Raw genomic sequence first — 225172 nt, 5'->3', positions numbered from 1 at the left:
CCGTACGACACGAGCGGCGAGTAGCCGAGGTCGGCCTGCAAGTACGACGGCATGAACGTCTGCAGGATCCAGTGCCCGACGGCCTTGAGGACGACGAACCCGACGCAGAACAGCAGTGCCTTCCACCCGGTGCGGAGCGATCGCCGGAGCGGGTTCTTCGCGAGGTCGCCCTTGGCCTTGAGCGCGCGGAACTCCGGGGTGTCCTCGAGCTTCGAGCGGAGGTAGAGCCCGACGAGCCCGAGCGGCAGCGCGATGAGGAACAGCACGCGCCAGCCCCACGACTCGAGGGCGCCGTCGCCCGCGATCGCCGTGAACAGGAAGACCAGGCCGCCACCCACGATGAACGCCGCGAAGCCGAAGACGTCGATGAAGCTCGTCACGAAGCCGCGTCGGTTCGAGGGCGCGGACTCGGCGAGGAGCGTGGTCGCCCCCGCCCCCTCACCACCGGCGGCGAAGCCCTGCACGAGCCGCACCACGACGAGGAGGATCGGCGCCAGGAGCCCGACGCTCTGGTAGGTCGGCAGGATGCCCATCACCGCGGTCGCGCCGCTCGTGATGAGGATGACCGTCGCGAGGGTCGTCTTCCGCCCCACCCGGTCGCCGAGCGAACCCCAGAAGAGTCCACCGAGCGGACGCATCACGAACCCGGCACCGAACACGGCGAAGGCCGAGAGCAGCGCGACCTGCGGGTCCCCCTGCTTGAAGAAGTACAGCGAGATGACCGTCGCCAGGGTTCCGTAGAGGCCGAAGTCGAACCACTCCACGAAGTGGCCGACGCCGGCCGCCACGATCACCTTCCGCATGCTCCGGCGGCGGGCGTCGTCGCCGAACACGTCCGGGACGGGGGCGTTGGCGGCGTCGGCGCTGGTGCGCGTCTGGGTTCCGTCGCTCATGGGGAGACCTCACACTTCGTTGTCGAGAGTTGATTGACGATAGCACTCGCCGGGCACACTTTGCCACACAGTGGGAAAGTATCGCCAGCAAGTGATACCGTCGCCGCCATGCAGTCCCGTGAACAGCACCACGACGTCGTGGTCGTCGGAGGTGGCCTCGCCGGTGTGAGCGCCGCCGTCGCCGCCGCCCGCCTCGGCTCCAGCGTCGCCCTCGTCACCAACCGCCCGGTCCTCGGCGGGAACTCCTCGAGCGAGATCCGCGTGTGGGTCGTCGGCGCCACCGCCCACGGCACGCAGCGGTTCGCCCGCGAGACCGGGATCATGGGCGAGCTGTTCCTCGAGAACCAGTACCGGAACCCGCAGGGCAACGCGATCTACTGGGACCAGGTCGTGCTCGACCTCGTGCGCGCCGAGCCGAACGTCCACCTGCACCTCAACACCGACGTGCGGACCGTGACGACGGTGGACGACGAGACCGGCGCACCGCGCATCGCATCCGTCACCGGCTGGACGATGGGCTCCGAGATCGAGACGACGTTCACCGCCCCGGTGTTCCTCGACTGCACGGGAGACGGGCTCGTCGGTGCCCTGGCCGGGGCGTCGTACCGGATCGGGCGCGAGGGCCGCGACGAACACGGCGAGGAGTGGGCGCCCGAACAACCGGACGACGAACTCCTCGGCAGCTCGATCTTCTTCTCCACGCACGACACCGGCCGCCCGGAGAAGTTCGTGCCGCCGTCGATCGCGAAGGACCTCAGCACGACGCCGATCCTGGCGAACCGCGCGATCAAGACCGGGGACAACGGCTGCAACTACTGGTGGATCGAGTGGGGCGGCGAGCTCGACACCGTCACCGAGAACGAACGGATCCGCGACGAGCTGTGGGGCGTCGTCTACGGCATCTGGGACCACATCAAGAACTCCGGCGCGTTCGACGCCGACTCGCTCACCCTCGACTGGGTCGGCGCGATCCCGGGCAAGCGGGAGTACCGACGGTTCGTGGGCGACCACACCCTCACCCAGCAGGACCTCCTCTCGCAGCGGACCTTCCCGGACACGGTCGCGTTCGGCGGGTGGTCGATCGACCTGCACCCGGTCGAGGGCGTCTACGCCGAGACCGCTGGGGCGCAGCAGCGGTACACCGACGGCACGTACGACATCCCGTTCCGCTCCCTCTACTCGGCGGACGTCGCCAACCTGCTCTTCGCCGGCCGGAACATCTCCGCGTCGCACGTCGCGTTCGGGTCGACCCGCGTGATGGCCACCTGCGCCACCCAGGGCCAGGCCGCCGGGACCGCCGCGCACCTCGCCGCCCGTCACGGCGTCACGCCGCGCGAGCTCGGCACCGACCACGTCGCGATGCTGCAGCAGACGCTCCTCCGCGAGGACGCGCCGCTCATCGGCGTCCGGGCCCACGACGGGGCGGACCTCGCCCAGCGCGCCCGGATCAGCGCGAGCAGCGAACTCGTCCGGCTCGACACCACCCCGTGGGCGACCGCGGACACCTTCGCGCTCGACCGCGACGCGGCGCTGGTCGTGCCGGTCGACCCCGTGCTCGGTTCCGTCGCGTTCCGGACCGTTGCCGACCACGACACCGACGTCACGATCGAGCTCTGGACCACGGGCCGGCCACAGAACTACGCCCCGATCGCGCACGTGTCGACGCACACCGCGCGCGTCCGCGCCGGGGCGGGCGAGGCGGCCGTCGACCTCGGGTTCCGGCCGGACGAGCCGTGCAACGCCGTGATCGTGGTCCGCCGGACCCCCGGCGTGCGCCTGGTCCTCACCGACGGGCACCCGTACGGCGTCCTCGCGCTCCGCGCCCGCACGGCCGACGACGAGCAGTTCGACGACCACATCCCCGAGGAGGCCGACCAGCCGGTCACCGACTGGGAGGCGCGGGCCCTGCGCGGACGCTCCTTCGCGTTCACCGCAGCCGACGCGTCGGACGCGTGGCGCGCCTCCCGGGTCACCGACGGCTACCAGCGCCCGTTCGGCGGACCGCACCTGTGGTCGTCGGACCCGGACGACGGCGCGGCGACCCTCACCCTCGACTGGGCGGAGCCCGTCGACGTCCGCGAGGTCCGCATCGTCTGGAACGACGACGTCGACGCCGACCTCATCAACCTGCACCACCACCGCACGCCGTGGGACGCGGTCCCGACCCTGGCCCGCGACTACCGGATCGAGGCGTGCGTCGACGGATCGTGGCAGGGACTCGCGACCGTCACCGACAACCGGCACCGGCACCGCGTGCACGACGTCGCGCCGACGCGGACCGCCTCACTCCGCGTCGTCGTGACCGCCACGAACGGTTCACCGTTCGCGTCGGCGAGCGCCGTGAAGGTCTACTGACCCACCGCACCACCCGCAGCACCACCACGATCAAGGGAGATCGCCATGCGCCTGCGCGCACTGACCATCGCGACGGCCGTCGCACTGTCGCTCACCACCGTCGGGGTCGTCGGGCCGCCGGCCGTCGCGTCCGGCACCGCGGTCGCCGCCGGCACCGCGAGCATCCAGGCGAACCCGGGGAACCCGACGTCGCCCACCGCCACCGCGCACACGGTGTCGGTCAACGGGACCGCCGTGCCGGTCAAGGCCGAGTCCGTGAGCGGCACCTCGCACGACGTCGCGATGTTCGCGAAGGGGACGGGCACCGCGACGATCAGCGTCACGATGCCCGGCCTCGCCGCGTCGGCCACCCCGGTCGTCACGCCCCGGACGCTCGGGATCGCCACGACCCGGGCCGGCGACACCGTGACCTTCACGATCCGCGACGCGCACCCGCTCGTCATCGAGACCCCGGGCGTCCGCGCACTGTTCCTCTTCGTCACGCCGTCGGAGACCGCGGTGCCGTCCGCGTCGGACCCCGACGTGCTGTACTTCGGGCCCGGCGAGCACGATGCCGGCGTGATCCACCCGGTGTCGGGCCAGACGGTCTACCTCGCGCCGGGTGCCCTCGTGCACGGGCGCATCGACGGCGACGGCGTCACCGGCGTGCACGTGCTCGGGCGCGGGATCCTCGACGCCGGCTCGGACACGTCGCGGACCGACAAGACGATGGCGATCCGCTTCCACGACAGCTCGGACATCACGGTGTCCGGCATCGGCGTCCGCAACGCCCAGTGGTGGCAGACGCTGTACATCCGCTCCTCGGGCATCCGCGTGTCCTGGCTGAACCTGATGGGCACGCTCATCAACAACGACGGCATCGACACCGACGGCGTGCAGGACATGACCGTCGAGCACAACTTCGTGATGAGCGGTGACGACGGGTTCGGCTGGCACGCCCTCGACGCGGCCACGAACGGCGAACCGGAGACCCGTGGGCTGCACGCGACCGACACCACGTTCTGGAACGTCACCGGCGGCAACCCCGTCCGGTTCGGCTCGTCCATGGAGACCGAGGTCTTCACCGACGTCTCCATCACGCAGTCGTACGTGCTCCGCGCGAAGGAGGTCGCCCTGAAGTTCGACGTCCAGGACTGGGCGACGGTCTCCGACGTCACCGTGGACGGTTTCCACGTGGAGTCGCAGCCCGTCGGCAAACAAGCCATCGTGCTGCAGGTGCTCAAGGGCCAGTACTCGAACGACACCGGGTACCGCGACGAGCGAGGCAGGATCACGGGCATCACGATCCGCGACTTCACCGACGTCACGGCCGACACGGTGACGCTGTCCGGGTGGGACGCGACGCACGGGGTGTCGGACGTCGCCCTCGAGGACGTCGTGCTCGGCGGCGCACCCCTCACCACGGCACAGGTGCGGACGAACCAGTTCGTCAGCGGTGTCACGGTGTCCTGATCGACTCCACGGGACAGAATGGGCGGATGGCCACCACCCCTCCGAACCAGAGCATCGAGCGCGCCGCGGCGGTCCTCGGCGCGCTCGGTGCCGCCGACGGGGCGATGCGCGCCTCCGACATCGCACGGGCGATCGGCCTCGGCACGTCGACGACCGGGCGGCTCCTCGCCACGCTCGAGTCGCTCGAGTACGTGCGACGCGACCCCGAGTCGCAGGGGTACTCCGTCGGGCGGGCCGTCCTCGAGCTCGCCAGCCAGGGGCTCAACCACAACCCCGTCCACCGCGAGAGCCGGGCCGCCGCGCAGGAGCTCGCGCACCGCATCGGCCTCACCGCGAACGTCGGGGTGCAGGACGACGCGGCCTGCATCTACCTCTGCCACTTCGAGGGTTCACTCGCTCCGAAGTCGCACACCATGATCGGCATGCGGCAGCCGCTGCACGCCTCGGCGCTCGGCAAGGCGCTCATGCTCGACCTGTCACAGGCCGAGCGGGAGGCGCTGCTCGGCGCGGGACTCGCGCGGTACACCGACCACACGATCACGTCGCACGACGCGCTCACGGCGGACCTCGAGGCCTCGGCGAAGCGCGGCTGGTGCGTCGAGAACCAAGAGGTCGCGCTCGGCCGGTTCTGCATCGCGGCACCGATCCGGAACGCGTCGGGGCGCATCGTCGCGGCGCTGTCGATCTCCGGGCGGGTGACGCAGCTGCGGGACCGCGACACCGCGTCGCTCGCCGAGGACCTCATCGAGGTGGCCGACCGCATCAGCGTCGGCCTCGGCATGATCAGCGCGGTCGCGCACTGACGGACGGGAGGGACGGTGCGGGCCCGCACCGCGCCTCCTGGCCGTCAGGTGGTCGCGCCGGACGCGCTCGTCGCGCCGGTCGCGCTCGTCGCGTCAGTCGCGCGACGGCAGCAGGTGGATCGCCTCCATGGCGAGCTCGGCGGCGATCGGGTCCTTCGCGACGACGGCGGCCTTGAGCTTCTCGAGCTCCGGCAGCACGACCTCGGCCGGCACCAGCTCGGCCAGCTCCGGCACCCGCAGCTTGAACGCGAGCCCGTCCGTCGTCGCCTTGCAGAGCTGCTCGAGCGACGGGTTGCCGCAGTGGTCGGCCCACATCGCGTAGATGTCCGCGCCGTGCTGGGCGACCTCGCCCTGGTGCCGGGCCTCGACCTGCGCCGTGACGTCGTCGAGGGTCTTCACGACCTTCTTGCGCTGCGCGTCCGTGAAGCGCGGCGTCGCGAGGCGGGCGACACCGCCGTAGATCACGCCGAGCGTGCGGTAGGCGTCGACGAGCTCGTCCTTCGTCGGGGCGGCGACGCGGGTGTACCGGTTCGGCGCCATCTCGATGAGTCCGGCACGGGCGAGCTCGGCGAGGGCTTCACGGATGGGGGTGCGGGAGACACCGAGCCAGGCGATGAGGTCGTCGTCGTTGAGCCGTTCGCCCGGCTCGAGGGTGCCGTCCATGATCGCGTCCCGGATCTTGTCCTGCACGGTGTCACGGAGGAGCTTCCGCTCGGCGGCGGGCTGCGTCGAAGGAACTGGCATGCGCCCAGCGTGTCACATGTGATGGGCCGGACGCGACAGGCGCGACGGCCACCAGGCCCGGCGCCCGAGGTCGTACGCCAGCGCCGGGACGAGCAGCGAGCGGACCACGATCGTGTCGAGCAGCACACCGAAGGCGACCACGAACGCGATCTGCACGAGGAACAGGATCGGGATCACGCCGAGCGCCGCGAACGTCGCCGCGAGGACGACCCCGGCCGAGGTGATCACGCCGCCCGTCACCCCGAGCCCGCGCAGGACGCCCTCGTGCGGACCGTGCTGCAGGGCCTCCTCGCGCACCCGGGTCATGAGGAAGATGTTGTAGTCCACGCCGAGCGCCACGAGGAACACGAACGAGTACAGCGGGACGCTCGGGTCGGCCCCGGGGAAGTGGAACACGTGGTCGAACACGAGGGCACCGACGCCGAGCGCCGCGGCGAAGGACACGATGACGCTGCCGATGAGCACGAGCGGCGCCACGATGCTCCGGAGCAGCAGCATCAGGATGAGCAGGATGACCGCGAGCACCACGGGGATGATCAGCGTGCGGTCCCGGATGCCGGTGTCGTTCGTGTCGACGGCGGTCGCGGTCGCGCCACCGACGATCGCGCCGGGGTCCACCCGCTCGACCGCCGTGCGGAGGGCACGAACGGTCTGCTCGGCGGCGTCGGAGTCGGCCGGGTCGGACAGGGTGGCCTCGAGGAGGACGTCGCCACGGGAGACGGTCGGGGTCGCACCGGCGGCGCCGCCCTGGTTGCCGCTCGTCGTCACGGGGACGGTGCCGGACGGCGCGTCCTTCGCGGCCGCCACGACGCTGTCCACGCCGTCCACGCCCGTGATCGCAGCGGCGAGCTCGTCGGTCTCCGCCGCGGCGCCGATGACCTGTGCCGGGCTGCCGGACCCGCCCGGGAAGTGGTCCGCGAGCACGTCCTGACCGTCGCGCGCCTGCGAGCTCCCGATGACCAGGTCGCTCTGCGGGACGCCGTCGGCCTTGAGTCCGACGAGGCCGGTACCCATCGCGAGGAGCCCGACGGTGCACACGATCCAGACGATCCGGGAGCGGCGCGCCACGAGGCGGCCCACCCGTGCCCAGAGCCCGCGGGCGTCGGGCCCGGTGAGGACGGGGTGCGCGCTGCCGTACTTCGGGCGGAGCGGCCAGAACGCCGCGCGCCGGAACGCCAGCAGGAGCGCGGGCAGCAGGGTGAGCGCGGCGAGGAGGCTGAACGCGATGCCGATGGCCGCGACGGGACCGAGTGCCTTGTTCGAGTTGAGGTCGGAGAGCAGCAGGCAGAGCACGCCGACGATCACGGTCCCGCCCGACGCGAGGATCGGCTCGAGGCTCCCCCGCAGGGCGGCCTTCGTCGCGTCCCACCCGGTGCGGTGGTCGCGCAGTGCCTCGCGGAAGCGTGCGGTGTAGAGGAGCGCGTAGTCGGTCGCGGCGCCGATGACGAGGATGGACAGGATCCCCTGCACCTGGCCGTTCACGGTCACGATGTCGGCCTTGGCGAGCCACCACACGACGAGGATCGACGCGCACAGGGCGAACGTCGCGGTACCGAGCACGAGGATCGGCAGGAGCGGTGAGCGGTAGACGATGATGAGGATCACGAAGACCGCGGCGAGCGCCACACCGAGCAGCAGCCCGTCGATGCCCGCGAAGGCCTCGGTGAGGTCGGCGGTGAAGCCCGCCGGACCCGTGACGTAGCCCTGCACCCCCGACGGCAGCGCGTCCTCGACGTCGGCGCGGACGGCCTCGACGGCGTCACCGGTGTCCGCGCTCTGGGTCAGCGTGGCGACGATCTCGACCGCGTCGCCGTCCTCGCTCGGGATCACCGGGCTGACGCCCTGCACGTCGTCGCGGTCCCCGAGCCGCTGGGCCAGGGTGGTCGCGGCGCGCTGGTCCGCAGCCGTCAGGCCGCCGTCGCGCTCGAGCACGATGATCGCCGGGGCGCCCGACGCCTGCCGGAACTCGGACGCGCGTTCCTGCACCTTGGTGGCGTCCGCCGATGCCGGCAGGAACGACGTCTGGTCGTTCGTGGACACCTCGGAGATCTTGCCGAAGAAGGGACCGCCGACGGAGGCGATCGCGAGCCAGACCACGATGACGAGCGCGGGGAGGACGATGCGGAGGAAGCGGGACACGTCCGTGAGCGTACTCCAATCGTCAGCATGCTGATTACTAGAGAGATCGAAGGAACGGGATCCGTAGACTCGGGGCATGGACGACACCCCCGACGCATGGCCGCTGGGGCGTCTCCTCTCCGCCGCTGCCCGGGCGATCGAACGGGACTGGGACGAGCGTCTGCGTGCGATCGGCCTCCCGCACGCGGCGCTCATCGCGATCGACATCCTCGTGCGGACCGGCCCGACGGGCGCGGACACCCTGGCCCGGACGGCACGCGTGCAGCCGCAGACGATGTCCCGCACGCTCGAGCGCATGGAGCGCGACGGGCTCGTCGAACGCTCACCGCACCCGGACGACCGGCGACGTCGGATCGTCACCGTGACGGAGCACGGGCGAGAGGCGTGGGAGACCGCCCGGCACATCGAGCGTGACGTCCTGCCGGACGATGCCGCACTACGGGGCGCCCTGACCCTGCTGCTCGAGAAGCACCGACCGAACCGAACACCTAGCGGTTGATATACCACATACGGTAGACTCGCGGAGTCGGTAGCACGACCGACCCGACCCGCAGGAGACCCGATGTCCGAGCGCCGAGCAGCCCGTCAGGCCGCCGAACGAGCCGAAGCAGCCGATGCGGCCGAACTGGCAGAGGCGGCAGCGCAGGCAGCATCGATCGCCGCCGCCGACGCTGGCGCCGACGCGGGCACCGACGCCCCCGCACCGCGGGCACCCCGGAGCGGATCGAGCGCCCGCAGGCCCCACAGCAGCGGCTCGAGCCGGAGCGGGAGCCGGGGCAGCAACGGCCGGAAGCGGCGCCGACGCCGCCGGAAGCGCCCGTTCCTCGTCGCCGTCCTCGGCACCGCCGGCTCGCTCGTCGCCGTCGCCACGGTGCTCGCCGTCGTCGCCGGCCTATTCATCGCGGGCCTCGTCCGCAGCTTCGACGCCGACGTCCTCGCCGACCCGTTCCCGACCGGCGCGCGCCCCGCTCCGACCGAGGGCGCGCAGAACATCCTGCTCATCGGATCGGACTCCCGCCAGGGTGCGGACCCCGACGGCGACCGCGCTGCCGGCGGTCGGTCGGACAGCCTGATGCTCGCCCACGTCCCGGCCGACAAGCGGGCGGTGTACCTCATGTCGATCATGCGCGACTCGTGGGTCGAGGTCCCCGGCCACGGCACCGCGAAGATCAACGCGGCGTACTCCTGGGGCGGGGTCCCGCTGACGGTCCAGACGGTCGAACGCCTGCTCGACGTGCGCATCGACCACGTCGCCGAGATCGACTTCGCCGGCTTCTCGGGCATGACCGACGCGCTCGGCGGGGTGACGGTGCAGTCGCGGACGGCGTTCTCGGCCCGCGGGCACGAGTTCACCGCCGGCGCGAACCACCTCGACGGCGACGCCGCCCTGGCGTTCGTCCGCGAGCGGTACGCCTTCGCCGACGCCGACCACACCCGCGTCCGGAACCAGCAGGCGTTCATGCGCGGGATCGTCGACGGACTCCTCTCGCGCGACACCCTCACGAACCCCGGGCGCGTGCAGGACTTCGTCCGGGCGACGAGCGAGTACCTGTCGGTGGACGCCGGTCTGACCGTCCGCACGATGGTCGACCTCGGCTGGTCCCTGCGCGACGTCCGGCCGTCGGACCTGCGGACGTTCACGATGCCGACCGCGGGCGGCGGGAGCTCGGCGGACGGACAGTCCTACGTCGCGGTGAACACCATCGCCGTGCAGTCACTGTCCCAGGCGCTCCGGTCGAACGACGTCGCCGGGTGGCTGGCCGACAACCCGCAGTAGCCCGACACAGCAGGACGCCCGGTGACCACACGGTCACCGGGCGTCCTGTCGATCGGAGGAACGATCAGGCGGGGAGCTGGAGCTCCTGGCCGGCGTAGATCAGGTTCGCGTCGTCGATGGTCGACGTGTTCGCGGCCCAGAGCTTGTTCCAGCCGCCGTCGATGCGCAGCTTCGTCGCGATGCTGTCGAGGGTCTCGCCCGACACGACCGTGTAGGTCTTGCCGCTCGTCTTGACGGCCGCGGGCTTGCTCGGGGCAGCCGGAGCCGCCTCGGTCGCGGGAGCCGGGGTCGACGGCGCGGCCTGCTGCGGGGCGGCCTGCTGCACCGGCGCCTGCTGCTGCGGGGCAGCCTGCTGGGTCGGGGCGGCGGGAGCCGGAGCGGCGGCCTGCGGGGCGGCGCCGGTCGTGCCGCTCAGCCCGAGCTGGGCGGAGCAGGCCGGCCATGCGCCCCAGCCCTGCGAGGCGAGGACGCGCTCGGCGACGGCGATCTGGGTCGCACGGCTCGCGGAGGCCGGGTTGCCCGTGCCGCCGTTCGCCTGCCAGGTGCCGAGGTTGAACTGGAGGCCGCCGTAGTAGCCGTTGCCGGTGTTGATCGCCCAGTTGCCGCCGGACTCGCACTGCGCGAGGGCGTCCCAGGTCGAGCCGGATGCTGCGTTCGCGGGCGCCGCCGCGAGGCCGACACCCGTCGCGGCGATGCCTGCGAAGGCGAGGCCACCGACGATGGTGCGGGTACGAGAAAGCTTCTTCATGGTTGATTGCTCCACCGGGACCACGGATCGAGAGCCGATCGCCACTGCCCGTCCCGACCGATCGCGGTCGTGTCGTGGGGTGCGCCACCGGGGGCAGTGGTCTCGTGCCGGTGGCGCCTCGGTCGGCCACCATAGGAAACTCTTCACCGTTATCAAACCGAGACAAACGGTTCTACCCGTTGGTGCTATGTCTCGCGATACAGAACCTGTACGCGTGGATCCCCATGGGCATGGTCATCGCGGCGGACCCGGGTACGCCACCTTGGCAATTCCCTGGCAATGACGGCCAGGAGGCACGTGGCGGCGCCGACCCGCGCCTCCCGTCCGCCGGTCGGTCACCCTCGGGACAGCAGCGTCACCGCTTCCAGGTGGCCCGTCTGCGGGAACATGTCGAGCACCCGCGCGCGCCGCAGGCGCAGCGACGGCATCCGCGCGAGGTCCTTCGCCAGGGTCACCGGGTTGCAGCTCGAGTAGACGACGTGCCGGACGTCCGACTCCTCGAGCCAGGTCGACAGCGTCTCGCCGATCCCGCGCCGCGGCGGGTTGACGACGACGAGCTCGGGGACGGCGTCGGGACGGGCACGGAGCGCGTGCTCGGTCGCGTCGTCCGCGGCGAAGCGGACGCCCTCGAGGCCGGCCTCGCGCGCCGACTGCGCCGCCGACCGGACGGCCTCGCGGCTGGTCTCGATGCCCGTCACCGCGCGACCGGGGCGGGCGGCGTGCAGGGCGAAGCCGCCGACGCCGCAGTAGAGGTCCCACATCGACGCCGGCGCCACCTCGTCGATCCACGCCGAGGCCTGGGCGTACAGCTCGGTGGCCACGTGCGTGTTCGTCTGGAAGAAGCTCTGCGGGCGGAGGTGCATCGTGACGTCACCGAGTCGCATCGAGAGCGTCTCCCGCTCGGTGAGCACGATCTCCCGCTCCCCCTCGGTGACGGCCTTGTGCTCCGGGAGCAGGTTCACGGTGACGACGACGGCGTTCGGCAGCACCCGGAGGAGCGCGTCGAGGTGCTGCCGGAGGCGCGCCAGCTGTCCCTCGGAGCGCAGGACGAACCGCACCATGAGTTCCCCGTCCGGCGACTCCGTCACGAGCACGAACTTCAGCTCGCCCCGACGGCTGGCGACGTCGTACGGGATGAGCCCGGCGTCCGCGATGAACCCGGCGAGGATCGGGAGCGCGTGCTGGATCCCGGGCGTGCAGATGCCGCAGTGCCGCAGGTCCACCCCGCGCTGCCGGTGGTCGAGGATGCCGACCGTCGGGTGCTGGACGGTCCCGCCGACCACCATCTTCGCCTTGTTGCGGTACGCGGACTCGGGGCTGGTGATCGCGGGCAGCCACTCGACCGAACCCAGACCCCCGGCGGCCTCGACCGCGTCGTGCAGGAGTTCGCGCGTGCGGAGTTCCTTGTCGAGGACCTGCTCGGCGTACGGCTGCCCCATGAGCGTGCACGAGCGGCACACCCCGCGGTCGAAGTAGTCGCACTGCATGGCCGAGTCAGGATACGGCAGCGGCCGCCTGTCGCGATCAGCGCATCAGCCACTCCGCCCAGGCCGCACGGCAGACGCGGTCGGCTCGCGAGGCCACGGCACGCGTTTCGTCGCGCTCCGCGGCGGAGGCCGACGAGATCGCGTCGCACCAGGACGACACCGAATCGTCGCCGAGGTAGCGGTCGTCCGGGTAGAGGTCGGCGATGCTCGAACCAGCGGGACCGACCGCGGGCGTCCCGACCTCGAGCGAGCGGATCGCGATGCCGGACTGGAAGAACCGCTTGTAGGGCACGACGACGGCGTCCGCAGTGGCCAGGAGCTCGTCGAGCCGGTCCTCGTCGACGAAGGCGTCCGTCACGGACCACCCGTCGACCTCGGGCCACCGTCGCCCGACGATCTCGAGGCGGTGCGAGTGTCCGATCTCCTGACCGATCCCGGCGAGCAGCGCGAGGTCGCGGTCGGGCTTGAACTGCCCGAGGACCCGGACCACCGGACGGTCGCTCGACATCGACACCGTGTCGGGGACCGCGCGTGGGACGACGGGGTGCGGCAGCAGCTCGGGCTCGGTGCCCGGACAGTCGTCTCGCAGGGCGGTCGCGGCGGTCCCGCTGTGCACGATCAGGCGGACACCACGCGCGAGCGCACCGAACCGACGCGCGACGACGCCGTACCCGCGGGCTCGCACGAGCGGGTGGGGATCGTGCACGACGAGGGCCGCCTCGGCCCGTCGGCCGAGGACGACGCGCATGATCACGCGATCCAGGTGGCCGAGGACCGGCCACGTCACGATGACCCGGGTCCCACCACGACGGCCATCCCGGCGAGCGGCCCACAATGCGAGGAGGTACCGCCGCACCCAGCCGGCACCCGAGCCTCCTGCGACGCTCGGCTCGTGCACGTCGGTGACCGACACCCGTGCTCCGGAGGCGCTGAGTGTCGCAGCCAGTCCGTGGGCGTAGTGGTGCAGCGCACCACCGAGGGTGTTCACCACGATGACGTCGCGTGCACTCATGCGACGACTCCGATCGGGCGGGTCGGCACGTCGGCGACGAGTCGTGCCTGCTGACCGTGCAACCAGGCGTCGGCAGCGAGTCGGCCGTCCCGCTCGGGCAGCGCAGCTCGCACCTGCTCTCGGTCCAGCGGGGCTCGCAGGGCGCTCGTGATCGCTCGCGCGAGTCGCCGAGTGAACGCCGGGGCCGTCGGCGGGACGACGCCGTGACCGTGGTCGCGCAGCCAGCCGGCGAGCCCGGTCTGGTCGGTGGTCACGATCGTCAGGCCAGCGGCGAGGGCTTCCTTGATCGGCAGACCGATCTGCTCCCGCCAGCGTCCGTCGGCGACCGAGGGAGCGACGAGGACCGCAGACGAGCGGACCACGGCGGCAGCGGCGGCGTGTGGGAGTCGTCCCGTCACTCGCCGCGTCGACGGGGACGAGGCGGCCCACTCGGCTGCCAGTGGCTCGAGCGGCCCTGGCCCGATCAGCACGATCGTCGCGCCGGGAACGGTGCGTTCGACGGCGGGCCAGGCATCCATCAGCTCCTGCACGCCCTTGCGCTGCTCCATCGCCCCGACGAACACGCATGTCAGCGGGGTCGGATCGACCGGGGCATCGTCGGGGCGGGGCAGTTCGAGTGTCGACGACTGTTCGATCGCCGCGGTGAACGGGAGGGACGCGTAGGTGGCACGTGCGTCGTCGCTCGCGAACGCGATGCGGTCGATGGTCAATCGAGCAACGGCGCCGACGAGCAGACCCACGAGCCGGACGACGACGCCCGGCACCCGGCGACGCCCGCCCACGAGGGTCGCGAGGTCGTTGTTCTCCATCGCGTAGGTGACCACCCGGTGCCGACGACGCCGGATCACCCCCGCAGCGCGGAACCCGGCCGCGAGCAGCACGTGCTTCGGCCAGAACCGCATCCACAGCGGTTCCGGGACCTCGAGCGTGGTGGCCGTGGTGGTCAGGAACCGACGGAGCGCTCCCGTCGAGGTCACTCGCTGGATGCCCGGAGCGAGGTCCGTCCCGGCGAGGTCGTAGTTCACGTCGAGGTAGAGGAGCTCTGCGGGTGTGCCGCGCAGGTGGCGCTCGATGTGGGCGGCCCGCAACTCGGGGACGATCCGCATGCTCCCCACCGATGCGCTCACGCCGCCACCGCCTGGCGGGTCGCGACGCCGGCCTGCTCGGCGAGGGCGTGCTCGTACGCGCCGCAGACGCCCGACCACGTGTACGCCGAGCGGGCCCGGTCACGCACGCTGCCCCGGAGCAGCTCCTGCTCGACGGGGTCGGCGAGCAGGTCGAGGACGGCATCGGCGATCGCGCCGGGGTCGGGCTGGACGAACCGGACGCCGGTGCCGGCGAGGACCTCGCGGTTGTAGACGGTGTCGCGGGCCACGGTGGGCGCCCCGCAGTGCATCGCCTGCACGAGGGCCGGGTTCGTGCCGCCGACGCTGTGCCCGTGGAAGTAGGCGCCGGCGTGCTGCCACAGTGCGAAGAGCCGGTCGTCGTCGGACACGTGGCCGAGCCAGGACACGCCCGTGTTCCGGTCGGCGAGGTCCTGCGCGGCGGTGTCGAGCTCCCCGCCGTAGCCCGTCGACCCGACGATGACGACCGGGTGGCGCTCGGCGATGCGCTCCGCGGCGACGAGGAACTCGGCCACCGTGTTCTCCGGCACGAACCGCGCCACCACGAGGGCGAACGGTCGCCCGGCGAGGTGCGCGTCGTCGGGGTGCAGCGGCAGCACATCTGACTCCGTGCCGCCGTAGGGGATCATCACGCCGGAGCGGCCGAACTCGCGACGCCAGTAGTCGCCGATCGCGTCGGCGTCGAAGACGAGCCGGTCGGCGAACCGTGCGGTGGCCCGGGCGCCGGTCTTGAACACCGCCTTGGCGAGCCGCCCCCACTTCGCGCGCTCCCACTCGATCCCGTCGACGTTGACCACGGTGGGGATGCCGGCGAGCCGCAGGAGCGGGAGCCAGTACCCGTTCGCGCAGTTCATCACGAGCGCGACGTCCGGCCGTCGTCGGATCGTGTCGAGGACGGCGGTCAGGCCGTACGTGAGGGTCGAGAGCGACCGCGACTCGAGGCCACGGGTCGTGCGCCGGGTCACCCGGTGGTCGAGCGACGGGTCGTCCACCCGTTCCTGTCCGGGACGGCCGTAGACCGTGACGTCCCAGCCGGCGTCGGCCAGGTGCGGTGCGATGTGCCGCACGGCCGTCTCGAACCCGCCGTAGTAGGACGGGTACCCGCGCGTCCCGATGATCGCCACACGCTTGGACATACCCGCTCCCTCGTTCACCTGATGACTGCAATGATATTCTACATTGCAGTTCCAGGTGACGGAAGAGCGGGTTACTCGGCGGCGGCGTCCCGGGTCGTGGTCGCGATCCGGTACACGGACGTCGTCGCGGCGAGGAACAGCGTCGTGCCGTCGTCACCGCCGAAGCACAGGTTCGCGGTGACCTCGGGGACGGCGATGTCGCCGAGCCGGGTGCCGTCCGGGTCGAACACGACCACGCCCCGGTGCGACGAGGACCACACGTTGCCGTGGACGTCGACGCGGATGCCGTCCGGGGCGCCCTCGCCGGGCTCCAACCGCGCGAACACCCGACCGTTCTTGAGCAGGTCACCCCGGTCGCCCCGCCGGTCGTACGCCCGGATGACCGGGTCGTCGCCGGACGAGCTCGCGACGTAGAGCACCTGCTCGGTCGGGTCGAACGCCAACCCGTTCGGTTCGTCGAGGTCGGTGGCGACCGGCCGCAGGTCCGCACCGTCCGGGCCGCAGCGGAACACCCAGTGGTCGCCGTACTCCCGCTCGCCCGGGTGCCCCTCGCGCGGCTGGGTGATGCCGTACGCCGGGTCGGTGAACCACACGCTGCCGTCGCGCGCGACGACGACGTCGTTCGGGGAGTTCAACCGGACGCCGTCCCACGCGTCCACGATCGGTGTGACGACCCCGTCCCGGTCGCGCTCGACCCGTCGGTACCCGTGCGAGCACTGCACGACGCTGCCGTCACGGTCGAGGGTGCGGCCGTTCGTGAACTCGACCCCCTCCGCGTACACCGACGTCTCGCCGGAGTCGGCGTGCCACTGCAGGATGCGGTCGCCCGGGATGTCCGACCACCGCAGGGTCCGGCTCGCGGGGATCCAGCACGGCCCCTCGGCCCAGGTGCTGCCCGTCGCGATGCGCTCGACGGCGCCGGGGTCGGGGACGAGATCGGTGAACGACATGTGCTCTCCTTCGAACACCTCGACCCTATTCGCCCGTGCGGTCGATGATCTCGGTCATCGCGCCGGCGGCTCCTTCCGCGTCTCCGTCGGCCACCGCGCGGGCGAGTCGGACGTGCAGTCCGACGTCGTGGAGACCCGGCCGGATCCCGGCTCGGTCGTCGAGTGCGCGCGCGACCACGCGGTGCAGCCGCCCGTACATCGCGTTCCCGGACAGCTCCAGCACCAGTCGGTGGACCTCGCGGTCTGCCTGGAGGAACGTGGCCGCGTCGTCCGGACCCGTGGCGGCGGCGAGGCGGTCGGCGGCGGCGAGCAGCGCCTCCAGGTCGGCACGGCGCGACGCGTCTGACGCGCGCCCGGCGGCTGCCGCAGCGGCCACCGGCTCGACCGCGCGGCGCAGCGCGCGCAACTCCCCGAGGACGACCCCACGCTCCGGACCGGCGAGCCGCCACCCGATCACGCGCGGATCGAGGACGTCCCACTCCGACGCGGGCAGGACCCGCAGCCCGACGCGACGACCGGCGCTGAGGAGGCCGAGGCCGACGAGGACGCGGACGGCCTCGCGGACGATGCTGCGGCTCGAGCCCGTGCGGGTGACGAACCCGTCGACGCTGTCGCGGTGCCCCGTCGGCAGCGATCCGTCGACGATCGCGGCGCCGAGCCCGTCGAGCACCCGGTCGAAGATCACCGCTGGGAGACCGGGCTGACCACGAGCTCGTCGACGCGCATGTGCGACGGGGCCTCGAGCACGAACGAGACCGAGCGGGCGATGTCCTCCGGCTGGAGCATGACCGCGCGTGCGGCCGCGTCCGGCACCGAGGGGCGCTGGTCGAGGAAGTCGGTGGCGACGTCACCCGGACACAGGTGGGTCGCTCGGACGCCGTGCCCGGCCTCCTGCTGGTTGAGCGTCCGGACGACGGAGCCGAGCGCGGTCTTCGACGCCGAGTAGGCAACCCCGGCCCCGGGTTGGAACGACCAGCCCGCGTACGAGGACACGACCACGACGATCCCGCCGGACTCGCGCAGCGCGGGCAGCGCCGCGTCGACGACCGTGACGACGGCGGTGAGGTTGGTGTCGACGATGGCGCGGAAGTCCGGCAGCGACTGGTCGTCCCACCGACGCGCCGGCCTGTTGAGCCCGGCGGCGAGGACGAGTCCGTCGAGCCGCCCGTACTGCGCGAGCAGGCTGTCGCGGGTCGCGGTGACGGCCTCCGGGTCGTTCGCGTCGAGGGGCAGCACGTCCGCCGTCCCGCCGTCGTCGCGGATCGCGGTCGCGACCTCGGCGAGTCGGTCCGCCCGGCGTCCGCTGAGCACCACCGTCCAGCCGTCGCGGGCGGCCGCACGGGCGCTCGCCGCTCCCATGCCACTGCCGCCGCCGGTGATCCAGAGCACGCGTGCGTCGTTCATGGGGGAATAGTATGCCTATTGCTGCGACCGGACCACGGCCGCACCGACGACGGGAGCGACGATGCACCTCGACCTGACCGACCGCGTGGTCGTCGTGACCGGAGCCGCGCGCGGCATCGGTGCCACGATCGCCGCACGGTTCCACGCGGAGGGGTGCCGGGTCGTCGCGTTCGACCTGGCGTTCGACGAACCCGCTGCCGCGGACGCGCCCGCCGCCGGGGACAGGGCCGCCGCCGGGGACGAGGCCGCCGCCGGCGCCGCGCTGCCGGTCGACCGGGTGCGCTGCAACGTCGCCGACCCCGAGTCCGTCCGCGCCGCCGTGGACGAGGTCGTCGCCCGGCACGGCACGATCGACGTGCTCGTGAACAACGCCGGCATCAACGTCGAGGGAGTGGTCGCCGACCTGCAGTGGGACGACTGGCGCCGATGCATGGACGTGAACCTCGGCGGGACCTTCCTGATGAGCCAGGCCGTGGCACCCGTGATGCAGGCCGCCGGGCGCGGACGGATCATCAACGCGGCGTCGTTCGCGGCGATCGTGCCGAGTGTCGGGAGCGCTGCCTACGCGGCGTCGAAGTCGGCCGTCGTGGCGTTCACCCGCGTGCTCGCGTCGGAGCTCGGCCCGTGGGACATCACCGTCAACGCGTACGCCCCGGGGATGGTGCCGACGGCGATGAACGGCTTCGCGACGATGCCGGCCGAGGCACAGGACCGTCTGCTCGACACCCTGTCGCTCCGTCGGTGGGAGACGGCCGACGACGTGGCCGACCTGCTCGTGTTCGTGGCGAGCGATGCTGCCGGGTACGTCACGGGGACGCTGCTGGACGTGTCCGGCGGCAAGTTGGCGACCCAGATCCCGGCGCGGGCGCACGGGCGCTGAGTCGATCGTCACCCGGGGTGGTCAGCGCAGCATCCGCTCCAGCAACACCCGTAACTCCCCCCGCTCCCCCACGGACAACCGGGTGGTCAGGGGCAGCAGCGACTCCCGGATCGCCGCCTCGAGCGATCGGGCGACGTCGAGCCCGGCATCGGTGATGACGACGTCCACCGCCCGGGCGTCCTCGGCGTTCGGCACCCGCCCGAGCAGCCCCTTGGCCGACGCGCGCGCCACGAGCCCGGTCATCGTCGACTTCTCGAGGCCGAGGTACTGCGCCAGGTCGCCGATCCGCATCCGCCGGTCACGCAGGATCGCGAGGACACGCAGCTGCGTCAGCGACAGCCCGGCATCCGCCGCGATGCCGGTCAGGGCGCCCATCGTCCGGAACGCACTCTCGCCGAGGGCGTCGACGAGCCGCTCGTCTTCCGTCATCTCCTGCATACCCTCAGCCTACTTGACTCACTTCGTGTTACGAACTACTTTGTTCGCAACACGAACCTTTCAGGAGGCAGTCATGCACGCAGCCGTCGTCACCGAGTTCGGCCGGTCCCCGGTCTGGCAGGAGTTCACCGACCCCGTCCCCACCGCCGACGAGGTGGCCGTCGACGTCGTCGCCGCCGGACTGCACCCACGGGTGCGGTCCCAGGCCGACGGGTCGCACTACACGAGCGAGGGGGCGCTCCCCCTCGTGCCGGGCGTCGACGCGGTCGGGCGGTTCCCCGACGGGACGCTCCGCTACTTCGCCGTCGCGAGCGACACCCGCGGCACGATGGCCGAGCGGGTCGCCGTGGATCCGCGGGCGAGCGTCGTCCTGCCCGTGGGCGCCGTCCCGGTCGCCGTCGCCGCCGGCGCGAACCCCGTGATGTCCTCGTGGGTCGCGCTCCGACGCCGCATCGACTTCGCGCCCGGCAGCCGTGTCCTCGTGCTCGGCGCGACGGGCGCCTCCGGCTCAGCGGCGGTGCAGGTCGCGAAGCACCTCGGCGCCGAGCACGTCGTCGCGAGCGGACGGGACGCGACCCGACTCGGAGCGCTGCCGGCACTCGGCGCGGACGTCGTGGTCCCGCTCGACGACGTCGACGCGGTCGGTGCGGCAGCCGCGGACGTCGACGTCGTGATCGACTACGTGTGGGGCCAGCCCGCCGCGGACGTCATGCGCGCACTCGTCACGGCCCGGCAGGAGCGCGGACGCCGGCTCGACTGGGTGGCGATCGGCTCGACGGCGGGCCAGGAGGCGCGGATCCCCTCAGCAGCGCTCCGTGCGTCCGGCCTGACCATCGTCGGGAGCGGCCAGGGTTCCGTCGGGCGGGCGGCGTTCGTCGCGGAGCTCCCGGGGATCGTGGCGGCGATCGCCGACGGCACGATCCGGGTGGACGCGACGGCGGTGCGCATGGCGGAGGTCGAGGCGGCCTGGGCCGGACAGGTCGGTGCTTCGACGGGCAGAGTGGTGCTGGAAGCCTGATCCTCGATCGGCCTCCCTGTCCGCCCACTCAGGAACTCCACATCCCCCTCTCCGTAGGCTGTGAGGGCCCAGTGAGCCGGACTGCAGCCCGACCCCGAGGAGGTGCCCGATGGTCATCGTCCTCGTCGCGTTCGCGATCGTCGCCCTGATCGTCCCCGCCCTGACCCCCGTCCTCGGCCGCCGCGTGTTCTACGTGGCGGCCCTCGCACCGGCAGCAGCCGCGGTCCTGACCGTCGCGCAGACCGGTCCGGCGTTGCACGGCGCGGTCACGGAGCGGTTCCAGTGGGTGCCGCAGCTCGACCTCGCGATCGCCCTGCGGATGGACGCCCTCTCGTGGGTCCTCGCCCTCGTGGTGAGCGTGGTCGGTGCCCTCGTGCTCGTGTACTGCGCCACGTACTTCGGGCCGGACGAACCCGGACTCGGTCGGTTCGCCGGGGTCCTCACCGCCTTCGCCGGGTCGATGTACGGGCTCGTGGTCGCCGACGACGTCATCGTGCTGTTCGTCCTCTGGGAAGCGACGACGGTCTTCTCCTACCTGCTGATCGGCCACGACTCGGTGAAGCGTGCCAGTCGCGCGGCGGCGATGCAGGCGCTCGTGGTCACCACCGCCGGTGGTCTGGCGATGCTCGCCGGTCTCGTGGTGCTGTCGGTGACCGCCGGGACGACGTCGCTCTCCGGGATCGTCGCCGATCCGCCCTCGGGGACCGTCGTTTCCGTGTCGGTCGTGCTCGTCCTGCTCGGCGCGCTGACGAAGTCCGCCATCGTGCCGTTCCACTTCTGGCTCCCCGCCGCGATGGCCGCCCCGACCCCGGTCAGCGCGTACCTGCACGCCGCGGCGATGGTCAAGGCCGGCATCTACCTCGTCGCCCGGCTCGCGCCCGCGTTCGCGCTCCTCGGCGGGTGGCGCGAGACCATCACCGTGCTCGGGGTGCTCGGCATGCTCATCGGTGGGTACCGTGCGCTCCGGCAGACCGACATCAAGCTCCTGCTCGCCTACGGCACGGTCGCCCAGCTCGGGTTCCTCGTGCTCGCGGCCGGGTGGGGTGCGCCCGAGGTCGCCCTCGGCGGGGTGGCGCTGCTGGTGGCCCACGCGGCGTTCAAGTCGACCCTGTTCCTCGTCGTCGGGGCGATCGACCACGTCACGGGCACCCGCGACCTCGCGCGCCTGAGCGGTCTCGGACGCCGGATGCCCTGGCTGACGGTCGTGGCCGTCCTCGCACTGCTGTCGATGGCGGGCATCCCGCCGACGATCGGCTTCGTCGCGAAGGAGGCCGTGCTCACCGGCTTCATCGACTCGCTGCACGGCCCGGACGCCGGGTGGGCGTGGTTCGCGCTCGTCGGCGTGACGATCGGCTCGGTGCTCACCGTGGCCTACTCGCTGCGGTTCCTGTGGGGCGCCTTCGCCCGGAAGCCCGGCGTGCCCGACACCGAACCGCACGGCCTGCACGGCCTCGGCGTCGTCCCGTCGGTCCTCGCGCTCACGGGTCTCGCACTCGGGCTCGCGACGCCCCTCGTGGCGCACGGCATCGAGCCGGCCGCGCACGCCGCCGCCCTCCCCGGCGAGGTCCCGCACCTCGCGCTCTGGCACGGTCTCGAGCCGGCGCTCGGCCTCTCCGCGGTGACGCTCGTCGGCGGTCTCGCGCTGTTCGCCCTGCGCCGCCCGGTCGAGGCACTCCAGCACCGCCTCGCGGGTTCCCCCAGCGCGTCGAGCATCTACCGACACCTCATGCGCGGGCTCGACCGGGTGGCCACGGGCCTCACCGCCGGGGTCCAGCGCGGTTCGCTCCCCTACTACCTGACCGTCATCCTGTCGGTGTTCGTCGCCGGGGCGCTCGTCAACCTGGTCATCGGCGGACCGTGGGCGTTCCACGTCCGGTTCGCCGACTCGTGGGGACAGATCCCCGTCGTCCTCGTCATGTCGATCGCCGCGATCGCCGTCCTCACCGCCAAGACCCGGTTCGCCGCGGCGGTGCTGGTCGGCGTGACCGGGTACGGCATGTCCGTCCTGTTCGTGCTGCACGGAGCGGTCGACCTCGCCCTGACCCAGCTCGTGGTCGAGACGGTGACGCTCATCGCGTTCGTGCTCGTGCTGCGCCGGCTCCCCCCGCGGATCGCCACCGCGAACCCGTCCCGCTTCCGGGTCGTGCGGGCGCTCTTCGCGGGCCTCGCCGGGCTGACCCTCGCGATCGTGGTCGTCGTCGCCGCATCGGCACGGACGGCCGAGCCGCTCTGGCCTGACCTGCCGGCGTTGACGAGCTCGTTCGGGCACGGCCTGAACGTCGTGAACGTGGCCCTCGTCGACCTCCGAGGCTGGGACACCCTCGGCGAGCTGACCGTCGTGGTCGCCGCCGCGACGGGCGTCGCGAGCCTGATCTTCGTGAACTCCCGCGAGGACACGCTCCCCCGCCTCCGCGACCTGCCGGCTCGGCTGACCGCCGACCGCGACGAGCGCACGGACGGCGAGCCCCGCGCCTGGCTGCCGACGAGCGCCGCGATCCCGACCGGCCGTTCGGCGCTGCTCGACGTCGTCGTCCGCCTGCTGTTCCACGGCCTGATCGTCCTGTCGGTCTACCTGCTCTTCGCCGGGCACAACGCGGCGGGCGGCGGGTTCGCCGGTGGTCTCGTCGCGGGCATCGCCCTCGCGGCCCGGTACCTCGCGGGTGGCCCGGCCGAGCTCGGCGCCGCAGCCCCGGTCCGGGCCGGACGCCTGCTCGGGCTCGGCGTCGCCACGGCCGCGATCACCGCCCTCGTGCCGATGTTCTTCGGCAGGGAAGCCCTGTACTCCGAGTTCTTCGAGGCCACCGTCCCGGTGCTCGGCCACGTCGAGTTCGTCACCGCCACGTTCTTCGACATCGGCGTGTACCTCGTGGTCGTCGGCCTCGTGCTCGACGTCCTCCGCAGCCTCGGCGCCGAGGTCGACCGGCAGCGGCTCGAGGACGCCTCGACGCCCGTGCAGGACATGACCGAAGCCCCCACCCCGGAAGGGAGCGCCACGTGACCGTCACCCTCGTGCTCGTCATCGCGATGGCGGTGCTGTTCTCCTGCGGGGTCTACCTGCTCCTCGAACGCTCGCTGACCCGGATGCTGCTCGGCTTCCTCCTGCTCGGCAACGCCCTCAACCTGCTGCTCCTCGTGATGTCCGGTGCTGCCGGCAACCCGCCGATCGGCAAGAGCTCCGAAGGCATCACGGACCCGCTCCCCCAGGCGTTCGCCCTGACCGCGATCGTCATCACCTTCGCCGTGAGCGCGTTCCTGTTGGCCCTCATCCACCGCTCGTGGAAGCTCTCCCGCGCCGACGAGGTCGAGGTCGACGAGGCCGACGTCGCGATCGGTCGGGAACGCGACGAACCCGCCGACGAAGACCCCGAGACCACCACCGACGCAGAACAGGAGGCGACCCGATGACCTGGCTCGTCCCGCTCCTCGTCCTCGTCCCGCTGCTCGGCGCCGCGGTCGCGCTCGGACTCCTCAACCACCAGAAGCTGCAGCGCGCGATCACCGTCGTGGTGCTCGTCGTCGCCCTGGCCGTCGCCGCGACCCTCATGGTGCTCGTCGACCAGCACGGCACGATCGTGGTGCAGGTCGGCGGGTGGGACGCGCCGTACGGCATCTCGCTCGTGGTCGACCGGCTGAGCGCGCTGCTCCTCACCGTGAGCGCGAGCGTGCTCCTCGTCGTCCTGCTCTTCTCGATCGGACAGGGTCTCGCGGCCGACGACGGCGAGGCGCCGGTCACGATCTTCTACCCGACGTACCTCGTGCTCGCCGCCGGCGTGCTCGACTCCTTCATCGCCGGGGACCTCTTCAACCTGTACGTCGCGTTCGAGATGCTGCTGGTGGCGAGCTACGTGCTCATCACCCTCGGCGGCAGCGAGCAGCGCGTGCGGGCGGGCACCACGTACATCGTGACGAGCCTCATCGCGTCGGCGATCTTCCTCGCGGCGATCGGCCTCGTGTACGGCGCCACCGGCACGGTCAACATCGCCCAGATCAGCGAGCGGATGGCTGCCCTGCCCGAGCACGTGCAGCTGCTCCTCCACACGATGCTGCTCATCGGGTTCGGCATCAAGGCCGCCGTGTTCCCGCTGGCGTTCTGGCTGCCGGACTCCTACCCGACCGCGCCGGCCCCGGTGACGGCGGTGTTCGCGGGCCTGCTGACGAAGGTCGGCATCTACGCGATCATCCGGCTCGAGACGATCATCTTCCCGAGACCGCAGCTCAACACCGTGCTCCTCATCGTGGCGATCCTGACGATGGTGGTGGGCGTGCTCGGTGCGGTGTCGCAGACCGACGTGAAACGACTGCTGTCCTTCACGCTCATCAGCCACATCGGGTTCATGGTCATGGGTGTCGGCCTCGGTTCGGTCGCCGGGACGGCCGCCGCGGTGTTCTACACGGTCCACCACATCGTCGTGCAGACGACGCTCTTCCTGGTCTCCGGGCTGATGGAACGCGTCGGCGGGACGACCTCGACCCGATCGCTCGGTGGGCTGCTCAAGGCCGCCCCGCTGCTCGCCGCGCTCTACCTCGTGCCGGCGTTCAACCTCGGTGGCATCCCGCCGTTCTCCGGCTTCATCGGCAAGCTCGGCCTCTTCCGTGCCGCGGCGATCGACGGCTCGCCCCTCGCCTACGCGACGATCGCCGCCGGTGTCGTGACGAGCCTCCTGACCCTGTACGCGCTCATGCGCGTCTGGGACGCCGCGTTCTGGCGTCCGAAGCCCGCGGCCGAGGCAGCCGCCCCGCACGCGAGCACCGCAGAGCCGCACGCCCACCTGCGGTCGCCGGAACCGGCGCCGCTGACCGTGTCCGAGGACACGGGCAAGGCGTTCCACCCAGGAGGCTCGGTGACGGTCACCGACGCACCGCACGCGAGTCGCGCCTCCAGTCCGGAGACCGCACCGACGGCCACGCAGGACGGCGTCGGTGAGGCACCAACGCGCGTGAAGCTGCCGCGCATGCTCGTCGGCGTGACGACCGTGGCCGTCCTCGGGTCGGTCGCCCTGACCGTCGTGGCCGGCCCGCTGTACGGCTACGCGACCCGCGCGGCGGAGTCGCTCGAGTCCCCGGACCGCTACGTGCAGGCCGTGCTCGGGGGGACGCGATGACCGCGGACAGCACCCGGCGGATCACGAACGCGCGGCGCATCGCCGTCGCGTGGCGCTACGACGTCCCGCTCGTCGCCGGGCTGACCGTGCTCTGGGCGCTGCTCTGGGGTTCGTGGACGCCGCTGACCCTGCTCTGCGGGATCGTCGTCGCGCTGCTCGTGACGCAGTTGCTCCCGCTGCCGCCGGTGCCGCTGTCCGCCCGGTTCTCGATCCCGCACGCCGCGTGGTTCCTGGTGGTGTGGTCCGGGCTGGTCGTGCTCGCCTCGTTCCGGGTCGCCTGGGTCGCCCTCCGCCCACGCGGGGTCCGGCGGAGTTCGATCACGCTCGTCCAGCTCCACACCACCTCCGAGATGACGTTCACCCTGGCGACGCTCGCGATCTCCCTCGTGCCGGGGTCCTACGTCGCCGACGTCGACCTGCGACGCCGCCGGCTGCTCCTGCACGTCCTCGACACCGAGCGGGTCGAACAGGTCGACGCGGCCCGCCGTGAGGCCCTCGGCATCGAGACGCTCGTCATCCGGGCGCTCGGGTCGAAGCAGGACCTCTCCGAACTGTCCGAACCCCTGCCGGAGGTCACGCGATGAGCGCCGCAGTCGTCGTCATGGGGATCGCGATCGCCCTGGTGCTCGCGCTGCTCGGGGCCACCCTCGTGCTCGCCGTCCTCCGCATCGTGCGGGGCCCGACCATCCTCGACCGGATGATCGGCTCGGACATGGTGCTGACGACCGCGCTCGTGGTGATCGGTGCCGCGATGGTGATCCGGCGGGACCTGACGGCCGTGCCCGTCCTCGTGGTGATCGCCGCGACGAGCGTCTTCGCCACGATCGCCGTCGCCCGTGCGGTCACCCCGTCCTCCGATCCGTCCGACGAGGGGCTGACCGTGACCACGCCCGAGCACGCCGACGACCAGGAGCGTCCCCAGTGATCGACATCATCCAGGGGTTCATCGACGGCGCCGGGGTCCGCGCGTGGATCGCCGTCGGGCTGCTGCTCGTCGGGGCGGTGCTGTCGCTCGGCGCCGGCGTCGGGATCGTCCGGTTCCCCGACCCGCTCGTCCGGCTGCACGCGATGGCGAAGCCGCAGGTGCTCGGGCTGGCGTTCGCCCTCGCCGCGATCGTGGTCGCCGTGTGGACGTGGACGGCGCTGTGGGTCGTCCTGCCGATCATGGTGTTCCAGCTGTTCCTCGTGCCGGTGTCGACGCACATGATCGCCCGCGCGGGGCTGCGGGCGGACGACTACCGCCACGAGGACCTGCTGGTCGACGACACGGAGTCGTGACCACCGCGCTCGCCCGTCGTCGGTACGCCTGACGAGTGTGAGCCGTTCAGATCGCGCATGTGACATTTGAGTCTCCACCTCACAGAGATCGGAGACCACCATGCGGATCCCGTCCGTCATCCTGGCGACCTGCGTCGCCTCCGCCATCAGCGTCGGAGCCGGCGCGCTCGTCGCACCCGCCGCGTTCGCCGCGTCGACCGCAGCACCCGCCGCGGCGGTCCAGCCCGCCGCAGCGCAGCTCGTCGTGACCAGCCCCGGCGAGTACCTTCCCGGCGGCGACGTGCTGATCGCGGGCACCGCAGCGGCCGGCAGCGACATCACCTTCTCGTCGACCGGCGACTTCCTGCTCGGCGAGACCACCGCCGACGACCGCGGCGACTGGCAGTGGACGTTCGACGCGAGCGACATCGGCGGCGACTACACCCTCCGGATCAGCGACGGCCGCACCTCGGTCGACCACACCCTGCGTGACGTCAGCCCGCCCACGGCCGGCCTCGTCGTCACCAGTGGTGACACGTACGACCCGGGACCCGACACGGTCGTCGCCGGCACCGCGGAACCGGGCAGGCGGATCGTCATCGAGTCGGCGTACGGCTGGCGGCTCGGCGAGACCGAGGCCGACGACCAGGGCGACTGGCGCTGGGAGTTCGACACGTCCGAGTACAGCGGCGACATCGCCCTGCGGATCCGCGACGGGTGGAACACCGTCGAGCACACCCTCCGCGACGTCAGCGTGCCCGTCCCCGTCTCGCAGATCACCGTCACGAGCGCGGACACCTACCGCCCCGGTGACGAGCACGTGCTCGTCTCCGGGCACGCCGAACCCGGCCGGACCCTCGAGATCTCGACCGTCGGGGACTTCCTCCTCGACCGCGTCGTGGCCGACGACGAGGGAGCGTGGAGCTGGGTGTTCGACGCCAGCGACGTCGGCGGCGACTACACGCTCCGGATCGCCGACGGCTTCTCGAGCGTGGACCACACCCTGCGCGACGTGAGCTGAGTCCGTCATGACCGGGGCCGCGGCACCACCCATGCCGCGGCCCCGGTCACGCCCGCTCCCTGCCCCCACTCCCCGAAGGGAAACCCTTGCACCATCGCGTCCTCGCCCTCGCCGTCGGTTCAGCCACCGCCGTCGGCCTCGCCCTCGGCTCGGCACCAGCAGTACCGGCCACCGCCGTCCCGTCAGAACCCTCGGTGACCACCACGACAGCGGCAGCCGACACGAAGGCGACCGACGAGGTCACCCCCGTCCCGCTCGAGGTCACGTCCGACCGGACCTACACGCTCGGCGAGCCCATCGCCATCACCGGTCGCGCCACCCCCGGCGCCGTCCTCGTGATCACGGACCCGGTGCGGCCGGGCACCACGATCGGCTTCCGCGTGGACGACACCGGGGTCTGGAACTGGACGTCACCCGCCGTGCACCAGCGATCGGTCACCATCCACTTCGAGCAGGTGCACGCCGACCTCGGGATCGAGGAGAGCCTCGACGTCGAGTTCGTCAACGACGAGGCCGACCGCGAGTTCGCACCGCTCGCGATCACGTCCGACACGACGTACACCTACGGCCAGCTCCTGACCGTCTCCGGCCGGGCGACGCCGAACGCCACGGTCCAGTTCACCGACCGGAACGATCCCGACAGCACCTGGTCGCTGGGACGCGCGGACAATGCGGGGAACTGGACGATCACCAGCGTGCGGCCGATCCGCAAGCCGACGCTCACCCTGACGATCACGCAGTACCACGTCGGCACGGACCGCTCCGAGACCGTCGCGGTCGACTTCGCGAACGACGACCCCGGTGCGGTGCACGACCCGATCGTCCTCGAGACGCCGCGGACCTACCGGGTGGGGACCGAGGTGACGCTGCGCGGCACCGCGATCCCCGGCTACCTGATCGGCGTCTCCGGCGAGGGTGTGCCGACCGAACTCGTGCAGGCCGACGACCGTGGCAACTGGTCGGTCCCGGCCTTCCGCGCCACGGCCGACGACTACACGGTGCTCGTGACCCAGACGAGTCCCGACGGCTCGTTCCGCGATCGCGAGCGGTTCACGCTGCTCGGCCACCACGCGGACCTGACCTACCAGCGGACGGTGTTCAAGCACGGCGAGCCGCTCACCGTCGCCGGCACCGGGACACCCGGCGCCACGCTCGACCTCCTCGCCGACGGCGCCGTCATCGGCACGACGACGGTGGCGGACTCCGGGCGCTGGTCGCTGACGACGTCGACGGCACTCCAGGGGCCACGGCTGCGTGCACAGGTCCGCCAGACCGCCGAGGGCATCGGTTCCGAGAGCATCGATGCCACCTTCATCGCGACCGGGATCCGCGTCCCGATCGAGGTGACGTCCGAGGTCGACTACGAGCCGGGTTCACCGCTCACGATCTCGGGGACCGCCGCGCCCAATGCCACCCTGACCTTCAACCCGGGGCCGACCCCCGGCAACGGGCTCGGGAACATGCGCGCGGACAGCACCGGGCACTGGACGCGGACGATCGACTACCACTCCATCCTCTGGGAGCTCACGATCCACCAGCAGCACTGGACCGGGAACGACGAGCTGACGGTCCAGGTGTTCGACTGGGGTCGGTGACCGGGTACGGGCCTGGAGGCGCGGTGCGGGCCCGCACCGTCCCTCCAGGCCGTCAGGCGGTCACGCGTGTGCGCGACGCGACAGCACGAGGTTCGCCACCGCGGCGAGCACGACGACCGCCGCGGACGCGGCCGGCAGCAGCATCGCGGCGTCGGCCCCGTGCTGCTGGGCGACGTCGCCCGTGATCGCCGACGCGATGGACTGCCCCACGATCACGGCGGAACCGAGGATCGTCATGGTGGTCGCCGAGCGCCCGACGGGCGAGCGGTCGGAACCGAGGCTGTACTGCGCGACCAGGGTCGGACCGATCCCGATCCCCATCACCGCGAGCACGACCCCCACGGCGACGACCGAGCCGGCCTGCGAGAACCAGACGGCACCGCCGAGCAGCACGACGCCGAACACGAGCCACCGCCACCCGAGGGCGAACCCGCGCGGGAACGCCGCCGAGCCGAGGGCGAGCCCCGCGGAGCCGATGCCCATCAGGCCGTAGAGCAGCCCCGCCTGCGAGGGCTCGCCGTGGGTCTCCATGAAGGCGGTCAGCGCGGTGAGCGTCGAGCCGAAGAACAGGCCGACGCCGAGGATCCCGAGGACCACCACGACGAGCCGGGGCCGCAGGAGCTGACGGGCCGGTGCCTGCGCGAGCTCCTCGTGGCGGCCGACGACGAGCTTGCCGGTCGGGTGCAGCGCGAACGCCGTGACGAAGACGAACGTCAGCGCGGAGGCACCGGCGACGGCGACCCACGGGGCGATCGCACTCGCGAGGATCCCGACGAGGAACGGGCCGATGATGAACACGGTCTCGTCGGCCGCGGACTCGTACGCCATCGTGCCGCTGAGGACCTTGCCGCGACGAGCCGGGGCCATCCGCTGCCCGATGATCGCGACGAGCCGGGTCCGGGACATCGGGGCGACCTGGGGCGCCGAGGCCCCGATGCAGAACGCGAGTGCGAGCACGGCGACGTCCGGCGCGGTGCCGTCCACCACGAACGGGAACACCCCGAGCAGCACGGCGTTCACCAGGCCGACGGGCACGAGCACGTTCCGCTGGCCGAAGCGGTCCGCGGCGGCACCGACCAGCGGGCCGAAGACCGCGGCGCCGATGCCGACCGACGCGGAGTTGACGCCGCCGAGCGCCACGGAGTCGCGCGCGGAGACGACGAGCGTCAGCACGCCGACCACCATCATCGCGAAGGGGAGCCGGGCGACGAACGCGACGGGGAAGTACCAGCGTCCGGCGTGGGCGACGAGCGAGCGGTCGTCGGTGGTCGCGGGCGCGGGCGCGGTGGAACTGGTGTGGAGCATGGAGGTGTGCCTTCTCGGCCCGGCCGGGGATCTCCTGGGGCGGACCCATCGGGTGCCGCCGTTGTCCGTCGGGGTGCCGACGGCCGGTAGATACACACTGCGTGTTGGTGGAGCGGCCCCAGGGTACCAGCGGTAACGGTTCGTCACCCGGGGCCCGGTGTCACGGGCGTCCTCCTATCGTGGCCGCCATGGAACAGCGACGCATGGGGCGGACGGGGGCTCCCGTCAGCGCGCTGACCCTGGGGAGCCGTGCCGTGTCGACGGTCGCCGAGCGGGACGTGGACGACGCCGTCCGACTCGTCCACGAGGCGCTCGGGCGCGGGGTCACCGCGGTGGACGTGTCCGACGCGGAGGGGGCGGGCCTCGCCGAGACCGTCCTCGGTGCTGCACTGGGCGACCGCCGCGAGGACGTGTTCCTGGCGGTCCGGTTCGGGGACCCGGTCGACCGGGACCCGTCGCACCACGGCAACGGACGGCGGTGGATGTTCCGCGCGGTCGAACGGAGTCTCGAACGGCTCGGCACCGACGTCATCGACCTCTACCAGCCGGCGCACCCGGACCCGGCGACCTCGCTCGACGAGACCCTCGACGCGCTCGCCGACCTCGTCACCCAGGGCAAGATCCGCGCCTTCGGGATCCCGGGCTTCCCGGCCGAGGAACTCGTCGAGGCGCAGTGGCTCCGGTCGGGCGGGAAGAGTGCCAGCGCGACGCACGCCCCGTACTCGATCCTCACCCGGACGGCGGAGCGGACCACCTTCCCGGTCGCCCGACGGTTCGGGCTCGGTGTGCTCGCGGCCGCGCCCCTCGCGGGTGGCTGGCTCGCGGGTGCGTACCGGAACGGCACCGTGCAGCCCCGGTCGCCGCGGGTGGTCGAGCAGCCGCAGGCGTACGACATCGGCGCCCCGGCGAACCGACGGAAGCTCGACGTCGCCGACCGCCTGGGGCACCTCGCGGACGAGTCCGGGCTCACCCTGCTCGAGCTCGCGGTGGGCTTCGCGCTGACCCACCCGGACGTGTCGAGCGTGGTGATCGGTCCGCGGACGGTCTCGCACGTGGACGCGTACGCGCAGGCGGCCGAGGTGGTGCTCGACGACGAGGTGCTCGACGCGATCGACCGGGTCGTGCCGCCGGGGACGCACGTGCTGGAACGCGACACGGGGGTGGAGCTGCCGGGGCTCAGCCGGGAGCGGCTCCGCGGGCGCGTCCTCGCCCACTGACGAAAGGACCCCGTCAGCGGGAGGCGATCAGCGGTACGCGACCGTGCTGACCGCGGCGTGCGCGACCATGACCGGCAGCGCCAGTGCGTGCGGGAGCCGGGCGGCCGTGCGCTCGAGCCGGCCGAGCACGCCGTCGAGGGCGAGCGCCTGGCGGGCGGCACCGGTGATGCCGGTGACGCCGGTCGCGTCGGCGGTGCCGGTGGTCCGTGCGGGAGCGACCGGACGGGCGGTCGTGGTGCGGGCGGTGCGGGGCTGCAGGATCGTGGTCATGGTCGGACCTCCGGGTCGGGAGCCGCCCCTCGCGGCTCGTGGTACACAACATATTGGACATCAGTTCCCATGTTAACTGTTATGTCACGCGGTCTCGACGACTCCCGCGTCGTAGGATCTCGACCATGGTGGAGATCCCGCGTCCGAGCCCGACCGACCTCCTCACGATCGGCGAGGTCGTCGCCCGGACCGGGGTCGCGGCGTCGGCCCTGCACTTCTACGAGCGCAAGGGCCTCATCCACCCCGAGCGCACCGCCGGCGGCACCCGCCTCTACCCACGACACGTCGAGCGGCGCATCGCGATCATCCAGGTCGCCAAACGGCTCGGGATCCCGCTCAGCGAGGTCGCGGAGCAGTTCGAGACGCTGCCGTCCGACCGCATGCCGTCGCTGCGGGACTGGAACCGCCTGAACGAGCGGTGGCGGGCACGACTCCGCGCCCGACAGCTCGAACTCGAGCGCCTGCAGGAGGAGATGACGCAGTGCATCGGCTGCGGCTGCGTGTCGCTGAACGCCTGCCTCGTGATGAACCCGGGCGACGAGCTCGGTGCCGAGGGGCACGGAGCCCGGCGGTTGCTGCCGATCGCGGACGAGGTGCCGGACCGGACCGTCTGACGGCCTGGAGGGACGGTGCGGGCCCGACCCGCGCCTCCAGGCCGTCGACCGGTCGCGTCGCGGTCAGCGCGTCGCGTCGCGCAGGTGGTCGTCGATGCGCGTGAGCGTCGCGAACGTCGCCGCCACACCCTCGTCGTCGCCCCCGAGCGCCTGCCGGAGCATGCCGGCCCAGTGCGCGTGCAGCCGTTCGATGCTGCCCGCGGCGAGCTCGGTCGAGTACAGCTGCACGGTCCGGGCGTCGTCCGGGTCGGGCCGACGCTCGACCATCCCCTTCGCCACGAGCGACCCGACCGCGACGCTGAGGTTGCTGCGCTTGAGGGCCGTCGCCTCGGCCACCGCGCTCGGCGTCGACCCGGGGTTCCGGTCGACCCAGCGCATCACGAGGGCCTCGGTGCCGGTGAGCGGCACGATGTCGAGCGACCTCGCACCGTGCGGGTCGATCTCGCGCGAGATCCGGAGCACGACGTCGGCGAGCTCGGCGAGGAGGTCGTCGGACGGCGCGGATCCCATGCCGTCACCCTACCGACGTCGCGCATCAGTTATGCTTTCATAATCATGACCACGGACACCGGCTCCATCCGCGCGCACGCCGCGACACCCACGACCCGGCAGCAGGGCATCACCACCGGCCTGCTGCTCGTGCTCGGCCTGCTGAGCGCCGTCGCGCCCTTCGCGACCGACCTCTACCTGCCGGCCTTCCCGCAGATGACCACCGAACTGCAGGCGTCGGCGACGACCGTGCAGCTCACCCTCACCGCGTTCCTCGTCGGCGTGACCGCGGGACAGCTCGTCTTCGGACCGCTGTCCGACCGGTTCGGCCGGGTGCCGCCGCTCCTCGCCGGCGCCGCACTGTGCGTGCTCGCGAGCGCCGCGGCCGTGCTCGCACCGAACGTCGGTGTGCTCGTCGTCGCCCGCCTGCTGCAGGGCCTCGGCGGTGCGGCCGGCATGGTGATCGGTCGCGCGGTGATCTCCGACCTCGCGACGGGCAAGCCGGCGGCGCGGGCGTTCTCGCTCATGATGATCGTCGGCGGGGTCGCCCCGGTGGTCGCGCCGCTGCTCGGAGGGTTCCTGACGGGGCCGATCGGCTGGCGCGGGCTCCTCACCATCGTGCTCGGCCTGTCGGTCCTCATGCTCGTGGCGGTGCTCGCCGTGGTCCGCGAGACGCACCTGCGTTCGCGCCGCGATGCCCTGCGCGCAGAGCGACGGGCGTCCGGCGCGACGGGCTCGCCGCTGCGGGCACTCCGCTCCCGGACGTTCGTCGGGTACACCGCGGTGTTCGGCTTCGCGTTCGCCGTGATGATGGCGTACATCTCGGCGTCACCGTTCCTGTACCAGGACATGCTCGGGCTCGGCACGGTGGGCTACGGTCTCGCGTTCGGCTGCAACGCCCTCGCACTGATGGGCGTGAGCATCCTCTCGGCGAAGCTCACGGCGACCCGATCGGTCACCGGGGTGCTCGCGCTCGGCATCGTCCTCGTGCTGGCCTCGACCGTCGCGTTCGCGCTGCTCGTCGTCACGTCCGCACCGGTGTTCTGGCTCGCCGTCCCGCTGTTCACCGCCGTGGGGTCGCTCGGCCTCGTGCTCGGCAACGCGACCGCGCTCGCGCTCGGGGCGGTGCCGCAGGCTGCCGGGAGCGCCTCGGCGGTGCTGGGTGCCCTGCAGTTCGGGCTCGCGGCGCTCGTGTCGCCGCTCGTGAGCATCGGCGGCGAGGGGACGGCGGCGCCGCTCGCGGTCGTGATGCTCGCGGCCGCGGTGGTCGCTGTGGTGGCGCTCCTGGCCGCGCGCGGTCGGCGCGGCGTCAGCGCGTGACCTCGCGCTGCGCCGCAGGGCCCCGGGGCCGCAGGAACGGGATCTTCGGCATGAGCCAGTCGACCCAGACCACCCGCACGCCCGGCGCGACGGCGAGCGCCCACAGGATCGACGCGGCGGCGTCCGTCGGGTAGTGCACGGCGTCGATCGACACCGCGAAGAACACGACGACGATCGCCACGACCCCGAGCCCCAGCGCGAGGCGGTGCCACCGGGTGTCGCGGAGCAGCCAGATGAGCGCGATCACGAACGCGGTGATGTAGACCGTGTGCCCGCTCGGGTAGCCGGGGTCCGGCTGCACCGGGAACGGGTGCGGCAGCACGGCGACGTCCGGACGGGCCCGGTGCACGATCTCCTTGACGACGGCGGACGGCACCCACGTGATCGCGATCGTGCCCCCGAACGCCAGCGCCGGGCGGAGGTCGCGGGTCCGCCACCAGATCACCGCGACGACGACGACCGTGATCCCGATCGCCGGGGCGGGACTGATGACGTGGTAGACCGCCGTCGTGAACGCCCCGAGGGCGCCGGTGTGCAGCCCGTTGAGCGCCTTCGAGAGCCCGAGGTCGACCGTGTCGAGGGTGAACCCGACGATCGTGATGAGGACGACGGCGACGACGGCGATCGCCACCGACGCCAGCGGGTAGCGGCTCCGGTCGAGGATCCCGTACTCGTCGGACGCTCGTCGGCGGGGGCGGAGATCGTGGTCGGACATCCGCCCATCGTCGCAGGTGCGGCGTCCGGGCGGCCCCGAGTTCGGTGTCGGACGATCAGAGGTCGCTCAGCGAACGGCGGGGATCAGCCGCCAGGACTAGACACGAAGGCATGACAACCGTTGCCGAGAACATCGTCGCCACCCTCCGTCAGAACGACGTCGAACGGGTCTACGGTCTCCCCGGGGACTCCCTCAACGGCTTCACCGACGCGCTGCGCAAGGACGGCACGATCCGGTGGGAGCACGTCCGCCACGAGGAGGCGGCCGCGTTCGCCGCCTCGGCCGAGGCCGAGCTGACCGGGAACCTCGCCGTGTGTGCGGGCAGCTGCGGTCCCGGCAACCTGCACCTGATCAACGGCCTCTACGACGCGAACCGCTCCCGCGTGCCGGTCCTCGCGATCGCTGCGCACATCCCCACGGCGGAGATCGGTTCCGGCTACTTCCAGGAGACCCACCCGCAGGAACTCTTCCGCGAGTGCTCGGTCTACGTCGAGTACGTCGCCGACCCGTCCCAGATGCCGCGCCTGCTCGAGATCGCGATGCGCGCTGCGGTCGAGAAGCGCGGTGTCGCCGTGCTCGTCATCCCGGGCGACGTGCTCCTCGCCGAGGCCGTCGCGCCCCGCGTCACGACGATCGAGCGCGCCGAGCCGCGGATCATCCCCGCACAGGCCGAGCTGGAGCGCACCGCGCAGCTGCTCAACGGCGCCGACAAGGTCACCATCCTCGCCGGCGCCGGCGTCGCGGGCGCCCACGACGAGGTCATCGCCCTCGCCGAACGCCTGCAGGCCCCGATCGTGCACGCCCTGCGCGGCAAGGAGCACATCGAGTGGGACAACCCCTACGACGTCGGCATGACCGGGCTCCTCGGCTTCGCCTCCGGGTACCGCGCGATGGAGGACGCCGACGTGGTCCTCATGCTCGGCACGGACTTCCCGTACCAGCAGTTCTTCCCCGCAAAGGCGAAGCACGTGCAGGTCGACATCCGCGGCGAACAGCTCGGCAAGCGGCACCCGGTGGACATCGGCCTGGTCGGCACCGTCAAGGACACGGCGCTCGCCCTCATCCCGCTGCTCACCGGGTCGCACCCCACGAAGCACCTCGAGGACGCGCGCAAGCACTACGCGAAGACCCGCGCGAAGCTCGACGACCTGGCCGTGCCGGCCGGCAAGCACAAGCCGCTCCACCCGCAGTACGTCGCGCGCGCGCTCGACCGGCTCGCCGACCAGGACGCCGTGTTCATCCCCGACGTCGGCTCGCCCGTCGTGTGGGCGTCGCGGTACCTCACCATGAACGGCGACCGACGACTGATCGGGTCGTTCGTGCACGGCACGATGGCGAACGCGGTCCCGCAGGCGATCGGTGCGCAGGCGGCGTTCCCCGACCGGCAGGTCATCGCCATGGCGGGCGACGGCGGCCTCGCGATGCTGCTCGGCGAGCTCATCACGATCGTGCAGAACAAGCTGCCCGTGAAGATCGTCGTGTTCGACAACTCGTCCCTGAACTTCGTCGAGCTCGAGATGAAGGCGGCCGGGTTCGTCACCTACGGCACCGAGCTGCAGAACCCCGACTTCGCGAAGGTCGCCGAGGCGATCGGCATCGCGGGCTTCCGCGTCGACGAGTCCGACCAGCTCGAGGACGCGCTCGCCGCCGCCCTCGCGCACGACGGCCCCGCGCTCGTGTCGGTCAAGGCCGACCGTCAGGAGCTCTCGATGCCGCCGGCGGTGACCCTCGAGCAGGCGAAGGGCTTCACGCTCTACGCGATCCGCACCGTACTGTCCGGTCGCGGCGACGAGCTGCTCGACCTCGCGTCGACGAACTTCCGCCAGTTCATCTGACCGACGACGAGGGCGGCGCGGGTCAGGACTCCGCGCCGCCCTCGGCGACGATGTCCGGCGCCGGGTCGAGCGAGGCGCGGACCACGGCGTCGAGCGCGGTGACGATCCGGTCGAGGTCGAGCGAGGGGTCGTCCCCGGCGATGTCCGGGGTGGCCGGGACGTGCACGAAGCCGGCTCGGAAGCCCTCGCGGTCGGCGAAGGACATGAGCTCGTAGAACACCTGGTTGCAGGTGAACGTCCCCGCCGTGTTGGACACCGCAGCGGGGACACCGGCCGCTCGGACGTCCCGGACGATCCGCTTGATCGGCAGTCCGCTGAACGCTGCCGGGGCACCGAACGGGTCGATCGGCTCGTCCACCGGCTGCGCGCCCGCGTTGTCCGGGATCCGGGCGTCCATGACGTTGATCGCGACGCGCTCCGGTGTCACCGCGGCCCGTCCGGCAGCGAGCCCGGTCGCGATGACGACGGCGGGACGGTGCTTCGCGATCGCCGCCGCGAGCCGCGACCGCTCCTCGGCGAAGACCACCGGCAGCTGCTCGACGACGAGCGTCGCCGGGCCGTCCCATGTGGCCGCGAGCCGCTGCGCGGCTTCCCACGAGGGGTTCACGGCGTCGCCGCCGAACGGTTCGAAGGCGGTCAGCAGGACGGTCGGTTCGGTCGCGTCAGCCACGTCCTCATCGTAGGGACCTGCGGGCCGGGAGGCGCGGTGCGGGCCCGACCCGTCCCTCCCGTTCGTCGGATGGTCACCATCCGAGCGGCGCGCCGTCCTCCAGGAAGACACCCGTCGGACCGTCGGGGCCCGCGGCGGCCGCCGCGGCGACCGTCGCCGCACTGACCTCGACCGGACGGCCGTGCGGGTTCGGCACACCCCCGAACTCGGTCGCGGTGTACCCGGGCTCGACCGCGACGAAGTGGACCTCCGGCACGGCACGGGCGTACTGCACGGTGAGCATCGACACCGCCGCCTTGCTCGCGCCGTAGACGATCGCCTGGTACTGCGACGCCGGCTTCTCCGGGTCGTGGTTGGCCGCGAACGAACCGAGCGCGCTCGAGATGTTCACGACGATCGGGGCGGCCGAGGACCGCAGCAGCGGCAGCGCGGCCTCGGTCGCGCGGACGACGCTCACGGCGTTCGTGTCGAACACCTCGAGCGCCTCCGGTCCGTCCAGCCCGAGCTTGCCGATGCCGGCGTTGTTCACCAGCACGTCGAGCCCACCGGCGGCACCGATGGTCGCGAACGCCGCGGCGACCGAAGCGTCGTCCGTGACGTCGAGCTGCACGGCTCGGACCGCGTTCGGTCCCGTGCTGATCTCGTGGGCCACCGCGTGGCCGGTGTCGAGGTCGCGGGCGCCGATCCACACGGTGTGGCCGGCGGCGGCGAGCTGGCGGGCGGTCTCCTTGCCGAGGCCGCGTGTGGCCCCGGTGACGAATGTCGTTGTCATGGCCCCAGCGTCGCTCCGGCGAACGCCCTCGGGGAGCCGTCCCGCTGTCGTAGGACTGCTGGACCCAGGACAGCGGGCGCGACGGGTCGCAGACTGGAGCCGTGGAACACACCGAGTTCGGCCGCACCCTCCGTCGGCTGCGCGACCACGTCGCGCCGGACACCGTCGGCGTCGTCGCGGGGAGCCGTCGGCGCGCGGCCGGCCTCCGTCGCGAGGAGCTCGCCGCCCTCGCCGGGATCTCGGCCGACTACCTCACCCGGCTCGAACAGGGGCGGGCGACCTCGCCGTCCGCCCAGGTGGTCGAGGCGCTGGCCCGCTCGCTCCGGGTCGCGGACGCGGAGCGCGAGCTGCTGTTCCGGCTCGCCGGGCATGCCGCCCCCGGCGCCGACGTCGTGCCCTCGCGGATCCCGCCGAGCGTGCAGCGGCTGCTCGACCGACTTTCGGACACCCCGGTCGCGGTGCTCGACGCCGCCGGCACGATCCTCACCGCGAACGGGCCGTACGACGCGCTGATGGGGCCGGTCGGTGCGCTCCGTGGGCACGAGCGGAACACCGCGTGGCGCCACCTCGTCGGTCCGGGCAGCCGGGCGGTGCACTCGGACGCCGAGCAGCGGGCGTTCGAGGCCTCGGTCGTCGCCGAGCTCCGGCTCACGGTCGCCCGGTACCCGCTCGACCGCGGGCTGCGGCAGCTCGTGCGGGACCTCCGTGCCGCGAGCGAGCGGTTCGTCGAGCTGTGGGAGACCGGCGACACCGCACCGCCGCGGAGCTCTGGCCGGCGCAAGGTGGTGGAGCACCCGGCGGTGGGCCGGATCGCCCTCGACTGCGACACCCTGCGGATCGCGACCGATGACCTGACGGTGCTCGCGTACACCGCGGAGCCGGGGAGCGCCGATGCCGAGCGGCTGGCGCTGGCGGTCGTGCTCGGGACACAGTCGCTCGTCGGGTGACCGATCCGTCCGGGAGTCCCGGCGATCGGTAGGGTGGCGCCATGAAGACGACCGTCCTGGCTGCCGTCCGCCTCGCGCTCGCGGCCGCGTCCGTCGCCGGGGTCGTCACCCAGGTCGTGCTGAGCGTGCGGGTGGACTTCAGCCTCGTGAGCGTCTTCAGCTACTTCACGATCCTCGGCAACCTCTACGCCAGCACCGTGTTCGTGATCGGCGCCGTCCGGCTCCTGCGGGGTGTCCCGTCGTCGCGCGGGTGGGAGGTCGCGCGCGGCGCCGCGGTCGTCTACCTGGCGTTCGTCGGCATCGTGTTCAACACGCTGCTGGCCGGTGCCGACCTCGGCGAGCTCCTGCCGTGGGTGAACGTCGTGCACCACATGGTGGTCCCGGCGGCCGTCGTGGTCGACTGGTTCGTGGACCGCCCGCGGCACCGGCAGCCGTTCACCATGGTCTGGGCGGCCGCGATCGTGCCCGCCGTCTACACCGCGTACACGCTGGTGCGCGGCGCGGTCGTCGGGTTCTACCCCTACCCGTTCTTCAACCCGGCCCGTGTCGGCGGGTACGGCGGCGTCGCGCTGTACTGCGCGGCGCTGCTCGTCGGCTTCCTCGTGATCGCCGTGCTCGTGCGCGCATCGGGCAACGCCATGGCCCGGCGGACGGCGGTCGTCGGGTCGCGCTGATCGGCACGCCCGACGACCACCCCGACTCAGTCCTCGACGTCGAAGACCACGACGCGTTCGCTCGCGCCCTGGATGTACGCGGCGACGGGCTGGTGCTCCTCGTGCGGCAGGTACCCGGCGAGCGCCGCGCGGTCCCGGAACCGGACGACGAGCATCCAGTCGAAGCCGTCCTCGAGGCCCTCAGTGCTGATGCTCTCGCCTGACCGCACGGACTCGACGCCGTCGATCCGCGGCAGGTGCTCGCGCACGATGGCATCGGCTTGCGCCGACCGGTCGGCTGCCCCGCCGTCCCAGGCGACGAGGACCACGTGTGTCGTCCCGCTCATCGTGTCCTCCTAGAAGGCCGGGGTGCCGCCGGCGACGGTGATCGTCGACCCGGACTGGTAGCTGGACTCGGGGCTGACGAGGTGCACGTACGCGGCAGCGAGTTCGGCGGGCTGACCGGGGCGGCCGAACGGCGACTGCTCGCCGAAGTGCGCCACGGTCTCGGCGTCGTCGGACCCCGGCTGGAGGGGCGTCCACACCGGTCCCGGAGCGACCGAGTTCACGCGGATGCCCTTCGGCGCGAGCTGCTGGGCGACGGCCTCGGTGAAGAGCTTGATCGCGCCCTTGGACACCGCGTAGTCGATCTTGTCCGGGGACGGCGTGCTCGCCTGGATCGACCCGGTGGTGACGATCGTGGATCCCGGCTCGAGGTGCGGCACGGCGGCCTTCGTCAGCCAGAAGAGCGAGTAGATGTTCGTCTTGAAGGTCGAGTCGAAGTGCTCGGTCGTGAGGGTGAGGATGTCGTCGTTGCTGTCCATCCGCCCGGCGACCATGACGAGGGTGTCGAGGCCACCGAACTCGTCGACGGCCTTCTGGACGAGGTCGGTGCAGTACTGCTCGTCGGAGATGTCGCCGGGGAAGAGCACCGTACGGCGCCCTTCGCCCTCGAGCAGGTCGCGCACCTGTTCGGCGTCCTCCTGCTCGTCGGGCAGGTAGGAGAGGACGAGGTCGGCGCCCTCGCGGGAGAGTGCGATGGCGGCGGCGCGGCCGATGCCCGAGTCGGCGCCGGTGACGATGCCCCGGAAGCCCTTCAGGCGACCGAGCCCGACGTAGCTCTCCTCGCCGTGGTCGGGCTTCGGGTCCATCTTCCACGCGGCCCCGGGGAGCGACTGCTCCTGCTCCGGGTACGGCGGGGCGGGGTAGAGGGTCTTCGGATCGCGCTTGTCGTACTGGCTCATGCGCTCCACGATGCCCGGCGCCCCCTCCGCGACGGCTCAGGCCGCCGCTCATCACCGGCGCACTCAATCGAGGCGCGATCCTTGACAGCCTTATCAGGCTTAACGAGAACCGATAAGGTCGGAAAGATCGATAAGGAGGACTCGTGGATCGAGTACGCAACCCCTACACGCCGAATGCCGGTTCCGCTCCACCGGTCCTGGCCGGACGCGATGCCGAGCTGGAGGACTTCGAGAGCGTGCTCGAGCGCCTCGCCAGCGGCAAGACCGACAAGGCGGTCGCTGCGATCGGCCTCCGGGGTGTCGGCAAGACCGTTCTCCTCGGCGAGTTCGAGCGGATCGCACGCGAACACAACTGGGTGGCGGTGCCCGCCGAGATCTCGAAGACGAAGGAGTTCGGCCCGCAGCTCGCGAACCTCGTCCGCAAGGCGCTGTTCCAGCTGTCACCGAAGGCGCGGTGGAACGACGTCGCGAAGCGGGCTGCCGGCGTGATCCGGTCGTTCTCGATGACCGTGCAGCCCGACGGGGCGCTGACAGCGGGCCTCGACGTCGAGAAAGTCGACGGCACGGCGGACTCCGGTCAGTTCGACGAAGACCTCGCTGACGTGCTCGAGTCGCTCGGCGAGACCGCTCGCGACGTCGGGCGCGGAGTGGTGTTCCTGCTCGACGAGATCCAGTTCCTCTCGAAGGACGAGCTCGAGGCCTTGATCGGCGCCATCCACCGCTGCATCCAGCGACGGCTCCCGATCTCCGTTGCCTGCGCGGGCCTCCCGCAGCTCCCCGGCGTCGCGGGAGACGCGAAGTCCTACGCGGAGCGGCTGTTCCACTACATCCAGGTGATCGAGCTCGAACCCGCCGACGCGAGACAGGCCATCGTCGCACCGGCAGCCGAGGAGGGTGTCCAGTTCGAGGACGCAGCGGTCGAGGCGATCATCGCGTACACGGACGGCTACCCCTACTTCCTGCAGGAGTTCGGACGGTGGGTGTGGGATCTCGCGGAGGGTCCGGTCATCACCGCGGCGGAGGTCGCCGATGCGCGGTACCTCGTCGAAGCAGAACTCGACGAGAGCTTCTTCAAGACGAGGGTGCAGCGGAGCACGAAGGAAGAACTCCGCTACCTGCGCGCGATGGCTGCCCTGGGGCCGGAGCCCCAGAAGGCCTCGGACGTCGCTGAACAGCTCGGGAAGACGTCTGAACAGGTCGCGCCGCTCCGGGCACGGCTCATCGCGAAGGGGCTCCTCTACACACCCAAGTTCGGCTTCGCCGAGTTCACGGTGCCGCAGTTCGACAAGTTCATGCTGCGGTACATCCCGGACTTCTGACCCTCCGGTCGCAGCCGAGAGCGCATGATCCCGTCGGCTGCAAACCGACCGGGCACATGCTCCGAATGCACTGTGGGCGTCATGAGCGCCCGGACCGGCGCACCGGCGCTCCGGCCCTCGTTGAGAGAGAGGTCGCATCATGACCAGCAACGCAGCAACGAACCGCATCGGGCGCGGATCCACCTGGACGCAGAAGGGCGCCCTGGTCTTCGGGGTCGTCTTCCTCATCGTCGGCATCGCCGGCTTCATCCCCGGTCTCACGATGGACATGGGCACGATGTCGGTGGCCGGCCACGGCTCGATGGCACTCCTGCTCGGCACGTTCCAGGTGTCCGTGCTCCACAACATCGTCCACCTGCTGTTCGGCGTCGTCGGGCTCCTCGCGGCCCGCAGCGCTCGCGGCGCCCGGCTCTACCTGCTCGTCGGCGGGATCGTCTACGCGGTCCTGTTCGTCTACGGCCTGTTCACCGCCGGCATGGCCGACCCGGCGAACTTCGTGCCGCTCAACAGCGCCGACAACGTCCTGCACCTGGTGCTCGCCGTCGCGATGATCGTGCTCGGGCTGCTGCTCCCCCGCGTCGGGGCCCGTCGGGTCTGACCCGACCGTCGGCGGTCCTCCCGCCGACAGTACCCACGACCGGAGCCGGTCTGGGCCACGCGATCAGGTGGTCCAGGCCGGCTCCTCGTCGTCCCGGGAAGCGGTCGCCTCAGCGCGCGGGCGCACTCCCGAGCACCAGGTCCCGCACCTGCGCAGCGGCACCGAGCGCCACGGCGTCGGACCCCAGCGACGACAGGGCCAGCCGGATCGGCGCCCCGCTCACCGGGGGCTCCAGGGCGATGGCAGCGCTGATGGCCGGCTCGAGCAGGTCCCAGGACCGCGCGATCCCGCCGCCGATGACGATGGTCGTCACGTCGAGGATCCCCGCCGTCAGCAGGGCAGCACGCGCCAGCCCCCAGCCGGCGGTCTCGAACACCGCGGCGGCGTCGGGGTCCCCGGCGCGTGCGGCGTCGGCGACCTCGCGGACGGTGACCCGGCGCCCGGTACGTTCGGCGTAGCGGTCGGCGATGCCGCGCGCCCCGGCGATGGTCTCGAGGTGGCCGACCTGCCCGCAGGTGCACACCGCGTCGCCGAAGCCCGGGACGTGGCCGATCTCGCCCGCTGCGCCGCGGGGCCCGGCGAACAGCGAGCCGCCGAGCACGAGCGCGCCGCCGACCCCGGTCCCGAGCGTCATGCCGAGCACGTCCGGCTCCCCCGCCACGGCACCGGCGGCGACCTCGCCGAGGAGGAACGCGTTCACGTCGTTGTCGAGCGTCGCGGGGACGCCGAGGGCCGACGTGACCGCGTCCGTCACGCCGTAACCAGCCCAGCCGGTGAACGAGTTGCCCGTCACGAGCACCGTCCCCGTGCTCGCGTCGACGACGCCGGCAGCGCCCACCCCGACACCGGTCACGGAGGCGCGGTGCCGGTCGAGCAGGTCCGTCACGGCACCGAGGGCGGCCGTCACGATCGCGGCGCCACCCGCGTGGGCGGGCGTCGGCAGGTCGATGCGGTCGATCACCTCGAGCGCCGGGGTCGCGAGGACCACCTTCGTGTTCGTCCCGCCGACGTCGACGCCGGCGACGACCTCGCTCACGCGGTCACCGCCCCGAGGGTGGCGAGTCGCTCGACCCGGCGTTGCCGCTGCACCACCGGGTCGGGGACGGGCACGGCGGCGAGCAGCCGTCGGGTGTAGTCGGTGGTCGGGTGCATGAGGGTGGCACCGGTCGTGCCCTGCTCCTCGACGACGCCCTGGCGCATCACGACGACCCGCTCGGCGAACTGCTGCACGACGGCGAGGTCGTGCGAGACGAACAGGCACGCGAACCCGAGGTCGTCCTGCAGCTCGCGGAGCACCTCGAGCACCGTCTCCTGCACGCTGACGTCGAGCGCACTGGTCGGTTCGTCGGCGACGAGCAACCGCGGCGAGAGCACGAGCGCCCGGGCGAGGGACACGCGCTGCCGCTGCCCGCCCGAGAGCTCCCGGGGTGCACGCGACGCCAGGGTCCGGGGCAGCCGGACGGCGTCGAGGACCTCGTCGATGCGCTTCCGACGGTCGGCGGAGGACATGCCGCGACGGTGCACGGCGAGCGGTTCGGCGATGCACTCGGCGACCGACATCCGGGCGTCGAGCGAGGCCACCGGGTCCTGCAGCACGACGCCGATGCCCGACCGGAGCGCTCGGCGGCCGCGACCACGCGCCGTGCGCAGGTCGGAGCCGAACAGGTGCACGCTGCCGGACGTCGGCTTGACGAGGCCGAGCGCGACCCGGGCCGCGGTGGACTTGCCGGAACCGGACTCCCCGACCAGGCCGACGGTCTCGCCGGCGTGCACGGCGATGTCGATGCCCTGGAGCGCGTGGACGGCGCGCGCCCCGCGCCCGAACGTCACCGTGACGTCCCGCAGGTCGACCACCGGGGCCGCGCCGCGCCTCCCGTCCGAACCGTCCGCGACGGACGCACCGGACGTGACGGCCACGCCGGACGCACCGGACGCACCCGACGCGACGGCCGCACCGGACGTGACGGCCACGCCGGACACACCGGACGCGACGGCCGCACCGGCCTCGGCCACGGCCAGCCGCGGCACCGCCGCGAGCAACCGCTTCGTGTACTCGTGCTGCGGCCGGAGCAGGACGTCCTCGACGGAGCCCGTCTCGACGATCGACCCCTGCAGCATGACCGCGACCCGGTCCGCGAAGTCCGCGACGACGCCCATGTTGTGGGTGACGAGCAGGACTCCCGTGCCGGTGTCCGCCGCCAGGCGACGCAGCAGCTCGAGGATCTCCGCCTGCACGGTGACGTCGAGGGCCGTCGTCGGCTCGTCGGCGATGAGGAGCTTCGGCGAGTTCGCGATCGCCATCGCGATGACCACGCGTTGCCGCTGGCCGCCGGACAGCTGGAACGGGAACGCCCTGGCACGCTGCGCGGGCGAGGGGATGCCGACCCGGTCGAGCAGGTCGACGGCTCGTGCCGCGGCGTCCGCTGCCGAGACGTCGCCGTGGTTCCGGATGACCTCGGCGATCTGCGCCCCGACGCGGGTGAGCGGGTCGAGGGCGGTCGCGGGCTCCTGGAAGACCATCGAGACGGTGCTGCCGCGGAGCGAACGCAGGGCGGGCTCGGCGGCGCCGACGATCTCGTGGCCGTCGACGACCGCGCTGCCGGTGGCGGCGGCGTTGCCGGACAGCAGCCCCATCGCGGCGAGGGCGACGGTGGACTTGCCGGAACCGGACTCCCCGACGAGCGCGAGCGTCTCACCGGGTTCGACGTGCAGGGAGACCCCGCGGACGGCGTCGACCGTGCCGGACTCCGTGCTGAAGGAGACCCCGAGGTCGGTGGTGGTCAGGATGGACATCAACGGCCCCTCACGTCGAAGGCGTCCCGGAGCCCGTCGCCCACGGCGTTGAACGCGCAGACGACCAGGATCACGGCGAGACCCGGTGGCACGATGAGCCACCACCGCCCCGAGTAGGCGGCGGTGAGTCCTGCCGAGAGCATGCCACCCCAGTCCGTCGCGGGTGCCTGCACGCCCAGCCCGAGGTACGAGACGTAGGCGACGAGGAGGATCGCGTCGGCGACCTGGAACGTGGCGGCGACGACGATCGTGGACACCGAGTTCGGCAGCAGGTGGCGGCCGATCGCGCGGGCGTGCGACCCACCGATCGCCCGGAGGGTCAGCACGTAGTCGCGGTTCTTCAGCGTCAGCGTCTCGGCGCGGATGAGCCGGGAGGGCACGAGCCACGACACGAAGCCGAGGATCACGATGAGTCCCCACACGCCGGGCGTCGTGATCGCCGAGATGACGAGCAGGATGAACAGCGCCGGGATCGCGATGCCGGCGTCGACCACGCGCATCATCACCGCGTCGACCCAGCCGCCCACGTACCCGGCGATCGAGCCCCAGAGGGTGCCGACGACGGTGGCGAGGACGCCGGCGGCGATGCCCACCATGAGCGACACCTTGCCGCCGAACATCAGTCGGCCGAGCACGTCGTGCCCGACGGCGTCGGTGCCGAGCAGGTGCGCGGCGCCCGGGGCGAGGTTCGCCTGGGAGAGCTGGGTGTGCGTCTGGTCGGTCGGGTACAGGAACGGGCCGACGAAGCAGAACAGCACGATGACGGCGATGACGACGAGGCCGATCACCGCGAGGGTGTTGTGGCGGAAGCGGCGGACGGCGAGGCGCCAGCCGGTGGCGGCGACGGGCTGCACGAGCGACGCCGCTCCGGGGGCTTCGGGTGCCAGCTGTGCGGTCATGCGCGGCCTGCCTTCACTCGGGGGTCGATCAAGGACTGCGCGACGTCGGCGAGCAGCGTGCCCACCACGGTCGCGATCGAGATGACGAGGACGCACCCGAGCAGTGTCGGGTAGTCCGAGGTCTGCGCGGCGTTCCAGAAGAGGAGCCCCATGCCGGGGTAGTTGAACAGCTGCTCCGTGACGAGCGCCCCGCCGAACAGCACCGGCAGGTAGTACCCGAGCATCGCCACCACCGGAGTGAGCGAGTTCCGGAACACGTGCCGGCGCAGGATCGCCGCGGTCGAGGCACCGCCGGCGCGGGCGGTGCGGACGTAGTCCTCCTGCAGGTTCTCGAGCGTCGAGGCCCGCATGTACCGGCTGAAGACGGCGATCATGGCGAGGGCACCGGTGACGACGGGGAGCACGAGCCCGGCCGGGTCCTGGAAGACCTCGGCGAGGGTGTTCCCGCTCGGCGCCTGGGACGGCAGCCAGGGCAGCTGCTGGCTGAAGACGATGATGAGGACGAGCCCGAGGAAGAACGCGGGCGTCGAGTAGAAGACGAACGCCAGGGCGGTGGCCGCGTAGTCGACCGCGCCGTTGCGCCGGACCGCTTGCCACATGCCGACCGGGATCGCGAGCACGATGCCGAGCACCGCGGACATCCCGGTGAGGACGAGGGTCTTCGGCAGCCGCTCCGTGATGAGCTGCGAGACCGGCTCGTTGAGCGTGTACGACGTGCCGAGGTCGCCGGTGAGGAGGCGGCCGAGGAACCGGAGGTACTGCACGGGCAGCGGCTGGTCGAGCCCCTGCGCCGTGTTGAACGCGGCGATCTGCGCGGGCGTCGCGGAGACGCCGAGCACGCCGCGGGCGGGCCCACCCGGCAGGGCGTGCAGCAGGCAGAACACGACGATCGTGACGATGAGGATCACCGCGAGCGCCTGCAGGACGCGCCTGGTGAGGTAGAGAGCTGTGGTCATGCGGCTTCCGTCGTCTGGGTTGGTGCGGTGGGCCCCTGGAGGCGCGGTGCGGGTCGGACCCGCGCCGCGCCTCCAGGGGGTGTCAGGTGGTTACTTCGACCACTTCCACTGGGCCGGGTGGAAGTTGGCGAGCGAGTCCTGGTCGAACCCGGTCAGCCCCTGCTTGACGACCGAGATCTGGTAGTCCGGGCTCGGCAGCCAGATCACCGGCAGGTCCTTCGCGACCGCGGCGCTGTAGTCCTGCACGGCGGTGGCGTCGGGCGACGTGGTCGTCGCGTCGATGAGCTTGTCCACGTCGGCGTTGGAGTACGACCCGAAGTTCGCCGAACCGCCGGTCTGGAAGAGCGACTCACCGGTCGGGTAGGCCGGGAAGTACCAGCTGCCCGCGGTGCCGAAGAAGGAGAGGTCCCAGTCGCAGCTGGCCTCGTCGCTCGTGCAGGTCGGGGTCTGCGACAGGACGCTCGACACCGGCGCGGTCTTGATGGTGAAGCCGATGCCGGTCTTCGCGAGCGAGGACTGGATCGCGCTCATCATGTTGTCGGTGACCGTCGAGCCGGACTGCGAGAGGACGTTCATGGTGAACTTCGTGCCCTGCTTCACGCCCTCGCCGCACTGGCTGTCGGACGTACCGGGGTCGGTGCAGACCATCGTGCCGCCCTGCTCCGCCCACCCGTGGGACTCGAGCAGCGCCTTGGCCTTCTTCGTGCTGAACGGGTAGGGGTTGTCCTTCTGCGTGCTCGACACGTAGTCGGACTCCTGCGCCTGCGGGATCGGTCCGTAGGTCGAGGTGGCGGTGCCGTTGAAGACGACCTTGGACAGCGAGGTCTGGTCGATCGACATCTGCACGGCCTGGCGGGCGTACAGCTGCTTGAAGACGGCGCCCATGTCCGGGTTGTTGAAGTTGTACGGCATGTACGTGATCGCCCAGCCGGTCCAGGGCTGCACGTCGTAGCCCTTCGACGTGAAGGACGACTTCTGGTCCATGTCGGTGGCGTTGATGTAGCCGTAGTCGACCTCGCCCGAGCGGACCGCGTTCACCTCGGCGTCCGTCGTGGTGAACGGCAGCAGGTTGACCGTCGTGATCGAGGGCTTCTCGCCGCCGTCGTACTTCGTGTTCGCCGTCAGGGTGACCTTGCCCGCCGTGGTGAACGTCTTCACGCCGTAGGGCCCGGAGATCGTCTTCCACAGGTCGTCGCTGGCGTAGTCGGAGATCTTGCCGGCGGCGGTGTTGAGGTACTTCCACACCTGCTTCGCACCGGACGCGGTCTCGTCAGCGTCGGAGACCTTCGCGCTCGCACTCGTCTTGTCCCAGGCGTGCTGCGGCAGCGGGATGATGTGGCTCAGCTGGTTGGCGAGCATCCAGTCCGGGTTGTACGCCTTGTCGAACGTGATCGTGAAGTGCGTGTCGTCGTCAGCCGTGAAGGAGGTCCAGTTGTCCGGCGCCTTGCCCTTCGAGTAGGAGCCCCACTCGTCCTTGTTGGCCTTGATCAGGTTGAACCAGAACTCGACGTCACGGCTCGTGATCGGCTTGCCGTCGGACCAGTGCCGGTCGCCGAGGGTGACCGTGACGCTCTTCGAGTCGCTCGCGAACGTCGCGTCCGTCGCGACCGAACCGGCCTTGTTCCACGCGATCTTGCCGGTGGAGCCGTCGTAGGCGACGAGCGGCTCGTACAGCGACTGCGCGATCGAGCCGTTGTTCGTGTTGAGGTGCGCGGCGGTGCCGATCGGGAGGATCCAGTTCGGCGTGAAGTTGGCCGGCAGTGCGTAGTCGATCGTGTCGGAGCTGCTGCCGGACGAGGCGTTGCCGCCCCCGGAGCAGCCGGCGAGCAACGCGCTCACGGCGATCGCGGCTCCGGTGAGGAGCGCCCAGCGACGGGGCTTGGTCATGTGTGTCTCCTGGTGCGTGGGAGGTTCGGGGTGTGGAGCACGCGTGCCGAGCGGCACGGGGACAGTCAATGTCCAAAGCCGTTGGAAAAACAAACATCTCCGTGTAAATAGTTCGTTTCTGCCGTTCGGGCGAAAGGGTGGACCGGTCGATCTGCCGGTTAGGCTCGCGGCAGTCGGTGGCCACCCGCCGTGTTCCGCCCGGATTGGAGAAAGTCGTGCCGGACCTCAGCGCCCGCGTCCTGGAGCTCGTCGCGTCCGGGCAGGCCTCCAGTCGGACGGAGATCGCCGCGTTGCTCGGCGCCGCCCCCTCGACCGTGTCCCACGTGGTCGCGCAGCTCCTGTCGCACGGGCTGCTCGCCGAGGAGGGCACCGACGTCTCGACCGGCGGCCGCCCCCGCAAGGTGCTCCGCATCGGCGGCGTCGACGAGTACGCGGTCGCCGCGGACGTCGGCGGCGGGCACGCGCGCATCGGCATCGTCCTGCCTGGAGGCGCGCTCGAGTCCGTCGCGAACGTCCCGTTCGCGCTCTCCGACGGCCCGACCGCGGGACTCCAGCGGCTGGCGGCCCTGCTCGAGCGGCTCGCCGACGAGCGCGGTCGCGACGGGCTGCGGGGCGTCGGCCTCAGCCTGCCAGGGCCGGTCGACGTCGAGGCCGGCGTGGTCGACCTGCCGAGCCGGATGCCGGGGTGGAACGGGTTCCCCGTGGCGTCGTGGCTGACCGAGCGGTTCGGGTTGCCGGCGGTCGTCGACAACGACGCGAACTGCATGGCGGCGGGCGAGCAGACCGTGCAGGACCCGGGCCGGCGGCAGACCATCACGATCAAGGCCGGTTCGGCGATCGGGGCCGGGATCGTCATCGACGGACGGCTGTACCGCGGGGCGACGGGCTCGGCCGGGGACATCACGCACGTCCGGATCGACGCCGCCGGGGACACCCCGTGCTCGTGCGGGAACACCGGGTGCCTCGAGACCGTCGCGTCCGGAGCCGCCCTGGTGCGGATCCTGTCGGACGCCGGGGTCGACGTCTCCTCGACCGCCGACGTCGTCCGCCTGGCCTCGGACGCCCACCCCGAGGCGACTCGGGCCGTGCGGCTCGCTGGCCGGTACCTCGGCGAGGTGCTCGCCGCGAACGTCAACTTCTTCAACCCGGACGCCGTGTACCTCGGCGGCATCCTCTCCACCCTCGACCCGTTCATCGCCGCCGTGCGGAGCCAGCTGTACGAGAGCTGCCACCCGCTCATGACGCAGCACCTCGTCATCGAGCCGGTCTCGCTCGGCGCGGACGCAGGGCTCGTCGGGGCGGGTCAGTTCGCCCTGCAGCGGGGCCTCGCCGCGTCGCTCGAGGAACTGTCCGCGCCCATCCCCCAGTCCACCACCAGGAACAGGAACGTCCGTGTCTGAGCCCGTGTCCACCGCACCCGCCACCCACCGCCCGGTCATCGCGATCGCCGGTCTCGCCATCGAGACCTCGACGTTCACGCCGACGCGCACCCACGCACCGGCGTTCCACCCGGACCGCGGGGACGAGGTCCTGGCCCGCTACGACTTCCTCGGGCCACTGTCGGCGCACGCCGACTTCCGCGGGGCGCTCATCGGGCACGCGCTGCCGGGCGGGATCGTGGACCGTGACTCGTACGAGTCGCTCGCGGCGGAGATCGTCTCGCGGCTGGAAGCGATCGTCGAGGCCGAGCACGTCGACGGGCTCTGGTACGACATCCACGGCGCGATGGTGGTCGAGGGCCTGGACGACGCCGAGGCCGACCTGCTCGGCCGCATCCGCGCGGTGATCGGTCCCGATGTCATCGTGTCGGCGTCGATGGACCTGCACGGCAACGTCACGGCGGAGCTCGCGCACCAGGTGGACCTCGTCACCTGCTACCGGATGGCCCCGCACGAGGACGCCCTCGAGACGAAGGAGCGCGCCGTCCGGAACCTGGTCGACGTGCTGACCACCCGACCGGTCGGGCAGCAGCGCCCGGTGAAGGCCTGGGTGCCGATCCCCGTGCTCCTGCCCGGCGAGCAGACCTCGACGCGCCTCGAGCCCGCGGCGTCGCTGTACGCGCAGGTGCCGCTCGTCGAACAGACCGAGGGCGTGCTCGACGCGGCGATCTGGGTCGGTTACGCCTGGGCGGACCAGCCCCGCGACCGCGCGGTCACCGTGGTCACGGGCTGGGACGCCGACGCCGTCGCCGCGGGTGCCGAACGACTCGCGCGGGCCTTCTGGGACGTGCGTGAGGACTTCGTGTTCGTCGCACCGACCGGCACGTTCGACGAGTGTCTCGCCGCTGCGCTCGCGCCGGGCGCCGCGAGGCCGTTCTTCGTGTCCGACTCCGGCGACAACCCGACCGCCGGCGGCTCGGGCGACATGACGTGGGGGCTCACGCAGGTGCTGGCGAACCCGGCCTTCGCGGAGCCCGACGGCCCGACGGTGATCTACGCGAGCGTCCCCGGCCCCGCGGCCGTCGCGGCGGCGGTGGAGGCCGGCGTCGGTGCGACGGTCACCGTGACGGCGGGGGCGTCGGTCGACGCCGTCCACGCCGGGCCGATCACGATGACCGGCCGCGTGCACGCGATCAAGCACGGTGACCGCGACGCCGAGACCGAGGTGGTGCTGCAGGTCGGCAGTGTGTTCGCGATCCTGACGACGCTCCGCAAGCCGTACCACCACGAGCACGACTTCACCGACCTCGACCTCGCCCCGCGGGACGCCGACGTGGTGATCGTGAAGATCGGGTACCTCGAGCCGGAGCTCTTCGACATGGCTGCCGACTGGATGCTCGCGCTGACGCCGGGCGGGGTCGACCAGGACCTCGAGCGGCTCGGACACCACAGGATCGTCCGGCCGATGTTCCCCTACGATCGAGTGTTCCCGTCGGCGCCGGACCTCGGCGCCCGGATCATCCCGCCGTCGAACGAACCGCTCGGAGCCATCGCGTGACCACCGCCGCCCCCGTCGCCCTCGAGATCGCCGTCACCTCCCCCGCCGGCGCGATCGTCGCACGGGACGGCGGCGCCGACCGTGTCGAGCTCTGCGTCGGGCTCGAGCTCGGTGGCCTCACGCCGTCCCAGGCACTCGTCGAGACGGCCCATGAGACCGGCATCCCCGCGCACGCCCTCGTCCGCTGCCGTCCCGGCGGCTTCGTGCACACCCCCGACGAGGTCGAGCTCATGGTGCGCGAGGTCCGCACGGTCCTGCGCTCCGGGGCAGCGGGCGTCGTGGTCGGTGCCCTGCGTCCGGACGGCACGCTCGACGAGGACGCCCTCCGGCGCTTCGTCGACGCCGCACGCTCGGTCAGCGCGACCGCCGAGGTCACCCTGCACCGGGCGATCGACCACGCGGCCGACCCCGTCGCCGCCGCGGCCACCCTCGCCGACCTCGGGTTCACCCGGGTGCTGACCTCGGGTGCAGCGCCCACCGCGGTGGCCGGTGCGGCGACCATCACGCGCATGGTCGACGCCGCCGGGCCCGTGCAGGTCATGGCGGGCGCCGGTGTCACCCCGGCCGACGTCCCCGCCCTGGTCGCGACGGGGGCCGCCGCCGTGCACCTCTCGGCGAAGCGACCCGCCGCCGACAGCGCCCACGCGGGCGTGCCGATGGGCGGCGCGGACGACGGTTCGGCGCACTTCGTCACCGACGCCGAGGTCGTCGCCGCCGCCCGCCGGGCCCTCGACGCCTGACCCGACCCGTCACGCGGGAATGGACCGCGCGGGCGCGTGCTTGACGCCCGCATGACCTCGTCAGCAACGCGCCGTGGGTGGCTCAGCGTCGCATCCGTCGCACTCGGATCGTTCGTCCTCGTCCTGTCCGAGTTCCTCCCGATCGGCCTGCTGCCGGCCATCGCCGCCGACCTCGACGTCGGTGTCGGCACCGCGGGGCTCATGGTCGTCGCGACCGGCCTCGTCGGAGCGGTCGCCGCACCGGTCGTCACGGTGTGGACGTCCGCGCTCGACCGCCGGGTCGTCCTGGTCGGCCTGACGGTGCTGCTCGTCGTCGCGGACGCGCTCGCAGCGGTGGCACCCTCGTTCGGGGTGCTGCTCGTGGCCCGCATGCTCCTCGGCGTCGGCATCGGCGGCTTCTGGGCGATCGGCGCCGGGATCGCCGGACGCCTCGTCCGCCCCGAGTCCGTGATCCGCGCCACGTCCCTCATCACCGCGGGCGTCTCGGTCGCGACCGTCGTCAGCCTGCCCCTCGGCGCACTCGTGTCGTCCCTCGCCACGTGGCGGCTGGCGTTCGTGATCGGCGGCGTGCTCGGGCTCGTCGCGCTCGGCCTGCAGCTCGCGATGCTCCCGCGGATCCCCGCCCAGCAGCGCGTCCGGTTCGGCACGCTCGGGTCGCTGCTCGGTGTGCGCAGGGCCCGGGTCGGCCTGATCGGTGCCGCGTTCCTCTTCACCGCGCAGTTCGCCGCCTACACCTACATCGCGCCGTACCTGCAGGACCTCGTCGGGGTCGGCGCGGACACCGTGACGATCGCGCTGCTGGTCTTCGGCATCGCGGGCATCGTCGGGAACTTCGTCGCCGGGTTCACACTCGGCCGGAGCGTCCTCGGCACGATCGGCTCCGCGAAGTTCGTCCTCGCCGGCGCGGTCGTCCTGCTCCCGCTGCTCGCACACTCGGTCGTCGGGGTGTTCGTCCTGCTGGTCGTGTGGGGCCTCGTGTGGGGAGCACTGCCGCTCGGCATGCAGACCTGGATGTCCACGTCGTCGCCCGCGGGGTCGGAGACCGGGCTCGCGTTGTTCGTGACGACGATCCAGCTGGCGATCGCGGCCGGGTCGGTGCTCGGCGGCGCCGCGGTGTCGTCGTTCGGGTTGGCCGTCGACTTCTGGCTCGCCGGCGGGGTCGCGGTCGTCGGGGCGATCGTGCTCGTCACGCTGGGTGCGCGCCGCTCGAGCGCCGCCCCGGCGCAGGTCACCGCTCCCGCGGTCCCCGATCCGGCAGGTGCCACCGCTCCGGCGGAGACGACCGCGACCGGTTCCGTCGCCGTCGCCTGCCCCTGAGCGGATGCCCGAGAGCAACCGGCCGCGACGATCGACTCAGCCGAAGTCGCGAGCGGATCCGGGCATGCGCAGGACGGGGCGATCCTCGCCGACCATCGCGACCGCGATCTCGAAGGCACGGACAGCGCTGATCTCACCGAACGCGACGAGCTCTTCGAGGACGTCCCTCGTGTCGCGCGTGACGATGCCCATCGTCCTCGCGACGCGGAGTGCCCCGCCGTCTTCACTCATCCAGACGCTGCCGGCGAACTCGGGCCGGGTCCGCAGGAGATGCAGGGTCTGACTCTCCCCGAGGTGTTCCAGCGGAGCCGTGTCGTCGCCGCCGAACCGGTTCCGACGCATGCTCTCGATGGCCGCGATGTCCCGTTCGTCCTCGAAGCTGATCGACTCACCGAACCACGCGGTGGTGTCGAGCCGGACGAGGTTGCGGACGCGCTGCGCGGAGCGTCCGATCTCGTACTCCACGGCTTCGACGATCCGACCTGATCCGTGGAGACTCGTGCGGAGGAGCTCGAGTTCGTCGACGGCAGCGAAGTTGCAGATGAGTGAGTTGTCGGGGAACCAGTGGACGGGCACGGCTCAGCGCTCGCCCGGTCCGGGGTCCTCGTCTTCTCCCACCCCGTCGGTCGCGAAGAACTCCTCGGTCTCGTGCGGTGCCCACCCGAGCAGCCGCGCCACGGGCTTGATCGTGGTCTCGCCGTCGCGGTACGCATCCGCGTACGCGTTCACGAGCAACCATCCGGGCCTCGGGTCGCCCGCTGCGAGAGCCAGGTCGACGTACTCGGCCGGCTTGCCGAGGGCGAAGTAGGCCGACTTGGCCGTCATCTTCCGGAGGTCATCGCAGGTGGATCGATCGATCAGGCCCTCGTTGAGGAGCCTCCATGCGAGGGACGCAGGGGAGAGCTGGAACCGCTCGACCAGCTCGGGGAACACCGCGCGGGCATCACGGCCCGCCAAGACGGCTCGGAGCTCGTCGGACGGTGCCAGGAACGCTGCGGCGAACGTGTTCGCGCGTGACTCGACGTTCGACCGATCCACCCACATCCGCTCCTCGAGCATGCCTTGCCGGGCGTCCCCGAACGCGATGTGCGCGAGTTCGTGGGCGAGCGTGAACCGCTGCCGCAGCGGCTGATCGGCCGTGGCGAGGACGATCACCTTCGCGTCCGCATCCTCGTACGAGAGCCCGTCGACGTCGTCCGGGAGATCGGCCACCACGATCACGATGCCGAACGTCCGCTCGATCACGGCGAAGAGCTCGTGCGTCGCGAGACCGGCGAGCGGGACCCCGATCTGCTGCACGTACTGCTGTGCCAGACGTGGCGCGGCGACCGTGTACCAACTCGAGTGCTCGGCAGGCTGCGGCAGCGGTGGCAGGACGAGACGCCGATCGAGCTCCGCCAGGCCACGGACCGCGGTCACGACCCGTTCGACGATCGCCGCTCCGTCATCGTCGTCCACCGCTGCGCTGCGGACGCGACGCGCGAACACCGGGCGGAACGGCGCGGCTCCGGTGATGAGCCAATCGACGCTTCGACGGCCGACGTCAGCCACCCGCGCCAGTTCCAGCGACGTGAAGCGGCGACGACCGGCCAGGGACTTCGAGAGCTTCGTCGGGTCCATCCCGACCGCTGCTGCGAACTGTGCGTGGGCCATCCCGGATTCCTCGATGACCGCCAGCACGCGTGTCTCAACCGGTTCGTCCATGGCCCCATCGTACCGGAATTGCGATTATCGCAACACCGTTTCGGACGGGAGGCACGGTGCCGGCTGGCACCGTGCCTCCCGTCCGCCGTCGTCTCAGCGACCCGCCGCCGCGTGGTTCGCGACCTGGGTCGCCGACAGGACGGAGCCGTAGACCGCCGCGTACCGCATCGACCCCGTGAAGGCGAAGTTCGACGGCTGCCCGGGCCACCCGGACACGGTGTCGTACCCGATGCGGAAGTAGCCGGTGTAGTTCTCGGGCACGGTGAACGCGGTGTTCGACGCGACGAGGGCGCCGTCCGCGTAGAGGCGCATCCCGGTGCTCGCGGACATCGTCGCCACGACGTGGTGCCACGCGCCGTCCGTGTACGCCTTCGGTGACGTCACCACCTGGGTCGTCCCGTTGTAGGTGCCGAAGACGAGCTGCCCGGCGGTGTTGAGGTAGACCTGGCGGTCGTGCTGCCCGGAGACGGAGACCTGGTTGCTGCCGAACCCGACGAGCATGCCGCCGGCGACCGTCGTGCGGAACCAGACCTCCTCGCTGAAGGTGGTCGGGTTGGCGTACGACCGCGGGGTCGAGACGAAGCTCGTCGAGCCGTTCAGCGCGTACGAGCTCCCGGCGTCGCGCGGGCAGGCGTTCGGGCTCGGCGTGGTCGCCGTCATCGAGCCCTGGTAGGTGCCGTTCAGGCCCTTGCCCGACCAGTCCGTGGCGGTCGTCGAACCGGAGGCCTCGCCGAGGCGGTAGGCGAAGAGGGCGGTCGAGGTGTCGGCACCGACCGCAGCGGCGCAGGTGAAGTAGGGCGCGGTCGCGGCGCTGTTGCCGGTGTTCGCGACCACGGCGCTGAAGGCGGACCGCGTCGGTGCGAACGCGTTGGCGAGGCCGACGACCGCGACGGCGAGGACCAGGACGAGGGCGACGACGCGACCGTCACGGAGGCGGCGGAGTCTCACGAGGGACGCACCGCCTCGACCCGACCGACGGCCAGGCAGAGCACGAGCGGGACGAGGCAGGCGACGACGAGGAGTCCCCACCCGACCGGCCCGAGGTCGATGTTCGAGGTGAGCTGGTAGTGCCCGTTCCTCGTGAGCTCGCGGATGACCATGTGCCCGACCTGCCCGTCGACGAGGTGGACGCTCTCGGCACCACGGGCCTCGACCCGGACCGGGAACATGCCGGAGGACACGATGGTGGCCTCGACGCCTCCGTGGGTGGCCGAGTTCGTGATGGTCGTGACGTTGACGAACGGCTTGAGGATGAAGGCCGCGTACGACAGCGTGAGTGCACCGCCGGCGATGCGGAGGCAGGTGCGGGTGACCCGGTCGGTGAACACGCTCGTGAGCGTCCAGATCACCAGCGTGCCGATGAGCAGGAGCGGCGCCGCCCGGAACAGCCACCCCAGGTTCGGGACGAGGAGCACCGGGGACCCGATGACGTTCTCCTGCGTGAGCGTCCACGGGTCGGTCGCACCGTTGATGTCACCGCGGGTGTGCAGTCCGGCGGCGTCGACGTCGATGATGCGGTGGGTGTAGACGACGCCCGGGTTCGCCGCGGTCTCGAACGAGACGACGTCGCCGACGCGCAGGGTGGCGACGTCCACGGGCAGGTCGAGGACGAGCGTGCCGACCGGGGCGGCCTCGCCCATCGACGGCGTCTCGACGACGAACCACCGCCCGCCGGCGGACAGGAACAGCACGGCGGCGGTGAGGAGGACGGCGGCGACCGCGGCGACCGTCCAGGCGAGGACCGTCTCGAAGCGGGTGGCGGTGTGGCCGCCGAGGAGCGGACGGTCGAGCGTGCCGCTGAGCGGGATGGCGGCGGTCTGGCTCATCTGCTGCTCCGGTCGTGTGCGGCTGGGCGGTGGGGGGGGACGGGGTGGGGTGATGGGTGGCGGGGGGCGCCCCCCGCGGGGGGGGGGGGGGCCGGCCCGGGCGGGGGGGGGGGGGGGGGCGCCGCCCTCGGGGGGGGGGGGGGGGCGCGCGCCGCCGGTCGGGGTGGCTAGGCCGTGAAGGTCCAGGTCATCGGCACGGAGGCGGCGAGGCCCTGGTAGGTGTTGCCGGCCGAGGAGTCGAGCGTGACAGCGAAGGTGAACGGCACGGAGGCGCCGGCGGCGGGTGCGGCGGGCATCGTGAACGCCGAGGCGGCCGCACCCTTGAAGCTGGCGAGCGTGCCGCTGAACACCGTGGTCGAGCCGGAGGAGATGACGAGGTTCATCTTCGCGCAGAGGTCGGTCGCGGTGCCGTTCACCGAACCGTTCGCCGACTGGGTGCACGTGGCGCCCGGGGTGAGCGTGAACGTCGAGGCGTTCGCGGTGCCGGTGTTCTTGATCGAGATCGCGGTCGTGACGGTGTTGCCCGGCGTCATCGTGGTGCTGCCGCCGAACTTGTTGATCGTCGAGCACGTGGCGGAGTTCGTCGAGACCGAGCCGCCGTCGGTGCTCGTGCAGGTGACGGTGCCGCCGGCGTTCTGCTCCTGCATGGTGAGCGTGCCGCTGGCGGCGGTGTTGCTGCTGTTGGTGATGCTCGCGGCGAACCCGGAGAGGGTGCCGGTGAGCGAGAGGGAGAGCAGCACGGCGGCGAAGATGCCCGCGAGGAGTGCGACGGGGGCGAATCGGATCCGCTTCAGGGCGGAGGTGCGGAGCTTGTCGGACACGGGAACCTCTTCGGTCGGGCGTTCAGGGAAGTGGAGGAGCAATCGGCTCGGGCTCGTTTGCTTCGATCATCAAGATAGTCAGTCATTCATCAAATTGACCACTCGTATACTGACCCCAGTGCGAGGGACGCCACCGCACCCGACCCGAAGCGAGGAACCCGTGACCCCTGCGCCGCCGACCGACCCGACCGACGCGGCCGACCTCATCGCGGCGTTCGACGCGGTCGTGCGCGCGAACGCGAGCCTCGTCGGACAGCTCAGCGCCCGGGCCGGCGTGCACGAGAACGCCCTGCGCGCCCTGGTGCTCGTGAGCGACACCGGCTACTCCACCCCCACCGAGGTGGCCGGGTACCTCGGGCTGACCTCCGGCGCCGTGACGAACATGATCGACCGCATGACGGCCGCCGACCTGCTCGAGCGCGCGCCGAACCCGAACGACCGCCGCGGTTCGCTGCTGCGACTCCTGCCCGAGGGCGAGCGGGTCGTCCGCGAACACCGGGAGCGGTACGCGCAGGTGCTCGCCGAGGTCGACCGGACGCACGCCGGCGGCCTGCTCGCGGTGCTCACCGACCTCGCGACGGGCCTGTACGGGTCGGCCGGCGAAGCGATGCGCTGACACCGCACCCACCACACGACGGGAGGCACGGTGCCAGCTGGCACCGTGCCTCCCGTCCGTCGTGGGCGCGCGTCAGGACCCGCGCGTCATCCCTTCACCGGGATCGACTGCGCCTTCAGCGCCGCCACGGTCTTCGACTGCCCCGACTCGAGCGCGTCGAGGAGCGTGCCCTGCCCGGACGCCGCCTGCCCGAAGCCGTCCGACACGTCGGAGTAGGTTTGCGTCATCGTCGGACCCCAGGTGAAGGGCTGGATGTCCTTCGCCGCGGTCGCGAACTCCTCGTAGATCTTCTGGTTCCCGTAGAACGGCAGCCCCTCGGTCAGTGCCGGCAGCTCGGCGCCGGTCGACGAGGCGGGGTAGAGGTTGGCCTCCTTGTTCAGCGCCGCGAGTGCCTCCTTCGAGGTGTTCAGCCAGACCAGGAACTCCGACGCCTCGGCCGGGTGCTTGCTCCCCGCGAAGACGACGTTCGACGAACCGCCCCAGGCAGCGGACTTCGACTCACCCGCGGTCCACTGCGGCATCGGCGCGACGGCCCACTTGCCGGAGGTCGAGGGCGCACCGCTCGAGATGGTGTTCGCACCCCAGACGGCCGAGACCCAGGTCCAGTCCTGCCCCTTGTCGTAGGCGCTGTTCCACTGGTCGGTGAAGCTCGGCAGGGTGTTCACGAGCTTCTTGTCGATGAGGTCCTGCCAGTAGTCGGCGACCTTCTTCGACGCGCTGTCGGTCAGGTCCACCGTCCAGTCCGAACCGGAGTTCGAGAACCACTGGCCACCGGCCTGCGAGACGAGCCCGGCGAACTGGTTGACGTCGCCCTTGGCGAAGTTGGTGATGTTGCCGCCGAGCGCCTTGATCTTCACGGCGTCCTGGGCGTACTCCTCCCAGGTCTTCGGGACGTCGAGGCCGGCCTTCTCGAACAGGTCCTTGCGGTAGTACAGGGCCATCGGACCGGAGTCCTGCGGCACGGCGTAGACCGACTTCGACTCACCGAACGTGACCTGGTTCCAGAGGCCGTCGGAGAAGTCCTTCTTCGCGGCGCTGATGCCGGAGCACGCGCCGATGTCCTCGAGGCCGCCCTGCACGCGGAAGGCCGGCAGGGTGTCGTACTCGACCTGACCGATGTCCGGCGCCTGCTTCGCCTTGAGCTGGTTGAAGAAGTTCTGGTACGTGCCGCTGTTGCCGTTCGCGACGATGGAGACCTTGACCTGGATGTCCGGGTGCTCCTCGTTCCAGATGTCCACGACCTTGTCCATGTTCGGCACCCAGGTCGTGAAGTCGAGGGTGACCTTGCCGCTGGACGGCTTGCAGCTCGCGGCGGCCGTGTCGGATCCGGAGCCTGCGCCGATGCCGCCGGTGCTGCAGCCGGCGAGGGCGACGGTCGCGGCGACCGCGACGGCGGCGACGCTGAGGAACTTCGTTGTCTTCATGCTGTTTCCGTTCGGGATGTGAGTGGGGTCGGTGGTGCTGGTCAGGCGTTACTTCAGGCCGCCGGCGCCGAGGCCGGACCGCCAGAAGCGCTGCAGGGAGAGGAACGCGACGAGGAGCGGGATGATCGAGACGAACGACCCGATGAGCACCAGGGTGCGGAGGTCCGGGTACTGGTTCACGCTCGAGTTCCACGTGTAGAGGCCGAGGGTGACGGGGAACAGCGACGAGTCGCGGAGCATCACCAGCGGCAGGAAGAAGTTGTTCCAGATGGCGACGAACTGGAACAGGAAGATCGTCACGAGCGCCGGCGACATGAGCCGGACGGCGACGGTGAAGAACGTGCGGACCTCGCCGGAGCCGTCGATGCGGGCGGCCTCGATGATCTCGTCCGGCACGCTCGACGCCGCGAACAGCCGCGACAGGTACACGCCGAACGGGCTGACGATGCTCGGCAGGAAGACCGACCAGAACGTGTCCGTCAGGTCGACCTGGCTGAAGATGAGGAACAGCGGCAGGGCCAGCGCGGTCGCCGGCACGAGGACGCCGCCGAGGAACACGTTGAAGAGGGCCTCGCGTCCGCGGAACCGGTACTTCGCCAGCGCGTAGCCGCACATCGCCGACAGGACGGTGCCGATGAGCCCGGCGACACCGGCGTAGGCGATGCTGTTGAGCATCCAGCGCACGTACACGCCGTCCTGCCGGGTGAACAGCTCGCCCAGGTTCGCGACGAAGTCCTGCACTGACGAGGCGCTGAACCACAGCGAGAACGTCGTGTTGAAGTTCGCGGTCGTCTTGGTCGACGACACGAACAGCCAGAAGATCGGCAGCAGGAAGTAGATCGTGAAGACGCCCATCACGAGCATCGCGGCGCTGCGCGAGATGACGCTCTCGCGCGGTCCGCGCGCACCGTGCTGCAGGGGCCTGGAGGAGCGGTTCGGCTCGAGCGGTCGGCCGGCGGTCCGCACGGCGTCGCGTCGGCTCGGTGCGTTGACGGTCACTGGTCAGCCTTCCGCTGGGTCAGTCGGAGGAACCCGATCGACAGGACGAAGGTCGCGACCGCGAGGACGACGGAGAACGCGGCGGCGAGGTTGAAGTTGGGCACCGACGAGGTCGAGTAGACGAGCATGTTCGGCGTGAAGGTCGACGAGATCGTCGAGGTGAACTGGCGGAACACGGTCGGTTCGGTGAGGAGCTGCAGGGTGCCGATGACGGAGAACACCGCGGTGAGCACGATCGCCGGCACCACCATCGGGATCTTGATCGACCAGGCGATCCGGAACTGCGACGCCCCGTCGAGCTTCGCCGCCTCGTAGATCTCGGTCGGGATCGCCAGGAGCGACGAGTAGATGATGAGCATGTTGTAGCCGACGTAGACCCAGGTCACGACGTTCGCGACGGCCCAGAGCACGGTGCCGGAGCCGAGCAGGTCGACCTTCGAGGTGACGGCGGAGAACGGCGAGAGGTTCGGCGCGTAGAGGTAGCCCCACATGATCGCGGCGATGACGCCGGGCACCGCGTACGGCGCGAAGAACGCCAGGCGGAAGAACCGCTTGCCGCGCAGCAGGGGCGAGTCGAGCAGGAGCGCGAACACCAGTGCGAGGGCGAGCATCACCGGTACCTGCACGACACCGAAGAGCAGCACGCGGAGGATCGAGCCCCAGAACTCGCTGTTCTGGAACACGAGCACGTACTGGCTCAGTCCGCCGAACACCTGCGTCGGCGCACCGAAGGTCCCCTGGCGCTCGATCTTCTGCAGCGACTGCCACACGGCGTAGAGGATCGGGACGAGGTAGAACGCGGTGAAGAGCACGGCGAACGGCGTGACGAAGACGGCGATCGCGCGGCGGTACCGGAAGCCCCCGCCGCGTCGACGTCGGGCGACCCGGGGTCGCTGGGCTGTGGTGGTCATGGGCGCTTCCTGTCCGTGCGGATGATCTGGGTGCCACCGGGGGCGATGGTCGTGGTGCCGGTCCGGGGTCGGTCGGCGACGAGGTCGTGGCCCGTCACGTGGTGCTCGACGGGCTGATCGGTGTGGTTGAGCAGGAACACCCACTCGTGGGTGTCGTCGCGGCGTCGGACGACCTCGAGGCCGGGCTGCGCGGCGGGGTCCGGTGCGACGCCGACCTCGGCGAGGACGTCACCGAGCAGGCCGCGGAGCGTGTCGGCGCCGAGGACGGTGGAGACGTACCAGGCGGCTCCGGCACCGTGCGCGTTGCGGGTGACCGCGGGCGATCCGGCGAGCTGGCCGGCGGCGTAGTCGAGGACGCTCGTCGCGCCGCGGAGCTCGACGGGTTCGCTCCAGACGGTGCCGGTGGAGCCGTCGGACAGGGCGATGCGCGCGTCGGCGGCGAGCGGCAGGAACTCGTCGACCCGCACACCGAGCAGGTCACGGAAGACACCGGGGTACCCGCCGGTCCGCACGCGGTCACGCTCGTCGACGATGCCGCTGAAGAACGTGATGACCGCCCGGCCCCCAGCGGCGACGTGGTCGACGATGACCGCGGCGTGCTCGTCGCGCACCAGGTAGAGCTCGGGGACGAGCACGACGGCGTAGCCGTCGAGCGGCGCACCCGGCGCCACGACGTCCACCGTCACGCCGAGGTCCCACAGTGCGCCGTGGAACGCGTGGACCTGTTCCAGGTAGCGGAGCGCGGTGGTGGGGTGCGCCTCCAGGTCGGCCGCCCACTGGTTCTCCCAGCTGAAGACGAGCGCGACGTCCGCGACGACGCGGGAACCGCGCAGTTCGCCGAGCCGCTCGACCAGGTCGCCGAGCTCGACGACGTCACGCCAGCCGCGGGAGTCGGTCCCGGCGTGCGGGAGCAGCGCGGAGTGGAACTTCTCGCTGCCCTGGACGGACGCCCGCCACTGGAAGAAGCAGACCCCGTCGGCACCGCGGGCGATGTGCGCCACGGTGTTCCGGAGCATCTCCCCCGGTGCCTTGGCGACGTTGTGCGGCTGCCAGTTCACCGCGCCCGTCGAGTGCTCCATGAGCAGCCAGGGCGCCCCGCCCGCGAGCCCGCGCGTGGTGTCGGCGGCGAAGGCGAGCTCGACGTGCGGTCGGGGCAGACGGTGGTCGAGGTAGTGGTCGTTCGCGATGACGTCCATGTCCGCCGTCCACGACCAGTAGTCGAGCGCGGTGATGTGCGCCGCGACCATGAAGTTCGTCGTCACCGGCTTGTCGCTCAGACTGCGGAGCACCTCGGCCTCGGCGCGGTGGTGCGCGAGCAGCTCGTCGGACGAGAACCGGTCGAAGTCGAGCGTCTGGCCGGGGTTCGTGAAGGACAGGGTCGCCCGGGGCGGCAGGACCTGCTCCCACGCGGAGTAGCGCTGGCTCCAGAACGCGGTGCCCCACGCGGCGTTGAGCTCGTCGACGGTGCCGTACCGGGCGCGGAGCCACCTGCGGAACGCCTCGGCCGACACGTCGCAGTAGCAGTGCGCGTTGTGGCATCCGAGCTCGTTCGAGACGTGCCAGAGCGTGACCGCGGGGTGGTCGCCGTAGCGCTCGGCGGTGGCGCGGACCAGGGCGAGGGCGTGCTCGCGGTACACCGGCGAGCTCGGGCAGAACGCCTGGCGTCCACCGGGCCAGCGGGTGGTGCCGTCGGCGACGACCGGCAGGACCTCGGGGTGGGCGGTCGTCAGCCACGGCGGGGTGGAGGCGGTCCCGGTGCCGAGGTCGACCCCGATGCCGGCGCCGTGCAGAAGCTCGATGACCCGGTCGAGCGCGGCGAAGTCGTACTCGCCCCGTCGGGGCTCGACGTGCGACCAGCCGAAGACGTTGATCGCGACGAGGTTCACGCCGGCCTCGCGCATGAGCCGGACGTCCTCGACCCAGACCTCGGGGTCCCACTGCTCGGGGTTGTAGTCGCACCCGAACGCCAGGCCGGTCGAGCCGAGCCCGAGCGCGCCGGTGGCGGCCGTCGGCAGGGTGGTGGTGGTCACGTCGGGTCCTCGCTGATCGGGGCGGCGCTGCACCGTCCGGTCGCGAACGACCCCTTCGACGGCGAAGGTCACCCAGGTTCTGGGAGCGCTCCCAGTCCGCACCGACCGAACGGGGTCGGAGGGTTCTGGGAGCGCTCCCAGAGTAAACGACACAATTCCTGCCGTGTCAACACGACCGTGCCGAACCAGGTATCCGACGTCGAACCAGCACCGACGCCCGATTCGACGTCGCGATCGTGGTTCGACGCCGTCCGACCGCCGATCCGCGGGTGTCCAGCCGCTATCGTTGCCGCATGTCCGCCCGTTCCCGCGCCACGATCCAGGACGTCGCCGACGAGGCCGGACTCTCCCGCGGGACCGTCTCCCGCGTGCTCAACGACGAACCGTACGTGTCACCCAGGGCCCGCGAAGCCGTGCAGGACGCCGTCCGTCGCGTCGGCTACGTGCGGAGCGCCGCCGCACGCAGTCTCGTCACCCGGCGGTCCGGCGCCGTGGCGCTCATCGTGCACGAGCCGAGCGTCCAGGTGCTCGACGACCCGAACATCGGCAACATCCTCATCGGCACGAACGCCGTCCTGTCCGAGGCGGACCAGCAGCTCGTCACGATCATGGTCGACTCCGCCCGCGACAACGAGCGCGTCGTGGAGTACCTGCGCGGCGGCTTCGTCGACGGCGCGATCGTGCTCTCCGCCCGCGACGGCGACCCCGTCACCCGGGCGATCGAGCAGATCGGGCTGCCGGCGTGCTTCGTCGGCCACCCGTCCGACGCCCCGAACACCTCGTGGATCGGCATCGACAACCGCGCCGCGGCCGAGCAGATCACCCGCCGACTCGTGGACACCGGCCGCCGACGCATCGGCATGCTCGCGTCCGGCCTCGACCGCGACTCCGGCCAGGATCGCTTGGCGGGGTTCACCGCGGCGCTCGGCGACCGCTTCGACCCCGGGCTCGTCGCACGGAACCCGCTCTTCAGCTACACCGCCGGGGTCGAGGGCATGCGCGAGCTGCTCGACCGGGCACCGGACGTCGACGGGGTCTTCGCGGCGTCGGACGCCGTGGCCGCCGGCGCGATGGACGTCCTGCAGCGTGCCGGTCGGTCGGTCCCGGGGGACGTCGGCGTGGTGGGCTTCGACGACAGCGCGTGGGCACTCCGGTGCGACCCGCCGCTCTCGACCGTCCGGCAGCCCGCCCGGACCCTGGGCGAGCACGCGGCGCGGCAGGTGCTCGAGCAGATCGCGGGGACGGACGACACCCCGCGCGGGTTCGTCCTGCCCACCGAGGTGGTCTGGCGCGGCAGCGCCTGACACCCCCGAGCGGATCGCGCAGCGCCGGTCAGCGCCACGTCCGCGCGACGACCCACCCGGTGCCGTCCGGCGCGACGTCGACCACCACCACGTCGTCCTCGCCGTCGTCCGCACTCACCTGGAACCGCCAGCCCACCGTGTGCTCCGGCGCGTGCGTCACCGCCGACGGCAGGTACTCCGCCGTCGCCGTCAGCCGCGTCGGGGTGTCGGAGACCCGCCACCGCCGTTCGCGCCAGACCATCCGGACCGGCACACCGCGGTACCACCACAGCGTGGCGACCTCCTGCGTCAGCATCATCTCGCCCTCCTCGTTCGAACGTGTGTTCGAATGGTAGACGACCCGACCGACGTCCGCGCGGCGTACTGTCCGGTGCATGCCCGCTCTCATCGACACGTTCACCCTGTCCAACGGCCTGCACATCCCGAAGATCGGGTTCGGCACCTGGCAGATCCCGTCCGGCGCCGACGCCTACGACGCCACCAAGTCCGCGCTCGACGCCGGCTACCGCCACATCGACACCGCACTGGCGTACGGCAACGAGGCCAGTGTCGGCGAGGCGATCCGCGACAGCGGCATCCCGCGCGACGAGCTCTTCATCACCACGAAGCTCCCGGCCGAGGTCAAGACCGCGTCCGGCGCGCGCGAGGCCTTCGACGAGTCCAGCCGCAACCTCGACCTCGGACACGTGGACCTGTACCTCGTGCACGCGCCGTGGCCCTGGAGCGACATGGGGTCGGACCACCGGGACGGCAACGTCGAGGTGTGGAAGGTCCTCGAGGAGGTCTACGACGCCGGCCGGACGAAGAGCATCGGCGTCTCGAACTTCGCCGTCGCCGACCTCGAGGACCTGCTCGGCCGCACCGACGTCGTCCCGCACGCCAACCAGATCCGCTGGTTCATCGGCAACACGCAGGACGAGACGACGGCCTTCGACCGCGAGCACGACATCCTCACCGAGGGGTACTCCCCGCTCGCCACCGGTGGGCTCCTCGACAACGAGCAGATCGCCGAGATCGCGGCGAAGTACGACAAGAGCGTCGCCCAGGTCGCGATCCGCTACCTGCTCGAGAAGGACGTCCTGCCGCTGCCGAAGTCGACCACGCCGTCCCGCATCGCCGCGAACGCCGACGTGGACTTCGTGCTGTCGGCCGAGGACGTCGCGACGCTCGACGCGCTCGAGGACACGACCGCCTGACGCAGCGCGGGAACACACGACCGGCCCCGCCGGTTGCACCACACGGTGCCGCAGCCAGCGGCACTCCCGAACCCAGGAGGCCACCATGACCACCACCGAAACCGCCATCCTCGCCGGCGGGTGTTTCTGGGGAGCGCAGCAGCTACTCCGTCGCCGTCCCGGTGTGATCAGCACGCGCGTCGGGTACTCCGGCGGCGACACCCCGAACGCCACCTACCGGAACCACGGCGACCACGCCGAGTCGGTCGAGATCGTCTTCGACCCGTCGCAGATCTCGTACCGCGACCTGCTCGAGTTCTTCTTCCAGATCCACGACCCGTCGACGAAGGACCGCCAGGGCAACGACGTCGGCCGCAGCTACCGCTCCGCGGTGTTCTACACGAACGACGAGCAGCGTGAGGTCGCCCTCGACACGATCGCCGACGTCGACGCGTCGGGCATCTGGCCGGGCAAGGTCGTCACCGAGGTCGAGCCCGCTGGCGACTTCTGGGAGGCCGAGGAGGAGCACCAGGACTACCTCGAGAAGCACCCGCACGGCTACACGTGCCACTTCGTGCGCCCGGGCTGGACGCTCCCGCGCCGCGACGAGGCCGTCAGCGCGAGCTAGCGCGTCCTGATCGGACGCGGCGGGTCAGCGCGACCCGCCGAGCAGTTCCAACCAGTCCCCGGGTAGGCGATCCGCCGGCCCGGGGACTGCCTGTTCCACGGGGTGGCTCGTCGGCGCCGCGAGCTCGACGCCCTCGAACGTGGAGTGGTCGCGGTAGTCGTACGACCACGTCTCGCCGGGCTCGTAGCTCTGGATGACCGCGTGCCCGGTCGCCTCCCAGTGCCGGGTGGCGTGGGTGTCCAGCGAGTCGTCGCAGCAGCCGACGTGGCCGCACGCGGCGCACCGGCGCAGGTGCACCCACCAGGACCCGGTGGCGTCGCACTCGACGCACCCGGGTCCGCTCGGTGCGACGTCGGGGTGGATCATCTCGGCGTGGTCCGTCATGGGACCATCCTGGCCCGGACGGAGCCCCGCGGCCAGGGTGCCGCCCGGACGCAGCCCCGCGGCCAGCGCGCCACCCGGACTCAGCCGCGCGGCACCAGCGCGTCGATGGCCGCGAGCTCCTCGTCGGTCAGTGGCGCACCATCGAGCGCGTCGAGCGTCCCGTCGAGCTGCCGGACGCTCGACGCCCCGACGAGCGCGGACGTGACCGCCGGCTGCCGGAGCACCCACGTGATGGCGAGCTGCGCGAGCGTCTGCCCACGGGACACGGCGATGTCGTTCAGGGCGCGCGCGGTCGTCAGGTACTCGTCGTCGATCCGGTCCGCGCCGAACCAGCGCCCCTCCGCCGCCCGCGACCCGACCGGCACCGAGCCGTCGAGGTAGCGGTCCGTCAGCAGCCCACCGGCCAGCGGGGAGAACACGATCGCGCCGGTCCCCAGACGGAGCAGCTCGTCGAAGAGCCCGTCCTCGGGGACCCGGTCGAACATGTTGTAGCGCGGCTGGTGGATGAGCAGGTGGATGTTCTCAGCGGCGAGCGCCTCGGCCGCGGCGGCCGTCTGCGCCGGGTCGTAGTTCGAGATGCCTGCGTAGAGCGCCTTGCCCGAGCGGACCGCGGTCACGAGGGCGCTGACGGTCTCCTCGATCGGGGTCTCGGGGTCCGGCCGGTGCGAGTAGAAGACGTCGACGTACTCGAGCCCGAGGCGTCCGAGCGACTGGTCGAGCGAGGCGAGCATGGACTTGCGCGAGCCCCAGTTGCCGTACGGACCGGGCCACATGTCGTAGCCGGCCTTCGTCGACACCACGATCTCGTCGCGGAACGGTCGGAGGTCCGACTCGAGGATGCGACCGAACTGCTCCTCGGCGGCTCCGGGCGGCGGGCCGTAGTTGTTCGCGAGGTCGAAGTGGGTGATCCCGCGGTCGAACGCGTGCAGCACGATGTCGCGCTGGGTCGTGAGGGCTCGGTCGGCGCCGAAGTTGTTCCAGAGCCCGAGGGAGATGCGGGGCAGGAGCAGGCCGCTCCTCCCGACGCGCTGGTACGGGAGTCGCTCGTAGCGGTCGTCGGCGGGGCGGTGGACGTCAGGCATCGTTGCTCGATCCGGTTCGTGAGGGGGTGGCGGGGTCCGGTGTCGACGCTAGCGGACTGCGGACGCGACCCGGTGACGGACGGGAGGTGGACCCCACCAGCCGGTTCCGGCGCACCGCGCCAGCGCGGTGACGGCTGTGCCTGGAGGGACGGTGCGGGCCCGACCCGCGCCTCCAGTCCGTCTCGTGGTGCGTCCACCGCCGGACGCGCGCGACGGGCGCGGTGCAGGACCGCTACGCCGTGCCGGCGTCGCGGGAGACCTCGTCGTGCGACTCGTCCTCGCGGCGCATCCGCAGCAGGCTCGCCCCGGTCGCCACGCCCATCGCCACGACGATGACCAGCAACGACACCCCGGTGCCGATCTCCGGCGCCCACTCGACGTGCTCCCCACCGTTGATGAACGGCAGCTCGTTGCCGTGCAGTGCGTGCAGCACGAGCTTCACGCCGATGAAGGCGAGGATCGCCGCGATCCCGTACTTGAGGTAGACCAGCCGCTCGAGCAACCCGCCGAGCAGGAAGTACAGCTGCCGCAGGCCCATCAGGGCGAAGACGTTCGCGGTGAACACGATGAACGCGCTCTCGGTGATGCCGAAGATCGCCGGGATCGAGTCGAGCGCGAACAGCAGGTCGGTCGTCCCGATCGCGATGAGGACCACCAGCAGCGGCGTGAAGTGCCGTGCGCCGTCCTGCACGATGCGGAACTTCATGCCGTCGTAGGTGTCGGTGATGCGGATCCGACGCCGGAGCAGCCGCACGATGAGGCTGTCCTTGTCATCGTCGTCGTCCTCGCCACGGAGCTGCTGGATCGCCGTCCACACCAGCCACGCGCCGAAGAGGTAGAAGATCCACGAGAAGTCCTCGATCAGACGGGCGCCGAGCAGGATGAAGACGCCGCGCAGGACCAGCGCGATGATGATGCCGAGCATGAGCACCTCCTGCTGGATCGCCTTCGGCACGGAGAACCGCGCCATGAGGATGACGAACACGAAGAGGTTGTCGATGCTCAGGCTGTACTCGGTCAACCAGCCCGCGAGGAACTGCCCGGCCGGTTCCCCACCGGCGAAGACGAACATCGCGACGGCGAACAGCAGCGCGAGGCCGACGTAGAGGCCCACCCACAGGCCGGACTCCTTGAGCGTCGGCACGTGCGGACGCCGCGCGACGACGAGGAGGTCGGCCAGCAGGATCGCCACGATGGCGATCAGGGAGCCGACTTCGAACACGGCCGGGAGCTCGAGCATCCGGGGCCTTCCTGGTTGGGGGCGTCGGGGACGTCCAAGCTTGCCACGCGCGCGGGCCGGCCCCGCACTCGACGGCGCGGTTCGTGACCGCCTCGACCCGGCGGGGTCAGCCCACGGGGTCCGCCTGCACGACCGGCGCACCATCGACGAACGTCAGTTCCGTCGCAGCGATGCACCACGTGTGTCCGTCGTCCGGGTTGCCCTGGAAGAACAGGTACTCGCGCCCGTCCTCGTCGCGGAAGAAGCCCGGGTGGCCGGACTCGGAGTGGTTCCACGCCCCCTCCGGCCCCGCCGGCACGAGCGGCTCGTCGGAGCCGCGGGTCCACGTCCGGCCGTCCGGGCTCGTCGCCCACCCGATCTGCTGCGGCTGGTTGTTGTACGCGCCCGCGTAGAACACCGTGAACGTCTCGCCGTCCCACCGCAGCGCCGGTGCCTCGATGCAGTCCTGCTCCCACGGCAGCTCCGGGGCCAGCGCCGGCCCGTCGATGGACAGCTGCTCCCAGTCGCCGCGGCCGTACGCGCTGCCCAACGGCGCTCGTGCCGTCCCGAACAACTGCGTCGTCATCGTCGGGTCCCGCGTCACCCACCCGAGCAGCAGCCAGTCGCCCGCGACCACCAGGTCCGCGTCGATCGCTCGGCCGCAGGTCCACTCCCCCGTCGGGCGGAACACCGGGTTCTCCGGGTTCGGCGTGAAGGTCAGGCCGTCGTCGCTGACCGCGTGGCAGATCGAGTCCTCGCGGCCGCGGCCGTAGGTCTGGAAGAACAGGTGGACGCGTCCGTCGATCACCACCGCGCCGGGCGCTGCCGCACCGCTGCGGTCGTACTCCCCGAACGACGGCAGCACGGCCACGGTCCGCCACGTGACGAGGTCGTCGCTCTCGGCGATGCCGACCGACCAGCCCTCCGGCTCGTCGTCGCTCGCGGACGGGAGCGAGCAGTACAGCAGGTACCGGCCGCCGAACCGGATGACGGAGGGGTCCTTCGCGTAGGGGCGGCCGCGGCGGGACGTGTCGCCCCAGGGGGCGCCGAGGAGGCGCACGGCCTGTGGCGTCGCGGCGGGGTCGGGTGCGGATGTCGGCATCGCTCCACTCTGCGCCCCGTCGGCGTGCGCGGACCAGCGTGACCGCTTGTCGGACTGGAGGCACGGCTGGCGTCCGGTGTCGCGCCTCCTGTCCGGTGGTCCGACCGTCGCGTCTCGTCCTTCGCGCGCCTCGCACTGGGGCTCGCAGACGGGGCTCGTCGTCTGCCTGGATGGGTCCATGGCGACCGACCACACGACCGGCGCAGGCGCGTCCGCGCAGCGCGAGTACGACCGGCGCAGGGCGCGCGACGAAGCGACGATCCGCTCGACGTGGGGCGAGGGGCGGATCGGCACGATCGCCGTCGCACTCTCGAGCGAGCACTGAGCCGACGACGGGACGAACGCACCGAAGCACATCAATCGACGCGCTCACGAAGACCTGCGAGTGAGCGAACGGGAACGGTGACGAGGTCTCGAGCTGTGGCCGCATCAGCCAGGCCGTCCGCGACGTGCACGACGCCGCACCACTAACACTCTTCGGCGACGAACAGGCGGCACCCATGACTGAGGCCGTTCCTCGTCGGCGCCGATAGCGGCCTCCTATGTCACATCAGCAACGTAGACCTCGACGTTGTGCCATTCGATTAAGAAGTGATGACAACGGGCGTCTCAATTTGTTGCGATACAGGGGTCCACAAGTCTACCTCAACAGAGGGTGCTTCAATACTAACTACCAGCGAGTACTCGACGCCTCGATCGCTCTGATCGTATCGCGGGCGGTCTTTCCACCAGCCCGCAACCGGATACACGGCAATCGCACCCTTGCTTGCCAAGTCAATCGCCGGCCCAGTCCAGATGTCGGTATGAAGAGACCCAGCAGACTGCTGCTGGTTACTGCCGAACCACCATCCCACCTCAGTGTCTAGCGACGCTGGCTTCGCGCCGGCGTCTCGGGCGCGCTTATTAATTCGCTTCCGAAAGTTTTCGACGCTATCCTCTGGGCGCTTCGTCGCAAACCGAAGACCGTGAGAAGGGTACCGATAACGGCCGGTCCACCCGCGGTCCGAGGGATTAGGTTCCACGAAGTAGGATAGCGTGACGCGCAAACGGACGTCGGTGTTTCCTAGGTCCTGCAATTGTTCCGTCGGCCATGGAAGTTCGTGCAGGTTCATTTGACGCACCTTCCCCTTTGCGGTATTTCCCTCCCGCTCATAAGGCTGTATGCGAGCTTCAGCGACCAGAGTTAGGGCATCTGTTGCGCTCCTCAACGCTCGATTTAAGCTGGGCACACCCATGCCATATCGTCGCAACAACATCGAACGAGCTGTTTTAGCTTCATCCTGGTTGAATTGAGCAAGCATTGCTGGCGTCCACTCCGCGGAGTGCACGACCAGCGCTCGGATCGTTTCGGGACGAAGACCCGGGTAATTAGCCTGCACGTCCGCGGCGATCGAAGCTACCTGCGCAGTGGCGGCTGACGTATCGCGCGTCGTCGTGAAGTATCCTCCGCCAGGCTCTTGAAGCCGTGTCGTGAGGACCGCGAGGTTCTCTGGAGTGTCCACACTTGACCCGTCGGGCGAGGAAGCAACATTCCCGCCTTCCGCAACAACGTCCGGCTTGAAAGGCCACTTCGACTTATCGAAGAGTAGTGACGTTCGACTCACAGGGGACAGTTCACCGCGCGGAGCTATCGGCGTGTAACCAGAGAATGCCGGGTGCGCGCCCGACATGTCATCCCGTTCCGTATATGCACCCACAGCGAGGGCGTTCCACGCCTGCGCAGGGTCTTCAACCTGCTCCAGATCGCTCCTGTCTAGGTGATTGTCGGTGGCATCCAGATCGACAATGTTTCCCGCCGATATGACGAAGAGGCGCGGCGTAGGAGGCTCGTCCCGATCTAGATAGGTCAACTTCGCGTCAGTGTCGTCGATCGCTCGACCAAAGGCCAGCGCATCGATAGTTGCCGACCACGAGGTTGGCTTACCGGCCTCGTACCGCTCCAGCTGTGTGGGGTCAGCGCCGGACGGACGCTTCGGCCGCGGCGCGGTGACCGCGAGCATAAACACTCGCCGCCTCCCCGGAGCTTCGATTTCAGGACGATCAATCGAACGTGCCGTGATCGCTCCATAAATGTCACGGCTATTCGACCCTTGGTCGGGCAAGATCTTGACCGATTCGAGTCGGTGTTGCAGAGCCACATCATGTTCGCTCAGCACCGCGGCTTGAAGGTCGCCGTAAAGTGCAAGGCCGGCCATCTCAGTCCCATGGCCTAGAACGGCGCGAAGGAGCCAAGCCGGGTCTGCGACGTGCTCGTCGGACGCGTGGAGAGAGTTGACAAGCAGCGGATGCGTGCGGTGCACGCCAGTGTCCAGAATGCATACTGACGGTGCATCAGGGCCTGCAGGACGTACCCGGCCCTCCAACTCGCGCACCCAATCGATTTGCTCGGTTGCAGGCAGACTTGGCAGGAGACTCGCCACGTCATGGGGCCGCCGTAGTTCCGCTATGTCATCGAGCGATTCGAACGCTTCGGATAATTGAGCAAGCGTCGCACGCACTAATACGACAGTCCGCTCGGCGAATCCGAGGTAGTGAGGACTCGTGCTTAACCCAAGCACTTCCGTGAAATTGGTGAAACGCGCCAGCTCGCCCCCGTCTCGGCGACGGAGCCACACCTCCCACCAATGTGCTTGCCCGTCAGTAGGGTACAACTCGTAGGGATCGGTCCACAGCTCTCGCAGCGTCGCTCGCCGGATTTCTCGAATCCCCTCGACAAGCTTGGCGTTTTTCAGTGATTTAGTTTCTAGGGATTCAACATAAGCGTCGAGGCGGTTGAAGAAGTATTCGCGCTTTCCATCTGGGATGTAGACGGTAGCCACCTGAGCGACACCCTCGTTGGTCGAATCACGACCTACAGAAATCAACTCGGGCTGCGCCCCCGACCCCTGCGGGTCGAGGCTCTCGAGGGCGAGTTCAAAACCTGGGAAGGAGACAAAGGTTACATATGTGCCACGGTCGATCGGTTCATCGTTCTCCGGCGGCAGCGCGTCCTCGAGTTCGCGCCGAAGGAGTCTGCCGTGCGCACGTCGATCGCCACTGAACAACACCGGATCACCGCCACCCCCGCCACTGCTGAGTGTGAACGGTTCATATGCGGGCGGATTGGGTACAACTACGTGCCGCCGGTCTCGTTCGGCCATACCCTTACAGATTCTCCTGGGTTCGATCGAGCGGACGTGGTCGATGTTCGAGCGCGACCACTAGATCATCGGTTCGTACTTGCGCTCGCCCTGAAAGAATAGTTCGCTTGGCTGCGTTCTCGGCAGCAAGTGCTATCTCAGCGTGACTGAGTCCCTGCGCTGCAGCCTCAACTCTTTTCCAGCTCAAGTTGCCCGTTCGGAAGGATGACAACCTGTTTTTCACTATAGCCGCCACGAGCCCCGAGTCAGGTAGTGGGAAGGTCAGAACAGTGTCGAATCGGCGAAAAATGGCCGGATCTAACAGCTGAGCATGGTTCGTTGCGGCAACGATAAGACTGTCAGAGGGATCGTCTTCGAGGAACTGAAGGAAGGAATTCAAAACACGTCGAATCTCACCCACGTCATTACTCGCTGCACGGTCGCCAGCGAGGGCGTCGACTTCGTCGAATAGGTAAACACCACGCACTTCCACGAGGGCATCAAATATGAGACGCAGCTTCGCAGCTGTCTCTCCCATGAATTTCGTGATGATTGTATCGAGGCGGATGGCAAACAGTGGCAGACCGAGTTCCCCCGCAAGCACGCGGGCAGTGGACGTCTTGCCAGTCCCGGGAGGACCAATTAGGAGAAGGCGACGAGCTGGCTTCAACCCGTGCCGACCGAGCACATCTCGTTGGCGTTGTTCAAGTAGCACGTGCTCAAGGCGATCAGAGACATCTTTGGGTAACACTAAGTCCGACGCCCGGGCGCTCGGGTAGGAGACTGACAACAGCGAAGCCAGCTCTCCCCGCGGTTGAGAAACGGGTACTACAGATGCCACACGAGCGGAGGCCACTTGGCGCTGCCGCAGGTCATCCACCATGTCGCGCAGTTCGCGAGCAAACTTCTCGTTACCTGCACGTGCCGCCTTCGCGGCCACTTGCATAGCCACCGAGTAGAACTGCGGGTCATCCCGATCGGCATGGCTTTGTACGAGCGCCTTGAACTGGTCGTTGGTCGCCAACGTCCGCCCCCTTCGCGCTCCAGTACCTTCACCCGGCCTACCGAGCGATGCGCCAAGTCTACGTGCGTACCGTCGAGACCCCTGCAAGCACGCGGTCCGGGTTCATCAGCCCTTCCCCTACGAAGGGGTTCGCGCTGCTCTGGGGTATAGCCCAGAGCGACGGTCGCGGCCAGCCCTGGACATGCTGTTCTGGCGTCCCGCTCGGCACCTTGCCGCACATCTGGGCACTGGTCTACATATTGTGCAACGCCAACCAACGGCGGCGCTCGACTCGCCACGTACGCTCGTGAAACAAGCGAGTGGATCTGAGCATCAGCCCGGGAGGAACCCCGACATGCAGCCCTGCCGAGGAGATGGCGGTCACGAGAGGGGCGGACTGAAGCGGTGGATGGAGGGCCTGCACCGGAGCCACTTCCACGAACGAAGAAAACCCCCGCGTGAACGGGGGTTTTCTGTGGCGGTACCGGTGGGATTTGAACCCACGGTGGAGTTGCCCCCACACATGTTTTCGAGACATGATCCTTCGGCCGCTCGGACACGGTACCGGGAAAGAGTTTACACGATCCAGGAGGCGCGACGCACCACCGCGCGTCGGCTCCCCCTCCACAGGTGTCCGGTCCCGGACGCCCGTCCACGGCCCGGTCGGGACGGATCGCCTCCCGAAGAAGTCCGCGTAACGTCCACCGCATGAGATCTCGCACGCTCATCGCACTGCTGTCGTCGGTCGTCGGCGGCCTCACCGTCCTCGGGGGCGCTGCCTTCGGCGCCCGGGCAGGCGTCCGTGGCCAGCGCGCCGCCGCCCGTCGCGTCGGCGAGCTGCTGCCCGTGCACGCCGACTGGTGGCGCGAGCGTTTGCAGCACGAAGGGCAGATCACGTACCTCGCGATCGGTGACTCGGCAGCGCAGGGCGTCGGTGCGAGCGAACCCCACCGGGGGTACGTGGGGCTGCTCGCCCGCCGGATCCGACACCGCTCCCGGTCGTCAGTCCGCGTGGTGAACCTCAGCGTGTCCGGCTCGACGACGTGGGGCGCTCGGAAGGACCAACTGCCGAAGCTCCGCAACTACACGCCCGACATCTGCACCGTGTCGATCGGCGCGAACGACATCGCCGACTTCCACCCCGACAAGTTCGAGCGGAACATCCGCGACATCTACGGCGCGGTCCCGTCGCACGCGATCGTCGCAGAGCTGCCGTGCATGTTCGTCCCGGACCGTGAGCGCAAGGTCGCCGTGGCGAACGAGATCGTGCACCGCGTGGCCGAGGAGTTCGGGCTCACGGTCGCGCCGCTGCACACCATCACCAAGCGGGTCGGTCTGCGCCGGACGTTCTTCAACAGCTACGGCGACCTGTTCCACCCGAACGACCGTGGGTACGAGATCTGGGCGAGCGCGTTCGAACCCGCGGTCGATGCTCGGGTCGACGTCGTCGCCGCGATCCGGCACTACCTGTCCGCCCGTGAAGCCGAGGACCTCGGCGCCGGAGCCGGAGCGGTGGCGACCGCCCGGGCCGAGCAGGACACCGAGGGCGCCGAGGCTCTCGACCACGCCGAGCGCCCCGGCCGCATCGACCGCCTTCGGCAGCGCATGACCGGGTCGGTCACCCTGCCCGACGCCGGACCCGACACGCGCCCCGACGGTCCGGACGACCGCGCGGGTGATGTCGGCGGCACCGCCTAGCCTGGCGATCATGGCGCGCGCTCAGTCCCTCTACCGCTGCACCGAGTGCGGCTGGACCAGCATCAAGTGGGTCGGCCGCTGCGGCGAGTGCCAGTCCTGGGGCACGGTCGAGGACTCCACTGCGGCCACGGCCAGTACCCGGGGAACCGCCTCGGTTGCGGTCACGGGCAACCGCGTGGCACGGCCCATCACCGAATCCCGCGGAACAACGGTCCAGCGCTGGCAGACCGGCATCGGCGAGTTCGACCGCGTCCTCGGCGGCGGAGTGGTCCCGGGTGCGGCGGTCCTACTGTCCGGCGAGCCCGGCGTCGGGAAGTCCACGCTCCTGCTCGAGGTCGCTTCACGAGCGGCAGCGACCGGCAAGCGCGTGCTCTACGTCAGCGCCGAGGAATCCGTCGACCAGGTCCGGCTCCGCGCCGAACGCACCGGGGCGATGCACGACGACCTCTACCTGGCGAGCGAGGTCGACCTCGGCGTCATCCTCGGCCAGATCGACCAGGTCAAGCCGGACCTCCTCATCGCCGACTCGGTGCAGACCATCTCGTCGAGCTCGATCGACGGCATCGCCGGTGGCACGTCCCAGGTGCGCGAAGTTGCCTCCACGCTGATCCGCGTCGCGAAGGACCGGGCACTCCCGGTCCTCATCGTCGGCCACGTGACGAAGGACGGCACGATCGCCGGACCCCGACTCCTCGAACACCTCGTCGACGTCGTGTGCCACTTCGAGGGCGATCGGCAGACCGCACTCCGGTTCGTCCGTGCGCTCAAGAACCGCTTTGGCCCCACGGACGAGGTCGGCTGCTTCGACATGGCCGGCGACGGCATCCACGAGGTCCCCGACCCCAGTGGCCTCTTCATGTCGAAGAACGGCGCGCCGGTGTCCGGTACGTGCGTGACCGTCGCGCTCGAGGGACGCCGAGCGCTCCCGGTCGAGGTGCAGGCACTCGTCGTCCCGACCTCGGCGCCCCAGCCGCGCCGGGTCGTCAACGGCGTCGACTCGTCCCGCGTGGCGATGCTGCTCGCGGTGCTCGAACGTCGCGCCGGCCTGAAGCTGTCGGATGCCGACGTCTACGTCTCCACGGTGGGCGGCATGAAGCTCACCGAGCCCGGCGCGGACCTCGCCATCGCTCTGGCCCTGGCGAGTGCCGCCCGCGACCGCCCGTACCCGCACACGCTGGCGGCGGTCGGCGAGATCAGCCTCGCGGGCGAGATCCGCCCGACCACCGGCACGAAACAGCGCGCAAGCGAAGCCGCACGCCTCGGGTTCACGACCGTGCTCGGCGCGGACGCCCAGCACCTCCGCGAAGCACTGCGGGTCGCGTTCTCCCTGGCCGCGAACGAGCGGGAGCGCGAACTCGACCGAGCGTTCTGACCGATCACGGCAGCACCGATCACGGCAGAGCCGGCGGTGCGACACGCCGCCGAACGACGCACACGCAAGCGGGAGTCAGGCTCGGAGCGCCGCCAGCAGGTCCTCGGGCGTCGCCTGCATCGTGTGCGGGCCTGCGATGTCGAAGAAGACGCCCTCGAGCGAGTCCAGGTGCGCCGCGATGAACTCCTCGAGCCGCGGTCCGTCGTAGACCATCACCTGCCGGACCTTCTCGTCCGGCACCATCGCCGTGTACGCGTCCGCCGACGAGAACAGCAGCAGGATGCGCTTGTCGGAGCCCTCACGCCCGAACACCCGCACCTGCATGTCCTTCTTGCCGGTGACGAGCCGGGGGACGATCACGATGTCGTTGCGGAGCGCGAAGGCCACCGCCGCGACGTCCTGCTTCTCGAGCGCCGCCTCGAGCTGTTCGCTCCGGAAACGCTGTTCCTTGTCTGCCATCGGGACCCAGTCCACCAGATTCATCGACGTTCGGCGACTTCGGCTCTTCCCTTGTGGCCACAAGACTGTAGATTGGTACCAACCGCTTCGGCGGGAGTCCATCGTTCTTCCGGTGCACAGCACCTCGAGCGCCATCGGTCACTGGCCTTCCCCGGCCGCCTGGCCCCGAACCCGTTCTACCGGCCCCATGCCCGCAGGACGCATCGATCTGACGACATCCGTCGGTGGATCGGCGGTAGCGAATACCGCATCGCAAGGCAGTCGACTGCAGATGTCGACTGGCAAGAAAGTAAGGAACGCCATCATGGCATCGACCGGCACCGTCAAGTGGTTCAACAACGAAAAGGGCTTCGGCTTCATCGCCCCGGACGACGGCTCCGCTGACGTCTTCGCTCACTTCTCCGCGATCGCTGGCAACGGCTACAAGTCGCTCGAGGAGAACCAGAAGGTGGAGTTCGACATCACCGAGGGTCGCAAGGGCCCGCAGGCGGAGAACATCTCCGTCATCGGCTGATCTCCTCCAGCCCGAACGGGCCCGTCGTCCTCGTGACGACGGGCCCGTTCCCGTTCCACGACACGGTTACAGCACCGAGGACCGTGGCCTCGAGGTCTCCCCGGACAAGCGAAAACCCCCCTGACAAGCGAAAACCCCCGGAGATCCGGGGGTGTGACGCCGATCGGGCATTCCCAATCCACTTGCCTTCATCGTAGTAGGGGGAGCACCGCCGGACTACCCGAGGATGAACTGCACCGACGCCTTCGACTCGATGTTCCCCACCGCCACCTCCAGGTGGTAGCTCGCACCCCCACCGGTGACCGACGGCCGTGACGAGTCGCACGTCGACGTCGACGATCGCGTCCGGTCCCAGGCGATCGCCGGCGTGGTCAGGGTCTGCCCGGCCTTGATCGTGACGTCCTGGTTGGTCCCACCGGTCTGGCAGTCCTTCGACGACCAGTACTGCTCCTCGCCGGACGAGATCGTGAGGACCTGTTGGGACGACCCGAGGTCCATGTGGCACGAGTTCGACCCGGTGTTCTTGATCGACATGGCGATCTTCGGGTCCTCGGTGGGGCCGTACGAGGTCTTGTCGACGACGGGCGTGAGCTCGATCTGTTCCTTCGCACACGTCGACCCGTCCTTGGCCGACGCCGACGCCGACGCCGAAGACGAGGCCGAGGCCGACCCCGACGACGAGGCCGACCCCGAGGGCGAAGCGGCTGCAGAGGGCGTGGCACGCGGCGACGACGACGACCCGGCAGACGATGCGGAGGCGGAAGTGGGAGAAGAACCCGGGTCAGCAGACGCCCCACCCCGCCCGACCACGATCAGCACGACGACGACCACGATCAGCAGCAGCACCCCGATGACCATCGCACGACGGCGCCAGTAGACGCCCGGCTTCTCGGGCCCGACGGGGTGACGGAACGACGACATGCGCACAGGGTAGACAACGGCGCGAGCCCGACGAGGGAACCCCGCCGGAGGGCAGGCGAAAGCGTCAGAGGATCTTCAGCATGCGGGTGTTGCCGAGCGTGTTCGGCTTCACCCGTGCGAGGTCGAGGAACTCCGCGACCCCTTCGTCCGACGACCGGACGAGCTCGGCGTACACCTCGGGCGAGACGACGCTCTCGCCGATCTCGAGGTACCCGTGCTTCGTGAAGAAGTCGACCTCGAACGTGAGGCAGAAGATGCGGGCGACGCCGAGTTCGCGAGCGTCGTGCTCCAGTGCCTCGAGCATGCGGTGGCCGACGCGCTTGTGGATCCAGTCGGCGTCGAGGGCGAGCGTGCGCACCTCGGCGATGTCGTCCCAGAACACGGCGAGCGCACCGCACCCGATCGGGACGCCGTCGGGGCCCTCGGCGATCCGGAACTGCTGGATCGAACCGTAGAGCGCGACGTTCTCCTTGCCGAGCAGGATCCGCCGGTCGACGTAGGGCGAGATGAGCCGCTGGATGTGCGGGACGTCCGACGCCAGGGCCGGGCGCACCAGGATGCCGTGCTCGTCACGTTCGTGGAACGCGTGCTTCCCGTGCTCAGTCATCTCCCTCACACTAGTGCGCCCCGGGGGACAGGCCCCTGTACGGCGCCCAGCCGTGGCCGCCTACCGTCCGGGTCATGCCTCAGATCATCGAAACCGTCGACGTGAACGTCCCCGTCGCAGCTGCCTACGGCCAGTGGACCCGCTTCGAGGAGTTCCCCGAGTTCCTCGACGAGGTCGAGAAGATCGTCCAGGTCGACGACAAGACCACCGACTGGACCGTGAAGGTCGCCGGCCAGGAGCGCGAGTTCCGTGCACTCATCACCGAGCAGCACCCCGACGAGCGGGTCGCGTGGACGGTCAAGGACGGCGAGACCGACCACGCCGGCGTCGTCACCTTCCACAAGCTGTCCGACGACGAGACCCGCGTCACCGCGCAGATCGACTGGGAGCCGTCCGGCTTCCTCGAGAAGCTCGGCGCAGCGGTCGGCGTCGGCGGTCACGCCATCAAGAAGGACCTACAGAACTACAAGGAGCGCGTCGAGTCGGCGCCCACCGACACCGGGTGGCGGGGCGACGTGCAGGCCTGACCAGGCCGACGCACGAGAGCGCGACCACGGTCGGGACGGGAGGCGCAGTGCCAGCTGGCAGCGCGCCTCCCGTCCGTCGTCGGCTCGCGACCACCGCACGGCGCAACCCGCCTGTTCGGCATCCCCCCACGAAATGCCGACCTGACGAACGGGCACGCGCCTGGCAGAGTGGGTGTCGCTGGCCGACGCGCTGGTTCAGTTTTACCATGTCTGAGACAGATGTACAGGGCGGGGAGACATGATCGAGTACACCGACGACGACGCACACCGACGCGAGCTCTCACGCAAGCTGCAGCTCCTGATGGACGTCGTCGAGGCCAATTCCGGGCAGCGCCCCTCCTACAAGGAGATCGTGGCGGAGATCGAGGCGCAGGGCGCCTCGATGAGCCGACCGCGGTGGGGCTACATGCTCGGGGGCAACGGGCCGGCCGTCCGTGACCAGCGCCTGCTCGTCGCGCTTGCCGGCTACTTCGGTGTGCCATCCGAGTACCTCACCGACGCCGCGGGCAACACGGACGTCCCGGAGCGGGTGCAGGCGCAGCTCGAACTCGTCCTCGAGCTCCGCAAGCGCGAGGTCGTGGCGTTCGCCACCCGGCGGCTCGGGGAGTTCGCCTCCGCGGCCGAGATCCGCGACTTCACCGAGCACGTCCGGCGGCTCGACGACTCCGGGTCGACGCCGTGAGCGCGTTCGCCGACCGGATCGGTGCCCGCCGCCAGCAGGCCGAGGCCCGGCGCAGCGTGCAGCGGCTCGGACTCCCCCGGCGACTGACGCTGCCGGAGCTGCTCGTCCGCGCCGAGTCCGCCCTCGGCAAGCCGATCCGGCTCCGCACGACCGCACTGCCCGGTGACCTCTCCGCCCGGCTCATCCAGCGCTCCGACCACGCTCTGCTCGAGACGCGCCCCGACCTGTCCGAGCGCTCCCGGGTGGCCTGCGTGCTGCACGAGCTCGCGCACGTGTTCCTCGCCGACCCCGGCTGCGACCACGAGGCGTACACGGGGCTGCTCACCGGACGGACGGCGTTCACCCGGTCGCTCGACACCCCGCACGAGCAGGCGGTCGAGCTCGTCGCCGACCAGCTCGCCCTGCGGATCGGGCTGCTCGACCCCGACACCGCGCCGCGCGGGATCTTCCGGTGACGCTGCACGTCTGGGGATCACTCCCGGTCTGGCTGATCCTGGCCGTCCTCGTCGTCCGGCTCTGGCTCGTCCGGACCCAGTCGGCGAGCGTCACCTGGCTCATGGTCTGCTGCGCGTTCGTCGCCGTCGGACTGAGCATCAACCAGCCCGACGTCGTGACGTTCCTCGGCGGGCTGACCCGCACGCCGAACGTCGCCGACCTGCTCGGCCGCTGCCTGATGGTGTGTGGCCTGTTCGCCCTCGCGCAGTCGGTCGAGGCGGCCGCCCGGTCCGCGCGACTGCTCCGACCGAGTCGGCTCGTCGGCGTCGCACTGGTCCTCGTCGCCCTCGTCGTGCTGTTCGTGCTGATCGACGCCCCCGAGCCCACCTCGCAGTTCATGGTCGAGTACGGCGACCAGTTGCCCACGGCGCTCTACTCCGCGGTCGAGATGACGTACATCGCCGTCGTGATCACCCGGTCGGCACTGGCCGTCCTCCGCGCCTTCCGCGAGGGCGACGGCCTCGGACGCATGTACTGGCTGTTCGTCGTCGGCGCCGCGGCGATGGTCCTGCTCGCGGCCATCGCGGTCGCGCTCGACGCCGTGCACGTGCTCGGCCTGGACGCTGCGGTCCGGGTGCTCGGCACGGTCTACGCGCCGGTCTTCCTCACCTCGATGGCCCTGCTCGCCGTGGGTGCCGCCGGCGGGGTGCTGCCCGACGCGGCCCGCGAGTTCCGCGACTGGCGGGCCGCCCGGGTCCGCTTCCGGACGCTGGAGCCCGATCTCCGGCGGCTCGAGGGCGCGTCCGGCAACCGGGGGCTGTACTTCACGATCGCCTGGCAGCGTCGCCAGTGGCGGAGCCGACTGCACCGGCTGTCCGTCGAGATCGAGGACCGCGCGCGCGAGGCCGGGCAGGACGTCCCGGCCGCCGCGACGCTCACCACCGCACGACTGGAGGAGACCACATGACCGGTGGACGCATCGCCGCACTCGGGACCGCAGCGGGTGCCGTCGGGACGCTCGGGCTGGGCGCGTTCGTCGCACGTCGGCTGCTCTTCCCCACGCCGTACTCGGCGACCGCCACCGTGCGGGGCGCCACCCCGACCGATGCCGAGTTCGTGGCCACCCGCGACACCCGCCTGCCCGGGACGTACCGGATCACCCGCGACGGCCAGGACGTCCGCGTGCAGGAGGTGCTCGACATCGACGGGGACACGGTCCGGCGGCGCACGGACGGCCCGGCAGCCGTCGGCGAGTGGGGCTGGGACGCGCTGCTGTACGACGACCTCGCGGACGTCCCCGGCGACGAACCGACCGACGTCCCCGGTGACGAGCCCACGCACGTCGTCCACGTGCACGGGCAGTCGCTCGGGCCGCGGCAGGTCCTCCGGGGCATCCCGGTCTGGCGTGCCCTCGGCGCGACGTCCGAGGTCGTCGACACGACCGACCTCCCGCTCCGCTCGCTCGACCCCGGCGCGGTCGACCGCATCGTGACGGCGGTCCGCGCGGCCCGGGGCCGCGGGGCCACCCGGGTCGTGCTGCAGGGCTGGTCTGCGGGGGCGCTCGCGTGCTCTGTTGCCGCCTCCCGGGTCGAGGTCGACGGCCTGGTCGGGATCTCGCCGCTGCTCAGCGTGTCCTCGGCGCTCCGCGGTGCGGTGTCGGGCGCGCACCTCCCCGCGTTCGTCGGCACGGTCGCGGCACGGATCGCGACCACCGGCGTGCTGTCACGGCTGGCCGGCGCCGCTGCTCCCGTCCAGACGACCGCGTGGCAGGCGTCGGCGACCCCGACCCTGCTCGTGCACTCGGCGGCCGACGGCCTCGTCGCCGAGGCCGACGTCGCCGCGCAGACCGCGCGTCCGGGGACCCGGGCGGTCGCGTTCCGGACCGCGCCGCACACGCTCGAGTGGAACGAGGACCCGGAGCGCTGGGAGCGGGCCGTCCGGGACTTCGCGGCCACCCTCTGACGCGAGACGCGAGACGCGAGACGCCAGACGCCAGACGCCAGACGCGAGACGCGAGACGCGCGCCGAGCGCCCCGGCGACGTGCAACGGCCCCGGTCTGCGAACAGACCGGGGCCGGCGCGTCTCGACCTGTTGGGGGGAACCGGTCGAGCGCTGCGTGCGAGGTGTTGGGGGGAACCCCTCGCGCGCAGTCACCACCGTACCCCCGGACGGGGGCCCGTGGTACCGCGACGCGCGAACCGTCCCGGGTCTGGGTCGGGCGACATCGCGCCGCGCGTAGCGTCCGGCGCATGGACGATCAACCCGAACCCGAAGCCCACGAGCGTCACCGCTCCGTGGCAGACCTCAACGACGAGTCACTCGGACGCCCCTTCGACCAGACCAACGGCCTGGCGGACGGACTGAGCGGCGACTCGGACGGCACGGCCGAGAGCGAGCAGCCCGGCGTGCACAAGCGACACGAGAAGCGCGAGAAGCACCGCGGGCGCGACCACCAGGGGTGACCGCACCCACGACGTGGCGGGGGGGGGGGGGGGGGGGGGGGCCCCGCCCCCCCCCCCCCGGGGGGGCCCCCCCCCCGCCGGGGGGGGGGGGGGGGCGGGCCCCCGCCCCCCCCCCCCCTCCCGTCATGTCCGTGACCGGGTCCTAGGACTCGATCTCGCCCTGCGGCGTGTCCGTGGCCTCGACGGCGGCCGCGCCGGCGAGGACCTCCTCGCGACCCGGCTGACGCCCGGTCTCGAACTGGAACTCGCCACCGGTGAAGTCGACCTTCACGTGGTCGCCGGCCGTGAGCTCACCCTGCAGGATGTGCTCGGACAGCTGGTCCTCGACCTCGTGCTGCATCGCGCGGCGGAGCGGGCGGGCACCGAGTGCCGGGTCGAACCCGACCTTGATGAGCTGCTCCTTGGCGGCGAGCGTGAGCTCCACCGTCATGTCGCGGTCGAGCAGGCGGTCCGCCAGGCGCTTCACGAAGAGGTCCACGATCTGCAGCAGCTCGGGCTGCGAGAGCTGCGGGAACACGATCGTGTCGTCGACGCGGTTGAGGAACTCGGGCTTGAAGTGCTTCTTGAGCTCCTCGTTCACCTTCGAGCGCATGCGGTCGTAGCCGACACCGGAGTCACCCTCGACCTGGAAGCCCACCGGGCCACCGGCGATGCCCTGCGAACCGAGGTTCGTGGTCATGATGATGACGGTGTTCTTGAAGTCGACCACGCGGCCCTGACCATCGGTCAGACGACCCTCTTCGAGGACCTGCAGCAGCGAGTTGAAGATGTCCGGGTGGGCCTTCTCGATCTCGTCGAAGAGGACCACGGAGAACGGCTTGCGACGCACCTTCTCGGTGAGCTGGCCGCCCTCCTCGAACCCGACGAACCCGGGAGGGGCGCCGAAGAGTCGCGAGACGGTGTGCTTCTCGCCGAACTCCGACATGTCGAGGGAGATCAGCGCACCCTCGTCGTCGAAGAGGAACTCGGCGAGCGCCTTGGCGAGCTCGGTCTTCCCGACGCCCGTGGGGCCGGCGAAGATGAACGAGCCGGAGGGACGGTTCGGGTCCTTCAGGCCGGCGCGGGTGCGGCGGATGGTCTTGGAGAGGGCCGAGATGGCCTCTTCCTGACCGATGACGCGCTCGTGCAGTGCCTTCTCCATGAAGACGAGACGCGAGGTCTCCTCTTCGGTGAGCTTGAACACCGGGATGCCCGTGGCCTGCGCCAGGACCTCGGCGATGATGCCCTCGTCGACGGTGCCGGACGCGGCGACGTCACCCGCACGCCACTGCTTCTCGAGGCGGAGACGCTCGCCGAGGAGCTTCTTCTCCTCGTCACGGAGCGAAGCGGCCTTCTCGAAGTCCTGCTCCTCGATCGCGGCTTCCTTCTGCCCGCGGACCGCCGAGATCTTCTCGTCGAACTCGCGGAGCTCCGGCGGCGCCGACAGGATCGACAGGCGGAGGCGTGCACCGGCCTCGTCGATCAGGTCGATCGCCTTGTCCGGCAGGAAACGGTCCTGCACGTAGCGGTCCGCGAGGTTCGCCGCGGCGACGATCGCGCCGTCGGTGATGGACACCTTGTGGAACGCCTCGTACTTGTCGCGGAGGCCCTTGAGGATGTTGATCGCGTGGGGCAGCGACGGCTCATTGACCTGCACCGGCTGGAAGCGACGCTCGAGTGCGGCGTCCTTCTCGAAGTGCTTGCGGTACTCGTCGAGCGTGGTGGCACCGATGGTCTGGAGCTCACCGCGTGCGAGCAGCGGCTTGAGGATGGAAGCGGCGTCGATCGCGCCCTCGGCAGCACCGGCACCCACGAGGGTGTGGATCTCGTCGATGAAGACGATGATGTCGCCGCGGGTGCGGATCTCCTTCGTGACCTTCTTGAGGCGCTCCTCGAAGTCACCGCGGTAGCGGGACCCGGCGATGAGCGACCCGAGGTCGAGCGAGTAGAGCTGCTTGTCCTTCAGCGTCTCGGGCACGTCGCCCTTGACGATCGCCTGGGCGAGGCCCTCGACGACGGCGGTCTTGCCGACGCCGGGCTCACCGATCAGGACGGGGTTGTTCTTGGAGCGGCGGGAGAGGATCTGCATGACCCGCTCCATCTCCTTCTCGCGGCCGATGACCGGGTCGAGCTTGCCGTCACGCGCCGCCTGGGTGAGGTTCCGACCGAACTGGTCGAGGACCTGCGAACCCTGCTGGGCGTTCTGCTGCTGCTCGCCGCCGACGGCGACCGCTTCCTTGCCCTGGTAGCCGGACAGGAGCTGGATGACCTGCTGACGGACGCGGTTGAGGTCCGCGCCGAGCTTGACGAGCACCTGGGCGGCGACGCCCTCGCCCTCGCGGATGAGGCCGAGGAGGATGTGCTCGGTGCCGATGTAGTTGTGGCCGAGCTGCAGCGCCTCGCGCAGGGACAGCTCGAGCACCTTCTTGGCGCGCGGCGTGAACGGGATGTGCCCGGTCGGCTGCTGCTGGCCCTGCCCGATGATGTCCTGGACCTGCTCGCGGACGGCATCGAGCGAGATGCCGAGCGACTCCAGCGCCTTGGCGGCGACGCCCTCGCCCTCGTGGATGAGGCCGAGGAGGATGTGCTCGGTGCCGATGTAGTTGTGGTTGAGCATCTTCGCTTCTTCTTGAGCGAGGACGACAACACGACGGGCTCGGTCGGTGAATCTCTCGAACATGTGCTCTCCCTTGCCGGGCTCGTGGAAGTCCGGTGACGTACATCGAGAGTAACCAGCGCACCCCGGGTGGTCTGCCCCTGTTCGCCGTGGGCGTGACCTCGTTGCGTCCGGTGAACAGGGGACGGTCGGGAGGCGCGGTGCGGGTCCGCCCCGGAGCCTGCGCCCGGTGGTGCTCACGGGGGTCGCGCGGCGGGTCGCGCCGGGTGTCGGGTCGGCGCGGGCCGGCGCGGGCCGCGGGTCGGCGCGGGCCGCGTGGCGCGGGGCGGCGCGGGGCGCGTCAGGCGCGTCGTGCGGCGCGACGCAGGGCGCGGCGGAAGCGGCGCGGGTCGACACCGAGACCGTCGAGGACGTCGTGCGCGGCCCCTGTGAACGGATCGTCGATGCCGTCCAGCACCGCGAGCAGCACGTGGTGCGGTCGGACGCGTTCCGCCGGGCCGGCGAGCTGTGCGGCACGGGCCAGCACCCGCGCCGCGGCCGGTGTGCACGTGACCCGGTCGGGCGAGACCGGTCCGGGAGCCCCGGCGCCGACGAAGGCACTGCTGGCGGTGCGGACGCGGTCCGGCGTGACGCCGTGCGCGTCGAGGACGTCGAGGAAGCGGGGCATCCCGCTGCAGAGCGTGACCGCGGCGACGAGGAGGTGTTCGGCGTCGAGGAAGCCGAACCCGGTCTCCAGTGACTCCTGTTCCGCGAGGAGCACGATCTCGCGTCCGTGCCGGAGTGTGGGCAGGGCGACGGAGAGCGTGGCGATCTGCATACATGCAGAATATCTCATGTGTGAGCGGTCCGCCAGAGGAGATCCCGGGCGCGATCGGTACGATCGCGACCATGGAGCAGCCCGTCGTCGGACTCGTCGTCCACCCGACCAAGAACGTGCAGGAGTCCGTCGCGACCCTGCAGCGTTGGAACGCCTCCGGCCGCGGACGCCTCGTCGCCCGCCGCGCCGACGTCCAGCGCATCGGCGGCGGGGTCGACGTGATCGGGGACGAGGACTTCACGGAGGAGGTCGACCTCGTCGTCGCACTCGGCGGGGACGGCACGATGCTCGGGGCCATGCGGCTCGTGGCGAAGCGTCCGGTGCCGGTGCTCGGGGTCAACTACGGCAACGTGGGCTTCCTCGTCGAGATCGAGCCGCCCGAGCTCGAGGTCGCGCTCGAGCGACTGTCCGCCGGCGACTACCAGCTCGAACCGCACCACGCCCTCGAGGCCCGGCTGTTCTGGAGCGGAGCCCGCACCGACTACCTCGCGTTCAACGACCTCACGATCGTGCGACGACCGGGCGCCGGGCAGGTCTCCGCGGACCTCAGTGTCGGCGGGCTCGGGTACGGCTACTACCGGGCGGACGCCATCGTCGCCGCGACCCCGGCCGGGTCCACCGCGTACAACTACGCCGCCGGTGGCCCCGTCCTCTCCCCTGCACTGTCCGGCTCCGTCGTGACCCCGGTCGCGCCGATGGCCGGGATCGACCGTGCCGTGGTCCTCGCCGCTCGCGAGCGCTACCGGTTCGACATCGCCGAGGGCACCCGCAGCGCAGCGCTCGAGGTCGACGGACTCGTCGTCGGCGAGGTCGCCACCGGTGCGCAGATCGACGTGCGGCTGCGGAAGGACGCCGGCAGCGTGGTCCGCCTCGACGCCGAGCGCCACGGGCGGACCGGACGCGTGAAGCTCAGCCTGCTCGACCTGCCCGTGCGACCGGACCAGCTCATCGAGCTCATCCCCCAGGACCTCCGCCAGAAGCTCGGGCGCGAGGTCGAGGAGTAGCGGGCCGCGCCCTGCGCCCTGCGCACCGCTCGGTTCCGGGAACGTGAATGGCCCGCTCACGCCGAAGCGCGAGCGGGCCGTCCCATCACCCCACCGGATCGTCTTCCCACAGAACGACCCGGTTCCCCGTGCCGGCACTCACGCGCCGGCCGAAGTCCACTGACCTAGTCGGTCAGGTACAGCTGCATGTCCTGCGAGACCGCCTTGGCGAAGAGCCGCAGCTTGGCGCGGGACTCCACACGGCTGACCGCCTGGCGGGTCGTGTGGACGATCTTCGAGATCTCGTCGAGCGTCATCGGCTTGTCGTCGTCGAGGCCGTAGCGCATGCGGATCACGTTCGCCTCGTCGCTCGGCAGTTCGGCGACGATCGAGCGGATGTCGCGGTGGAGCAGCGTCGTCTCGGTCAGCTCGTTCGGGGACGCAGCGTCCTCGTCCTCGATGAAGTCGCCGAGCTCGCTGTCGTCCGAGTCGCCGACCACGGTGTGGATCGACACCGGTTCGTGCGAGCGGCCCTTGAGGTCGACGAGCTCGTCGACACTCATGCTGAGCTCGGCCGCGACCTCGTCCGGCATCGGCGCGCGGCCGAGGTCGACGGTGAGGTCGCGCTCGGTGCGGGAGATCTTGTTGATCAGCTCGACCGTGTGGACCGGGATGCGGATCGTGCGTGCCTTGTCGGCGAGACCGCGGGAGATCGCCTGACGGATCCACCATGTGGCGTACGTCGAGAACTTGTAGCCCTGCGTGAAGTCGAACTTCTCGACCGCGCGGACCAGGCCGAGGTTGCCTTCCTGGATGACGTCCATGAAGGGCAGGCCGCGCTGCGAGTAGCGCTTGGCGATGCTCACGACGAGGCGGAGGTTCGAGGTGATCATGCGCTCCTTGGCGCGCTCACCGTCACGGACGAGCCAGCGCAGTTCACGCTGCAGGGTCTTCGCGAGGCCCTTCTCGGTGGCGAGCTTCTCCCCGGCGAAGAGGCCGACCTCGATGCGGCGGGCGATCTCGGCTTCTTCCTCGGCGGTGAGGAGCGAGAGCCGGCCGATGTGGCGGAGGTAGTCGCCCACCTGGTCGACCGAGGCGCCGCGGACACCCGCGAGCTGCTCGTCGGCCTCGACCTCGGTGTCGAGCGTGGTGGTCTCGACCGCGGTGACCGGAGCCTTCGCTGCGGTCGTCTTCTTGGTGCGACGTGCGGTGGTGCCGGTGGTCGTCGTCTTGGGTGCTGCGGTTGCGATCGTCATGATGACTCCCTGCGTTCGACGGGTGATGACCTCGTTGGGGGTGTCACGAGTAAAGCGTTCCGGAGGTGTACCCCACAAACCGATCGGATCGATTCTCAGGCTTCTCCGTGCTTCACCATGGATACCGTCCCCCGAGGGGTACAGCCTGTCGTCAGTCTGGTCCCCCGCACGGTCGAGAATCAAGGGGATGTCGCCGTGTTTCCGGCGTTGCATCGGTGTTTCTTGCTCGTTTCCGATCCTGTACCCCGGGCCGCCGCGTCCAGTGGACACGAAAAAGGGGTACGGCGGTCCGGATCGTGGCGATCCGGTCGTCGTACCCCGAAAACCGAACGGGCGGGGGTCACCAGGAGGGCTCGAGCCACCCCTCGCGACGCTTCGAGACCTCGAGGTCAGCGTCTCGGTCGAACTCGTCGTACTCGCTCTCGATGTCGCCGACGAGGCTGCGGCCGGTGAAGACGCCCCCGCGGTTCGCGAGGACACCACCGGAGATGATCTGCGTGATGGACATGCGGACGATGCTCACCCCGGCAGACGACGTCGGGGTGAACGGCCGGTGACGGTGTCCGGACGCTCAGACGTCGATGTCGTCGTCGTCGCCCTCGCCGTCGGGCCACACGGTGTCGTCGCGAGCGGGATCCGCGACCGCCGGGTGCCCGAAGGCGTCATCGGGATCGAGGTCGGCGAGGTCGGGGTCGGCGTCGAGGTCGGGGTCGGGGTCCGTACCGTCCGGCGTCGCGCGCATGCACGCCAGGGTCGCACCGCGCGGTGAACACCGGGTGACGTCGACCGCGGGCGGCTCCGGATCGGGAGCGGGTTACTCCGCAGAGGCAGGCGCCGGTGCCGGCACGCCGTGCTCACGCTCGAAGCGGGCACGCTCCTCGGCCTCGACCTTGGCGTACGCGGCACGCTCGGTGCGGTCGGCCCGCATGATGGCGCGCATCACGAACCAGAAGATGAGGCCGACCACGACGGTCGGCGTCAGGGCGAAGATGATCCCGGTCACGACTCCATGCGGCACCCGAGCATCCTAACCCCCGGAACGGAGCCGTCAGCTGGGTCCTACTTCACCAACGGGAACAGGATCGTCTCGCGGATGCCCAGGCCCGTGATGGCCATGAGGAGCCGGTCGATGCCCATGCCCATGCCCCCCGACGGCGGCATCGCGTGCTCGAGTGCCCGCAGGAACTCCTCGTCGACGCGCATGGCCTCGAGGTCGCCGCCCGCAGCGAGCTTCGCCTGCTCGACGAACCGCTCCCGCTGCACGACCGGGTCGACGAGCTCGGAGTACGCCGTCGCCAGCTCGAAGCCACGGACGTAGAGGTCCCACTTCTCGACGATGCCCGGACGGCTGCGGTGCTCGCGGGTCAGCGGCGAGGTGTCGACCGGGAAGTTCATGACGAACGTCGGGCGGTCGAGCGAGTCGATGACGAAGTGCTCCCAGAGCTCTTCGACGTACTTGCCGTGCGTGGCGTGCGCGACCTCGACACCCTCGGCATCGGCGAGCGCCCGCAGCTCGGACAGCGGCGTCTCCGGGGTGATCTCGCGACCGGCCGCCTCGGACAGCGACCCGTACATGTCGATGCGCGGCCACTCGCCGCCGAGGTCGTACGTCGTACCGTCCGCCCAGGTGACCTCGAGCGAGCCGCCGGTCACCGCACGCGCGGAGTTCTGCACGAGCTCCTGGGTCAGGTCGGCCATCTGCTCGTAGTCGCCGTACGCCTGGTAGGCCTCGAGCATCGCGAACTCGGGCGAGTGCGTCGAGTCGGCGCCCTCGTTGCGGAAGTTCCGGTTCACCTCGAACACCCGGTCGATGCCGCCGACCACGGCGCGCTTGAGGAAGAGCTCCGGCGCGATGCGGAGGTACAGCTCGGTGTCGAACGCGTTCGAGTGCGTGACGAAGGGCCGCGCCGAGGCACCGCCGTGCTGGGTCTGCAGCATCGGGGTCTCGACCTCGAGGTAGTCGTGACCAGCGAAGGTCTGCCGGAGCGACGACATCACCGCGGCACGGGCGCGGACGGTGGCCCGGGCCTCCTCGCGCACGATGAGGTCGAGGTAGCGCTGGCGGACCCGCGTCTCCTCGTTGAGTTCGTTGTGGAGGTTCGGCAGCGGCAGGATCGCCTTGGCCGCGATCTGCCAGTCGTCGACCATGATCGACAGCTCGCCCCGCCGCGAGGAGATCACCCGGCCGTGCACGAACACGTGGTCGCCGAGGTCGACGAACTCCTTCCAGCGCGCGAGCGATTCCTCGCCCACCTCGGCGAGGGACACCATCGCCTGGATGCGGGAGCCGTCACCGGACTGCAGGGACGCGAAGCAGAGCTTGCCGGTGTTGCGCGAGAACACGATGCGGCCGGCGATCCCGACGACGTCCTGGGTCTCCTCGCCGGTCTCGAGGTGCGCGTACTGCGCACGGACCGCGGGGATGGTGGTGGTGACCGGCAGCCCCGCCGGGTACGCCTCGATCCCCGATTCGAGGAGCTTCGCCCGCTTGTCGAGCCGGACCTGTCGCTGCTCGCTGGTCTCCGCCGCGGCGATCTCGGCGGCGGAGGGCTCGGTGGCGGGTGCGGTCTCGTCGGTCATGCTGGTGCGGCTCCGATGGTCGTGGGGGTCCCGGAAATCGTACAGCGCAGCCGGACTAGAGCGTCGCCTGCCCGTCGGCCGCCGCGAGCGCGTTGTCGACGGCCGTGCGGACCAGCGCTCCGAGGACCCGGCCCGGGTACTCGACCCCGATGCCGGACAGCGTGCCGGCGGACTGGTCGACGATCGCGGTCGAGAAGCTCACCGCGGCGCGGACGGCGTCGGCGTAGGCGGCCCGGTCCTGCTCGGTGACGACGAACGGCTCCGCACCCATCTCGACGACGAGCGCCTGGGCGATCGGGAGCACGGGCGACGGTGCGGTCACGGCGCAGTACGCGTCGCGGAGCCGGACGAGGTCGACGCTGGTGCCCGTGAACGCCATCGCGGGGTGGATCGCGAGCGGGATCGCCCCCGCGGCCATCGCCGGTGCGAGGATGCCGACGCCGTGGTCCGGGCTGGTGTGCACGACGAGCTGCCCCGGCTGCCAGATCCCGGCGTCCGCGAGTCCCTGCACGAGGTCGGCCAGCTGGTCGTCCGGCACGGCGAGGAGCACGAGTTCGCTGCGCTCGACGAGGTCGGGGGTCTCGAGGACGGGTGCGCCGGGGAGCATCGCCTCGGCGCGGTCGCGTCCGGCCTCGGACACGGCCGTCACGCCGACGACCGCGTGCTCGGCGTTCGCGAGCGCTGCTCCGAGGACCGGTCCGACCCGTCCGGCACCGAGGACGCCGACTCCCAGCCGCCCGGCCCTCACCGCGCGGCTCCCGGCGGCGGGGTGTCGCCCCAGGGCGATCCAGGAGGCACGGTGCCGGTCGGCCGCACCGGCTCGGCGCCGCCGGGTGCGCGCTCTGGCGACGACTGCTCGCGGTCCACCGCGCCCACTCGTCGCTCTGGTGACCACTCCGGGGCCGCGGCCGGGGCGACGGGGGTGAGCCGCGCCTCCCGTTCGCGCCACCGGTGGGAGGTGTCGGCCGCAGCCGCCTCGACCGCGCGGGCCGAGGCGTCCGACCACAGCTGCTGCGCGTCCCGCGCGTCCAGCGCACCGATGCTCGCGGAGACCGGGCCCTGCACGGTCTGCACGTGCACCGACGCGAGCCGCAGCGCACGCTCGAGCGGCCCCTGCGAGACCTTGACGCTCTGCACGCGCGGCAGCGGCACGATGACCAGCGAGCGCCAGACGGCACCGAGCCGGAGCAGGACGGCACCCGGGACGAAGCGGTAGCCGTTGCGGCGGAACGCGAACGGGCGGAGCAAGGCGCCCCGGCGCGGGGAGTGCACGAACCCGCCGCGGTCGCCCGTGGTGGTGAGGCTGTCGTCGACGACGTCCACGGCCTCGGCCGAGCCCTCGCGGAGCTGCTCCTGCGAGGCGGCGGGACCGGCGACGGCGGTGCCGACGAGGCCGGGGAGGATGATGTCGAGGACCTCGCGGACGTCGCGCGCGGCGCCGACCGGCAGGACGATCGACGAGACCTGCTGGTTGTTCGAGGCCCCGTTGCCGGCGTTCGTCGCACGGTTGATCCGGACGTCCCACCAGCCGAACGGCCGCCAGAGCAGCGGCTGCGCCACGCTCACGGCGTGGATGCGGCCGGGCGGCAGGGTCTCGTTCGAGGTGGACACGAGCCCGAAGCCGATCCGGATGCCGTCGCGGGTCTCGGCGATCGTGTACTGCAGCGAGCGGGAGAACTTCCGGACGTAGTACCCGCCGGCGCCGATCACCGCGGGGAACAGGCCGAAGAGGATCCCGTACTCGCCGGTGAGCGCCACGCTGACGATCATCGCGGCGACCGCGGCGAGGATGAACACCGTCGTGCCGGAGAGCAGCATCGACGCGATGAGCCGGCCGGGGTGCACCTTCACGATGCGCGTCGCGCGGACCGCGGCGGGGTCGAGTTCCGGCGAGAAGATCTCGTCGACACGGTCCTGCAGCACACCGTTCGAGGCCCGGGCCGGGTCGTGCTGCCGCTCGTCGTCCTTCGCCCCGGAGGCGAGCACGAGGATGCGCTGCCGCAGGTCGTCCGCAGCCGTGACCCCGAGGTAGGCGAGCTGCACGTTCGCGTCGTTGCCGGCCTGGGCGATCTCGAGCTTGGCGGTGCCGAAGATCCGCGGGATGAGCGGCCGCGAGATGTTGATGCCCTGGATGCGGTCCAGCCGGGCCTTGCGGTTCGTCCGGAAGAGCACGCCCGAGCGGACCTCGACGATCTCGCCGGTCACCCGGAACTCGTGCATGCGCCAGGACAGGGTGAACAACGCAAGGAGTACCAGCAACAGCACAGCCACGCCGAGCAGCACCCAGCCGACGACGCCGTGCTCGTAGACGTACCGCACGGGGTCGCCGTCGTCCTGCGGGCCACCACCGGGGATGAAGAACTCGACGAGCTGGTCCCGCAAGCTGTTCAGCACGTAGCCGAGGATCACGATGAGGAAGATGCCGCCCTTGAGCAGCGGCGTCAGCGGGTGCATGCGGTGCCACTCGCCGTCGGTCAGCGGTGCGGCGGCGGCGGCGTTGCCCCGGTGTGGCGGAGCGGGCGGCGGCGGGCCGGGTCGGAAGGTCATGCGGCCCTCCTAGAGTCCGGCGCGGCGGGACTCGGCGAGCTCGACGAGTCGGTCGCGCAGCTCGTCGGCATCGGCGAAGGGGATGCCGGGGATCCGGACGTTGGTCGACGCGGCCGCCGTGACGAACTTCAGCTCGCTCATGCCGAGCACCCGGTCGAGCGGTCCGCGGTTGACGTCGACGAGCTGCATGCGGCCGTACGGGACGGCGGTGAACCGCTGCCACATCAGGCCGCGCCGGAGGACGAGGTCGTCGTCACGGAGGGCGTACCCGATCGCCCGCACGCGTCGCGGCGTCAGGATCGCCGTCACGAGGGTGACGATCGCGACCGCGATCCCGATCAGCGTCCAGACGGTGCCCGCAGTGCCGGAGAACCCGCCGCTGACGACGCCGATGATGACGCAGCCGGCGGTCACCACGAGCCCGATCACGATCGTCGTGACGAGCTCGGTCCAGACGAGCTTGGGCGACACCCGGGTCCAGGTGGTGCCGGTCAGTCCCAGACCGGGCTCGTCGAGTCGTTCACGCGGCATCGCGGGCCTCCTGCGGTCGGGTCGTGCTGGGCGGTGCGCCGGGTCGTGCCGCCCGGTGTCAGTGCGCCTGCGTCGTGCCGCCCCGGGGGAGGTCGTCGTCGTCATCGTCCCCAGGAGGAGCGATGCACATGCGTTCGGCGACGAGTGCGCACACCGTCAACACGAGTCCACCCCCGACCGCCACGGCGTTCGGCAGGACCGAGCCTAGCGAAGGGAAGGCCGAGCGGGTCAGGAGGTAGACGAGCAGGCCCGCGCCGAACCCGCCGAACAGCGAGCCCGCGATGCTCGACGCCTTCGCGAGCACCACGACGCGGATCGCGTAGAGCGGGTCGACGGGGTGGGACCGGGACGCGCCGTCGCGAGCGTGCCGACGGACCGGCCGGGCCATCAGGACCACGGCGATGCCGATGAACGCGAGGGTGACGCCGAGGGGTGTCGCGAGGAACAGCGTCGGCGCCTGCCGCGACGCCAGGACGGCGTCGAGGGCGAAGCCGGCGACCGCCGCGACGACGGCGACGCTGAGCAGGGTGGAGGCGCGGGTGGGCTTCACGAATCGCTCGTCTCTGGCCTGGAGGCGCGGGTCGGCTCGTCGAAGAGGCGCGGCTCGTCGACGCGCTCCGTGTCGTCCCCCACCCGCTCGAGCAGGTCGGCGACCGGCCCGACACCCGGCAGGACGGCGTCCGGGTCGGCGTCGTGCCACGGCGCGAGCACGAACGCCCGCTCGCCGGCGCGCGGGTGCGGCACGGTCAGGGTCACGGTGTCGAGGGACAGGTCGTCGTACGCCACGAGGTCGAGGTCGAGCGTCCGGTCGCCCCAGCGGACCTCGCGCGTGCGGCCGTGGGTGTCCTCGATGCCGTGCAGGGCGTCGAGGAGTTCCTGCGGCTCGAGGTCGGTGTCGACGACCACGACGGCGTTCCGGTACCGGGGCTTCGTCGTGTCCGGGCCGTCGAGCGTGACGGCGACCGACTCGACCTCGCGGCTGGAGGCCACCGGACGCACCCCGGGGAGGGCGACGATCGCGGCGGCGGCGGCGCGCAGGGTGCTCCCCCGGTCGCCGAGGTTGGCGCCGAGGGCCACGACCGCCCGGCTCACTCTTCTTCCTCGACGTCGGACCCGGCGGCACGGACGCCGCCACGGGTCCGGCGGATCGTGATCGACACGTCGGTGAACGGCACCGTGATGGGCGCCTGCGGCTTGTGCACCGTGACCTCGGTCGCCAGGGCCGCACGGTGCGTCAGCACGGCGGCGGCGATGCGCTCGGCGAGGGTCTCGATGAGGTCGACCGGGTCGCGCTCGATCTCGGCGACGACCTGCTCGGCGAGCACGCCGTAGTGCACGGTCTCGTCGAGGTCGTCGGAGCCGGACGCGGCGCGGGCATCGACCTCGACGGCGACGTCGACCACGAAGTCCTGGCCGTCGGCGCGCTCGTGGTCGAAGACCCCGTGGTGGCCGCGTGCGCGGACCCCGGTCAGTCGGATGGTGTCCCTCACGATCGAGCTGCCCTCCAGGCGTCCCAGACGTCGAGCACGGCACGGGTCGGTGCCGGGTCGTGCACGCGCACACCCCACGCCCCGCGTTCGGCGGAGAGCAGGCTGATGGCGGCGGTGGCGAGGTCGCGCTCCTTCGGGGCGGCACCGGCAGCGCTGCCGACCCCGTCGAGGAAGCGCTTGCGCGAGGCGGCGACGAGCACCGGCAGGCCGATCGACGCGAACCGCTCGTAGCCCGCCAGGATCTCCCAGTTCTGCACGCCCTGCTTGGCGAAGCCGAGGCCCGGGTCGATGACGACCTGTTCCTGGCGCACCCCGAGGACGATGAGCTCGGCGACGCGGAGTTCGACCTCGCGCCGGACCTCGTCGACGGCGTGCACGTACTCGGCGTTGCGGTACATCCGGTCGCTGTGCCCACGCCAGTGCATGACGACGAACCCGGCACCCGTGTCACGGACGACGCGCGCCATGTCGTCGTCGGCCAACCCACCGGAGACGTCGTTCACGATGGCGGCGCCGAGGTCGACCGAACGCTCGGCGGTCGAGGCGTTCATCGTGTCGACGCTCACCGTGATCCCCTCGGCCACGAGCTGCTGCACGACCGGGAGCACCCGCTGCTGCTCGACCTCGACGGGGACGCGCTCCGACCCCGGCCGGGTCGACTCCCCGCCGACGTCGACGATGTCGGCCCCGGCGGCGACGAGTTCCCGGGCGTGCTGCACCGCGGCGTCGTACGCCTGGTGCAGACCGCCGTCGCTGAAGGAGTCCGGCGTGACGTTGAGGATCCCCATCACCCGGGTCCGGTCGTCGGCCGGCGCACCGCGATCGCGGTCGCGCCGCCGACCGGTCACGATCTCCGGCACCGGTGCTGGTGCCCGGAGGTCGATCGCGACCGTCGGCGGCTCGGCTGCTGCTGCCCGCGCCTGGCTCACCTCGGCGAGCCGACGCGAGCGCCTCGTCGGCAGGTCCGTCATGCCGGCCTACGCGGGGGCGATACCCGGGTTGCCGAAGGGACGGCGACGGGGCTTCGACGACTCGTGGTCGGACTGCTCGGACGCGGTCGAGGCGGCCTTGCCCGGCACCTCGATGGCGGGCAGGTTGCTCACCGGACGCTTGTCGCTGGAGAGCCACTGCGGGCGCTCCGGCAGCTTGCGGACGTCCTTGAAGATCTCCACCAGCTCCGGGGCGTCGAGCGTCTCCTTCTCGAGGAGCTCCCCGGCCAGACGGTCGAGGATGTCGCGGTTGTCGTTGAGCACCTGGTAGGCCTCGTCGTGCGCGGCCTCGAGCAGGGCACGGGTCTCGGCGTCGACCGTCTCGGCGATGTTCTCCGAGTAGTCGCGGCTGGTCCCGCCGCTCATGTCGCGACCGACGAACGGCTCGCTCGACCCGGAGCCGAGCTTGACGGACCCGACGGCACGGCTCATGCCGTACTCGGTGACCATCTTGCGCGCGGTACCGGTGGCCTTCTCGATGTCGTTCGACGCACCCGTGGTCGGGTCGTGGAAGACGATCTCCTCGGCGACGCGACCACCCATGGCGTAGGTGAGCTGGTCGAGCAGTTCGTTGCGGGTGACGGAGTACTTGTCCTCGAGCGGGAGCACCATCGTGTAGCCGAGGGCACGGCCGCGCGGGAGGATCGTGATCTTCGTCACCGGGTCGGTGTGGCGCATGGCCGCGGCCGCGAGGGCGTGACCACCCTCGTGGTAGGCCGTGATGAGGCGTTCCTGGTCGGACATGATGCGCGTGCGGCGCTGCGGTCCGGCCATGACGCGGTCGACGGCTTCGTCGAGGGCGCGGTTGTCGATGAGCTGCGCGTTCGAGCGGGCCGTGAGGAGCGCGGCTTCGTTCAGGACGTTCGCCAGGTCGGCGCCGGTGAAGCCCGGCGTCTTGCGGGCGAGGAGCTCGAGGTCGACGCTCGCGGCGAGCGGCTTGCCCTTCGCGTGCACCTCGAGGATCTGCTGGCGGCCGGCGAGGCCCGGGGCGTCGACGCCGATCTGGCGGTCGAAGCGACCGGGGCGGAGGAGCGCCGGGTCGAGGACGTCGGGACGGTTCGTCGCCGCGATGAGGATCACGTTGGTCTTGCCGTCGAAGCCGTCCATCTCGACGAGGAGCTGGTTCAGCGTCTGCTCGCGCTCGTCGTTGCCGCCGCCGATGCCGGCGCCACGGTGACGACCCACGGCGTCGATCTCGTCGATGAAGACGATGGCGGGCGAGTTCTGCTTCGCCTGCTCGAAGAGGTCACGGACACGGCTCGCGCCGACACCGACGAACATCTCGACGAAGTCCGAACCGGAGATCGAGTAGAACGGGACGCCCGCCTCACCGGCGACGGCCCGGGCGAGCAGCGTCTTGCCGGTACCGGGAGGGCCGTACAGCAGCACGCCCTTCGGGATCTTGGCGCCGACGGCCTGGAACTTCGCCGGCTCCTTGAGGAACTCCTTGATCTCCTGGAGCTCCTCGATCGCCTCGTCGGCGCCCGCGACGTCGGCGAAGCTGACCTGCGGGTTCTCCTTGTTGTTCATCTTCGCCCGGGACTTGCCGAACTGCATGACCTTCGAGCCGCCGCCCTGGGCGTTGGCGAGGAGGAACCAGAACAGGGCACCGATGATGAGGAACGGCAGGAGGATGCCGAGCAGCGAGAGGAACCAGTTCGACTGCTGGACGGTGTCGTTGTAGCCCTTCGGCAGGTTCGCGTCGTTGACGGCCTGGATGACCTCTTCACCGCGCGGCGTCGAGTAGTAGAACTGCTCGTGCGCGTTGCCGTCCTTCAGGGTGAGGTCGACGCGCTGTTCGGTGGAGTTCACCACCACGGAGGAGACCTTGCCGTCGGAGAGCTGCTGGAGGCCCTTCTGCGTGTCGATCTGCTGCGTGCCGGACTGGCTGATGACAGCCCATCCGATCCAGATCCCCACGATCGCGATCAGCACGTAGATGTACGGCCCGCGAAGGATGCGCTTGAAGTCCATGTGATCCGGGCAGAGCGCCCGACACCTTTCTCTGCCGAAGTTGCGTGCTGATCAGCATACGGCTGCGATTCTGTGGCGAGAATGGGTGTCCTCTGCGGGCGAACTCCACCCGCCGCCAGGATCAGCTGTAGACGTGCGGCGCGAGCACCCCGACCCCGCGCAGGTTGCGGTAACGCTCGTCGTAGTCCAGCCCGTAGCCGACCACGAACGCGTCCGGGATGTCGAAGCCGACGTACTTCACGTCGACCTCGACCTTGGCCGCCTCGGGCTTGCGCAGCAGTGCGACGATCTCGACGCTCGCCGCACCGCGGGACTCGAGGTTCTGCTTGAGCCACGACAGCGTCAGACCGGAGTCGATGATGTCCTCGACGATGAGGACGTCCCGCCCGTGCAGGTCGGTGTCGAGGTCCTTGAGGATGCGGACCACGCCGGACGACTTCGTGCCGGAGCCGTACGACGACACCGCCATCCAGTCCATGCGCGCCTGCATCTTGAGGTGGCGCGAGAAGTCCGCCATCACCATGACGGCACCCTTGAGGACACCGACGAGCAGTGGGTCGCGCCCCGCGTAGTCGGCGTCGACCACCGCGGCGAGCTCGGCGAGCTTGTCGTCGATCTGCTCGGGGGTGAAGAGGACTTCGGACAGGTCTGCCTGGACGTCGGAGAGTTCCACCACCCCAGCCTAACCGGCGGTGAAGGCCAGACGGTCGCCCGATCGCGACGCCTGCACGCCCGGCAGGTCGATCGGCCCCTGCCCGCTCCAGTCGGTGACGAGTCGGCACACCTCGAGCGTCTGCACGCGGGACAGCGTCACGCCGAACTCGCTCTCCACCGCCAGCCGCACGAGCCGCTGCCGGAGGGCCGGCGGGTTGGCCGCGAGCTCCCGCACGGACAGCGAGATGCCGGCCTCGGAGTGCTCGGCGAGGTCCTCGGCCATCTCCTCGGCGAAGTGGTCGAGCGCGGCCGAGTCCTCGCGGAGCTGGTCGGCGGTGCGGGCGAGGGCCTCGGGCACGCCGGCACCGAGTTCGCGTTCGAGGGCGGGCAGGAGCACGTTCCGGACGCGGACGCGCGCGAAGGCGGGGTCCGCGTTCTGCGGGTCGTCCCACGGGGCGAGTCCGGCGGCGGCGCACGCCTGCCGCGTCGTGTGTCGACGGACGCCGAGGAGCGGCCGCCCGTAGGCCGGCCCCGCCTCGCGCCGCGTCAACGGCGCCATGCCGGACAGCGAGTCCGGCCCGCTCCCGCGGGCGAGGCCGAGCAGCACGGACTCGGCCTGGTCGTCCAGCGTGTGTCCGAACAGCACGAGGGGTGACCCGACGTCGGACGCGACGAGCGCGATCGACGCGTGCCGCGCCTCCCGAGCCGCCGCTTCGGGACCGCCCGCGGAACCCACGGCGACACGACGGACGGTCACCGGTGCGAGTCCCAGCTCGGACGCCTGCCTGGAGGCGCGGCTCGCCACCGCCTCGGACCCCGCCTGGAGCGCGTGGTCGACGACCACCGCCCCTGCTCGCAGGTCCTGCTTGGGCGCCTCGAACGCGGTGGCCGCGGCGAGCGCGAGCGAGTCCGGTCCGCCGCTCAGCGCGACGAGCACGAGGTCTCCGGGGCGCACCGTGCCCTCGTCGAGCGCCTGCGCGAGCAGGGAGCGCACGGCGCGACGGGTGTCGGCGACCGCAGGGTCGAGCCGGGGACGCGGAGTGTTCACCCGGTAACGTTAGCCGCGCTTTCTTCCCGCACATCAGACCAGGAGCGCAACATGGCCGCGTACGACGTCGTCGTCGAGATCCCCAAGGGCAGCCGCAACAAGTACGAGGTGGACCACGAGACCGGTCGCGTGTACCTCGACCGCGTGCTGTTCACCTCGTTCGTGTACCCGACCGACTACGGGTTCTTCGAGAAGACCCTGGCCGACGACGGTGACCCCGTGGACGCGCTGCTGCTCCTCGAGTACCCGACGTTCCCCGGTGTGGGCGTCAAGGTCCGCCCGGTCGGCGTCTTCAAGATGAGCGACGAGGCCGGCAATGACGCGAAGGTCCTCGTGGTCCCCGCGAAGGACCCGCGTTGGGCGCACATCCAGGACATCTCGGACGTCGACGAGCAGACGAAGGCCGAGATCGCGCACTTCTTCGAGCGCTACAAGGACCTCGAGCCGAACAAGTGGGTCAAGGCCGAGGGCTGGGGCGACGCCGCCGAGGCCGAGGCGATCGTCACGGCCGGCCAGGCCGCGTACGTGCCCGCCGGTCACTGACGCTCCCGGTTCCGTTCCGGTTCGACCGGGACTGCACCGCCTGACGACGAGTGCGCACGATCCCTCGTGCGCACTCGTCGTTCTTGCGTGCGGCTAGAGCGAACCGCTCGGCCGTGCGACGTAGGGCAGCAGCTGGCCCGGGGTCCAGATCGCCCGCTCGAGCACGCCGCGCTGCGGGTTCGCCGCCTCGACCATCATGCCGTTGCCGGTGTAGATCGAGTCGTGGTACGCCTCGTTGACGGTGCCGTTGTACGAGTAGAAGAGGATGTCGCCGGGTTGCCGCTGCGACATCGGCACGAGGCGCCCGATCGACTTGAAGTAGTTGTACTGCCAGACGACGTTGTGGCCACCGGTGGCGATACCTTGCGAGCTGTAGGCCATCATCACGAGGCCGGAGCAGTCCCACGTGTTCGGGCCCGCACCGCCGAACTGGTACGCGTCGCCGATCTGTGCTCGGGCGTAGGCGATCGCGCCGGCTGCCTTCGAGGGGGTGCTCGGTGCGGTCGGGGTCGTCGGGGTGGTGGGCGTGCTCGGCTTCGACGGGGTGGTCGGAGTGGTCGGGGTGCTCGGCTTCGACGGTGTGGTCGGGGTGCTCGGCTTCGACGGTGTGGCCGGGGTGCTGGGCTTGGTGCCGCCGCCGGCGCTCGGCTGGGTGCTCGTGCCGCCGCCCGTGCTCGGCGTGCTGCTCGCGGCATCCCCACCCGAGCCGGTGCCGGTGCCTGCGGCCGCGGTCGCCCCGGAGCCACCGGTGGTCGACGCGAGCTGCGCCTCCGCCCGCTTCGCCTGCTGCGCGGTCCAGTAGGCGGCCTCGGTGGCGACGCTCGTGCCCTTGAGGTACGCGAGCTGCTGCAGCACCTCGTCCTGCTGGTCCTGCTCCCGCTGCACGCGTGCCTGCGCCGACGCTGCGGTGTCGTTCGCCTCGGCGAGGGCGGCCTTCGTCGTGTCCGTCGCCTTCGCGAGGGCCTTCGTCGCGGCGGACTGCTGCGCGGCGATCGCGTCGACGGTGTTCTGATCCGCCTGGGCCTGGGCGAGGACGGTCGCGGACCGCTCGGACAGGTGCGACATCGTGCCGACCCGGTAGAGCAGGTCCTTCGAGTCCCGCGAGTCGATGAGCATCGCCGCGGACAGGTCCCCGCCGCCGGTGCGCGACAGCTCGACCACGAGGCCGGCGACCTGCTGCGCGGAGGCGTCCGCCGTCCGCTCCGCTCGCTTCGACTGCGCAGTGAGGTCGTCCAGGGTGGCCTGCGCGTCCTGCTGCTGCGACGCCGCGAGGGCGTACGTCTGACCGGCCTGGAGCTCGGCGACCTGTGCGCTGTCGGCAGCGTCCTGCAGGGTCTGCAGCCGGGTGCTCAGCTCGTCGACGGTGGACTGGGCCTCGGCGGTGTCCGCCTTCGCCGCTCGCACGTCGTCCCAGCTCGGGGCGGACGGTGCCGCCTGGGCCGGGCCGGCGATCACGACGGAGAGACCGATCCCGAGGACGGCCACCACCGCGATCCCACAGGACAGGGTGCGAGCGGAGTGCTTCACGGCGTTCAGGGCCTTTCGGGCGCGCACACGGTCATACCGAGATCCCCCGCGCTGCCATGAAGGGGACCGGGTCGACGGCGGAACCGTTCACCCGGGTCTCGAAGTGGAGGTGGCAACCCGTCGACCACCCGGTCGAACCGACCTTGGCGATCTGCTGCCCGGCGGTGACGTGCTGGCCGACCGACACGAGCGTGCCGCCGTCGACGATGTGCCCGTACGCGGTCGAGATGCCGCCGCCGTTGTCGAGCACGACCTCGTTGCCGTAGCCGCCGCCGTTCGCCGCGAAGGTCACCGTGCCGGACGCCGCCGCGTAGATCGGGGCGTAGCAGGCGGGAGCGAGGTCGACGCCGGCGTGCAGGGCGTAGTTCTTCGTGTACGGGTCGAGTCGGTAGCCGAACGGGCTCGTCTGGTACCCGCCGGTCGGGCGGACCCAGCCGGACGAGTTCGGCGAACCGCCACCGGTCCCGCCCTGGCTCGTCGCCGCGGCCTTCGCTGCCGCTGCCGCGATGCGGGCCAGCCGGGCCTTCTCCACCTGGACACCCTTGTTGTAGCGCGCCTCGACGTTCTGCTCGCTCGTGGTGAGCAGGGTGAGCTGCGCCTCGAGTCGCTCCTTGTTGTCCGCCTGCGCGTCCACCGAGGACTGCGCCTGGTCGGCGGCGGTCTGTGCGGCCTGCATCTTCTGCTGTGCCTGGTCGGCGAGGTCGCCGAGGGCCTCCTTGGCGCGGTCCGCCTTGTCGGCGAGGCCCTGGGCCACGCCGCGGTCCTGCGACGCCTGCGCGTAGATGCCGTCGGCCTGCTCGCTGAGCTTCGACATCGCACCGAGCTCGTACAGCAGGTCACCCGACTTCGTGGGGTGCGTGAGGATGTCCGTCGTCACGTCGTTCGCGCTCGCCCGCCCGAGCTGCGCCGCGAGCTGACCGGCCTGCGCCTCGGACGCGGTCGCGGTCTTCTCGGCGTCGTCCGCCTGGGACTGCAGCTTCTTCTGGGTCAGCGTCGCGTCGTCGTACTTCGTCTGCGCGGTCTGGTACGCCGTCCCGGCGGCCTCGGCGGACTTCTGCGCCGCGGAGGCCTTCGCCGTGAGGTCGGCGATGAGCCCCTTGATCTGGGTCACCTTCGCCTGCTGGGCAGACTTCGACGCCTTGGCCTTCTCGACGTCCGACCAGCTCGGGTACGACGCCGCACTGGCCGACGTCACCGGGGCGAGGGCCGCGAGGGTGCCGGCGGTGAGCGCGACGGCGACCGCGGCGGCGATGAAGCGGCGGCGGGGACCGGGGCGGAGTGAGAGCGATGGTGAGGTCGACATACATCTCGATTTCGTAACAGCGCGGCAAGGCTCACGCACGTAACACTGTTAACAAGCGCAACAGTAACAACAGGTGTCGCACCCGCACACCCCCTCGCACGAGGGGCACGGGACCGACGACGATGGTCGCATCGGAACATCGACAGCACGAATCGGGGCCTGGTGCCCCAGGGTGAGTGAAGCCCTGCGCCCGGTCAGCGATACCGCGACACGCCGGGGATTCCGCGGTGGAGCGGCTCGATTTGTGAATCCCGGGAGGCATCCGTATGCTTGTCCATCGGTAGCGCGAAGCACCGCTTGCGGCCCTATCGTTTAGTGGCCTAGGACACCGCCCTTTCACGGCGGCAGCACGGGTTCGAATCCCGTTGGGGTCACTCCTCGCAGAGTGAGCAAGCAAGCAGAGCACTACCGAACAACACAACACAACATGGCCCTGTAGCGCAGTTGGTTAGCGTGCCGCCCTGTCACGGCGGAGGTCGCGGGTTCAAGTCCCGTCAGGGTCGCCACGGCTGGATAGCTCAGTTGGTAGAGCGTTCGACTGAAAATCGAAAGGTCCACGGATCGATGCCGTGTCCAGCCACGGTGAAAGGCCCCCTACTCCGGTAGGGGGCCTTTTTGCGTTGGTCGGAGCGCGACCACGTCCAGGAGGCGGGGGGGGGGGGGGGGGGCCCCCCCCCCCCCCCCGGGGGGGGGGGGCCCCCCCCCCCCCCCCCCCCCCCCTCCTGGGACGGTCACCTACGCCTCGCGCGTCTTCGGGCTGCTCTCCTCGGTCTTCGCCGGGTCGCGTTCGACCACCGAGCCGAGGGCATCGTCGATGCGGGACAGCAGCTCCGCGGGGATCGTCACCCCGGCAGCGCCGGCGTTGTCGTGCACCTGCTCCGGACGCGAGGCGCCGATGATCGCGGACGCCACGTTCTGGTTCTGCAGCACCCAGGCGACTGCGAGCTGCGCCATCGACAGGTCCAGCTCGTCGGCGATCGGCTTGAGCTCCTGCACGGCGGACAGCACCTCGTCGCGCATGAACCGCTCGATCATCTTCGCGCCGCCCTTGTCGTCGGTGGCGCGGGAGCCCTCGGGGAGCGGCTGACCGGGCTGGTACTTCCCCGTCAGCACACCCTGCGCGATCGGGGACCAGACGATCTGCGAGATGCCGAGCTCCTCGGACGTCGGGACGACCTCGCCCTCGATGACCCGCCAGAGCGCCGAGTACTGCGGCTGGTTCGAGATGAGCTGGACGCCGAGGTCGTCGGCGATCTCGTGTCCCGCGCGGAGCTGCTCCGCCGTCCACTCGCTCACGCCGATGTAGAGCGCCTTGCCCTGCCGGACGACGTCGGCGAACGCCATCATCGTCTCTTCGAGCGGCGTCTCGTAGTCGAACCGGTGTGCCTGGTAGAGGTCGACGTAGTCGGTCTGCAGCCGCTCGAGCGAACCGTTGATCGACTCGAGGATGTGCTTGCGGCTCAGGCCGGTGTCGTTGTGCCCCTTGGGTCCGGTCGGCCCGAACACCTTCGTGGCGATCTCGAGGGACTGGCGTCGCTCCCCCTTCAGTGCCTCGCCGAGGACGGTCTCGGCACCGGTGTTGGCGTAGACGTCGGCGGTGTCGAACGTCGAGATGCCGACGTCGAGCGCTGCCCGGACGCAGGCGATCGCCGCGTCGTTCTCGACCTGGGAGGCGTGGGTGAGCCAGTTGCCGTAGGTGATCTCGGAGACCTTGAGGCCCGAGTTGCCGAGGTAGCGGTACTCCATGTGCGTGTCACTCCTGTCGTGGCCGCGTCGGTGCGGCTCCGTCGGCGACGGTAGTCCTCGGGACCTCCGTGCGAGCCGGTGACTGTACGCTGATGTTTCAGGAGCGACGGGGAAAGACGAAACCCCGGCGATGTGGCCTGGGCCAGGGATCGTTCCGGGGTCTTCGTGGACAACGGTAGCAGACAGGGGTGTGATGCAGGAAGACGAGCTCGAGCGCTTGATCACGCCCGATCGGCTCCGTTCGTACACCGAGCGGACGGGGTCCTCGACCGGCGCGTTGCGGCTGTACGAGTGGAACATGCGCGCCGCGGCGTCGGTCATGGAACTCACCGGCGTCGTCGAAGTGGTCGCGCGCAACGCACTCGACCGAGAACTCAGCGACTGGGCGGCGGGTCGCACCGGGAGCCCGTGGTTCGACGTCGCTCCGCTCGACGGCCGCGGCAGTGCAGACCTCGCGAAGGCTCGAGCACGTGCGAGTCGGAACGGACGTCTCGACGAAGTCCACGGCCGGGTCATCGCCGAGCTCACCTTCGGGTTCTGGCGGTACCTCGTCGAATCGCGGTACCACACCTCGCTCTGGGTGCCGGATCTGCACAGGGCCTTCCCGCGCGGGCCGGACAACCTTCGCATGCGGCGGAGCGAGGTGACGCGGCGCCTGCAGCAACTGCACTTCGTGCGGAACCGGGCGGCGCACCACGAACCCATCCACGCACGTGACCTGCAGCGGGACCACGACTACGCGCTCGAGCTGCTCGGCTGGATCAGCCCGCACGCGGCGGCGTGGGCGGCGGACACCACCTCGCTCCGAGCCGTGCTCCGCGCCCGTCCCGACGGGTAGGTGCAGGATCGGAAGGGTTGCGGTGCAGTGGTGCACCGCCGGGAGCGAAGGAGCGTCCATGTCGGGAGCCAGCGTGCTGTTCATCGGCGGCAGCGGGGTGATCAGTGCCTCCTGTGTCCGCGAAGCCGTCGAGCAGGGGTTCGACGTCACCGTGCTCAACCGGGGGACCACCGGGGGCAGGCCGATCCCGGAGGGTGTGACGCGCCTCCAGGCCGACGTCTCGGACCGGAGCGCCCTGGCAGAGGTGGTCGGCGACCGCCACTGGGACGTCGTCGTGAACTGGATCGCCTTCACGCCGGACCAGGTGCAGGCCGACGTCGACTTCTTCGCCGAGCGGACGAGGCAGTACGTGTTCATCAGTTCGGCCTCGGCGTACCAGACCCCGGCGACGCACCTGCCGATCACGGAGTCGACGCCCCTGAAGAACCCGTACTGGCAGTACTCGCGGGACAAGATCGCGTGCGAGGAGCTGCTGATGGCGGCGTACCGGGAGCAGGACTTCCCGGTGACGATCGTCCGGCCGTCGCACACCTACGACGAGACGAAGCTCCCACTGACGGGCGGCTGGACCGCGGTCGCGCGGATGCGGGCCGGCAAGCCGATCATCATCACGGGCGACGGCAGCTCGCTGTGGACGATCACCCACAGCCGGGACTTCGCGGTCGGGTTCACGGGGCTGCTCGACCGGGCCGAGGCGATCGGTGAGGCCTTCACGATCACGAGCGACGAGGCGCCGACCTGGAACCAGATCGCGCACGAGATCGCAGCGGCAGCAGGCGTCGAAGACCTGCGGATCGTGCACGTGCCGGCGGATGCGATCAACGCCGTGGACCCGGAGTGGGGTGCGGCGCTCCTCGGCGACAAGGCGAACAGCTCGGTCTTCGACAACAGCAAGGTGCGGTCGCTCGTGCCGTGGTACCGGCCGCGCACGCCCTACCGGCAGGGCGTGCGCGAGGTCATCGCCTGGTACGAGGCGAACCCCGACGCGCAGGTCGTCGACGAGCGGCTCGACGCCCTGATGGACGAGCTGGCGGCGCGCTGGGCGGTGTGAGCCGCGGGGCGCCGCGGCGCGCTGCGCCCGGCGCCGCCGTGCTTCGTGAGCAGAAATGGTCGGGTCGCCCGAGGGCACCCGACCATTTCTGCTCACGAAGCGAGCGCGGAGTTCAGAAGCGAGCGCGGAGCTCAGGCTCGCGCGCGCAACACCTCGGCGAGGGCGCCGATCGCCAGGCGCACCTCGTCGTCGGTCACGACGAGCGGCGGCGCGAAGCGGATCGTCGACCCGTGCGTGTCCTTCACGAGCACCCCACGGTCGGCGAGGTCCTGAGCGATCTGCTTGCCCGTGCCGAGCGCGGGGTCGATGTCGATCCCCGCCCAGAGCCCGGCGACCCGGTGCGAGACGACCCCGGAGCCGACCAGGTCGTCGAGCAGCCCGCGCAGCAACGGTTCGCCCTCGAGCGCCCGCTGCTGGAACGTGCCCTCGCCGAGCATCGCCACGACCTCGGAGCCGACGGCGGCCGCGAGCGGGTTCCCGCCGAAGGTCGACCCGTGCTCGCCCGGACGCAGGACGCCCAGCACGTCACGCCGACCGACCACGGCGGACACGGGGACGATCCCGCCGCCGAGCGCCTTGCCGAGCGTGATGAGGTCCGGGCGGACCCCGACGCGCTGCACGGCGAGGGTGTGGCCGGTGCGACCGAGCCCGGACTGGATCTCGTCGGCGACGAGGAGTGCGCCGAACTCGTCGCAGATCGCCCGGACGTCGGGCAGGTAGGACGGAGGCGGGATGACGACCCCGCCCTCGCCCTGGATCGGCTCGAGCAGCACGGCGACGACGGTCTCGTCCATCGCCTCGCGCAGGGCAGCGGCATCGCCGTACGGCACGGTGCGGAAACCGGGCGTGAACGGCCCGAAGTCGTCGTGCGCCGACGGGTCGTCCGAGAACGAGATGATCGTCGTCGTGCGACCGTGGAAGTTCCCCGAGGCGACGATGATCGTGGCGCGCTCGGCGGGGACGCCCTTGACGCGGTAGCCCCACGCACGGGAGACCTTGATCGCGGACTCCACCGCCTCGGCACCGGTGTTCATCGGCAGGACCATGTCGGTCTCGGTCAACGCGGCGAGCGCCGAGGCGAACGGCCCGAGCTGGTCGTTCACGAACGCGCGCGAGGTCAGCGTGACCCGGTCGAGCTGCGCCCGCGCGGCGTCGAGCAGCCGCGGGTTGCCGTGGCCGAAGTTCACGGCGGAGTAGGCGGCGAGGCCGTCCAGGTAGCGCTTGCCGTCGACGTCCGTGACCCACGCGCCTTCGCCCGATGCGATGACGACGGGCAGCGGGCTGTAGTTGTGGGCGAGGGAGCGTTCCTCGACGGCGAGCGCCGCAGCGGTCCGCGAACCGAGCGACGAGGCCGTCATCGCGCGACCGAGGTGCCGGTGCCGACGGGGTGCAGGTCGAGCGTGCAGCACTTCACGCCGCCGCCGCCGAGCAGCAGCTCGGACAGGTCGACGCCGATCGGGTTGTAGCCCTTCTCGCGGAGCTGCTCGGCGAACCGGACAGCCCGGGCGGCGATCACGACGTTGTACCCGTCGGAGTAGGAGTTCAGGCCGAGGATCGCAGCGTCCTCCTCGGTGGCGATGATCGCGTCCGGGAAGCGCTCGCGCAGGATCGCCAGCGACGGCTCGTCGAAGGCGCTCTCGAGGTAGGCGATGTTCGACGTGCCGTCCGCGGCGGGCTCCGGGTCGAGGACCGCGATCGCCGTGTCGAGGTGGTAGAAGTTCGGGTTGATGAGCTTCAGGGTGACGACCTCGCGGCCGGAGATCCGCGCGAGCTCCTCGTGGGAGGTGCTGTCCGAGCGGAAGCCCGTGCCGGCGAAGATGGTGTTCCCGATGAGCAGGAAGTCGCCCTCGCCCTCGTTCGTCTCCTCGGGCTCGGCGACGGTCAGGCCCGCGCTGCGGAACCAGTCCATGTACGCCGGACCCTCGGGCTGACGCTCGGGGTACTGGAACTTCGCGCCGTACGCGACGCCGTCGAGCACGAACCCACCGTTGGCCGCGTAGACCATGTCCGGCAGGCCCTCGATCGGCTCGATGTACGAGATGTCGAAGCCGAGCTGCTCGTAGACGTCCACGAGGGACTGCCACTGCTCGACGGCCTTCGACGTGTCGGTCGGGTCCTCGGGGTGCATCCACGGGTTGATCCGGTAGCTGACCGTGTAGTGCGTCGGCTTGCACATCAGGATCGTCCGCTTGGTGGCGGTACGGGCCGGTGCATCGGTGGTCGAGGGTGCGGTGTTCGACATCAGTCCTCCTGAGAAGGGACCGGGGCCCGAGCCTGCCAGGAACCACCACTGAAGAAGAGCTCCGGTGAGATGCAGGCTCACTCACCGCAGCGGACCAGGTCGACGCCGCGTCGATCCTCGCACACACCAACCAGCACGTGCAGTCCCCCACACTGCGGGTCAGTGGCACCCGTTCGGGTGACGCACGTTTCGTGCGCCGAACCCACCGGGCGTGCAAGAAGTCCGCGTACCATGGGTGCAATGGATTCGCTCGACCACCGCATCCTGGATCAACTCCGGGAGAACGCCCGCGCCGGCTACGGCGACATCGGGTCGGTGGTCGGACTCTCGGCCTCCGCCGTGAAACGTCGCGTCGACCGGCTGGTGGGCGACGGCGTGATCCAGGGCTTCACGATCAAGGTCGACCCCGCCGTCGAGGACCGCGGCACCGAGGCCTGGGTAGAGCTCTACTGCCGCGGCACGGTCTCCCCCGACGAGCTCCGCACCCTGCTCGACAGCGTGCCGGAGGTCATCGATGCCGGCACCGTCACGGGCAGCGCCGACGCCGTCGTGCACATGCGATCGAAGGACCTCTCCGCGCTCGAGGAAGCCCTCGACAAGGTCCGCCTCGCACCCCAGGTGGACCACACGCGGTCCGCGATCGTGCTCTCCAAGCTGGTCAGTCGCGAGACCGCGTAACGTCCCGCACATGGGACTGAAGGCGGCCAGGAGGCACGGATCGCCTCCCACGGGTTCGCGCACGGCCCGCCGGCTGGTCACCGCTGCGAGCGTCGCCTACGTCGCGAACTGCGCCTGGGGCACCGCCGTCGCCGTGCGGCTCATCCGGACGAGGAAGCTCCGCGTCGTCCACCACGGCCTGTTCGTCGTGACCGCCACGCTGACCGGTGTCGCGGCGACCACCCCGGTCTGGACGCGAGGCCGATCGGCGCTCTTCCTGCTCCCGGCGCTCGTGCCGCTCGCGGTCGCACCACGCACGAACCCGCGCTCCGGAGCACACTGGCAAGTCGCGGTCGCCGCGGCGCCGTCCTACCTGGGGGCGTTGCTCGCGGGCCGCCGAGCAGAGAGGTGAGCAGTGGAGCTCTTCGAGGCCATCAGACGCCGGCGGACCACCAACGGACCGTTCCTCCCCGACCCCGTGTCGCCCGAGCACCAGCGGCTGCTCATGGAGCTGGCCGGCCGGGCACCGTCGCAGCTCAACAGCCAGCCGTGGCGGTTCGTCCTCGTCGAGGAGCGCGACACGATCGACCGCGTCGCCGAGATCAGCGGCTCGTCGATGACCCGGACCATGGCCGAGGGGACGTTCTTCGAGCGGTACAAGCCGTACTTCCGGTTCTCCCAGGCCGAGATGGACGAGCGGCGCGACGGCATGCTGTTCGACAAGCTCCCCGGACCGCTCAAGCCCTTCACGAAGCAGGTGTTCACGAAGCGCGGGCAGCTGCTCATGAACACACTGCGGGTGCCGCACACCCTCGGTGAGGAGAACCGGAGGCTCGTCGCCGGGTCGCCGCTGCTGCTCGGCGTGCTGCTCGACCGGCACGAGTACCGGAAGGAGGAGCTCTCGGGCTTCTACTCGGTGTTCAGCATGGGTGCGGCGATGGAGAACATCTGGCTCGCCACCACCGAGCTCGGCCTCGGCATCCAGTTCGTGTCCTTCCCGATGGAGACGCCCGGGGCGTGGGAGCAGATCGAGGGACTGCTCCACGTCCCCGAGTCGCTCGAGCTGATGGCCGTCTACCGGATCGGCTACCTGCCGCCCGAGCGCCGGCGTCCCGCGATCGACTGGACGTCGAGCGAGCGGAAGCGGCCGTCGCAGTACGTCTTCCGCGGGACCTGCGACACCCCGCAGCAGGGGTGGGACGACGCGCCCGTGGCGGGGCACATCGCCCCTGAGGCGACCACCTCGTGACCGCGGCCGTGCCCGCCGGGGGCGAGCCGCGCCTCCAGGCCGTCGCTCCCGGACTGACCGGACGCCCCTGGATCTCGCAGGACTGGCTCGACGTCGTCTTCGTGCACTGGCGCGTCGACGTCTCGGCGGTGGCGCCGCTGCTCCCCGCCGGCACCCGGCCGGACACCCTCACTGCGGACGGCACCGACGACGGGGCGACCACGTGGGTCGGCCTCATCGCGTTCCGGTTCGAGGACACCCGGTTCCCGCCGATCTCGACGGGGAGGGTCGGGGACTTCGTCGAGGTGAACGTCCGCGTCTACACGATCGACGACGAAGGGCGGCACGGGGTGGTGTTCCTGTCGCTCGACGCCGGCAAGCTCCTGCCGACGATCGGCGCGCGCGTCGCGACCGGTCTGCCGTACTGGTGGGCCGATGCCGAGACGCGGAACGGCGACGGCCGCGTCGGCTACGCCATGCGACGACACGGGACGCACCTGCGGTCCCTCGTCGAAGTGCGGGTCGGTGCGGAGGTGACCGAGCCGACGGCCCTCGAGACCTTCCTGACCGCGCGGTGGGGCATGCACGTGCACCGAGCCGGCCGGACCCGGTTCTGGCCGAACGAGCACGAGCCGTGGCCGCTCCACCGGGCCTCGGTCGTGTCGCTCCGGGACGACCTGATCGGTGCGGCCGGACTCCCGTTCGGCCTGGCCTCGCTCGAACCGGACTCGGTGCTCTACTCGCCGGGGGTCACGACGCGGTTCGGTCTGGGGCGCTGAGCGGCGGTGCCCCCGCGGTCCGCTCGGCGACGGCGAACTGCACGACGGCCATCACCACGGCAAGCGCCGCGAAGAGCGATCCCGGGCCGATCCAGACCGCCGCGAGACGATCCGGCACGGCAGGGGCCGTGAACCCCACGACGGACAGGCCCGTGCACGCCACGGCGACGAACACCGACGCCCACGCCACGAGCAGTCGGTCGACACGGGGCACCGACCGGGCGAAGCGGAACGTCATCGGGATCCAGCCCACCGCACCGAAGAGCACGCCGAACGGGAGACCGACGACGAGGCTGCCGATCGCGAGGATCGTTGCCGTCGTCACACCGACCGTCATCCGGACGACGTGCAACCGCCAGGAAGCCGTCATGGTCTGCTCGGCGTAGGCCGATCTCCCGGCGGCGGCCAGGGCGATCGCCCCAGCGGCGACGACGGTCCCGCTCCCCGCGCAGACGACCGCGCCGAGTGGCTCCCCGAAGCGGGCGGCGGCCAGGACGAGCAGCACCGCCAGGAGCATCACGAGGACCGGGAGCGTCCAGACCTCGTGGTGTCGCGTCGGGGTGCTGAGGACCCAGCCGGGTGGAGGCGTTTCCTCGGCGGTGTCCTCGTTCCGGGTCTCCACGAACCCATCATGCTCGTGGCCGACCCCGCCTGCATCGGTCCGGGGGACAGCGGCTGAGTGGTGCACGGTCGACCGCAGGTACAAGGGAGCCATGACTCGAGTGGCAGTGGTGACCGGTGGTTCCGCAGGACTGGGACGGGCGACGGTGCGGGAGCTCGCCGCGCGGGGGTGGGACGTCGCCGTGCTCGCGCGGGGGCGGGACGGGGTCGAGGCCGCGGTCGCCGAGGTCGAGGCGGCCGGACGACGAGGGCTGGCGCTGGTCGCGGACGTGTCCGACCGGGAGGCCGTCGAGGCAGCCGCGGACCGCGTCGAACAGGAGCTCGGGCCGATCGACCTCTGGGTCAACGGCGTGATGGTCGGCGTGTTCGGGCGGTTCATGGACACCGCACCCGAGGACTTCGAGCGCGCACTGCACGTGACCTACCTCGGCTTCGTGAACGGCACCCGGGCAGCGCTGTCCCGGATGGTCCCCCGCGACCGCGGGCAGGTCGTCCAGGTCGGTTCGGCCCTCGGCTTCCGGGGCATCCCGCTGCAGGCCGCGTACTGCGGGGCGAAGCACGCGATCGTCGGGTTCACCGAGTCGGTCGTCTCCGAGCTCCTCGAGCAGGGCAGCAAGGTGCAGGTCTCCCGCGTCGACATGCCCGCGCTCAACACCATCCAGTTCCAGTGGGTGAAGTCGAAGCTGCCGCACCAGCCCCAGCCGGTCGCACCGATCTACCAGCCGGAGGTCGGCGCACGAGCGATCGCCGCCGTCGCCGAGCGGCCCCGTCGCCGCACCTGGGTCGGGGAGTCGACGGTCTACACGATCCTCGGCAACCGGATCAGCGGGCGGTTCGCGGACTGGTACGCCGCGAAGACGCTGGTGTCCGGGCAGCAGGACCCCGAGAAGGACGGGTCGGCGATCGGCGTCAACCTCTACGAACCGGTTCCAGGGGACCACGGGGCGCACGGGGTGTTCGACGACACCGCGCACGCCTGGTCGCCGCAGACCTGGTGGGTGGAACACCGCCGGCTCGGGAACGGGATCGTCGGCGCGGTGCTGGCCGGTGCGGCGGGAGCCGTGGCGCTGGCGGCGGGACGACGACGATGACGTCGGGCTCCGGTGTCGAGGCCTTCCGGGCCGCCGTGGGGATCGGGCACGCGGTCCGGGCCGCACGGGGTGGTGGGCAGCCGGTGCTGGACGTCGTGCTCGCGGCGCGGCAGCTCGCACAGGCGGGGCTGGTCGGCCGCGCCGGGACGCCCGACGCACACACGCTCAGCGCGGTCGTGGACACCCTCCACGGCCTGACCATGGTGCCGCTGGCCGTCGCTGACCGTCGGCGGCGCCGGTTCGCCCTCGGACAGCTCGGGATCTCCCTCGTGCTGGTGATCGCCGAGTGCGCGGCCGTCGGCAGCGGACGTCGTGCTGTCGGAGGTGCTCGGTAGCGTCCCGGGCATGAGCACGACCTACTCCGTCGCGTCCTCGCTGGACGGGTTCGTCGCCGCGCCCGGCGACGACCTCGACTGGCTGCTGCAGTTCGGCTTCGAGCCGTTCCAGGAACACCACGACCGCTTCTTCGCGGGCGTCGGCGCCCTCGTGATGGGGTCGACCACGTACGAGTGGCTGCTCGCCCACGACGACACCTGGGCGTACCCGGACCTGCCGACCTGGGTGTTCACCACGCGCGAGCTGCCCGTGCCGGACGGTGCCGAGGTGCACTTCGTCTCGGGATCGGTCGCGGACCACCAGTCGGTCCTCGAGCGGGCGGCGGGCGAACGCGACGTGTGGGTCGTCGGCGGCGGCCTGCTCGCGGCGCAGTACCAGCAGGCCGGGCTGCTCGACGAGCTCCGGGTCACCGTGATGCCGATCGCGCTCGGCGCCGGTGCGCCCCTGCTGCCGGTGGCCGCGCCCACGCCGGTGTTCGAACTGGTCGGCACGACGCCGTTCGTGGGCGGCGCGGTCGAACTGCACTACCGGTCGACACCGGCGGCCGGTGACACGGACCCGCACTCCGTCGGCCAGGATGCGCGCACCGACGCCTGACGCCCACCAGCAGCGGCGTAGCGTCCGTGCCATGAGCGACAACGAACAGACCGAGCCCGTCATGGACGGCGCCACCGAGGCGACGAACCACGAGAAGCTGCACGGCCTCATCGAGCAGGTCGACCACGACCACGCTGGCGAGGGCGCCGGAGCGATGGCCGACCACCTCCGTGACCGGATGGACGAGACCGGCGTCGTGGACGAGGAAGCCGGCGACACCGAGGACTGAGCCCCGCCGGACGCCACCGCGCGCGTCCGCGGACGGTCCCCCTCGGTCAGGCGACGTCCGCGCGGAAGGTGCGCAGCGCCTCCAGGTCGTCCGCGTCGAGACCGGCACGCTCGACGAACCGGTCCACGTCGAACGCGGCGAGGGCCGCGCGGAACGCCCCCTCGACCGTGGTGCCGTGCTCGGCGCACAGCGCCTCGATCTTCGCCTCGTTCGCGGGGACGCCGATCGAGGCGAGCAGAGCCGGGGCGTTGTCGACCGTGACGAGGTGGTCGGCGACGATCGCCTCGGGTTCGACGCCGACGAGGGACAGCAGGACGAGCGCGATGATCCCGGTGCGGTCGCGTCCGCCCGCGCAGTGGAAGAGGACACCGCCCGGTTCGGCTCGGGCGATCGCACGCAGGACGGAGCCGGTGCGCTCCGGCAGCTCGGCGAGGTGCGGGCCGTAGTACAGCGGTGTACCGACGAGCCCGGTCTCCCAGTACGCCTGCCAGAACGCGGGAGCCGCGTCGAGTCCGTCGTGGTCGATCACGACGGTCGTCACCCAGTCCGGCCGGGTACCGGTGTCCTTCTCGGTCTCCCACGGCGCGCGCAGGTCGACGACCGTGCGGACCCCCGCGTCGCGCAGCGCCTGCCAGCCGGCGGGGCTCACGCGGTCGACGTTCTCGGACCGGAACACGTGCCCGGACGGGGTCGTCCCGCCGTCCCGCAGCGGGAGCCCGCCCAGGTCGCGGGCGTTGAACAGCCCCTCGGCGTGCAGGGTGCGATCGACGTCAGACATGCAACTCCGCGAGGTCGGGGTCGAGGTCACCGAAGCGGTGCGCCGTGATCGACACCGTCTGTTCGCGCAGGAACGGGAGCATCTCGATGATCCCGGCCTCGACCACGGGGGCGTCGTGGATGGCGACGTCAACGCTGGCGCCCAGGGCTTCCTCGAGCGCGAGCGGGTCACCGCCCACGAGCCGGATCCGGGCGCCGGGTCCGCCAAAGGCCGTGTGCGCCGGGCGGTCCTGCCCCTGGGCGAGCACGGCGTCGAGCGTGTCCTGCTCGACCTCGTCGCCGGAGGACCAGTCCGGCCGGAACAGGTCACCGGAGGCGGCACGACGGAGGAACTCGTCGTCCGACTCGACCAGGTGGTCGACGACGTGCAGCGGCGATCGGCTCGACGCGAGCAACTGTGTGAGCGGTCCGGGGAGCGGCCGAGCCGTGCTCACGAGCAGGTCGGCCCGGGCGGCGGTCGCGGCGGCGAGCACGCGCACGAGGTCGCCGGACGAGGCACCCTCGGCCTGCCGGACGATGACGGACTGCGGTCGCCAGCGCAGCACGTTCCGCTCGACGACGAGCCCGGCCGGGTCGTGCGCCACGCCGAACTCGGACTCGCGTGCGCGGACGTCGCTCAGTGCACCGGCACGCACCTGGTCGAACTCCTCGAACGACAGGCCGCTGCGGGCCGCCTCGATCACGGCGGTGACCCTCGGCGGCAGGCCGTGCAGCTGGATGCTCTTGTGCACGGTCCGGGGCGTGGGCTCCCACCGGCCGAGCGTCGCGACGGACATCGAGCCGCCGGGCTTCGTCCCGGTGCCGACCGACGAGCGCTTCCACCCGCCGAACGGCTGCCGGTGGACGATCGCGCCCGTGGTGCCGCGGTTGACGGACAGGTTGCCCGCGCGGACCCCGGCGATCCAGTCCGCGACCTCGTCGGTGTCGAGGGAGTGGAGGCCGGCGGCGAGCCCGTGGTCGGTGCCGTTCTGGATCGCGATCGCCTGGTCGAGGGTGTCGGCACGCATGATCCCGAGGACCGGGGCGAGGTACTCGGTCTGGTGGAAGTCGCTGCCGGGCCGGACACCGTCGCGGATCCCCGGCGACCACAGCCGGCCGGAGTCGTCGAGCGGGACCGGCTGCACCAGCCAGGACTCCCCCGGGCCGAGCTCGGTCAGCCCGGAGCGCACCGTGCCCTCGGGCTCGGCGATGAGCGGCCCCACCTGCGCCGTCGGGTCGTCCGGCCAGGCGACACGCAGGGTGCGGGTGGCGTCGACGAGCTGTCGGCGGAAGCGCTCGCTCTCGCCGACCGCCCCCACGAGGATCACCAGCGAGGCCGCGGAGCACTGCTGCCCGGCGCGACCGAACGCCGACCGGACGATGTCCTGCACGGCGAGGTCGAGATCCGCACTGGGAGTGACGACGATCGCGTTCTTGCCGCTCGTCGCGCCGGTGAGCGGCAGACCTGCCCGCCACCAGCGGAAGGAGCGTGCGGTGTCGGCCGAGCCCGTGAGGACGATCCGGTCGACGGCGGGGTGCGCGATGAGGTCGCGGCCGAGCTGGTCCTCGTCGAGGTCGACGAGCTGGAGCAGGGAGTGCGGGACCCCGGCGTCCCAGAGCACGTCGGCGAGCACCGCCCCGGAGCGCTTCGCCTGGGGCGCGGGCTTCAGGACGACCCCGCTGCCCGCGGCGAGTGCGGCGAACACGCCCTCGGCCGGGTTCGCGACGGGCGACGTCCACGTCGGCGCCACGACCGTGAGGCGCGGCGGCACGTACCGGGCATCATCGCCGTCGAGCACGGCCAGCCGCCGGGCGCTGTCGGCGGCGTGGTGGGCGGAGTCGATCGCGGCGCTCACGTCGGAGTCGGCTTCGCTGAAGGTCGTGCCCGTCTCCGCCGCCGACACCTCGATGAGGTCGGCACGCCGCGTCTCGAGCTCGTGCGCGATGAGGTCGAGGAGCTCGGCACGGTCGGACGGGTCCTGCCGTCCCCAGTTCACCCCGGCCTGCGCCGTCCGGGCGACGATGCGCTCGAGCTTCGACCGGTCGGCGACCTTCGACCCGCGGATCGTCTGCGCACCGAGCTGCGAGCGCGGCACCCGCCGGAGCACGTCGAGCGCCCACTCGCGGTTCGCCGCGGTCGACGGGTCGGTGTCGGGTGCGTTCGTGAAGGCGTCGCGGTGCACGGGGTCGCCGATCGGGGCACGGCGGTCCTGCGTCCGGTTCGTGGCCGGCACCGGACCGGGAGCGTCGATGGCCGCGACCGCCGCGAGCCACCGGCCGCGTTCACGCTCGAAGACGCTCTCGTCCTGAACGATGTCGCCCGCCGCGGCGACGAAGCCGTCCGGACTGGCGCTCTCCTGCAGCCGCCGGGCGAGGTACGGGATCGCGGCGTCGAACTGGTCGGGGTGCATGACCGGGGTGGAGACGACCACCCGTCCGACGTCGGCACGGACGGCGTCGGCGGACGCGGACGCCATCCCGAGCAGCACCGCGACGTGCACGCCGTCGGTGACGCCACGGCGCTGGGCGAGGGTCCACGCCGTCGCGAGGGTGAAGAGGTTGTGGCTCGCGACCCCGATCCGGACCGCGTCGATGCGCTCCGGCGTGAGGGCGGCGTCGAGCAGCCGGAGGTGGGCGGTGTCGGTCTCCTGCTTCGACCCCCACGTGGCGAGGGGCCACCCGTGCAGGATCGCGTCGACCCGTTCCGTCGCGAGCGAGGCGCCCTTGACGAGTCGGACCGTGATCGGCGCACCGCCACGGGCACGCCGCTGCTGCGCCCAGGCGGTCAGGGAATCGAGTGCGCCGGCGGCGTCGGGCAGGTACGCCTGCAGCACCACACCGGCGTCCAGCCCGAGGAACTCGTCGCGGTCGAGGAGCGTCCGGAACGCAGCGAGCGTGACGTCGAGGTCGCGGTGGTCCCCGGCGTCGAGCGTGACGGACTTCGCGGTCGGGGACGACGCGGCGAGCCGGTACAGGGGGACGAGCCGGTCCACCACCCGTTCGACGGTCTGGTCGAACGCCCACGCGGACATCTGCGGCACGACCGAACGCACACCGATCGACACGTGGTCGACGTCGTCACGCGCCAGCAGGTCCATCGTCGCCTGCAACCGTCGGTCGCTCTCCGCGCTGCCGAGCACGGCTTCGCCGAGCAGGTTCACGTCGACGACCACACCCGGGCCGCCGACCTTCGCGAGCGCGGGCCCGAGCTTCGCGTCGGTGGCGTCGACCACCAGGTGCCCGGTCATCCGCCGCAGGATCTTCCGCGCCGTGGGCACCACGGCCCACGGAGCCATGGTCGCGAACCCGCCGCCGAGCGTCACCGCGCCGCGCAGGGACCAAGACAGGAAGTCCGGGACGTCGCGGCTGACCTGCTCGAGGTTGCGGGCCACGACACGCGGGTCCTCGGGGCGGATCACCTTGTCGACGAGACCGCGCGTGAAGTCCAGCCCCCGGTCGTCCCGCAGGGCCTCGGCCAGGCGGACCGCCCCCGCGTCGGGCTTCGTCCCCGCGGACTCCGCCAGCCACCGCCGCACGAGGGCGACGGCGTCGTCGGTGCAGTCCTGCAGTCGGGCGCTCGGCATGCACCGATCGTATGCTGCGCCACCGACCGCACCTCGGAGCGAGCCGTGCGCCACCGGCGAGTCATCCGAGCGGATGATCATGCCGTCGAAGCGTCCGGAGGTCGATACGCTGACGCCATGTCGAACGAGGGCGCCGAGGGCCACGACTGGGCGACGTGGGACGCCTACCACGACGTCTGGCGACGCCTCGACCGAGCGCTCGACCAGGCCGTGCAGCACGGCGCAGGCATCTCGATCCCCGAGTTCGAGATCCTCATCGGACTGCACCGCGAGCCGGACCACCGGTTGCGGGTCCGCGACATCGCGGCCGGGATCGGCTGGGAGAAGTCACGCGTCAGCCACCAGGTCACGCGCATGGTGGCGCGGGGCCTCGTCGAGCGCGCGGACTGCCCCACCGACGGACGGGGCAGCTGGGTGGAGATGACCCCGGACGGTCGCCGCGCGGTGCTCGCCGGCATCCGTGCGCACACCGGTGCGCTCGAGGACCTGTTCTGGAGGCCCGTGGGGACCGACGCGGACACGCTGCGGTCCGTCAGTGCTCGCGTCGACGCCGCGATCGGCCCCGACGAATCGGATCCGGACAGCGCCGACTGAGACGACGACACCCCCGCCCCGGGACGGCCGGGACGGGGGTGCGACGTGCGGGGGTGTTACTTGATCTTGGCGGTGATGGTGGCGGTGCCGACGAGGAGGCCGGACTTCACGGCGTCGGTCTTGAAGGTGCTGTTGAGCAGCTTCGCGGCGTCACCCGAGACGTGCACCGTGGTGCCGGTCAGGATCGCGTTGTCACCCTCGAGCTGCAGCGGCTTGAGCGTGCCACCGTGCAGCGAGAACAGGTACGCGTTGTTCACCGCGACCTTGCCGTTGACCAGCACGTCACCGTAGAGCTTGGACGAGCCCGGGTTCACGACGAAGTTCTCCAGCGTGACCGTCGTCTCACCGGCGGTGAGGGTCAGACCCGAGTCGTCGTGGTTCAGCAGACCCTGCACGTACGGACGGTAGTCACCGTCCGGCGACCAGTACGTGACCGAACCGGACGTGATCGGGAACGACACGGACCCGTCGGCGAGCTTGGCGTCACCGGAGACACCCGGGGTCAGCTTCAGCGCGGTCAGGGCGTCGGTGAAGCCGGAGTCGAGCTTCACGGCGGTGTCGCCACCGAGGACCTCGGGCACCGACGCGACGGGGCCGGGGATCTTCGACGAGGACGACGACACGGTGTGCACCGACGGGGTCGAGGCCTGCGCCGAGGTGATGCCGAACGCGGCACCACCCAGCACGAGCGCACCCGTCGTGGCGAGCGTGATGGAGGTCTTGAGGCTCTTGCGCATGGTGATCAGTCCTTTGCTGTTGTCGCGCTCGGCGCGGCTGCTGTGTGCGCGCCGAACACACCCTGGTGCAGGGTGGAGAACCAGCGATGTGCGGCTGGTGAGCGCTTCCGGGGTGTTCCCCGGTCGATGTCAGTGATTCGGCACCCTCGCCCAGCCGGATTGGTCCGGATCGGGATCCGTCAGAGATCGACGTCCGCGAGCACCCGGTCGTCGCCGCGGAGCCGTACCTGCACGCTGGCGATGTCGTCGCGCTGCACGTCGGTCGAGGCGGACAGCCCCCGAGCGTCCTCGCCCGCGGCCGACCACGACGCCACGGTCTGCACGGACCCGTCGTCGCGCACGACCACGAGGTCGTACATCACGGACCCGTCGGCGGCCCAGGACTTCCCGCCGTAGGAACAGCCCCAGTCGAAGCGGGTGCCCCACGGTTCGCCGCTGACGGACAGGTCGACGTCGAGGCCGCGCTCCCCCACGAGCGCGTACCGGTCGGCCGACGCCGTGACGGGGCCGGCCTGGACGGACGGGTCCACCCGTGCGGTGCCGACCGCGAGTCCGCCGAGGACCGCGGCGACCACCGCGGCGGCGGCCGTGGCCGCGACCCAGATCCGGCGGCGACGACGACGGTGTCGAACGCGGTGCGCGACGGAGGCGAGGGTGCTCTCGGAGCCGGTGTCGCGCCTCCCGTCCGGGTCTGCGATCTCGACCGCCTGGTCGGCCGGCAGCTTGGACAGCAGGCCCGGGAGACCGACCAGCTCGGCGACGGCGGCCGCACAGCGGTCGCACGTCTCGAGGTGCCGCTCGTACTCGAGCCGCTCGTCCGGCGGGAGGGAACCGAGCACGTAGGCGGCGTCCCACTCGGCGTAGCGGTCGTCGCTCATCGCGTCACTCCTCGTTCCTGCAGTGCGAGCCGGAGGGCCCGCAGCCCGTAGTGCAGCCGCGACTTCGCGGTGCCCTCGGGGATGTCGTGTCGTCGGGCGATCTCGGGGACCGTGTGTCCGAGCCAGTAGGCGTCCACCACCACCCGGCGGTGGTCGGGGCTGAGGGAGGCGAGGGCGTCCGCGACGACGATGCGGTCGAGGACGGCGTCGGTGCGGTCCGCCTCGACCCGGTCGACGGGGGACTCGGTGCCGTGCTCACGGCGGTTCCGCGCGGACCGGGCATCGTCGACGACGAGGTTCCGGGCGACGGTGAAGAGCCACGCCCGAGCGCTGTCCGGGGCGCGTTCGAGCACGGCCGGGCGCTGCCACGCGCGCACCATCGTCTCCTGCACGACGTCCTCGACCGTGTGGCCGTCCCGCGTCAGGTGCCGGACGTACCGGGTGAGCGCGTCGCCGTGCTCCCGGTAGAGCGTCGCGAGCAGCTCGTCGGCGGACCGGCCCGTGGCCATCACTTCGCCAGGTCGAGGGAGAACTCGACGGACCCCTTCGGGTCCACCGTGACGAAGCCGAGGGACGGTGCTTCGACGCCGTAGTCCTCGAAGGTGATCGGGATGCTGCCGGCGACCTGCACGGTGCCGTCCTTCGCGACGGCGACCTGGGCGTCGGCGGTGACGGGCTGCTCGACGCCGTGCAGGTCCATCGTGCCGGTGAGCGTGACGTCCTGCGTCGAGCCGTCGAGCGCGCCGGACACGTCGACGGGCTTCGTCAACGTGAACGTCGCCGTGGGGTGCTGGTCCGTCTGGAGCGCGGTGTCGCGGAAGTAGGCGTCACGGGCGGACTCTGGCGTGCTGATCTTCGCGACCTCGACCGTGACCGCCGCCTTCGTGAGGGAGCCGCCGCTGACCTCGGCGCTGCCCTCGATGTCCTTCGTGCGTCCGACCACGTTCACATCCTGCCCCTGGAGCTTCTCGTGCACGCGGTAGCCCGCGAACGAGTCGCCGGTGCTGGTCCAGCTGCCGTCGGCCTCGGCGGCGGTGAGGGTGCCGGAGCCGCCGGACGGCGCGGCGCTGACGGAGGGGGCCGCGGCGGCCTGCCCGTTGACGGTGTTCGCGTAGATGACCGGTCCGGCGATGGCTGCGGCCGCGCCGACGACCACGACGCCGGAGGCGATGCCGATGATGACCTTGGTTCGTGTGCGGAGTCCCATGCCCTGACGACGAGACAGCGGGCCGGATCGTTCACCGGCGTTCGGCATGAGCGGCGGATCGTTCACCGGCGTTCGGCATGATGGGGCGGTGGACATCGTCATCGCCGGCTGCGGCGACCTCGGGATCGAGACCGGCCTGCGCTTCGCCGCCGCCGGACACCGCGTGGTCGGACTCCGGCGGCGGGGCGAGCTGGTCCCGGCCCCGCTCACCGGGCGGAGCGTCGACCTGCGCCGGTCGGTCCCGGAGATCCCGGCGAGCACGGCGGTGGTGGTCGTGGCCGTCGCCGCGGGGAGCCGCGAGGTGGACGAGTACCGCGCGACGTACGTCGACGGGCTGCGGAACGTCCTGGACGGCATCGACGCGTCCGGAGCGAGCCCGCGTCTGGTCGTCGTGTCCTCGACCGCGGTCTACGACGTCGACGACGGCGGCACGGTCACCGAGGACACCCCCGCGGACGGCGGTTCCCCCACCGCGGACGTCCTGCTGGAGGCCGAGGCCCTGCTCCGCGAGCGAGCCCCGGGGGCGGTGCTCGCTCGACTGTCCGGTGTGTACGGTCCCGGGCGGGAGCGCCTCATCGACCAGGTCCGGGGCGGAGGGGCTCGGTCGGCTCCGGCCGACGGGTCGTCCCCGCACACGAACCGGATCCACCGGGACGACGCAGCTGCGGCCCTCGTCCACCTCGCGACGTTGGACGACCCCGCACCGACGTACCTCGTGACCGACGACGAACCGGCTCGGCTCGACGACGTGTACGCGTTCCTCGCCGCCGAGCTCGGGGTCGCGGTACCGCCGAGGGCCGAGGCCGGCGCCGGCGCTGCCGGTCGGCAGGGTGCCGGTGACAAGCGCCTGTCGAACGCCCTGCTCCGCTCGACGGGCTGGGCACCGCGGTACCCGACGTTCCGCGAGGGCTACCGCGCCGTGCTCGCCGGCGTCGGCACCCGGCACCCCTGAGCCGCCGCGCTCGGTACGATCCGGACGTGCACGAACTCGCCGTCCGGCCCCACGCCACCCCCACGCTCGTCGTCGCCGTGGCGATCCTGTCCATGTCCGGGACGGCGTTGGCGTTGCTCTGGTCGGTCATGTGGGTGCCGGTGCTCGTCACGGGGACGGGGGCTTCGCTCTTCCTGTGGCCCCTCGTGCTGGCGTTGTCGCTCCTCCCGTGGGGCGGGGTCGTCGTGGCGCTGGTGCTCGGTGTCGTCGCGCATCGGCGTGCGGAGACCCGCGGGTCGACCGCCGTGGTCGTCACGAGCGCTGTGCTGTCGGGGCTCGCGCCGATCGCGCTGTGGTTCGGCGGGCCGTTCTCGGCCGTGGCCTGACCCGCGGAGCGGCCGCGCGTCGGCGCGGCGCGGCGCGGCGCGCTCCGCACAACCAAAGGCACGTTGCGCCACGCGGATGCACGGCTCGGGCGCACTTCGGTTGTGCGAACGCCTCCGGCGCCAGCGGCGCCAGAGGCGCCAGAGGCGCCAGCGGCCGGCCGCGGCCGCCCCGCGCCTCAGTGGTACCGGTGGTCCTGGATCGTCAGGCGCGGCCCGAACGACGGCTTCCGGAAGCCCGATCCGCCGATGAGCCGCACGACCCGCTCCCGGTGCCCCCGCCACGGCTCCAGCAGCTCGAGCATCCCGTCGTCGTCCACCGGTCCCCCGGTCAACGCCCACCCGACGAGCGCCGGCACGTGGAAGTCCCCCACGCTCGGGGAGTCCGGATCGCCGTGGGCGCGCTGCGCGGTCTCCGCCGCCGTCCACTTCCCGACGCCGGGGACCGACTGCAGCCGCGCGGACACGAGGGCCCCGCCGCGGCCGAGCGTCAGCGTCCGTTCGAGCGCCGGAGCCACCCGGACCGCCCGCATCACCGTCGCCGAACGACCGGGCTCGATGCCGGCGCGGTGCCACTCCCAGCTCGGGATCGCACCCCACCCGGCAGCGGTCGGCGGGACGAACATGTCCGCCGGGGCCGGTCCGGGCGCCGGTGTGCCGTACCGCCGCAGCAGGTACCGCCAGGCGCGCCAGGCCTGCCGCGAGGTGACCTTCTGCTCCATGATCGCGGGCACCAGGGCCGCCATCACGGTGTTGGTGCGGAGCAGGCGGAGGCCAGGTTGCCGGTGCCGGGCGTCGACGAGGAACGGGTGCCGGGACACGTCGAGGTCCGACCAGTCGTCACCCCGGCCGAGCAGTTCGGGAGCGTGCGACACCGCCCACTCGGCACCGTCGCCCCACGCCGAGACCGCGATGGCGTCGGGACCGGCACGGCGTACGAGCACCGAGGCCGGGCCGTCCGGCGTGCGGAGCGCGAGCCACGTGTCGGAGCCGACCACGCGGAAGGCGGGGTCGCCGGAGCCGCGCTGCAGGGGCCGGAGCGTCGCGCGGACGTCCACCGCGCCTCCTGGCCGGTAGACGGTGTCGACGCGCGACGCGGCCTCGCCGACCCGCGACACGGCCTCGCCGACCCGCGCCGCGGCGCCCTCGACGCCACCAGCGGCGGAGGACGGAACGGCGAGGGACACACGCAGGATGGTAATGCGGAACCACCGTCAGTCATGATGGGCGTGTCCCACTGCACCCCGACGACGGAGTTCCCCATGCGCATCGGCATCCTCACCTCCGGAGGCGACTGCCCTGGCCTGAACGCGGTCATCCGCGCCATCGTGCTGAAGGGCATCGCGATCTACGGACACGACTTCGTCGGCTTCCGCGACGGGTGGCGCGGCGTGGTCGACGGCGACATCGTCCCGCTCGGCCGCAAGGACATCCAGGGCATCGCCAAGCAGGGCGGCACGATCCTCGGCACGAGCCGGACGAACCCCTTCGAGGGCCCGAACGGCGGCGTCGAGAACATCGAGCGCACCCTCGAGCGGCACGGCATCGACGCTATCGTCGCGATCGGCGGCGAGGGCACGCTGGCCGCCGCGAAGCGCCTCACGGACGCCGGACTGAAGATCGTCGGTGTCCCGAAGACCGTCGACAACGACCTCGGCGCGACCGACTACACGTTCGGCTTCGACACCGCCGTCGCGATCGCGACCGAGGCCATGGACCGCCTCCGCACCACGGGCGAGTCGCACTCGCGCTGCATGGTCGCCGAGGTCATGGGCCGGCACGTCGGCTGGATCGCCCTGCACTCCGGCATGGCCGCGGGTGCGCACGCGATCCTCATCCCGGAGCAGAAGACGAGCATGGAGCAGATCGCCGCGTGGGTCCGGGCGGCCTACGACCGTGGTCGGGCGCCGCTGGTCGTCGTCGCCGAGGGCTTCGTCCCCGACCACGAGGACAACGCACACACCGAGCGCGGCCTCGACGCGTTCGGGCGTCCGCGGCTCGGCGGGATCGGCGAGCGACTCGCACCGCTCATCGAGGAGATGACGGGCATCGAGACACGGGCCACCACGCTCGGCCACATCCAGCGCGGCGGCACGCCGACGGCGTACGACCGGGTCCTCTCGACGCGGCTCGGCCTGGCGGCCATCGACTCGGTGGTCGAGGAGCGCTGGGGTCGCATGGTGGCGCTCCGGGGTACCGACATCGAGCACGTCTCCTTCGAGGAGGCGCTCGGCGAACTGAAGACCGTGCCGCAGGCCCGGTACGACGAGGCCGCCATCATGTTCGGCTGAGACGCGTCCGCAGGTCGGCCGGTCGTGGTCCTGGAGGCGCGGGTAGCGTCCGACGCGTGACCCGCGCAGTCCTCGTCTCCAGTTCCGCCCCGCCCACCGTCACCGAGGTCGACGTCGCCGACCCGACCGAGGGCGAGGTGCTCGTCGACGTCACGTACTCGAGCGTCAACTACAAGGACGGCCTGGCGCTCGCCCGGAACCCCGGCGTCGCGCGGGTCGACCCGCTCGTGCCCGGCATCGACGTCGTCGGCACCGTCTCGGCCCTCGGACCAGGCGTGCACGACGTCGCGATCGGCGACCGGGTCGTCGTGAACGGCGCCGGGCTCGGCGAGACCCGGCACGGCGGCTGGGCGGAGCACGCGGTGGTGCCGTCGGGGTCGCTCGTCGTGCTGCCCGGTTCGATCGACGACTCGTTCGCGGCCGCGATCGGGACCGCCGGGTTCACCGCGATGCTCAGCGTGCTCGCACTCGAACGGTTCGTCGAGCCGGGCAGCGGTCCCGTCCTCGTGACGGGTGCGTCCGGCGGCGTCGGCACGGTCGCGATCGCGCTGCTCGCCGCCCGTGGGTACGAGGTCACGGCCTCGACCGGACGCGCCGCGAACGACGCCTCGCTCCGGGCACTCGGCGCGACCGACGTCATCGACCGCGCGACCCTGTCCGAGCTCGGCCGGCCGATGCAGCGGGCGCACTGGGCGGGCGCGGTGGACAGCGTCGGGGGTGCGACCCTCGCGAACGTCCTCGCGGCCACCCGGTGGGGCGGGGCCGTGACGGCGTGCGGCCTGGCGCAGGACTCCGCGCTCCCGACCTCGGTGATGCCCTTCATCCTGCGGGCGGTGTCGCTGCTCGGCATCAACTCCGTCGACGCCCCGCTGGCCCTCCGGCAGCAGGCGTGGCAGCGGCTCGCCACCGATCTCGACCCGGCGCTCCTGGCGGGCGTGACGCGGGTCGCCGGGCTCGAGGAGGCCATCGCCGTCGGACCCAAGGTCGTCGCCGGCAACGTCCACGGACGCACGGTCGTCGCGGTCGATCGCTGAATACTAAGATTTCACAAGCGTTTGCATATTGACACGTTAGGATTTGAGTACAGAACACCTGAGCCTGTGAGGAGTCCGGCATGCCGGTACCCAAGTCCACCGTCGAGAACTCGCCGCGGAAGCTCCTGCGCGACGTCGTGCTCGAGAAGATGCTCGCCGCGATCCAGGACGGCACGCTCCAGGCGGGCGAGCGCCTCAACGACGACGAGCTCGTGCAGTGGCTCGGGGTCAGTCGCACCCCCATCCGTGAGGCGATCGCCAAGCTCGTCGACTACGGCCTGGTCGAGATGGAGGCGAACCGGTACACCCGCGTCGCCACCCCGACCGGCAAGCAGGCCGCCGACACCACCCAGGTCCTCGGCGGGTTCGTCGAACTCGCTGCGCGCTGGGGCGTGCCGAAGCTCGACGCCTCCGCCGCCAAGGCGCTGACCGAGCACCTCGAAGCCGTGCGCTCGTACTCCGAGCAGCAGGACAAGCGCATGGACGCCGAGCTCGAGACGGTCATCTCGCTGCTCGTCGACGCCGCCGACAACGAGCTGCTCGACAAGTTCGCCGAGTCGCTCCTGCCCCGTGCACGGTTCCTCTCGCTCGCCCAGGGTGCGTGGCAGTTCTGGGACTACAAGCACTCGGTCGACCCGCTGCGTGCGGCCATCGCGAAGCGTGACGGTGACGCCGCCGCGGCCGCGATCCGTGCACTGACCGCGACCGCCGAGCAGCAGGCGGACGAGCTCCGCGCCGCCGGGACCGCCGCCGCCGGCTGACCCGTCCAGCGATCCCCGGCCGCCTGGGCCACGATGGACCCGTGAGCAGCAACGACGACGTCCTCATCCGGGCGGCCGGGGTCCGCGTGACCCGGTCCGGCCGGGACCTCCTGCACGACATCGACCTGACCGTCCGGCGCGGGGAGCACTGGGCGCTCCTCGGGCCGAACGGTGCCGGGAAGTCGACGCTGCTCGCGGTCCTCGGCGCCACCGGGCACCCGACGGCCGGCACCGTCGAACTGCTCGGCCGGCGACTCGGACGCGTCGACGTCCGGGAGCTCCGCGAGCACATCGGGCACGTCGACCCCCGCCACCGGATGCTCTCGCCGCTGACCGTCCTCGAGACCGTGCTCACCGGGCTCACCGGCACGACCGACCTCATGATGCGGTGGGAGCCGACGCCCGCGCAGGTGGCCACCGCCGAGCAGCACATCGCCGACGTCGGGCTGACGGCGCGTCGGGACGCCCGCTGGCCGGTCCTGTCGCAGGGCGAGCGCGGACGGACGCTCATCGCCCGGGCGCTCATGTCCGAGCCGCAGCTGCTCCTGCTCGACGAACCGGCGACCGGACTCGACGTCGCCGCGCGCGAACACCTGCTCGAGACCGTCGACGCCCTGCGCCACCGGCACCCCGAGCTCGGGAGCGTGATGGTGACGCACCACCTCGAGGACCTGCCCGCGTCGACCTCACACGCGATGCTGCTGCGCGACGGCGTCGCGGTCGCCCAGGGCACCTCGGACGAGGTCATCACGTCCTCGGCGGTGTCGCACGCCTTCGACTTCCCGCTCGCGATCCTCCGGGCCGAGGGGCGCTGGGCCGCTCGCCGCGCGTCCTGAGCCGCGGCGCACCGGACTCCGGGGCGGTGCTGTCCCCTGTCCCACCCTCGGCGATCCGGTCGGTACGCGGTGATGCGTGGTGCCTCGTGCCCCGTCGCCGGTGCGCGGTGCTGGGCTGCGTTGTGCCGGCTCGCGCCACGGCGCTGCCCACTGCGCCACATGAGGACCGGTTTGCCCGCCGGTCCGTCGGGTCCGTACCCGCCCCGGTCCGCCTACCGACGCACCGCCCGTCCGATCAGTCCGTCGTCTCCAGGAGCGCCACCTCCCAGTTGCTGCGCTGGATGGTCGCGTCGAGCTCGCGGAGCTCCTTGGCGAGGTCGTCCGCCCGGGACCGCAGCGTCGCGGTCGGCAGGGCGGCGAACGTGCGGAGTTCGCTGCGGAGCTGTCGGTACCCGCCACCTCCTCCCGCGGTCGCGTCCGCGGCGCCGGTCACGAGCGCGTGCCGGAGGCGCAGGGCGTCCCGGCGTGCGAGGAGCGTCGTGATGGTCTCGCCCGAGGCCAGCCGGGTGGACGCGTTCGTCGCGTTGATCCTGGCGAGCAGCACCTCGAGGTCGTCGACGGCCCGCTCGGCCTCGGCGAGCAGGGACGTCGCGTCCTCGTCGGGCTCCTCGCCCTCCTGGTAGCGGGCGTTGGCGGCGATCCGCGAGCGCAGCTGCTCGATGCGCTTCTGCAGGTCGGCGCGCTCGATGAGGGCCTCGGCGAGTTGCATGTCGCCATCCAACCAGCGCACGCGGCACACCGCCGGGTGCGGCGGACGGGAGGCGCGGGTCCGGCCCGACCCGCGCCTGCCGTCAGGCAGGTGGTGGCGTCACGCCGTGGCGCGCGCGGCCGCCTTCGCCGCGGCCGGCAGTGCGTCGAGCACCCGTCCGACGGCCCGGTCGTCGTGCGCCGCCGTGACGAACCACGCCTCGAAGACGCTCGGGGGCAGGGTCACCCCCGCGTCGAGCATGGCGTGGAAGAACGGCGCGTACCGGAACGCCTCCTGCGCTCGGACGTCGTCGTAGTTCCGCGGGGCGGTCTCGGTGAAGGCGAACGAGAAGAGGTTGCCGGCGTGCTGCACGGTGTGGGCGACGCCCTCGGCGGACAGGGCGTCGCTCGTCGCCGTCGCGATGGTCGCCGCGGTCCGGTCGAGGTGCGCGTAGACCTCGGGCGTCGCGGCCCGGAGCGTGGCGATGCCCGCGGCGACCGCGAGCGGGTTCCCCGACAGCGTGCCCGCCTGGTAGACGGGGCCGAGCGGGGCGAGGTAGTCCATGACCTCGCGCCGACCACCGAGTGCGGCGAGGGGCATGCCGCCGCCGATGACCTTGCCGAACGTGACGAGGTCGGGCTTCCACCCGGCGCCGTCCGGCACGACCTTCGACGCCTCGAGGCCCCACCACCCGGCGGAGCCCACCCGGAAGCCGGTCAGGACCTCGTCGACGATGAGCAGCGCGCCGTGCGCCTGCACGATCTGCGCCAGGGCCCGGTTGAACCCACGCTCGGGGGCGAGGACGCCCATGTTCGCGGCCGCTGCCTCGACGATCACGCCCGCGATGCGCTCGGAGTGCTCGTCGAACGCGCGGCGGACGGCATCGAGGTCGTTGTAGGGCAGCACCAGGGTCTGCGCGGCGGTCTCGGCGGTGATGCCGGCACTGCCGGGGAGCGCGAGCGTGGCCACCCCCGAACCGGCCTCGGCCAGCAGGGAGTCCGAGTGCCCGTGGTAGTGCCCGGCGAACTTCACGAGCAGGTCGCGGCCGGTGTACCCGCGGGCGAGCCGGATCGCGGTCATCGTCGCCTCGGTGCCCGTGGACACCATGCGGAGCTTCTCGATCGGGCCGTCGCCGTCCACCGACACCCGCTGCTTCACGAGCTCGGCGAGTTCGGTCTCCCCCGGGGTCGACGCCCCGAAGCTCAGCCCGCGCGCCGCCGCCTGCTGCACGGCCTCGACCGTCGCACGGTGGGCGTGCCCGAGGATCGCGGGCCCCCACGAGGCGACGAGGTCGACGTACTCACGCCCCTCGGCGTCGGTGACGTAGGCGCCCTTCGCGCTCGTCAGGAAGCGGGGCGTCCCGCCGACGGAGCCGTACGCCCGGACCGGCGAGTTGACCCCGCCGGGGATGCTGTTCTTCGCGCGGCCGAAGAGCTGGTCGTTCGTGGTCATTCTGGGGCCTTCCCGGTCGAGGCGATGCCGTCCACGGCACTGGTGCTGCCGGAGGTGCGGAGTCCCGCCTCCTCGTTGAGCTTGCGAGCGATGTCGACCGCGAAGTAGGTGAGGATCGCGTCGGCGCCGGCGCGCTTGATGCCGACGAGCGCCTCCATCGCCGCGGCGTCGCGGTCGATCCAGCCGTTCTGCGCGGCTGCGGTGATCATCGCGTACTCGCCGGAGATCTGGTACGCCCAGACCGGTACCGGCGAGGTGCGTGCGGTCTCGGCCAGCACGTCGAGGTAGCTCATCGCCGGCTTCACCATGACGATGTCGGCACCCTCGGCGATGTCCTGCTCGACCTCGCGGAGGCCCTGCCGACCGTTCGCGGCGTCGATCTGGTACGTGCGGCGGTCGCCCACGAGCGAGGAGTCGACGGCCTCGCGGAAGGGTCCGTAGAACGCACTCGCGTACTTGGCCGCGTACGCCAGCAGCGCCGTGCCGCTGTGCCCGGCCGCGTCCAACGCTTCCCGTGCGGCGGCGATCTGGCCGTCCATCATGCCGCTCATGCAGACGAGCTCGGCGCCGGCCTCGGCCTGCACGACCGCCATGTCGCGGTACCGCTCGAGTGTGGCGTCGTTGTCGACCGAGCCGTCCGCGGCCAGGACGCCGCAGTGCCCGTGGTCGGTGTACTCGTCGAGGCACAGGTCGGACTGCACGACGAGGGCGTCGCCGACCTCCTCGCGCGCGACGCGGATCGCGACGTTGAGGATGCCGTCCGGGTCGGTCGCGCCGGATCCCTGCGCGTCCTTCGACGTCGGCACGCCGAACAGGTTCACGCCGCCGATCCCGACCGACGCCGCCTCGTGCAGGGCACGGCGGAACGAGTCGAGCGAGTGCTGCTGGACCCCGGGCATGCTCGTGATGTCGATCGCCTCGGTCGCCCCCTCGCGGATGAACATCGGCAGCACGAGCTCGGCGGGGTGGAGCCGGGTCTCGGCGACGAGTCGACGCATCGCGCCGGTCGCGCGGAGTCGTCGGGGGCGGACCTGGGGGAAACGGCCGGTCACTTCGGTGCCTTCCTGTTCGGGGCGGTGGGGTTCAGGGACTCGACGACGGCGTCGAGCAGGGCTTCTGCGGATCGGGTCCGGGCGACCGCGTGCACGGGCAGGCCGGCGGCGCGGGCTTCGGCAGCGGTCCCGGGTCCGATGCACGCGACCACGGTGCGGGGGTCGAGCGGGGTCATCCGCCGGGCGATCTCGCGAGCGATGCTGCCGCTCGTCACGAGCACGGCAGCGGGCGGGGAGTCGAGGACGACCGGCTCGTCGCCGGTCCCCACGGTACGGTACGCGACCACGTCGTCCACGTCGATCCCGCGGGCGCGCAGGGTGTCGACGACGGTCGGGGCAGCGAGGTCCGAGCGTGGGAAGAGGACGGTGCCGGAGGTGTCCGGCATCGCGTGCGCGAGCGCGGCGCCCGAGGACTCGGACGGCACCAGGTCGACGACCCAGCCCGCAGCACGCGCGGCACGGGCGGTCGGCTCGCCGACCGCCGCCACCCGCAGGTCGGACGGGAGGCGCGCCACCCGTTCCGCGACCACCCGCACGGCCGTCGCACTGGTCACCACCATCCACGCGTACCCGGCCACGTCGGTACCGCCGGTGCCGTCGGTGCCGCCGGTACGCGCGGTGCCGCCGGTGCGGGCGGTGCCGTCGGTCGCGGGTCCCGAATGGGCACGATCCGGCCCGGTCGACGCGGCCGGGCGGCCGGTTCCGCCCGCTCGCCGACCGGCCGACGGCGCGTCCTGCCCACTCGCCGACGGCGTGTCTTGCCCGCTCGCCGACGGCGGACCGGACCCGGCCGGCGGTGGTGCGTCGTGCCTCCTGGACCCGCCGGACGCGATCAACCGGTCGACCGCAGCCTCGAGGGCGGACCGATCCGTGGGTGCCGCGTCGACGATCAGCGGGACGACGAGCGGGTCGAGCCCACGCTCGCGAGCGGCCGCGGCGACCCGGTCACCCCACGCCCCGCCGCGCGGGACCAGGACGACCGGCTGTCGTGCCGCGTCCGCGGTGCTGACGTCGGGGTGCGTGGCGACCGCCTACTCCGCCGGGGTCGCGAGGTCCGCCAGGTCGGCCGCACCGTTCTCGAGCAGTTCGGCGGCGACCCGGCCACCGAGCTTGAGTGCCTCGGTCAGGCGGTCCTGTGCGGAGCCGTCGAGCACGGCGGCGTGCGATGCGGTGCGGTACTCGGAGCCGTCGGGCCGGTAGACCGTCGCGGAGACGAGGAGCATCTCGGCGTCGACGATCGCGGTGGCACCGATCGGGGCGGAGCACCCGGCCTCGAGCTTCGCGAGCACCTCGCGCTCGGCGGACACGGTCAGTCGGGTCGGCGCGTGCTCGATCTTCCGCAGGGCCGCGAGGAGGTTCCGGTCCGTCTCGTCCGCGCGGGTCTCGATCGCGAGCGCTCCCTGCCCGGGGGCACTCGGCCAGAAGCCGAGGTCGAGCAGCTCGGTCGCCGCGTCGAGCCGGTCGATGCGCGTCAGTCCGGCGGCCGCGAGGACCACCGCGTCGAGGTCGTCGTCCACGCGTCCGAGGCGGGTGTCGATGTTCCCACGGATGTCCACCACGTCGAGGTCGGGCCGCTTGGCCTTGAGCTGCGCGACGCGGCGGGGCGAACCCGTGCCGACCTTCGCGCCCTCGGGCAGGGTCTCGATGGTCGCGGCGTTCCGGGCGACGAGGACGTCTCGGGCGTCGGCACGCTTCGGCACCGCGGCGATCGTCAGCCCCGGGTACGGCGCGGTCGGGAGGTCCTTGAGGGAGTGCACGAGGACGTCGACCTCGCCCGCGACGAGTGCTTCGCGGAGCGCGCTGGCGAACACGCCCGTGCCGCCGAGGCTCGCGAGCGAGGCGCGGTTCGTGTCGCCCTCGCTCGTGACCGTGACGAGCTCGACCGGTCGACCGGACGCCGTCGCCAAGCGGTCGGCGACGTCCTGCGACTGGGCGACCGCGAGCCGGCTGGCACGGGTGCCGAGCCGGATCGGGGTCGGGCCGTCGGGGCTGCCGGTCGGCGCGGACGCGTCGGTCACGGGGCGAGTCCGGCGGCGGCGGGCTTGAACCCGGCGCGCACGTTCTCGCAGCACCCCGGACGGCAGACGTCGTACCAGGGACCGAGGTCGGTCAGGTGCGGGCGCTCGCTCGTCGGGGTGCCGTTGACACGCTCGAGGACGAGGTCCACCAGACCGGAGACGTAGGCCGGGTCGACACCCGGGGTCTGCGTGCGCACCGACCAGAAGCCGAGCTCCTGAGCGGTCTCGGTGGCCTCTTCGTCGAGGTCCCACATGACCTCCATGTGGTCGCTCACGAAGCCGAGCGGGACGATGAGCACGGCACGGGTCTGGCCGCCCCTGAGCTCCTCGTTCATGTAGTCGTTGATGTCGGGCTCGAGCCACGGCTGCGTCGGGGGGCCCGAGCGCGACTGGTACACGAGCTTCCACGGCGGCGTGCTCGTGCCGCGGAGCGACGCGTGCTCGGGCTGCTCGAGCAGCTCCGCCCACGCCTGGTCGAGCACGACCTGCGCGACGGCGAGGTGCTGGGCCTCGTACGCGCCGTGCTCGTCGAAGCCCCGGTAGTCGGGGCCGGACTTGGCGGCGTCGGTCGACGGGATCGAGTGCGTCGAGAACAGCACGTGCAGCTCGGTCGCGACGTCGAGGCCGTCGTTCTCGGCGATCGCACGCGCCATGCCGTCACGGACGCCGTCGACGAACGGGCGGACGAAGCCCGGGTGGTCGAAGAACTGCCGGACCTTGTCGATCTCGATGGTGTCGATCAGACCGGTCTCGGACAGCACGCGGGCGTAGTCCTCGCGGTACTGGCGGCAGCTCGAGAACGACGAGTAGGCGCTCGTGGCGATCGCGATGAGCTTGTTGTAGCCCTTGTCGGCCGCCTCGGTGAAGGCCTCTTCGAGGTAGGGCTCCCAGTTGCGGTTGCCCCAGAGGACCGGCATGTCGATGCCGCGCGAGGCCAGCTCGGCCTCGAGCGCGGCCTTGAGCGCACGGTTCTGCGCGTTGATCGGGCTGACGCCGCCGAAGTGCCGGTAGTGGTGGGCGACCTCTTCGAGGCGTTCGTCCGGGATGCCGCGGCCCCGGGTGACGTTGCGCAGGAACGGGATGACGTCGTCCTGGCCCTCGGGTCCGCCGAAGCCGGCGAGCAGGATCGCGTCGTACGCGACCGGGACCTCGACGTGCTCGGGACCGTCGGCGGCCGCGGGGGTCGCGGCGAGGACGGCCTGACCGTTCGTGATCATGCTGGTGTCGGTCACGAGAGCACCTCCGGCAGCTCGGTGGTCGTCACGCGACGACCGGTGAAGAAGGGCACCTCTTCCCGCACGTGCATGCGGGCTTCGGTGTAGCGCAGGTCGCGCATGAGGTCGACCAGGTCGACGAGGTCCGGGCTCTCGAGCGGCAGGATCCACTCGTAGTCGCTCAGCGCGAAGGTGGCGATCGTGTTCGTCAGCACGCGGCGGTACTTCGCGCCGGCGATGCCGTGGTCGCGGAGCATCTTCGAGCGCTCTTCTTCCGGCAGGAGGTACCACTCGTAGGACCGGACGAACGGGTAGACCGTGATCCAGGCCTCTGGCTCCTTGCCGCGCAGGAAGGCGGGCGTGTGCCGCTTGTTGAACTCGGCTTCGCGGTGCATCGCCATGGCGTGCCACACCGGCTCGGCGTCCTGGAAGAGCGCCGTGCGGCGGATCTCGCGGAGCACCGCCTGGATCGCCTGCGCGTCGTCGCCGTGCAGCCAGACCATGACGTCGGCGTCGGCGCGGAAGCCGGACACGTCGTAGAAGCCGCGGATGGTCACGCCGCGCTCGGCAGCGGCGGCGATGACGGCGTCGAGCTCGGCCACCGCGTCGTCGCCGACCGTGTGGATCGGCCCGAGCGGACGGCGGAAGACGGCCCACAGGCCGTAGGCCGTCAGCATGTTGGGGTCGATGCCGTCGGGGGAGGTCTCGTGTGCGTCGTGCGTGGGCACGGTGGAACTCATGTGTCCATTGTCCTATCGGTCACAAAGGTGACGCCGCTCCCCTTTCGACGGCGAGCGCTACCGCCGTCGGAGCACCGCTACGACGATACCCCCGACCACTGCCACGCCCGCTGCGAGCCCGGCCAGGTACGGCACCGGCTTCTCGTCGATCCCGCGCTTGACCTTCGACGCGGCGATGCCGATCTGCTTCGGGACGTTGAGCTTGTCCTCGATCGCGTCGAGGGTGTCGAACAGCTGGGCGCGGGTCGACGCGACGCGGTCGGCCAGGTCGTCGTGCTGATCGGTCACGTGGGTCCTCCGGGGTGTGGGGTGGTGGACGGGGCGGTCGTCGCTAGAAGCGGCCGCCGACGTCGGGCTTGCGGGTGCCGTACTGGGTCGGCGGGGTCGGCTTCTTGCCGAGGCCCTTCACCGCGTTGACGTCGTTCTTCACGCTGTCGATGGTGCGCTTCGGCGTGATCGGGAGCCCCTTCTTCAGGCGCTTCCAGCCGAGCAGGCCGAGGATGCCGGCGACGATGAGCATCACGACGGCGATCACGAGTGCTGCGAGCCACGCGGGCATCACGGTCGCGAGCCCCATGACGGCGGCGGTCAGCAGCACGCCGATCGCGTAGAGGACGATGACGAGCGCGCCCACGAGCAGACCCGCGGCGAGGCCGAAGATCTTCGCTTTCGTCAGCATCTCGGCCTTGAGCAGGTTCAGCTCACCCGTCACCAGCTCCTTGACGAGCTTGGGGACGTCGCCGACCAGGCCGAACAGCGAACGCGGCTTGCGGTCGCGGGTGTCTGTCATGAGGCCTGGCTGTCCTTCTTCTGCCCGACCTTGCGGACGACCTTCTTCGTCTGCTCACCGACGAACTCGGCGACGTCGGGGGTCTTGTCGGCGATGAATTCCTCGGCGACGTGGACGCCCTTCTGGACGCCGTTGCTGTTCCAGATCTTGCCGCTGACGGTCTTGATCTGCTCGTACCGCGCCCGTCCGGCTCGCGATCCCAGGACGTACCCGAGAGCGGCGCCGGCGACGAACAGGAGCTTGCCTCGCATGTGCGATTCCTCCGTTGGGTCAGTGTGCGTGGTCATGCGCCGAACGGAATACGTCCGGCGTTCCTGCAACAGTAGCCCTCTCCCAGTGTGCGGTCCGCTCAGGAATCCAGGATGTGCTCAGCGGCGGTCCGTGCGGCCGCGACGATGCCGGCCAGCCCCCGGCCCGTCGACGCCTCGCCGATCCCGACGACCCCGTCGGCGAGCCCCGCGGCGGTCGTGTCCGGCCCGTGCCACCGGACACGTGCGGCACCGACCACGGCGGACGGCGCGATCGGCACGCCGAGCAGGGCGGAGGCGTCCTGAGCGGCGCGGGTACCGATCGCGTCGTACGGGTCGACCGGGAGGCTCCTCCCGGTCTCGACCGCGTCGGCCACGGCTCCAGGGGTGGTCGCCGCGACCCCCGCGTCCGTCGTCGCGTAGCTCAGCCGCAGGACGTGCCGGCCCCCGGCCGCCTCGGCCAGCCACGGCCACTTCACCGTCGCGTGCGTGATCGCCTTCGCCCGGACCCCGGGTGCGTCCGGGTGCACGAGCATCCCGGTACCGCGCGGCGCCGCGTCGAGTTCGTGCTGGTCGACCACGAGCGTCACGAGCTCGATGCCCGTGCGCACGGGTCCGGCCGTGCGGGCGGGGTCCGCCGTCGACGCGAGGACGTGCTCGGCCACCAGTCGCTCGGTCTCGCCGTCGTCGGTGCGGACCTCGACCGCGTGCTCCTCGATCGCGGTGGCCCGGGTGTGCAGGCGGACGTCGACCCGGTAGGTCTCCATGTCGGCCACGAGCTCGTCGACGAGCCGCACGGTGCCGCCGCGGATGCCCTGCACGGCGGACCCGGCCGTCGCGCGGGCACGGAGGGCGAGGACCGCGCGGGCGAGGGACCCCTCGCGCAGCAGCGCCGCCCGGAGCCCGGGAGCCACCCGGTCCGGGTCGAGGTCGTCCGGGTGCGTCGAGTGCACGCCGGCGACGATCGGCACCACCAGGTCGTCGAGGACCTGCTCGCCCATGCGCTTCCGGACCAGCTCACCGAGCGACGGCGCCTTCGACCCGACCAGGGACGGCAGCAGGGAGTCCATCTGCGCCCGGAGCGCGGCCTTCTGCCCGACCACCGCGAGGACGTCGGCCGCCATCGGGCTCCCCGGGATCCCGAGCAGTCCGGTCTGCGGGATCGGGGACGTCCGGCCGTCGCGGGTCATCAGCCACGCACCGCGCGGGTCCGGCGTGGTGACCTCGTTGCCGAGGCCGAGTTCGATCGCCAGCCGGCCGACGGCGTCGTTGCGGGTCGCGAACGAGTCCGCCGCCATGTCGAGGTCGAGTCCCGCGACGGTGTGCCGACGGACCATGCCGCCGAGCACGCCGGAGCCCTCGACGAGGACGACGTGCGCGCCGCCCTTCGCCAGGTCCCGCGCCGCGACGAGTCCGGCGACCCCGCCGCCGACCACGACGACGTCGGTCACGCCCGCGCTCCGGTCGCCGCGGCCGTCCCGTCCCCGAGCTCGTGGACGAGGGACACGATGCGGGTGAGCACGGTCGGATCGGTCTCCGGCGGCACACCGTGCCCGAGGTTGACGACGTGCGCCCGGGCCGCACCACCGCGGCGGACGACGTCGCGCACGTGGGCCTCGAGCACCTCCCACGGGGCGGAGAGCATCGCCGGGTCGATGTTGCCCTGCACGGTGACCCCGGTGCCGACCCGGCGCACGGCCTCGTCGAGCGGCAGCCGCCAGTCGACGCCGACCGCGTCGACGCCGACCCGGTCCGTGCCGAAGGTCGTCATGTCGCGCAGGACCTCGCCGCTGCCGACGCCGAAGTGGATGCGCGGGACGCCGAGGTCGGCGACGTGGGCCAGGGCGTCGGCCGAGTGCGGTGCGACGCGGGTGACGTAGTCCTCGCGGGAGAGCGAGCCCACCCACGAGTCGAACAGCTGTGCGGCGGAGGCCCCGGCGAGAACCTGGGCCCGGAGGAACGCCCCCGACACCCCGGCGGCCCAGGCGAGCAGGCGCGACCAGGTCTCCGGGTCCGAGTGCATGAGCGTCCGGGCGCGGATGTGGTCCTTCGACGGTCCGCCCTCGACCAGGTAGGCCGCGAGCGTGAAGGGTGCCCCGGCGAACCCGATGAGCGGGGTGTCGCCGAGCTGCTCGACCGTGCGCGCCACGGCGTCCGTGATCGGGGCGAGGGCAGTCGCGTCGAGCTGGCCCAGCGCGTCGACGTCGGCCGGGGTGCGGATCGGGGACGCCAGCACCGGCCCGCGTCCGGGGACGATCTCGACGTCGACGCCCGCGAGCTTGATCGGCACGACGATGTCGCTGAAGAAGATGCCGGCGTCGACCCCGTGCCGACGGACCGGCTGCAGCGTGATCTCCGACGCCATCGCCGGGTCGAGGCAGGCGTCGAGCATGGCCGTGCCGACGCGCAGTTCGCGGTACTCCGGCAGGGACCGGCCGGCCTGACGCATGAACCACACCGGCAGGGTCTCCGGCCGGTCGCCGCGGAGTGCCCGGACGAGGGGCGAGCCCGACGTCCGCCCGGAGACGAGCGGGTGCGAGGCGGGGAGGGCGGTCGAGGATGCGTCGGTCACCGCACGATTCTCCCATCGGCGAACGGAACGTATCCCGAGCACGCACGATGGGAACGGGAGCCGGGCGCAACGCGAGTTACCATGGAAGACGTGCTCATCTGTCTCACGGCGTCGCATCGCAACGCCAGCTTCGATCTCCTGGAGCGACTGAGCATCGGCGCACCGACCGCCGCGAGCCGTCTCGTCACGGACTCCGACGTGCTGGACGGGGCCGTCGTCCTCGCCACGTGCAACCGCTTCGAGGCCTACCTCGACATCGCCGGCGACGACCGCGACTCCGCCGTCTCGGCCACCGTCGACGCCGTCGCCGCCGCGAGCGACCTCGACCCCGCCGAGGTCCTCGAGTCCGTCAACGTCCTCGGCGGCAAGGACGTCGTCCAGCACCTCTTCGCCGTGTCGAGCGGCCTCGAGTCCGTCGTCGTCGGCGAGACCGAGATCTCCGGGCAGGTCCGCCGCTCGCTCGAGGACGCCCGCTCGAACGGCACCACCACCTCGGACCTCGAGCGGCTCTTCCAGGAAGCCGCGCACACCTCCCGCGGCGTCAAGACCCGCACCCGCATCGGCGCCGCCGGCCGGTCGCTCGTGCGGCTCGGCCTCGAGCTCGCGTCCTCCCGCGTGACCGACTGGGGCCGGACCCGCGTGCTCCTGATCGGCACCGGTAGCTACGCCGCGACGACCATCGCCGCCCTGCGCGACCGCGGCGCCGACACCATCCAGGTCTTCTCCCCCTCCGGCCGGGCACCGTGGTTCGCCGCGAAGCACGACCTCGTCGCCGCGCACGACCTCCGCCAGGCCATCGGCTCGAGCGACGTCGTGATCACCTGCACCTCGAGCGAGGTCCCCGTCGTCGAACCGGCCGACCTCGACGACGGCGTCCGGCGCATCGTCATCGACCTCGGACTCCCCCGCAACGTGGACCCCGACGCGGCCGACGTCGACGGCGTCGAACTGCTCGACCTCGAGACCATCAGCATCCACGCCCCGATCGCCGAGCTGAACGCCGAGTCCGAGGCCCGCGCGATGGTCGAGGACGCCGTGTCCCGCTTCCGCGCCCAGGCCCTCGAGCAGTCGACGACGCCCGCGCTCGTGGCCTTCCGCAAGCACGTCTTCGACATCCTCGACGACGAGATCGACCGCGCCAAGCGTCGTGCGGACGGCGACGACGCCTCGGCCGAGCAGACCGAGCGCGCCCTGCGGCACCTCGTCGGCGTCCTGCTCCACCGTCCCTCGGTGCGCGCTCGCGAACTCGGTCGCGCCGGTCGCGGCGAGGAGTTCGTCGGGGCGCTCGACGCCCTCTTCGGTGTCCGTCCCGAGCCCGAGGCGGAGCTGCCGTCGCCGGTGGTGCCGCTCGCGGAGCGCACCGCGCCCGAGCGGATCGACCGCGACCGCACCGACGAGGCGGACGCGAGCTGAGCCTCCAGGGCCACCCCGCGACCCTGCGTGTCAGTGCGCTGCTGCTGGTGCGCGACCGCCGCGTGCTCATGGTGCGCGCGCGGATGCGCGACGTCCTGTACCTCCCCGGGGGCAAGGCGGAGCCGCACGAGAGCGACGTCGAGGCCGTCGTCCGCGAAGCCTTCGAGGAGACCGGCCTGCGGCTGACCGCCGACGACGTCGAGCCGTTCGGCACCGTCACCGAGCCGGCGCACGGGCAGGCCCCGGGCACGATGGTCGCGATGGCGCTGTTCCTGGTCCGTCCAGGAGGCGCGCTCGACTCCGCCACGCCGGTCGCCTCGGCAGAGGTGGACGAGGTCGAGTGGGTCACCTCCGCGGACGCGGACCGGTGCCCGCCGGCGGGCGTCGAGACGCTCCGCCGCCTCGTGGCGGCGGAGCTGATCGACTAGGTCAGACCTGGTCGCGGTCGGTGTAGTGCCCGACCTCGCCGTCCGGGGTGGGTTCGGCCTCGCCGGGGATGTCCGACTCGACGTACTCGCCCTCGCCGTCGCCGCCCTCGGGACGGGTCTCGCCGGGGATGTCGCTCGAGACGAACTCGCCCGCGGGCTCGTTCGACGCCACGGGGGGCTCGCCCGGGATCTCGCTGTCCGTGAAGGACCCGGCACGGGGCTCGACGCCGTCCGACCGGCCCTCGTCGCCGCGTGCCTGTTCGTGCTTCCCTGCCATGTCGACCTCCGTTGCTCGTGCGTTGGCGCGTGCCCTGGAGTGTCCTCGGGGCGGCTGGGCGCCACCCGAGTCGTGTACCCCGGGGCGGTGGTTGCGTTGGCTCATGCAACGTCGCGCTGGTTCCCCACTGCTCGTCGCCGTCGGCATCGTCGCCGTCGGTCTGCTCGCCGGCTGCTCGTCGGGCGGCGCCACGACCCCGTCGGCCACGACGACGGAGACCGTCACGGCGACACCGACGTCGGCACCGACGCCCTCGTCCGCGTCGTCCGGCTCGGCGTCGTCGCCGAGCGCGTCGGGCGGATCGTCCGGCGGCTCCTCGGGTGGTTCCTCAGGTGGTTCCTCGGGTGCAGGGTCCTCGGCGTGCGCGACGTCCTCGCTCGCGGGGAGCATCGAGGCCGGCAGCGGTGGCGCTGCCGGGAGCACGTACGTCCACCTCGTCCTGCGGAACACCGGGTCGTCGACCTGCACGCTGCAGGGCTGGCCGGGGGTGTCCTTCGTCGGCGACACGAACGGCACGCAGATCGGCAACGCGGCGACGCTCGACCGTGCGGCACCCCACCCGACCGTCACGCTGGCCTCCGGGCAGGAGGCCGTGGCACCGCTCAAGGTCACGAACTCGGAGAACTACCCGGAGTCGACGTGCGACCCCACCTCGCCAGACGGCTTCCGGGTGTACCCGCCCGGGTCGAAGGAGTCCCTGTTCGTCCCGTACACCGCGTTCGCCGCGTGCCGGTCGGAGGACGTGACGGAGCTCGACGTGCAGGCCTTCGTCCCCGCGGGGCAGGCCGCCGACTGACGTCTGCCACGATGGGACCGTGGTGGTGATCGCGGAGGAACGACCGGGCGGGGACGAACTCCTGGCGCTGTACCGCGACGTCGGGTGGACGGCGTACACGCGGGACCCGGAGACCCTCGTCGCCGCGGTCCTCGGGTCCCACCTCGTGCTGACCGCCCGGGACGCGACGGGCTCGCTCGTCGGGATGGTCCGGACCGTGTCCGACGGCGTGGCGATCGTGTACGTGCAGGACGTCCTCGTCGCACCCGAGCACCACCGGGCCGGCATCGGCGGGGCCCTGCTCGACGGCGTCCTCGAGCGGTACGCACACGTGCGCCAGACCGTGCTGACGACCGATGCCGAACCGGGGCAGCGGGCGTTCTACGAGTCGCGGGGCTTCGTCGAGGTGCACGACGTCGTGCCGACTCCGCTCCGCTCGTTCGTCCTGCTCCGCTGACCGGAGTCGGCCACGGGGAACACCATCGTGCCCTCGTCGAAGGAGATCAGGTACTTGGTCACGAGCGTGAGGGTACGCTCAGCGGGCCGCGGGCTCGTGCACGGTCTCGAGCACCTCGGTGCCCATCGTCCGCAGGGCGTCGATGACCGCCAGCCGCCGCTGCAGCGAGTCGTCGTCGAACGTCACCGTGACGGCGTAGCTCACCGACGACCCGGGCCCGCGCAGGATCCCGGCCTCGGCCCGCACGCCCGTGCTCGACCCGGTCGCCGAGACGACCTGCAACCCGTGGTCCAGTGCGCGGTGCGCGAGCGGGTCCAGCCCGAACGACCCCGCGACGAGGCTGAGGTCGGACGCGAGGGACAGCCATCCGAGCACCCGGTTCGACACCGCCTCGTCGACGACCTCGCCGAGTGCCAGGCCCCGCATGAGCCAGGCGAGCTCGCCCGTCGGCGCGACCGAGGCGTCCGGAGCGTCGTCCGGCCCGCGACGGTCCCGCACCCGGTCGATGAGGGCGGTCCGTTCGATCCCGAGCGACTCGGCGCGCTCGCGGACGGCGTCGATCCCGACGGTCGAGAGCAGCGCGTTCATCGCCCAGGCGTCCGCACCGGCACCGACGAGGGTCGCCAGGTCGGACACCTGCATGGTCGGCTCCTGCAGGAACTGCCAGAGCCCGGCACCGGTCGCGGTGTCGCGCGCCATGCGCTGCAGCCGGTCCCCGTGCAGCCCGCCGTCCTCGAGCCGCGCCGCGACCTCGACGAGGAGCAGCACGCGGCCGAGGCTCGCCACCGGTTGGACGAGCGTGTCGTCCACGGCCAGCAGGGCCTTGCCCGTCGAGGTGTCGATCACCGAGGCACTGACAGACGCGCCGTCCCGTGCGATGGCGCCGAGCGCCTGCAGCGTCGCGGCGAACCGGTTGTCGGCACCACCGCGGTGCCGCCCGCGCGCACGCCCGTCGGCCCCGCCGGCGTGCTGCCGTCGCCGCGACCGGCGAGCCGCTCCCGACTCCGACGACGGAGCCGCGTCCGGCTCGGCCATCACCAGATCGAGACGCGCTCGGCCGGGTCGAGGTACATCGCGTCCCGCTCGGTCACGCCGAAGGTGTCGTAGTAGACGTCGATGTTGCGGACCACCTGGTTGCAGCGGAACTCGGTCGGCGAGTGCGGGTCGATGCTCAGCAGACGGGCGGCTTCCTCCGGACGGATCGCCATCCGCCAGGCCTGCGCCCAGCTGAGGAAGAAGCGCTCGGCACCGGTGAGGCCGTCGACCACCGGCGGCTCCTGCCCGTCGAGGGACAGCAGGTACGCCTTCCACGCGATCGACAGCCCGCCGAGGTCGCCGATGTTCTCGCCGATCGTCAGGGCGCCGTTGACGTGGCCGTCCGGGACCTCGGTCGGGACGAGCGCGTCGTACTGCGCGATGAGCGCCTTGGTGCGCTCCTCGAACGCGGTGCGGTCCGCCTCGGTCCACCAGTTCTCGAGCCGGCCGTCGCCGTCGTACTGGGAGCCCTGGTCGTCGAAGCCGTGCCCGATCTCGTGCCCGATGACGGCACCGATCGCGCCGTAGTTCGCGGCGGCGTCACGCCCGGCCTCGAAGAACGGGAACTGCAGGATCGCCGCCGGGAACACGATCTCGTTGAACCCGGGGTTGTAGTACGCGTTGATCGTCTGCGGGGTCATGAACCACTCGTCGCGGTCGATCGGCTTGCCGATCTTGCCGAGCTCGCGGTCGACCTGGAAGCTCGCGACGGCGCGGACGTTGCCGATGAGGTCGTCGGCGGACACCGGCAGCGCGGAGTAGTCCCGCCACTTGACCGGGTACCCGATCTTCGGCGTGAACTTGTCGAGCTTGTCGAGGGCCCGAGCACGCGTCTCGTCGGTCATCCAGTCGAGGGCGGTGATGCTCTGCCGGTAGGCCTCGACCAGGTTCGCGACGAGGTCGTCCATCGTCGCCTTCGAGGTCTCGTCGAAGTGCTCCTGCACGTAGATGCGGCCGACGGCCTCGCCCATGGCCCCCTCGACCAGCGAGACCCCGCGCTTCCAGCGCTCGCGCTGCTTGGGCGCACCGGTGAGCGCGGTGCCGTAGAACGAGAAGTTCGTCGCCGAGAAGGCGCTCGTCAGGTAGGCCGCGGAGGCGCGGATCACCTGCCAGCGCAGCCAGTCCTTCCAGACGTCCAACGGCTGGTCGCGGAGCAGCTCCGCCAGACCGGTCACGAACGACGGTTCGCGGACGACGACGGTCTCGAAGGCGCCGGCCGGTGCGTCGATCGCTTCCCACCAGAGGCGGAGGTCGATGCCGTCGGCGAGCGCCGCGACCTCGGCCCACGGCAGCTTGTTGTAGGTCTTCTGGCTGTCGCGGGTGGTGACGTTGTCCCAGTGCTTCGACGCCAGTGCGGTCTCGAGGGCGATGACGTGCTCGGTGCGGTCGCCGCCGTCCTCGAAGCCGGCGAGCGGGAACATCGCGGCGACGAACTCGCGGTACTTCGTGCGGATGTCGGCGAAGCGGTCCTCGCGGTAGTACGACTCGTCGGGCAGCCCGAGGCCGGACTGCTCGAGGAAGACCACGTAGGACTCCGGGTCGCCCGGGTCGTTGTCGACGAAGAGCTGCAGGAAGCTCGGCAGGCCGAGGCGCTCGAAGCGTCCGACCATGCGGATGACGTCGTCGACCGAGTCGACGGCGGCGATCTCGGCGAGCAGGGGCTCGATCGGCGCGGTGCCCAGGGCCTCGAGCCGGTCCTCGTCGGTGAAGGAGGTGAAGAGGTCGCCGACCTTGCGGTCCTCGGTGCCGGGCGCGGCCTGCTGGGAGCGCTCGATGATGTCCCGCACGGCGATCTCGGCGGCCTCGGCCAACACCGTGAACGAGCCGTACCGTGCCTTGTCGTCGGGGATCGGCGTCGATGCGATCCACGAGCCGTTCACGTGGCGGTACAGGTCGTCCTGCGGGCGGACCGCGGCGTCCAGCTCGTCGGTGTGGATCCCGGAGGTGCTTGCGACGTCGGTCATGCGGTCAACGATAGCCACCGTCGCCCTGATCGAGCGGTGTCAGCCACGGTGGGCACCCCGGCGCCCGAGTGCCCGCGCTCCCGCGAGCCCGCCGAGCCCCGCTGCGAGGAGCACCCCGGCGACGCCGAGCGGCACCGAGGGGTCCTCACCCGTGTACGCGAGCCGCCCGCTGGGCACGGCGGTGATCCGGCCCGCGGTGACCTGCGGTGCGGCCCGGTGGTTGCCGGTGGAGACGCCGGGACCCGCGCCGGGGCCGTGACCGTGCTCGGGTGCGGGGCGGACCGGGAGCCTCGGCAGCACGAGTCGGAGCGCACCCTGCTCGACCCCCTGCACCCGCTGCCGGGCGACCACGACGTCCCCGGGCAGCGTCGCGCGCGGGACGACGAGTTCCCAGCCGCGACCGATCGCGGCGGTGATCGGTCGGCCGCCGGCTCCGTCCACCGGCGTCCCGCTCGCGGTCTCGAGCGCCACCACGCCGCCGGGCTCGCCGGTGCCGGAGAGTCGCACGGAGCCGTCGGGGAGCTCCTCGACCGAACCGGTGATCGCGATCGGCACGGTGACGAGGGCGTCCGTCGTCCCGATCGGTGTCCCGTCGTCGAACGTCGTGACCGTGATCCGGTGGAACCGCACGGTCTCGGGGAAGGGCAGCTCCGCGCGCCAGGTGGTGTCGGTCGAGGTGGTGGCGACGACCGGTTCACCGTCGGCACCGAGGACCGGCCCCGACGCGTCCGCGAACCGGAGCGTCGTGCCGACGGGCGCCCGTCCGGCGAGGGTGGTGCGCCGGGTCTCGCGGGAGGCCGAAGCGGTGCCGACCTCGGCCGCTCCGGAGAGCTCGTACGAGTCCCGGCCGATGCCGTTGACCGTGCCGTCGAACACGCGCTCCACCACGATGTCGTGTCGGCCGGGGGCGCGGTCGCGCAGGACCGCGCGCCAGGGCGCACCGGCTTCGGCGACGACGTCCGCGACGGGTTCGCCGTCGTCGGTGACGACGTAGCGTGCCGGACGGCTCACCCCGCTGCCCTCGAGCGTGATGGTGCGGGTGAACGGATCGATCGTCGGGACCCACGTCGGCGGGAGCAGCCCGAGCACCTCGACGGGCAGGTCGACCGTCTCGCCGGTCACCTGCGACGTCACGTGCAGCACGCGGGGCCCGGGGCCGACCCGGAGTCCGGCGCTCCACACGCCGTCGCGGACCTCGGTCCAGACGGTGTCGGCGCCGTCGACCGCGATCGCGACGCTGCCGCCCGTGGGTCCGGTCCCGGTCAGCTCGACGCGTCCGGTGGCGTGCTCGATCGAGCGGACCTGCGCGGTGAAGTCCGCCGCGGAGGCCGTCCGCTCGTGGGCCGGTGCGGCGACGGCACCGGTCAGGCCGACGACGGGCGAGAACGCCACGGCGAGCGCGGCGCACCAGGCGGCGATCCGCCGGTGCGGGGTGGATCGGACGGACTTCGACATGGGCAGCGCTCCTCGTGTGGTACGTCACACACCATATACGGAGCGACGGACATCCTCGGCGGGATCGTCACGAGCGGTGGACTGCCGCTAGCGTCGACCCCATGGGACTTCCGTGGAAGCTGCACGGGGACGGCGCGACCGTCTCCGCGACGACGATCGTCGCGCCGGACGAGCGCCTCACCTGGGGCCGGACGATCGGCCTCGGCGTGCAGCACGTCGTGGCGATGTTCGGCGCGACCTTCCTCGTGCCGCTGCTCACCGGCTTCCCGCCGGCGACGACGCTGCTCTTCAGCGGCATCGGCACGATCCTGTTCCTGCTCATCACCGGCAACCGGCTGCCGAGCTACCTCGGCTCGTCCTTCGCGTTCATCGCCCCGATCGCCGCCGCGACGAAGATCGGCGGCATCCCGCTGGCCCTGTCGGGGATCATCGTCGTCGGGGTGCTCCTCGCGGCCGTCGGCGCCGTGGTGCACCTGGCCGGCGCCGGGTGGATCGACCGCCTCATGCCGCCCGTGGTCTCCGGCGCGATCGTGGCCCTCATCGGCTTCAACCTCGCCCCGGCCGCCCGCGACAACTTCACGAAGGCCCCGGTCGTCGCGGTGATCACCCTCGCCGCGATCATCCTCGTGACCGTGCTCTTCAAGGGGCTCATCGGGCGCCTGTCGATCGTCATCGGCGTGGTCGTCGGGTACCTGGCGGCACTGATCGCCGGCGAGGTCTCGTTCGACGCCGTCGGCAAGGCCGCCTGGATCGGTCTGCCCGAGTTCACCGCGCCGGCGTTCGACCCGTCGCAGCTCGCGATCTACCTGGCGTTCGTGCCGGTCGTCCTCGCGCTCATCGCCGAGAACGTCGGCCACGTGAAGGGCGTCGGACAGCTCACCGGTCGTGACCTCACCCCGCTCACCGGGCGAGCACTCTTCGCCGACGGCATCTCCACCGTCCTCGCGGGCGTCGGCGGTGGCTCGGCGACGACCACCTACGGCGAGAACATCGGCGTGATGGCCGCCACCCGGGTCTTCTCGACCGCGGCGTACTGGGTGGCCGCGATCGTGGCCGTCCTGCTCGGCCTCTCCCCCAAGGTGGGCGCCGTCATCTCGTCCGTCCCGCCGGGGGTCCTCGGCGGAGCGACCACCGCGCTCTACGGGCTCATCGGCGTCATCGGCATCCGGATCTGGGTCGAGAACCGCGTCGACTTCGCGAAGCCGAAGAACCAGCTGACCGCGGGCATCGCGCTCATCATCGGCATCGCCGACTTCACGTTCTCGTTCGGTCAGGCGAGCTTCGGCGGGATCATCCTCGGCACGGTCGCGGCGATCGTGGTCTACCACGTGATGGACCTCGTGGGCCGTGCCCGCGGGACCGACGAGGCGACGCCCGAGGTGCCGGAAGGGGCCCACGCCGCCACCGGCGGGGTCCCCGCCGAACCGCGCGCTGACTGACGCGGGCACCCGCCGGACGGGAGGCGCGGGTCGGCGCCGACCCGCGCCTCCCGTCCGACCCGTCACCGGTCCGGGCGTGCGCGCACCACGCGTGGTCCGCATCGCCGCCAGAATGGGTCGGTGCCCGGACCGACGCGACCCGCAGTGACCACCGAGCGGCGCGCGGTCGACCGCGACATCGTCCGCCTCGCGGTGCCGGCGCTCGGTGCGCTCGTCGTCGAGCCGCTGTTCCTGCTGACCGACACCGCGCTCGTCGGGCACCTCGGTGCGACGGCCCTCGCTGCCGTCGGCCTCGCCGGCGCCGTCCTGCAGACCGTCACGGGGCTGCTCGTGTTCCTCGCGTACTCGACGACCCCGGCCGTGGCCCGCGCGCTCGGCGGCGGCGACCGACGCGGGGCCGTGCACGCCGGCATCGACGGGATGTGGCTCGCGCTCGTGCTGGGCGTGGTCCTCGCGCTCGTGGGCTGGCCGCTCGCCGGACCGCTGGTCGACCTGTTCGGTGCGTCGGCCGACGTGTCGGCGGCGGCGACCGCCTACCTGACGGTGTCGCTCGTCGGGCTGCCCGGGATCCTCGTCGTCACCGCCTCGACCGGGCTGCTCCGTGGACTGCAGGACACGAGGACGCCGCTCGTCGTCGCCACCGTCGGGTTCGTCGCGAACGGGCTGCTCAACGCCGTCCTCATCTACGGCGCGGGCTGGGGCGTCGAGGGGTCGGCCGCCGGCACCGTCATCGTGCAGTGGGCGATGGCGATCGTGTACGTCCGGATCGCGGTCCGCGCGGCGCGTGCGTCGGGGGCTCCACTGCGCCCGGGCGCCTCGGGCGTCGCGCGGGCGCTGCGGTCCGGTGCCTGGCTGTTCCTGCGGACGGCCTCGCTGCGCGTGGCGATGCTCGCGACGGTCGGCGCCGCCGCGGGGCTCGGGACGACCGGGCTCGCGACCACCCAGGTCGGGTTGACCGTGTTCTCCACCCTGGCGTTCGCGCTCGACGCCCTGGCGATCGCCGGGCAGGCACTCGTCGGACACGGGCTCGGGGCTCGGGACCCGGCGCGGGTGCGGCTGGTGACGCGGCGGCTCGTCCTGCTCGGGATCGCCGGCGGTGTGCTGCTCGGGGTGCTGACCCTCGCCGTGAGCGGGGTGCTCGGGCCGGTGTTCTCCGACTCGTCCGCCGTGCGTGGCGCGCTGCCCGTCGTCCTCGTGCTCATCGCCGTGGGGATGCCGGTCGCGGGGTACGTGTTCGTGCTCGACGGGGTGCTGATCGGCGCCGGGGACGCGCGGTACCTGGCGATCGCGGGCGGGGTGAACCTCGTCGTGTACCTGCCCCTGCTCTGGTGGGCGGGAGGGACCCTCGCGGGACTGTGGGCCGCGTTCGCGCTCGGGTACATCGGGGTGCGGGCGGTGACGCTCGGGGTGCGGGCGCACCGGCGCGGGTGGGTCGAACAGGCGTTGGCGCGGTGAGCGTGCGTCCGGCTCCCGCTCCGGCCGCGGCCTCGTCCGTCGCGTCGTCGGCCGCGCTCGCCACCGTCGGCATCGGGGTGCAGGGCGTCGCGAAGCTGCTCGTGACCGTCGTCGTCGGTCGGGTGTTCGGTACCGAGACCCTCGGGCAGACCACCGCGCTCCTGTCGCTCTCGGTCTTCGTCGCCCTGCTCTGGCCGAACGCCGCGGGCAACACGGCCTCGCGGTACCTGGCGATCGCGCTGCGCGGACGACGCTCCGACGCCGCGGTGAACCGGCTGCTCGGGCTGTCCATGCTCGTCTCGACCCTGGTGCTCGCCGCCGTCACCGTGCCGATCGCCCTCGCGTGGGGCAACGGCCCGGGCACGGTGCTCGGTGGTGTCGCGGTCGTCGTCGGGTACGGGCTGTACTGCTACGCCCGCGGAGCGCAGCTCGGCTACGGCCGTGCTCCGAAGGTCGCGCTGTGGGACGGCGTGACGAGTGTGCTCGCGCTCGGGCTGCTCGTGCTCGCCTGCGTCGCCCGGCTCGAGCCGTTCGTGCTGCTGCCGCTCGCGATCGGGTACACCGTCTTCGCCGTCGCCTGCTGGCCGCGGGGGAACGGGTTCGGGCCTGCTGCTCGCGAACCCGTCGGCGGGGTGCTCGGGTTCGCGGGGTGGAACGTGCTCGCGGTGGTGACCTCGAACGGGTTGCTCCAGCTGACGATGATCTCGGCACAGGTCACCGTCTCCGCCCACGACGCCGGCGTCTATGCGGCCGCGTTCACCCTGGCGACCCCCGCGTCGATGCTCGGGCAGGCGCTGGGACAGGTGCTCGTGCCGGCGTTCGCGCATCGGACGGACGGCGGGTCGCTGCGGTCCCGCGGGGCCGTCCTGTTGGTGGTCGGCTTCGCTGCCGGCACCGCCGTGGTGTTCGGCCTCGTGGCGCTGCTCGCCGGGTGGTTCCTGCCGATCGTCTACCCGGCCGAGGGCGCTGCGGCCGTGGCGGACCTGCGGTACCTGATGGTCGGGGTGTGGGTGTTCACCGTCGGGCTCGTGCCGGCGGCGCTGTTGCTGGCGGCGGGGCGGTCGCGGCAGGTGGCGCTGGCGTCGGTGGCCGGGTTCGTCGTCGGGGCGGTGCTCATGGCGGTGCTCGGGCCGGTCGCGGGGGTGGCCGGGGGGACGACGGGGTTCCTCGTGGGGAGCGCGGTGAACCTCGTGGCGGTGGTGGGGCTCGGGGTGCGTCGATGGAGCCCGTAACCTGCCGTCGGCGACTCGTACCGTGGGACGATGGACCTCGAGCGAATCTGGCCGCTGTTCGGATTGCGGCTCACCACTCCGCGGCTGGAGCTCCGGCCGCTGCGCGATGACGACCTCCCGGGCCTCGTCGACGCAGCCCTGTCCGGCGTGCACGATCCCGCTCGCATGCCGTTCGGTGTCCCGTGGACGGACGCCGAACCGGACGCCCTGGCTCGTTCACTCGCGCAGTACCACTGGAAGCTCCGGTCGGGGGTGACCAGCACCGCATGGGGCGTGAGCTTCACGGTGCTCCACGACGGCACACCCATCGGCGTGCAGGAACTCCACGGCCGACGCTTCGCGGCACGGAAGACCGTCGAGAGCGGCTCTTGGCTCGCGCGGCCTCATCAGGGCCTCGGATTCGGCACGGAGATGCGGGCGGCGCTCCTGCTGTTCGCGTTCGACCATCTCGGTGCCGAATGGGCGGAGTCGAGCGCGGCGGCGTGGAACCACCCGTCGCTGCAGGTCTCGGAGAAGCTCGGCTACCTGATGAACGGTGTGACTCGTGCGCAGACCCGCGACGACGAAGTCGTGGACGAGGTCCGGGTCCGGCTGAACCGGGACGACTTCGTCCGCCCGCACTGGACGCTGCGGACTACGGGGACCGAAGCCGCGATGGAACTGCTGCGGTAGCCGTCCGCTCGGACGACGGAGGCACGGCCGGTGAGCCGGAGGTCCACCCACGGACCTACGAGCCGGCGGTCTCGATCATCGCGAGCACGTGTGGGGCGCTCCAGCGCAGGAGCGCGTCGGAGGGCGGTGCTTCGAGGTCCTCGCCCCAGATCGCGACGGCCGCCCCCGACATCGGACCCGCCAGACGTGCGCCCGAGTCCCCGTCCCAGGCCCGGAGCGACCAGTGCTCGCGGAGATCGGCGACGGTGTACTCGCTGTCGGCCGCATCGAGGTCCGTCGGCACCTCGTACAGGTAGTACGAGTCGTAGTTCAGCAGGTCGATCCCCGCGGCGTACAGGTCGTTCGCACCCGCCCGTCGCTCGCGGCGCTCGCGGCGTTCCGTCGCGTCCTCGGTGTCGCCGTCGAAGCTCCAGTAGGTGACGTGGATACGCGGATCCAGTCGCCCGAGCGCAGCCCGGTCGATCCCGTCGTTCCACGCCCACACCGCACGGTTGCCGACGGCCGCGGCCATCGTGTTCAACCACTGGACGCGTTCGTCGGCGGTGACGTCGCCGCCCCACTCGTCGCCGCCGATGTGGACGGTGCGGCTCGACGGGAAGGTCCGCGTGACCTCCTGCAGGAGTCGTGCGGCCAACGCGGAGCTCCCGGGCGCCGACGTGTCGAGTTCGCTCTCGCCCGACCGGATCCGGTCCACCCACTGCTTGCCGTGTCCGGCCTCGAGGAGGTCGAACGCCGCAGCCATGTGGCCGGGGGTGTCGATCTCGGGAACGATCGCGATGCCTCGTTGCGCGGCGTACCGGGAGATCTCCCGTGCTTGCGCCGCGCTGAGGAACGGCCGACCGGTGATCCGACTCGTGTAGACGCCGTCCCGGAGATCGGCGTTCGCGAGGGTCTGGCCGAGGACCTCGCTCTCGATGCCCACGTTCTGGTCGTCGGTGAGGTGGAGGTGCAGGAAGCGACCACCGTGATCAGCGAGGAGCGCGATGTACTGCTCGATCAGCGCCACCGGGTAGTAGGCACGAGCCACGTCGAGCATCACGCCGGTGTCGGGACGTGCCCGGGTCGCGCGGGCAGTGGTGACGCTCGTGGCCGAGGTGCCGCACTTCGACAGGGAGAACGCTCCCGTGCACGCGAGGACCGCGTACTTCCCGGCCGGCGCACGAGGAGGCGCGGTGTGCGTCGCGTGGATCGTCGCGCTCGCACCGGCAGCGAGGGACTGCACCGAGACGTGTCCGAGCGTGTACCGCTTGCTCCCGGCCGTCAGGGAGAGCCACGCGTCGGCCGCCGGCTTGCGCGCCACCGAGGTGTTCTTGACCGTCAGCGTCGTGCGCACCGTGGTGCGTGTCGACGTGGTGGTGCTGCTCGCGGTGACCTTGGTGACCACCAGCCGCGGAGCTCCGGACGCATCAGCAGTACCCGCCGATCCGCCGATCGCGTCCGCTCCGATCACGACCGCCGCCGACATCGCGATCACCAGGCCGACGGCGATGCTGCGCTTCACGCGCGACCCCGAGGCTGCCGTCGTCCTCGCATCCGGATCGCGTCTCCCGAGCCCCACAGCACCCCACCCTCGAACCGCTCCGGCGCGGACGGTCCGAGCAGGATCGCACGATCGTACTGGACGCCGTCCCCTGCGACGAGGCTGGCCCGGCACGACGGGTCGCACCCTAGGGTGATCGGGTGTCTTCCCCCGCCGAGGCCCCCGGTCCCACGACCACGACCACGACTGAGACCGAGGCGACGGGCACACGCCGGACCCTGCTCGCCGTCCTCCCGATGACGACGGCGTGGGCGGGAGCGGCGGCCGTCGTGGTCGTGCCGACCGCGAGCGTGGTGGTGGGTGCCGTCGTCGAGCGTTCCCCCGCCGCGTTGCCGTTCATCCTCATCATGACGCCGGCGATGATCGGCGGAGCGGCGGCGGTGTTCGTGTTCGGACTCGCCGCGGGCGCACTCGCGGGCCTGCCCGACCGGTGGCTGGGTCGGCGCCGTCCGAGCGTCACGGGCGACGTGGCCGCCGTGCTGATCCTGACGCTGCTCGTGGCGGGGACGTCGGGTCTCGCCCAACTGCTCGTGCCGTACCTGTTCCCGTGGCCCGTGACCGCTCAGGTGATCGGTGTGGCAGCCGTGACGGCCGTGTCGACGCTGCTCGTCGTCGCGGCCCACCGCAGACGCGAACGTCGGCGGCACGACCTCCGACCGACTGCAGCACAGCCGACGACCGAGGCGCGACGCTAGCGCGCTCGTCCCCGCCGGAGTGCGACCAGTCCGGCGATGCCCAGGACGAGGCCAACGACGCCGCACAGCATCCCGCCGAGGTACACCGCCGCGGCACCGAAGTTCACGCCCCCGCCGATCGGACTGAGGATCACCCAGACCGACCCGGCGGCCGTCGCGACGAAGCCGATCCCGAGGACGACGACCCCAGCCGTCACGAGTCTCCGGCCGTCAGTCACGGTCGGCTTCGCGGTCTGCTTCGCGGGCTGCACGCTTGGCAGCGCGTCGTGCTCGCGCCTCGGCGTCCTGTTGCTCCTGGAGCGGGCTCTTCTGCATCGATCCCCGCGCTGCGAGCACGATCATCACGACGACCAGCACGAGCACGACCGGGACCAGGAAGGTCAAGAACACGCAGCGCCCCCATCGGTCACGAGGCTCTCGGTCGAGCCTCGTGTGCAGCGTAGCCCGCGGGACACCTCAGTGCCGGCTCCCGTCCGCCGGCCCCTCCGCCCGCGGCGGCCCCGTCGTGTCACCGATGCGGAGCTCCGAGCGGAACGCCGCCGGCTGGGGCTCGGCCCCTTCGAGCATCGCCAGGGCAGCACGGGCCGCCGCCTGCCCCTTCTGCACGAACGGCTGCACGAGCGTGGTCAGCTGCCGGATGCGGGTGCGGTGGAACAGGCTGTCGTCCACGGTGATGCCGTCGAACCCGACGACGCTGACGTCCTCGGGCACACGGAGTCCGGCGTCGAGCGCGGCCGAGATCACCCCGACGGCGAGGACGTCGCTCTGCGCGATGACCGCGGTCGGCCGGGGCCCGTCGGGGGCGAAGAGCGCGGTGCCGGCGATCCGGCCTTCCTCGACCGAGCTGCCTGCAGCCTCGATCGCGACCGAGTCGGGGTAGACCCCACGGACCCCGCGCAGGCGTTCGAGGGACGTGAAGGCGATGCCGGCGGCCTCGCGCTCGGCGTCGATCGGCCCGCGGCGGTGCGCACCGTCGAGCGGCAGCGACACGACGGTGACCGCCTCGTGCCCGAGGTCGCGCAGGAAGGCGGCCGCGCGGCGGGAGGCCTCGCGGTTGTCGAGCTGGATCGGCACCGCACCCTCGATGTCGTCCGCCTCGATCGCGACGACGGGGATCTGCCGGCGCCGGAGCACGGCGACCGCGGGGTCGATCCGCACGTTGCAGCCGACGAGGACGACGGCGTCCATGGGGGCGTCGACGAGGGGGACGGCGCCCTGTTCGTCGTCGAGGGGGCTGCGGACGAGCAGCAGCGAGGCACCGGCGGCACCGGCCACCTCGGCGATGCCGTCGAGCGTCAGGACGTTCACCGGGTCGCGGAAGGCATCGCTCAGCCGCTCGTCCATGACGACGCCGATGACGCCGGAGCGACCGCGGCGCAGCGAACGGGCACGCGGGTCCGGGCCGCCGTACCCGAGCTCGGCGGCGGCGGCCAGCACGCGGGCCTTGGCGTCCTCGGAGACCGGGCCGCTGCCGCTGAACGCGAGCGAGGCCGTCGAGGGCGCGACGCCGGCAGCGCGGGCCACGGCGGTGAGGGTGGGACGGCGGGGGCGGACCGGGACGGGACCGGCCGGGACCGCACCGGCGCGCGGGGCATCGGCGGCGTCCTCGCGGTGGTGCTCCGTCCGCGACGCGCCGGGTCCTGTTGCCGGTTCGTCCATCGCCCGTTAGCGTAGCCGGAAACAGCGGTCGAATCGATTCGACCGAGCCGCGACACGCACGGCAGACAGCAGCGAAGCACGATGGGACCACCATGACGACGACGTCCGCCCGCACCACACCCTCGACACGGGCCTGGATCACCGCGGTGTTCGTCGTGTTCACCCTGTCCGGCCTCGACATCGCGACCTGGCTCGGCCGGATCCCGAGCGTCCGCGACTCCCTCGGAGCGAGCACCTTCGAGATGGGCCTGCTCGTGCTCGGCATGGCGGTCGGCTCGATCGGCGGCCTGACCTTCGCCGGGCACATCGTCGCGAAGCTCGGGGCTCGCCGCGGCGTCCAGGTGGCCGCAGCGTGCCTGGCCCTCGGGATGGTCTTCGCCGGACTGGCGGTGAGCCTCGGGTGGGGCTTCGCCGCCATCTGGATCGCGCTCATCGCGTTCGGGTTCGGCAACGGCCTGTGCGACGTGTCGATGAACGTGTCCGGCGCCGCGGCGGAGAAGGCGGGCGGCCGCACGATCATGCCGCTGTTCCACGCCGCGTTCAGCCTCGGCACGCTCGCCGGTGCCGGCCTCGGAGCCCTCGCCGAGGCGCTCGAGGTCCCGGTCGCGTGGCACTTCATCGTCCTCGTCGTCGTCACGAGTGCCGCGATGCTCGTCGCCGTCACGCGCTTCCAGGACGAGCACCGCTTCGAGGAGCACGTCGCCACCGACACCAGCCCGGTACCGACGCCGGTCAGCCGCTGGCAGGTCTGGGCCCAGCCGTCGACCCTGCTCATCGGCGTGATCGTGCTCGGCATGGCCCTGGCCGAGGGCTCGGCGAACGACTGGCTGCCGCTGGCCATGATCGACGGGCACGGCCTCGACAACGCCGCGGGCGCCGCCGTCCTCACGGTGTTCCTCGCCGCCATGACCGTCGGCCGGGTGGCCGGCAGTCCGCTCATCGACCGGTTCGGGCGGGTGCCGATCCTCCGCATCAGCGCCGCCGTCGCGGTCGTCGGCCTCGGCATGCTCATCTTCATCGACAACGTGCCGCTCGCGATCGTCGGCGTCGTGCTCTGGGGTCTCGGGGCGAGCCTCGGCTTCCCGATGGGCATGTCCGCCGCGGCCGACGACCCCCGGACCGCCGCCGCTCGGGTCAGCGCCGTGGCGACGATCGGGTACGTGGCGTTCCTCGCGGGACCGCCGCTCATCGGGTTCCTCGGCGAGCACGTGGGGCTGCTCGGTGCGCTCCTGGTGGTCTTCGTGTTCATCATCGCGGCGGGACTCGCGTCGGGTGCCGCCCGTGAGCGCGGCGCCGCCGCCCGGCCGACCCGCCGGGGCGGCGACGTGGACGGCGGGGGCGAGCCGCGCCTCCAGGCCCAGCGCGCCGACGCGGCCACGAGCGCCGACAGCACCACGGGCGGTCGCGACGCCGGTTAGGCTCTCCGGGTGCGTCTCGTCATCGCCCGCTGCTCCGTCGACTACGCGGGCCGGCTCTCAGCCCACCTGCCGCTCGCGACCCGTCTGCTCATGCTGAAGGCCGACGGTTCGCTGCTCGTCCACTCCGACGGCGGCAGCTACAAGCCGCTCAACTGGATGAGCCCGCCGTGCTCGATCGAGATCACCGAGCCGGACGAGGAGCAGTCGAGCGCCGGCATCACGCAGGTGTGGACGGTCACACAGAAGAAGACGCAGGACAAGCTCATCGTCTCCCTGTACGAGGTCGTCTCCGACGAGTCCCACGACCTCGGCGTCGATCCGGGCCTCGTGAAGGACGGCGTCGAGGCGCACCTGCAGCAGCTCCTCGCGGAGCAGATCGAGCTGCTCGGCGACGGCCACACGCTGGTCCGCCGCGAGTACATGACCGCGATCGGCCCGGTGGACATCCTCGCCCGCGACGATGCCGGGGCGAGCGTCGCCGTCGAGATGAAGCGGAACGCCAACATCGACGCGGTCGAGCAGCTCACCCGGTACCTCGAGCTCATGAACCGCGATCCGCTGCTGCGGCCGGTGCAGGGTGTGCTCGCCGCGCAGACGGTGGCGCCGCAGGCACGGACCCTCGCCGAGGACCGCGGGATCCGCGTCCTCGTGCTCGACTACGACGCGATGCGCGGCATCGAGGGCGGCCACACCCGCCTCTTCTGAGCGGTCGGACTGGAGGCGCGGCTCGCGTCCGCCGGTGCCGTCGCGCCCGCCGGGCGGTCGCCGCCAGGGCCCCGGCTAGGCTGAGTGGGACATGACCAGCCCGTTCTCCGCCATCCTCTTCGACCTCGACGGCACCATCAGCGATTCCGCGCCGGGCATCCTCGAGAGCCTCACCCACACGTTCCGGAAGGTCGGGGTCCCCGTGCCGGACCACGCGACGCTGCTGTCGTTCGTGGGCCCGCCGATCATGGACACCTTCACGACGGCGATGGGCATGGACGCCGAACAGGCCGAGCACACGCTGTCCGTCTACCGCGAGCACTACTTCTCGCACGGCGCCCTCGACTCGGCGATGTTCCCCGGGATCGACGTCGTCCTGCGCACCCTGCACGATGCCGGGCTGCCGATCTCGACCGCGACGAGCAAGCCCGAGACGCCGGCGACGTACATCCTCGAGCACTACGGCCTCACCGGTGACATCGACATCATCACGGGCGCCAGCGACGACGAGGTCCGCTCGTCGAAGGCCGACGTGGTCGAGGAAGCGCTCCGCCGCCTCGACGCCCGCGGGTTCGACACGAGCCGTCCGGTGCTGATCGGGGACCGCCTGCACGACGTCCAGGGGGCGGCCGTGCACGGTGTCCCGACGATCTTCGCCGAGTGGGGCTACGGCTCCCCCGCCGAGGCCGAGGGCACCATCGCGCAAGCCGCGACCCCGCTCGACCTGCTCCCGATCCTGCTGCCGTCCTCGTGACGACCGGGGCGGGCGGCCGGGCGGCGGCGGGACTGCGCGGTGCCGCCTGGCTGCTGCCGGCCGCCATCGTCCTCATCGCGCTGAACTTCCGCGGGCCGATCGTCGCGACTGCCCCGGTCATCGGCGACGTCCGTGTGGACCTCGGCCTGACCGCGACGGTCGCCGGGCTGCTGACGACGATCCCGGTCCTCTGCTTCGCGCTCGCGACGCCGTTCGCCAGCTGGGTCATCGCGAAGGCCGACCCCGAGCGCGCGGTGTCGCTCTCCCTCGTCATCGTGCTCGTCGGCACCGTCGTCCGCTCGATGCCGTCGTCCGCGGCGCTGCTCGTCGGCACCGCCGTGATCGGCATCGGCATCACGATCGGCAACGTGGTGATCCCCGTCGTGATCCGGCGGGACACCTCGCCCGAGCGGGTCGGCCTGGTCACCGGTGTGTACACGTCCGCGCTCAACGTCGGGTCGATGATCACCTCGCTCGGCACCGCGCCGATCGCTGCGAGCTGGGGCTGGCCGGTCGCGATCGCGGTCTGGGCGGTGTTCGCCGTGGTGGCCGGTCTCGCCTGGACCTACGCGGTCGGCGCCCGGGCCGCGTGGCGCCGTCCGACGGCGTCCGAGCCCGTCGTCGAGACGGGGCCGATCGACCAGGTCCTGGGCACGGGTGCGATCCGGACGGTCGACGGCGGTGCGGGGTCCGCGCAGGTGCGCCCCGCTCGTCGGCTCATCACCTGGGGGCTGACCCTCGCGTTCGGCGGCCAGGCGTTCTCGTACTACGCCCTCACCGCGTGGATCCCGACGCTGCTGCACGACGAGATCGGCTTCTCGAAGGCGTCGTCCGGGGCGAGCTCGTCGGTGTTCCAGATCCTCGCGGTCGTCGGGGCGCTCGGTGTCCCGGTGCTCGCGGCGAAGTGGCGTCCGCGCGCGATCATCGCCCTCGTCGCGTTCCTCTGGCTCGCGATGCCGCTCGGGCTGCTGTTCGCGCCGCAGCTCTGGCTGCTCTGGTCCGTCCTCGGCGGCGCGGCACAGGGCGGCGGCATCACGGTGATCTTCATCGTGATCGTCCGGATCGTGTCGAGCGACGCCGACGCGCGGCGGATGTCCGCGTTCGTGCAGGGTGGCGGGTACCTGCTCGGTTCCGCGGGGCCGCTCGTCGCCGGTTCGTTGCACGGGATCACCGGCGACTGGACGGCACCGTTGCTCGTCGTGCTCGTCGCCGTGCTGACGCTCGGGATCGTGGGGACGTTCGCGGCCCGACGGGTGGCCTGAGACAAGGTTCCGGCTCGACCGGGGATCCGCTGGTGCCGCCCGGTCGCACCCGCACGTCGTCTCAGCGCCGCGCGTGACTTCGGGGCGAGCTGGCGGCACCGTCCCGGTCCACCGTCATCCCGGGCGGCCAGGGTCCGGAGGGTGGACACTCGACGACCCGCACGGTGGCGGGACCAGCCGCTCGCGGCACGCTGCGCCCTGCTCCTGATCGCGGCGGGCATGACCGTGCTGCTCGGGTGGAACCTGGCCCGTGGCGGTGACTCCGGGTTCTACGAGGCGTCCGCCCGGTCGATGTCCGAGTCGTGGCCGGCGCTCTTCTCCGGCGCGTTCGACCCCTCGGCGACGGTGACCCTCGACAAGCTCAGCGGGTTCGCCGTTCCCCAGGCGCTCAGCATCCGGCTGTTCGGCGACTCCACCGCCGCACTCGCGCTCCCCCAGGTCGTCGAGGGTCTGGTCACGCTGTGGGCCTGCTCGCTCGTCGGACTCCGGTGGGCCGGGGTCGGGACGGGGCTCGTCGCCGCGGGTGCAGCGGCGACGACGCCGATCTTCGTGTCGATGTTCGCCCACCCGATGGAGGACGGCATGGTCACGGCGGCCCTGGCGGTCGCCCTGCTCTGCTGGCAGCGGGCGGCGATCACGGGCCGGTGGTGGCCGCTCGTCGCCGCCGGGCTCGCGGTCGGCGTCGGGTTCCAGGCGAAGATGCTGCAGTCGTGGTTCGTGCTGCCCGCACTGGTGCTCGGGACGCTCGTCGCCACGGCCGGCCGGGACGGCACCCGGCTCGGCACCGGCGCCCGGATCGGTCGCGCGGTGGTCCTCGGTGCGGTGTCGGTCGCGGCGTCGCTCGCGTGGGTGGTCGGGCTGGCCCTCACCCCGGCGGGCGCCCGGCCCTGGATCGACGGCTCGACCGACGACAGCCCGTTCGCGATGGTGTTCGGCTACAACGGCATCGACCGGTTCCTGCCGGGAGCGGTGCCCGGCTCCGTCAGCACGACCGAGGGTCCCGCCGCCCGGCCGGCACGCCTCGGCGGTCCGGGCGGTGTGACGAAGCTCATCGAGCCGCACCTGGCGTCGCAGGTCGCCTGGCTCCTCCCCGCAGCCCTGTTCGCGGTCACGCTCGCCGTCGTCCTGCTCCTCGTCCGCCGGACCGGCACACGGGTCGGCAGCGTCTTCGGTCGGGCGTTCGACACCCGTGCCGGTTCGGCCACGCTGCTCGTGGTCACCGTCTGGCTCGTGACCGCGGCCGTCGTGCTCTCGGTGGCGAAGGTGCCGCACACCGCGTACGTCGCTGCGGTCGGTGTGCAGCTCGCCGTCCTCGCAGCCCTGGGGTGGCGCGGCGCCGTCGGCCTGGTCCGGGCGCAGTCGGCGTGGCTCCGGGTGGTGCCGGTGCTCCTGGCGACCGCGCAGCTCGCCTGGTGGGCGTTCCTCGCCCGAGGTGCCGCGATGCCGGCGGTGCTCGCGACGCCGGCCCTCGTCGTCGGGGTCGCGGCCGTGCTCGCGACGGTGGTCGCGTTCCTGTGGCGACCACGCTGGGAGGGGACGCGCGGGCCGGGCCGGCACCGCGCCTCCCGGGCCGCGATCGCCCTCGCAGCCGGACTCGCACTCGTCGCCGGCCCCGCGGCCTTCTCGCTGCAGGCGCTCGACGCCGCACGTGACGGGAGCGGGAGCGACGCCTCGGTCGGCTCGTGGGTCCCGCGATGGCGGGTTCCGGACGGTCGGGCCGAGGCCTTCCGGGTCTCCCGGCCGGACTGGTGGAGCGGGTCCTCGGCGCCGTACCCGGTCGTGTTCCGGCACCTCGTCCGGACGGCGCGGCGCCTCGACGGGTACCGCGACAGCGTGCCGCTCTTCCTGACCGACACGTGGCGCATCTCGTCGCCGTTGATCGACGCGACGGGGCTGCCGGTGCTGACCGACGGCGGGTTCTCGGGGACGGTGCCGGTGTTCACGGCGCGGCAGGTGCGGCAGCGGATCGCCGGCGGACTCCGGGTGCTCGTGGTGCAGGCCGGGGCGCCACGGACCGATCCGGTGCTGCGGGCGGCGCTGGCGGGAGGATGTCGGGCGGTCGCCGACGTCGACCCGGGGGCGCGGGTGCCGGCGCACCCGTGGGCGGTGACGGGCATCGGGTGGACGGTGTGGCGGTGCGGGCTGCCGGGCCGGTCGGTGGACCGGCTGGGCGGGCCGGCGGCGCCGCGGTCCCGGCCGGGGGTGGCGCGCGCGGGGTCGCGGTGGGCGGGGTCGCGGTGGGCGGGGTCGGGGTCGGGGACGCGCTCGGCGGGGTCGCGGTCGGGGTCGAACCACGGATACGACATCGAACCGCGCCGATCACGTGGTTCGGTGTCGGAATCGTGGTTCGACACCCGACCCGCCGCCGCCGGCGCGGGCCGCGTCAGCCGGCGAGCAGCACCTCGCGCAACGACATCGGCCGGCGCCCCGTGACCCGCTCGACGTCGCCCGACACCCGCGCGAGCGCCCCCTCGGCGATCGCCGTGTAGGTACTCACCCACGCGTCCGCCTGCCACGGCTCCGGGTTCCACCGCGCGCGCGAGGCGTACGCCTCCTCGAGCGTCTCCGAGTGGTAGGTGACCTCGCGCCCACGCACCTCGGACACGGTGGCAGCCGCCTCGTGCAGGGTGATCGCCGCGGGCCCCGTCAGTTCGTACGTCCGATCGAGGTGCGCCGCCGGGTTCCGCAGGACCTCGGTCGCGACCCGGGCGACGTCGGCTCGCGCGACCGCTGCCATGGCCCCGTCGCCCGCCGGCCCCCGGATGACGCCGTCCTCGCCGACGAGGTCCTCGACGAAGTCCAGGTAGAAGGAGTCCCGGAGGAACGTGTGCGCCATCGAGGTCGCCCGGATCGCCTCCTCGGTCGCCCAGTGGTCGCGGCCGAGCGTGAAGGTCGCGTCCGCCGCCGCGCCCACGAACGACGTGTAGACCACGTGCCGGACGCCAGCGGTCGCGGCAGCGGAGACGAACGAGCGGTGTTGGGCGAGACGGTCCACCGCCTCGGCGCCGGAGACCATGAGCAGCAGGTCGACGCCTTCGAGCGCCGCGCGGCTCGCCTCGGCATCGCCGAACGACGCGACCGCGACCTCGGCTCCGGGGAGTTCCGGCGCCCGGGAGGCGTCCCGCACGATCATCCGGAACGGCACACCGCCGTCCGCCAGGGCGCGCGCCACGGCGCCGCCGATCTTGCCGGTCGCGCCGGTGAGTGCGATGGTCATGGTCGCTCCTGTCGTGGTCGTCGCTGGGGTCTCGTGGTCACGTCCGCACGGTCCTGGAGGCGCGGATCACCGTGGGAGCGACCCGCACCGCGTTCACACCGTCGACCTCGACCGCCCAGGTGCGGGCCGCCTCGTGGTCACGGCCGTGCCGCATGTGCCGGCCCACCAGACGATCGACGCGCACGGTGTCTTCCACGGCGCAGAACCACGTCTCGGTGAAGAGGTCGGCGAGCGCTGCCCAGGGACCGCTGTCGTCGAGCAGGTAATTCCCCTCGGACACCACGAGCCGGGTGCGCTGCGGGACGGCGATGCTGCCCGCGACGGGTTCGTCGACGCGCCGGTCGAAGTCGGGTGCCCACACCACGGCCTCGTCGCCTGCGACCAGCCGACGGACGAGCGCGACGTAGCCATCACCGTCGAAGGTGTCGATCGCGCCCTTGCGGTCGTGGCGGCCGAGGGCGTCCAGCGCCGTGTTCGCCAGGTGGAACCCGTCCATCGGGACCTGCACCGCGGCGCCGGCACCGAGCGCTGCGTCCACCCCCGCGACGATCCGGCGTGCCAGCGTCGACTTGCCGGCACCGGGAGCACCGGCGATGCCGAGCACGGCGCGCTGCCCGTCCGTGGCGAGCCGGATCGCGCGGTCGACCGCGTCGTCGACGGACATCTCGGGCGGGAGCACGGCTTCATCCTGGCAGAGCGCGCCGACACCGGTCCCGGGTGGTTCACTTGCCGCATGGTCGATGCGACGAAGGCGTTCAGCGGGTTCTCGGTGCGTGACGTGCCCGAGGCGAAGGCGTTCTACGAGGACGTCCTGGGGGTCGAGGTCACCGAGGACCACGGCATGCTCTTCCTGCAGCTCGGCGACGGACACGGTGTGCTCGTCTACCCCAAGGGTCCCGCGCACGAGCCGGCGTCCTTCACGGTGCTGAACTTCCCGGTGCCGTCGGTCGACGACGCCGTGGACGAACTCGCGGCGAAGGGTGTGCCCTTCCTGCGCTACGAGGGGATGACCGACGAGAAGGGCGTGAACCGCAAGGGCGGCCCGCTCATCGCGTGGTTCACCGACCCCTCGGGCAACGTGCTGAGCGTCCTCGAGCAGTAGCGGGAGTCGCGCGACATTCTGTATGCAGAAAGCTCGCGCGCTCGTGCGTGGCCGTCCTACGCTCGCTCTCCCGACGAAGGAGAGAGCCGTGGAGATCCGGATCGTCAATCGCGACGAACTGCGTGCTGAGCGCGCGGAGTTGTACCGCAAGTGGAACCTGGACGAACGCGAGTTCGCCCCCGTCGAGGCGTGGCGCGACCTCGACGAAGACGAGTACTGCGCTCGTGAGGCCCTCGCTGACATCTCGTTCGTGTTGGGCGACCGATGATCGCCGAGTTCGTCGACGCTGCGACGCTGCAGATCGATCGCGCTCAGGTACTGCTCGACGCGGTCCTGCCGGACCACGGCGCCGAGCTGAGCGTCATCCACGAGGTACCGAGCAACTCGATCATGCTCGGAACCGGCGATGAACGCGGTGCTGCCGCGATGCTCCACGCGGGGGGCGAGCACGTCGCCCGGCTCCGGATCTTCTTCAGGTACCGCTGGCACCCGCATCATGCCGTGCTGGCAGTGGAGGAGAGCCGGTTCACGCTCTTCCTCACGACCGACCGGCAGCCGCTCGTCCGCTTCGAGTTCCAGGACGCCCTGACCAACACGCCCCCGTCGCACTGGCACCTCCATGCCGAGCGCGGGTCCTTCAGCGCTCTCCTGTCGCGCACCGGCGACCGCGGGGCCGGGCGTCGCGACCCCGCACGGCTCTCGTCGCTGCACTTCCCGCTCGGCGACCCCCACTTCCGGCCGAGCCTCGCGGACGTCGTCGAGTTCGTGGTGACGGAGTGCGGCGTCGATGCTCGTCCGGGCTGGGAGCGCGCCGTGCACGAGTACCGGAAGCTCTGGCGGCGAGACGAAGCCGCCGCCACCGCCCGGCAGTTCTCGGCCGAGACGGCAGCTGCCCTCCGGGCGCTCGGGTGGCAGGTGCGCCCACCCGTGCCGAACCACGTGCCGGCGCCGTTCGTGAGTCTGCTCGCGAGCTGACGAACGGGCGGGTCAGCGGGGCAGGACGCCGGCCCAGCCGAGGGCGATCGGCACGACGAGCCCGTGTCGACGGTGCGGCAGGTCCGCGATCGGGATCCACGCGGCCTCGTCGGTCGAGCCGTCCTCCTCGGAACGCAGCGCCCCGCCGGTGATCGACGCCCGGAAGACCACCTGCACGGCCTTCATCGCCCGGCCGTTCGCGTGGATGCGGCGCTCGGCCGGCACGATGTGGTGCCGCACACCGAGCAGTTCCCCGACGGACGCCTCGTACCCGGTCTCCTCCCGGATCTCGCGGACGACGGCCTGCTCGACGCTCTCGTCGAACTCGACCCCGCCGCCGGGGAGCGTCCACGTCCCCGCCTCGGGGATCCGGAGCTTGGCGAGGAGCACCCGGTCACCGTCGGTGATCACGCCGTAGGCGGCGAGCCGCGTGTCGTAGTCCGTGTACTCCATCAGCCGACCATGCCAGGTGCGTGCGCCGACGTCGGCGAGCCGCGCCGCGCCTCCAGGACCGACGCGCCGGGACCGGACTACCGTGACCGGCACCGACGCTCTCCCGGACGGTGACGATGACGACCTCGACCCCGACGCCCCTCGGCGCGATCACCTGCCTGCCCGCGAACGAGGCGGCCTGGACGGACCTCGAACTGGTCTTCGGCGAGCGCGGCGATCCGGCGCACTGCTGGTGTCGGTGGTTCAAGGCCTCGGCAGCGGAGTTCCGGGCGATGCCGAACGACGAACGCCGCGAGCGCTTCCACCGGGAGACCGGCTGTGACGGCCCCGCGGCACGCACGACGACCGGAGTGGTCGCTTACCGCGACGGCGAGCCGGTGGGGTGGGTGGCGGTCGAACCCCGGCCCGGGCTGGTGCGGCTGCGCGGCGCGAAGGTGCCGTGGAGCGGGCGTGACGAGGACCCCGACGACCCCGCGGTCTGGGTGGTCTCGTGCTTCGTCGTCCGGCGGGGCTTCCGCCGGCAGGGCGTCAGCCGCGCGCTGCTCGGCGGGGCGGTGGACCACGCGCGTCGATCGGGTGCGACGGCGGTCGAGGGGTACCCGACCGAACCGGCTCCGGGTGCGACGGACGGCGGCGGCGCGATGTTCGTCGGGCCGCGGTCGGTGTTCGAGGCGGCGGGCTTCACCGAGGTGTCGCACCCGACGCCGCGTCGCTGGGTCTACCGGAAGGACTGCTGACGACCAGGCCCGTGACCGCTCAGACGGTCGCGGCGGCAGACGCCCAGCCGACCCGCATCCGTGCGACCGCGCGGTCGAACCCGGCGAGGGGATCGGCGTCGTCGCGCAGGAGCGACTGCAGCTGCAGCCCCTCGTAGAGGGCGACGAGCTGCTCGGCGGCGTGCCGGGGCGAGGTGCCGCGCGGCTCCCGTCCGGCGACGACGTCCCGCACGAGGGCGAGCGTCACGTCCTCGAACGAGCGGGTGTACTGCCCGCGGAACCAGCCGGCCGCGGGGTGGTCGGGGCTCGAGGCGGCACTGAGCAACGCGACCCGGAGTCGGACCAGTGCGGGGTCGTCCCGGCCGACCTCGAGTCGCGCGCGGAGGTACGCGACCGCGCCCGAGCGCTCGGCGACGACCCACAGCGCACGACGGCTGCCGTTGTTCCACCGGTCCATGACGGCGACGACGAGGAGCTCCCACAGCGGGTAGACGCGTCGGACCTCGGCTTCGGGGACCTCGGCGTGGGCGGCGACCTCGGCGGGACCGACGGTGTGGAAGTCCGACGCGCGGTACGCCTCGATGGCGCCCGTGACGATGCGGGCGCGCAGGTCGGCGTCGGACTCGGGCATGCCGTCGATTCTCCGGGGGACCCGGCGGCCCCGCGAGTCGCCAGTTCAGGGGTGGTACGAGGCACACCGCGCCAGCCCAGCCAGAGGGGCAGGTACCCGGCGCCCCGTCAGCCCCGGTCGAACGTCAGCGTCTCGTCGTCCGCCGCGGTGACCCGACCGGTCCGCGCGAACTCCGCCCAGATCGCCCGGAAGGCCCGCCCGCGCCGCTCGACCTCGGGCCAGTCCCGCTGCGGCACGAAGCGCGAGCCGGCCCAGGCCTCGCGACCGCCGAGCAGCAGCGGCAGGTCGCTCATGTGCACGGCCCCGGTCGGCTGCACGGCCACGCCGCGGTGCAGCCGGTACGAGGTCGCCCGACCACCGGCGGCCCGGTGCCGCGCGGCGAACCGACGGACGTCCCGCCCGTAGATGACCTCGGACAGCGGGCGCACGAGCAGCCAGCGCAGCAGCGGTCGCACGGCTCGCACCCGGGCGAGTGATCGCAGCCCGGGGATCAGCGGCACGTACATCGCGGTCTCGTCCGCACCGGAGCCGATCAGGACGTCGACGTCCGGAGCCGCGTCGCGCCAGGCCTGCCCGGTGTCACGCTCGGCCGGGAGCGGCGCGAACCCGTACTGGGTGCCGTAGGGCATGCCTCCGGCCAACCCGAAGGGTGCGGCGGCCCGGCTGCCGAGGGCCTGGCGATCGAGCACCTCGTCGAGCGGGGTGTCCGGGAGCACGGCTCCGACGGCCCGGACCATCGCCCGGTTCATCCGCGCCCGACCCCGCGACAGCCCGAGCGGTGCACTCTGGACGATCACCCGCCGGAAGAGGCCGGCTGCTCCGTCGCTGATCATGAGGTGGGCCGCGGCGTCGCCCCCGGCGGACTGACCAGCCACGGTGACGAGGTCCGGGTCACCACCGAAGGCCGCGATGTTCGCCTGCACCCACCGCAGCGCCTCGACGAGGTCGAGCAGCCCGAGGTTCGCCGGGACGGTCTCCCCGTCGCCGAGGAACCCGAGCACACCGAGCCGGAACGTCACCGAGACGAACACGACCCGCTGCTCCGTGACGAGGTCGCGCGCGTCGTAGATCGGCAGGTCACCACCGCCGATGACATAGGAGCCGCCGTGGATCCAGACGATGACGGGCAGCCGCTCGCCCGACCGGGCGTCTGCGGGCATCGTGATCGACAGCCGCTGGCAGTGCTCGTCGACGACGAGGCCCTCCACCGGGTGGAGCAGCTGGTCGACGAAGGTCGCCTGCGGCTGCGGCGCCACGGGCGACGGGGTGGTCGCCGGGAACGGCTCGGCGAACGCGGGGACCGGCTCCGGGACGGCGAAGCGCTCGGCACGGGCGTAGGGGATGCCGAGGGCCCGGACGACACTCCCGTCCGCGACGCCGGTGATGCGTCCGGCAGGTGGGTCCCAGGTCAGCGAGGCGGCGTCGAGCATCCGTCCACGCTAGCCAGCGTGACCAGTGCACGGCCTGGAGGGACGGTGCGGGCCCGCACCGCGCCTCCCGTCCCGCAGTCCCTCCGTCACTCGCGGCGCACGACGGGCCGCAACGAGCCGGACGCGGCGAACGCCGCGACGAACAGCACCGCCACCAGCCAGAGCGCGCTCAGCGCGCCGACGTGCTCCGCGATCGCACCGATGACGGGCGGCCCCGCGAAGTTCGCGAAGTACCCGATCGAGGCGACCACGCTGACACGGGCCGCCGGGTTCGGGCCGCTCTGCGCCGCCGCCGACATCCCGAGCGGGAAGCCCATCGAGACACCGACCGCCCAGAGCACGACGCCCACGAGGGTGAGCCACCAGCTCCCGCCGACGATGAAGAGCACGGCGCCGACGATGCCGAGCGCGGTCGTCCACCGCACGGTCCGCACTCGACCGAGCCGGTCCACGACGGGTCCGGCGAAGACGCGGGTGGCCGCCTCGGAGACGGCGAACACCGTGAAGAACAGCGCACCGACGGCCGCGGTCTGCCCGTGCCCGTCGGTGGTGGCGAGGGCGAGCCAGTTGTTCGCCGAGCCCTCACCGAGTTCGACGCCGAGCATGACCACCCCGATGAGGAGCAGTCGGACGTCCGCCCACCCTCGTGCCCACTGCCGGAGTCGCTGCCGGGGTGTGAGCGTCGTGTCGTGTTCCTCGGCACGGGTGCCGTCCGGGATGCCCCGCATCGCGAGCACACCGACCACGAGGATGACGACGGCCTCACCGAGGAGCTGCGCCGACGGGGTGATGCCGAGCCACGCGCAGAGGGCGGCGATCCCGGCGCCGAGGGCCGCGCCTCCCGACCAGGCCGCGTGCATCAGCGGGAGCAGCGTGCGACCGGCGAGCGCCTCGATCGCCGTGCCCTCGACGTTCGCCATCACGTCCAGCGAGCCGATGCCCGCGCCGGCGACCACGAACCCGACCGCTGCCAGCGGGACGGAGTGGAGCGCGGCTGCCGTCCCGATGACGGCGATCGCGACCGGGACCAGCACGACCACCGCGGTGAGCGCCCGGCGCCCGCCGACTCGGCGCAGCAGCGGGGCCGCGCTGAGCAGGCCGCCGATGGACCCGATCGTGACCCCGCCGAGCATGAGCCCGATGGTCCCGACGTCCACACCGAGCTCGAGCCGGAGCTCGGGCAGCCGCGGACCCCACGCAGCGAGGCTCACCCCACCGATCGCGAAGGCGATGACGATGGCGTTCCGCCACCCGGCGAGCTGTCTGCGGTCCTCGTCGACCCCGAGCTGGTGCATCCGGCTATCGAACCCGCTTGATGGGGATCACCACAAGGGCGCCGAGGAGTGCGACGACACCCGCGGCCCAGCACATGAGGACGTAGTTGTCGGCGTGCGAGCTGCCGATGGACAGGAAGAAGAGCGAGATCGCCGGCGCGAGTGACTGGGGCAGCGCGTTCGCGATGTTGATGACGCCGAGGTCCTTGCCGGGACGGTCGGCGTTCGGGAGCACGTCGACGACGAGTGCGGTGTCGATCGCGGAGTAGATCCCGTAGGCGAAGCCCATGATGACCTCGGCGACGTAGAAGCCGTTCACGGTCTCGGCGTGCGCGAGGACGACGAGGCCCACCGCGAAGAGGGCCGTCGAGCCGCCGACGAACACCTTGCGGCGACCCAGCTTGTCGGACGCCCACCCCGAGAGCGCCGCGCTGACCAGGAGCGCGATCGTGTAGAGCAGCACGCCGAACGCGACGGCCTCGGTGGCCTGCTTCGCGTCCTCGATGCCGATGTGCTCCTGCATGTAGAGCAGCCGGTACGTCGTGAACATGAACGTCGCGAGGATGATCAGGAAGCGCGACCACCACGCGAACGCGAAGTCCGGGTTCTTGATCGGGTTCGTCCAGAACGAGGAGATGAGGTTGAGGAACGTGAACTTCTTGAGCGTGTACGTCGGCAGCTCGTCCCGGGCGACGACCGCGTAGACGGCGACCAGGATGATCGCCAGGATGCCGGGCGCGATGAACAGCACGGGCAGGTTCGCGACGAAGAACACCGACAGGTAGGTGCCGGCGAGCACGGCGAGGTTCTGCGCGAGCGCGATGATGCTCGACGACCGGCCGCGCTGGAGCTGCGGGACGTTGTCGGCGAAGCTCGCCAGCAGGGTGGCGAGGGTCGCGTTGGCGGCGAGCTGGGCGAGCAGCCACGCGAGCGTCAGGTTGAGCACGTCAGGTGCGTAGGCGATCCAGGCGAGTGCGACCGCGAAGACGACGACACCGCTCATGAGCCACGGACGACGCCGGCCCCAGCGGGTGCGGGTGCGGTCGGACAGCGCGCCGGCCAGGGGGTTCATGATGAGCGCGCCGAACGCACCGATCGGCAGGACGGAGCCGATGACGTTCGCGGCGTCGTCCCCGACCAGGGCCTGCGCCTTGAGCTGCATGCTCACGTAGACCGGTGCCATGAGCGCGACGAAGAGGCCGAACTGTCCGAGGAACAGCGCGATCTGGTAGCCGATGCCCACCCGCATCGTGCTGACCGGTTGCGTGATGCCCTCATCGGGGTTCAGCAGTGCCGGGCTGCCGGGTTCGGGTGTGCTCATGACGCCTCCTTGAGTCGATGCTTTGCCGTCCAAAACCATCTTTCGCACGGTTTTGACTGGCTGAGCATACATCGACAGGTGTCGTTCATGCAGCGGCGTGCGTCACGGAGCGCAGCAAAAACTACACACCGGGTGGTTTTTGGGGTAGCGTCGTCATCGATCTCGCCGTGGAGCATCGCTCCTCGACGGACTGCGACACCCGGTGCTGCGACACCCGGTGCCGCGACACCCAGTCAGGACCGAAGGAGCCTCACGCAATGCCCACCACCTCTGTGCAGCTGTACTCGCTGCGCGACGCCATCGCGGAAGACCTCGACAAGGCGATCGCCCGTGTCGCCGAGATCGGGTACGAGAACGTCGAGCCCTACGCGTTCGTCGAGCGTGCCGCGGACCTCGAGCGTGCCTTCGCCGCCACCGGCCTCAAGGCCCCGTCCGGCCACGTCGCCGTGATCGACGCCGAGGACACCGCCCCGATCTGGGACGCGGCCGAGCGCCTCGGCATCCAGACCGTCATCGACCCGTTCATCCCGACCGACCGCTGGCAGACCGCCGACGACGTCGCGAAGATCGCCGAGCGCGTCAACGTCCTCACCGCCGAGGCAGCCTCGCGCGGCCTCAAGTTCGGCTACCACAACCACCAGTGGGAGTTCACGAACAAGGTCGACGGCCGCACGGTCTACGACCACTTCGTCTCGCAGATCAGCCCGGAGACGGTGCTCGAGCTCGACACCTTCTGGGCGACCGTCGGTGGCGCCGACGCCCCCGCCGTCCTGAAGTCGCTCGGCGACCGCGTCGTCGCGATCCACGTCAAGGACGGCAAGGTCGACGGCGACATCCTCACCGCGCTGCCGTCGTCCGAGAGCGCACTCGTCGTTCCGGAGGCGCTGCAGCGTGCCTTCGAGAACCAGACCCCCGCCGGTCAGGGCGACGTCGACGTCCCGGCCATCCTCGCCGCGGCGCCGCAGGCCATCCGCGTCGTCGAGTTCGACGCGTACTCCGGCGACGTCTTCGAGGGCATCACCGAGTCCCTCGCCTGGCTGAAGGACAACGACAAGTGACCCGTGTCGGGATCGGCATCATCGGTGCCGGCAACATCTCCACGCAGTACCTGGAGAACCTGACCAAGTTCGCCGACGTCGAGGTCCGGTTCGTCGCCGACGTGCTGCTCGACCGCGCAGCGGCCCAGGCAGCGGAGTACGGGGTCGGCGCGTCCGGCTCGGTCGAGGAGCTCCTCGCCCGCGACGACATCAGCATCGTGATCAACCTGACGATCCCGGCGGCCCACGCCGAGGTCGACCAGCAGATCATCGACGCCGGCAAGCACGTGTGGAGCGAGAAGCCGATCGCGACCGACCACGAGTCGGCCGCCGCGGTGCTCGCCTCCGCTGCGTCGAAGGGACTCCGGGTCGCGACCGCTCCGGACACCGTGCTCGGCGCGGGCATCCAGACGGCGCTCCGTGCCATCGCCCGCGGTGACATCGGCGAGCCGCTGACCGCGACGACGCTGTTCCACGTGCCCGGACCCGAGGCGTGGCACCCGAACCCGGACTTCCTGTTCGCCGAGGGCGCCGGTCCCCTGTTCGACATGGGCCCGTACTACGTGACGACCCTCGTGCACGCGTTCGGCACCGCCAGCCGCGTGCAGGCCGTGTCCTCGAAGTCGCTCGACCGTCGCACGATCGCGTCCGGCCCCCGCGCCGGCGAGACGTTCCCGGTCGAGGTCCCCACGCACCACGCCGCCCTGATCGAGTTCGCCGGCGGGCAGTCCGCCCAGTCGACGTTCTCGTTCCAGCACGCGCTGCCGCGCATGGGCTTCGTCGAGATCAACGGCACGCTCGGCACGATCTCGCTGCCGGACCCGAACACGTTCGAGGGCTCGTCGCAGCTCTGGCGCTATGGCCAGGAGGAGCCCGAGACCCTCGAGGCGATCGGCTCCACCTGGGGCCGTGGCACCGGGGTCGTCGAGCTCGCGCGCGCCATCGCCGAGGACCGTCCCGAGCGCGCCTCGGGTGCGGTCGCGCTGCACGTCCTCGACGTGCTGCTCGGCATCCGCGACGCGGCGGCGTCGGGTTCCGCGGTCGACATCACGTCGACGGTGGACCGTGTCCCGCCGCTGCCGGAGGACTTCGATCCGTCGGCTGCGGTGCTCACCGCGTAGGTCCTGCGCTCCGCAGGACGGCCGGCTCCGACAGGGGCCGGCCGTTCTGCGTACGGGGGAGCCAGGAGGCGCGGTACGGCTCCGGTGCGTCGGCTACGGCCTGCGGTCGCGAGCCGCTCGCGGAACGCTACGCAAGGCCAGGTCCGCTCGTCGCCATCCCTGTGAGTACAGCGGCGGCGGCGAGCAAGAACCCGATGACCATCACAACCATCGGCCACTTCCGCGGCGGGAACTCGCGCCCAGGACGGAAGTTGATACCGCAGTAGACGACGCCTGCTGCGAACGGCACTGCGCCCACGACGAACATCGCGATCAGCAGGATCTTCATGCCACAGCCCGATCTGTGTCGCAACAGATGTTCATCTGCGGCGGCCTCGGAAGATCGCGAGAGCCCCACCTACCGCAACCAGCGCTACCACGATGACGATCCAGACACCGAAGGGCATCCCTCCACCCGGGTTCATCCGTCGACCCTACCGGATCACGAGGTCGTCGAGCCGAGCGCGAGTGTCGGTGATCCGGACACCGCTCCTCGTGGCGGACCCGGCTGGTGTCGCCGGTACCCGTGATCTCCGCTGCAGCGTTCCCGATGCCGTCAATGACCCGCATGCTTTATAGCCGCCGTCTGTCCGCATCCTGACTTGATCGTCGCCACACCGTTACCGAAGCGACCCCAAAGGAAACTGCCGCCAGAGCCATCACGAGAAAGGTTGGGACGTCAGAACTCTCAACTGAAATCAGGAGCCCAATCAGAATTGCAATTGCTATGGCGGCCAGTACAGCACTGAATGCACGCAGGGCGATTTTCTTGGTCATGCGTACTTCACTCCACCGTAAAGCGCGCCTCCGATACCGGGTACCAATGCACTCACCAACCCGGTCTTGATCCCTGTAAAGAAGGCGGATTGCGTGTCTTCGCCGTTTACGTAGGCAGTCTGCGCAGAGCCAATTCCAGACCCGAGGACGCCCCCGACATAAGCTCCCGCGGCACAACCAATTGGGCCCAGAGTGCAGCCAACTGCCCCAACAAAGAGTGTCGTAAGCCCTCCCAAGATTGCTCCCTGCGTGTCAGCGCTGAATCGGCCAGCCGGATCGGCCCCGTTGATGGGGTCATCGCCGGCGTATGCGTATCGGTTGGCGTTGGTGAGACTGAGGGGTGCGTCGAGGGTGTCGCGTTGGAGCCAGCCGCCGGTGAGGTTGGACTGCCACCGGTACCCGAACTTCGTCAGCCCGTTATCGGAGCTGGACGAGCGGAGCCCGGCCTTGAACCCGTACGGGTTCTGCAGCCACTGCGCGCTCGTGCCGCCCTGAACCGTTTCCGCGCCGTACGGGTCATACGAAACGGTGTACGCGGTATCGCCGGTGTCGGCGATCGCTGCTGCGGGGTTTCCGATCCCATCGATGACCCACATGCTCGTGACACCGTCGGTGGTTTGCAGGTCCATCGGCTGCCCGGTGGTCGGGTCGCTGATCACGGACGCCGTCCCGGTGCCGGCGATGGTGCGGCTGGTGATCACGGGGACGCCGTGCTGGTCGGTGGTGCCATACGTGTAGTCGTACTCCGCTCCGCCGTCTGTGGACTGCTTGAGGAGCTTGTTCATGTCGGCGCCGGCGTACTCGTACCGGGTGGTGACGCCGTTCTTCGTCGACGTGGTCAGCTGCTGCGCGGCGTTGTACGTGAACGTCTCACCCGGAGCTGGGGTGAGGTTCCCGACCCCGTCGTACGCGTACCCGGCCGAGGTGATCTGCCCGACCGCGTTGTACGTCAGTGTCTGCGAGCTCGTGCTGTCACCAGTCTGCGTCGCGGTGAGCCGGTTCCCCGCCGCGTCGTACGTGTACGTCCACGTGACATTCGTTGCGCCGCCGGCCTGCGCTGCCTTGGTGAGGCGGCTGTTCGAGTCGTACGTGTACGACGTCGTCTTCTGCCCGGCGCCGGGCGCCTCAAGCAGCTTGCTCCGGCTGTGCTCGCCCGCCGTCCAGAGCGACCTCCCTCCTCTGTCCGCCTCGACAGAGTCGCAACGCGGGCAGCCAACCCCATCGAAACGGAAGCAGGGACACGATGTCCCTCAAGCATCAGTCCACGACGGGCACGAAGAAAGTAACGGGGGTCGATGCTAACCCTGCCGAGGTGGTTGATGGTGAAGAATAACAGCAGTCACGATTAGCCCGATCACGATCATCTCGAACAGGAAAAACCAGTTCTTGAATTCGGGGCTAGAAATAACGCCACTATCGCACCAATGCCCACAATGGTAGCGCTCGCGAGCAAGAAAGTCGAGGCCCTCACGGGACAAAGCTGCCTACGACACTGTCGAAAACGGAGGACGCGGGGCCGAACCTATGCGGGGCGACTTGACGCGCCACGCTTCCAGTCGTCAAACGTTGAGATTATCTCTCGCTTCATCCGACCGTCCGGGGTTCTGTCGTCTGGGGTGGAGTAGCCTAGCGCGAGCGCTATTATCGCCTTTTTCCGACGACCCGCCTGAAGGTAGATTAGTTTTGCGCCATCCTCAATGCCGACGGCATTGCGATAGTTTACCCGCTTCTGAGAAAAGAAGCCTGTGATGATCATCTCTGTCGGGAAGAAGGTCACTTTGAGTGACAATATTCGCCACCAAAGAGCAGCAGATACGCCTACGAGCAACATCGCTCGGATGTCGAAGAAGCTCACGACGGCAGCGAACAGTAATAAGGAACCGAAAATTATCGAAATGGCAATTCGCACTTTCAGCGAGAAGCCAATTTTTACCGGATTCACTTGTTTTTTCGACTAGATGCCGCTGCGTACACGATCGCTGCAACGATAATAGGGACCATGACCCATGGTAGCCATGGCAACACTGATGCGCCCATCGATTACTCTTCCCTTTGTTAGCTAACTGCGGCGCTTTGCGCCATCTCAATCCCGCCGTAAATACCTGAGGCTACGGTGCTCGCTGTCCTCCCGACGTTGAGCACAGCCGGGCTTGCGACAACACCGAACCCCAGCGATGCCGTACCGAGGACGGCTGCCCCAGCTACCTCGCTTGCCGACCCACCGTTCTCCGCAATTGACCAGGTATTCGCGACCGAACTCAAGCCGCCGAGGATGAGACCAGCCGGACCCCCGACCCCGGTGGCGGTTGCCGCAAGACCGCCAATCGCGAGTGCCGTACTTGCGATGCCCAGCGCGTTCCCGAACGTGCTTCGACCGGTTGGGTCGCTGCTGTTGATAGGGTCGTCGCCGGCATACGCGTAGCGGTTGGCGTTGGTGGGGCTGAGGGGTGCGTCGAGGGTGTCGCGCTGGATCCATCCGCCGGTCGCGGTGGTCTGCCACCGGTACCCGAACTTCGTAAGCCCGTTGTCGGTGCTGGACGAGCGGAGCCCGGCCTTGAACCCGTACGGGTTCTGCTGCCACTGAGCGCTCGAGCCGCCGTTGACGGTCTCCGCCCCGTAAGGGCCGTAGGAAACCGTGTAAGCAGTGTTGCCGGTGTCGGCGATCGCTGCCGCCGGGTTCCCGATGCCGTCGATGACCCACATGCTCGTGACACCATCGGTGGTTTGCAGGTCCATCGGCTGCCCTGTCGTCGGGTCGCTGATCACCGACGCCGTGCCTGTGCCGGCGACGGTGCGGGATGTGATGCCCTTGCCATATGTGTAGTCGTACTCCGCTCCCCCGTCCGTGGACTGCTTGAGGAGCTTGGTCATGTCGGCACCGGCGTACTCGTACCGGGTCGTGACACCGTTCTTCGTCGACGCGGTCAGCTGCTGCGCGTCGTTGTACGTGAACGTCTCCTCCGGTGCTGCAGTGAGGTTCCCGACCCCGTCGTACGCGTACCCGGTCGAGGTGATCTGCCCGACCGCGTTGTACGTCAACGTCTGCGAGCTCGTGGTGTCACCGGTCTGCTTCGCGGTGAGCCGGTTCCCCGCCGCGTCGTACGTGTACGCCAACGTCGTGTTCGTCGCACCGCCAGCCTGCGCTGCCTTGGTGAGGCGGCTGTTCGAGTCGTACGTGTACGACGTCGTCTGCCCGGTGGTGTTGTCCTTGGCCCACTGGATCTTGTCGGTGTCGTTCGCGCTCTTCACCGCGGAGCAATCGCCACCGACGGCGATGCCGGTGATGTAGCAGTACGAATCGTCGACGACGGCCGTCGCCTTGTCGCTGCCCTGCCACGCCTGGACGCGGGTGATCTTGTTCGACGCACCGTAGGTGATGTGCTGGTGGGCCTGCCACGACGTCGGATCCTTGGTCGGGTCCGCATTGGCGGTCGCGTTCAACCACACGTCGGTGCGGCGGCCGTGGTCGTCGTTGGTGTACAGCTGCTTCGCCGCGCCGCCGTCGCCGGTCGGGTACGTCGTCGCGGTGAGCACGTTCGCGGCGTCGTAGTCGTGCGTGACGGTGCCGTGCTGATCGGTCACCGCGTGCGTGTTTCCGGCGAGGTCGTAGGCGTACTCGATGGTTCCGCCGCCGGCGGTGTTGACCGTGGAGATGAGCCGGTTTCGCAGGTCGAACGTGTTCGTGATCGTGCCGGTCGCGGACTGCTGGGTGAGCTGGTTGCCGTTGCCGTCGTACGTGTTCGTCACCGTCAGACCACCATCACACCGTACCGTTTCCTCCCTTCGAGGAACGAGTCGCCGTCCTCCAGAAGTAGACACTAAGTACGGCGAACGCGGCAAAAACCAGTCCATATACGACACGGAGGGGGACTGCGTGCGCTACAAAAACCAGAACGAGAGCAACGACAGCGCCTAACATCAGCGCCAAGGAAAGAATCTTCATTTTAGGCTTCAATCAATAGTCATCGTAACCGGAATAGCATGCAGTGACCGTGCCGTAGACCGTTCCGGCATAACCGGCAAGAGCCACTCCGACGAGCCATCCGGGTCCTGGGACGATGACGGAGGCGATGGCCCCCACGGTTGCAAGTAGCAATAGACCTGTATTAACGGCGCAGAAGCCTTGTCCGCGCCCCGTCGGGTCGCTTCCGTTGATTGGGTCGCACCCAACGAATGCGTATCGGTTAGCATTTGTGGGGTCGAGGGGTGCGTCGAGGGTATCTCGCTCAATCCACTGGCCCGTCCCAGCGGACTGCCACCGGTACCCGAACTTCGTCAGTCCCGCGTCGCTGCTGCCGGAGCGGAGACCGGTCTTGTACCCGTAGGGGTTCTGCTGCCACGGCAGGCTGGTCCTTCCCTTGGTGACGGTCTCGACGCCATAGGCGTCGTAGGTGACTTGGTACGCGATCTTGCCGGTGTCGGCGATCGACGTGGTCGGGTTCCCGATGCCGTCAAGGACGTAGAGGCTGGTGACGTTGTCGCTGGTGCGGAGATCCAGCGGCTGCCCGGTCACCGGGTCGGACAGGACCGACGCGGTGCCGGTGCCGGTGCCGACCTGCTCGCGGGTGGCGATCACTGGGACGCCGTTCTGGTCGGTGGTGCCATACGTGTAGTCGTACTCCGCGCTTCCGTCCGTGGACTGCGTGAGCAGCTTGTTCATGTCGCCGCCGGCGTACTCGTAGCTCGTTGTCGTCCCGTTCTTCGTGGACGAGGTCAGCTGCTGCGCCCCGTTGTACGTGTACGTCTCCCCCGGCGCCGCGGTGAGGTTGCCGGTCCCGTCGTATGTGTACCCATCCGTGGTGATCTGCGCGGCGGCGTTGTAGGTCAGCTTCTGGTCACTGATCACGGCACTGGTGGTCGCGTTGGTGGCCTTGGCCTCCGTGCGGTTACCAGCGGCGTCGTACGTGTATGTCCAGTTCGTCGGGTTGGTACCGCCGGTCTGCGTGATCCCGGTGAGGTGCTTGCTGGGGGTGCCGTCGCTGTTCTTGTACGCGTAGGTGGTCACCTGCCCGGTGATGTTGTCCTTCGCCCACTGCAGCTTCGTTCGGTCGTTCGCCGACGACACGGTGCACGTCGGGGCAGTCGTGGTGGCCATGTAGCAGTAGTCGGTGTCGAAGACGAGCTGCGGGTCCTCGTTCGAAGCCCACGCCTGCACCCTGGTGACCTTGCCGGACTTGTCGTAGGACAGCTTCTGGTGCGCGCTCCACGAGGACGGCGCCACACCAGGCATTGCCGACGTGTCGGCGCCGAGCCACGTGTCGGTGCGGCGGCCCTGCGGGTCGGTGAGGTAGATCTGCTTCGCCGTGCCCGAGCTCGTCGGGTACGTCGTCGCGGTGAGCACCTCGGATGCGTCGAACGTGTGGGAGACAGTGCCCGTGGAGTCCGTCACCTGCGCCGTGTTCCCGGCGAGGTCGTACCCGTACGACACGGTCCCGCCCCCGGCGGTGTTTGCCGTGGACACCAGCCGGTTGCGCTGGTCGTAGGTGTTGGTGATCGTGCCAGTGGCGGAGGTCTGGCTGGTCTGGTTGCCGTTGTCGTCGTAGACGTTGGTCACCGTCGCGGTACCGTCACTGAACGCAGTAGACGTGTTCCGATCGTCAGCGTCATATCCGTACGTAGTCGTGTTCCCACGGCCGTCGGTCTCGGTCGCAACGCGGCCGAACGCGTCGTACGTGTAGGTCTTCACGCCAAGGCTCGTGCCAGTGGGCGGGGTGATCTTCGACAGCTGCTTGTTGCCGTCGTAGGAGTACGTGGTCGAGTTCGATCCGTTTCCCGGCGCCGTCGCACTCTTCACCGAGCCGTCGTCGTTGTACGCCACCTTCGCCTGAACGCTCGAGTCCGATCCAGACTGCGAGGACGTCTGGTTCCCGACACCGTCATACCCCATAGTGATGCTGTTGCCGGAGCTGTCAGTGACCTTGGACGGCAGGTACGCCGTCGCAGACCCGGACCCGTACTCCATCGAGCTCGATGAGCCGGACCCGGTGGTGGACTTCGTCAGCGACTGGCTCTGGTTCTTGCCGTACTCATTCGACGTCGTTCCCGTCCCACTGTCGCCGGCCGCACCGATCGTCGACTTCGCGACACCGTTGTTCGCAGCGTTGTACATCTTGGATCGTTCACGTCCAGCCGCGTCCACCGTCTTCAAGACGAGGTCGTTCGCATCCAGCGTGTACGTGGTGTGGTCCGCAGTCGCCACCGGCTGGCCCTGGTCGGAGCGGGGGTCGGCGACCTGCGTGGTGTCCCCGTCCGTGTACGCGAACCGGGTCACCGCGGTCCCGGGAGATCCGGCGGTGGTGTTCGCCTGCGACACCTTCGTGACCCGCTTGGTGGAGTCGTACGTAAACGACGTCACCCCGCCGGTCGGAGCGGTGATCGAGGTGAGGTCCCCGCCCGAGTACCCGAACGTCGTCCTCGCACCGGTCGCGTCCGTGTACGTGGTGATGTCACCGCTGCTGTTCTTCGCCCACGACACGCGGCGGCTGCTGGACCCGGCGGTCTGCGTGAACGTGGTCGTGCCGTTCGCGTAGGACACCTTCGCCGTCTTCGCACCCGTCGTGCCCGCCGTGGAGACCAGGGTGCCGAGGGAGAACCCGTCGGCAGCCTTGTTGAAGCTGACCTGGTTGCCGTTGCGGTCGTTCACGCTCGTGGGCTGGCCGCCGAGGGTGAAGTGGATGACCTGGTTCGTCGTCCACGACGTCAACGTGTACTCCCGCGTCGTCGCGTTCGCGACCCGCGCCAATGTCATCTGCAGGCCTGGCGGGGACGTGAACGCACCAGCGGTCCCGGTGGGCTTGAACTGCCACGCCGTCCCGACCGCGTCCGTGTAGACCACACCCGCGGCGTTCGCCGACAGGTCCCCGGCACCAGCGAGGGCGTACTGCCACCGGTTCGCTTCCATCGTGTTGCTGTTCGCCGTCGTCGTCGACCGCGAGTTGTACGCAGCACCGATCGTCGTGCTCTGCGTCACACCCGGCAGGGTCAGCGCACTCGTGGTGACGAGCAGGTTTCCGGTGCCGACGTCGACGCTCGCGTTGGTCTGGTCCGAGATCGGGAACGGCAACGTCGTCGCGGACGTCCGCTGCCCGGTGACGTTCGTCGACACGGGTCCGCCCGGCAGCCAGTTGTAGGTGCCCTGCAGGTCGAGGACGAAGTCCGTGGTCCCCGAGGAGACGTTCTGGATCCGCACCTTCCCGTTCGACCCCACGGGCAGGATCGCCGTCGTCGTCCGGATCGACGACGTCGGCGCGTACCCGATGACCGCCCCGGTGGGCTCGGAGGAACCGTCCGCCCATGCCTTCGCGTACCCGCCGGTCGTGCCCGAGTGGATCGCCGTGACCGTCACCGCGACCGCCGACAGGCCACCCTCGACCGTCCCGATGCCAGCGACCCCCGAGACCTGCACCGCGACCGACGCATTCGCCCCGACGCTCGAGGACGTGCGGGTGTCGACGATGCGGCCCGTTCCCGGAGTGAACCCGCCACCCGGATTGCTGGGGACGAAGTACCCCTGCACGTCGACCTGGATCTGCACCGTGCCACCGTCGGGAGCGTTGTCGATCGTGACCTTCCCATCGGAGCCGACGGCGACCTGCGCGCTCATCGCCGTGGTCAGCTTCGTCGACGGGTAGTTCAACGACCCCGTGCTCTTCGGCCCATCGGACGGCGACGGACGCACCCACCCGGCCCCACCGCCGGTGTTCTGCACCACGACACTGACCGCGACCGCGGCCGCGTTCGTCGGAACGCCACCCTTGCCGGTGACCTGGAACGTGATGCTGTCCCCACCCGACAGGGCACCCTGCCGCACGTTCGTGCCGTCCGCCGTGTTCGCGATCCGGGTCCCGGACAGCGGAACGAACCCGCCAGCGCCGACACCGTTCGCCGTGGACGTGTAGTAGCCGGTCACGTCCAGGATCACCCGCGACTGCGCAGTCGTCGTGTCGATCCGGATGGATCCGTCGTCCCCGACCGCGAGCAACGACGTGTTCGACGTGTTCCCCGCCACTCCGCTGCCGTAGATCATCAGCAGCGTCGGCCCGTCGCTCGACTCCGCTCGACCCTTCAGCTGCCTGGTGCCGTTCGCGTCCGCGACCGTCGCCAGCACACTGATCGCGCCGACACCGTCAGCGGGGATCCCCTTCACCCCGGCTACCGGCACCGTCGTCGACGACCCGGCAGGCGTGGCGCCGTCGAAGATCCTGGCGTTGGTCGGCAACGGCACGAACTGCCCACCCGTACCCGTCGCGACCGCCTGCGCCGGAGCAGGTGGCGAAACCACCGCCAACAACGACCCCAGCAGCGCCACCAGCGTGACGACGGCCAGCACGACCCAACGAGAACGAACAGACAACGGCGACGTCGCGAACACGCGCAGAACCCCTCAACAGGTCACCACCAGCGAATCCGCCCCCATGACGGCACTGTGCAACCACACAGAACGCTACGGAGCATCCCTCACCACTGCTCCCCACTACAGGGGGTAGAAAGTTCCGCGCCCGAACCGATACGGCTCCGGTCCTACCGGATCACGAGGTCGTCGAGCCGAGCGCGAGTGTCGGTGATCCGGACACCGCTCCTCGTGGCGGACCCGTTGAAGCTGTCCGCGCTGGAGTACACGGCGGGACCGTCGACGTAGACCTTGATCTTCGCGCCGTCGGCCCTGACCCGCACGGTCGACCCCGGCTTGACCTCGCGGCTCAGTGCCTTACCGATCTGGATGAACCGCCCGTTGACCCGCTTGTAGACCTTCGCGTTGCCCTTGCCCGACCCGTGGACGTCGAGCACGAAGTAGTCCTTGGCGCTGCTCAGTCGCCACACGGGCCCCGCACCCTTCGAGGAGATCGCCGTCATGGTGAGGCTGATGTCGACCGCAGCCTTCTTCGTGTCGACGGTGGCCGCGGATTCACGAACGGCCCCGCTGCTGGCTCGGTAGGCACGGCCAGCAGAGATGCCGTACTTCACTCCGCCGACCGTGGAGTAGGACCGGCCGTGCAGGTCCTTGCCGAGTCCGGTGATCATGTCGGGCCGGTTGAACGAGTCGTAGCGAACCGCCGGTGCCGGCGTCAGGACGTTCTGCCCCTCACGGAGCCGCACCCCGCTCAGTGCTGAGGTGATCGTCTCCGTGATGTGCGCCTGCCCGACGTCGTTCGGGTGCTGCCCGTCGGGCCCGATCATCGTCGCCTTGTTCCATCCGGTGAAGGCATCGGCGATGATGACCGATCCGTCCTTCGGGTACGCCGCGACGACGCTGCGGAGGTAGCGGTTGTACCGGACGACGTCCGCGTCGGTCGGGGGTGACGGGTACCACGCGTAGCCCTTCGTCGTCGACGGGGTGTCGAGCACGATGACGATCGTGGGTGGGAACGGCCCGGTTCCCCGCACCCAGTCGATGAAGCCCCGGACGTTCGCCTTGAACGTGGCCTCGGGCACGTGGCGGCCGACGTCGTTCTGGTTCCCGAGGTACGAGACGACCCCGTAGTCGCCGCGGTTCCACGTCGAGCGCGCGCGGTCGAGGATCTGCGCCGTCGAGGCCCCGCTGATGGTCTCGTTCGACCAGAGCGTCGGATCCGCGCCGAGGCTCGTCCGGACCATGGACGGGTACATCCGGCTCGGCACCGAATCGGAACCGAGTTGGACCTGTCCGAACGAGTGACCGTACGCGGCGTACCGCACACCACGCAGCGCGTCGTTGCCGGGCGACGGAGCGGCCTGCACACCGCTCGGTAGGAGGGCACCGATGACCGCGAGGACGGCAGTGGCCGCCGTGATCACGGCAGAGCGGTGGCCACGGGTCGTGCGCATGTTCGTCCCCCTCCGGACGCCCCATGCGCCGCGACAGATACAGGCACATCGATCGCACCCCCGCCTACGCTAGGGCAGAAACAAGCTCACCTTCTGCTCCCCGTTCGCGTGACACGCAGAGGAACGGGGCAACGCATCGCCGAGAGATGACGACCGGACCGGACCGTTCGGTCGGGCGAGCGCTACCGGTCGCGAGCTGCGAGCCACTCATCGAACGTCGGGCCGACCACCTCGACGTCGTCCGCGGGCAGGAGCGCCCCGTCCCGGAACGCCCGGCCCGTCCGGCCCGGGATCGGCATCGGGACGGGCACCAGGCCGGGGTGCGGCAGCGCCGTCGTCATCGCCCACAGGGACGTCGTCTCGGGTCCGGCGACCTCCACGACCGGCGCGGTCCGCCGGCCCGTCGCGACCTCGGCGACCACCGTCGCCACCGCTGCGAGCGACACCGGAGCGATGGTCATCCGCGGCACGAACGCGATCGGCCCGACGCGCAACCGCTCGAGGTTCTGCGCGGCGAACTCGAACCACTGGGCCGAACGGACGATCGTGGCGCCCCGGCCCGCCGCTCCCGCTGCCTGCTCCTGTGCGGTCTTGCCGGCGAAGTACCCGTAGCCCTGCACCTCGGACCTGGTGCAGTTGACGATGGACAGCAGCACGTGTCGCGCCCCGGACCGTTCGGCCGCCGCACCGACCACCGCCGTCGAGCGCGTGAAGAAGTCCGTCGCACGCCGCCGACTCGTCGTGAACCGTCCGGTCGCCTCGACGATGACCTGCGGCCGGACCGACGCCAGCCGATCGACCGCGTCGTCCGCGAGTACGTCGAACCCCGATGACCGGGACAACCTCGTGACCGAGCAGCCGTGTGCCTCCAGCGCTGCCTCGATCGCGACTCCGGAGATCCCGCCTCCGACCACTGCAACCCGCATCGTGCCCCCTTCGGCTCTACATCCGTAGAGAACACTACGATGGTAGAGGCGAGAGGGGAAGAGCATGGGGCGACGCGAGGACCTGGCGGACGCGGGAGTACGGCTCACCGCTCGCGGTGGGGTCCGAGCCCTGACGCACCGGGCAGTCGACACCGAGGCCGGCGTGCCTGCCGGATCGACCTCGTACTACGCGTCGACGCGGCGCGAACTGACCGCGCTCGTCGTCGCGCGCATCACGGAGCAGCTGTCGACGGAGCTGGGCGCGTTGCGTCTCCCCGAGCCACTCGACGACGCGACGGTCGTCGAGGTCGCCGCCACGTTCCTCCAGGGCCTCGCAGAGCGAGCGGAGGCGCAAGCCGCTCGCCTGGCCCTCCTCCTGGAGCTCCGGGACGACGAAGCGCTCCGCGCACCCCTGACCGGCGCCGACCCGGTGCGCGCCGCGCTGCTCGCCACGGCGGAGGACCTGCTCGACCGCATCGGCGTCGACCACCCCCGGCGATCCGCGGTCGACCTCGTCGGACTCGTCGATGCACTGCTGCTCTACCGCGTCGCGGGGGTCGCGCCCGTGGACGACCGATCGGTGCTCGGCGCGTACGTCGCAGGGCTGCCGCGCAACTGAACGCGCCCTCACCCACGCCCAGCGACCCCGGGTGATCGATCGTTCCGTCCCCTGCCAGGATGAGCGCCGTGGGGAGACGTCGGCTCGTGCTCGGAGGGTGGTCGCCGCCGTGCTCGTGGCGGCCGGCACGGTGACCGTGGTGTCGGTGACGCACGCGCAGACCGTGGCGGTGCGGCTCCCGCCCGCGAGCGGGTCCTCCGAACAGGTCCTCCGCGTCTACCTCCGGGCCGCGAAGGCACACGACTGTGCTGTCACCGAGGCCCTCACCGACGACAGCGGCGGTCAGGACGCGGCCTGGTGCGGCGGACGCACCCCGTCCTCGTGGTTCGACGACCACCCCGACCTGCTCGGCTACCGGCACATCGGGGCGGTCTCGCGACTGAGCGCGAAGGAGACGGGCCGATCCGCGGAGGAGTGCATCCCGGTCGACGTCACCGAGACGAACATGACGGGCGCCGAACCAGGCGTGCTCCCCGGGTGGCAGTTCTGCTTCCGCCACACGCCGGCCGGCTGGCGCCTGACCGACGAGGGCTACGGCTGACCCGACGCCGTCGCCGGTTCCCGAGAGCCTCAGTCGGGGCGGACCGGTCCCGCCGCGAGATCGCCCACCACGGTCGTCCACGGTCGCGCGGTCCACGACGTCACGAGTCCCCCGGTCACGTACGGGTCCGTCGCCGCGAACGCCCGCGCACGCCCGAGCGCGTCGTCGCCGACGAAGACGATCAGCGCGGTGAACGGTCCGCTTCCCTCGCCGACCGCACCGCCGAGGAGCAGCTCGCCGCGCTCCGCCGCAGCCCAGGCCGCCCGGAGGTGCTGCTGGCGGAACGCGTCTCGGCGCTCGAGGTAGTCGTCGACGTAGGTGTACTCGAGTACGGCGTGCATGGTCTTGCTCCGATCCGATCGTGCGCGGGACCCACGGCCCCGCTGACACGAGTGTGGCAGGACCGGCGGGTCCGGTCAGCCCGCCGGCGGCACGATCTGCTCGAGCAACCGCAGCACCCGCTCGCCGTCGACCGCGTCGGGGTCGAGCAGCCACTGCACCTGCAGTCCGTCCGACGCCGCGATGCTCAGGGACGCCAGGTCGACGGGGTCCAGGTCGGCCCGGATCCGCCCGGACGCCTGGTCCGCCTCGATCAACTCCGCCAGGTCCGCCCGCAGCCGGGTGAACCGTTCCCGCATGAACTCCCGCGTGGCGGGGTGCCCCTCCTGCACGGCATCGGCCGCCAGGGTCGTGTACAGCTGCACCAGCCCCGGGACCGCGCGATTCCGCGAGGCGCTCTCCCGCATGTCCCCGATCGCGGACTTCATCCGGTCCGGTGCCCCCTGCTCGCGGACCTCGTGCTCGCGGTAGACCGCGAGCAGCAGTTCGTCGCGGCTCGGGAAGTAGTGCCGCAGCGCCGCGTGGGTGATCCCGAGGGCGTCCGCGACGGATCGCAGCGAGGACGCGTCGACACCCTGCTCGGCGACCATGCGGATCGTCTCGTCGAGGATCTGCGTCCGTCGTTCGGCACCCTTGCGGTAGCCGCGTCGCGGCAGGGCCGCGTCGTCGTCGGCAGGGTGCGTCATGCGCCCAACTTACCGCTGGAAGGTTTTTTCCGGGAGGCGCGGCTCGGCGCCGTCACGGACCGCGCGCTTCAGGAGTCGTACGGCTCCGCGTCGCCGTCCGGGTCGACCGTGTACTCGTCGACGGGAGCGGGCGCGCCACCGACGAGGGCCTCGGTGATCTGGACGAGGCAGCGTGCGAGGACGTCGTTCTCCTCGGAGGACAGGTGGTCCATCACCTCGACCACGGCTTCGTGGAAGCGTGCGTAGGACGCGTCGATCTTCTTCGCCGCCTGCACCGTGGGCTCGAGCACCTGTGCCCGACGATCGGTGGGGTGCGGCGCGCGGACGAGGTCGCCCGTCTCGACGAGCCCGTCGACGATCTTCGTCACCGACGCGTTCGACACGTTGAGCATGACGGCGAGGTCCTTCGGGCCCATGGCCCGGCCGTCCCGGTGCGCCTGGAGCATGTACCGGACGGCGAGGAACTCGTTCTTGGTGAGACCGCTCTCCGACCGAGCCTGTTCGAGCTGCTGCTCCTCGGCGTGCTGCAGGCGGAGGAGCGCGTCCACGGCGCCCTTCGCGGCACGCGACCGGGGTTCCCGGGCGTAGAGGTGCATGTGCTCACGGCGGACGACGGTCAACGGCATCTGGTCGGGTGTGCTCTCTGCCTGGTGCGGATCGGGGGTGCGGGGCCTAGGCCGCCGGGACCGAGAAGAAGTCGGCGTAGGACGGTTCGGAGCGACCGGACAGGAGCGACGGGTCCTGGATGCGGCGTTCGACGTAGGCGTCGATGATCGCGGGGTCGGTCAGACCGACACGGGTGTGGGTCCCGCCGAGCCGTGCCTGTCGCGGCATCCCGGTGTACGTGCTGTGCATTGCGATACCGCCCCTCGTCGTCGTTGCCGTCCCCATCGGACGCCCGAAGTCTTTCACAACGTGAACGATCAGCAAAACGAACAATTCGTGTTCTGTACGGTTCACGCACTGAACAGTCAGCCCAGCCGAACTACATCGCTGTCATTCATAACGCCCAGAGGGCATGAAAAAACCCGGCCCCAGAGGGGCCGGGTGGTATGGGATGACTCTACCAGGACTCGGGCCGTCGGATGTGGGCGACCTGTTCCGGTAGCTGCGCTCCACGCACGTCAGTGTCGGTCAACTGGTACCACCAGTGTCCGCCGACCCCGTCATCTCGGTCGCCGGCGAGCTTGCCGGCCCGGTACCCCGGCGTCGGGTTCACCAGTCCGAGCGGCACGAGGGTCCGCACGTGACGGACGGGGAACTCGAGATCGCTGTCGTTGCTGATGACGATCGCGGCGTCGACACGCTTCGTCAACACGTCGATGAGCAGGTGCGCCGCGACGTTGACGTCGGAGCCCTTCTCCTCGCGCCGGGCGACCGATGCCATGAAGGTCGCGCCGGAGACGTCGGCGCCGTGGAGGTCACGGACCTGGAGCGGCCAGTCGGCGCGCGTCAGTTGCGGGCGTCCCCGCCGATCGGGCGTCGCCAGCGGTGCGGTCGCGACCCGGGTGACGTAGTTGCCCATGGCCAACTCGTCGACCGCGCCGTGCCGTCGAAGCGCTCGGAGGTAGGTGTCCTGGTCGTGTTGCCCCTGCGGGTTCTCCGCACCGCTCACCCGGGCGGTGCAGTAGACGACGCGCTCGATGGTGGCCGTCCCCCACTGCGCACCCGGTCCGCGCAGCAGGTTCTCGGACAGCGCGCGGAGATCCAGCCACCGCCAGCCTGGAGTGGAACGACCACAGATGCTCCTCGCGCCGTAGTAGAGGTTGAACCCATCGACGTACACCCCGACTCGCATGAGCAAACGGTACGGGTCCCGCGCCGACGCCCGTGACTCCTGTGTATTTCGCCGTGGATCCGGCCGCCGAGGCACGACTCGTGCCCACGCGACGACGACTTCCGCGGCGTAGCGTGACGGCGTGGACCTCGAACTCAAGAACCGTGTCGCGCTCGTCGTCGGAGGGAAGGGGTACATCGGCGCCGCCGTCGCCGATCGACTCCGGGCCGAGGGGGCGACCGTCGTCGTGGCCTCCCGGAGCGCCGGCGACTCCCCCGACAGCGTCGCGATCGACACCGCCGACCAGGCCTCCGTCGATGCCGGTGTCGCACGGGTGCTCGAGCAGCACGGCCGCATCGACGCGCTCGTCGTCACCGCGGCCCCGAGTGCCGGCACCCTCGACCCGGCGAAGAAGTCCGACCCCGAGCAGGTCCTCACCGCGATCGACGGCAAGGCACTCGGGTTCCTCCGCGTCGCCAACGCGGTGCTGCCGGCCCAGCGCGAGGCCGGGTTCGGACGCGTCGTCGTGATCAGCGGACAGAACGCCTACCTGTCGGGCAACATCACCGCGTCGCTCCGCAACACAGCGGTGAGCGTCATCGCGAAGAACCTCGCCGACGAGGCCGCCGGCTCCGGCGTCACGGTGAACGTCGTCAACCCGGGGCTGGTGACGGACACCCCCAGCACCGAGGTCCGCCCCGGTGGCCCCGGCGACTCCAGCCCGCAGCAGATCGCCGACCTCGTCGCGTTCCTCGCGTCGCCGCTGTCGGTGGTGTCCGGTGAGTCGATCTCGATCGCCCACCGCGTGCTGGGCCAGATCACCATCTGACCGACGGGCGGGTCCGGCAGATCGGTACGACCTGCGGGCCGGGAGGCGCGGTGCGGGCCCGACCCGCGCCTCCTGGCCGCCACACGGTCGCGTCGCGACGGACCAGACGCCTTCACCCGTGCGGATGAACGCATTCACCCGTGCGCCCGATGCCCTGGGCGCGCCGCTCGGCGAGGCTCGGAGCATGGAGTCCTCGACGAAGCACACGATCGCCACCCTGCTGGTCTGCGCCGCGATCGTCACGGTCACGGCCACCGCCCTCATCGCGATGTCACCGGTCCCGTGACCGGCGGACGACGCCCCCGTGCGATGATCGTGCCGTGACGGAACGGCGCACGTTCATCCGGCCGCTCGCCACCCGCTCGATCATCATCGACGTGGCCTGGGCGGTCTTCGCGGCGTTCGTCTTCCTGCTCCCGATCGACCTCGAGCTCGAACACGCGAGCTTCTTCGCGGTCCTCGCCGCGGCCGGGGCGATCGCGCTCCGACGGGTCTCACCGTCCGCGGCGATGCTCATGATCGTCGTCCTCGGCATCGTCCAGGTCGGCGGCGGCGAGCGGCCGTCGCTCGTCGACATCGCCATCTTCGTGGTCATCGGCACCGCGGCGGTCGTCGGCACGCGCGGTGAGGTCATCGTGTCCGGCCTGCTGGCGTTCGTTGCCGGCATCAGCGCGACGCTCTACCTCGCACTCACCGGCTTCCGGTTCCTCGTCCTCATCAACGGCCCGCGCGACCAGGCGTTCCTGGCGATGGCCGCACCGGTGACGGCGCTCCTCGGGGTCTGGGCGGGCGGGGTCGCCGTCCGGGCCTTCCGTTCGCGGGACCGCGAGTCCGAACGCCGGGCGGACGCCGAGGCCGCGGCGTCCCGAGCCGAGGCCGTCGCCACCGAGGCCGAGGCCACCGCCACCCGGGCCATCGACGTCGCCGAGTCCGAGCGGATCCGAGCGGACATCGCCCGCGACGTGCACGACGTGGTCGGCCACTCCCTCGCCGTGATCATCGCGCAGGCCGACTCGGTGCCGTTCCTCGCCGACGAGGCCCGCATCCGCGAGGTGAGCGCCACGATCGCGAGCACTGCCCGGAGCTCCCTCGTCGAGGTCCGGCAGGTGCTCGGGCACATCGACGGCTCCGGCGCCTCGACCGACCCGGGGTCGCTCGAGGAGATCGTGCAGGGCATCCGCGAGGCCGGGGTCGACGTCGACCAGGCCGTCCGCGGGGTGCCGGTGGTGCTCGGACCGGAGAGCGGGACCGCCGCCCGCCGGGTGCTGCAGGAGATGCTCACGAACGCGCTCCGACACGGTGCCCCCGGGATGCCGGTGACGGTGCGGGAGACGTGGCGGTCGGCCGACCTGGTGCTCGAGGTCGAGAACCTCGTCCCGACCGCCGGGACGGCCGCGCCTGGCGCCGGCACCGTCGGGACCGGCCCCGTCGCCGTCCCGCCGGTGAGCACCCGCGGGTCCGGCCGTGGCCTCGCCGGCATGCAGTCCCGGCTCACCGCACTCGGCGGGTCCTTCGACGCCGCCGTCCTCGACGACGTGTTCGCCGCACGTGCCCGCATCCCGTTCGACGTCCTTGGGGGGACCAACCGATGACCGATCCGATCCGCATCCTGCTCACCGACGACCAGGCACTGTTCCGAGCCGGCCTCCGCGTCGTGCTCGACGCCCAGGACGACATGGTCGTCGTCGGCGAGGCGTCCGACGGTGCCGAGGCCCTGGCGCGCATCCCCGAGCTGCGACCGGACGTGATGCTCCTCGACATGCGGATGTCCGGCATGGACGGGGTCGAGACCGTCCGGCAGCTGTTCTCCGGCGCGGTCGAGGGGCCGCTCCCCCGCGTGGTCGTGCTGACGACGTTCGGCCTCGACCCCGCTGCCGCCACCGCGATCCGCCTCGGCGCGAGCGGCTTCCTGCTGAAGGACACCACGCCGCCGTTCCTGTTCGCGGCCGTCCGGGCGGTGCACGAGGGGAGCTCGGTGATCGCGCCGAACGACCTCTCGCAGCTGTTCGGCGCCGACGTCGAGCGCGCGCCGGCGCCGCAGCCCGAGGCGTTCCAGTCGCTGACGGACCGGGAGCGCATCGTGTTCGGCTGGGCCTCGCGCGGGTTGTCGAACGCGGAGATCGCGGCGAAGGAGTTCGTCACGGAGTCCACGGTGAAGACGCAGATCTCGAGCATCCTCGGGAAGCTCGCGCTGCGGGACCGGGTGCAGCTCGTGGTCTACGCGCACGACCACGGGCTGGCGGGCGCTCGCGACGCCTGAGCGGCAGGACGGCTCAGCGCCCGTCGAGCGCCGCCACCTCGTCGAGGATCGCGGCGATCGCCGCCGGGTCGTGCGCGAACCGCCCCAGGAACAGGCCGTCGATCCGCCCCTGCCCGCGGGTGAGCAGCCCCGGCCCGGCACTGCCGCCGTAGATCACGACCGACCCGGCGAGTTCCGGCCGCGTGGCCAGGTGCTCCTCGATCCCTGCGAGCACCCCCACGACGTGCTCGTCTGGCGCCGGCGCCGGGGCGCCGATGGCCCACACCGGCTCGTACGCCACGACGAGCGGCCCCGCCAGTCCGTCCGCGACCGCCGTCGAGACGGCCCGGTCGAGCTGCGCGGTCACCTCGGCGACGGTCTCCGCTCGGGAGGCGCGGCTCGTCTCCCCGACGCACACCAGCGGCCGCAGGTGGTTGCGGAAGGCGGCGTGCACCTTCCCCGCGACCTCGTCGTCCGTCTCGTGGAACAGGGAGCGCCGTTCGGCGTGGCCGATCTCGACGAGGTCGACGCCGATCTCGCGCAGCTCCGCACCCGTGACCTCGCCGGTGTACGGCCCCGCGTCGGCCCACGACAGGTCCTGGGCGCCGAGCAGCACGCTAGCACCGGCGTCGGTCAGGATGCGGCGGACCGGGACGAGCGCCGGGAACGTCGGCACCACGAAGAGCGACGCGGCACCGGACGTCACCGCGGGGTGCCGCCGGGCGACGTCCGCGACCTCGGCCGCCCACGACAGGGTCCGGGCGTGCGAGAAGTACGTCTTGAGCGACACCCCGATGGTGATCACGGCGCGACGGCCTCCACGATCAGCGCGAAGGACACCGCTCCCGGGTCGACCGTCCCGACGGCGTGCTCGGCGTGGGTCCTCGCCCGGCCCTTCCTCGGCAGCAGCTCGGCGGTGCCCTGCGCAGCGTCCTGTGCGGCGGACACCGCCGCACGCCAGGCATCGGGGAGCGCCGCACCGTCGTCGACCCGCGAACGGAAGGCCTCGCGGAACGGGACGAGCGCGTCCACCATCGTCTTGTCCCCGGGCACCGCGCCGAAGGCGAGGACCGCCTCGGTCGCCGCACCGACGGCCTCGACGACGTCCGCACCCGTCGGACGCGAGTCGTCCCCGAGGACGCGACCCAGTGCCTCCAGGGCCGCGCCCCAGATCGCTCCTGATGTGCCACCGGCCTTGTCGGACCAGGCGTCGCCGGCGATCCGCAGCACGCTGCCCGCGCCGGCTCCACGCTCGACGGCGTCGGACGCGGCCTCGGCGGCGGCGTGCGATCCCCGCTGCATCCCGATGCCGTGGTCCCCGTCGCCGGCCACCGCGTCGATGCGGCCGAGTTCGTCGGCGTGCTCGTCGATGACCGAGCGGACCGCGGCGAAGCCGGCGGCGACCTGGACGGCGACGGCCCGGGAGTCCTCGCTGGCCGGGCCGACCTCGTCGGGTGCCGCGTCGGCCGCCACCACGGAGGGTGCGACGCGCTCCGCGGGGACGGCACCGCCCTTGCGGTGCGCGGGGGTGTCGGCCGGGGCGGCCCAGAGCTCCTCGAGCTCCGCGTCCAGCCAGAACAGCGTCAGTGAGACGCCGGCCATGTCGAAGCTCGTGACGAGCTCCCCGACCTCGGGCTCGACGATGACGACGCCCGCGTCGGCGAGCCGGCGCTGCACCGAGCGGTAGACGACGAAGAGCTCCTCGTACTTCACGCTCCCGAGCCCGTTGAGGATCGGGACGACGCGGGAGCCGGCAGCGGTGACCCCCGCCGGCAGTTCGTCGAGCAACCGGTCGACGAGCAGCGCGGCGAGTCCGTCGGCGGTCGGGACGTCGGTCTCGTCGATGCCGCGTTCGCCGTGGATGCCCATGCCGATCGCCATGCGCCCCTCGGGCACGGTGAACAGGGGTTCCTCGGCGCCGGGCAGCGAGCAGCCGGAGAACGCGACGCCGAACGATCGGGTGCGGTCGTTCGCCCGCTCGGCGATCGCCGTGACCGCGTCGAGGTCGTCGCCACGTTCCGCGGCCGCTCCGGCGACCTTGAACACGCAGAGGTCCCCCGCGATCCCGCGCCGTTCGTGCGCGCGGTCGGCGGGCGCGCTCACCACGTCGTCCGTGACCCGCACCGTGCGGACGCTGATCCCGGAGGCCTCGAGCGACCGTGCAGCTGTGTCGAAGTTGAGGACGTCGCCGGCGTAGTTGCCGTAGCTCAGCAGCACCCCGCCGCCGTGCTCGGAGGCCGTCGCGACCGCCGTGACCTGCTGGGCGCTCGGGCTGGCGAACAGGTTCCCCATCGCGGCACCGGCCGCGAGCCCGTGCCCGACGAGCCCGCCGAACGCCGGGTAGTGCCCGGACCCGCCGCCGATCACGAGCGCGACCGTGCCGTCCGGCGACGTGGTCGACCGCGCGACCCCGCCGTGGACCTTCCGGACCCACCGCTCGTTCGCGGCGACGAACCCGTCGGTCGACTCGTCGGCGAAGTCCGCCGGGTCGTTGAAGAGCCGGGTCATCGCTCGTCCCCCTGGGTGCGCACGTGCGTGGTGTCGAGCAGCTCGTCCGCCTTCGCGCCACGGAAGTACTTCGTGCAGAAGATCATCACCGCGGCCACGAACGCCAGGACCCCGAGCGACACGATGCCGAACGCTCCGCTGTCCGTGGGCACCAGGTCGTTGATCGCGGTGCGCATGATCGGCGCCACGAACCCGCCGAGGTTGCCGAGCGAGTTGATGAGCCCGATGCCCGCGGCCGCTGCGGCCCCGGTCAGGAAGGCCGTCGGGTACGCCCACGTGATCGGTCCCACCGCGAGGAAGCTCGCGACCGCCAGCGTGATGAACAGGATGCCGAGGATCGGCTGCCCGTTCGCGCCGGCCCAGGCGGACCCGAGGATCGACAGGCCGGTGGTGATGTAGAACCAGGTGCCCCAGCGTCGACGACGCCCGACGGTGTCCGCCCGCGAACCGACGAGGTAGCAGGCGACGAGCCCGACGAGCCACGGGATCGCCGCGACCAGTCCGACCTGCCAGCCGACGTCCTGCCCGAGCAGCGACGAGACCTGCTGCGGCAGGTAGAACGTCGTGCCGTACACGGCGACCTGCAGGCAGAAGTAGATGATCGTGAAGTACCAGACGCGACCGCTGGCCAGTGCCTTCCAGATGCCCGTCGGGCCGTCCTCGCTGCGGGCGGTGTCCTCGCGGGCCATCGCGGCCGTGAGTGAGTCCTTCTCCCCCGGCTCGAGCCACTTCGCCTGCTGCGGACTGTTCGTCAGGAACACCAGGGCCGCGATGCCGGCCAGGACCGCGAGGAGTCCCTCACCCGCGAACATCACCTGCCAGCCGTGGAACGGGGTGGCCTGGTCGCCGAAGCTGATGAGTCCGCCCGACAGCGGTGCGCCGATCATCTGCGAGAACGGCTGCGCCAGGTAGAAGATCGCGAACATCCGCACGCGGACCTTGTTCGGGAACCACTCGGACAGGTACATGATCACGCCGGGGAAGAGTCCGGCCTCGGTCACGCCGAGGATGAACCGCAGGATGATGAACATCGTGTCGTTCGTCGTGAACGAGAACAGCGCGGCGACGATGCCCCACGTGATCGCGATGCGGGCGAGCCAGAAGCGTGCACCCAGGCGCTTGAGCAGCAGGTTGGACGGGATCTCGAAGATCGCGTAGCCGATGAAGAAGATGCCGGCACCGAGCGCGAAGGCGGCGTCGGAGATGCCGCGGTCGACGCTCAGGGCCTCCTCGGCGAACCCGACGTTGGTGCGGTCGAGGAACGCGACGAAGTACAGGATGACGAGCATCGGCATGAGGTGCTTCGTCGCCTTGCCGATCGCCGACTTCAGGGCCGGGTCGTGCGTGGACCCGAGCGCGGGGGCAGGGGGAAGTGACACGGGTTCGCTCCTTTGCGAGCACGGTGCGGTGGTTGTGGAGGGGACGGTGGACCCGTCAGTGCATGTACAGGCCGCCGTCGACGTTCAGCGTCTGGCCCGTGACGAACCCGGCGTCCTCGCTGATGAGGTAGGCGATCGCGGCGGCGATGTCCCTCGGGGTGCCGATCCGCGGCAGCACGCCGTCGGCGGCCATCGCGGTCTTGCGCTCCTCGGTCAGGGTGCCGCCCATGATGTCGGTGTCGATCGGCCCGGGGGCGATCGCGTTGACGGTGACGCCCTGCGGCCCGAGCTCGCGGGCGAGGCCGCGGGTCAGACCGATCACGCCGGCCTTCGCGACCGTGTACGGGGTCTTGCTGAAGGTGCCGCCGCCGCGCTGGGCGGAGACCGACGACAGGTTCACGATGCGGCCGTAGCCGTTCCGCACCATCGACTCCGCCGCCCGCAGGCTCGCGAAGTGCACGCCGTCGAGGTTGATCGACAGCACGCGGTGCCACTCCCCCTCCGGGAGGCCGAGGTACGCGTGCGCCGAGGACACCCCGGCGAGGTTGACCAGGGCGACGATCGGGTCGAGCTCGGCCTCGATCGTGTCGAAGGCGGCCCGGACGGCGGTCTCGTCGGCGACGTTCGCGCCCACGCCGACGGCCCGGACGCCGTGCTGCTCGCGGATCTCGGTGGCGACCGCAGCGCTGGCGTCCTGGTCGAGGTCGATGATGCCGATGTCCCACCCGGCCTCGGCGAGGTGGTGGGCGGTGGCACGGCCGATCCCCCGGGGCGATGCGGCCCCGGTCAGGACGGCGGTGCGGTGCTGCTGTTCGTTGTCCATGGTGTTCCGCCTCAGTGGATCGGGGCCGGGCCGAGCTCGTCGAGGAGCTTCTGCATCGCGACGTAGGCCTTGTTGCGGTAGGCGACGAGTTCCGGCGTGCGGTCGGCGGGCACCTCGAGGTACCCGGCACCCGACTTCGTGCCGAGCTCGCCCGCGTCGACGTGCTGCTGCAGGGACGGCGGGGTCGCGAAGCGCTCGGGCCAGCGGGTCTGCAGCGACTCGAAGCAGAACGCGTACACGTCGAGTCCGGCCATGTCGGCGATCGCGAACGGGCCGAAGAACGGCAGGCGGAAGCCGAACGTGGTCCGCACGATGGTGTCGATGTCGTCGGGGGTCGCGATGCCCTCGTCGGCGATCTTCGTGGCTTCCTCGAACAGTGCGTACTGCAGGCGGTTCAGCACGAACCCGGTCGAGTCCTTCACCCGCGCGGACTGCTTGCCCGTGGCCGCGACGACGGCCTCGCCGACCGTGATCGCGTGCTCGTTCGTCGTCGGGTGCGGGATGAGCTCGACGCCGGGGATGAACGGCGCCGGGTTCGAGAAGTGCACGCCGAGGAACCGCTCCGGACCCACGACGGCCTCGGCCAGCGACTCGATGAGGATCGTCGACGTGTTCGAGCCGATGACGGCGTCCGGGCGGGCGGCCTCGCTGATGCGCCGGAGCGTCGCGTGCTTGATCTCGAGCTTCTCGGGGACGGCCTCCTCGATGAAGTCGGCCGAGGCGACCGCTTCCTCGATCGAGGCGGCGGCGCTGAGGTGGGCCTCCACACGCGACACGGCGTCCGCGGGGAACAGCCCGTCCGCGACGAACTGCTCCGTCTCGGTGATGAGCCGGGCGCGGTTGGACGCGGCGATCTCCGCCGAGACGTCGGCGATCCGGACGGTGTGACCGGCGAGGGCGAGGACCTGGGCGATCCCGCCGCCCATGTAGCCGGATCCGACGACGGCGATGTCGAGGGTGCTCATCGGGTGACTCCTTGCTTCGTCGCCCCGACCACCGAGGTGGCGAGGACGGAACGGATGTACTGCTGGTTGGTGGCGCAGACGCCGAGGCTGTCCCCGCCGTACTGCTCGGTCATGACGATCCCGCGGAAGCCGTCGGCGACCGCGTCGCGCAGGACCTGGCGGTAGTTGATGAGTCCGGCCTCCATGGTGCTCGGCGCGCTCGTCGCCCAGCTGCCGTCGCCGGCCTCGTCCCGCGTGTAGTTCTTCACGTGGAGGTAGTTCGTGTACGGCAGGGTCTTCGCGAACAGCTCCTTCCAGTCCTCGACCAGACGGTGCAGGCGGATGAGGTTCGCGACGTCGGCGTTCAGCCCGACGTTGTCGAGGCCGATCTCCTCGACGAGCCGGACGGCGCTGTCCGCGGTGCCGAGGTAGGTGTCCTCGTACAGCTCCAGCGCCATCGGGAGTCCGACGCTCGCGGCGTGCTCGCCGAGCTCACGCAGACGGGACACGGCGGCGGCACGGACCTCCGCGTCGTCCGGGTCCTTCGGGCCCTGCGCGGTCCAGAACCAGAGCGCCTTCCGCTGGGCCTCGTTGAACGGCTGGTGGAGCCCCGTCGAGAACACCTGCATGCCCCACTCGGCCGCCGCGTCGATCGTGCGGTGGGCGTAGGCGAGGTTGTCCTCCTCGTGCCCGGGCTGGACGACGCTCTTGCGCTGCAGGTGCACCGACGGGATGCCGACGCCGTGAGCCTTCGCGATCGCGAACAGCTCGTCGCGGCGGGACCGTTCGAGGTCGGCGGGCCGGATGTGGCTGTCGGCGAGTTCGGCGAGCGAGAACCCGACGGCCTCGATCTGCGCGAACACGTCGTCCCACACGGCCGGGTCCGCGTCGTGGAAGGCGACGCCGTCCCGCGTCACCTGCGGGAACCCGTGCAGACACGTCGCGATCGGCCAGGTGTCGGCCGTCCAGCTGCTGGAGTCCCAGTCTTGGTCGACCCAGTCCTGCGGTGTGCTCACGGGATGCTCCTTCGCATGTCGGGGTTCATCGTCGAACCTCTTTCCTATAGGAAAGATACTCCGTCGTCGGAGATTCGCAACCGATCGGACCAAACCCCTCGTCCGGGGGGCTCCGAAGGAGGGCGGGCACGGAGGATCAGGACGCCCGTCCCGTTGACCCGAACCTCGGGACGGGCGTCCGCCCGGGCCGGATCAGGCGGTGTGCGACGCGTCCGCTCGCGACCGCAGCCGCACGGCATCGATGTGGTGCCGCATCGCCGCGACCGCCGATGCGGGGTCCTCGGCCAGTGCGTCGAGGACGGCGCGGTGCTCCTGCACGGCACGGTCGGTGTCGTCGCCACCACCCTCGACGATCTGCCGCATCCGGTGGACGCGGGTCGTGATGATCTCGGACATCTCCTCGAGGAACGGGTTCCGCGTCGCGTCGAAGACGACCTGGTGGAACTGCCAGTCGGCCCGGAAGAACCGCGCCATCAGCTCCTCGGACGCCGCACCCGCACCGATCGCGGCGATCTCCTCGGCCACGGCCGCCTGCTCGGCGAGCGCCGTCGCCAACCGTGACCGCAGGGCGGGGACGTCGCCGCGCGCAGCCAGTTCGACGGCCCCCGACTCCACGATGAGCCGGGCGTCGAAGAGGGCCTCGAGCTGGTCGCCGGCGAGCGGCGGGGACACCCGGTACCCCCTGTTGGCCTCACGCGTGACGAGCCCGGTGCGTTCGAGCTGCACGAGCGCCTCGCGCACCGGGGTCGGCGAGACCCCGAGGGAGCGGGCCAGTCCGTCGATCGACAGGCGCATGCCCGGTTCGACGTCGTGCCCCATCAGGACCTCGAGCACCCGGTCGTAGACGCGGTCGCGCAGCCCGAGCTGGGTGATGCGCTCGGTCCCGAAGCCCGGCATCGTGGTCGACATGCATCGATCCTAGAGAATCCAGGATCACGGGCGCCTCGCCCCGGTCCGGATCAGTAGAGCGCGTCGATGCCGATCAGGTCGCCGAGGCCGAGGGTCCGCTGGCCGGTCTCGCACGTCGTCGACGCGGGCTTCATCACGAGGCCGCTCGTCGCCGCGGTGTGCCCGAGGCCGTACGCGTGCCCCCACTCGTGCGTGGCGACCCCGCGCAGGTCGAAGCGCTTCCCCGAGCAGGTCGACGCGGCGGACCAGTCGACCGACGTCGAGTACCGCTGGTCGGCCTCGACCGCGACGCCAGAGCGCGACCAGACGCAGGTCACCGCGAGGGTCCCGGCGCGCAGCGATCCCCACCCGACCATGTTCGAGCCGTCGGACGCGCCGCAGCCACCGGTGGCGGTGACGCCCATCGCGCGCTTCCGGCTGCCGAGGGGCGTGTCGTCCGCCGTCGACTTCACGGTCCGACCGCACGCCGACGTGGTCCCGGTCCAGGCGTCGGCACCGGCGCCGATGGCTGCTGCGCCGGACACCTTCTGGTTGTTCGGGTTGTAACTCCACTCGACGGTGTTGGCCCAGCGGAAGCCGAGCTTCGAGTACGCCGTCGCGGAGCAGCTGGACGACTTGTCCGTGGCCGCCGTCGACGATGCCGCTCCGCCCGTGGCCCGGAGTCCGGAGCCGCCCGGGAGCGTCCGGTGCGCGAGGGCGGCACGCTCCTGGCGGATGGCTGCCGGCGCCCCGGACCACTGGTCGTGCACGAGGACCGCGACGCCTGAGCGGCCGGTGTTCGTCACCGACACGTCCCCGTCGTCGGCACTGCCCGCTGCGCCGACCGGCATCGCGGAGACCGTCGTCCCGACCGGCGGCACCCGGAACTGGCGACCGTCGGGCAGCACGACCGTGCCGGACGACACGGCACACCCCGACGACAGCGCGGCGACGGTGATCCGGTCCCCGCGGCAGGACGGTGCGGCATCGGCGTGCGGGACGCCGACCGACGTGGTGACGACCGCGGCGAGCGCGATCCCGAGCACGACCGCCCCTGCGGTCACGGTGGACATCCGCACGTTGTCGACCCTCCTGGTCCCCTGTACCGGCAGCCCCCTGCCGGGCGCAGTCAGTGTGCGGACCCCCGGACGGCGCGGTCAACCCCCCGAACTGGCCGTGCGCACGCGCGGAGACTGTGCTCAGGGCACCTGCACGAACCGCGGCGCACCCCGCTCCCGCAACCGGAACCCGAGGTGCTGGTACAGCCCGATCGCCCCGGTGTTGCCGGCGGCGGCGTGCATGAGCGGCGTCTCGCCCCGCGCGCGGATGGCGTGCGCGACGTCGAGCACGAGGCGCCGTCCGAGCCCCTGCCCGCGGAAGTCGGCGTCCGTGCACACCGCGCTGATCTCGGTCCACCCCGGCGGGTGCAGGCGCTCCCCGGCCATCGCGATGAGGCGGCCCTCGCGCCGGACGCCGACGTACCGGCCGAGCTCGATCGTGCGGGGCAGGAACGGCCCGGGCTTCGTGCGGGCGATGAGCTCGAGGATCTCGGGGACGTCGTCGGGGGTGAGCTCGACGGCCTCGGGGTCCGGAGCGCCCTCGATGTCCTCACCGGTGAGCTGCACGCCCCCGGAACCCTCGACGGCGTGCCAGCCCTCGGGGAGGACGGCCGACGCACCGACGCCGAACACCGCACCGGGTCCGAGCAGCGCGCGTACGTCGTCCCAGTCCGCGGCCGTCGGTCGCTCCGGGATCCCGGTCCAGACCGACACGTCGGGCAGGTACCGCGCGATGTCGCCGCGACGCTCGGCGAACCGGGCGTGCTCGCCGTTCAGGGACGCGAGCGCGGGGTTGTCGAGCAGCCGGGTCGGGGTGCCGTCGTCGGCGATCGTGAGGTCGAGCGTCCGCACCGCCGCGCCGCGGGGGTCGCCGCCGCGGAAGCCGAGGTCCTCGAGGCGACGCCGGTCCCCGTCCTCCCAGCCGGCCGTGTCCGCGACGACGGCGGCGGCGTAGGTGTTGCGGGCGTGGTCGACGACGGCCTCGACGTCCGTCGCGGTGGTCAGGACGACCGCTCCGGGTCGGGTCACGTCGGTCGTCGGGGCATCGGTCGTCATGGGTCCATCCTGCGACGCCGCGGACACCGACCGCACATCGTTGCACCGCGTGACACGGCGCCCGGGGGCCAGCGGCCAGCGGCCAGCGAGCAGCGACAGGCGCTACGCCAGCCGCGCCGCCACGAACGCCACCATCCGCCGCACGAGCTCCGCGCGCGACGTGGCCCGCCGGTACTCGTGCCCCTCGCCCGCGAGCTCGAGGTACTCCACGTCGTGCGACCTCGCCGTGAGCGCCTCGACCACCTGGTGCGCCTCACCGATCGGCACGTTGGTGTCGAGCTCGCCGTGCACGACGAGCAGCGGCGCGGTGACGTCGTCGATCGCCCGCATCGGCGACAGCGAGTCGAGCAGCGCGGCGTCGTCCACGGGGTGCCCGTACTTCGTCGCGGCCGCCGAGGCGATCCACGGCTCGGTGTCCCGGTAGAAGGTCGCGAAGTCGCTCATCCCGCACACGGCGACCCCGGCCGCGAAGACGTCGGGGGTGAAGGCCAGGGACGCGAGCGTCGCGTACCCGCCGTACGAGCGGCCCTCGACGGCGACCCGGGAGCGGTCCGCGTACCCGTTCGACACGAGGAACCGCGCGCAGTCCACGACGTCGGCGAGCGCGTTCCAGCGCAGCCCGAGGTCGTCCGCGTGCACGAAGTCGCGTCCGTACCCGCTGGACCCGCGGATGTTCGGCGCGAACACGGTGATGCCGGCGGCGGCGAGCGCCTGGTGCTGCGGTGAGAAGGTGGGTCGCTCCTGCGACTCCGGTCCGCCGTGCAGGTGGACGAGCGCTGCGCGCGGCACGGGAGGCACGGCACCGACGTCGGGACCACCACCGGTCGACGACGTGGCCGGGTCCACCGCCCGGTACAGCCAGCCGGTGATCTCCAGTCCGTCGCGCGCCGCGAAGCGCTCGAGCGTCGGCTCGACCAGGGGCACCTCCGGCAGCCCGGGGACGCCGGTGACCCGGCTCCACGTCAGCGCGTTCGTGTCGAGGCGCCAGAGCTCCCGCGGCCGCAGGGGTCCCTCGACGGCGAGGAGCACGCTGCGCCCGTCGCGGCTGAGCACCGGGTCGGTGACGACGTACCCGGGCAGGTCCGGCACGGGCGTCCGCGAGGCGTCGTGCGTGTTGATGAGGTCGAGTTCGCTCCGGCCGTCGACGTTCCAGACGAGCAGCAGGGTCCGGCCGGCGTCGTCGGCGTCGAGGTACTCCAGTTCGGCGTCGTCGCGCTCGGTGATCCGCCGGGGTGCGCCGCGCCAGCCGTGCGGGCCGACCGGCTGGGCGACGAGCCCGCGGCGGGGCAGCCCGGCCTCGGTGGCGACGTAGGCGACGAGCGGACTGGTCTCGCTCGCGGGTGCCGGTCGGAGGAAGGCGATCTCCGCCGAGCCGTCCGGCGAGTCGGCGAGCAGCGCGTGGCTCTCGTCGGTGAGCCGGTCGACGACCACGACGAACTCGTGGCCGCGCTGCCCGTCCCGGAGCACGACGAGGCGCTCCTCGACGCTGAGGTCGAGGATGTGGATGAGCTCCCCCACCGCGAGGTCGTCGCGGTCGCCGGAGACGGGGTCGACGAGGTACGAGCGGGCGGGCTGGTCGGCCTCGGTGGACGGCAGGGTGATGACGACCCGGTGGCCGCTGCGGCTCCACGGACCGAGTTCGGCGTGCTGGTACCGCGACCCGGCGATCTGCGCGGCGTCGGTGCCGTCGGGTCGGACCACCCAGACCTGCTGCTTCACGCCGCCGTCGGTCGCGATGGCCACGGCGAGCCACTCCCCGTCGGAGGACCACGTCACCCGGATCACGGGGTCGTCGGACAGTCGGATCCGCACGGGCTCGGGTGCTTCGTCGCCGACGACGACGTCCTGCACGAAGACCTCGGGGGTGCCGTGCCGGTCGCTCACGAACGCGACGCGGCGGGCGTTCCGCGTCATGGTGGGCCCCCACGATCCCCAGGCCGCGACGAGGCGCTCGCCCAGGTCGGCCGCCTGCCGGGCGCGGGCCGACGGCTCGAGGTGGGTCGCGCCTCCTGGCCGCACGGCGGGCCCGCTCACCGCACCCCCTGCTGCTGCAGCCACATCTCGATCAGGCCGAGCTGCCAGAGCGCGTTCGCGCCGATCTCGGTCCGCGTGCTGTTCGGGTCCTGGAGCATCCGCTCGACCGTACCCGGATCGAAGAGCCCGCGCTCCCGCGCCTCCGGGGCGTGCAGCGCCTGCCGGACGCGCTCGAGGTACGGACCCTCGAGCTGCCGGATCGCCGGCACCGGGAAGTACCCCTTCGTCCGGTCGATGACGGCGTCGGGGACGATGCCGCGGGCCGCGCGCTTCATGACGCCCTTGCCGCCGTCCGCGAGCTTGAGCTCGGGTGGGATCGCGCCGGCGAACTCGACGAACTCGTGGTCGAGGAACGGCACGCGGGCCTCGAGTCCCCACGCCATCGTCATGTTGTCGACGCGCTTCACCGGGTCGTCGACGAGCATCGTCATCGTGTCGCTGCGGAGCGCGGCGTCGACGCTGGTCTCCGCTCCCGGCACGGCGAACGCGGCGTCCACGAACGCCGAGGGCGTGTCGTCGTCGCTCCGCCAGCGTTCCCCGAGCAGGGGTTGGAGTGCCGGCCACCGGCGGTCCATGAACACCGAGCGGTAGACCTCGGCGGCCTGGTCCCGCGGGACGGACGCGAGCGGCGGGTACCAGCTGTAGCCGCCGAGCACCTCGTCCGCACCCTGCCCGGACTGCACGACCTTGACGTGCTGCGACACCTCTTCCGAGAGCAGGTAGAACGCGACGCAGTCGTGGCTGACCATCGGCTCGCTCATCGCGCCGATCGCGCCGTCGATGCCGTCGAGCAGGCGCGACGAGGGGATGCGGATGCGGTGGTGGTCGGTGCCGAAGTGGCGCGCGACCTCGTCGGAGTACTCGAACTCGTCGCCGGACTCGCCACCGGCCGACTCGAAGCCGATGCTGAACGTGGCGAGGTCCTGTTGCCCGGCCTCGGCGAGCAGTGCCACGACGAGCGAGGAGTCGATCCCGCCCGAGAGCAGCACGCCGACCGGGACGTCGGCGACCATGCGGCGCTCGACCGCGGTGCGGAGCTTCCCGGTGAAGGCCTCCTGCCAGTCCTGGTCGGTCCAGTCGGCCTTGTCCGGGTCGCGCTCGAAGCGGGGCTCCCAGTACGTCTCGTCCCGGGAGGTCCCGTCGCGCTCGATGACCCGGACGGTCGCCGGCGGCAGCTTGCCGACGCCGGACAGGATCGTGCGGGGCGCCGGGACGATCGAGTGGAAGGTCATGTACGACGCGAAGGCGACCGGGTCGATGCTCGTGTCGACGCCACCACCGGCCAGGACAGCGGGCAGGGAGCTCGCGAACCGCACCCCGCCGGGGACCTCGGCGACGTAGAGCGGCTTGATGCCGAGCCGATCGCGGGCGAGGACGAGCCGGCCGCTGGCGTGCTCCCAGATGGCGATCGCGAACATCCCGACCAGGTGGTCGACGAACCGGGTGCCCCACTCGGCGTAGGCGGCGAGGATGACCTCGGTGTCCGAGGTCGAGAAGAACTCGTGGCCACGGCCGCGCAGCTCGTCGCGGAGCTGTCGGTAGTTGTAGACCATGCCGTTGTAGGCGATGGTCAGTCCGGCACGGGGGTGCACCATCGGCTGCGCGCCCGCGGTGGACAGGTCGACGATCGACAGCCGTCGGTGTCCGAGCGCGACCGGTCCGCGTGCCCACAGCCCGTCGCCGTCGGGGCCGCGGTGCACGAGGCAGCCCGTCATCCGCGCCACGGCCGCGACGTCCGGCGCCGTCCCGTCGAACCGGAGTTCTCCCGCGAGTCCGCACATCAGCTGTCCCCTGCCGTTCCGGTGATCCAGGTGTCCTTGGCGCCGCCGCCGCGCGAGGAGTTCACGACCATGCTCCCCTCCGGCGCCACCCGCGTGAGCGCGACGTCGGCGAGGTGGGTGTCGTCCGGCCCCGTGCCCGTGACGTAGACGAAGGCACGCAGGTCGACGTGCCGGGGGTCGAGGCCGGCCGGGCCGATGGTCGGGTGCGACGACAGCTGCACGACCTCCTGCCCGACCCAGCGGTCGGGGTCGGCGGCGATCGCCCGGCGCCGCTCGGCGACCTCGGGAGCGCTCGCGCTCGGACCGATCAGGACGTCCCGACCGCCCTCGCCGTCGACGGGCTTCGTCACGAGCTCGCCGACGCGGTCGAGCACGGAGAGCCGTTCGCCCTCGATGCTGGTCCGGTACGTGGGGACCGAGTCGAGCAGCGGCTTCTCGTCGAGGTAGTACCAGATGAGGTCCGGCACGGTGACGTACATCGCCTTGTCGTCGACGAGCGCGTTGCCCGGCGCGTTCGCCAGGTGCACGCCACCGGCCTCGGCGACGTCGAGGATGCGCGCACCGAGGTCCGGTGCGTGCTCCGCCGCGAGCGCGCTGACGTCGCGGTCGATGCGCAGGTACAGCCCGTGCAGCACGTCACCCGTCCGCGCCTCGACGACGTGTCCGTCGCGGACGTCCAGGTCCGAGCCGGCCAGGAGGCGCAACCCGGCCCCGTCGGCCAGCCTGCGGTGCTCGAACCACGCGCCGGCGGCGGGGCCGTCGCTGATCAGCGCGATCACCGGGTCCGGTTCGCCGGTCACGGCGGTCGCGTTCGTGCGGAGCGTGTCGCGGAGGCGGTCGACCACACCGTGCGGGTCGAGCAGGTGCTCCGGCCGCGGGGCGTCCGGCACCACCTCGTCCATCAGCTCGCGGAGCGCGATGCCGTACGCGACGCCGGAGGGCGACCGGACGTTGTCCTCGAGCACGCGCCACCCGCCGAACTCGTTCCGGACCAGGTCGAACCCCATCACGGGCGCACGCACGGCGTCCTGCGGCAGCCGGGCGGCCGCCGGGTCCCACCCGTTGGCCCCGACGAACTGGCGCTCGTCCATCGCGCCGTCCGCCACGATCCGCCGGGGCCCGTAGGCGTCCCGGAGGAACAGCTCGATCGCGCGGGCGCGCTGCCCGAGGCCGGCGGCGAGCTGGCTCCACTCGTAGGCGCTGACGGTCCGCGGGACGAGGTCGCAGCCGAACGCCTGGACGCCGCCGTCGACCACGAAGCCGACCTCGTGCTCGCGGGTCCAGGTGTCGCGGGCGGCGCAGCGTTCGATGGTGGTCTCGGCGTCCCACCCGCGGAAGAACACCGCGAGGTCGCGGAACGCGGGGCGGGGCCGGGCTCCCGGACCGACGGCCTCGTCACCGGCGCGGACGCGGTACGACGGCAGCGTCACGGTCGGGTGCTCGGTGCGGCCGGAGGGCGTCCCGGCGGTGTCCTCGACGACCGAGGCCACGACGTCGTCGAGCTCGCCGCGCTCGGCGTACGCGGTGCGCTGCCGGTCCGTGGAGTTCCCGCGGGCGAGGGTGTCCTCGACGAGCTCCGCCACCGTGCCCCAGTCGCCGAGCTCCTCGAGCTCCGGACGGAGCCGTGAGACGAGCTGGCGGACGGCGGTCTCGGCGGGCAGCCGCTCCGGGTGCTGCCCGAGCCCGAGCAGTTCGCCGGTCAGGCCACCTCGGGCGGCCTGCCACATCGCCGCCCGGTGCAGGGGCTCACTGCGCGGTCGCCACTCGGCACCGGACTCGACCGCCTTCTCCGCCTTGCGGACGGCGGCGCGGAACAACCCGGCGATGAGCACGGCGTCGTCCACGATCGGCGTCGCGTCGCACACCCGGAGCTCGAGCGTCGGGGCGTGCGAGGACGGCCGCACGTCGAAGTACGCCATCTTCTTGTCGGCGATCACCCCGGACGCGATGAGGTCGTCGAGCATCGCGTCGTACTCGGCGGCGTCCTTGACACGCCCGAAGCTGCCCGCCGAGGGCCAGCGCTGCCAGATGATGCTGCGGAACGACGAGTAGCCGGTGTCCTGCCCGTTCCAGAACGGACTCGACGCACTGAGCGCCAGCAGCACCGGCAGCGCCGGGGCCACCCGCTGGGCGATCTGCACCGCCAGGTCGCGGTCGCTCACACCGACGTGCACCTGCAGGCCGCAGATGAGCTGTTCGTCGACGAGCATCCGGTACTGCTCCTGCATGCGGCCGTACCGCCCACCGGAGGTCAGCTCGAAGTCGGCGTACTCCGACCGCGGCGCGGTGCCGGCAGCCGCGATCGTGACCCCGGCGGGGGCGATCGCGGCGCTCAGCTCGCTGCGCAGGTCGACGATCACCCGTCTCAGGTCGTCGAGGGTGCGCACCACGGGGGTGTTCGTCTCGATGGTCGTGCGCTGGAGTTCAGCGCCGAACCGGTCGGCGGGCAGTTTGGGCAGAAGGCGCGGGGCCTTCGCGGAAAGTCGTCCGGAATCGAGGTCGATGAGGTGCAGTTCTTCCTCGGCGCCGAGCGTCAGCTCTGCACTCATGGGCCGAACCTATCGCCGCACCTTGTGGAAGGCCCCGCCCGAGGGCAGATCGTCGCATGCTCGAAACAATGCCGCACGGGGTACACCCCGCTGGGAGCGCCGGCGCCGCGGCACGTAGGAACGAAGGATGCCCACCACCGTGTTCTGCCTGCACGCCCTCGGATCGAGTTCCGAGGAGTTCGTCGGGCTGCGGTCCCGCCTCGCCGGGACGCTCGACCTGGTCGGCATCGACCTGCCCGGGTTCGGCACCAGCACGGCCGCGACCGGCACCACCGTCGAGGAGATGGTCGTGCTCGTCGAACGTGCGATCGGCCGGAGCGGTGCCACCGACTGGGCGCTGATCGGGCACTCGATGGGCGGGAAGGTGGCGTCCGTCGTCGCCTCGCGCACCGTCGACGGCAGCAACGGCCTGTTCGGCCTGCGCGCCGTGGTGCTGCTCGCCGCGTCGCCGCTCTCCCCCGAGCCGATGGACGAGGAGCGCCGGCAGACCATGCTCGACTGGGCGTCGGACGGCGAGATCGGCCCCGACGAGGCGGATGCGTTCGTCGACGCCAACACCGCGTCCCGCCTCGACCCGGAGCCGCACGCGATCGCGGTGCACGACGTCGAGCGCGCCGTCCCGCAGGCCTGGACCGACTGGCTCGTCCGCGGCAGCCGCGAGGACTGGTCGACCGTCTTCCCGCCGAACCCGGTCCCCGCCCTGGTGCTGGCCGGCGCCGAGGACGGCGACCTCGGCCCCGAGGCCCAGCGGACGCTGAACCTGCCGCACTGGACCGCGGGCGAGTTCGACGCGGTGCCGGGCGCCGCGCACCTGCTGCCGTGGGAGCAGCCCGACGCCGTCGCCGACCGCATCCGCGACTTCTGGCACCGTCGGGTCGACCACGGTCCGCTCGTCCCCGCCGAGACCGCCCGCGTCATCGCCTCCCCCCGCGTGAGCGCACGGACCCGCGGCATCCTCGCCGTCCGAGCGCTCCCGGACGCCCCGGACCGCGAACCGCGTGCCCTCACCCGCGAGCAGCTCGACACGTTGCGCGCCGTGGCCCGCGTCGTCGTCCCGCAGCCGGGCGACCGCCACCTCGACCTCGCGCTCCGCGTCGACGGCCAGCTCGCCGACGAACTCGGCGACGGCTGGCGACCGGACGGCCTGCCCGCCGACGTCGAGGCCTACCGGGCCGGACTCGACGCACTCGAGGCCGACGCCGCGCAGGGCGACGAGCACCTCGCCGGGGTGCTCGACGCGGTCACCGCGGGCGAGTACACACCGACGACGGGTCCGCTCGGTGGTTCGCAGCTGCGAGCCTGGCTCGAGGACGCCAGCGTCGACCTCGCCAAGCAGTGGATGGCACACCCCGCGACGATGGCCGCGGTGGACTACGACGGCTTCGCCAACGGCGGCGACGGGCTGCGCAAACAGGGCTTCCTGCTCCTCGGAGCCGGCGAGCGCGAAGCATGGGAACCGACGGGAGCCGGACGATGAGACTCGACCACCAGCGCCACCACAGCGAGGACGAGGTCGTCGACGTCGTCGTCGTCGGGACCGGCGCGGGCGGCGCACCGCTGCTCGCCACCCTCGCCCGCCGAGGCCTCAGCGTCGTCGCGCTCGAGGCCGGCCCGAACACCGACCCGGAGCAGTACACCCCCGACGAGGTCGAGGCGCCCGGGGACATCAACTGGATGGACGAGCGGATCAGCGGCGGCAACGCCCCGACCGCTTTCGGCCCGAACAACAGCGGCACCGGCGTCGGCGGCTCGACCCTGCACTGGGGCGCGTTCACACCGCGGCCGAACCAGCACGACATCCGGCTCCGCACCGACTCCGGGCAGGGCGAGGACTGGCCGATCGACCACGCCGAGCTCACCCGCTGGATCGAGCAGGCCGAGCACGACGTCGGCGTCGCCGGACCCGCGCACTACCCGTGGGACCCGGAGCGCCGCTACCGCATGGGCCCGCCCCCGCGGAACGCCTCGTCGGACATGATGATCCGGGGTGCCGCCGCCGTGGGCATCACCGCCACGGACGCCCCCGTCGGCCTCACCACCGAGGACCGGCACCAGGAGCACCACGGGCTCCGCCAGGCCTGCGTGTCCTGCGGTTCCTGCCACCAGGGCTGCCGGAACGGGGCGAAGGTGTCGATGGACACCACCTACCTGCCCGCCGCCGTCGCGTTCGGTGCGGAGATCCGCGCCGAGGCGTGCGTGCACGGCATCGAGCTCGACGCCAGGGGCCGGGTCGAGGCCGTCGTCTACCGCCAGGACGGCCGCGACCACCGGCAGCGCTGCCGCACGCTCGTCCTCGCCGCGGGTGGCATCGAGACCCCGCGCCTGCTGCTGCACACCGGGATCGCGAACAGCAGCGGTCAGGTCGGCCGGAACTTCACCGCGCACGGGGCCACCCAGGTCTGGGCGACCTTCGACGAGTCGATGCGGTCCTACCGCGGGTACCCGTCGTCGATCATCACCGAGGACTTCGTCCGCCCCACCGACGCGGACTTCGCGGGCGGCTACCTCATCCAGAGCCTCGGCGTGCAGCCGCTGACGCTCGCCACCTCGCTCGTGCGGGGCGGCGGGCTCCGCGGTGCCGCGCTCGTCCGGGCGCTGCAGGACTACCCGCGCATGGCCGGCGTGGGCATCAACGCCGAGTGCCTGCCGTACGACGACAACCGGCTCGTGCTCGCCGACGAGGTCGACGCGAACGGGGTGCCGAAGGCCCGCGTCACGTTCTCGCCCGGGTCGAACGAGGAAGCGATCACCCGCCACGCGGTCCGCACGATGACCGCGATCGTCGAGGCAGCGGGCGGCACGGACGTCCGGGTCCTCGACCGCACGGCGCACACCGTCGGCACGGCGCGGATGGGCACCGACGCGGGGAACTCGGTCGTGGACGCCGCCGGCCGGTCGTGGGACGTGCCGAACCTGTGGGTCGTGGACAACTCGGTGTTCCCGAGCTCCCTCATCGCGAACCCGGCGCTGACGATCATGGCGCTGTCGCTGCGCACCGCCGACCGGCTGCTCCGCGACGACGCCTCGGCCGACCGCGAGCAGGCCGCGACCGCCGTCGCCTGACGCGCGAGCCGGGGGACGGGAGGCGCGGTGCGGGCTCGCACCGCGCCTCCCGTCCGTCATCGGTGGCGGTCAGGAGTCGGCGGGTGCCCGGTCCTCGACCGGCACCACGACCGGATCCGCCCGCCGCGCACGCATGCGCGCACGGCGGTCGACGTCGAGGTCGTCCTCCGGAGGGTCGTTCGCGTCCGAACCCACGAGCCAGGTGAGCCCGCGCAACCCGCGCCGGTCGTCGGAGACGAGTGCGATCGACCAGAGCGCGCCCTCGTGCTCGGCGGCGCGGCGCTGGGCCCAGTCGACGACCTGCAGGACGTCGGCCTCGAGCAGGTCGGTCGTCTCCGTCGCGAACACGTCGCCGTCGGGGCGTTGGACGTACATGCGGAAGCGCGGGCGCGGGTCCTCCCACGTGCTGTCGCGCTCGTCGACCTCGATGACGTCCATCCCCCGAGCCTACGAGTCCGGGTCAGCCGCGGGTACGCGCCAACCGCCGGTTCAGCGCCCCGTTCAGCAGCGCCACGAGCAGCCCCACCGCGAACACGAGCGTGCCGAAGCACAGCACCTGCGGCGGCATCCCGGCCTTGGCGGCGCCGTACACGAACAGCGGGAACGTGACCGAGGGCCCGGCGACGAACGAGGTGATCACGTAGTCGTCGATCGACATCGCCAGCGCGAGCAACCCCGCGGCCAGCATGCCCGGCGCGAGCAACGGCAGGGTCACGAGCCGGAACGCCTGCAACGGCGTCGCCCCGAGGTCCCCCGCGGCCTCCTCGAGCGCCCGTGACGTCCCCGCGATCCGCGCCCGGAGGACCACGACGACGTAGGCGACGTCGAACGCCACGTGCGTGAGCAGGATCGTCAGGAAGCCGGTGCCGAGCCCGACCGACAGGAAGAACGACAGCGACGCGGACCCGACGACGATCGACGGCGCCGCGATGTCCGCGAACACGACGGCGTTCACGGCACCGCGCCCGGGGAACCGGTAGCGCTCGAGCGCCAGGGCCAGCGGCAGGCCGATCGCGACCGAGATGATCGCGGCGAGGAAGGCGATGACGACCGAGGTGACGAACGCCTGTCCGAGGCCGGAGACGTTCACGAGGTTCGCGTACCAGTAGGTCGTGAACCCGTTCCACGCGAACGACAGCCGGTTCGTCGGGGCGTCGTTGAACGAGTACACGATCATGTAGACGATCGGCACGAGGGTGATCGCGATGGTGACCCAGTACACGATCGCGAGCCACGGCCCGCGGCGGTTCACCCCGTGCCGGCCGGGTCGGCGCGCGGCCGTCCCGGTGGCGGGTGCGGCGGGAGCGGTGGCGCGGGGCGGTGCGACGGCGGTCATACGAGGTCCTCGAGGTCGTCGGTGCCGGAGACGCGGGCGTAGATGAACAGGATGATGCCGAGCACGACCATGAGCACGGTCGAGAGCGCCGCGGCGACGTTGTACTGCTGGTTGCCGGAGTAGGCGTCCTGGATCGCCTGCCCGATCGTGTACGTGTTCGTGCCGCCCAGGAGCGCCGAGTTCACCGGGTCGCCCACGCTGTCGATGAAGACGAGCAGGACACCGGCGAAGATGCCCGAGCGGGACAGCGGCAGCGTGGTGTGCCAGAACGCCCGGACCTTGCCGGCGTAGAGGTCGTTCGCCGCCTCGCCGAGTCGGGGGTCGATGCGTTCGAGCGCGGCGTAGATCGGCAGTACCATGAACGCCAGGTCGTTGTAGGCGTCGCCGAAGATCACCGCGCCACCGGTCCCGAGGATGTGGAAGTCCTTGCCGGCCAGGCCGATCGCCTGCAGCGCCGTGACGACCGGCCCCTGTGAGGCGAGCACGAACGCCCACATGTCGGTGCGGATGACGAACGACACGAGGAAGCTCACGAACACGAGCATGAGGAGCGGGTTCTTCCACCGCGGCGACACCCGGAACGCGATGAAGTACGCCACCGGGTACCCGACGATGATCGTCACGACGGTCGCGGCCGCGCCGTACCAGAGCGACCGGCCGAGGAACGTCAGGTACGGCACCTGCGGGTCGATGAACAGCGAGCCGTAGATCCCCCAGTTCCACGTGAACGTGTAGCCGTCGTCCGGGTTGCCCGACATGAGCGAGACGATGAGTCCCGACACGAGCGGGATGACGAAGAACACGGCCAGGTACGCGGTGCCGACGACGGCGAGCAGGAACGGCACCCGCAGGCGACGACCGTGCCGCACGGGCGCGGGTCCCGGTCCGGCCCCGAGACCGGCGGTCCCGGCCGTCCCGACGGCGCTCACGACTGCACCACCGCGTTGAAGATGCCGTTCCACTCGGAGTACTCGTCGTAGTTCTCGAACACCCGGAACTCGTGCGACTTCTCGAGCACCTCGGACGAGGGGAACACGAGCGGGCTGTCCGCCACGGTGGGGTCGTCCAGCTCGTCCCGGACGTAGTCCTCGGCGGCGGGCACCGGGCAGACGTAGTTGACGTAGTCCTCGACGATGCCGGCGATCTTCGGCGTGTAGTAGAAGTCCATCCACTCCAGGGCCGACACCGGGTTCGCCGCCTGCCGGGGGATCATGAGGTTGTCGTGCCACATCATCTGGCCTTCCTCGGGCGTGACGAACTTCAAGTGCTCGAACCCGGACTGCTGCGCCTGGAACACGTCACCGGACCACGCCTGCGTGATCCAGGTGTCACCGTTCTCGAGCTTGTTGATGTAGCTCTGGTCGTAGAACCCGGTGACGCTCGGGCGGAGCTTCCGCAGCCAGTCCTGGGCCGTCCGCCAGTCCGCGGGGGTCGAGGTCTCCGGGGCGATGCCGTTCGCGAGCAGCCCGAGGGACCCGAGCTCGGTGTTGTCGCTCATCAGCCCGACGCGGCCCCGGAACGCCGGGTCGAGCAGGTCCTGGAACGACGTGATCTCGCGGTCGATGTACTTCGGGTTGTAGGCGATCCCGGTGAACCCGGTCTGCCACACGACCGAGTGCTTGTTCCCGGGGTCGTAGGTCGGGTCCTTCACCGAGTCACCCGCGTTCGCCGCGAAGTTCGGCAGCCGCGAGTGGTCGAGCTCGCACACGAACCCGTTCTTGATCATCTGCGTCAGCTCGAAGCCGTTCGTCATCACGACGAGGTCGTAGCCGGTGGCCCCCTGCGCGCGGAGGATCGGCGACACCGTCGCGTAGAACGTGGCGTTGTCCTGGATCACGGCCTGGTAGTCGACCGAGATCCCGGTGGCCCGCTCGAACAGCTGGATGGATTCGGACTTGCCGTGGTCGGAGTCGATGTAGAGCGGCCAGTTCGCGAAGTTGAGCTGCTTCGTCGCCTGCTGGTCCTTCCAGAACCGCTCCCAGTCCACCGGGTGCTCGGCGAGCGACGCCGCCGACCCCTTGATGCTGCAGCCGGCGAGCAGGGCGGCGACCGCGGCGGCCCCGCCGCCCGCGAGGAACCCTCGACGGCTGACGCGTGCGGACGTCAGTCCGCGCACCAGGTCCGGCCGCGGACTCACGCGACGACCCCCGCGGTGGCGGGTGCGGACTGGAGGCGCGGGTCGGCTCCGGCGGTGACGGTCGCGTCGGACGCGGGGTGCGCCTCCAGGCCGAAACCGTGGTCGACGCCCCACGTGAGCCAGACCTCGGTACCGGTGGCGATGCGCGGTCCGCCCTTGGAGTTCTGCGCGAAGACGGAGACGCGGCCCGCGCCCGGCACGTCCACGAGGTACTGGGTGCTGACGCCGGAGAACGACACGTCGACCACACGGCCGGGGCCGAGGATGTTGCGACCGGCCTCGGGTGCCGGCTCGGCGGTGCGGATCTTGAGCTTCTCGGGACGGACGCCGACCACCACGTGTCCGGTCGTCGCGACGGCCCGGTCGGTCGGGACGGCGATCGTGCCGGCCGCGGTCGCGACGACGAGGAGTCCGCCGTCGGTGCCGCGGACCTCGCCCTCGAGCAGGTTCGACTGCCCGAGGAAGTTCGCGACGAACGCCGTGCGGGGCAGCTCGTACAGGTCCTGCGGGCTGCCCATCTGCTCGATGCGGCCGCCGTTCATGACGGCGACCGTGTCGGCCATCGTCATCGCCTCCTCCTGGTCGTGCGTGACGTGCAGGAAGGTGAGACCGACCTCGGCCTGGATCGTCTTCAGCTCGAGCTGCATCTGGTGCCGCAGCTTGAGGTCGAGGGCGCCGAGGGGCTCGTCGAGCAGGAGCAGGGCCGGGCGGTTCACGATCGCGCGGGCGAGGGCGACGCGCTGCTGCATGCCGCCGGACAGCTGCGCCGGACGCTTCGACGCCGAACCCTCGAGCTCGACGAGCCGCAACGCCTCGGTCGCCTTCGTCATCGGGTCCGGGATGCGCCGGCGCTTCAGCCCGAACGCCACGTTCTCGAGCACGCTCATGTGCGGGAACAGCGCGTAGTTCTGGAACACCGTGTTGACCGGCCGCTGGTACGGCTTCGTGTCGGTGACGTCCCGTCCGCCGATCGTGATCGTGCCGCTCGTGGGCTCCTCGAGGCCGGCGACGAGCCGGAGTGTCGTCGTCTTGCCGCAGCCGGACGGGCCGAGCAGCGCGAAGAACGAGCCGGCCGGGACGGTGAGGTCGAGGGCGTCGACCGCGGTGTGGCCGGGGAAGGACTTGGTGATCCGGTCGAGCCGGAGATCGGCTCCCGATTCGGCGAAGGTGCCGGTCATTGCCATGGTGCCTCCTGCTGCTCGTGCTGCTCGGGGTCGGGTTCGGGCTCAGCCGATGTAGGACATGACGTGCTTGATGCGGGTGTAGTCGTCGAACCCGTACTGGGACAGGTCCTTGCCGTAGCCGGAGTGCTTGAAGCCGCCGTGCGGCATCTCGGCGACGATCGGGATGTGGGTGTTGATCCACACGCACCCGAAGTCGAGGTCGCGGGCGAAGCGCATCGCCCGCGCGTGGTCCGTCGTCCACACCGAGCTCGCCAGGCCGTACTCGACGCCGTTCGCCCACGCGAGGGCCTGCTGCTCGGTCGAGAAGCGCTGGACGGTCTGCACCGGCCCGAAGATCTCCTGCTGCACGGCGCGGTCGTCCTGCCGGAGCCCGGAGACGATCGTCGCCTCGTGGTGGAACCCGCGGTCGCCCAGGCGGTGGCCGCCGAGCTCGATCGACGCGTGGTCGGGGAGGGTGTCGATGAACGACCGGACCTGGGCGAGCTGGGCCGCGTTGTTCACCGGGCCGAAGTACGGGCTCGGTGCGTCCGGGCCGGTCTGCGCGTCGGTCCGCGCCGCCTCGGCGAGCGCCGCCACGAACTCGTCGTGGATGCCGTCCTGCACGAGCAGGCGGGTGGCGGCGGTGCAGTCCTGCCCGGCGTTGAAGAAGCCGGCGGCGACGATGCCGGCCACGGCGGCGGGGACGTCGGCGTCGTCGAACACGATCACCGGGGCCTTGCCGCCGAGCTCGAGGTGGGTCCGCTTGAGGTCCCCGGCGGCGGCGCGGGCGACCTCGATGCCGGCGCGGACGGAGCCCGTGATCGAAACGAGCTGCGGTGTGGGGTGGTCGATCATCGCGGCACCGGTCGTCCGGTCCCCCACGACGACGTTGAGCACGCCCGGCGGCAGGAACTCGGCAGCGACCTCGGCCAGCAGCAGGGTCGACAGCGGGGTGGTGTCGCTCGGCTTGAGCACGGTCGTGTTCCCCGCGGCGAGCGCCGGCGCGAACTTCCACACCGCCATGTTGAGCGGGTAGTTCCACGGGGTGACCTGGGCGACGACACCGATCGGCTCGCGGCGGACGAACGACGTGTGGTCGGTCATGTACTCGCCGGCGCTCCGCCCCTCGAGGTTCCGGGCGGCGCCGGCGAAGAAGCGGATCTGGTCGACGGAGAGCAGGATCTCGTCCTCGACGAGGGTGGCGCGGGGCTTCCCGGTGTCGAGCGACTCGAGGTCGGCGAACTCCTCCGCCCGCTGCTCCACCGCGTCGGCGATCCGGAAGAGCGCGAGCTGTCGTTCCGCCGGTGTGGTGCGGCCCCACGTCCCGAACGCGCTGCTCGCCGCACGGAAGGCCGCGTCGACGTCGGCGGCGCTGGACACCGGCGACGTGCCGTAGACGTGCTCGTCGGTCGGGTCGATCAGGTCGAAGGCCGCGTCGGCACGGACCTCGACGGACGCGCCCCCGATGAAGTTCCGGACCTCGCTCGTCTTCGTGGACTCCCGCATGGCGGCGATACTGGCACGGAAAAAGCCGGTTCGGAAGACTTGTAACAACGGAAATCGTCGTGAAACACGGTGTTCACAACGGATTCCCTTGCTTTCTGGGCGATGGCGCTGCAATGCTGTCCGGCATGGCGGCAGCACCACGACGTCCGGGACCGATCGACGACACCTCGAAGCGGATCATCGAACAACTCCAGGCGGACGGGCGCCGTCCGTACGGCGAGATCGGCAAGGCGGTCGGTCTCAGCGAAGCGGCGGTCCGGCAGCGCGTCCAGAAGCTGACCGAGACCGGCGTCATGCAGATCGTCGCGGTGACGGACCCCCTGCAACTCGGGTTCCACCGCCAGGCGATGATCGGCATCCGGGTCAGCGGCGACACCCGAACCGTCGCCGACGAACTCGAACGGCTCCCGGCGGTCGACTACCTCGTCATGACCGCCGGGAGCTTCGACCTCATGGTCGAGGTCGTCTGCGAGGACGACGACGACCTGATCGAACTCCTGAACGGCACCATCCGGGCGATCCCGGGCGTCGCCGGCACCGAGACCTTCGTCTACCTGCAACTCCGCAAACAGCTCTACGACTGGGGAACGCGATGACCATCTCCGAACGACCCACCACCCGTCTCGGCTCGTACGACCCGTTCGCACCGGTGGACGACGCCGCGCTGCAGCAGAAGTCGCGCGACCACCTGTGGATGCACTTCGCCCGGCACGGTGCGAACCAGGCCGGTGCCGACGTGCCGATCATGGTCCGCGGCGAGGGGCACCACGTCTACGACAGCCACGGCAAGGAGTACATCGACGGGCTCTCCGGCCTGTTCGTCGTCGCCGCGGGCCACGGCCGGAAGCGCCTGGCCGAGATGGCCGCCAAGCAGGCCGAGACGCTGTCGTTCTTCCCGATCTGGTCGTACGCGCACCCCGCGGCGATCGAGCTCGCGGACCGGTTGGCCGACCACGCCCCCGGCGACCTCAACAAGGTGTTCTTCTCGACCGGCGGCGGCGAGGCCGTCGAGACCGCGTTCAAGCTCGCGAAGTACTACTGGAAGCTCCGCGGCAAGCCGATGAAGCACAAGGTGATCTCCCGCGCGGTCGCGTACCACGGCACCCCGCAGGGAGCACTCGCGATCACGGGCATCCCGGCGATGAAGCAGATGTTCGAGCCGCTCGCACCGGGTGGCTTCCGCGTGCCGAACACCAACTACTACCGCGCCGCCGAGATGGGCTTCGCCGGCGAGAGCGAGGAGGAGTTCGGCTTCTGGGCGGCCGAGCGCATCCGCGAGATGATCGAGTTCGAGGGCCCGGACACCGTCGCCGCGGTCTTCCTCGAGCCGGTGCAGAACTCCGGCGGCTGCTTCACCCCGCCGCCCGGGTACTTCCAGCGGGTCCGCGAGATCTGCGACGAGTACGACGTGCTCCTGGTCTCTGACGAGGTGATCTGCGCGTTCGGCCGGATCGGCACCATGTTCGCGTGCGACACCTACGGCTTCGTGCCGGACATGATCACGTGCGCGAAGGCGATGACCTCGGGCTACTCCCCCATCGGCGCGACGATCATCAGCGACAAGCTCTTCGAGCCGTTCTCCACGGGCGACACGACCTTCTACCACGGGTACACGTTCGGCGGGCACCCGGTCTCCGCCGCCGTCGCGATGGAGAACCTCGACATCTTCGAGGAAGAGGGGCTCCTGCAGAACGTCCAGCAGAACGCCCCGCTCTTCAAGGCCGAGCTCGACACGCTGCGCGACCTGCCCATCGTCGGGGACGTCCGTGGTGACGGGTACTTCTACGGCATCGAGCTCGTGAAGGACAAGGCCACCAAGACGACCTTCGACGACGCCGAGTCGGAGCGCCTGCTCCGCGGGTTCCTCTCGAAGGCGCTGTTCGACGCCGGGCTGTACTGCCGTGCCGACGACCGCGGCGACCCCGTCGTGCAGCTCGCGCCGCCGCTCACCATCGGGCAGCCGGAGTTCCGCGAGATGACCTCGATCCTGCGGAGCGTCCTGTCCGAGGCCTGGACGAAGATCTGACCGTGACCGGCTACCGGGGCGTCTCGTTCTGGCTCGAGGCGCTCGTCACGAGTGGCCGCGACGACCTGACGCCCCGCCCGCCGCTCGACGGCGACACCACCGCGGACGTCTGCATCGTCGGCGGTGGACTGACGGGTCTCTGGACCGCGTGGTACCTGCACCAGGCCGACCCGCGCCTCCAGGTCGTCGTCGTGGAACGCGAGATCGCGGGCTTCGGCGCGTCCGGACGCAACGGCGGCTGGTGCTCCGCACTGTTCCCGCGGTCCGCCGAGGCGATCGCCCGCGAGCACGGCCGCGACGCGGCCCTCGCCCTGCGTCGGGCGATGCGCGACACCGTCGACGAGGTCGGGCGCGCAGCGTCCGAGGCCGGGGTCGACTGCGACTACGTCAAGGGCGGCACCGTCCTCTACGCGCGCTCCGCCGTGCAGGAACGCGCGGCCCGCGACGAGGTCGCCGCCTCGGCCGCGTGGGGCGACGACATGACGTACCGCGACGCACGCCCCGGCGATGCCGCCGGATCGGCCGGTGTCGCGTGGACACCGGACTGCGCGCGGGTCCAGCCCGCAGCGCTGGTGCGCGGCCTGGCGGCGGCCCTGGAGGCGCGGGGCGTCCGGATCGCGGAGCACACCCCCGCCGTCTCGTGGGGTCCAGGGCACGTGGTCACGTCGCGCGGGACCGTCACGGCCGGTGCCGTGGTCATCGCGGTCGAGGGCTACGGCGCGCAGCTCGAGCAGACGAAGCGGCGCATCCTGCCGCTGTACTCGCTCATGATCGCGACCGCTCCCCTGCCGGCCGCGGTGTGGGACCGTGTCGGGCTCGAACACGGGCAGACGTTCTCCGACTACCGGCACCTGCTCGTGTACGGGCAGCGCACGGCGGACGACCGACTGGCGTTCGGCGGGCGCGGAGCCCGCTACCACTGGGGGTCCGCGATCACCCCCGGCTACGACCGGGTACCACGCGTGTTCGAGCACCTTCGGCGGTCCCTGGTCGAGCTGTTCCCCGCCGTCGCCGACGCACCGATCACGCACACGTGGGGCGGACCCCTCGGGGTGCCCCGTGACTGGTGCGCCTCGGTCACGTGGGACGGCCACGTCGGGACCGCCGGCGGCTACGTCGGCGACGGCCTGTCCACGACGAACCTCGCCGGACGGACGCTCGCCGACCTCGTGCGGGGTGTGTCCTCGCCGCTGACCGCGCTGCCGTGGGTGAACCACCGGTCGCCGGACTGGGAGCCGGAGCCGCTGCGGTTCCTCGGGGCGAACGCCGGGCTCGTGGCCACCGACCTGGCCGACCGCGAGGAAGCACTGACCGGGCGGCCGAGCCTCGCCGCCCGCCTGATGGCACCGCTGACCGGAGGACACTGATGGCTGCACGCGATGCCGACGTCGTCGTCGTGGGGGCCGGGGTCGCCGGGCTCGCCGCTGCTCGAGCGCTCGTGCAGGGCGGGCAGCGCGTCGTCGTGCTCGAAGCCCGCGACCGCATCGGTGGCCGCACCTGGACCGACGACGAGATCGGGGTGCCGGTCGACCTCGGCGCCTCGTGGATCCACGGCATCGAGGGCAACCCGCTTTGGTCCCTGGCGTCCGCGTTCGGGATCGAGACCGTCGAGTTCACCGTCGGCAGCTTCCAGTTCGACGGGCGGCCGATCGGCTGGCACGCCCCGTCCGGACGGCGGTTGACCGCGCCCGAGGCCGCGTCGTTCGTCGCGGACCTGCACACCGTCGACGCGGCCCTCGCCGCGGTGGTCGCCGACGCCCCGCCGCCGGCGACCTACGCGTCCGCCGTCGACACCGCGCTGCGGTCCCTGCAGTGGCAGGGCGACCGGGCCGCGCGGATCCGCGAGTACACGGCGCACCGCTCCGAGGACCTCTGCGGCGCCCCGGTCACCGTGCTCGACGCGCACGGGCTCGACGAGGAGCACGTCGCCGGCGACGAGGTGGTGTTCCCCGGCGGCTACGCCCAGTACGCGCACGCCCTGGCGGCCGGGCTCGACGTCCGCCTGTCCGCCGTCGTCGCCGCCGTGCGCTCGTCGTCCTCGGGCGTGGTCGTCGAGCTCGCCGACGGGACGACCGTGTCCGCTGCGGAGGTCGTCGTCACGGCACCCCTCGGGGTGCTGCAGGCCGGCGCGATCACGTTCGAGCCACCGCTCGAGCCCGCGGTGCTCGACGCGATGGGCCGACTCGGGATGGGCGTCTACGACAAGGTGTTCCTGCGGTTCCCGTCCCGGTTCTGGGGCGAGTCGTGGGTGGTCCGCCAGCAGGGGCCGGCCGGAGTCGACTGGCACTCCTGGTACGACATGTCCCGCGTGACCGGCGAACCGGTGCTCGCGGCGCTCGTGGGCGGTGCCGGCGCGCGGCGGATCGAGTCGCTACCCGATGCCCTGGTCGTCGACGAGGCGGTCGAGGCGCTGCGCCGGATGTTCGGGCCCTCGGTCCCATCGGCGGACGGCGTTCGGATCACCCGGTGGGCGGCGGACCCCTTCGCGCGCGGGTCGTACTCGTACCTGCACGTGGGGGCGTCACCGGACGACCACGACCT

Annotated in this window: 223 protein-coding genes and 4 tRNA genes (2 of these 227 cut by a window edge); 95 read left to right on the top strand and 132 right to left on the bottom strand. The window is 71.3% G+C overall.

Annotation, left to right across the window (positions count from 1 at the left end; translation table 11 throughout):
- Positions 1-893, bottom strand: partial view of an MFS transporter gene (locus tag WFH25_RS04220; RefSeq protein WP_083295113.1) — the 5' portion only. It extends 454 nt beyond the left edge of the window; only the first 893 of its 1347 coding nucleotides appear in the window; its start codon is at positions 891-893; its stop codon lies beyond the left edge, outside the window.
- Between the two features lie 33 nt (positions 894-926).
- On the opposite strand from WFH25_RS04220, the gene WFH25_RS04215 reads away from it, so the two are divergent.
- Genes WFH25_RS04215 through WFH25_RS04205 form a run of 3 tightly spaced genes read left to right on the top strand, consistent with a single transcriptional unit; the run spans position 927 to position 5503 of the window.
- Positions 927-3248, top strand: a complete 2322-nt coding sequence (locus tag WFH25_RS04215; RefSeq protein ID WP_336696906.1) for an FAD-dependent oxidoreductase — start codon at positions 927-929, stop codon at positions 3246-3248.
- A gap of 45 nt (positions 3249-3293) precedes the next feature.
- Positions 3294-4700: a hypothetical protein gene (locus WFH25_RS04210; RefSeq protein ID WP_336696905.1), complete on the top strand. Its 1407-nt coding sequence runs from the start codon at positions 3294-3296 to the stop codon at positions 4698-4700.
- A gap of 26 nt (positions 4701-4726) precedes the next feature.
- A complete protein-coding gene (locus WFH25_RS04205; protein ID WP_336696904.1) occupies positions 4727-5503 on the top strand; it encodes an IclR family transcriptional regulator in 777 nt (258 codons plus the stop codon).
- A 93-nt stretch (positions 5504-5596) separates the two neighbouring features.
- Here WFH25_RS04205 and WFH25_RS04200 read toward each other — a convergent pair whose 3' ends face one another.
- The gene (locus WFH25_RS04200) at positions 5597-6247 is read right to left on the bottom strand and encodes a GntR family transcriptional regulator (RefSeq protein WP_092388112.1); all 651 of its coding nucleotides are present in this window, start codon (positions 6245-6247) and stop codon (positions 5597-5599) included.
- A 12-nt stretch (positions 6248-6259) separates the two neighbouring features.
- The gene (locus tag WFH25_RS04195) at positions 6260-8386 is read right to left on the bottom strand and encodes an MMPL family transporter (protein ID WP_336696903.1); all 2127 of its coding nucleotides are present in this window, start codon (positions 8384-8386) and stop codon (positions 6260-6262) included.
- 76 nt (positions 8387-8462) lie between these two features.
- Between WFH25_RS04195 and WFH25_RS04190 the strand changes: the two genes are divergently transcribed.
- Together WFH25_RS04190 and WFH25_RS04185 are read left to right on the top strand one after the other, a co-directional pair.
- The gene (locus tag WFH25_RS04190) at positions 8463-8885 is read left to right on the top strand and encodes a MarR family winged helix-turn-helix transcriptional regulator (protein WP_070417245.1); all 423 of its coding nucleotides are present in this window, start codon (positions 8463-8465) and stop codon (positions 8883-8885) included.
- Between the two features lie 63 nt (positions 8886-8948).
- Entirely contained in the window at positions 8949-10163 is a 1215-nt protein-coding gene (locus WFH25_RS04185; RefSeq protein WP_336696902.1) for an LCP family protein, read from the top strand.
- A gap of 64 nt (positions 10164-10227) precedes the next feature.
- Here WFH25_RS04185 and WFH25_RS04180 read toward each other — a convergent pair whose 3' ends face one another.
- The 8 genes from WFH25_RS04180 to WFH25_RS04145 all read right to left on the bottom strand — a co-directional run bounded on the left by WFH25_RS04180 (position 10228) and on the right by WFH25_RS04145 (position 18024).
- Positions 10228-10911, bottom strand: coding sequence for a LysM peptidoglycan-binding domain-containing protein (locus tag WFH25_RS04180; RefSeq protein WP_071296419.1), 684 nt, complete (start codon positions 10909-10911; stop codon positions 10228-10230).
- Between the two features lie 335 nt (positions 10912-11246).
- Positions 11247-12398 (bottom strand): 23S rRNA (uracil(747)-C(5))-methyltransferase RlmC, encoded by a 1152-nt coding sequence (gene rlmC, locus WFH25_RS04175; protein WP_336696901.1) that lies wholly within the window; start codon positions 12396-12398, stop codon positions 11247-11249.
- 37 nt (positions 12399-12435) lie between these two features.
- Entirely contained in the window at positions 12436-13410 is a 975-nt protein-coding gene (locus tag WFH25_RS04170; protein ID WP_070417248.1) for a hypothetical protein, read from the bottom strand.
- A complete protein-coding gene (locus WFH25_RS04165) occupies positions 13407-14537 on the bottom strand; it encodes a glycosyltransferase (RefSeq protein WP_336696900.1) in 1131 nt (376 codons plus the stop codon). Before WFH25_RS04165 ends, WFH25_RS04170 begins: the two co-directional genes overlap by 4 nt.
- Positions 14534-15670, bottom strand: a complete 1137-nt coding sequence (locus WFH25_RS04160) for a glycosyltransferase (RefSeq protein WP_336696899.1) — start codon at positions 15668-15670, stop codon at positions 14534-14536. Before WFH25_RS04160 ends, WFH25_RS04165 begins: the two co-directional genes overlap by 4 nt.
- A 71-nt stretch (positions 15671-15741) precedes the next feature.
- A complete protein-coding gene (locus WFH25_RS04155; RefSeq protein ID WP_336696898.1) occupies positions 15742-16620 on the bottom strand; it encodes an SMP-30/gluconolactonase/LRE family protein in 879 nt (292 codons plus the stop codon).
- A gap of 25 nt (positions 16621-16645) precedes the next feature.
- A complete protein-coding gene (locus WFH25_RS04150; RefSeq protein WP_336696897.1) occupies positions 16646-17305 on the bottom strand; it encodes a FadR/GntR family transcriptional regulator in 660 nt (219 codons plus the stop codon).
- Positions 17302-18024 carry an SDR family oxidoreductase gene (locus WFH25_RS04145; protein ID WP_336696896.1) on the bottom strand — a complete coding sequence of 241 codons (723 nt, stop codon included), beginning with the start codon at positions 18022-18024 and terminating at the stop codon, positions 17302-17304. Before WFH25_RS04145 ends, WFH25_RS04150 begins: the two co-directional genes overlap by 4 nt.
- A 61-nt stretch (positions 18025-18085) precedes the next feature.
- On the opposite strand from WFH25_RS04145, the gene WFH25_RS04140 reads away from it, so the two are divergent.
- Positions 18086-18904, top strand: coding sequence for an SDR family NAD(P)-dependent oxidoreductase (locus WFH25_RS04140; protein ID WP_336696895.1), 819 nt, complete (start codon positions 18086-18088; stop codon positions 18902-18904).
- Between the two features lie 21 nt (positions 18905-18925).
- On the opposite strand, the gene WFH25_RS04135 is transcribed toward WFH25_RS04140, so the two are convergent.
- On the bottom strand, positions 18926-19342 hold the full coding sequence (locus tag WFH25_RS04135) for a MarR family winged helix-turn-helix transcriptional regulator (RefSeq protein ID WP_071296432.1): 417 nt from the start codon (positions 19340-19342) through the stop codon (positions 18926-18928).
- Between the two features lie 73 nt (positions 19343-19415).
- On the opposite strand from WFH25_RS04135, the gene WFH25_RS04130 reads away from it, so the two are divergent.
- The 9 genes from WFH25_RS04130 (at position 19416) to WFH25_RS04090 (ending at position 29335) form a co-directional block, all read left to right on the top strand.
- A complete protein-coding gene (locus WFH25_RS04130) occupies positions 19416-20360 on the top strand; it encodes a zinc-binding alcohol dehydrogenase family protein (protein ID WP_336696894.1) in 945 nt (314 codons plus the stop codon).
- A gap of 109 nt (positions 20361-20469) precedes the next feature.
- The gene (locus WFH25_RS04125) at positions 20470-23358 is read left to right on the top strand and encodes a Na+/H+ antiporter subunit A (RefSeq protein WP_336696893.1); all 2889 of its coding nucleotides are present in this window, start codon (positions 20470-20472) and stop codon (positions 23356-23358) included.
- Entirely contained in the window at positions 23355-23765 is a 411-nt protein-coding gene (locus WFH25_RS04120; protein WP_022907807.1) for a Na(+)/H(+) antiporter subunit C, read from the top strand. The genes WFH25_RS04125 and WFH25_RS04120 overlap by 4 nt, the downstream gene beginning before the upstream one ends.
- Positions 23762-25462: a Na+/H+ antiporter subunit D gene (locus WFH25_RS04115; RefSeq protein ID WP_070417258.1), complete on the top strand. Its 1701-nt coding sequence runs from the start codon at positions 23762-23764 to the stop codon at positions 25460-25462. Before WFH25_RS04120 ends, WFH25_RS04115 begins: the two co-directional genes overlap by 4 nt.
- Positions 25459-26046, top strand: a complete 588-nt coding sequence (locus WFH25_RS04110) for a Na+/H+ antiporter subunit E (RefSeq protein ID WP_070417259.1) — start codon at positions 25459-25461, stop codon at positions 26044-26046. The genes WFH25_RS04115 and WFH25_RS04110 overlap by 4 nt, the downstream gene beginning before the upstream one ends.
- On the top strand, positions 26043-26387 hold the full coding sequence (locus WFH25_RS04105) for a hypothetical protein (protein ID WP_070417260.1): 345 nt from the start codon (positions 26043-26045) through the stop codon (positions 26385-26387). Before WFH25_RS04110 ends, WFH25_RS04105 begins: the two co-directional genes overlap by 4 nt.
- Complete coding sequence (gene mnhG / locus WFH25_RS04100) at positions 26384-26740, top strand: monovalent cation/H(+) antiporter subunit G (protein ID WP_070417261.1); 357 nt, start codon at positions 26384-26386, stop codon at positions 26738-26740. The genes WFH25_RS04105 and mnhG overlap by 4 nt, the downstream gene beginning before the upstream one ends.
- A gap of 100 nt (positions 26741-26840) precedes the next feature.
- The gene (locus WFH25_RS04095) at positions 26841-27740 is read left to right on the top strand and encodes a hypothetical protein (protein WP_336696892.1); all 900 of its coding nucleotides are present in this window, start codon (positions 26841-26843) and stop codon (positions 27738-27740) included.
- Between the two features lie 86 nt (positions 27741-27826).
- Positions 27827-29335, top strand: coding sequence for a hypothetical protein (locus tag WFH25_RS04090; protein ID WP_336696891.1), 1509 nt, complete (start codon positions 27827-27829; stop codon positions 29333-29335).
- A gap of 60 nt (positions 29336-29395) precedes the next feature.
- On the opposite strand, the gene WFH25_RS04085 is transcribed toward WFH25_RS04090, so the two are convergent.
- Positions 29396-30640: an MFS transporter gene (locus WFH25_RS04085; RefSeq protein WP_336696890.1), complete on the bottom strand. Its 1245-nt coding sequence runs from the start codon at positions 30638-30640 to the stop codon at positions 29396-29398.
- A 188-nt stretch (positions 30641-30828) separates the two neighbouring features.
- On the opposite strand from WFH25_RS04085, the gene WFH25_RS04080 reads away from it, so the two are divergent.
- Positions 30829-31857: an aldo/keto reductase gene (locus WFH25_RS04080; protein ID WP_336696889.1), complete on the top strand. Its 1029-nt coding sequence runs from the start codon at positions 30829-30831 to the stop codon at positions 31855-31857.
- A 27-nt stretch (positions 31858-31884) separates the two neighbouring features.
- Here the strand turns inward: WFH25_RS04080 and WFH25_RS04075 are convergent, their stop codons facing one another.
- Positions 31885-32127, bottom strand: coding sequence for a hypothetical protein (locus tag WFH25_RS04075; RefSeq protein ID WP_336696888.1), 243 nt, complete (start codon positions 32125-32127; stop codon positions 31885-31887).
- A gap of 125 nt (positions 32128-32252) precedes the next feature.
- Here WFH25_RS04075 and soxR point away from each other — a divergent pair, with 125 nt between their 5' ends.
- Entirely contained in the window at positions 32253-32741 is a 489-nt protein-coding gene (soxR, locus tag WFH25_RS04070; RefSeq protein WP_070417265.1) for a redox-sensitive transcriptional activator SoxR, read from the top strand.
- A 63-nt stretch (positions 32742-32804) separates the two neighbouring features.
- On the opposite strand, the gene WFH25_RS04065 is transcribed toward soxR, so the two are convergent.
- The gene (locus WFH25_RS04065; RefSeq protein ID WP_071296439.1) at positions 32805-33251 is read right to left on the bottom strand and encodes a MarR family winged helix-turn-helix transcriptional regulator; all 447 of its coding nucleotides are present in this window, start codon (positions 33249-33251) and stop codon (positions 32805-32807) included.
- A 45-nt stretch (positions 33252-33296) separates the two neighbouring features.
- Between WFH25_RS04065 and WFH25_RS04060 the strand changes: the two genes are divergently transcribed.
- Positions 33297-34550, top strand: coding sequence for a multidrug effflux MFS transporter (locus tag WFH25_RS04060; protein WP_336696887.1), 1254 nt, complete (start codon positions 33297-33299; stop codon positions 34548-34550).
- Here WFH25_RS04060 and WFH25_RS04055 read toward each other — a convergent pair.
- Entirely contained in the window at positions 34540-35265 is a 726-nt protein-coding gene (locus WFH25_RS04055; RefSeq protein ID WP_336696886.1) for a phosphatase PAP2 family protein, read from the bottom strand. The genes WFH25_RS04060 and WFH25_RS04055 overlap by 11 nt on opposite strands.
- Before the next feature lie 110 nt (positions 35266-35375).
- On the opposite strand from WFH25_RS04055, the gene poxB reads away from it, so the two are divergent.
- Positions 35376-37100: a ubiquinone-dependent pyruvate dehydrogenase gene (gene poxB / locus WFH25_RS04050; RefSeq protein ID WP_071296442.1), complete on the top strand. Its 1725-nt coding sequence runs from the start codon at positions 35376-35378 to the stop codon at positions 37098-37100.
- Positions 37101-37122: 22 nt separating this feature from the next.
- On the opposite strand, the gene pcp is transcribed toward poxB, so the two are convergent.
- Complete coding sequence (gene pcp / locus WFH25_RS04045; protein WP_336696885.1) at positions 37123-37770, bottom strand: pyroglutamyl-peptidase I; 648 nt, start codon at positions 37768-37770, stop codon at positions 37123-37125.
- A gap of 73 nt (positions 37771-37843) precedes the next feature.
- The gene (locus WFH25_RS04040; RefSeq protein ID WP_336696884.1) at positions 37844-38542 is read right to left on the bottom strand and encodes an SDR family NAD(P)-dependent oxidoreductase; all 699 of its coding nucleotides are present in this window, start codon (positions 38540-38542) and stop codon (positions 37844-37846) included.
- A 101-nt stretch (positions 38543-38643) separates the two neighbouring features.
- Between WFH25_RS04040 and WFH25_RS04035 the strand changes: the two genes are divergently transcribed.
- The gene (locus WFH25_RS04035; protein ID WP_336696882.1) at positions 38644-39489 is read left to right on the top strand and encodes a helix-turn-helix transcriptional regulator; all 846 of its coding nucleotides are present in this window, start codon (positions 38644-38646) and stop codon (positions 39487-39489) included.
- Positions 39490-39530: 41 nt separating this feature from the next.
- A complete protein-coding gene (locus WFH25_RS04030) occupies positions 39531-40163 on the top strand; it encodes a Pr6Pr family membrane protein (RefSeq protein WP_229085831.1) in 633 nt (210 codons plus the stop codon).
- Between the two features lie 26 nt (positions 40164-40189).
- On the opposite strand, the gene WFH25_RS04025 is transcribed toward WFH25_RS04030, so the two are convergent.
- Both WFH25_RS04025 and WFH25_RS04020 read right to left on the bottom strand, forming a co-directional pair.
- Complete coding sequence (locus tag WFH25_RS04025) at positions 40190-40489, bottom strand: Dabb family protein (protein ID WP_336696881.1); 300 nt, start codon at positions 40487-40489, stop codon at positions 40190-40192.
- Between the two features lie 9 nt (positions 40490-40498).
- Positions 40499-41386, bottom strand: a complete 888-nt coding sequence (locus WFH25_RS04020; RefSeq protein WP_336696880.1) for an SDR family oxidoreductase — start codon at positions 41384-41386, stop codon at positions 40499-40501.
- A 143-nt stretch (positions 41387-41529) separates the two neighbouring features.
- Here WFH25_RS04020 and WFH25_RS04015 point away from each other — a divergent pair, with 143 nt between their 5' ends.
- Both WFH25_RS04015 and WFH25_RS04010 read left to right on the top strand, forming a co-directional pair.
- Positions 41530-42705, top strand: coding sequence for an ATP-binding protein (locus WFH25_RS04015; protein ID WP_336696879.1), 1176 nt, complete (start codon positions 41530-41532; stop codon positions 42703-42705).
- Between the two features lie 139 nt (positions 42706-42844).
- On the top strand, positions 42845-43303 hold the full coding sequence (locus tag WFH25_RS04010; protein WP_336696878.1) for a DUF4383 domain-containing protein: 459 nt from the start codon (positions 42845-42847) through the stop codon (positions 43301-43303).
- A 109-nt stretch (positions 43304-43412) separates the two neighbouring features.
- Here WFH25_RS04010 and WFH25_RS04005 read toward each other — a convergent pair whose 3' ends face one another.
- The 5 genes from WFH25_RS04005 to WFH25_RS03985 form a co-directional block, all read right to left on the bottom strand.
- Positions 43413-44339, bottom strand: coding sequence for an ROK family protein (locus WFH25_RS04005; protein ID WP_070417277.1), 927 nt, complete (start codon positions 44337-44339; stop codon positions 43413-43415).
- Positions 44336-46096: an ABC transporter ATP-binding protein gene (locus WFH25_RS04000; RefSeq protein ID WP_336696877.1), complete on the bottom strand. Its 1761-nt coding sequence runs from the start codon at positions 46094-46096 to the stop codon at positions 44336-44338. Before WFH25_RS04000 ends, WFH25_RS04005 begins: the two co-directional genes overlap by 4 nt.
- A complete protein-coding gene (locus tag WFH25_RS03995; protein WP_336696876.1) occupies positions 46096-46995 on the bottom strand; it encodes an ABC transporter permease in 900 nt (299 codons plus the stop codon). The genes WFH25_RS04000 and WFH25_RS03995 overlap by 1 nt, the downstream gene beginning before the upstream one ends.
- Positions 46992-47951 carry an ABC transporter permease gene (locus tag WFH25_RS03990; RefSeq protein WP_071296453.1) on the bottom strand — a complete coding sequence of 320 codons (960 nt, stop codon included), beginning with the start codon at positions 47949-47951 and terminating at the stop codon, positions 46992-46994. The genes WFH25_RS03995 and WFH25_RS03990 overlap by 4 nt, the downstream gene beginning before the upstream one ends.
- A 90-nt stretch (positions 47952-48041) precedes the next feature.
- Positions 48042-49838, bottom strand: coding sequence for a peptide ABC transporter substrate-binding protein (locus WFH25_RS03985; protein ID WP_071296454.1), 1797 nt, complete (start codon positions 49836-49838; stop codon positions 48042-48044).
- Between the two features lie 215 nt (positions 49839-50053).
- Here WFH25_RS03985 and WFH25_RS03980 point away from each other — a divergent pair, with 215 nt between their 5' ends.
- Genes WFH25_RS03980 through WFH25_RS03965 form a run of 4 tightly spaced genes read left to right on the top strand, consistent with a single transcriptional unit; the run spans position 50054 to position 54832 of the window.
- A complete protein-coding gene (locus WFH25_RS03980) occupies positions 50054-51238 on the top strand; it encodes an ROK family protein (RefSeq protein WP_083295119.1) in 1185 nt (394 codons plus the stop codon).
- A complete protein-coding gene (locus tag WFH25_RS03975) occupies positions 51231-52775 on the top strand; it encodes a M81 family metallopeptidase (RefSeq protein ID WP_336696875.1) in 1545 nt (514 codons plus the stop codon). The genes WFH25_RS03980 and WFH25_RS03975 overlap by 8 nt, the downstream gene beginning before the upstream one ends.
- Positions 52772-53515, top strand: coding sequence for a copper homeostasis protein CutC (locus WFH25_RS03970; RefSeq protein WP_261646049.1), 744 nt, complete (start codon positions 52772-52774; stop codon positions 53513-53515). The genes WFH25_RS03975 and WFH25_RS03970 overlap by 4 nt, the downstream gene beginning before the upstream one ends.
- A gap of 51 nt (positions 53516-53566) precedes the next feature.
- Positions 53567-54832: an MFS transporter gene (locus tag WFH25_RS03965; protein WP_336696874.1), complete on the top strand. Its 1266-nt coding sequence runs from the start codon at positions 53567-53569 to the stop codon at positions 54830-54832.
- A 36-nt stretch (positions 54833-54868) separates the two neighbouring features.
- Here WFH25_RS03965 and WFH25_RS03960 read toward each other — a convergent pair whose 3' ends face one another.
- The 5 genes from WFH25_RS03960 to WFH25_RS03940 form a co-directional block, all read right to left on the bottom strand.
- A complete protein-coding gene (locus WFH25_RS03960) occupies positions 54869-55408 on the bottom strand; it encodes a hypothetical protein (RefSeq protein WP_309887168.1) in 540 nt (179 codons plus the stop codon).
- A gap of 3 nt (positions 55409-55411) precedes the next feature.
- Positions 55412-56536, bottom strand: a complete 1125-nt coding sequence (locus WFH25_RS03955) for an ImmA/IrrE family metallo-endopeptidase (protein WP_336696873.1) — start codon at positions 56534-56536, stop codon at positions 55412-55414.
- Between the two features lie 93 nt (positions 56537-56629).
- On the bottom strand, positions 56630-57484 hold the full coding sequence (locus WFH25_RS03950; protein WP_336696872.1) for a LamG domain-containing protein: 855 nt from the start codon (positions 57482-57484) through the stop codon (positions 56630-56632).
- A complete protein-coding gene (locus WFH25_RS03945; protein ID WP_229085843.1) occupies positions 57481-58362 on the bottom strand; it encodes a S26 family signal peptidase in 882 nt (293 codons plus the stop codon). Before WFH25_RS03945 ends, WFH25_RS03950 begins: the two co-directional genes overlap by 4 nt.
- 167 nt (positions 58363-58529) lie before the next feature.
- On the bottom strand, positions 58530-59183 hold the full coding sequence (locus WFH25_RS03940; RefSeq protein WP_071296464.1) for a hypothetical protein: 654 nt from the start codon (positions 59181-59183) through the stop codon (positions 58530-58532).
- A gap of 160 nt (positions 59184-59343) precedes the next feature.
- On the opposite strand from WFH25_RS03940, the gene WFH25_RS03935 reads away from it, so the two are divergent.
- A complete protein-coding gene (locus WFH25_RS03935) occupies positions 59344-59799 on the top strand; it encodes a MarR family winged helix-turn-helix transcriptional regulator (RefSeq protein ID WP_070417293.1) in 456 nt (151 codons plus the stop codon).
- Between the two features lie 86 nt (positions 59800-59885).
- Here WFH25_RS03935 and WFH25_RS03930 read toward each other — a convergent pair whose 3' ends face one another.
- The 4 genes from WFH25_RS03930 to WFH25_RS03915 are packed head-to-tail and all read right to left on the bottom strand — an operon-like array spanning position 59886 to position 65163.
- Positions 59886-61223 (bottom strand): ABC transporter substrate-binding protein, encoded by a 1338-nt coding sequence (locus WFH25_RS03930; protein WP_336696871.1) that lies wholly within the window; start codon positions 61221-61223, stop codon positions 59886-59888.
- Between the two features lie 48 nt (positions 61224-61271).
- Complete coding sequence (locus tag WFH25_RS03925) at positions 61272-62222, bottom strand: carbohydrate ABC transporter permease (RefSeq protein WP_336696870.1); 951 nt, start codon at positions 62220-62222, stop codon at positions 61272-61274.
- Positions 62219-63133, bottom strand: coding sequence for a carbohydrate ABC transporter permease (locus WFH25_RS03920; RefSeq protein ID WP_070417295.1), 915 nt, complete (start codon positions 63131-63133; stop codon positions 62219-62221). Before WFH25_RS03920 ends, WFH25_RS03925 begins: the two co-directional genes overlap by 4 nt.
- Positions 63130-65163 carry a beta-galactosidase gene (locus tag WFH25_RS03915; RefSeq protein ID WP_336696869.1) on the bottom strand — a complete coding sequence of 678 codons (2034 nt, stop codon included), beginning with the start codon at positions 65161-65163 and terminating at the stop codon, positions 63130-63132. Before WFH25_RS03915 ends, WFH25_RS03920 begins: the two co-directional genes overlap by 4 nt.
- 293 nt (positions 65164-65456) lie before the next feature.
- On the opposite strand from WFH25_RS03915, the gene WFH25_RS03910 reads away from it, so the two are divergent.
- Positions 65457-66467: a LacI family DNA-binding transcriptional regulator gene (locus tag WFH25_RS03910; RefSeq protein ID WP_175473741.1), complete on the top strand. Its 1011-nt coding sequence runs from the start codon at positions 65457-65459 to the stop codon at positions 66465-66467.
- A gap of 28 nt (positions 66468-66495) precedes the next feature.
- On the opposite strand, the gene WFH25_RS03905 is transcribed toward WFH25_RS03910, so the two are convergent.
- Positions 66496-66765, bottom strand: coding sequence for a hypothetical protein (locus WFH25_RS03905; RefSeq protein ID WP_336696868.1), 270 nt, complete (start codon positions 66763-66765; stop codon positions 66496-66498).
- Between the two features lie 76 nt (positions 66766-66841).
- Here WFH25_RS03905 and WFH25_RS03900 point away from each other — a divergent pair, with 76 nt between their 5' ends.
- Entirely contained in the window at positions 66842-67663 is an 822-nt protein-coding gene (locus WFH25_RS03900; RefSeq protein ID WP_336696867.1) for an aldo/keto reductase, read from the top strand.
- A gap of 85 nt (positions 67664-67748) precedes the next feature.
- A complete protein-coding gene (msrA, locus tag WFH25_RS03895; protein ID WP_092387936.1) occupies positions 67749-68270 on the top strand; it encodes a peptide-methionine (S)-S-oxide reductase MsrA in 522 nt (173 codons plus the stop codon).
- A 24-nt stretch (positions 68271-68294) separates the two neighbouring features.
- Here msrA and WFH25_RS03890 read toward each other — a convergent pair whose 3' ends face one another.
- From WFH25_RS03890 to WFH25_RS03875, 4 genes are all read right to left on the bottom strand, one after another.
- Positions 68295-68654, bottom strand: a complete 360-nt coding sequence (locus tag WFH25_RS03890) for a UBP-type zinc finger domain-containing protein (RefSeq protein WP_229085849.1) — start codon at positions 68652-68654, stop codon at positions 68295-68297.
- Positions 68655-68734: 80 nt separating this feature from the next.
- Complete coding sequence (locus tag WFH25_RS03885) at positions 68735-69736, bottom strand: aldo/keto reductase (protein ID WP_336696866.1); 1002 nt, start codon at positions 69734-69736, stop codon at positions 68735-68737.
- 232 nt (positions 69737-69968) lie between these two features.
- Complete coding sequence (locus WFH25_RS03880) at positions 69969-70976, bottom strand: TerC/Alx family metal homeostasis membrane protein (RefSeq protein ID WP_071296470.1); 1008 nt, start codon at positions 70974-70976, stop codon at positions 69969-69971.
- Between the two features lie 106 nt (positions 70977-71082).
- Positions 71083-72057, bottom strand: coding sequence for a family 43 glycosylhydrolase (locus WFH25_RS03875; RefSeq protein ID WP_336696865.1), 975 nt, complete (start codon positions 72055-72057; stop codon positions 71083-71085).
- A 178-nt stretch (positions 72058-72235) separates the two neighbouring features.
- On the opposite strand from WFH25_RS03875, the gene WFH25_RS03870 reads away from it, so the two are divergent.
- Positions 72236-72382 (top strand): hypothetical protein, encoded by a 147-nt coding sequence (locus WFH25_RS03870; RefSeq protein WP_336696864.1) that lies wholly within the window; start codon positions 72236-72238, stop codon positions 72380-72382.
- Between the two features lie 259 nt (positions 72383-72641).
- On the opposite strand, the gene WFH25_RS03865 is transcribed toward WFH25_RS03870, so the two are convergent.
- The 3 genes from WFH25_RS03865 to WFH25_RS03855 form a co-directional block, all read right to left on the bottom strand.
- On the bottom strand, positions 72642-75197 hold the full coding sequence (locus WFH25_RS03865) for a S8 family peptidase (protein ID WP_336696863.1): 2556 nt from the start codon (positions 75195-75197) through the stop codon (positions 72642-72644).
- A gap of 4 nt (positions 75198-75201) precedes the next feature.
- Complete coding sequence (locus WFH25_RS03860) at positions 75202-76200, bottom strand: AAA family ATPase (protein WP_336696862.1); 999 nt, start codon at positions 76198-76200, stop codon at positions 75202-75204.
- A gap of 455 nt (positions 76201-76655) precedes the next feature.
- Positions 76656-76745 (bottom strand) — tRNA-Ser (locus WFH25_RS03855).
- Between the two features lie 142 nt (positions 76746-76887).
- On the opposite strand from WFH25_RS03855, the gene WFH25_RS03850 reads away from it, so the two are divergent.
- Together WFH25_RS03850 and radA are read left to right on the top strand one after the other, a co-directional pair.
- Complete coding sequence (locus tag WFH25_RS03850; RefSeq protein ID WP_092387910.1) at positions 76888-77877, top strand: SGNH/GDSL hydrolase family protein; 990 nt, start codon at positions 76888-76890, stop codon at positions 77875-77877.
- A gap of 10 nt (positions 77878-77887) precedes the next feature.
- Entirely contained in the window at positions 77888-79249 is a 1362-nt protein-coding gene (gene radA / locus WFH25_RS03845; RefSeq protein ID WP_336696861.1) for a DNA repair protein RadA, read from the top strand.
- Between the two features lie 75 nt (positions 79250-79324).
- Here radA and WFH25_RS03840 read toward each other — a convergent pair whose 3' ends face one another.
- Complete coding sequence (locus tag WFH25_RS03840; protein ID WP_071296496.1) at positions 79325-79708, bottom strand: SseB family protein; 384 nt, start codon at positions 79706-79708, stop codon at positions 79325-79327.
- 304 nt (positions 79709-80012) lie between these two features.
- On the opposite strand from WFH25_RS03840, the gene cspE reads away from it, so the two are divergent.
- A complete protein-coding gene (gene cspE / locus WFH25_RS03835) occupies positions 80013-80222 on the top strand; it encodes a transcription antiterminator/RNA stability regulator CspE (protein WP_022907629.1) in 210 nt (69 codons plus the stop codon).
- A 216-nt stretch (positions 80223-80438) separates the two neighbouring features.
- On the opposite strand, the gene WFH25_RS03830 is transcribed toward cspE, so the two are convergent.
- Both WFH25_RS03830 and WFH25_RS03825 read right to left on the bottom strand, forming a co-directional pair.
- Positions 80439-81143, bottom strand: coding sequence for a hypothetical protein (locus WFH25_RS03830; protein WP_336696860.1), 705 nt, complete (start codon positions 81141-81143; stop codon positions 80439-80441).
- A gap of 64 nt (positions 81144-81207) precedes the next feature.
- A complete protein-coding gene (locus WFH25_RS03825) occupies positions 81208-81750 on the bottom strand; it encodes an amino-acid N-acetyltransferase (protein WP_070417309.1) in 543 nt (180 codons plus the stop codon).
- Between the two features lie 74 nt (positions 81751-81824).
- Here WFH25_RS03825 and WFH25_RS03820 point away from each other — a divergent pair, with 74 nt between their 5' ends.
- The 6 genes from WFH25_RS03820 to WFH25_RS03795 all read left to right on the top strand — a co-directional run bounded on the left by WFH25_RS03820 (position 81825) and on the right by WFH25_RS03795 (position 85857).
- Positions 81825-82277 (top strand): SRPBCC family protein, encoded by a 453-nt coding sequence (locus WFH25_RS03820; protein ID WP_070417310.1) that lies wholly within the window; start codon positions 81825-81827, stop codon positions 82275-82277.
- Between the two features lie 238 nt (positions 82278-82515).
- Positions 82516-82959, top strand: coding sequence for a hypothetical protein (locus WFH25_RS03815; protein WP_070417311.1), 444 nt, complete (start codon positions 82516-82518; stop codon positions 82957-82959).
- Entirely contained in the window at positions 82956-83414 is a 459-nt protein-coding gene (locus WFH25_RS03810) for a hypothetical protein (protein ID WP_071296484.1), read from the top strand. Before WFH25_RS03815 ends, WFH25_RS03810 begins: the two co-directional genes overlap by 4 nt.
- The gene (locus WFH25_RS03805) at positions 83411-84361 is read left to right on the top strand and encodes a hypothetical protein (protein ID WP_336696859.1); all 951 of its coding nucleotides are present in this window, start codon (positions 83411-83413) and stop codon (positions 84359-84361) included. The genes WFH25_RS03810 and WFH25_RS03805 overlap by 4 nt, the downstream gene beginning before the upstream one ends.
- Positions 84358-85356: a hypothetical protein gene (locus tag WFH25_RS03800; protein ID WP_336696858.1), complete on the top strand. Its 999-nt coding sequence runs from the start codon at positions 84358-84360 to the stop codon at positions 85354-85356. The genes WFH25_RS03805 and WFH25_RS03800 overlap by 4 nt, the downstream gene beginning before the upstream one ends.
- Before the next feature lie 288 nt (positions 85357-85644).
- Positions 85645-85857, top strand: a complete 213-nt coding sequence (locus WFH25_RS03795) for a hypothetical protein (RefSeq protein WP_139199319.1) — start codon at positions 85645-85647, stop codon at positions 85855-85857.
- A gap of 142 nt (positions 85858-85999) precedes the next feature.
- Here the strand turns inward: WFH25_RS03795 and WFH25_RS03790 are convergent, their stop codons facing one another.
- Positions 86000-88516 carry an ATP-dependent Clp protease ATP-binding subunit gene (locus tag WFH25_RS03790; RefSeq protein WP_070417315.1) on the bottom strand — a complete coding sequence of 839 codons (2517 nt, stop codon included), beginning with the start codon at positions 88514-88516 and terminating at the stop codon, positions 86000-86002.
- Positions 88517-88793: 277 nt separating this feature from the next.
- Positions 88794-89270 carry a Clp protease N-terminal domain-containing protein gene (locus tag WFH25_RS03785; RefSeq protein ID WP_070417316.1) on the bottom strand — a complete coding sequence of 159 codons (477 nt, stop codon included), beginning with the start codon at positions 89268-89270 and terminating at the stop codon, positions 88794-88796.
- A gap of 71 nt (positions 89271-89341) precedes the next feature.
- On the opposite strand from WFH25_RS03785, the gene WFH25_RS03780 reads away from it, so the two are divergent.
- Positions 89342-90274, top strand: coding sequence for an NAD(+)/NADH kinase (locus WFH25_RS03780; RefSeq protein ID WP_070417317.1), 933 nt, complete (start codon positions 89342-89344; stop codon positions 90272-90274).
- 164 nt (positions 90275-90438) lie between these two features.
- Here WFH25_RS03780 and WFH25_RS03775 read toward each other — a convergent pair whose 3' ends face one another.
- From WFH25_RS03775 to tilS, 15 genes are all read right to left on the bottom strand, one after another.
- Positions 90439-91509 carry a sigma-70 family RNA polymerase sigma factor gene (locus WFH25_RS03775; RefSeq protein WP_070417318.1) on the bottom strand — a complete coding sequence of 357 codons (1071 nt, stop codon included), beginning with the start codon at positions 91507-91509 and terminating at the stop codon, positions 90439-90441.
- Between the two features lie 340 nt (positions 91510-91849).
- Entirely contained in the window at positions 91850-92017 is a 168-nt protein-coding gene (locus tag WFH25_RS03770) for a hypothetical protein (protein WP_156794796.1), read from the bottom strand.
- 63 nt (positions 92018-92080) lie between these two features.
- The gene (locus WFH25_RS03765; protein WP_336696857.1) at positions 92081-92251 is read right to left on the bottom strand and encodes a hypothetical protein; all 171 of its coding nucleotides are present in this window, start codon (positions 92249-92251) and stop codon (positions 92081-92083) included.
- A 72-nt stretch (positions 92252-92323) separates the two neighbouring features.
- Positions 92324-92527: a hypothetical protein gene (locus tag WFH25_RS03760; RefSeq protein WP_031262806.1), complete on the bottom strand. Its 204-nt coding sequence runs from the start codon at positions 92525-92527 to the stop codon at positions 92324-92326.
- Positions 92528-92568: 41 nt separating this feature from the next.
- Positions 92569-94089 carry a lysine--tRNA ligase gene (gene lysS / locus WFH25_RS03755; RefSeq protein ID WP_336696856.1) on the bottom strand — a complete coding sequence of 507 codons (1521 nt, stop codon included), beginning with the start codon at positions 94087-94089 and terminating at the stop codon, positions 92569-92571.
- Positions 94090-94144: 55 nt separating this feature from the next.
- Positions 94145-94837 (bottom strand): Rossmann-like and DUF2520 domain-containing protein, encoded by a 693-nt coding sequence (locus WFH25_RS03750; RefSeq protein WP_336696855.1) that lies wholly within the window; start codon positions 94835-94837, stop codon positions 94145-94147.
- Entirely contained in the window at positions 94834-96636 is a 1803-nt protein-coding gene (locus WFH25_RS03745; protein ID WP_336696854.1) for a PH domain-containing protein, read from the bottom strand. The genes WFH25_RS03750 and WFH25_RS03745 overlap by 4 nt, the downstream gene beginning before the upstream one ends.
- A gap of 9 nt (positions 96637-96645) precedes the next feature.
- Entirely contained in the window at positions 96646-97167 is a 522-nt protein-coding gene (locus tag WFH25_RS03740) for a PH domain-containing protein (protein WP_070417322.1), read from the bottom strand.
- A 58-nt stretch (positions 97168-97225) separates the two neighbouring features.
- Positions 97226-97717 (bottom strand): DUF3180 domain-containing protein, encoded by a 492-nt coding sequence (locus WFH25_RS03735; protein WP_070417323.1) that lies wholly within the window; start codon positions 97715-97717, stop codon positions 97226-97228.
- Positions 97714-98259 (bottom strand): 2-amino-4-hydroxy-6-hydroxymethyldihydropteridine diphosphokinase, encoded by a 546-nt coding sequence (gene folK, locus WFH25_RS03730; protein WP_229085861.1) that lies wholly within the window; start codon positions 98257-98259, stop codon positions 97714-97716. The genes WFH25_RS03735 and folK overlap by 4 nt, the downstream gene beginning before the upstream one ends.
- A complete protein-coding gene (gene folB, locus WFH25_RS03725; RefSeq protein ID WP_261646086.1) occupies positions 98256-98657 on the bottom strand; it encodes a dihydroneopterin aldolase in 402 nt (133 codons plus the stop codon). Before folB ends, folK begins: the two co-directional genes overlap by 4 nt.
- Complete coding sequence (folP, locus tag WFH25_RS03720) at positions 98654-99628, bottom strand: dihydropteroate synthase (RefSeq protein ID WP_175475922.1); 975 nt, start codon at positions 99626-99628, stop codon at positions 98654-98656. Before folP ends, folB begins: the two co-directional genes overlap by 4 nt.
- Positions 99629-99634: 6 nt before the next feature.
- Entirely contained in the window at positions 99635-101620 is a 1986-nt protein-coding gene (gene ftsH / locus WFH25_RS03715; protein WP_070417326.1) for an ATP-dependent zinc metalloprotease FtsH, read from the bottom strand.
- 121 nt (positions 101621-101741) lie between these two features.
- Positions 101742-102293 (bottom strand): hypoxanthine phosphoribosyltransferase, encoded by a 552-nt coding sequence (gene hpt / locus WFH25_RS03710; protein ID WP_070417327.1) that lies wholly within the window; start codon positions 102291-102293, stop codon positions 101742-101744.
- 9 nt (positions 102294-102302) lie between these two features.
- Positions 102303-103322, bottom strand: a complete 1020-nt coding sequence (gene tilS / locus WFH25_RS03705) for a tRNA lysidine(34) synthetase TilS (RefSeq protein WP_336696853.1) — start codon at positions 103320-103322, stop codon at positions 102303-102305.
- A gap of 51 nt (positions 103323-103373) precedes the next feature.
- Here tilS and WFH25_RS03700 point away from each other — a divergent pair, with 51 nt between their 5' ends.
- Positions 103374-103865, top strand: a complete 492-nt coding sequence (locus WFH25_RS03700; protein ID WP_070417329.1) for an inorganic diphosphatase — start codon at positions 103374-103376, stop codon at positions 103863-103865.
- A gap of 93 nt (positions 103866-103958) precedes the next feature.
- Here WFH25_RS03700 and WFH25_RS03695 read toward each other — a convergent pair whose 3' ends face one another.
- Entirely contained in the window at positions 103959-105419 is a 1461-nt protein-coding gene (locus tag WFH25_RS03695; RefSeq protein WP_336696852.1) for a C40 family peptidase, read from the bottom strand.
- Positions 105420-105423: 4 nt separating this feature from the next.
- Positions 105424-106695, bottom strand: a complete 1272-nt coding sequence (locus WFH25_RS03690) for a M23 family metallopeptidase (protein WP_336696851.1) — start codon at positions 106693-106695, stop codon at positions 105424-105426.
- Between the two features lie 301 nt (positions 106696-106996).
- Here WFH25_RS03690 and WFH25_RS03685 point away from each other — a divergent pair.
- From WFH25_RS03685 to WFH25_RS03675, 3 genes are all read left to right on the top strand, one after another.
- Positions 106997-107069 (top strand) — tRNA-Glu (locus WFH25_RS03685).
- A 55-nt stretch (positions 107070-107124) separates the two neighbouring features.
- Positions 107125-107201 (top strand) — tRNA-Asp (locus WFH25_RS03680).
- A gap of 1 nt (position 107202) precedes the next feature.
- Positions 107203-107275, top strand: a tRNA-Phe gene (locus WFH25_RS03675).
- 155 nt (positions 107276-107430) lie between these two features.
- Here the strand turns inward: WFH25_RS03675 and WFH25_RS03670 are convergent.
- Positions 107431-108441, bottom strand: coding sequence for an aldo/keto reductase family protein (locus tag WFH25_RS03670; RefSeq protein WP_071296510.1), 1011 nt, complete (start codon positions 108439-108441; stop codon positions 107431-107433).
- A 190-nt stretch (positions 108442-108631) separates the two neighbouring features.
- Here WFH25_RS03670 and WFH25_RS03665 point away from each other — a divergent pair, with 190 nt between their 5' ends.
- On the top strand, positions 108632-109279 hold the full coding sequence (locus WFH25_RS03665) for a hypothetical protein (protein WP_336696850.1): 648 nt from the start codon (positions 108632-108634) through the stop codon (positions 109277-109279).
- A 58-nt stretch (positions 109280-109337) separates the two neighbouring features.
- Entirely contained in the window at positions 109338-110330 is a 993-nt protein-coding gene (locus tag WFH25_RS03660; protein WP_336696849.1) for an SDR family oxidoreductase, read from the top strand.
- 131 nt (positions 110331-110461) lie between these two features.
- On the opposite strand, the gene rocD is transcribed toward WFH25_RS03660, so the two are convergent.
- Together rocD and ddaH are read right to left on the bottom strand one after the other, a co-directional pair.
- Complete coding sequence (gene rocD / locus WFH25_RS03655; RefSeq protein WP_336696848.1) at positions 110462-111688, bottom strand: ornithine--oxo-acid transaminase; 1227 nt, start codon at positions 111686-111688, stop codon at positions 110462-110464.
- Positions 111685-112572, bottom strand: coding sequence for a dimethylargininase (gene ddaH, locus WFH25_RS03650; protein ID WP_229084553.1), 888 nt, complete (start codon positions 112570-112572; stop codon positions 111685-111687). The genes rocD and ddaH overlap by 4 nt, the downstream gene beginning before the upstream one ends.
- Positions 112573-112812: 240 nt before the next feature.
- Between ddaH and WFH25_RS03645 the strand changes: the two genes are divergently transcribed.
- Genes WFH25_RS03645 through WFH25_RS03630 form a run of 4 tightly spaced genes read left to right on the top strand, consistent with a single transcriptional unit; the run spans position 112813 to position 115236 of the window.
- A complete protein-coding gene (locus WFH25_RS03645) occupies positions 112813-113250 on the top strand; it encodes an Lrp/AsnC family transcriptional regulator (RefSeq protein WP_070417337.1) in 438 nt (145 codons plus the stop codon).
- A gap of 10 nt (positions 113251-113260) precedes the next feature.
- Complete coding sequence (locus WFH25_RS03640; RefSeq protein ID WP_336696847.1) at positions 113261-113641, top strand: hypothetical protein; 381 nt, start codon at positions 113261-113263, stop codon at positions 113639-113641.
- Between the two features lie 3 nt (positions 113642-113644).
- Complete coding sequence (locus WFH25_RS03635) at positions 113645-114478, top strand: nitroreductase family protein (RefSeq protein ID WP_336696846.1); 834 nt, start codon at positions 113645-113647, stop codon at positions 114476-114478.
- The gene (locus WFH25_RS03630; protein WP_336696845.1) at positions 114475-115236 is read left to right on the top strand and encodes a YqjF family protein; all 762 of its coding nucleotides are present in this window, start codon (positions 114475-114477) and stop codon (positions 115234-115236) included. Before WFH25_RS03635 ends, WFH25_RS03630 begins: the two co-directional genes overlap by 4 nt.
- Here the strand turns inward: WFH25_RS03630 and WFH25_RS03625 are convergent.
- On the bottom strand, positions 115208-115858 hold the full coding sequence (locus tag WFH25_RS03625) for a hypothetical protein (RefSeq protein ID WP_336696844.1): 651 nt from the start codon (positions 115856-115858) through the stop codon (positions 115208-115210). The genes WFH25_RS03630 and WFH25_RS03625 overlap by 29 nt on opposite strands.
- A gap of 91 nt (positions 115859-115949) precedes the next feature.
- Here WFH25_RS03625 and WFH25_RS03620 point away from each other — a divergent pair, with 91 nt between their 5' ends.
- Genes WFH25_RS03620 through WFH25_RS03605 form a run of 4 tightly spaced genes read left to right on the top strand, consistent with a single transcriptional unit; the run spans position 115950 to position 118110 of the window.
- On the top strand, positions 115950-116948 hold the full coding sequence (locus tag WFH25_RS03620) for an SDR family oxidoreductase (RefSeq protein WP_070417341.1): 999 nt from the start codon (positions 115950-115952) through the stop codon (positions 116946-116948).
- Positions 116945-117283 carry a hypothetical protein gene (locus WFH25_RS03615; protein WP_092388585.1) on the top strand — a complete coding sequence of 113 codons (339 nt, stop codon included), beginning with the start codon at positions 116945-116947 and terminating at the stop codon, positions 117281-117283. The genes WFH25_RS03620 and WFH25_RS03615 overlap by 4 nt, the downstream gene beginning before the upstream one ends.
- 10 nt (positions 117284-117293) lie before the next feature.
- Complete coding sequence (locus WFH25_RS03610) at positions 117294-117881, top strand: dihydrofolate reductase family protein (RefSeq protein WP_336696843.1); 588 nt, start codon at positions 117294-117296, stop codon at positions 117879-117881.
- 31 nt (positions 117882-117912) lie between these two features.
- Positions 117913-118110, top strand: a complete 198-nt coding sequence (locus WFH25_RS03605; RefSeq protein ID WP_070417343.1) for a hypothetical protein — start codon at positions 117913-117915, stop codon at positions 118108-118110.
- A 46-nt stretch (positions 118111-118156) separates the two neighbouring features.
- On the opposite strand, the gene WFH25_RS03600 is transcribed toward WFH25_RS03605, so the two are convergent.
- The gene (locus WFH25_RS03600) at positions 118157-118888 is read right to left on the bottom strand and encodes a tyrosine-protein phosphatase (RefSeq protein WP_336696842.1); all 732 of its coding nucleotides are present in this window, start codon (positions 118886-118888) and stop codon (positions 118157-118159) included.
- A complete protein-coding gene (locus WFH25_RS03595; RefSeq protein ID WP_336696841.1) occupies positions 118881-122450 on the bottom strand; it encodes a bifunctional proline dehydrogenase/L-glutamate gamma-semialdehyde dehydrogenase in 3570 nt (1189 codons plus the stop codon). Before WFH25_RS03595 ends, WFH25_RS03600 begins: the two co-directional genes overlap by 8 nt.
- A gap of 117 nt (positions 122451-122567) precedes the next feature.
- Between WFH25_RS03595 and WFH25_RS03590 the strand changes: the two genes are divergently transcribed.
- Positions 122568-123044, top strand: coding sequence for a MarR family winged helix-turn-helix transcriptional regulator (locus WFH25_RS03590; RefSeq protein WP_070417344.1), 477 nt, complete (start codon positions 122568-122570; stop codon positions 123042-123044).
- A 56-nt stretch (positions 123045-123100) separates the two neighbouring features.
- Here WFH25_RS03590 and WFH25_RS03585 read toward each other — a convergent pair whose 3' ends face one another.
- The 4 genes from WFH25_RS03585 to WFH25_RS03570 form a co-directional block, all read right to left on the bottom strand.
- Complete coding sequence (locus tag WFH25_RS03585; protein ID WP_070417182.1) at positions 123101-123781, bottom strand: hypothetical protein; 681 nt, start codon at positions 123779-123781, stop codon at positions 123101-123103.
- Positions 123782-123960: 179 nt separating this feature from the next.
- Complete coding sequence (locus WFH25_RS03580; protein ID WP_336696840.1) at positions 123961-124659, bottom strand: anti-sigma factor family protein; 699 nt, start codon at positions 124657-124659, stop codon at positions 123961-123963.
- On the bottom strand, positions 124656-125168 hold the full coding sequence (locus WFH25_RS03575; protein ID WP_071294337.1) for a sigma-70 family RNA polymerase sigma factor: 513 nt from the start codon (positions 125166-125168) through the stop codon (positions 124656-124658). Before WFH25_RS03575 ends, WFH25_RS03580 begins: the two co-directional genes overlap by 4 nt.
- On the bottom strand, positions 125168-125914 hold the full coding sequence (locus WFH25_RS03570; RefSeq protein ID WP_336696839.1) for a YceI family protein: 747 nt from the start codon (positions 125912-125914) through the stop codon (positions 125168-125170). The genes WFH25_RS03575 and WFH25_RS03570 overlap by 1 nt, the downstream gene beginning before the upstream one ends.
- A gap of 40 nt (positions 125915-125954) precedes the next feature.
- Between WFH25_RS03570 and WFH25_RS03565 the strand changes: the two genes are divergently transcribed.
- Entirely contained in the window at positions 125955-126818 is an 864-nt protein-coding gene (locus tag WFH25_RS03565) for an NAD-dependent epimerase/dehydratase family protein (protein WP_336696838.1), read from the top strand.
- Positions 126819-126844: 26 nt separating this feature from the next.
- A complete protein-coding gene (locus tag WFH25_RS03560) occupies positions 126845-127183 on the top strand; it encodes a hypothetical protein (RefSeq protein WP_336696837.1) in 339 nt (112 codons plus the stop codon).
- 176 nt (positions 127184-127359) lie between these two features.
- Here the strand turns inward: WFH25_RS03560 and WFH25_RS03555 are convergent, their stop codons facing one another.
- Positions 127360-128298, bottom strand: a complete 939-nt coding sequence (locus WFH25_RS03555) for a DNA-3-methyladenine glycosylase family protein (protein ID WP_442892399.1) — start codon at positions 128296-128298, stop codon at positions 127360-127362.
- A gap of 144 nt (positions 128299-128442) precedes the next feature.
- Between WFH25_RS03555 and WFH25_RS03550 the strand changes: the two genes are divergently transcribed.
- From WFH25_RS03550 to WFH25_RS03535, 4 genes are all read left to right on the top strand, one after another.
- Complete coding sequence (locus WFH25_RS03550) at positions 128443-129471, top strand: 6-phosphofructokinase (RefSeq protein ID WP_070419301.1); 1029 nt, start codon at positions 128443-128445, stop codon at positions 129469-129471.
- Positions 129472-129527: 56 nt separating this feature from the next.
- Positions 129528-130505, top strand: coding sequence for an MDR family oxidoreductase (locus WFH25_RS03545; protein WP_336696835.1), 978 nt, complete (start codon positions 129528-129530; stop codon positions 130503-130505).
- An 80-nt stretch (positions 130506-130585) separates the two neighbouring features.
- Positions 130586-131266: a GntR family transcriptional regulator gene (locus WFH25_RS03540; protein ID WP_070417351.1), complete on the top strand. Its 681-nt coding sequence runs from the start codon at positions 130586-130588 to the stop codon at positions 131264-131266.
- A 41-nt stretch (positions 131267-131307) separates the two neighbouring features.
- Positions 131308-132102, top strand: coding sequence for an ABC transporter ATP-binding protein (locus WFH25_RS03535; protein WP_261645791.1), 795 nt, complete (start codon positions 131308-131310; stop codon positions 132100-132102).
- 235 nt (positions 132103-132337) lie between these two features.
- Here the strand turns inward: WFH25_RS03535 and WFH25_RS03530 are convergent, their stop codons facing one another.
- The 12 genes from WFH25_RS03530 to hemE all read right to left on the bottom strand — a co-directional run bounded on the left by WFH25_RS03530 (position 132338) and on the right by hemE (position 142876).
- Positions 132338-132811, bottom strand: a complete 474-nt coding sequence (locus tag WFH25_RS03530) for a DIP1984 family protein (RefSeq protein ID WP_336696834.1) — start codon at positions 132809-132811, stop codon at positions 132338-132340.
- Positions 132812-132910: 99 nt separating this feature from the next.
- Positions 132911-134242, bottom strand: a complete 1332-nt coding sequence (gene hemL, locus WFH25_RS03525) for a glutamate-1-semialdehyde 2,1-aminomutase (protein ID WP_229084576.1) — start codon at positions 134240-134242, stop codon at positions 132911-132913.
- Complete coding sequence (gene hemB, locus WFH25_RS03520; protein WP_336696964.1) at positions 134239-135240, bottom strand: porphobilinogen synthase; 1002 nt, start codon at positions 135238-135240, stop codon at positions 134239-134241. The genes hemL and hemB overlap by 4 nt, the downstream gene beginning before the upstream one ends.
- A gap of 50 nt (positions 135241-135290) precedes the next feature.
- The gene (locus WFH25_RS03515; protein WP_442892397.1) at positions 135291-135848 is read right to left on the bottom strand and encodes a uroporphyrinogen-III synthase; all 558 of its coding nucleotides are present in this window, start codon (positions 135846-135848) and stop codon (positions 135291-135293) included.
- 477 nt (positions 135849-136325) lie between these two features.
- Positions 136326-137312, bottom strand: a complete 987-nt coding sequence (hemC, locus tag WFH25_RS03510) for a hydroxymethylbilane synthase (protein ID WP_336696831.1) — start codon at positions 137310-137312, stop codon at positions 136326-136328.
- Positions 137309-138544 carry a ferrochelatase gene (locus tag WFH25_RS03505; protein ID WP_442892396.1) on the bottom strand — a complete coding sequence of 412 codons (1236 nt, stop codon included), beginning with the start codon at positions 138542-138544 and terminating at the stop codon, positions 137309-137311. The genes hemC and WFH25_RS03505 overlap by 4 nt, the downstream gene beginning before the upstream one ends.
- Positions 138541-139266: a hydrogen peroxide-dependent heme synthase gene (hemQ, locus tag WFH25_RS03500; protein ID WP_336696830.1), complete on the bottom strand. Its 726-nt coding sequence runs from the start codon at positions 139264-139266 to the stop codon at positions 138541-138543. The genes WFH25_RS03505 and hemQ overlap by 4 nt, the downstream gene beginning before the upstream one ends.
- Before the next feature lie 57 nt (positions 139267-139323).
- On the bottom strand, positions 139324-139554 hold the full coding sequence (locus WFH25_RS03495; protein WP_070417357.1) for a DUF3618 domain-containing protein: 231 nt from the start codon (positions 139552-139554) through the stop codon (positions 139324-139326).
- Between the two features lie 43 nt (positions 139555-139597).
- A complete protein-coding gene (locus WFH25_RS03490; RefSeq protein WP_071294325.1) occupies positions 139598-140056 on the bottom strand; it encodes a phage holin family protein in 459 nt (152 codons plus the stop codon).
- On the bottom strand, positions 140053-140307 hold the full coding sequence (locus WFH25_RS03485) for a hypothetical protein (RefSeq protein WP_070417359.1): 255 nt from the start codon (positions 140305-140307) through the stop codon (positions 140053-140055). The genes WFH25_RS03490 and WFH25_RS03485 overlap by 4 nt, the downstream gene beginning before the upstream one ends.
- Positions 140308-140405: 98 nt before the next feature.
- The gene (locus WFH25_RS03480; protein ID WP_336696828.1) at positions 140406-141755 is read right to left on the bottom strand and encodes a protoporphyrinogen/coproporphyrinogen oxidase; all 1350 of its coding nucleotides are present in this window, start codon (positions 141753-141755) and stop codon (positions 140406-140408) included.
- On the bottom strand, positions 141752-142876 hold the full coding sequence (gene hemE, locus WFH25_RS03475; RefSeq protein WP_336696827.1) for a uroporphyrinogen decarboxylase: 1125 nt from the start codon (positions 142874-142876) through the stop codon (positions 141752-141754). Before hemE ends, WFH25_RS03480 begins: the two co-directional genes overlap by 4 nt.
- 90 nt (positions 142877-142966) lie before the next feature.
- Between hemE and WFH25_RS03470 the strand changes: the two genes are divergently transcribed.
- Both WFH25_RS03470 and WFH25_RS03465 read left to right on the top strand, forming a co-directional pair.
- A complete protein-coding gene (locus WFH25_RS03470; RefSeq protein ID WP_309887226.1) occupies positions 142967-144289 on the top strand; it encodes a glutamyl-tRNA reductase in 1323 nt (440 codons plus the stop codon).
- Entirely contained in the window at positions 144286-144717 is a 432-nt protein-coding gene (locus tag WFH25_RS03465; RefSeq protein ID WP_302847771.1) for an NUDIX hydrolase, read from the top strand. Before WFH25_RS03470 ends, WFH25_RS03465 begins: the two co-directional genes overlap by 4 nt.
- Position 144718: 1 nt before the next feature.
- On the opposite strand, the gene WFH25_RS03460 is transcribed toward WFH25_RS03465, so the two are convergent.
- Positions 144719-144994, bottom strand: coding sequence for a hypothetical protein (locus WFH25_RS03460; protein WP_071294322.1), 276 nt, complete (start codon positions 144992-144994; stop codon positions 144719-144721).
- Between the two features lie 103 nt (positions 144995-145097).
- On the opposite strand from WFH25_RS03460, the gene WFH25_RS03455 reads away from it, so the two are divergent.
- Positions 145098-145790 carry a DUF4232 domain-containing protein gene (locus tag WFH25_RS03455; RefSeq protein ID WP_336696826.1) on the top strand — a complete coding sequence of 231 codons (693 nt, stop codon included), beginning with the start codon at positions 145098-145100 and terminating at the stop codon, positions 145788-145790.
- Positions 145791-145809: 19 nt separating this feature from the next.
- The gene (locus WFH25_RS03450; protein WP_336696825.1) at positions 145810-146226 is read left to right on the top strand and encodes a GNAT family N-acetyltransferase; all 417 of its coding nucleotides are present in this window, start codon (positions 145810-145812) and stop codon (positions 146224-146226) included.
- A gap of 78 nt (positions 146227-146304) precedes the next feature.
- On the opposite strand, the gene WFH25_RS03445 is transcribed toward WFH25_RS03450, so the two are convergent.
- From WFH25_RS03445 to WFH25_RS03435, 3 genes are read right to left on the bottom strand one after another with little or no spacing between them, the layout of a single operon-like run.
- Positions 146305-147261, bottom strand: coding sequence for a serine hydrolase (locus tag WFH25_RS03445; protein ID WP_336696824.1), 957 nt, complete (start codon positions 147259-147261; stop codon positions 146305-146307).
- Positions 147261-149225, bottom strand: a complete 1965-nt coding sequence (locus WFH25_RS03440; RefSeq protein WP_071302219.1) for a M13 family metallopeptidase — start codon at positions 149223-149225, stop codon at positions 147261-147263. Before WFH25_RS03440 ends, WFH25_RS03445 begins: the two co-directional genes overlap by 1 nt.
- Before the next feature lie 39 nt (positions 149226-149264).
- Positions 149265-150680, bottom strand: a complete 1416-nt coding sequence (locus WFH25_RS03435; protein WP_336696823.1) for a hypothetical protein — start codon at positions 150678-150680, stop codon at positions 149265-149267.
- A 101-nt stretch (positions 150681-150781) separates the two neighbouring features.
- On the opposite strand from WFH25_RS03435, the gene WFH25_RS03430 reads away from it, so the two are divergent.
- From WFH25_RS03430 to WFH25_RS03415, 4 genes are all read left to right on the top strand, one after another.
- Complete coding sequence (locus WFH25_RS03430) at positions 150782-152119, top strand: uracil-xanthine permease family protein (protein WP_336696822.1); 1338 nt, start codon at positions 150782-150784, stop codon at positions 152117-152119.
- A 144-nt stretch (positions 152120-152263) separates the two neighbouring features.
- Positions 152264-153574, top strand: a complete 1311-nt coding sequence (locus tag WFH25_RS03425) for an MATE family efflux transporter (protein WP_229084595.1) — start codon at positions 152264-152266, stop codon at positions 153572-153574.
- Positions 153571-154806, top strand: a complete 1236-nt coding sequence (locus tag WFH25_RS03420) for a lipopolysaccharide biosynthesis protein (protein ID WP_336696821.1) — start codon at positions 153571-153573, stop codon at positions 154804-154806. The genes WFH25_RS03425 and WFH25_RS03420 overlap by 4 nt, the downstream gene beginning before the upstream one ends.
- A gap of 30 nt (positions 154807-154836) precedes the next feature.
- The gene (locus WFH25_RS03415; RefSeq protein WP_336696820.1) at positions 154837-155478 is read left to right on the top strand and encodes a GNAT family N-acetyltransferase; all 642 of its coding nucleotides are present in this window, start codon (positions 154837-154839) and stop codon (positions 155476-155478) included.
- A 55-nt stretch (positions 155479-155533) separates the two neighbouring features.
- Here the strand turns inward: WFH25_RS03415 and WFH25_RS03410 are convergent, their stop codons facing one another.
- The gene (locus WFH25_RS03410; RefSeq protein WP_336696819.1) at positions 155534-156979 is read right to left on the bottom strand and encodes a family 20 glycosylhydrolase; all 1446 of its coding nucleotides are present in this window, start codon (positions 156977-156979) and stop codon (positions 155534-155536) included.
- A gap of 179 nt (positions 156980-157158) precedes the next feature.
- Between WFH25_RS03410 and WFH25_RS03405 the strand changes: the two genes are divergently transcribed.
- Complete coding sequence (locus WFH25_RS03405; protein ID WP_336696818.1) at positions 157159-157713, top strand: hypothetical protein; 555 nt, start codon at positions 157159-157161, stop codon at positions 157711-157713.
- On the opposite strand, the gene WFH25_RS03400 is transcribed toward WFH25_RS03405, so the two are convergent.
- The 3 genes from WFH25_RS03400 to WFH25_RS03390 all read right to left on the bottom strand — a co-directional run bounded on the left by WFH25_RS03400 (position 157710) and on the right by WFH25_RS03390 (position 159372).
- On the bottom strand, positions 157710-157931 hold the full coding sequence (locus WFH25_RS03400) for a hypothetical protein (RefSeq protein WP_336696817.1): 222 nt from the start codon (positions 157929-157931) through the stop codon (positions 157710-157712). The genes WFH25_RS03405 and WFH25_RS03400 overlap by 4 nt on opposite strands.
- On the bottom strand, positions 157924-158103 hold the full coding sequence (locus tag WFH25_RS03395) for a hypothetical protein (RefSeq protein ID WP_156794799.1): 180 nt from the start codon (positions 158101-158103) through the stop codon (positions 157924-157926). Before WFH25_RS03395 ends, WFH25_RS03400 begins: the two co-directional genes overlap by 8 nt.
- Positions 158104-158169: 66 nt before the next feature.
- Positions 158170-159372 carry a LacI family DNA-binding transcriptional regulator gene (locus tag WFH25_RS03390; protein WP_336696816.1) on the bottom strand — a complete coding sequence of 401 codons (1203 nt, stop codon included), beginning with the start codon at positions 159370-159372 and terminating at the stop codon, positions 158170-158172.
- 92 nt (positions 159373-159464) lie between these two features.
- Here WFH25_RS03390 and WFH25_RS03385 point away from each other — a divergent pair, with 92 nt between their 5' ends.
- The 5 genes from WFH25_RS03385 (at position 159465) to WFH25_RS03365 (ending at position 165944) form a co-directional block, all read left to right on the top strand.
- The gene (locus WFH25_RS03385) at positions 159465-160790 is read left to right on the top strand and encodes an MFS transporter (protein ID WP_336696815.1); all 1326 of its coding nucleotides are present in this window, start codon (positions 159465-159467) and stop codon (positions 160788-160790) included.
- A gap of 9 nt (positions 160791-160799) precedes the next feature.
- Positions 160800-161495 carry an endonuclease NucS gene (gene nucS, locus WFH25_RS03380; RefSeq protein WP_336696814.1) on the top strand — a complete coding sequence of 232 codons (696 nt, stop codon included), beginning with the start codon at positions 160800-160802 and terminating at the stop codon, positions 161493-161495.
- A gap of 91 nt (positions 161496-161586) precedes the next feature.
- Positions 161587-162249 (top strand): HAD hydrolase-like protein, encoded by a 663-nt coding sequence (locus WFH25_RS03375; RefSeq protein WP_070417382.1) that lies wholly within the window; start codon positions 161587-161589, stop codon positions 162247-162249.
- On the top strand, positions 162246-163511 hold the full coding sequence (locus WFH25_RS03370) for an MFS transporter (protein ID WP_309887243.1): 1266 nt from the start codon (positions 162246-162248) through the stop codon (positions 163509-163511). The genes WFH25_RS03375 and WFH25_RS03370 overlap by 4 nt, the downstream gene beginning before the upstream one ends.
- A gap of 141 nt (positions 163512-163652) precedes the next feature.
- Positions 163653-165944, top strand: coding sequence for an ArnT family glycosyltransferase (locus WFH25_RS03365; RefSeq protein WP_336696813.1), 2292 nt, complete (start codon positions 163653-163655; stop codon positions 165942-165944).
- Here WFH25_RS03365 and WFH25_RS03360 read toward each other — a convergent pair.
- Positions 165895-166728: an SDR family oxidoreductase gene (locus WFH25_RS03360; RefSeq protein ID WP_336696812.1), complete on the bottom strand. Its 834-nt coding sequence runs from the start codon at positions 166726-166728 to the stop codon at positions 165895-165897. The genes WFH25_RS03365 and WFH25_RS03360 overlap by 50 nt on opposite strands.
- Positions 166729-166765: 37 nt before the next feature.
- Complete coding sequence (locus tag WFH25_RS03355; RefSeq protein WP_336696811.1) at positions 166766-167407, bottom strand: nucleoside/nucleotide kinase family protein; 642 nt, start codon at positions 167405-167407, stop codon at positions 166766-166768.
- A gap of 54 nt (positions 167408-167461) precedes the next feature.
- On the opposite strand from WFH25_RS03355, the gene WFH25_RS03350 reads away from it, so the two are divergent.
- The 3 genes from WFH25_RS03350 to WFH25_RS03340 all read left to right on the top strand — a co-directional run bounded on the left by WFH25_RS03350 (position 167462) and on the right by WFH25_RS03340 (position 168805).
- The gene (locus WFH25_RS03350) at positions 167462-167830 is read left to right on the top strand and encodes a VOC family protein (RefSeq protein ID WP_336696810.1); all 369 of its coding nucleotides are present in this window, start codon (positions 167462-167464) and stop codon (positions 167828-167830) included.
- A gap of 88 nt (positions 167831-167918) precedes the next feature.
- Positions 167919-168098, top strand: coding sequence for a hypothetical protein (locus WFH25_RS03345; RefSeq protein ID WP_070417386.1), 180 nt, complete (start codon positions 167919-167921; stop codon positions 168096-168098).
- The gene (locus WFH25_RS03340; protein ID WP_336696809.1) at positions 168095-168805 is read left to right on the top strand and encodes a hypothetical protein; all 711 of its coding nucleotides are present in this window, start codon (positions 168095-168097) and stop codon (positions 168803-168805) included. The genes WFH25_RS03345 and WFH25_RS03340 overlap by 4 nt, the downstream gene beginning before the upstream one ends.
- 12 nt (positions 168806-168817) lie before the next feature.
- On the opposite strand, the gene WFH25_RS03335 is transcribed toward WFH25_RS03340, so the two are convergent.
- Positions 168818-169258: an NUDIX hydrolase gene (locus WFH25_RS03335; RefSeq protein ID WP_070417388.1), complete on the bottom strand. Its 441-nt coding sequence runs from the start codon at positions 169256-169258 to the stop codon at positions 168818-168820.
- Between the two features lie 116 nt (positions 169259-169374).
- Between WFH25_RS03335 and WFH25_RS03330 the strand changes: the two genes are divergently transcribed.
- Positions 169375-169995, top strand: a complete 621-nt coding sequence (locus WFH25_RS03330; protein WP_336696808.1) for a GNAT family N-acetyltransferase — start codon at positions 169375-169377, stop codon at positions 169993-169995.
- A 19-nt stretch (positions 169996-170014) separates the two neighbouring features.
- Here WFH25_RS03330 and WFH25_RS03325 read toward each other — a convergent pair whose 3' ends face one another.
- From WFH25_RS03325 to WFH25_RS03310, 4 genes are all read right to left on the bottom strand, one after another.
- On the bottom strand, positions 170015-170605 hold the full coding sequence (locus WFH25_RS03325; RefSeq protein WP_070417389.1) for a TetR/AcrR family transcriptional regulator: 591 nt from the start codon (positions 170603-170605) through the stop codon (positions 170015-170017).
- A gap of 107 nt (positions 170606-170712) precedes the next feature.
- Complete coding sequence (locus WFH25_RS03320; protein ID WP_336696807.1) at positions 170713-172035, bottom strand: carboxylesterase family protein; 1323 nt, start codon at positions 172033-172035, stop codon at positions 170713-170715.
- Between the two features lie 86 nt (positions 172036-172121).
- Positions 172122-173330, bottom strand: a complete 1209-nt coding sequence (locus tag WFH25_RS03315) for an MFS transporter (RefSeq protein ID WP_336696806.1) — start codon at positions 173328-173330, stop codon at positions 172122-172124.
- A 4-nt stretch (positions 173331-173334) separates the two neighbouring features.
- A complete protein-coding gene (locus tag WFH25_RS03310; RefSeq protein WP_336696805.1) occupies positions 173335-174630 on the bottom strand; it encodes an MFS transporter in 1296 nt (431 codons plus the stop codon).
- Positions 174631-174887: 257 nt separating this feature from the next.
- On the opposite strand from WFH25_RS03310, the gene WFH25_RS03305 reads away from it, so the two are divergent.
- Entirely contained in the window at positions 174888-175688 is an 801-nt protein-coding gene (locus WFH25_RS03305; protein ID WP_175473648.1) for a sugar phosphate isomerase/epimerase family protein, read from the top strand.
- On the top strand, positions 175685-176788 hold the full coding sequence (locus WFH25_RS03300; RefSeq protein WP_071302235.1) for a Gfo/Idh/MocA family protein: 1104 nt from the start codon (positions 175685-175687) through the stop codon (positions 176786-176788). Before WFH25_RS03305 ends, WFH25_RS03300 begins: the two co-directional genes overlap by 4 nt.
- Before the next feature lie 127 nt (positions 176789-176915).
- Here the strand turns inward: WFH25_RS03300 and WFH25_RS03295 are convergent, their stop codons facing one another.
- From WFH25_RS03295 to WFH25_RS03265, 7 genes are all read right to left on the bottom strand, one after another.
- On the bottom strand, positions 176916-177116 hold the full coding sequence (locus WFH25_RS03295; protein WP_336696804.1) for a hypothetical protein: 201 nt from the start codon (positions 177114-177116) through the stop codon (positions 176916-176918).
- 484 nt (positions 177117-177600) lie between these two features.
- Entirely contained in the window at positions 177601-178389 is a 789-nt protein-coding gene (locus WFH25_RS03290) for an RHS repeat-associated core domain-containing protein (protein ID WP_336696803.1), read from the bottom strand.
- A gap of 737 nt (positions 178390-179126) precedes the next feature.
- A complete protein-coding gene (locus WFH25_RS03285) occupies positions 179127-179459 on the bottom strand; it encodes a hypothetical protein (protein ID WP_261645816.1) in 333 nt (110 codons plus the stop codon).
- Between the two features lie 200 nt (positions 179460-179659).
- Positions 179660-181351 (bottom strand): RHS repeat domain-containing protein, encoded by a 1692-nt coding sequence (locus WFH25_RS03280; RefSeq protein ID WP_336696802.1) that lies wholly within the window; start codon positions 181349-181351, stop codon positions 179660-179662.
- A 208-nt stretch (positions 181352-181559) separates the two neighbouring features.
- On the bottom strand, positions 181560-185933 hold the full coding sequence (locus WFH25_RS03275; RefSeq protein ID WP_336696801.1) for an RHS repeat-associated core domain-containing protein: 4374 nt from the start codon (positions 185931-185933) through the stop codon (positions 181560-181562).
- Positions 185934-186124: 191 nt separating this feature from the next.
- Positions 186125-187408, bottom strand: coding sequence for an SGNH/GDSL hydrolase family protein (locus tag WFH25_RS03270; protein WP_336696800.1), 1284 nt, complete (start codon positions 187406-187408; stop codon positions 186125-186127).
- 182 nt (positions 187409-187590) lie between these two features.
- Positions 187591-188334, bottom strand: coding sequence for a hypothetical protein (locus WFH25_RS03265; protein WP_336696799.1), 744 nt, complete (start codon positions 188332-188334; stop codon positions 187591-187593).
- A 64-nt stretch (positions 188335-188398) separates the two neighbouring features.
- Here WFH25_RS03265 and WFH25_RS03260 point away from each other — a divergent pair, with 64 nt between their 5' ends.
- Together WFH25_RS03260 and WFH25_RS03255 are read left to right on the top strand one after the other, a co-directional pair.
- On the top strand, positions 188399-188953 hold the full coding sequence (locus WFH25_RS03260) for a TetR/AcrR family transcriptional regulator (protein ID WP_336696798.1): 555 nt from the start codon (positions 188399-188401) through the stop codon (positions 188951-188953).
- A gap of 97 nt (positions 188954-189050) precedes the next feature.
- Complete coding sequence (locus WFH25_RS03255; protein ID WP_336696797.1) at positions 189051-189494, top strand: hypothetical protein; 444 nt, start codon at positions 189051-189053, stop codon at positions 189492-189494.
- 29 nt (positions 189495-189523) lie between these two features.
- On the opposite strand, the gene WFH25_RS03250 is transcribed toward WFH25_RS03255, so the two are convergent.
- The 5 genes from WFH25_RS03250 to WFH25_RS03230 all read right to left on the bottom strand — a co-directional run bounded on the left by WFH25_RS03250 (position 189524) and on the right by WFH25_RS03230 (position 192317).
- Positions 189524-189835, bottom strand: a complete 312-nt coding sequence (locus tag WFH25_RS03250) for a YciI-like protein (protein WP_336696796.1) — start codon at positions 189833-189835, stop codon at positions 189524-189526.
- A gap of 75 nt (positions 189836-189910) precedes the next feature.
- Complete coding sequence (locus WFH25_RS03245; protein ID WP_071294276.1) at positions 189911-190519, bottom strand: TetR/AcrR family transcriptional regulator; 609 nt, start codon at positions 190517-190519, stop codon at positions 189911-189913.
- 68 nt (positions 190520-190587) lie between these two features.
- Positions 190588-191145, bottom strand: coding sequence for a MarR family winged helix-turn-helix transcriptional regulator (locus tag WFH25_RS03240; RefSeq protein ID WP_336696795.1), 558 nt, complete (start codon positions 191143-191145; stop codon positions 190588-190590).
- A 46-nt stretch (positions 191146-191191) separates the two neighbouring features.
- On the bottom strand, positions 191192-191374 hold the full coding sequence (locus tag WFH25_RS03235) for a hypothetical protein (RefSeq protein WP_070417401.1): 183 nt from the start codon (positions 191372-191374) through the stop codon (positions 191192-191194).
- Between the two features lie 208 nt (positions 191375-191582).
- The gene (locus tag WFH25_RS03230; protein ID WP_336696794.1) at positions 191583-192317 is read right to left on the bottom strand and encodes an NYN domain-containing protein; all 735 of its coding nucleotides are present in this window, start codon (positions 192315-192317) and stop codon (positions 191583-191585) included.
- A 121-nt stretch (positions 192318-192438) separates the two neighbouring features.
- Between WFH25_RS03230 and WFH25_RS03225 the strand changes: the two genes are divergently transcribed.
- The 4 genes from WFH25_RS03225 to WFH25_RS03210 all read left to right on the top strand — a co-directional run bounded on the left by WFH25_RS03225 (position 192439) and on the right by WFH25_RS03210 (position 195385).
- Positions 192439-193125, top strand: coding sequence for an SDR family NAD(P)-dependent oxidoreductase (locus WFH25_RS03225; protein WP_336696793.1), 687 nt, complete (start codon positions 192439-192441; stop codon positions 193123-193125).
- A 124-nt stretch (positions 193126-193249) separates the two neighbouring features.
- On the top strand, positions 193250-193411 hold the full coding sequence (locus WFH25_RS03220; protein WP_336696792.1) for a hypothetical protein: 162 nt from the start codon (positions 193250-193252) through the stop codon (positions 193409-193411).
- Between the two features lie 34 nt (positions 193412-193445).
- Positions 193446-194717 (top strand): sensor histidine kinase, encoded by a 1272-nt coding sequence (locus WFH25_RS03215; protein WP_336696791.1) that lies wholly within the window; start codon positions 193446-193448, stop codon positions 194715-194717.
- Positions 194714-195385 carry a response regulator gene (locus WFH25_RS03210; protein WP_070417406.1) on the top strand — a complete coding sequence of 224 codons (672 nt, stop codon included), beginning with the start codon at positions 194714-194716 and terminating at the stop codon, positions 195383-195385. Before WFH25_RS03215 ends, WFH25_RS03210 begins: the two co-directional genes overlap by 4 nt.
- 13 nt (positions 195386-195398) lie before the next feature.
- On the opposite strand, the gene WFH25_RS03205 is transcribed toward WFH25_RS03210, so the two are convergent.
- The 12 genes from WFH25_RS03205 to WFH25_RS03150 form a co-directional block, all read right to left on the bottom strand.
- Positions 195399-196169, bottom strand: coding sequence for a triose-phosphate isomerase family protein (locus WFH25_RS03205; protein WP_336696790.1), 771 nt, complete (start codon positions 196167-196169; stop codon positions 195399-195401).
- The gene (locus tag WFH25_RS03200) at positions 196166-197872 is read right to left on the bottom strand and encodes a dihydroxyacetone kinase family protein (protein WP_336696789.1); all 1707 of its coding nucleotides are present in this window, start codon (positions 197870-197872) and stop codon (positions 196166-196168) included. The genes WFH25_RS03205 and WFH25_RS03200 overlap by 4 nt, the downstream gene beginning before the upstream one ends.
- Positions 197869-199251: an MFS transporter gene (locus tag WFH25_RS03195; protein ID WP_336696788.1), complete on the bottom strand. Its 1383-nt coding sequence runs from the start codon at positions 199249-199251 to the stop codon at positions 197869-197871. Before WFH25_RS03195 ends, WFH25_RS03200 begins: the two co-directional genes overlap by 4 nt.
- 55 nt (positions 199252-199306) lie before the next feature.
- Positions 199307-200074 (bottom strand): SDR family NAD(P)-dependent oxidoreductase, encoded by a 768-nt coding sequence (locus WFH25_RS03190; RefSeq protein ID WP_336696787.1) that lies wholly within the window; start codon positions 200072-200074, stop codon positions 199307-199309.
- An 11-nt stretch (positions 200075-200085) separates the two neighbouring features.
- A complete protein-coding gene (locus WFH25_RS03185; RefSeq protein WP_071294267.1) occupies positions 200086-201039 on the bottom strand; it encodes a 3-hydroxyacyl-CoA dehydrogenase family protein in 954 nt (317 codons plus the stop codon).
- On the bottom strand, positions 201036-202034 hold the full coding sequence (locus WFH25_RS03180) for a sugar phosphate isomerase/epimerase family protein (protein ID WP_336696786.1): 999 nt from the start codon (positions 202032-202034) through the stop codon (positions 201036-201038). Before WFH25_RS03180 ends, WFH25_RS03185 begins: the two co-directional genes overlap by 4 nt.
- A gap of 192 nt (positions 202035-202226) precedes the next feature.
- A complete protein-coding gene (locus WFH25_RS03175) occupies positions 202227-202943 on the bottom strand; it encodes a GntR family transcriptional regulator (protein WP_336696785.1) in 717 nt (238 codons plus the stop codon).
- A 50-nt stretch (positions 202944-202993) separates the two neighbouring features.
- Positions 202994-203995 carry a matrixin family metalloprotease gene (locus WFH25_RS03170; RefSeq protein ID WP_336696784.1) on the bottom strand — a complete coding sequence of 334 codons (1002 nt, stop codon included), beginning with the start codon at positions 203993-203995 and terminating at the stop codon, positions 202994-202996.
- A gap of 126 nt (positions 203996-204121) precedes the next feature.
- Positions 204122-205036 carry a GNAT family N-acetyltransferase gene (locus tag WFH25_RS03165; protein WP_336696783.1) on the bottom strand — a complete coding sequence of 305 codons (915 nt, stop codon included), beginning with the start codon at positions 205034-205036 and terminating at the stop codon, positions 204122-204124.
- A 102-nt stretch (positions 205037-205138) separates the two neighbouring features.
- Entirely contained in the window at positions 205139-207070 is a 1932-nt protein-coding gene (locus WFH25_RS03160) for a S9 family peptidase (RefSeq protein WP_336696782.1), read from the bottom strand.
- Positions 207067-208851 (bottom strand): N-acetylglutaminylglutamine amidotransferase, encoded by a 1785-nt coding sequence (locus WFH25_RS03155; protein ID WP_336696781.1) that lies wholly within the window; start codon positions 208849-208851, stop codon positions 207067-207069. Before WFH25_RS03155 ends, WFH25_RS03160 begins: the two co-directional genes overlap by 4 nt.
- A complete protein-coding gene (locus tag WFH25_RS03150) occupies positions 208851-211400 on the bottom strand; it encodes a carboxylate--amine ligase/circularly permuted type 2 ATP-grasp protein (protein ID WP_336696780.1) in 2550 nt (849 codons plus the stop codon). Before WFH25_RS03150 ends, WFH25_RS03155 begins: the two co-directional genes overlap by 1 nt.
- A 127-nt stretch (positions 211401-211527) precedes the next feature.
- On the opposite strand from WFH25_RS03150, the gene WFH25_RS03145 reads away from it, so the two are divergent.
- Together WFH25_RS03145 and WFH25_RS03140 are read left to right on the top strand one after the other, a co-directional pair.
- Positions 211528-212877, top strand: a complete 1350-nt coding sequence (locus WFH25_RS03145) for an alpha/beta hydrolase (RefSeq protein WP_336696779.1) — start codon at positions 211528-211530, stop codon at positions 212875-212877.
- Positions 212874-214463 (top strand): GMC family oxidoreductase, encoded by a 1590-nt coding sequence (locus WFH25_RS03140; protein WP_336696778.1) that lies wholly within the window; start codon positions 212874-212876, stop codon positions 214461-214463. Before WFH25_RS03145 ends, WFH25_RS03140 begins: the two co-directional genes overlap by 4 nt.
- A 69-nt stretch (positions 214464-214532) precedes the next feature.
- Here the strand turns inward: WFH25_RS03140 and WFH25_RS03135 are convergent, their stop codons facing one another.
- Genes WFH25_RS03135 through WFH25_RS03110 form a run of 6 tightly spaced genes read right to left on the bottom strand, consistent with a single transcriptional unit; the run spans position 214533 to position 220605 of the window.
- Positions 214533-214901, bottom strand: a complete 369-nt coding sequence (locus WFH25_RS03135) for a hypothetical protein (RefSeq protein ID WP_336696777.1) — start codon at positions 214899-214901, stop codon at positions 214533-214535.
- A gap of 22 nt (positions 214902-214923) precedes the next feature.
- Positions 214924-215799, bottom strand: a complete 876-nt coding sequence (locus tag WFH25_RS03130; RefSeq protein WP_070417422.1) for an ABC transporter permease — start codon at positions 215797-215799, stop codon at positions 214924-214926.
- Positions 215796-216728: an ABC transporter permease gene (locus WFH25_RS03125; RefSeq protein WP_217637333.1), complete on the bottom strand. Its 933-nt coding sequence runs from the start codon at positions 216726-216728 to the stop codon at positions 215796-215798. Before WFH25_RS03125 ends, WFH25_RS03130 begins: the two co-directional genes overlap by 4 nt.
- A complete protein-coding gene (locus WFH25_RS03120) occupies positions 216725-217936 on the bottom strand; it encodes an ABC transporter substrate-binding protein (protein ID WP_229084650.1) in 1212 nt (403 codons plus the stop codon). The genes WFH25_RS03125 and WFH25_RS03120 overlap by 4 nt, the downstream gene beginning before the upstream one ends.
- The gene (locus WFH25_RS03115; RefSeq protein WP_309777710.1) at positions 217933-219120 is read right to left on the bottom strand and encodes an ABC transporter ATP-binding protein; all 1188 of its coding nucleotides are present in this window, start codon (positions 219118-219120) and stop codon (positions 217933-217935) included. The genes WFH25_RS03120 and WFH25_RS03115 overlap by 4 nt, the downstream gene beginning before the upstream one ends.
- 42 nt (positions 219121-219162) lie before the next feature.
- Entirely contained in the window at positions 219163-220605 is a 1443-nt protein-coding gene (locus WFH25_RS03110) for an aminobutyraldehyde dehydrogenase (protein ID WP_336696775.1), read from the bottom strand.
- A gap of 113 nt (positions 220606-220718) precedes the next feature.
- On the opposite strand from WFH25_RS03110, the gene WFH25_RS03105 reads away from it, so the two are divergent.
- The 4 genes in view from WFH25_RS03105 to WFH25_RS03090 are tightly spaced (at most 2 nt apart) and all read left to right on the top strand, a layout consistent with a single transcriptional unit that may run on beyond the window.
- Entirely contained in the window at positions 220719-221201 is a 483-nt protein-coding gene (locus WFH25_RS03105; protein ID WP_070417426.1) for an Lrp/AsnC family transcriptional regulator, read from the top strand.
- Positions 221198-222631: an aspartate aminotransferase family protein gene (locus WFH25_RS03100; protein ID WP_070417427.1), complete on the top strand. Its 1434-nt coding sequence runs from the start codon at positions 221198-221200 to the stop codon at positions 222629-222631. The genes WFH25_RS03105 and WFH25_RS03100 overlap by 4 nt, the downstream gene beginning before the upstream one ends.
- Positions 222632-222633: 2 nt before the next feature.
- Positions 222634-223998 (top strand): NAD(P)/FAD-dependent oxidoreductase, encoded by a 1365-nt coding sequence (locus WFH25_RS03095; protein ID WP_336696774.1) that lies wholly within the window; start codon positions 222634-222636, stop codon positions 223996-223998.
- A protein-coding gene (locus WFH25_RS03090) for a flavin monoamine oxidase family protein (RefSeq protein ID WP_336696773.1) crosses the window boundary here: on the top strand, positions 223998-225172 show its 5' portion. Its footprint extends 163 nt past the window's final position; only the first 1175 of its 1338 coding nucleotides appear in the window; its start codon is at positions 223998-224000; its stop codon lies off the right edge, out of view. The genes WFH25_RS03095 and WFH25_RS03090 overlap by 1 nt, the downstream gene beginning before the upstream one ends.

This window comes from Curtobacterium sp. USHLN213 (assembly GCF_037144815.1).
Classification (GTDB): domain Bacteria; phylum Actinomycetota; class Actinomycetes; order Actinomycetales; family Microbacteriaceae; genus Curtobacterium.
The sequence above is the reverse complement of the archived record's forward strand: the minus strand, read 5'-3'. Positions and strand labels throughout refer to the sequence as shown.

What these genes read in the sequence shown, in the direction of transcription:
- WFH25_RS04210 (WP_336696905.1), top strand. Translation starts at nt 3,294, where the DNA reads ATGCGCCTGCGCGCACTGACCATCGCGACGGCCGTCGCACTGTCGCTC.
- WFH25_RS04205 (WP_336696904.1), top strand. Translation starts at nt 4,727, where the DNA reads ATGGCCACCACCCCTCCGAACCAGAGCATCGAGCGCGCCGCGGCGGTC.
- WFH25_RS04200 (WP_092388112.1), bottom strand. Translation starts at nt 6,247, where the DNA reads ATGCCAGTTCCTTCGACGCAGCCCGCCGCCGAGCGGAAGCTCCTCCGT.
- WFH25_RS04190 (WP_070417245.1), top strand. Translation starts at nt 8,463, where the DNA reads ATGGACGACACCCCCGACGCATGGCCGCTGGGGCGTCTCCTCTCCGCC.
- WFH25_RS04185 (WP_336696902.1), top strand. Translation starts at nt 8,949, where the DNA reads ATGTCCGAGCGCCGAGCAGCCCGTCAGGCCGCCGAACGAGCCGAAGCA.
- WFH25_RS04180 (WP_071296419.1), bottom strand. Translation starts at nt 10,911, where the DNA reads ATGAAGAAGCTTTCTCGTACCCGCACCATCGTCGGTGGCCTCGCCTTC.
- rlmC (WP_336696901.1), bottom strand. Translation starts at nt 12,398, where the DNA reads ATGCAGTGCGACTACTTCGACCGCGGGGTGTGCCGCTCGTGCACGCTC.
- WFH25_RS04170 (WP_070417248.1), bottom strand. Translation starts at nt 13,410, where the DNA reads ATGAGTGCACGCGACGTCATCGTGGTGAACACCCTCGGTGGTGCGCTG.
- WFH25_RS04160 (WP_336696899.1), bottom strand. Translation starts at nt 15,670, where the DNA reads ATGTCCAAGCGTGTGGCGATCATCGGGACGCGCGGGTACCCGTCCTAC.
- WFH25_RS04155 (WP_336696898.1), bottom strand. Translation starts at nt 16,620, where the DNA reads ATGTCGTTCACCGATCTCGTCCCCGACCCCGGCGCCGTCGAGCGCATC.
- WFH25_RS04145 (WP_336696896.1), bottom strand. Translation starts at nt 18,024, where the DNA reads ATGAACGACGCACGCGTGCTCTGGATCACCGGCGGCGGCAGTGGCATG.
- WFH25_RS04140 (WP_336696895.1), top strand. Translation starts at nt 18,086, where the DNA reads ATGCACCTCGACCTGACCGACCGCGTGGTCGTCGTGACCGGAGCCGCG.
- WFH25_RS04135 (WP_071296432.1), bottom strand. Translation starts at nt 19,342, where the DNA reads ATGCAGGAGATGACGGAAGACGAGCGGCTCGTCGACGCCCTCGGCGAG.
- WFH25_RS04130 (WP_336696894.1), top strand. Translation starts at nt 19,416, where the DNA reads ATGCACGCAGCCGTCGTCACCGAGTTCGGCCGGTCCCCGGTCTGGCAG.
- WFH25_RS04125 (WP_336696893.1), top strand. Translation starts at nt 20,470, where the DNA reads ATGGTCATCGTCCTCGTCGCGTTCGCGATCGTCGCCCTGATCGTCCCC.
- WFH25_RS04115 (WP_070417258.1), top strand. Translation starts at nt 23,762, where the DNA reads ATGACCTGGCTCGTCCCGCTCCTCGTCCTCGTCCCGCTGCTCGGCGCC.
- WFH25_RS04110 (WP_070417259.1), top strand. Translation starts at nt 25,459, where the DNA reads ATGACCGCGGACAGCACCCGGCGGATCACGAACGCGCGGCGCATCGCC.
- WFH25_RS04105 (WP_070417260.1), top strand. Translation starts at nt 26,043, where the DNA reads ATGAGCGCCGCAGTCGTCGTCATGGGGATCGCGATCGCCCTGGTGCTC.
- WFH25_RS04095 (WP_336696892.1), top strand. Translation starts at nt 26,841, where the DNA reads ATGCGGATCCCGTCCGTCATCCTGGCGACCTGCGTCGCCTCCGCCATC.
- WFH25_RS04085 (WP_336696890.1), bottom strand. Translation starts at nt 30,640, where the DNA reads ATGCTCCACACCAGTTCCACCGCGCCCGCGCCCGCGACCACCGACGAC.
- WFH25_RS04080 (WP_336696889.1), top strand. Translation starts at nt 30,829, where the DNA reads ATGGAACAGCGACGCATGGGGCGGACGGGGGCTCCCGTCAGCGCGCTG.
- WFH25_RS04075 (WP_336696888.1), bottom strand. Translation starts at nt 32,127, where the DNA reads ATGACCACGATCCTGCAGCCCCGCACCGCCCGCACCACGACCGCCCGT.
- soxR (WP_070417265.1), top strand. Translation starts at nt 32,253, where the DNA reads ATGGTGGAGATCCCGCGTCCGAGCCCGACCGACCTCCTCACGATCGGC.
- WFH25_RS04065 (WP_071296439.1), bottom strand. Translation starts at nt 33,251, where the DNA reads ATGGGATCCGCGCCGTCCGACGACCTCCTCGCCGAGCTCGCCGACGTC.
- WFH25_RS04060 (WP_336696887.1), top strand. Translation starts at nt 33,297, where the DNA reads ATGACCACGGACACCGGCTCCATCCGCGCGCACGCCGCGACACCCACG.
- WFH25_RS04055 (WP_336696886.1), bottom strand. Translation starts at nt 35,265, where the DNA reads ATGTCCGACCACGATCTCCGCCCCCGCCGACGAGCGTCCGACGAGTAC.
- poxB (WP_071296442.1), top strand. Translation starts at nt 35,376, where the DNA reads ATGACAACCGTTGCCGAGAACATCGTCGCCACCCTCCGTCAGAACGAC.
- WFH25_RS04040 (WP_336696884.1), bottom strand. Translation starts at nt 38,542, where the DNA reads ATGACAACGACATTCGTCACCGGGGCCACACGCGGCCTCGGCAAGGAG.
- WFH25_RS04030 (WP_229085831.1), top strand. Translation starts at nt 39,531, where the DNA reads ATGAAGACGACCGTCCTGGCTGCCGTCCGCCTCGCGCTCGCGGCCGCG.
- WFH25_RS04025 (WP_336696881.1), bottom strand. Translation starts at nt 40,489, where the DNA reads ATGAGCGGGACGACACACGTGGTCCTCGTCGCCTGGGACGGCGGGGCA.
- WFH25_RS04020 (WP_336696880.1), bottom strand. Translation starts at nt 41,386, where the DNA reads ATGAGCCAGTACGACAAGCGCGATCCGAAGACCCTCTACCCCGCCCCG.
- WFH25_RS04010 (WP_336696878.1), top strand. Translation starts at nt 42,845, where the DNA reads ATGACCAGCAACGCAGCAACGAACCGCATCGGGCGCGGATCCACCTGG.
- WFH25_RS04000 (WP_336696877.1), bottom strand. Translation starts at nt 46,096, where the DNA reads ATGTCCATCCTGACCACCACCGACCTCGGGGTCTCCTTCAGCACGGAG.
- WFH25_RS03995 (WP_336696876.1), bottom strand. Translation starts at nt 46,995, where the DNA reads ATGACCGCACAGCTGGCACCCGAAGCCCCCGGAGCGGCGTCGCTCGTG.
- WFH25_RS03990 (WP_071296453.1), bottom strand. Translation starts at nt 47,951, where the DNA reads ATGACCACAGCTCTCTACCTCACCAGGCGCGTCCTGCAGGCGCTCGCG.
- WFH25_RS03985 (WP_071296454.1), bottom strand. Translation starts at nt 49,838, where the DNA reads ATGACCAAGCCCCGTCGCTGGGCGCTCCTCACCGGAGCCGCGATCGCC.
- WFH25_RS03965 (WP_336696874.1), top strand. Translation starts at nt 53,567, where the DNA reads ATGACCTCGTCAGCAACGCGCCGTGGGTGGCTCAGCGTCGCATCCGTC.
- WFH25_RS03955 (WP_336696873.1), bottom strand. Translation starts at nt 56,536, where the DNA reads ATGGACGAACCGGTTGAGACACGCGTGCTGGCGGTCATCGAGGAATCC.
- WFH25_RS03945 (WP_229085843.1), bottom strand. Translation starts at nt 58,362, where the DNA reads ATGAGCCAGACCGCCGCCATCCCGCTCAGCGGCACGCTCGACCGTCCG.
- WFH25_RS03930 (WP_336696871.1), bottom strand. Translation starts at nt 61,223, where the DNA reads ATGAAGACAACGAAGTTCCTCAGCGTCGCCGCCGTCGCGGTCGCCGCG.
- WFH25_RS03920 (WP_070417295.1), bottom strand. Translation starts at nt 63,133, where the DNA reads ATGACCACCACAGCCCAGCGACCCCGGGTCGCCCGACGTCGACGCGGC.
- WFH25_RS03910 (WP_175473741.1), top strand. Translation starts at nt 65,457, where the DNA reads ATGTCCGCCCGTTCCCGCGCCACGATCCAGGACGTCGCCGACGAGGCC.
- WFH25_RS03905 (WP_336696868.1), bottom strand. Translation starts at nt 66,765, where the DNA reads ATGATGCTGACGCAGGAGGTCGCCACGCTGTGGTGGTACCGCGGTGTG.
- WFH25_RS03900 (WP_336696867.1), top strand. Translation starts at nt 66,842, where the DNA reads ATGCCCGCTCTCATCGACACGTTCACCCTGTCCAACGGCCTGCACATC.
- msrA (WP_092387936.1), top strand. Translation starts at nt 67,749, where the DNA reads ATGACCACCACCGAAACCGCCATCCTCGCCGGCGGGTGTTTCTGGGGA.
- WFH25_RS03890 (WP_229085849.1), bottom strand. Translation starts at nt 68,654, where the DNA reads ATGACGGACCACGCCGAGATGATCCACCCCGACGTCGCACCGAGCGGA.
- WFH25_RS03885 (WP_336696866.1), bottom strand. Translation starts at nt 69,736, where the DNA reads ATGCCTGACGTCCACCGCCCCGCCGACGACCGCTACGAGCGACTCCCG.
- WFH25_RS03880 (WP_071296470.1), bottom strand. Translation starts at nt 70,976, where the DNA reads ATGCTCGAGCTCCCGGCCGTGTTCGAAGTCGGCTCCCTGATCGCCATC.
- WFH25_RS03875 (WP_336696865.1), bottom strand. Translation starts at nt 72,057, where the DNA reads ATGCCGACATCCGCACCCGACCCCGCCGCGACGCCACAGGCCGTGCGC.
- WFH25_RS03870 (WP_336696864.1), top strand. Translation starts at nt 72,236, where the DNA reads ATGGCGACCGACCACACGACCGGCGCAGGCGCGTCCGCGCAGCGCGAG.
- WFH25_RS03865 (WP_336696863.1), bottom strand. Translation starts at nt 75,197, where the DNA reads ATGGCCGAACGAGACCGGCGGCACGTAGTTGTACCCAATCCGCCCGCA.
- WFH25_RS03850 (WP_092387910.1), top strand. Translation starts at nt 76,888, where the DNA reads ATGAGATCTCGCACGCTCATCGCACTGCTGTCGTCGGTCGTCGGCGGC.
- radA (WP_336696861.1), top strand. Translation starts at nt 77,888, where the DNA reads ATGGCGCGCGCTCAGTCCCTCTACCGCTGCACCGAGTGCGGCTGGACC.
- WFH25_RS03840 (WP_071296496.1), bottom strand. Translation starts at nt 79,708, where the DNA reads ATGGCAGACAAGGAACAGCGTTTCCGGAGCGAACAGCTCGAGGCGGCG.
- cspE (WP_022907629.1), top strand. Translation starts at nt 80,013, where the DNA reads ATGGCATCGACCGGCACCGTCAAGTGGTTCAACAACGAAAAGGGCTTC.
- WFH25_RS03830 (WP_336696860.1), bottom strand. Translation starts at nt 81,143, where the DNA reads ATGTCGTCGTTCCGTCACCCCGTCGGGCCCGAGAAGCCGGGCGTCTAC.
- WFH25_RS03825 (WP_070417309.1), bottom strand. Translation starts at nt 81,750, where the DNA reads ATGACTGAGCACGGGAAGCACGCGTTCCACGAACGTGACGAGCACGGC.
- WFH25_RS03820 (WP_070417310.1), top strand. Translation starts at nt 81,825, where the DNA reads ATGCCTCAGATCATCGAAACCGTCGACGTGAACGTCCCCGTCGCAGCT.
- WFH25_RS03815 (WP_070417311.1), top strand. Translation starts at nt 82,516, where the DNA reads ATGATCGAGTACACCGACGACGACGCACACCGACGCGAGCTCTCACGC.
- WFH25_RS03800 (WP_336696858.1), top strand. Translation starts at nt 84,358, where the DNA reads ATGACCGGTGGACGCATCGCCGCACTCGGGACCGCAGCGGGTGCCGTC.
- WFH25_RS03795 (WP_139199319.1), top strand. Translation starts at nt 85,645, where the DNA reads ATGGACGATCAACCCGAACCCGAAGCCCACGAGCGTCACCGCTCCGTG.
- WFH25_RS03790 (WP_070417315.1), bottom strand. Translation starts at nt 88,516, where the DNA reads ATGTTCGAGAGATTCACCGACCGAGCCCGTCGTGTTGTCGTCCTCGCT.
- WFH25_RS03785 (WP_070417316.1), bottom strand. Translation starts at nt 89,270, where the DNA reads ATGCAGATCGCCACGCTCTCCGTCGCCCTGCCCACACTCCGGCACGGA.
- WFH25_RS03780 (WP_070417317.1), top strand. Translation starts at nt 89,342, where the DNA reads ATGGAGCAGCCCGTCGTCGGACTCGTCGTCCACCCGACCAAGAACGTG.
- WFH25_RS03775 (WP_070417318.1), bottom strand. Translation starts at nt 91,509, where the DNA reads ATGACGATCGCAACCGCAGCACCCAAGACGACGACCACCGGCACCACC.
- WFH25_RS03770 (WP_156794796.1), bottom strand. Translation starts at nt 92,017, where the DNA reads ATGTCCATCACGCAGATCATCTCCGGTGGTGTCCTCGCGAACCGCGGG.
- WFH25_RS03765 (WP_336696857.1), bottom strand. Translation starts at nt 92,251, where the DNA reads ATGCGCGCGACGCCGGACGGTACGGACCCCGACCCCGACCTCGACGCC.
- lysS (WP_336696856.1), bottom strand. Translation starts at nt 94,089, where the DNA reads ATGACCGACGAGACCGCACCCGCCACCGAGCCCTCCGCCGCCGAGATC.
- WFH25_RS03745 (WP_336696854.1), bottom strand. Translation starts at nt 96,636, where the DNA reads ATGACCTTCCGACCCGGCCCGCCGCCGCCCGCTCCGCCACACCGGGGC.
- WFH25_RS03740 (WP_070417322.1), bottom strand. Translation starts at nt 97,167, where the DNA reads ATGCCGCGTGAACGACTCGACGAGCCCGGTCTGGGACTGACCGGCACC.
- folP (WP_175475922.1), bottom strand. Translation starts at nt 99,628, where the DNA reads ATGACGGACCTGCCGACGAGGCGCTCGCGTCGGCTCGCCGAGGTGAGC.
- ftsH (WP_070417326.1), bottom strand. Translation starts at nt 101,620, where the DNA reads ATGGACTTCAAGCGCATCCTTCGCGGGCCGTACATCTACGTGCTGATC.
- WFH25_RS03700 (WP_070417329.1), top strand. Translation starts at nt 103,374, where the DNA reads ATGGCCGCGTACGACGTCGTCGTCGAGATCCCCAAGGGCAGCCGCAAC.
- WFH25_RS03690 (WP_336696851.1), bottom strand. Translation starts at nt 106,695, where the DNA reads ATGTCGACCTCACCATCGCTCTCACTCCGCCCCGGTCCCCGCCGCCGC.
- WFH25_RS03670 (WP_071296510.1), bottom strand. Translation starts at nt 108,441, where the DNA reads ATGGAGTACCGCTACCTCGGCAACTCGGGCCTCAAGGTCTCCGAGATC.
- WFH25_RS03660 (WP_336696849.1), top strand. Translation starts at nt 109,338, where the DNA reads ATGTCGGGAGCCAGCGTGCTGTTCATCGGCGGCAGCGGGGTGATCAGT.
- rocD (WP_336696848.1), bottom strand. Translation starts at nt 111,688, where the DNA reads ATGACGGCCTCGTCGCTCGGTTCGCGGACCGCTGCGGCGCTCGCCGTC.
- ddaH (WP_229084553.1), bottom strand. Translation starts at nt 112,572, where the DNA reads ATGTCGAACACCGCACCCTCGACCACCGATGCACCGGCCCGTACCGCC.
- WFH25_RS03645 (WP_070417337.1), top strand. Translation starts at nt 112,813, where the DNA reads ATGGATTCGCTCGACCACCGCATCCTGGATCAACTCCGGGAGAACGCC.
- WFH25_RS03640 (WP_336696847.1), top strand. Translation starts at nt 113,261, where the DNA reads ATGGGACTGAAGGCGGCCAGGAGGCACGGATCGCCTCCCACGGGTTCG.
- WFH25_RS03620 (WP_070417341.1), top strand. Translation starts at nt 115,950, where the DNA reads ATGACTCGAGTGGCAGTGGTGACCGGTGGTTCCGCAGGACTGGGACGG.
- WFH25_RS03615 (WP_092388585.1), top strand. Translation starts at nt 116,945, where the DNA reads ATGACGTCGGGCTCCGGTGTCGAGGCCTTCCGGGCCGCCGTGGGGATC.
- WFH25_RS03610 (WP_336696843.1), top strand. Translation starts at nt 117,294, where the DNA reads ATGAGCACGACCTACTCCGTCGCGTCCTCGCTGGACGGGTTCGTCGCC.
- WFH25_RS03605 (WP_070417343.1), top strand. Translation starts at nt 117,913, where the DNA reads ATGAGCGACAACGAACAGACCGAGCCCGTCATGGACGGCGCCACCGAG.
- WFH25_RS03600 (WP_336696842.1), bottom strand. Translation starts at nt 118,888, where the DNA reads ATGTCTGACGTCGATCGCACCCTGCACGCCGAGGGGCTGTTCAACGCC.
- WFH25_RS03595 (WP_336696841.1), bottom strand. Translation starts at nt 122,450, where the DNA reads ATGCCGAGCGCCCGACTGCAGGACTGCACCGACGACGCCGTCGCCCTC.
- WFH25_RS03590 (WP_070417344.1), top strand. Translation starts at nt 122,568, where the DNA reads ATGTCGAACGAGGGCGCCGAGGGCCACGACTGGGCGACGTGGGACGCC.
- WFH25_RS03585 (WP_070417182.1), bottom strand. Translation starts at nt 123,781, where the DNA reads ATGCGCAAGAGCCTCAAGACCTCCATCACGCTCGCCACGACGGGTGCG.
- WFH25_RS03580 (WP_336696840.1), bottom strand. Translation starts at nt 124,659, where the DNA reads ATGAGCGACGACCGCTACGCCGAGTGGGACGCCGCCTACGTGCTCGGT.
- WFH25_RS03575 (WP_071294337.1), bottom strand. Translation starts at nt 125,168, where the DNA reads ATGGCCACGGGCCGGTCCGCCGACGAGCTGCTCGCGACGCTCTACCGG.
- WFH25_RS03570 (WP_336696839.1), bottom strand. Translation starts at nt 125,914, where the DNA reads ATGCCGAACGCCGGTGAACGATCCGGCCCGCTGTCTCGTCGTCAGGGC.
- WFH25_RS03550 (WP_070419301.1), top strand. Translation starts at nt 128,443, where the DNA reads ATGCGCATCGGCATCCTCACCTCCGGAGGCGACTGCCCTGGCCTGAAC.
- WFH25_RS03540 (WP_070417351.1), top strand. Translation starts at nt 130,586, where the DNA reads ATGCCGGTACCCAAGTCCACCGTCGAGAACTCGCCGCGGAAGCTCCTG.
- WFH25_RS03530 (WP_336696834.1), bottom strand. Translation starts at nt 132,811, where the DNA reads ATGCAACTCGCCGAGGCCCTCATCGAGCGCGCCGACCTGCAGAAGCGC.
- hemL (WP_229084576.1), bottom strand. Translation starts at nt 134,242, where the DNA reads ATGACCACGAACGACCAGCTCTTCGGCCGCGCGAAGAACAGCATCCCC.
- hemB (WP_336696964.1), bottom strand. Translation starts at nt 135,240, where the DNA reads ATGCGTCGACTCGTCGCCGAGACCCGGCTCCACCCCGCCGAGCTCGTG.
- hemQ (WP_336696830.1), bottom strand. Translation starts at nt 139,266, where the DNA reads ATGAGTTCCACCGTGCCCACGCACGACGCACACGAGACCTCCCCCGAC.
- WFH25_RS03490 (WP_071294325.1), bottom strand. Translation starts at nt 140,056, where the DNA reads ATGACAGACACCCGCGACCGCAAGCCGCGTTCGCTGTTCGGCCTGGTC.
- WFH25_RS03485 (WP_070417359.1), bottom strand. Translation starts at nt 140,307, where the DNA reads ATGCGAGGCAAGCTCCTGTTCGTCGCCGGCGCCGCTCTCGGGTACGTC.
- WFH25_RS03460 (WP_071294322.1), bottom strand. Translation starts at nt 144,994, where the DNA reads ATGGCAGGGAAGCACGAACAGGCACGCGGCGACGAGGGCCGGTCGGAC.
- WFH25_RS03455 (WP_336696826.1), top strand. Translation starts at nt 145,098, where the DNA reads ATGCAACGTCGCGCTGGTTCCCCACTGCTCGTCGCCGTCGGCATCGTC.
- WFH25_RS03445 (WP_336696824.1), bottom strand. Translation starts at nt 147,261, where the DNA reads ATGGCCGAGCCGGACGCGGCTCCGTCGTCGGAGTCGGGAGCGGCTCGC.
- WFH25_RS03440 (WP_071302219.1), bottom strand. Translation starts at nt 149,225, where the DNA reads ATGACCGACGTCGCAAGCACCTCCGGGATCCACACCGACGAGCTGGAC.
- WFH25_RS03435 (WP_336696823.1), bottom strand. Translation starts at nt 150,680, where the DNA reads ATGTCGAAGTCCGTCCGATCCACCCCGCACCGGCGGATCGCCGCCTGG.
- WFH25_RS03430 (WP_336696822.1), top strand. Translation starts at nt 150,782, where the DNA reads ATGGGACTTCCGTGGAAGCTGCACGGGGACGGCGCGACCGTCTCCGCG.
- WFH25_RS03415 (WP_336696820.1), top strand. Translation starts at nt 154,837, where the DNA reads ATGGACCTCGAGCGAATCTGGCCGCTGTTCGGATTGCGGCTCACCACT.
- WFH25_RS03390 (WP_336696816.1), bottom strand. Translation starts at nt 159,372, where the DNA reads ATGGACGAACCGGCAACAGGACCCGGCGCGTCGCGGACGGAGCACCAC.
- WFH25_RS03385 (WP_336696815.1), top strand. Translation starts at nt 159,465, where the DNA reads ATGACGACGACGTCCGCCCGCACCACACCCTCGACACGGGCCTGGATC.
- WFH25_RS03375 (WP_070417382.1), top strand. Translation starts at nt 161,587, where the DNA reads ATGACCAGCCCGTTCTCCGCCATCCTCTTCGACCTCGACGGCACCATC.
- WFH25_RS03360 (WP_336696812.1), bottom strand. Translation starts at nt 166,728, where the DNA reads ATGACCATCGCACTCACCGGCGCGACCGGCAAGATCGGCGGCGCCGTG.
- WFH25_RS03350 (WP_336696810.1), top strand. Translation starts at nt 167,462, where the DNA reads ATGGTCGATGCGACGAAGGCGTTCAGCGGGTTCTCGGTGCGTGACGTG.
- WFH25_RS03340 (WP_336696809.1), top strand. Translation starts at nt 168,095, where the DNA reads ATGATCGCCGAGTTCGTCGACGCTGCGACGCTGCAGATCGATCGCGCT.
- WFH25_RS03335 (WP_070417388.1), bottom strand. Translation starts at nt 169,258, where the DNA reads ATGGAGTACACGGACTACGACACGCGGCTCGCCGCCTACGGCGTGATC.
- WFH25_RS03330 (WP_336696808.1), top strand. Translation starts at nt 169,375, where the DNA reads ATGACGACCTCGACCCCGACGCCCCTCGGCGCGATCACCTGCCTGCCC.
- WFH25_RS03325 (WP_070417389.1), bottom strand. Translation starts at nt 170,605, where the DNA reads ATGCCCGAGTCCGACGCCGACCTGCGCGCCCGCATCGTCACGGGCGCC.
- WFH25_RS03320 (WP_336696807.1), bottom strand. Translation starts at nt 172,035, where the DNA reads ATGCTCGACGCCGCCTCGCTGACCTGGGACCCACCTGCCGGACGCATC.
- WFH25_RS03315 (WP_336696806.1), bottom strand. Translation starts at nt 173,330, where the DNA reads ATGCACCAGCTCGGGGTCGACGAGGACCGCAGACAGCTCGCCGGGTGG.
- WFH25_RS03310 (WP_336696805.1), bottom strand. Translation starts at nt 174,630, where the DNA reads ATGAGCACACCCGAACCCGGCAGCCCGGCACTGCTGAACCCCGATGAG.
- WFH25_RS03305 (WP_175473648.1), top strand. Translation starts at nt 174,888, where the DNA reads ATGCCCACCACCTCTGTGCAGCTGTACTCGCTGCGCGACGCCATCGCG.
- WFH25_RS03295 (WP_336696804.1), bottom strand. Translation starts at nt 177,116, where the DNA reads ATGAAGATCCTGCTGATCGCGATGTTCGTCGTGGGCGCAGTGCCGTTC.
- WFH25_RS03290 (WP_336696803.1), bottom strand. Translation starts at nt 178,389, where the DNA reads ATGAACAAGCTCCTCAAGCAGTCCACAGACGGCGGAGCGGAGTACGAC.
- WFH25_RS03270 (WP_336696800.1), bottom strand. Translation starts at nt 187,408, where the DNA reads ATGCGCACGACCCGTGGCCACCGCTCTGCCGTGATCACGGCGGCCACT.
- WFH25_RS03265 (WP_336696799.1), bottom strand. Translation starts at nt 188,334, where the DNA reads ATGCGGGTTGCAGTGGTCGGAGGCGGGATCTCCGGAGTCGCGATCGAG.
- WFH25_RS03260 (WP_336696798.1), top strand. Translation starts at nt 188,399, where the DNA reads ATGGGGCGACGCGAGGACCTGGCGGACGCGGGAGTACGGCTCACCGCT.
- WFH25_RS03250 (WP_336696796.1), bottom strand. Translation starts at nt 189,835, where the DNA reads ATGCACGCCGTACTCGAGTACACCTACGTCGACGACTACCTCGAGCGC.
- WFH25_RS03245 (WP_071294276.1), bottom strand. Translation starts at nt 190,519, where the DNA reads ATGACGCACCCTGCCGACGACGACGCGGCCCTGCCGCGACGCGGCTAC.
- WFH25_RS03240 (WP_336696795.1), bottom strand. Translation starts at nt 191,145, where the DNA reads ATGCCGTTGACCGTCGTCCGCCGTGAGCACATGCACCTCTACGCCCGG.
- WFH25_RS03235 (WP_070417401.1), bottom strand. Translation starts at nt 191,374, where the DNA reads ATGCACAGCACGTACACCGGGATGCCGCGACAGGCACGGCTCGGCGGG.
- WFH25_RS03230 (WP_336696794.1), bottom strand. Translation starts at nt 192,317, where the DNA reads ATGCGAGTCGGGGTGTACGTCGATGGGTTCAACCTCTACTACGGCGCG.
- WFH25_RS03220 (WP_336696792.1), top strand. Translation starts at nt 193,250, where the DNA reads ATGAACGCATTCACCCGTGCGCCCGATGCCCTGGGCGCGCCGCTCGGC.
- WFH25_RS03210 (WP_070417406.1), top strand. Translation starts at nt 194,714, where the DNA reads ATGACCGATCCGATCCGCATCCTGCTCACCGACGACCAGGCACTGTTC.
- WFH25_RS03200 (WP_336696789.1), bottom strand. Translation starts at nt 197,872, where the DNA reads ATGACCCGGCTCTTCAACGACCCGGCGGACTTCGCCGACGAGTCGACC.
- WFH25_RS03190 (WP_336696787.1), bottom strand. Translation starts at nt 200,074, where the DNA reads ATGGACAACGAACAGCAGCACCGCACCGCCGTCCTGACCGGGGCCGCA.
- WFH25_RS03185 (WP_071294267.1), bottom strand. Translation starts at nt 201,039, where the DNA reads ATGAGCACCCTCGACATCGCCGTCGTCGGATCCGGCTACATGGGCGGC.
- WFH25_RS03175 (WP_336696785.1), bottom strand. Translation starts at nt 202,943, where the DNA reads ATGTCGACCACGATGCCGGGCTTCGGGACCGAGCGCATCACCCAGCTC.
- WFH25_RS03170 (WP_336696784.1), bottom strand. Translation starts at nt 203,995, where the DNA reads ATGTCCACCGTGACCGCAGGGGCGGTCGTGCTCGGGATCGCGCTCGCC.
- WFH25_RS03165 (WP_336696783.1), bottom strand. Translation starts at nt 205,036, where the DNA reads ATGACGACCGATGCCCCGACGACCGACGTGACCCGACCCGGAGCGGTC.
- WFH25_RS03155 (WP_336696781.1), bottom strand. Translation starts at nt 208,851, where the DNA reads ATGTGCGGACTCGCGGGAGAACTCCGGTTCGACGGGACGGCGCCGGAC.
- WFH25_RS03150 (WP_336696780.1), bottom strand. Translation starts at nt 211,400, where the DNA reads ATGAGTGCAGAGCTGACGCTCGGCGCCGAGGAAGAACTGCACCTCATC.
- WFH25_RS03145 (WP_336696779.1), top strand. Translation starts at nt 211,528, where the DNA reads ATGCCCACCACCGTGTTCTGCCTGCACGCCCTCGGATCGAGTTCCGAG.
- WFH25_RS03140 (WP_336696778.1), top strand. Translation starts at nt 212,874, where the DNA reads ATGAGACTCGACCACCAGCGCCACCACAGCGAGGACGAGGTCGTCGAC.
- WFH25_RS03135 (WP_336696777.1), bottom strand. Translation starts at nt 214,901, where the DNA reads ATGGACGTCATCGAGGTCGACGAGCGCGACAGCACGTGGGAGGACCCG.
- WFH25_RS03130 (WP_070417422.1), bottom strand. Translation starts at nt 215,799, where the DNA reads ATGACCGCCGTCGCACCGCCCCGCGCCACCGCTCCCGCCGCACCCGCC.
- WFH25_RS03115 (WP_309777710.1), bottom strand. Translation starts at nt 219,120, where the DNA reads ATGGCAATGACCGGCACCTTCGCCGAATCGGGAGCCGATCTCCGGCTC.
- WFH25_RS03110 (WP_336696775.1), bottom strand. Translation starts at nt 220,605, where the DNA reads ATGCGGGAGTCCACGAAGACGAGCGAGGTCCGGAACTTCATCGGGGGC.
- WFH25_RS03105 (WP_070417426.1), top strand. Translation starts at nt 220,719, where the DNA reads ATGCTGTCCGGCATGGCGGCAGCACCACGACGTCCGGGACCGATCGAC.
- WFH25_RS03100 (WP_070417427.1), top strand. Translation starts at nt 221,198, where the DNA reads ATGACCATCTCCGAACGACCCACCACCCGTCTCGGCTCGTACGACCCG.